The organism is Shimia sp. MMG029, from assembly GCF_027947445.1.
Lineage (GTDB): Bacteria > Pseudomonadota > Alphaproteobacteria > Rhodobacterales > Rhodobacteraceae > Shimia.
In genome coordinates, this window is record NZ_JAQJIM010000002.1 from 54831 (window position 1) to 283047 (window position 228217).

Annotated in this window: 225 protein-coding genes and 2 tRNA genes (2 of these 227 only partly in view); 130 read left to right on the forward strand and 97 right to left on the reverse strand. The window is 58.0% G+C overall.

Going from position 1 to position 228217, the window contains the following annotated elements; all coding sequences use genetic code 11:
* The 3 genes from PJL69_RS07055 to PJL69_RS07065 all read right to left on the reverse strand — a co-directional run.
* Positions 1–45, reverse strand: the 5' portion of a protein-coding gene (locus tag PJL69_RS07055) for a RidA family protein (protein WP_209096800.1). 417 nt of this gene lie to the left of the window's left edge; 45 of the gene's 462 nt are visible here — the first part of the coding sequence; it begins with the start codon at positions 43–45; the stop codon falls past the left edge of the window.
* A gap of 72 nt (positions 46–117) precedes the next feature.
* Positions 118–1422 (reverse strand): HlyD family type I secretion periplasmic adaptor subunit, encoded by a 1305-nt coding sequence (locus PJL69_RS07060; RefSeq protein ID WP_271309038.1) that lies wholly within the window; start codon positions 1420–1422, stop codon positions 118–120.
* On the reverse strand, positions 1419–3152 hold the full coding sequence (locus PJL69_RS07065; RefSeq protein ID WP_271309039.1) for a type I secretion system permease/ATPase: 1734 nt from the start codon (positions 3150–3152) through the stop codon (positions 1419–1421). The genes PJL69_RS07060 and PJL69_RS07065 overlap by 4 nt, the downstream gene beginning before the upstream one ends.
* 188 nt (positions 3153–3340) lie before the next feature.
* On the opposite strand from PJL69_RS07065, the gene PJL69_RS07070 reads away from it, so the two are divergent.
* Together PJL69_RS07070 and PJL69_RS07075 are read left to right on the forward strand one after the other, a co-directional pair.
* On the forward strand, positions 3341–4120 hold the full coding sequence (locus PJL69_RS07070) for an MlaA family lipoprotein (protein WP_271309040.1): 780 nt from the start codon (positions 3341–3343) through the stop codon (positions 4118–4120).
* Positions 4107–4715 carry an MlaC/ttg2D family ABC transporter substrate-binding protein gene (locus PJL69_RS07075; protein ID WP_271309041.1) on the forward strand — a complete coding sequence of 203 codons (609 nt, stop codon included), beginning with the start codon at positions 4107–4109 and terminating at the stop codon, positions 4713–4715. The genes PJL69_RS07070 and PJL69_RS07075 overlap by 14 nt, the downstream gene beginning before the upstream one ends.
* A gap of 118 nt (positions 4716–4833) precedes the next feature.
* Here PJL69_RS07075 and PJL69_RS07080 read toward each other — a convergent pair whose 3' ends face one another.
* Positions 4834–6996 (reverse strand): transglycosylase domain-containing protein, encoded by a 2163-nt coding sequence (locus tag PJL69_RS07080; RefSeq protein ID WP_271309042.1) that lies wholly within the window; start codon positions 6994–6996, stop codon positions 4834–4836.
* Between the two features lie 257 nt (positions 6997–7253).
* Here PJL69_RS07080 and PJL69_RS07085 point away from each other — a divergent pair, with 257 nt between their 5' ends.
* The 3 genes from PJL69_RS07085 (at position 7254) to PJL69_RS07095 (ending at position 9379) form a co-directional block, all read left to right on the forward strand.
* Positions 7254–7592 (forward strand): P-II family nitrogen regulator, encoded by a 339-nt coding sequence (locus PJL69_RS07085; protein WP_209096805.1) that lies wholly within the window; start codon positions 7254–7256, stop codon positions 7590–7592.
* Positions 7593–7617: 25 nt separating this feature from the next.
* A complete protein-coding gene (locus PJL69_RS07090) occupies positions 7618–8934 on the forward strand; it encodes an ammonium transporter (RefSeq protein ID WP_271309043.1) in 1317 nt (438 codons plus the stop codon).
* Positions 8935–9025: 91 nt separating this feature from the next.
* Complete coding sequence (locus PJL69_RS07095) at positions 9026–9379, forward strand: hypothetical protein (RefSeq protein ID WP_271309044.1); 354 nt, start codon at positions 9026–9028, stop codon at positions 9377–9379.
* Between the two features lie 51 nt (positions 9380–9430).
* Here PJL69_RS07095 and PJL69_RS07100 read toward each other — a convergent pair whose 3' ends face one another.
* Together PJL69_RS07100 and PJL69_RS07105 are read right to left on the reverse strand one after the other, a co-directional pair.
* Positions 9431–9655: a DUF1150 family protein gene (locus PJL69_RS07100; protein ID WP_209096808.1), complete on the reverse strand. Its 225-nt coding sequence runs from the start codon at positions 9653–9655 to the stop codon at positions 9431–9433.
* Between the two features lie 4 nt (positions 9656–9659).
* On the reverse strand, positions 9660–10073 hold the full coding sequence (locus PJL69_RS07105; RefSeq protein WP_271309045.1) for an Hsp20 family protein: 414 nt from the start codon (positions 10071–10073) through the stop codon (positions 9660–9662).
* 199 nt (positions 10074–10272) lie between these two features.
* On the opposite strand from PJL69_RS07105, the gene PJL69_RS07110 reads away from it, so the two are divergent.
* Positions 10273–10497, forward strand: a complete 225-nt coding sequence (locus tag PJL69_RS07110; protein ID WP_209096810.1) for a YdcH family protein — start codon at positions 10273–10275, stop codon at positions 10495–10497.
* Between the two features lie 15 nt (positions 10498–10512).
* Here PJL69_RS07110 and PJL69_RS07115 read toward each other — a convergent pair whose 3' ends face one another.
* From PJL69_RS07115 to PJL69_RS07125, 3 genes are all read right to left on the reverse strand, one after another.
* A complete protein-coding gene (locus PJL69_RS07115; RefSeq protein WP_271309400.1) occupies positions 10513–11109 on the reverse strand; it encodes a LolA family protein in 597 nt (198 codons plus the stop codon).
* A 79-nt stretch (positions 11110–11188) separates the two neighbouring features.
* Positions 11189–14110 (reverse strand): DNA translocase FtsK, encoded by a 2922-nt coding sequence (locus tag PJL69_RS07120; RefSeq protein ID WP_271309046.1) that lies wholly within the window; start codon positions 14108–14110, stop codon positions 11189–11191.
* Between the two features lie 11 nt (positions 14111–14121).
* On the reverse strand, positions 14122–15309 hold the full coding sequence (locus tag PJL69_RS07125; RefSeq protein WP_271309047.1) for an aminotransferase class I/II-fold pyridoxal phosphate-dependent enzyme: 1188 nt from the start codon (positions 15307–15309) through the stop codon (positions 14122–14124).
* 184 nt (positions 15310–15493) lie between these two features.
* Here PJL69_RS07125 and smpB point away from each other — a divergent pair, with 184 nt between their 5' ends.
* Positions 15494–15973 (forward strand): SsrA-binding protein SmpB, encoded by a 480-nt coding sequence (gene smpB, locus PJL69_RS07130; RefSeq protein WP_271309401.1) that lies wholly within the window; start codon positions 15494–15496, stop codon positions 15971–15973.
* Here smpB and PJL69_RS07135 read toward each other — a convergent pair.
* A complete protein-coding gene (locus tag PJL69_RS07135; RefSeq protein ID WP_271309048.1) occupies positions 15961–16683 on the reverse strand; it encodes a hypothetical protein in 723 nt (240 codons plus the stop codon). The genes smpB and PJL69_RS07135 overlap by 13 nt on opposite strands.
* Before the next feature lie 199 nt (positions 16684–16882).
* Here PJL69_RS07135 and sseA point away from each other — a divergent pair, with 199 nt between their 5' ends.
* The 3 genes from sseA (at position 16883) to PJL69_RS07150 (ending at position 19442) form a co-directional block, all read left to right on the forward strand.
* Positions 16883–17737 (forward strand): 3-mercaptopyruvate sulfurtransferase, encoded by an 855-nt coding sequence (sseA, locus tag PJL69_RS07140; protein WP_271309049.1) that lies wholly within the window; start codon positions 16883–16885, stop codon positions 17735–17737.
* Complete coding sequence (locus PJL69_RS07145; protein ID WP_271309050.1) at positions 17737–18921, forward strand: amino acid aminotransferase; 1185 nt, start codon at positions 17737–17739, stop codon at positions 18919–18921. Before sseA ends, PJL69_RS07145 begins: the two co-directional genes overlap by 1 nt.
* Before the next feature lie 62 nt (positions 18922–18983).
* A complete protein-coding gene (locus PJL69_RS07150) occupies positions 18984–19442 on the forward strand; it encodes a GAF domain-containing protein (protein WP_271309051.1) in 459 nt (152 codons plus the stop codon).
* Positions 19443–19445: 3 nt separating this feature from the next.
* Here the strand turns inward: PJL69_RS07150 and PJL69_RS07155 are convergent, their stop codons facing one another.
* On the reverse strand, positions 19446–20099 hold the full coding sequence (locus tag PJL69_RS07155; RefSeq protein WP_271309052.1) for an RluA family pseudouridine synthase: 654 nt from the start codon (positions 20097–20099) through the stop codon (positions 19446–19448).
* A 106-nt stretch (positions 20100–20205) separates the two neighbouring features.
* Here PJL69_RS07155 and PJL69_RS07160 point away from each other — a divergent pair, with 106 nt between their 5' ends.
* On the forward strand, positions 20206–20616 hold the full coding sequence (locus PJL69_RS07160; RefSeq protein WP_271309053.1) for a nuclear transport factor 2 family protein: 411 nt from the start codon (positions 20206–20208) through the stop codon (positions 20614–20616).
* Positions 20617–20620: 4 nt separating this feature from the next.
* On the forward strand, positions 20621–21340 hold the full coding sequence (locus tag PJL69_RS07165) for an SGNH/GDSL hydrolase family protein (RefSeq protein WP_271309054.1): 720 nt from the start codon (positions 20621–20623) through the stop codon (positions 21338–21340).
* Here PJL69_RS07165 and rarD read toward each other — a convergent pair.
* The 10 genes from rarD to PJL69_RS07215 form a co-directional block, all read right to left on the reverse strand.
* On the reverse strand, positions 21337–22245 hold the full coding sequence (gene rarD / locus PJL69_RS07170) for an EamA family transporter RarD (RefSeq protein WP_209096821.1): 909 nt from the start codon (positions 22243–22245) through the stop codon (positions 21337–21339). The genes PJL69_RS07165 and rarD overlap by 4 nt on opposite strands.
* Positions 22246–22358: 113 nt before the next feature.
* The gene (locus tag PJL69_RS07175; RefSeq protein ID WP_271309055.1) at positions 22359–24809 is read right to left on the reverse strand and encodes a GcvT family protein; all 2451 of its coding nucleotides are present in this window, start codon (positions 24807–24809) and stop codon (positions 22359–22361) included.
* Positions 24810–24899: 90 nt separating this feature from the next.
* A complete protein-coding gene (locus PJL69_RS07180; RefSeq protein ID WP_271309056.1) occupies positions 24900–25802 on the reverse strand; it encodes a homocysteine S-methyltransferase family protein in 903 nt (300 codons plus the stop codon).
* The gene (locus tag PJL69_RS07185; RefSeq protein WP_271309057.1) at positions 25799–28249 is read right to left on the reverse strand and encodes a GcvT family protein; all 2451 of its coding nucleotides are present in this window, start codon (positions 28247–28249) and stop codon (positions 25799–25801) included. The genes PJL69_RS07180 and PJL69_RS07185 overlap by 4 nt, the downstream gene beginning before the upstream one ends.
* Positions 28250–28261: 12 nt before the next feature.
* Complete coding sequence (locus PJL69_RS07190) at positions 28262–28885, reverse strand: LysE family translocator (RefSeq protein WP_271309058.1); 624 nt, start codon at positions 28883–28885, stop codon at positions 28262–28264.
* Between the two features lie 2 nt (positions 28886–28887).
* Positions 28888–29259, reverse strand: a complete 372-nt coding sequence (locus tag PJL69_RS07195; RefSeq protein ID WP_271309059.1) for a GFA family protein — start codon at positions 29257–29259, stop codon at positions 28888–28890.
* Positions 29260–29269: 10 nt separating this feature from the next.
* Positions 29270–29842: a helix-turn-helix domain-containing protein gene (locus PJL69_RS07200; RefSeq protein ID WP_271309060.1), complete on the reverse strand. Its 573-nt coding sequence runs from the start codon at positions 29840–29842 to the stop codon at positions 29270–29272.
* A 230-nt stretch (positions 29843–30072) separates the two neighbouring features.
* On the reverse strand, positions 30073–30786 hold the full coding sequence (locus tag PJL69_RS07205) for a phosphotransferase (protein WP_271309061.1): 714 nt from the start codon (positions 30784–30786) through the stop codon (positions 30073–30075).
* 18 nt (positions 30787–30804) lie between these two features.
* On the reverse strand, positions 30805–31905 hold the full coding sequence (locus tag PJL69_RS07210) for a THUMP domain-containing class I SAM-dependent RNA methyltransferase (RefSeq protein WP_271309062.1): 1101 nt from the start codon (positions 31903–31905) through the stop codon (positions 30805–30807).
* The gene (locus PJL69_RS07215) at positions 31902–33275 is read right to left on the reverse strand and encodes an amidase (RefSeq protein ID WP_271309063.1); all 1374 of its coding nucleotides are present in this window, start codon (positions 33273–33275) and stop codon (positions 31902–31904) included. Before PJL69_RS07215 ends, PJL69_RS07210 begins: the two co-directional genes overlap by 4 nt.
* An 85-nt stretch (positions 33276–33360) precedes the next feature.
* Between PJL69_RS07215 and PJL69_RS07220 the strand changes: the two genes are divergently transcribed.
* On the forward strand, positions 33361–34575 hold the full coding sequence (locus PJL69_RS07220; RefSeq protein WP_271309064.1) for an FAD-dependent monooxygenase: 1215 nt from the start codon (positions 33361–33363) through the stop codon (positions 34573–34575).
* A 97-nt stretch (positions 34576–34672) separates the two neighbouring features.
* On the opposite strand, the gene PJL69_RS07225 is transcribed toward PJL69_RS07220, so the two are convergent.
* The 5 genes from PJL69_RS07225 to PJL69_RS07245 form a co-directional block, all read right to left on the reverse strand.
* Positions 34673–34876, reverse strand: coding sequence for a Trm112 family protein (locus PJL69_RS07225; RefSeq protein ID WP_271309065.1), 204 nt, complete (start codon positions 34874–34876; stop codon positions 34673–34675).
* Positions 34873–35517 (reverse strand): LON peptidase substrate-binding domain-containing protein, encoded by a 645-nt coding sequence (locus PJL69_RS07230; RefSeq protein ID WP_271309066.1) that lies wholly within the window; start codon positions 35515–35517, stop codon positions 34873–34875. Before PJL69_RS07230 ends, PJL69_RS07225 begins: the two co-directional genes overlap by 4 nt.
* Before the next feature lie 41 nt (positions 35518–35558).
* Complete coding sequence (locus PJL69_RS07235; RefSeq protein ID WP_271309067.1) at positions 35559–36485, reverse strand: thioredoxin family protein; 927 nt, start codon at positions 36483–36485, stop codon at positions 35559–35561.
* A gap of 119 nt (positions 36486–36604) precedes the next feature.
* Positions 36605–37393 (reverse strand): exodeoxyribonuclease III, encoded by a 789-nt coding sequence (gene xth, locus PJL69_RS07240; RefSeq protein WP_271309068.1) that lies wholly within the window; start codon positions 37391–37393, stop codon positions 36605–36607.
* 281 nt (positions 37394–37674) lie between these two features.
* Positions 37675–38361, reverse strand: a complete 687-nt coding sequence (locus PJL69_RS07245; protein ID WP_209064738.1) for a response regulator transcription factor — start codon at positions 38359–38361, stop codon at positions 37675–37677.
* Positions 38362–38524: 163 nt separating this feature from the next.
* On the opposite strand from PJL69_RS07245, the gene ribA reads away from it, so the two are divergent.
* Both ribA and PJL69_RS07255 read left to right on the forward strand, forming a co-directional pair.
* Positions 38525–39616 (forward strand): GTP cyclohydrolase II, encoded by a 1092-nt coding sequence (gene ribA, locus PJL69_RS07250; protein WP_271309069.1) that lies wholly within the window; start codon positions 38525–38527, stop codon positions 39614–39616.
* Positions 39613–40107 carry a L,D-transpeptidase family protein gene (locus tag PJL69_RS07255; RefSeq protein WP_271309070.1) on the forward strand — a complete coding sequence of 165 codons (495 nt, stop codon included), beginning with the start codon at positions 39613–39615 and terminating at the stop codon, positions 40105–40107. Before ribA ends, PJL69_RS07255 begins: the two co-directional genes overlap by 4 nt.
* 67 nt (positions 40108–40174) lie before the next feature.
* On the opposite strand, the gene PJL69_RS07260 is transcribed toward PJL69_RS07255, so the two are convergent.
* A complete protein-coding gene (locus PJL69_RS07260) occupies positions 40175–40825 on the reverse strand; it encodes a YggS family pyridoxal phosphate-dependent enzyme (protein WP_271309071.1) in 651 nt (216 codons plus the stop codon).
* Positions 40826–40933: 108 nt separating this feature from the next.
* Complete coding sequence (locus PJL69_RS07265; RefSeq protein ID WP_271309072.1) at positions 40934–41848, reverse strand: porin; 915 nt, start codon at positions 41846–41848, stop codon at positions 40934–40936.
* A 312-nt stretch (positions 41849–42160) separates the two neighbouring features.
* Between PJL69_RS07265 and PJL69_RS07270 the strand changes: the two genes are divergently transcribed.
* On the forward strand, positions 42161–42631 hold the full coding sequence (locus tag PJL69_RS07270) for a DUF3576 domain-containing protein (protein WP_209096851.1): 471 nt from the start codon (positions 42161–42163) through the stop codon (positions 42629–42631).
* Positions 42632–42689: 58 nt separating this feature from the next.
* Here PJL69_RS07270 and PJL69_RS07275 read toward each other — a convergent pair whose 3' ends face one another.
* On the reverse strand, positions 42690–43952 hold the full coding sequence (locus tag PJL69_RS07275) for a glycosyltransferase family 4 protein (RefSeq protein WP_271309073.1): 1263 nt from the start codon (positions 43950–43952) through the stop codon (positions 42690–42692).
* A gap of 184 nt (positions 43953–44136) precedes the next feature.
* Here PJL69_RS07275 and leuS point away from each other — a divergent pair, with 184 nt between their 5' ends.
* The 4 genes from leuS (at position 44137) to PJL69_RS07295 (ending at position 48903) form a co-directional block, all read left to right on the forward strand.
* Positions 44137–46710 (forward strand): leucine--tRNA ligase, encoded by a 2574-nt coding sequence (gene leuS / locus PJL69_RS07280; RefSeq protein WP_271309074.1) that lies wholly within the window; start codon positions 44137–44139, stop codon positions 46708–46710.
* The gene (lptE, locus tag PJL69_RS07285; protein ID WP_247743340.1) at positions 46697–47200 is read left to right on the forward strand and encodes an LPS assembly lipoprotein LptE; all 504 of its coding nucleotides are present in this window, start codon (positions 46697–46699) and stop codon (positions 47198–47200) included. Before leuS ends, lptE begins: the two co-directional genes overlap by 14 nt.
* A complete protein-coding gene (gene holA, locus PJL69_RS07290; protein WP_271309075.1) occupies positions 47197–48222 on the forward strand; it encodes a DNA polymerase III subunit delta in 1026 nt (341 codons plus the stop codon). The genes lptE and holA overlap by 4 nt, the downstream gene beginning before the upstream one ends.
* Positions 48223–48312: 90 nt before the next feature.
* Positions 48313–48903 carry a glutathione S-transferase family protein gene (locus PJL69_RS07295; protein ID WP_271309076.1) on the forward strand — a complete coding sequence of 197 codons (591 nt, stop codon included), beginning with the start codon at positions 48313–48315 and terminating at the stop codon, positions 48901–48903.
* A 10-nt stretch (positions 48904–48913) separates the two neighbouring features.
* Here PJL69_RS07295 and PJL69_RS07300 read toward each other — a convergent pair whose 3' ends face one another.
* Positions 48914–50065 carry a TIGR03862 family flavoprotein gene (locus PJL69_RS07300; RefSeq protein ID WP_271309402.1) on the reverse strand — a complete coding sequence of 384 codons (1152 nt, stop codon included), beginning with the start codon at positions 50063–50065 and terminating at the stop codon, positions 48914–48916.
* Positions 50066–50186: 121 nt separating this feature from the next.
* Between PJL69_RS07300 and PJL69_RS07305 the strand changes: the two genes are divergently transcribed.
* A complete protein-coding gene (locus PJL69_RS07305; protein WP_441347459.1) occupies positions 50187–50504 on the forward strand; it encodes an HNH endonuclease in 318 nt (105 codons plus the stop codon).
* Here PJL69_RS07305 and hisD read toward each other — a convergent pair.
* From hisD to PJL69_RS07330, 5 genes are all read right to left on the reverse strand, one after another.
* Entirely contained in the window at positions 50501–51808 is a 1308-nt protein-coding gene (gene hisD, locus PJL69_RS07310; RefSeq protein ID WP_271309077.1) for a histidinol dehydrogenase, read from the reverse strand. The genes PJL69_RS07305 and hisD overlap by 4 nt on opposite strands.
* Positions 51809–51881: 73 nt before the next feature.
* Entirely contained in the window at positions 51882–52370 is a 489-nt protein-coding gene (locus tag PJL69_RS07315) for a GNAT family N-acetyltransferase (RefSeq protein WP_271309078.1), read from the reverse strand.
* On the reverse strand, positions 52367–52846 hold the full coding sequence (locus PJL69_RS07320; protein WP_271309079.1) for a DUF2948 family protein: 480 nt from the start codon (positions 52844–52846) through the stop codon (positions 52367–52369). Before PJL69_RS07320 ends, PJL69_RS07315 begins: the two co-directional genes overlap by 4 nt.
* Positions 52843–54108, reverse strand: coding sequence for a UDP-N-acetylglucosamine 1-carboxyvinyltransferase (gene murA, locus PJL69_RS07325; protein WP_271309080.1), 1266 nt, complete (start codon positions 54106–54108; stop codon positions 52843–52845). The genes PJL69_RS07320 and murA overlap by 4 nt, the downstream gene beginning before the upstream one ends.
* Before the next feature lie 5 nt (positions 54109–54113).
* The gene (locus PJL69_RS07330; protein ID WP_209096866.1) at positions 54114–54290 is read right to left on the reverse strand and encodes a hypothetical protein; all 177 of its coding nucleotides are present in this window, start codon (positions 54288–54290) and stop codon (positions 54114–54116) included.
* Between the two features lie 87 nt (positions 54291–54377).
* Between PJL69_RS07330 and PJL69_RS07335 the strand changes: the two genes are divergently transcribed.
* The 7 genes from PJL69_RS07335 to PJL69_RS07365 all read left to right on the forward strand — a co-directional run bounded on the left by PJL69_RS07335 (position 54378) and on the right by PJL69_RS07365 (position 63075).
* A tRNA-Thr gene (locus PJL69_RS07335) sits at positions 54378–54452 on the forward strand.
* A 699-nt stretch (positions 54453–55151) separates the two neighbouring features.
* Positions 55152–57071, forward strand: coding sequence for a Hint domain-containing protein (locus PJL69_RS07340; RefSeq protein WP_271309081.1), 1920 nt, complete (start codon positions 55152–55154; stop codon positions 57069–57071).
* Positions 57072–57225: 154 nt separating this feature from the next.
* Positions 57226–57999, forward strand: a complete 774-nt coding sequence (locus tag PJL69_RS07345) for an HpcH/HpaI aldolase family protein (protein WP_271309082.1) — start codon at positions 57226–57228, stop codon at positions 57997–57999.
* A gap of 409 nt (positions 58000–58408) precedes the next feature.
* On the forward strand, positions 58409–59956 hold the full coding sequence (locus tag PJL69_RS07350; RefSeq protein WP_271309083.1) for an ABC transporter ATP-binding protein: 1548 nt from the start codon (positions 58409–58411) through the stop codon (positions 59954–59956).
* Positions 59953–61032, forward strand: coding sequence for an ABC transporter permease (locus PJL69_RS07355; protein WP_271309084.1), 1080 nt, complete (start codon positions 59953–59955; stop codon positions 61030–61032). The genes PJL69_RS07350 and PJL69_RS07355 overlap by 4 nt, the downstream gene beginning before the upstream one ends.
* Positions 61032–61952 carry an ABC transporter permease gene (locus PJL69_RS07360; RefSeq protein ID WP_209096876.1) on the forward strand — a complete coding sequence of 307 codons (921 nt, stop codon included), beginning with the start codon at positions 61032–61034 and terminating at the stop codon, positions 61950–61952. Before PJL69_RS07355 ends, PJL69_RS07360 begins: the two co-directional genes overlap by 1 nt.
* 43 nt (positions 61953–61995) lie before the next feature.
* The gene (locus PJL69_RS07365) at positions 61996–63075 is read left to right on the forward strand and encodes a BMP family ABC transporter substrate-binding protein (protein ID WP_209096878.1); all 1080 of its coding nucleotides are present in this window, start codon (positions 61996–61998) and stop codon (positions 63073–63075) included.
* 159 nt (positions 63076–63234) lie between these two features.
* Here the strand turns inward: PJL69_RS07365 and PJL69_RS07370 are convergent, their stop codons facing one another.
* Entirely contained in the window at positions 63235–64017 is a 783-nt protein-coding gene (locus PJL69_RS07370) for a lysophospholipid acyltransferase family protein (RefSeq protein ID WP_271309085.1), read from the reverse strand.
* 407 nt (positions 64018–64424) lie between these two features.
* Between PJL69_RS07370 and PJL69_RS07375 the strand changes: the two genes are divergently transcribed.
* Positions 64425–64913, forward strand: a complete 489-nt coding sequence (locus tag PJL69_RS07375) for a nuclear transport factor 2 family protein (protein WP_271309086.1) — start codon at positions 64425–64427, stop codon at positions 64911–64913.
* Between the two features lie 355 nt (positions 64914–65268).
* Here PJL69_RS07375 and PJL69_RS07380 read toward each other — a convergent pair whose 3' ends face one another.
* Entirely contained in the window at positions 65269–66699 is a 1431-nt protein-coding gene (locus PJL69_RS07380; protein WP_271309087.1) for an SPFH domain-containing protein, read from the reverse strand.
* A gap of 307 nt (positions 66700–67006) precedes the next feature.
* Here PJL69_RS07380 and PJL69_RS07385 point away from each other — a divergent pair, with 307 nt between their 5' ends.
* Positions 67007–68800 (forward strand): amidohydrolase, encoded by a 1794-nt coding sequence (locus PJL69_RS07385; protein WP_271309088.1) that lies wholly within the window; start codon positions 67007–67009, stop codon positions 68798–68800.
* 176 nt (positions 68801–68976) lie between these two features.
* Positions 68977–69480 carry a fasciclin domain-containing protein gene (locus PJL69_RS07390; protein WP_271309089.1) on the forward strand — a complete coding sequence of 168 codons (504 nt, stop codon included), beginning with the start codon at positions 68977–68979 and terminating at the stop codon, positions 69478–69480.
* An 82-nt stretch (positions 69481–69562) separates the two neighbouring features.
* On the opposite strand, the gene PJL69_RS07395 is transcribed toward PJL69_RS07390, so the two are convergent.
* The 4 genes from PJL69_RS07395 to trxB all read right to left on the reverse strand — a co-directional run bounded on the left by PJL69_RS07395 (position 69563) and on the right by trxB (position 75673).
* Positions 69563–71638: a bifunctional sulfate adenylyltransferase/adenylylsulfate kinase gene (locus PJL69_RS07395; protein ID WP_271309090.1), complete on the reverse strand. Its 2076-nt coding sequence runs from the start codon at positions 71636–71638 to the stop codon at positions 69563–69565.
* Positions 71639–71900: 262 nt separating this feature from the next.
* Positions 71901–73649, reverse strand: coding sequence for an adenylate/guanylate cyclase domain-containing protein (locus PJL69_RS07400; RefSeq protein WP_333781869.1), 1749 nt, complete (start codon positions 73647–73649; stop codon positions 71901–71903).
* Positions 73650–73758: 109 nt separating this feature from the next.
* Positions 73759–74376, reverse strand: coding sequence for a hypothetical protein (locus tag PJL69_RS07405; protein ID WP_271309091.1), 618 nt, complete (start codon positions 74374–74376; stop codon positions 73759–73761).
* 355 nt (positions 74377–74731) lie between these two features.
* On the reverse strand, positions 74732–75673 hold the full coding sequence (gene trxB / locus PJL69_RS07410) for a thioredoxin-disulfide reductase (protein WP_209096889.1): 942 nt from the start codon (positions 75671–75673) through the stop codon (positions 74732–74734).
* A 216-nt stretch (positions 75674–75889) separates the two neighbouring features.
* Between trxB and PJL69_RS07415 the strand changes: the two genes are divergently transcribed.
* Entirely contained in the window at positions 75890–76390 is a 501-nt protein-coding gene (locus PJL69_RS07415; RefSeq protein WP_209096891.1) for an Lrp/AsnC family transcriptional regulator, read from the forward strand.
* Between the two features lie 23 nt (positions 76391–76413).
* On the opposite strand, the gene PJL69_RS07420 is transcribed toward PJL69_RS07415, so the two are convergent.
* Positions 76414–77151 carry a GGDEF domain-containing protein gene (locus tag PJL69_RS07420; protein ID WP_271309092.1) on the reverse strand — a complete coding sequence of 246 codons (738 nt, stop codon included), beginning with the start codon at positions 77149–77151 and terminating at the stop codon, positions 76414–76416.
* A 97-nt stretch (positions 77152–77248) separates the two neighbouring features.
* A complete protein-coding gene (locus PJL69_RS07425) occupies positions 77249–78151 on the reverse strand; it encodes a hydrogen peroxide-inducible genes activator (RefSeq protein ID WP_271309093.1) in 903 nt (300 codons plus the stop codon).
* Positions 78152–78361: 210 nt separating this feature from the next.
* Between PJL69_RS07425 and PJL69_RS07430 the strand changes: the two genes are divergently transcribed.
* Positions 78362–79333 (forward strand): sodium-dependent bicarbonate transport family permease, encoded by a 972-nt coding sequence (locus PJL69_RS07430; protein WP_271309094.1) that lies wholly within the window; start codon positions 78362–78364, stop codon positions 79331–79333.
* A 9-nt stretch (positions 79334–79342) separates the two neighbouring features.
* Here PJL69_RS07430 and PJL69_RS07435 read toward each other — a convergent pair whose 3' ends face one another.
* Entirely contained in the window at positions 79343–80377 is a 1035-nt protein-coding gene (locus PJL69_RS07435; RefSeq protein ID WP_271309095.1) for an AraC family transcriptional regulator, read from the reverse strand.
* 253 nt (positions 80378–80630) lie between these two features.
* Between PJL69_RS07435 and PJL69_RS07440 the strand changes: the two genes are divergently transcribed.
* From PJL69_RS07440 to PJL69_RS07470, 7 genes are all read left to right on the forward strand, one after another.
* Entirely contained in the window at positions 80631–80825 is a 195-nt protein-coding gene (locus PJL69_RS07440; RefSeq protein ID WP_271309096.1) for a hypothetical protein, read from the forward strand.
* 180 nt (positions 80826–81005) lie between these two features.
* The gene (locus tag PJL69_RS07445) at positions 81006–81605 is read left to right on the forward strand and encodes an NAD(P)H-dependent oxidoreductase (protein ID WP_271309097.1); all 600 of its coding nucleotides are present in this window, start codon (positions 81006–81008) and stop codon (positions 81603–81605) included.
* A 105-nt stretch (positions 81606–81710) separates the two neighbouring features.
* Positions 81711–82649: an aldo/keto reductase gene (locus PJL69_RS07450; RefSeq protein WP_271309098.1), complete on the forward strand. Its 939-nt coding sequence runs from the start codon at positions 81711–81713 to the stop codon at positions 82647–82649.
* Entirely contained in the window at positions 82646–83737 is a 1092-nt protein-coding gene (locus PJL69_RS07455; protein WP_271309099.1) for an NAD(P)/FAD-dependent oxidoreductase, read from the forward strand. The genes PJL69_RS07450 and PJL69_RS07455 overlap by 4 nt, the downstream gene beginning before the upstream one ends.
* Positions 83722–84381, forward strand: coding sequence for a DUF938 domain-containing protein (locus tag PJL69_RS07460; RefSeq protein WP_271309100.1), 660 nt, complete (start codon positions 83722–83724; stop codon positions 84379–84381). Before PJL69_RS07455 ends, PJL69_RS07460 begins: the two co-directional genes overlap by 16 nt.
* Before the next feature lie 96 nt (positions 84382–84477).
* Positions 84478–84816, forward strand: coding sequence for a carboxymuconolactone decarboxylase family protein (locus PJL69_RS07465; RefSeq protein WP_209096910.1), 339 nt, complete (start codon positions 84478–84480; stop codon positions 84814–84816).
* A 59-nt stretch (positions 84817–84875) separates the two neighbouring features.
* Positions 84876–85274 (forward strand): hypothetical protein, encoded by a 399-nt coding sequence (locus PJL69_RS07470; protein WP_271309101.1) that lies wholly within the window; start codon positions 84876–84878, stop codon positions 85272–85274.
* Positions 85275–85356: 82 nt separating this feature from the next.
* On the opposite strand, the gene PJL69_RS07475 is transcribed toward PJL69_RS07470, so the two are convergent.
* Complete coding sequence (locus tag PJL69_RS07475; RefSeq protein ID WP_271309102.1) at positions 85357–87864, reverse strand: GcvT family protein; 2508 nt, start codon at positions 87862–87864, stop codon at positions 85357–85359.
* 179 nt (positions 87865–88043) lie between these two features.
* Here PJL69_RS07475 and panC point away from each other — a divergent pair, with 179 nt between their 5' ends.
* Both panC and panB read left to right on the forward strand, forming a co-directional pair.
* The gene (gene panC / locus PJL69_RS07480; protein WP_271309103.1) at positions 88044–88886 is read left to right on the forward strand and encodes a pantoate--beta-alanine ligase; all 843 of its coding nucleotides are present in this window, start codon (positions 88044–88046) and stop codon (positions 88884–88886) included.
* Positions 88883–89692 (forward strand): 3-methyl-2-oxobutanoate hydroxymethyltransferase, encoded by an 810-nt coding sequence (gene panB / locus PJL69_RS07485; RefSeq protein WP_271309104.1) that lies wholly within the window; start codon positions 88883–88885, stop codon positions 89690–89692. The genes panC and panB overlap by 4 nt, the downstream gene beginning before the upstream one ends.
* 763 nt (positions 89693–90455) lie before the next feature.
* Here the strand turns inward: panB and PJL69_RS07490 are convergent.
* From PJL69_RS07490 to PJL69_RS07505, 4 genes are all read right to left on the reverse strand, one after another.
* A complete protein-coding gene (locus PJL69_RS07490) occupies positions 90456–91853 on the reverse strand; it encodes an FAD-binding oxidoreductase (protein WP_271309105.1) in 1398 nt (465 codons plus the stop codon).
* A 64-nt stretch (positions 91854–91917) separates the two neighbouring features.
* Positions 91918–93699: a gamma-glutamyltransferase gene (gene ggt, locus PJL69_RS07495; RefSeq protein ID WP_271309106.1), complete on the reverse strand. Its 1782-nt coding sequence runs from the start codon at positions 93697–93699 to the stop codon at positions 91918–91920.
* A 79-nt stretch (positions 93700–93778) separates the two neighbouring features.
* Positions 93779–94330 carry an RNA 2',3'-cyclic phosphodiesterase gene (gene thpR / locus PJL69_RS07500; protein ID WP_271309107.1) on the reverse strand — a complete coding sequence of 184 codons (552 nt, stop codon included), beginning with the start codon at positions 94328–94330 and terminating at the stop codon, positions 93779–93781.
* A gap of 6 nt (positions 94331–94336) precedes the next feature.
* Positions 94337–95323: a 2-hydroxyacid dehydrogenase gene (locus tag PJL69_RS07505; protein ID WP_209096925.1), complete on the reverse strand. Its 987-nt coding sequence runs from the start codon at positions 95321–95323 to the stop codon at positions 94337–94339.
* 89 nt (positions 95324–95412) lie between these two features.
* Between PJL69_RS07505 and PJL69_RS07510 the strand changes: the two genes are divergently transcribed.
* Positions 95413–95994, forward strand: a complete 582-nt coding sequence (locus PJL69_RS07510) for an SH3 domain-containing protein (RefSeq protein WP_271309108.1) — start codon at positions 95413–95415, stop codon at positions 95992–95994.
* A gap of 27 nt (positions 95995–96021) precedes the next feature.
* Here PJL69_RS07510 and rpe read toward each other — a convergent pair whose 3' ends face one another.
* Positions 96022–96711 (reverse strand): ribulose-phosphate 3-epimerase, encoded by a 690-nt coding sequence (gene rpe, locus PJL69_RS07515; protein ID WP_271309109.1) that lies wholly within the window; start codon positions 96709–96711, stop codon positions 96022–96024.
* A gap of 398 nt (positions 96712–97109) precedes the next feature.
* On the opposite strand from rpe, the gene PJL69_RS07520 reads away from it, so the two are divergent.
* From PJL69_RS07520 to PJL69_RS07535, 4 genes are read left to right on the forward strand one after another with little or no spacing between them, the layout of a single operon-like run.
* Positions 97110–97892 (forward strand): urease accessory protein UreD, encoded by a 783-nt coding sequence (locus tag PJL69_RS07520; RefSeq protein ID WP_271309110.1) that lies wholly within the window; start codon positions 97110–97112, stop codon positions 97890–97892.
* Between the two features lie 4 nt (positions 97893–97896).
* Positions 97897–98199: an urease subunit gamma gene (locus PJL69_RS07525; RefSeq protein ID WP_271309111.1), complete on the forward strand. Its 303-nt coding sequence runs from the start codon at positions 97897–97899 to the stop codon at positions 98197–98199.
* 20 nt (positions 98200–98219) lie between these two features.
* Positions 98220–98387: a peptidase M23 gene (locus PJL69_RS07530; RefSeq protein WP_271309112.1), complete on the forward strand. Its 168-nt coding sequence runs from the start codon at positions 98220–98222 to the stop codon at positions 98385–98387.
* Entirely contained in the window at positions 98384–98692 is a 309-nt protein-coding gene (locus tag PJL69_RS07535) for an urease subunit beta (RefSeq protein ID WP_271309113.1), read from the forward strand. The genes PJL69_RS07530 and PJL69_RS07535 overlap by 4 nt, the downstream gene beginning before the upstream one ends.
* A 152-nt stretch (positions 98693–98844) precedes the next feature.
* Here the strand turns inward: PJL69_RS07535 and PJL69_RS07540 are convergent, their stop codons facing one another.
* The gene (locus tag PJL69_RS07540) at positions 98845–99273 is read right to left on the reverse strand and encodes a hypothetical protein (protein WP_271309114.1); all 429 of its coding nucleotides are present in this window, start codon (positions 99271–99273) and stop codon (positions 98845–98847) included.
* A gap of 91 nt (positions 99274–99364) precedes the next feature.
* Between PJL69_RS07540 and ureC the strand changes: the two genes are divergently transcribed.
* The 11 genes from ureC to PJL69_RS07595 all read left to right on the forward strand — a co-directional run bounded on the left by ureC (position 99365) and on the right by PJL69_RS07595 (position 108596).
* Positions 99365–101104 (forward strand): urease subunit alpha, encoded by a 1740-nt coding sequence (gene ureC / locus PJL69_RS07545; protein ID WP_271309115.1) that lies wholly within the window; start codon positions 99365–99367, stop codon positions 101102–101104.
* Between the two features lie 11 nt (positions 101105–101115).
* Positions 101116–101700, forward strand: a complete 585-nt coding sequence (locus PJL69_RS07550; protein ID WP_209096947.1) for a hypothetical protein — start codon at positions 101116–101118, stop codon at positions 101698–101700.
* A 133-nt stretch (positions 101701–101833) separates the two neighbouring features.
* Positions 101834–102058 carry a DUF1127 domain-containing protein gene (locus PJL69_RS07555; protein ID WP_271309116.1) on the forward strand — a complete coding sequence of 75 codons (225 nt, stop codon included), beginning with the start codon at positions 101834–101836 and terminating at the stop codon, positions 102056–102058.
* 25 nt (positions 102059–102083) lie between these two features.
* On the forward strand, positions 102084–102587 hold the full coding sequence (ureE, locus tag PJL69_RS07560; RefSeq protein WP_271309117.1) for an urease accessory protein UreE: 504 nt from the start codon (positions 102084–102086) through the stop codon (positions 102585–102587).
* Entirely contained in the window at positions 102577–103221 is a 645-nt protein-coding gene (locus PJL69_RS07565; RefSeq protein WP_271309405.1) for an urease accessory protein UreF, read from the forward strand. The genes ureE and PJL69_RS07565 overlap by 11 nt, the downstream gene beginning before the upstream one ends.
* Positions 103222–103236: 15 nt before the next feature.
* A complete protein-coding gene (ureG, locus tag PJL69_RS07570; RefSeq protein WP_271309118.1) occupies positions 103237–103875 on the forward strand; it encodes an urease accessory protein UreG in 639 nt (212 codons plus the stop codon).
* Between the two features lie 135 nt (positions 103876–104010).
* Complete coding sequence (locus PJL69_RS07575; RefSeq protein ID WP_271309119.1) at positions 104011–104685, forward strand: energy-coupling factor ABC transporter ATP-binding protein; 675 nt, start codon at positions 104011–104013, stop codon at positions 104683–104685.
* Positions 104685–105281: an energy-coupling factor transporter transmembrane component T family protein gene (locus PJL69_RS07580; RefSeq protein WP_271309120.1), complete on the forward strand. Its 597-nt coding sequence runs from the start codon at positions 104685–104687 to the stop codon at positions 105279–105281. The genes PJL69_RS07575 and PJL69_RS07580 overlap by 1 nt, the downstream gene beginning before the upstream one ends.
* Positions 105282–105371: 90 nt before the next feature.
* Positions 105372–105932 carry a biotin transporter BioY gene (locus tag PJL69_RS07585; RefSeq protein ID WP_271309121.1) on the forward strand — a complete coding sequence of 187 codons (561 nt, stop codon included), beginning with the start codon at positions 105372–105374 and terminating at the stop codon, positions 105930–105932.
* Between the two features lie 8 nt (positions 105933–105940).
* Positions 105941–107446, forward strand: coding sequence for an AMP-binding protein (locus PJL69_RS07590; RefSeq protein WP_271309122.1), 1506 nt, complete (start codon positions 105941–105943; stop codon positions 107444–107446).
* On the forward strand, positions 107427–108596 hold the full coding sequence (locus tag PJL69_RS07595) for a thiolase family protein (protein ID WP_271309123.1): 1170 nt from the start codon (positions 107427–107429) through the stop codon (positions 108594–108596). Before PJL69_RS07590 ends, PJL69_RS07595 begins: the two co-directional genes overlap by 20 nt.
* A 121-nt stretch (positions 108597–108717) precedes the next feature.
* Here PJL69_RS07595 and ilvD read toward each other — a convergent pair whose 3' ends face one another.
* On the reverse strand, positions 108718–110571 hold the full coding sequence (gene ilvD / locus PJL69_RS07600) for a dihydroxy-acid dehydratase (RefSeq protein ID WP_271309124.1): 1854 nt from the start codon (positions 110569–110571) through the stop codon (positions 108718–108720).
* A 343-nt stretch (positions 110572–110914) separates the two neighbouring features.
* Positions 110915–111448, reverse strand: coding sequence for a PAS and helix-turn-helix domain-containing protein (locus PJL69_RS07605; protein WP_271309125.1), 534 nt, complete (start codon positions 111446–111448; stop codon positions 110915–110917).
* Positions 111449–111594: 146 nt separating this feature from the next.
* Between PJL69_RS07605 and PJL69_RS07610 the strand changes: the two genes are divergently transcribed.
* The 22 genes from PJL69_RS07610 to PJL69_RS07715 all read left to right on the forward strand — a co-directional run bounded on the left by PJL69_RS07610 (position 111595) and on the right by PJL69_RS07715 (position 139746).
* A complete protein-coding gene (locus tag PJL69_RS07610; protein WP_271309126.1) occupies positions 111595–112890 on the forward strand; it encodes an acetylornithine deacetylase/succinyl-diaminopimelate desuccinylase family protein in 1296 nt (431 codons plus the stop codon).
* Positions 112891–112965: 75 nt separating this feature from the next.
* Positions 112966–114468, forward strand: coding sequence for an ABC transporter substrate-binding protein (locus PJL69_RS07615; protein WP_271309127.1), 1503 nt, complete (start codon positions 112966–112968; stop codon positions 114466–114468).
* Positions 114469–114536: 68 nt separating this feature from the next.
* Positions 114537–114947 (forward strand): (R)-mandelonitrile lyase, encoded by a 411-nt coding sequence (locus PJL69_RS07620; RefSeq protein WP_271309128.1) that lies wholly within the window; start codon positions 114537–114539, stop codon positions 114945–114947.
* A gap of 41 nt (positions 114948–114988) precedes the next feature.
* Positions 114989–115936 (forward strand): ABC transporter permease, encoded by a 948-nt coding sequence (locus tag PJL69_RS07625; RefSeq protein ID WP_271309129.1) that lies wholly within the window; start codon positions 114989–114991, stop codon positions 115934–115936.
* Complete coding sequence (locus PJL69_RS07630) at positions 115933–116754, forward strand: ABC transporter permease (protein WP_441347460.1); 822 nt, start codon at positions 115933–115935, stop codon at positions 116752–116754. The genes PJL69_RS07625 and PJL69_RS07630 overlap by 4 nt, the downstream gene beginning before the upstream one ends.
* Positions 116751–118352 carry an ABC transporter ATP-binding protein gene (locus PJL69_RS07635; RefSeq protein ID WP_271309130.1) on the forward strand — a complete coding sequence of 534 codons (1602 nt, stop codon included), beginning with the start codon at positions 116751–116753 and terminating at the stop codon, positions 118350–118352. The genes PJL69_RS07630 and PJL69_RS07635 overlap by 4 nt, the downstream gene beginning before the upstream one ends.
* Positions 118349–119221: an alpha/beta fold hydrolase gene (locus PJL69_RS07640; RefSeq protein WP_271309131.1), complete on the forward strand. Its 873-nt coding sequence runs from the start codon at positions 118349–118351 to the stop codon at positions 119219–119221. The genes PJL69_RS07635 and PJL69_RS07640 overlap by 4 nt, the downstream gene beginning before the upstream one ends.
* Positions 119218–120663, forward strand: a complete 1446-nt coding sequence (locus PJL69_RS07645) for an aldehyde dehydrogenase family protein (protein WP_271309132.1) — start codon at positions 119218–119220, stop codon at positions 120661–120663. Before PJL69_RS07640 ends, PJL69_RS07645 begins: the two co-directional genes overlap by 4 nt.
* A gap of 74 nt (positions 120664–120737) precedes the next feature.
* The gene (locus PJL69_RS07650; protein ID WP_271309133.1) at positions 120738–121481 is read left to right on the forward strand and encodes an SDR family oxidoreductase; all 744 of its coding nucleotides are present in this window, start codon (positions 120738–120740) and stop codon (positions 121479–121481) included.
* Positions 121482–121637: 156 nt separating this feature from the next.
* Positions 121638–122222: an ANTAR domain-containing response regulator gene (locus PJL69_RS07655; protein WP_209096981.1), complete on the forward strand. Its 585-nt coding sequence runs from the start codon at positions 121638–121640 to the stop codon at positions 122220–122222.
* Positions 122219–123394, forward strand: a complete 1176-nt coding sequence (locus PJL69_RS07660) for a CmpA/NrtA family ABC transporter substrate-binding protein (protein ID WP_271309134.1) — start codon at positions 122219–122221, stop codon at positions 123392–123394. The genes PJL69_RS07655 and PJL69_RS07660 overlap by 4 nt, the downstream gene beginning before the upstream one ends.
* A gap of 264 nt (positions 123395–123658) precedes the next feature.
* A complete protein-coding gene (locus tag PJL69_RS07665) occupies positions 123659–125023 on the forward strand; it encodes a CmpA/NrtA family ABC transporter substrate-binding protein (RefSeq protein ID WP_209096984.1) in 1365 nt (454 codons plus the stop codon).
* Positions 125024–125227: 204 nt separating this feature from the next.
* Positions 125228–126310 (forward strand): ABC transporter permease, encoded by a 1083-nt coding sequence (locus tag PJL69_RS07670; RefSeq protein WP_209059436.1) that lies wholly within the window; start codon positions 125228–125230, stop codon positions 126308–126310.
* Positions 126311–126320: 10 nt separating this feature from the next.
* Entirely contained in the window at positions 126321–128000 is a 1680-nt protein-coding gene (locus PJL69_RS07675) for an ABC transporter ATP-binding protein (protein WP_271309135.1), read from the forward strand.
* 2 nt (positions 128001–128002) lie between these two features.
* On the forward strand, positions 128003–130447 hold the full coding sequence (gene nirB / locus PJL69_RS07680; RefSeq protein ID WP_271309136.1) for a nitrite reductase large subunit NirB: 2445 nt from the start codon (positions 128003–128005) through the stop codon (positions 130445–130447).
* Complete coding sequence (gene nirD / locus PJL69_RS07685) at positions 130444–130779, forward strand: nitrite reductase small subunit NirD (RefSeq protein WP_271309137.1); 336 nt, start codon at positions 130444–130446, stop codon at positions 130777–130779. Before nirB ends, nirD begins: the two co-directional genes overlap by 4 nt.
* On the forward strand, positions 130776–133400 hold the full coding sequence (locus PJL69_RS07690; protein ID WP_271309138.1) for a nitrate reductase: 2625 nt from the start codon (positions 130776–130778) through the stop codon (positions 133398–133400). Before nirD ends, PJL69_RS07690 begins: the two co-directional genes overlap by 4 nt.
* 364 nt (positions 133401–133764) lie before the next feature.
* On the forward strand, positions 133765–135348 hold the full coding sequence (locus tag PJL69_RS07695) for an ABC transporter substrate-binding protein (RefSeq protein WP_271309139.1): 1584 nt from the start codon (positions 133765–133767) through the stop codon (positions 135346–135348).
* Between the two features lies 1 nt (position 135349).
* Positions 135350–136306, forward strand: a complete 957-nt coding sequence (locus PJL69_RS07700; protein ID WP_271309140.1) for an ABC transporter permease — start codon at positions 135350–135352, stop codon at positions 136304–136306.
* A gap of 13 nt (positions 136307–136319) precedes the next feature.
* On the forward strand, positions 136320–137135 hold the full coding sequence (locus PJL69_RS07705; protein ID WP_271309141.1) for an ABC transporter permease: 816 nt from the start codon (positions 136320–136322) through the stop codon (positions 137133–137135).
* Positions 137132–138769 (forward strand): ABC transporter ATP-binding protein, encoded by a 1638-nt coding sequence (locus PJL69_RS07710; RefSeq protein WP_271309142.1) that lies wholly within the window; start codon positions 137132–137134, stop codon positions 138767–138769. Before PJL69_RS07705 ends, PJL69_RS07710 begins: the two co-directional genes overlap by 4 nt.
* A gap of 140 nt (positions 138770–138909) precedes the next feature.
* Positions 138910–139746 (forward strand): alkaline phosphatase family protein, encoded by an 837-nt coding sequence (locus PJL69_RS07715; protein WP_271309143.1) that lies wholly within the window; start codon positions 138910–138912, stop codon positions 139744–139746.
* On the opposite strand, the gene PJL69_RS07720 is transcribed toward PJL69_RS07715, so the two are convergent.
* Together PJL69_RS07720 and PJL69_RS07725 are read right to left on the reverse strand one after the other, a co-directional pair.
* Positions 139738–141066, reverse strand: coding sequence for an aspartate aminotransferase family protein (locus PJL69_RS07720; RefSeq protein WP_271309144.1), 1329 nt, complete (start codon positions 141064–141066; stop codon positions 139738–139740). The genes PJL69_RS07715 and PJL69_RS07720 overlap by 9 nt on opposite strands.
* Positions 141063–142040: a 3-keto-5-aminohexanoate cleavage protein gene (locus PJL69_RS07725; RefSeq protein WP_271309145.1), complete on the reverse strand. Its 978-nt coding sequence runs from the start codon at positions 142038–142040 to the stop codon at positions 141063–141065. The genes PJL69_RS07720 and PJL69_RS07725 overlap by 4 nt, the downstream gene beginning before the upstream one ends.
* Here PJL69_RS07725 and PJL69_RS07730 point away from each other — a divergent pair.
* The 4 genes from PJL69_RS07730 to PJL69_RS07745 all read left to right on the forward strand — a co-directional run bounded on the left by PJL69_RS07730 (position 142004) and on the right by PJL69_RS07745 (position 147035).
* Complete coding sequence (locus PJL69_RS07730; RefSeq protein WP_271309146.1) at positions 142004–142870, forward strand: MurR/RpiR family transcriptional regulator; 867 nt, start codon at positions 142004–142006, stop codon at positions 142868–142870. The two genes, PJL69_RS07725 and PJL69_RS07730, sit on opposite strands and share 37 nt — an antisense overlap.
* Positions 142871–142918: 48 nt before the next feature.
* On the forward strand, positions 142919–143881 hold the full coding sequence (locus tag PJL69_RS07735; RefSeq protein WP_271309147.1) for a TAXI family TRAP transporter solute-binding subunit: 963 nt from the start codon (positions 142919–142921) through the stop codon (positions 143879–143881).
* Between the two features lie 82 nt (positions 143882–143963).
* Positions 143964–146597 (forward strand): TRAP transporter permease, encoded by a 2634-nt coding sequence (locus PJL69_RS07740; RefSeq protein WP_271309148.1) that lies wholly within the window; start codon positions 143964–143966, stop codon positions 146595–146597.
* A gap of 12 nt (positions 146598–146609) precedes the next feature.
* Complete coding sequence (locus PJL69_RS07745) at positions 146610–147035, forward strand: universal stress protein (RefSeq protein ID WP_271309149.1); 426 nt, start codon at positions 146610–146612, stop codon at positions 147033–147035.
* A gap of 72 nt (positions 147036–147107) precedes the next feature.
* Here the strand turns inward: PJL69_RS07745 and PJL69_RS07750 are convergent, their stop codons facing one another.
* From PJL69_RS07750 to accD, 4 genes are all read right to left on the reverse strand, one after another.
* Positions 147108–149114, reverse strand: a complete 2007-nt coding sequence (locus PJL69_RS07750) for a CocE/NonD family hydrolase (RefSeq protein ID WP_271309150.1) — start codon at positions 149112–149114, stop codon at positions 147108–147110.
* 76 nt (positions 149115–149190) lie between these two features.
* Positions 149191–149811 (reverse strand): trimeric intracellular cation channel family protein, encoded by a 621-nt coding sequence (locus PJL69_RS07755; RefSeq protein WP_271309151.1) that lies wholly within the window; start codon positions 149809–149811, stop codon positions 149191–149193.
* A 148-nt stretch (positions 149812–149959) separates the two neighbouring features.
* Complete coding sequence (locus PJL69_RS07760; protein WP_271309152.1) at positions 149960–151240, reverse strand: bifunctional folylpolyglutamate synthase/dihydrofolate synthase; 1281 nt, start codon at positions 151238–151240, stop codon at positions 149960–149962.
* A 94-nt stretch (positions 151241–151334) separates the two neighbouring features.
* Positions 151335–152264, reverse strand: coding sequence for an acetyl-CoA carboxylase, carboxyltransferase subunit beta (gene accD, locus PJL69_RS07765; protein ID WP_271309153.1), 930 nt, complete (start codon positions 152262–152264; stop codon positions 151335–151337).
* Between the two features lie 292 nt (positions 152265–152556).
* Here accD and PJL69_RS07770 point away from each other — a divergent pair, with 292 nt between their 5' ends.
* From PJL69_RS07770 to PJL69_RS07785, 4 genes are read left to right on the forward strand one after another with little or no spacing between them, the layout of a single operon-like run.
* Positions 152557–153327: a DUF6478 family protein gene (locus PJL69_RS07770; protein ID WP_271309154.1), complete on the forward strand. Its 771-nt coding sequence runs from the start codon at positions 152557–152559 to the stop codon at positions 153325–153327.
* A gap of 24 nt (positions 153328–153351) precedes the next feature.
* Positions 153352–153729, forward strand: coding sequence for a hypothetical protein (locus PJL69_RS07775; protein WP_209097027.1), 378 nt, complete (start codon positions 153352–153354; stop codon positions 153727–153729).
* Positions 153730–153774: 45 nt separating this feature from the next.
* Positions 153775–154236 (forward strand): potassium channel family protein, encoded by a 462-nt coding sequence (locus tag PJL69_RS07780; RefSeq protein WP_271309155.1) that lies wholly within the window; start codon positions 153775–153777, stop codon positions 154234–154236.
* A gap of 54 nt (positions 154237–154290) precedes the next feature.
* Positions 154291–154797, forward strand: coding sequence for a DUF2478 domain-containing protein (locus tag PJL69_RS07785; RefSeq protein ID WP_333781870.1), 507 nt, complete (start codon positions 154291–154293; stop codon positions 154795–154797).
* 11 nt (positions 154798–154808) lie between these two features.
* Here the strand turns inward: PJL69_RS07785 and PJL69_RS07790 are convergent, their stop codons facing one another.
* Positions 154809–155576 (reverse strand): sulfite exporter TauE/SafE family protein, encoded by a 768-nt coding sequence (locus PJL69_RS07790; RefSeq protein WP_271309156.1) that lies wholly within the window; start codon positions 155574–155576, stop codon positions 154809–154811.
* 141 nt (positions 155577–155717) lie between these two features.
* Here PJL69_RS07790 and PJL69_RS07795 point away from each other — a divergent pair, with 141 nt between their 5' ends.
* The 3 genes from PJL69_RS07795 to PJL69_RS07805 all read left to right on the forward strand — a co-directional run bounded on the left by PJL69_RS07795 (position 155718) and on the right by PJL69_RS07805 (position 158655).
* On the forward strand, positions 155718–157406 hold the full coding sequence (locus PJL69_RS07795) for an acyl-CoA dehydrogenase family protein (protein ID WP_271309157.1): 1689 nt from the start codon (positions 155718–155720) through the stop codon (positions 157404–157406).
* 281 nt (positions 157407–157687) lie between these two features.
* Positions 157688–158239, forward strand: coding sequence for a TetR/AcrR family transcriptional regulator (locus PJL69_RS07800; protein ID WP_271309158.1), 552 nt, complete (start codon positions 157688–157690; stop codon positions 158237–158239).
* Positions 158239–158655: an META domain-containing protein gene (locus PJL69_RS07805; RefSeq protein WP_271309159.1), complete on the forward strand. Its 417-nt coding sequence runs from the start codon at positions 158239–158241 to the stop codon at positions 158653–158655. The genes PJL69_RS07800 and PJL69_RS07805 overlap by 1 nt, the downstream gene beginning before the upstream one ends.
* Here the strand turns inward: PJL69_RS07805 and recO are convergent.
* The 3 genes from recO to era all read right to left on the reverse strand — a co-directional run bounded on the left by recO (position 158618) and on the right by era (position 160662).
* Entirely contained in the window at positions 158618–159349 is a 732-nt protein-coding gene (gene recO, locus PJL69_RS07810; protein ID WP_271309160.1) for a DNA repair protein RecO, read from the reverse strand. The two genes, PJL69_RS07805 and recO, sit on opposite strands and share 38 nt — an antisense overlap.
* Positions 159350–159412: 63 nt before the next feature.
* Entirely contained in the window at positions 159413–159742 is a 330-nt protein-coding gene (locus PJL69_RS07815; RefSeq protein ID WP_271309161.1) for a DUF1491 family protein, read from the reverse strand.
* Between the two features lie 11 nt (positions 159743–159753).
* Positions 159754–160662: a GTPase Era gene (gene era, locus PJL69_RS07820; protein WP_209097039.1), complete on the reverse strand. Its 909-nt coding sequence runs from the start codon at positions 160660–160662 to the stop codon at positions 159754–159756.
* A 443-nt stretch (positions 160663–161105) separates the two neighbouring features.
* On the opposite strand from era, the gene PJL69_RS07825 reads away from it, so the two are divergent.
* Positions 161106–161441, forward strand: coding sequence for a thermonuclease family protein (locus PJL69_RS07825; protein WP_271309162.1), 336 nt, complete (start codon positions 161106–161108; stop codon positions 161439–161441).
* 3 nt (positions 161442–161444) lie between these two features.
* Here the strand turns inward: PJL69_RS07825 and rnc are convergent, their stop codons facing one another.
* From rnc to folK, 9 genes are all read right to left on the reverse strand, one after another.
* Positions 161445–162125, reverse strand: a complete 681-nt coding sequence (gene rnc / locus PJL69_RS07830) for a ribonuclease III (RefSeq protein ID WP_209097041.1) — start codon at positions 162123–162125, stop codon at positions 161445–161447.
* A 7-nt stretch (positions 162126–162132) separates the two neighbouring features.
* Positions 162133–162969 carry a signal peptidase I gene (gene lepB, locus PJL69_RS07835; RefSeq protein WP_271309163.1) on the reverse strand — a complete coding sequence of 279 codons (837 nt, stop codon included), beginning with the start codon at positions 162967–162969 and terminating at the stop codon, positions 162133–162135.
* 71 nt (positions 162970–163040) lie between these two features.
* Positions 163041–163463 (reverse strand): holo-ACP synthase, encoded by a 423-nt coding sequence (gene acpS, locus PJL69_RS07840; protein ID WP_271309164.1) that lies wholly within the window; start codon positions 163461–163463, stop codon positions 163041–163043.
* A 5-nt stretch (positions 163464–163468) separates the two neighbouring features.
* Positions 163469–164098 (reverse strand): LysE family translocator, encoded by a 630-nt coding sequence (locus PJL69_RS07845; RefSeq protein ID WP_271309165.1) that lies wholly within the window; start codon positions 164096–164098, stop codon positions 163469–163471.
* Positions 164095–164841 carry a pyridoxine 5'-phosphate synthase gene (locus PJL69_RS07850; protein WP_271309166.1) on the reverse strand — a complete coding sequence of 249 codons (747 nt, stop codon included), beginning with the start codon at positions 164839–164841 and terminating at the stop codon, positions 164095–164097. Before PJL69_RS07850 ends, PJL69_RS07845 begins: the two co-directional genes overlap by 4 nt.
* A gap of 97 nt (positions 164842–164938) precedes the next feature.
* Positions 164939–165595 (reverse strand): DUF2062 domain-containing protein, encoded by a 657-nt coding sequence (locus tag PJL69_RS07855; RefSeq protein WP_271309167.1) that lies wholly within the window; start codon positions 165593–165595, stop codon positions 164939–164941.
* A gap of 20 nt (positions 165596–165615) precedes the next feature.
* Entirely contained in the window at positions 165616–167751 is a 2136-nt protein-coding gene (locus PJL69_RS07860) for a RelA/SpoT family protein (protein ID WP_271309168.1), read from the reverse strand.
* Between the two features lie 26 nt (positions 167752–167777).
* On the reverse strand, positions 167778–168131 hold the full coding sequence (gene rpoZ, locus PJL69_RS07865) for a DNA-directed RNA polymerase subunit omega (RefSeq protein WP_209059254.1): 354 nt from the start codon (positions 168129–168131) through the stop codon (positions 167778–167780).
* 75 nt (positions 168132–168206) lie between these two features.
* Positions 168207–168767, reverse strand: coding sequence for a 2-amino-4-hydroxy-6-hydroxymethyldihydropteridine diphosphokinase (gene folK / locus PJL69_RS07870; RefSeq protein WP_209097055.1), 561 nt, complete (start codon positions 168765–168767; stop codon positions 168207–168209).
* A 151-nt stretch (positions 168768–168918) separates the two neighbouring features.
* Here folK and PJL69_RS07875 point away from each other — a divergent pair, with 151 nt between their 5' ends.
* The 5 genes from PJL69_RS07875 (at position 168919) to rnhA (ending at position 172088) form a co-directional block, all read left to right on the forward strand.
* Positions 168919–169494, forward strand: coding sequence for a LabA-like NYN domain-containing protein (locus PJL69_RS07875; RefSeq protein ID WP_209097057.1), 576 nt, complete (start codon positions 168919–168921; stop codon positions 169492–169494).
* Between the two features lie 446 nt (positions 169495–169940).
* Positions 169941–170393, forward strand: a complete 453-nt coding sequence (locus tag PJL69_RS07880) for a DUF3429 domain-containing protein (protein WP_209097059.1) — start codon at positions 169941–169943, stop codon at positions 170391–170393.
* Positions 170394–170426: 33 nt separating this feature from the next.
* Positions 170427–171041, forward strand: coding sequence for a LysE family translocator (locus PJL69_RS07885; RefSeq protein WP_271309408.1), 615 nt, complete (start codon positions 170427–170429; stop codon positions 171039–171041).
* Positions 171038–171643, forward strand: a complete 606-nt coding sequence (locus PJL69_RS07890; protein ID WP_271309169.1) for a class I SAM-dependent methyltransferase — start codon at positions 171038–171040, stop codon at positions 171641–171643. Before PJL69_RS07885 ends, PJL69_RS07890 begins: the two co-directional genes overlap by 4 nt.
* The gene (gene rnhA, locus PJL69_RS07895) at positions 171636–172088 is read left to right on the forward strand and encodes a ribonuclease HI (RefSeq protein WP_209097062.1); all 453 of its coding nucleotides are present in this window, start codon (positions 171636–171638) and stop codon (positions 172086–172088) included. Before PJL69_RS07890 ends, rnhA begins: the two co-directional genes overlap by 8 nt.
* 21 nt (positions 172089–172109) lie before the next feature.
* Here rnhA and PJL69_RS07900 read toward each other — a convergent pair whose 3' ends face one another.
* The 5 genes from PJL69_RS07900 to def (PJL69_RS07920) are packed head-to-tail and all read right to left on the reverse strand — an operon-like array spanning position 172110 to position 174802.
* On the reverse strand, positions 172110–172346 hold the full coding sequence (locus PJL69_RS07900) for a hypothetical protein (RefSeq protein WP_271309170.1): 237 nt from the start codon (positions 172344–172346) through the stop codon (positions 172110–172112).
* Between the two features lie 9 nt (positions 172347–172355).
* Entirely contained in the window at positions 172356–173264 is a 909-nt protein-coding gene (gene fmt / locus PJL69_RS07905; protein WP_271309171.1) for a methionyl-tRNA formyltransferase, read from the reverse strand.
* Between the two features lie 46 nt (positions 173265–173310).
* A complete protein-coding gene (def, locus tag PJL69_RS07910) occupies positions 173311–173805 on the reverse strand; it encodes a peptide deformylase (protein ID WP_271309172.1) in 495 nt (164 codons plus the stop codon).
* Entirely contained in the window at positions 173802–174293 is a 492-nt protein-coding gene (gene def / locus PJL69_RS07915) for a peptide deformylase (protein ID WP_271309173.1), read from the reverse strand. The genes def (PJL69_RS07910) and def (PJL69_RS07915) overlap by 4 nt, the downstream gene beginning before the upstream one ends.
* Entirely contained in the window at positions 174290–174802 is a 513-nt protein-coding gene (def, locus tag PJL69_RS07920) for a peptide deformylase (protein WP_271309174.1), read from the reverse strand. Before def (PJL69_RS07920) ends, def (PJL69_RS07915) begins: the two co-directional genes overlap by 4 nt.
* A 123-nt stretch (positions 174803–174925) precedes the next feature.
* On the opposite strand from def (PJL69_RS07920), the gene PJL69_RS07925 reads away from it, so the two are divergent.
* Positions 174926–176098 (forward strand): MalY/PatB family protein, encoded by a 1173-nt coding sequence (locus PJL69_RS07925; RefSeq protein ID WP_271309175.1) that lies wholly within the window; start codon positions 174926–174928, stop codon positions 176096–176098.
* A 57-nt stretch (positions 176099–176155) separates the two neighbouring features.
* Here the strand turns inward: PJL69_RS07925 and PJL69_RS07930 are convergent, their stop codons facing one another.
* Positions 176156–176506: a hypothetical protein gene (locus PJL69_RS07930; RefSeq protein ID WP_271309176.1), complete on the reverse strand. Its 351-nt coding sequence runs from the start codon at positions 176504–176506 to the stop codon at positions 176156–176158.
* Between the two features lie 238 nt (positions 176507–176744).
* Between PJL69_RS07930 and PJL69_RS07935 the strand changes: the two genes are divergently transcribed.
* The 4 genes from PJL69_RS07935 (at position 176745) to PJL69_RS07950 (ending at position 180923) form a co-directional block, all read left to right on the forward strand.
* Positions 176745–177719 (forward strand): glutathione S-transferase family protein, encoded by a 975-nt coding sequence (locus PJL69_RS07935; RefSeq protein ID WP_271309177.1) that lies wholly within the window; start codon positions 176745–176747, stop codon positions 177717–177719.
* A 78-nt stretch (positions 177720–177797) separates the two neighbouring features.
* Positions 177798–178781, forward strand: a complete 984-nt coding sequence (locus PJL69_RS07940; protein WP_271309178.1) for a threonine-phosphate decarboxylase — start codon at positions 177798–177800, stop codon at positions 178779–178781.
* Positions 178778–179686, forward strand: coding sequence for an adenosylcobinamide-phosphate synthase CbiB (gene cbiB, locus PJL69_RS07945; RefSeq protein WP_271309179.1), 909 nt, complete (start codon positions 178778–178780; stop codon positions 179684–179686). The genes PJL69_RS07940 and cbiB overlap by 4 nt, the downstream gene beginning before the upstream one ends.
* 64 nt (positions 179687–179750) lie before the next feature.
* On the forward strand, positions 179751–180923 hold the full coding sequence (locus PJL69_RS07950) for a lytic murein transglycosylase (protein WP_271309180.1): 1173 nt from the start codon (positions 179751–179753) through the stop codon (positions 180921–180923).
* Here PJL69_RS07950 and PJL69_RS07955 read toward each other — a convergent pair.
* Positions 180920–181297 carry a hypothetical protein gene (locus PJL69_RS07955; RefSeq protein WP_271309181.1) on the reverse strand — a complete coding sequence of 126 codons (378 nt, stop codon included), beginning with the start codon at positions 181295–181297 and terminating at the stop codon, positions 180920–180922. The genes PJL69_RS07950 and PJL69_RS07955 overlap by 4 nt on opposite strands.
* A 135-nt stretch (positions 181298–181432) precedes the next feature.
* The gene (smc, locus tag PJL69_RS07960; RefSeq protein ID WP_271309182.1) at positions 181433–184888 is read right to left on the reverse strand and encodes a chromosome segregation protein SMC; all 3456 of its coding nucleotides are present in this window, start codon (positions 184886–184888) and stop codon (positions 181433–181435) included.
* Positions 184889–185225: 337 nt separating this feature from the next.
* Between smc and PJL69_RS07965 the strand changes: the two genes are divergently transcribed.
* Positions 185226–185696: a GNAT family N-acetyltransferase gene (locus PJL69_RS07965; protein WP_271309183.1), complete on the forward strand. Its 471-nt coding sequence runs from the start codon at positions 185226–185228 to the stop codon at positions 185694–185696.
* A 91-nt stretch (positions 185697–185787) separates the two neighbouring features.
* Positions 185788–186555 (forward strand): FadR/GntR family transcriptional regulator, encoded by a 768-nt coding sequence (locus PJL69_RS07970; RefSeq protein WP_271309184.1) that lies wholly within the window; start codon positions 185788–185790, stop codon positions 186553–186555.
* A 43-nt stretch (positions 186556–186598) separates the two neighbouring features.
* Here PJL69_RS07970 and PJL69_RS07975 read toward each other — a convergent pair whose 3' ends face one another.
* From PJL69_RS07975 to PJL69_RS07985, 3 genes are all read right to left on the reverse strand, one after another.
* On the reverse strand, positions 186599–186916 hold the full coding sequence (locus PJL69_RS07975; protein WP_271309185.1) for a DUF1244 domain-containing protein: 318 nt from the start codon (positions 186914–186916) through the stop codon (positions 186599–186601).
* 64 nt (positions 186917–186980) lie between these two features.
* Positions 186981–187220: a DUF6868 family protein gene (locus PJL69_RS07980; protein ID WP_209097079.1), complete on the reverse strand. Its 240-nt coding sequence runs from the start codon at positions 187218–187220 to the stop codon at positions 186981–186983.
* A 93-nt stretch (positions 187221–187313) separates the two neighbouring features.
* Entirely contained in the window at positions 187314–188057 is a 744-nt protein-coding gene (locus PJL69_RS07985) for an N-formylglutamate amidohydrolase (protein ID WP_271309186.1), read from the reverse strand.
* A 169-nt stretch (positions 188058–188226) separates the two neighbouring features.
* On the opposite strand from PJL69_RS07985, the gene pyk reads away from it, so the two are divergent.
* The 12 genes from pyk to PJL69_RS08045 all read left to right on the forward strand — a co-directional run bounded on the left by pyk (position 188227) and on the right by PJL69_RS08045 (position 200315).
* The gene (pyk, locus tag PJL69_RS07990; protein ID WP_209097081.1) at positions 188227–189672 is read left to right on the forward strand and encodes a pyruvate kinase; all 1446 of its coding nucleotides are present in this window, start codon (positions 188227–188229) and stop codon (positions 189670–189672) included.
* A gap of 29 nt (positions 189673–189701) precedes the next feature.
* Positions 189702–189926, forward strand: coding sequence for a hypothetical protein (locus PJL69_RS07995; protein ID WP_271309187.1), 225 nt, complete (start codon positions 189702–189704; stop codon positions 189924–189926).
* A 136-nt stretch (positions 189927–190062) separates the two neighbouring features.
* Positions 190063–190263 (forward strand): 50S ribosomal protein L35, encoded by a 201-nt coding sequence (gene rpmI, locus PJL69_RS08000; protein ID WP_058241085.1) that lies wholly within the window; start codon positions 190063–190065, stop codon positions 190261–190263.
* 14 nt (positions 190264–190277) lie between these two features.
* On the forward strand, positions 190278–190643 hold the full coding sequence (gene rplT / locus PJL69_RS08005; RefSeq protein WP_209097083.1) for a 50S ribosomal protein L20: 366 nt from the start codon (positions 190278–190280) through the stop codon (positions 190641–190643).
* Positions 190644–190886: 243 nt separating this feature from the next.
* On the forward strand, positions 190887–191945 hold the full coding sequence (locus tag PJL69_RS08010; RefSeq protein WP_271309188.1) for a Hint domain-containing protein: 1059 nt from the start codon (positions 190887–190889) through the stop codon (positions 191943–191945).
* Between the two features lie 123 nt (positions 191946–192068).
* Positions 192069–193610, forward strand: a complete 1542-nt coding sequence (locus PJL69_RS08015; protein WP_271309189.1) for an alanine/glycine:cation symporter family protein — start codon at positions 192069–192071, stop codon at positions 193608–193610.
* A gap of 107 nt (positions 193611–193717) precedes the next feature.
* Complete coding sequence (gene pheS / locus PJL69_RS08020; protein WP_271309190.1) at positions 193718–194788, forward strand: phenylalanine--tRNA ligase subunit alpha; 1071 nt, start codon at positions 193718–193720, stop codon at positions 194786–194788.
* 83 nt (positions 194789–194871) lie between these two features.
* Positions 194872–195648 carry a type 1 glutamine amidotransferase gene (locus PJL69_RS08025; protein WP_271309191.1) on the forward strand — a complete coding sequence of 259 codons (777 nt, stop codon included), beginning with the start codon at positions 194872–194874 and terminating at the stop codon, positions 195646–195648.
* A gap of 70 nt (positions 195649–195718) precedes the next feature.
* Positions 195719–196537 (forward strand): alpha/beta hydrolase family esterase, encoded by an 819-nt coding sequence (locus PJL69_RS08030; protein ID WP_271309192.1) that lies wholly within the window; start codon positions 195719–195721, stop codon positions 196535–196537.
* Between the two features lie 89 nt (positions 196538–196626).
* Positions 196627–199026: a phenylalanine--tRNA ligase subunit beta gene (pheT, locus tag PJL69_RS08035; RefSeq protein WP_271309193.1), complete on the forward strand. Its 2400-nt coding sequence runs from the start codon at positions 196627–196629 to the stop codon at positions 199024–199026.
* Between the two features lie 131 nt (positions 199027–199157).
* Entirely contained in the window at positions 199158–199790 is a 633-nt protein-coding gene (locus PJL69_RS08040) for a class I SAM-dependent methyltransferase (RefSeq protein WP_271309194.1), read from the forward strand.
* A gap of 78 nt (positions 199791–199868) precedes the next feature.
* Positions 199869–200315: a YtoQ family protein gene (locus tag PJL69_RS08045; RefSeq protein ID WP_209097090.1), complete on the forward strand. Its 447-nt coding sequence runs from the start codon at positions 199869–199871 to the stop codon at positions 200313–200315.
* A 36-nt stretch (positions 200316–200351) separates the two neighbouring features.
* Here PJL69_RS08045 and PJL69_RS08050 read toward each other — a convergent pair whose 3' ends face one another.
* On the reverse strand, positions 200352–201056 hold the full coding sequence (locus tag PJL69_RS08050) for a glutathione S-transferase family protein (RefSeq protein WP_271309195.1): 705 nt from the start codon (positions 201054–201056) through the stop codon (positions 200352–200354).
* Between the two features lie 172 nt (positions 201057–201228).
* Here PJL69_RS08050 and PJL69_RS08055 point away from each other — a divergent pair, with 172 nt between their 5' ends.
* On the forward strand, positions 201229–202035 hold the full coding sequence (locus PJL69_RS08055) for a mechanosensitive ion channel family protein (RefSeq protein WP_271309196.1): 807 nt from the start codon (positions 201229–201231) through the stop codon (positions 202033–202035).
* A 98-nt stretch (positions 202036–202133) separates the two neighbouring features.
* Here the strand turns inward: PJL69_RS08055 and PJL69_RS08060 are convergent, their stop codons facing one another.
* Positions 202134–202415, reverse strand: a complete 282-nt coding sequence (locus PJL69_RS08060) for a DUF1330 domain-containing protein (protein WP_271309197.1) — start codon at positions 202413–202415, stop codon at positions 202134–202136.
* A gap of 102 nt (positions 202416–202517) precedes the next feature.
* On the opposite strand from PJL69_RS08060, the gene PJL69_RS08065 reads away from it, so the two are divergent.
* Positions 202518–203453, forward strand: a complete 936-nt coding sequence (locus tag PJL69_RS08065) for a LysR family transcriptional regulator (protein ID WP_271309198.1) — start codon at positions 202518–202520, stop codon at positions 203451–203453.
* On the opposite strand, the gene ald is transcribed toward PJL69_RS08065, so the two are convergent.
* On the reverse strand, positions 203390–204508 hold the full coding sequence (gene ald / locus PJL69_RS08070) for an alanine dehydrogenase (protein ID WP_209097095.1): 1119 nt from the start codon (positions 204506–204508) through the stop codon (positions 203390–203392). The two genes, PJL69_RS08065 and ald, sit on opposite strands and share 64 nt — an antisense overlap.
* 138 nt (positions 204509–204646) lie before the next feature.
* Here ald and PJL69_RS08075 point away from each other — a divergent pair, with 138 nt between their 5' ends.
* On the forward strand, positions 204647–205105 hold the full coding sequence (locus PJL69_RS08075; RefSeq protein WP_209097096.1) for an Lrp/AsnC family transcriptional regulator: 459 nt from the start codon (positions 204647–204649) through the stop codon (positions 205103–205105).
* A 64-nt stretch (positions 205106–205169) separates the two neighbouring features.
* On the opposite strand, the gene yghU is transcribed toward PJL69_RS08075, so the two are convergent.
* Positions 205170–206039 carry a glutathione-dependent disulfide-bond oxidoreductase gene (gene yghU / locus PJL69_RS08080; protein ID WP_271309199.1) on the reverse strand — a complete coding sequence of 290 codons (870 nt, stop codon included), beginning with the start codon at positions 206037–206039 and terminating at the stop codon, positions 205170–205172.
* 258 nt (positions 206040–206297) lie between these two features.
* Between yghU and PJL69_RS08085 the strand changes: the two genes are divergently transcribed.
* Positions 206298–208391 (forward strand): DEAD/DEAH box helicase, encoded by a 2094-nt coding sequence (locus PJL69_RS08085; protein ID WP_271309200.1) that lies wholly within the window; start codon positions 206298–206300, stop codon positions 208389–208391.
* On the opposite strand, the gene PJL69_RS08090 is transcribed toward PJL69_RS08085, so the two are convergent.
* Positions 208388–209461 carry an adenylate/guanylate cyclase domain-containing protein gene (locus tag PJL69_RS08090; protein WP_271309201.1) on the reverse strand — a complete coding sequence of 358 codons (1074 nt, stop codon included), beginning with the start codon at positions 209459–209461 and terminating at the stop codon, positions 208388–208390. The two genes, PJL69_RS08085 and PJL69_RS08090, sit on opposite strands and share 4 nt — an antisense overlap.
* A gap of 150 nt (positions 209462–209611) precedes the next feature.
* Entirely contained in the window at positions 209612–209818 is a 207-nt protein-coding gene (rpsU, locus tag PJL69_RS08095) for a 30S ribosomal protein S21 (protein WP_008207378.1), read from the reverse strand.
* A 120-nt stretch (positions 209819–209938) separates the two neighbouring features.
* Between rpsU and PJL69_RS08100 the strand changes: the two genes are divergently transcribed.
* Both PJL69_RS08100 and PJL69_RS08105 read left to right on the forward strand, forming a co-directional pair.
* Positions 209939–210631, forward strand: a complete 693-nt coding sequence (locus PJL69_RS08100; RefSeq protein WP_271309202.1) for a COQ9 family protein — start codon at positions 209939–209941, stop codon at positions 210629–210631.
* A gap of 179 nt (positions 210632–210810) precedes the next feature.
* Positions 210811–211794, forward strand: a complete 984-nt coding sequence (locus PJL69_RS08105) for an NAD(P)H-quinone oxidoreductase (protein ID WP_271309203.1) — start codon at positions 210811–210813, stop codon at positions 211792–211794.
* Positions 211795–211845: 51 nt separating this feature from the next.
* On the opposite strand, the gene PJL69_RS08110 is transcribed toward PJL69_RS08105, so the two are convergent.
* The 3 genes from PJL69_RS08110 to dgcN form a co-directional block, all read right to left on the reverse strand.
* Entirely contained in the window at positions 211846–212706 is an 861-nt protein-coding gene (locus tag PJL69_RS08110) for a D-amino-acid transaminase (RefSeq protein WP_271309204.1), read from the reverse strand.
* 97 nt (positions 212707–212803) lie between these two features.
* Positions 212804–213769: an N-acetyl-D-Glu racemase DgcA gene (gene dgcA / locus PJL69_RS08115; RefSeq protein WP_271309205.1), complete on the reverse strand. Its 966-nt coding sequence runs from the start codon at positions 213767–213769 to the stop codon at positions 212804–212806.
* Between the two features lie 114 nt (positions 213770–213883).
* Positions 213884–214885 (reverse strand): N-acetyltransferase DgcN, encoded by a 1002-nt coding sequence (gene dgcN / locus PJL69_RS08120; RefSeq protein ID WP_271309206.1) that lies wholly within the window; start codon positions 214883–214885, stop codon positions 213884–213886.
* A gap of 308 nt (positions 214886–215193) precedes the next feature.
* Between dgcN and PJL69_RS08125 the strand changes: the two genes are divergently transcribed.
* Positions 215194–216153, forward strand: coding sequence for an L-malyl-CoA/beta-methylmalyl-CoA lyase (locus tag PJL69_RS08125; protein ID WP_271309207.1), 960 nt, complete (start codon positions 215194–215196; stop codon positions 216151–216153).
* A 58-nt stretch (positions 216154–216211) separates the two neighbouring features.
* Here the strand turns inward: PJL69_RS08125 and PJL69_RS08130 are convergent, their stop codons facing one another.
* A complete protein-coding gene (locus tag PJL69_RS08130; protein ID WP_209097106.1) occupies positions 216212–216664 on the reverse strand; it encodes an Lrp/AsnC family transcriptional regulator in 453 nt (150 codons plus the stop codon).
* Positions 216665–216736: 72 nt separating this feature from the next.
* On the opposite strand from PJL69_RS08130, the gene PJL69_RS08135 reads away from it, so the two are divergent.
* On the forward strand, positions 216737–217333 hold the full coding sequence (locus PJL69_RS08135) for a LysE family translocator (protein ID WP_271309208.1): 597 nt from the start codon (positions 216737–216739) through the stop codon (positions 217331–217333).
* 11 nt (positions 217334–217344) lie between these two features.
* Here the strand turns inward: PJL69_RS08135 and PJL69_RS08140 are convergent, their stop codons facing one another.
* On the reverse strand, positions 217345–218184 hold the full coding sequence (locus PJL69_RS08140) for an AraC family transcriptional regulator (RefSeq protein WP_271309209.1): 840 nt from the start codon (positions 218182–218184) through the stop codon (positions 217345–217347).
* Between the two features lie 209 nt (positions 218185–218393).
* Between PJL69_RS08140 and PJL69_RS08145 the strand changes: the two genes are divergently transcribed.
* Positions 218394–219356 (forward strand): acetyl-CoA carboxylase carboxyltransferase subunit alpha, encoded by a 963-nt coding sequence (locus PJL69_RS08145; RefSeq protein ID WP_209097109.1) that lies wholly within the window; start codon positions 218394–218396, stop codon positions 219354–219356.
* 170 nt (positions 219357–219526) lie between these two features.
* Here the strand turns inward: PJL69_RS08145 and PJL69_RS08150 are convergent, their stop codons facing one another.
* A complete protein-coding gene (locus PJL69_RS08150; protein WP_209097110.1) occupies positions 219527–220180 on the reverse strand; it encodes a GntR family transcriptional regulator in 654 nt (217 codons plus the stop codon).
* A 55-nt stretch (positions 220181–220235) separates the two neighbouring features.
* A complete protein-coding gene (locus PJL69_RS08155; RefSeq protein WP_271309210.1) occupies positions 220236–220931 on the reverse strand; it encodes a M48 family metallopeptidase in 696 nt (231 codons plus the stop codon).
* A gap of 108 nt (positions 220932–221039) precedes the next feature.
* Here PJL69_RS08155 and PJL69_RS08160 point away from each other — a divergent pair, with 108 nt between their 5' ends.
* From PJL69_RS08160 to PJL69_RS08170, 3 genes are all read left to right on the forward strand, one after another.
* Complete coding sequence (locus PJL69_RS08160; protein ID WP_209058958.1) at positions 221040–221366, forward strand: TIGR02300 family protein; 327 nt, start codon at positions 221040–221042, stop codon at positions 221364–221366.
* A gap of 107 nt (positions 221367–221473) precedes the next feature.
* Positions 221474–221549, forward strand: a tRNA-Ala gene (locus tag PJL69_RS08165).
* Between the two features lie 54 nt (positions 221550–221603).
* Positions 221604–223253, forward strand: coding sequence for a site-specific integrase (locus tag PJL69_RS08170; protein ID WP_271309211.1), 1650 nt, complete (start codon positions 221604–221606; stop codon positions 223251–223253).
* An 11-nt stretch (positions 223254–223264) separates the two neighbouring features.
* Here the strand turns inward: PJL69_RS08170 and PJL69_RS08175 are convergent, their stop codons facing one another.
* The gene (locus PJL69_RS08175) at positions 223265–224587 is read right to left on the reverse strand and encodes a hypothetical protein (protein ID WP_271309212.1); all 1323 of its coding nucleotides are present in this window, start codon (positions 224585–224587) and stop codon (positions 223265–223267) included.
* A 517-nt stretch (positions 224588–225104) separates the two neighbouring features.
* On the opposite strand from PJL69_RS08175, the gene PJL69_RS08180 reads away from it, so the two are divergent.
* On the forward strand, positions 225105–225767 hold the full coding sequence (locus PJL69_RS08180) for a recombinase family protein (RefSeq protein ID WP_271309213.1): 663 nt from the start codon (positions 225105–225107) through the stop codon (positions 225765–225767).
* A gap of 1684 nt (positions 225768–227451) precedes the next feature.
* Positions 227452–228217, forward strand: partial view of a putative bifunctional diguanylate cyclase/phosphodiesterase gene (locus PJL69_RS08185; protein WP_271309214.1) — the 5' end (the start) only. Its footprint extends 1436 nt past the window's final position; only the first 766 of its 2202 coding nucleotides appear in the window; its start codon is at positions 227452–227454; its stop codon lies off the right edge, out of view.

Consider the following 228217-nt stretch of genomic DNA (forward strand, 5'->3'; position numbering starts at 1 on the left):
CAATGTGACACCAAGTTCGCTGAGTTTCGCTTCGATCTCGCTCATTATTTTGCTCCCTAAAGGCCAAGATGGCGCGACGCTAACTTCAACGATCTGATTTGGAAAGCGGCTTTCAGATCAGCTCTCACGGAAGGCTTTCACGAAATAGTCGGTCAGCGGTTTTGTAAGGTATGTCAGAGGCGAGCGATCTGATGTTCGCAAGAAAGCATCGACTGGCATCCCCGGAAGCAAAGAAACATCTGAAGGCAGCTTTTCGACTTCACCTTCGGCCAACTCAATCTCCGCTTTATAAAATGACTCACCAGTTTGTTCATTTTGGAATGCATCAGGAGACAGGTGGACAACAAACCCCTCAAGCTCAGGTGTTGTACGCTGGTCAAATGCAGAAAACCGCAATGCCACATCCTGACCCGGGAAAACCTGATCCACGTGAATGGTGGGCACCTGAACCGCAGCAACCAACGGGCGGTCTTGTGGCACGATGAACATTAGCGGATCCGCAGGTCGGATCACTGACTGCAATGCATAAACACTCAGCCCGTAAACCACGCCAGACACAGGCGCCCGTATCGCAAGCCGATCCAGCTTTTGCTGCAATTGCCTGCGCCGTTCAGCCAGTTCCAGCTCACGGTAGCGCAGATCACGCAGGGTCGCGATCGACTCTTCACGGCGCTGTGTCTCCAACTTGATCCGTTCAATCTCGATTTCGGTGATGCGGCCTTCGGATTGCGCACGCTGCGCCAAGAGTTCTCCGACTTCCCCGGCAAGCGATGCCTCTTCCCTTTGCAGCGCCAAGACACGTGTCGCTTGCGCCAAGCCCTTTTCCAAAAGCTGTTGCTGATCCACCAACTCGACTCTGATCAATTCAAGTTGGCGCCCCAATGCTGTGCTTTGTGCGGATACACCCTCAATCTGGCTTTCGATCTGCGCGATCCTGCGCCCAAGCTGCTCTAGGTTTTTGTTCAAAGAGTCCGTTCGGGCATGAAACAAGCGCTCTTGCCCTTGCATAAACCCCAGAACATCAATGGATTGCGCCCCCGCATCCATCAAAAGAGGATCGAAAATGATTTCACTCGCGCTATCACGCTCCGCTTCCAGCCGCCCCCGGCGCGCCATCACTTCCCAGAGCTCACCTTCGGTCACAACCAACTCAGAAAGGAGGTCCGCATCATCAAGGCGCAAGAGCAGCTGACCCTGCTCCACACGGTCGCCTTCATCTACTGCAATCTCGGTGATCACGCCGCCGTCAATGTGTTGTACAACTTGTCGGTTGCGATCTACCTCGACTCTTCCGGACGCAACGATTGCCCCCGCGAGTTCTGATCCAACAGCCCACGCGCCGAAGCCACCAACCAACACAAGAAGGGCGATGCATCCATAGGTCAGAGGCTTGCGTGCCGTCCAGCGCGATTGATTTGTCATCTGACACCTCCTGGCGAGCTCACGCCTTTCACGTCCGAATAGTTTTTCAAAACATCTTTCAGAACTTCATCGCGCGGCCCAAAGGCGCGGCGCGCTCCATGCTCAAGCACAAGCAGCTTATTACATTCCTGAATAGCTGCGGGCCTGTGCGCCATAATCAAAACCGCCTTGCCAGCGGCCTTTGTGTTGCGGATGGCCGTGTTCAGCGCGTTGGAGCCTTCGTTGTCTAGATTGGAGTTTGGTTCATCCAATACAAGCAAAACCGGGTCATCATACATTGCGCGCGCAAGCCCGATACGTTGAATTTGACCGCCAGACAAACGTCCCCCATGAGACGCGACCTGCGTATCATATCCATCCGGCAGCTTCAAAATCATGTCGTGGGCATCCGCTTTCTGCGCGGCCTCTACAACTTTCTTTGGATCTGGTGTTTCGGCCAATCGCGCGATGTTGTCAGCAATCGTTCCGTCAAAGAGCTCCACGCGTTGCGGCAAGTACCCAATATAGCGTCCAAGATCTGTCGGATCATATTGATCCAGCGCCGCCCCATCGAGGCGCACTTTGCCACCTGCGGTTTTCCAAACGCCCGTGATGGCTTTCGCCAACGTGGACTTTCCCGCACCCGATGATCCGATCACCCCAACTGCTTCGCCTGGGGCAACATCAAAGGTGATCATACGCAATGAGGCTTGGCTTTCGCCGGGCGGCACTACTGTCACCTGCTGCAAACGCAACCGGGCAGCGGGGACAGGCAACTTGGTACGCGGCGCTTCTGCCGGCACTTCGCCAAGCAGCAACGCAAGATTGTTCCAGCCGTTTCGTGCCCGTTGCACAACAGCCCATTGGTTTATCGCCATTTCAATCGGCGCCAGGGCACGGCCAAGCAAGATCGACCCAGCAATCATAGCCCCGGGAGACACCAGCCCTTTGAGCGCAAGATACGCCCCAAGACCCAGCATCGCGGATTGCAGAAACAGTCGAAACGTCTTGGTGCTGACTGAAAAGAAACCACCAACATCCGCAGCTGCTACCGTCGCTTCAAGCGAGTCGCTGCGCGCCTTGCGCCAACGCCGAAATGCCGCTTCCCGCATGCCAAGGGCGCTGACCATCTCCGCTTCGGCCTGAAGCTGCGTCGACATTTGGGATGCCGCATGTGTCGCCATGTTCACCCGCGCCAGCGGTCGTTTTGACGACCATTGGTTCAAAATCGCCGCTGTGATTAGGATTGCGCCGCCGCCAATCGCCAACATTCCCAACCATGGATGGAACAAGGTGATCCCAATCAAAAAAATCGGCGTCCATGGCATATCAAAGAAAGCTGTAAGAACGGGCGATATGAGGAATCGCTGCACAGATTCCAGATCCGCAAGCGCCGTTTGTGACTCAGGTGACTTCTTGAGTGTTGAACGGCGCAAAGCCGCATCAAAAACTCTTTGATCCAAGTCTTCCTGAAACCGGGCGCCAACACGCCCCATCACTCGGCCACGCACATAGTCCAGCACCCCCATCAAAGCGAATAAGAAGGCAACCAGCAATGAAAGTGCCAAGAGGGTTTCTTCAGAACCGCTCCCAAGCACCCTATCATAGACCTGAAGCATATATAGCGGGCCGGTCAGCATCAGCAGGTTCACAAAAAAGCTAAACACCCCTACGGCCCAATACAGCGAACGACTGCGCCGACGGATGCTTCTGAGTTCTTCGTCGCCTTGTTTTTCAGCAGGTGTTCGCATCAACTTAACTCATGTCTTTTTGTCTTTGGGTCGAAGTCCAAACATGTTTCATGTATGGACGCTTTCAGAATCATCCTGCACGCGACAATTCATACCGTCGATCCGTTGATGAGGCATGGTATGTCTGACGCGTGGACTATATCTTAATGTAAATGTGCCATTGTCGGTAAATAGAAGAGAAAATACACGTGATCCTCCTGCCACAATTCCTTCTTAAAAAACAGCGCAAACTTCTTTGTGTCGCTCTGGCACTGTTGGTGAGCGCTTGCACCAGTACCTCCAGCCAGCCTCCATCGGCCATTAATGACCCCAACGAAGCCGCCAATCGGCGCATGCACAGCTTCAACAAATCGGTCGACAAAGTGCTGCTTTCTCCGGCGTCTACGGGGTATGGCACGATTGTTCCCAAAGGGCTGCGCCGAGGATTTTCTAACTTTGCGGATCACCTCTCTCTGCCGAACGACTTCATCAACAACTCCCTTCAGGGTGAAGTGGGCAATGCCAGCAACAATGTCGCGCGCTTTGCCGTGAACACTCTGTTTGGGCTCTTTGGATTTATCGACGTTGCCAGCGCAGGCGGCATGGAACGCCATGATACGGACTTCGGCGAAACCTTGCACGTCTGGGGCACCGGCGAAGGTGCGTACACAGAGTTGCCATTCTTTGGACCATCCACGACCCGTGACGCCTATGGCTTACTCGTTGATATTATTCTCGATCCTTTCTTCGTAGTGACGAGAGAACCAACACGTTACATCGGCGCCGGCGCGTATGTTGTAAATGTAATGGGCAATCGCTACGACTATGACGAAACAATTGACTCCATTCTTTACGACAGCGCAGACAGCTATGCGCAAGCACGTATTCTTTATCTACAGAACCGCCGCTTCGAACTTGGAAACAAAGATGGAAGCACATATGTCGACCCTGAATTCGACCCGTATGAGGATCCGTATGCCGATTTCTAAGCTTTCCCGTCGCGCGTTTGTTTCACTTGCAGGCGCATCCGTCTTCGCTGGCGCATTCAGCACACCTGCCCTCGCCATAAATGAGGCGCAGGCCACTGCTCTGATTGAGCAGGCTGTGGCAGACATCAACAAGGTGATTTCTTCTGGGAAACCCGTAAACGCAATGATCAAAGATTTCGAACGGATCTTTGCGAAATATGCGGACGTGAACATTCTGGCACGGTCGGCTTTGGGACCAGATGCGCGCACGGCAAGCAAGAGCCAACTTCGCAACTACACCAAGGCATTTCAGGGCTACATTGCGCGCAAATATGGAAAGCGCTTCAAGGAATTTGAGGGTGGCAAAGTCGACGTAATCGGTGGCCGCGCTGTCAAAAGCTTCTATGAAGTGAAAACGCGCGTCACTCTGCGCGGCCAAGCGCCGTTTGAAGTGAATTTTCTTGTCTCTGATAAGTCAGGTCAAAACCGGTTTTTTGACATGATTATCGAAGGCATCAGCTTGCGGCTTTCGGAGAAAGCCGAAATTGGTGCGATGCTTGATCGCCGCAACGGGAACATAGATCAACTGGCGCAGGATCTAAGCCGAGCTGGCTAACACCGCACGCGCGGTTGTTCATCCAGGTGGCACATTGGCAGCCATCTTTCATTGTCAGCCCTGTAGGTTGGGCTGACAAAAACCCAAAAATGGCAACATCGACGGCCTTACCTCCACGTCAATTACCGCCAAAAATATCCCTCAAGATACCGTTCACAACGCCCTCAATGCCCGTTCGATTTTGGCGCGGGCCGGGGTTAGACACTGCCTTGGGCTTTGGCACGAATGCTGGCAACGGCATCGGTGTGATCCCCTCATGGATGCGGACCATCGCCTCACGCCATATCTCGGCTGGCAGACCTCCGCCAGTAACACCTGTCAGCGGGGTATTGTCGTCATACCCCATCCAAACGCCAGCAACATATTCGTTGGTGAATCCAATAAACCAAGCGTCACGTGCTGCTTGTGTCGTTCCCGTTTTACCCGCGACTTGCCAACCCGGAAGCTGCGCACGCGCGCCGGTACCTTCGCTTACAACTTTCTCCATCATCCAAATCAGTTCGCGCGCTGCAGCGTCAGAAATCACACGTTCTCCTATGCCACCGCCCGATCCCATAAGGGCGTTATCATCGCCTAAGAGCCTCAGCTCCACCAACCCATATGGCGTTACAGACGAGCCACCGTTCAAAATACCCGCATAAGCACCAGTCATTTCCAGCAGGCTGCTTTCAGAGGCGCCCAGTGCCAGCGCAGGCCCAGACGCAAGATCGCTTTCAATCCCAAACATGCTTGCCACGGTACGCACGTTTTCCCGCCCCGCTTGCTCAGAGACTTTCACAGCTGGAATATTCAACGAGTTCTGCAGGGCAAAAGTGAGCGAAACATCGCCGTAATATTTGCCCGTATAGTTTTTTGGGCACCATTGGCCCGAACCCGGAATGTTCTGGCAATAGGGCTCATCGACAACTTTATCGTCATAGTGGGCGCCCCGCTCGAGAGCCGTGGCGTAAACAAACGGCTTGAAAGCACTGCCCGTTTGCCGCTTGGCTTGTGTTGCCCGATTGAACGCGCCCGAAACCTGTGTTTGGCGGCCTCCGACCATAGCGCGCACAGCACCATCTGCGGACATCACGACAATCGCGGCCTGCGCCTTGGACCCTTCACGTACTTTGTTTTCGAAAACCCACTTCAACCCGGCTTCTGCGGCGTCCTGAATTCTAGGGTCGAGCGTCGTCTTCAAGATCACGTCTTCGGTCGTGTTGCGTGTAAAGAACTCCGGACCAGACGCCATAACCCAATCCGCGAAATACCCTCCGGCTTTGGCTTTGGCGGCCTCAGATAGTGTCGCAGGATTCGACTGATAAAATGCGGTGTCTTTATCGGAGAGGTAGCCTTGCTCATTCATGAGCCGCAAGATGGTGGCGGATCGATCTTGGGAGCGCTGTAGATTGGCCGTCGGGGCCAGTGAAGAAGGTGCCGTCAATAGCCCCGCCAGCATAGCCCCTTCAGCAGGCGTCAGATTGGCCGCAGGTTTTCCAAAATAACGCTGTGACGCTGCTTCTGCGCCGTAAGCCCCACCTCCCATATAGGCTCGATTGAGATACACCGAGAGGATCTCATTCTTAGTGTATTTCACCTCCATCGCCATGGCATAGATCGCTTCTTTGACTTTTCGCCCCAGCGACCCACGGCGACAGTCTTGCACGTAGGCGGCCTCGCTGTCCCAATCGGCAGGATCATAGGCGACACCGAGACAAAGCAACTTGGCGGTCTGCTGTGTCAGCGTAGAACCACCGTGCCCAGACAAAGGCCCGCGGCCCTCTCTCAGGTTGATGCGAACAGCACTCGCAACCCCGCGCGGACTAACACCGAAGTGGCGATAGAACCGCTTGTCTTCAGTGGCCACAACAGCGTTTTTGAGATGCTTGGATACCGTGTCCGCCGTAACAACGCCGCCAAACTGATCTCCGCGCCAGGCAAAGACTTTGTCGTCACGATCAAGCAGCGTCACCGAACCACGCGCGCGCCCATCCAACAAATCATCCACTTCAGGCAGCGTCAGATAGACATATCCGACAGCAAGAGACACCATGAGAGCAATCACAAAGGAAGTGCGCCAAATAAGCGACCAGACCAAACTGAAGATCCACCCCACGATGCGACGGAAAAATGCCACTATAGGGTTCTGCTTGCGCGATGGCTTTCTCTTCCGGGTCGGTTTTCGTTTAGACGCACCCGGCTTTGGTTTTGCTTTTGCAGCTTTGCGAACAGGTGTCTTGGCAACACGACCGTAGCGTTTCTCTGCCACCAAAGGCGGCTTCTTTCGTCTTGAATCACTCATTAGAACCCAACTGCTCAGTTCGCTTTTCGCTCATTTTACCGCGTTGGTGACCACTTGTAAGGCCGAAGTGGGTCTCGATTCAGTTATCATTAAGCGCATTTTTTATGCGTTCGCAGCAATATGCCTAATTTTTAACCTTCACCCTTCCAATTTGACCAATTGACGTGCCTTCAGCCTTCGTTTTCGGCGCTCCGCTGCGTTTTTCTGCAAATGCAAAATAAGCGGGGCTCCCCCCGCATCGCCAAAAGGGGAACAAGGTGAAACTGATTATCGCAACGATCAAACCGTTCAAGCTCGAGGAGGTTCGCGAAGCGCTGACCGAAATCGGCGTACGCGGCATGATGGTCACTGAGATCAAGGGCTTCGGCTCCCAATCCGGGCACACTGAAATTTATCGCGGTGCGGAATACGCCGTGAACTTTGTGCCGAAAGTCAAACTCGAACTCGTGGTTGCCGCCAACATGGCCGACCAAGTTGTCGAAACCATCACCAAGACCGCCCAAACCGGCAAAATTGGCGACGGGAAAATCTTTGTATTGGACGTGCAGCAAGCGATCCGCGTGCGCACAGGCGAAACGGATGCAGATGCGCTCTAAGGCGTCGCAAGGAAGGAATACACCCATGAAAACTCTGACGAAAATTGCTCTGACCGGTGCGCTGACAGCGCTTCCGACTCTGAGCTTTGCTCAGGAAGCCGCTGCGGCTCCGGGCTTTGACGAAATTGGCCCATACATCATGACCACTTTGCTGTTCTTGGTGGGTGGCTTTCTTGTTTTCTGGATGGCAGCCGGTTTTGCGATGCTTGAAGCGGGCCTTGTGCGCTCCAAGAACGTGACCATGCAGCTGACCAAAAACATGGCGCTCTTTTCGATCGCCGCCATCATGTACTGGCTGGTTGGTTTCAACCTGATGTATCCCGGCGACTTTAACGGCTACTTCGCATTCAACTTCGTTCCAACCTCTCTGGAACCTGTCGGTCTCGACGCGGCTGATGCGGCGCTTGACTATGCGTCCGTTGGTTCTGACTTCTTCTTCCAGCTGATGTTTGTTGCGGCAACCGCGTCCATCGTGTCCGGTGCGCTGGCAGAACGCATCAAGCTGTGGCCCTTCCTTGCTTTTGTTGTCGTTCTGACAGGCATTCTGTACCCAATCTCTGGCTCCTGGCAGTGGGGCGGCGGCTGGTTGTCTGAACTCGGCTTCTCCGACTTCGCAGGCTCCACCATTGTGCACTCCGTGGGTGGCTGGGCTGCTCTTGCCGGCGCAATTGTACTCGGTCCACGTATCGGCAAATACAAAGACGGCCGCACGGTTCCTATGCCAGGCTCCAACCTTGCCCTGGCTACGCTGGGCACATTCATCCTGTGGCTCGGCTGGTTCGGCTTTAACGGCGGCTCGCAGCTGGCGATGGGCACTGTGGGTGATGTCACCGACGTATCGCGCATTTTTGCCAACACCAATATGGCCGCTGCTGCCGGGGCTGTTGCCGCACTGATCCTGACACAGATCCTGTACAAAAAGCCGGACCTGACCATGATCTTGAACGGCGCACTGGCGGGGCTCGTTTCCATCACCGCCGAGCCTCTCGCACCTTCTCTGGCAGGCTCTCTGCTGATCGGTGCTGTGGGTGGTGTGATCGTTGTTCTCACAGTGCCACTGCTGGACAAGTTCAAAATCGACGACGTTGTTGGCGCGATCCCTGTCCACCTGTTTGCGGGCATCTGGGGCACCATCGCAGTGGTCTTCTCCGGATCCGCAAGCCTTAGCGCTCAGCTGACGGGTATCGTGGCCTACGGTGTCTTCACATTCGTGGCCTCCCTGATCCTGTGGGTCATCCTGAAGGCTGTCATGGGCATCCGCGTCAGCGAAGAAGATGAAATCAACGGCCTCGACATGTCAGAACTGGGCATGGAAGCCTACCCTGACTTCTCCAAGGGCTAAACGCTCAACAAACGAAAACGTGAAGCCCGGGCAAGTGCTCGGGCTTTTTCATTTGCAAGACAACACGTGTGCGTTGTGCTAGGCAAAACTCATGCGATATTTTATTCTCTTTATGACTCTAGTTTTGCCGACATCAGTGCTCGCTGATCCCCCTGAAATTACGAATGTCACAGCAGCATCGAGTGCAAACGGCTGGCGGTTTGATGTGACCATCGCGCATCCTGATACCGGATGGGATCATTATGCAGACGGCTGGCGTATTGAAACCGACGACGGTCAGGTGCTCGGGACACGAATATTGGCACATCCTCACGTCAATGAGCAGCCCTTTACCCGCAGTCTCGCAAACGTCTGGATCCCCCCGGAAATCACGACCATTTATCTGCGCAGCAAAGACAACATCGATGGATGGTCAAAAACCGCTGTCGCGTTTGAGCTGCCGTAAAACGCAAAAGCGCGCCCAAGGGCGCGCCATGATTGCTTCAATTTAGTCGCTTCAATGCACAGTGACTGGTGAATAGTTGTGCTGGCGCGCCAGAATAAACGCCAGATTGCGTTCTTTCACCAGTGCCAGTCGTTCGCCATCGGTGGTGTGGACAGCAAAGAGCGTTTCAGCGCCCTCTGCTTGCTCTTGCACTTCTTCGGGCAATTCCGCGACCAGTACTTCTCGAACATACACAATGCGGTCATCCATCGACGCGCTGTCAAATTCTGCCTGCATATCGTTATCCTTTCTTGATCTGGATGGTTTGCACAATCGTCTCAGGGCGGGCCTGTGTCAGATCCACATGAAGCAAACCATTTTCCATAACGGCTTCTCCCACTTCCACGCCATCCGCGAGCACAAAGCTGCGCTGGAACTGACGCGCGGCGATCCCGCGGTGTAGGAAGATACGCTCACCACTGTCCTCAGTCTGTCGCCCACGCACGACAAGTTGGCGATCCTCAACCGTAATACTGAGATCTTGTTCACGGAAACCTGCGACAGCAAGCGTGATGCGATAAGAGTAGTCGGAAGTCTGCTCAATGTTGAAGGGCGGATAGCCCTCTCCACCAGACTTTGTTGTCCTCTCCAAGAGGCGCTCGAGCTGCTCAAAGCCCAGAAGATGGGGATAGGACCCCAAAGTTAGTTTGGTCATTGACACGTCCTTTTCAAAGCGACCGTCTGCATGCCGATCCCATACTGGCAACCGACTACCACTCAAATATGGGGCAGCACCTGCCCACTCGCAAGTCACGAACCTATTCAACTGTCATTAATTCCGCACAGCAGGCGTACTTTTCAGCCGTTCACAAAGAAGCTATTGTGAGACTCCGAACCAGATCGAGGACGACCCAATGAATGCGACAACCGATTTGTCCATGAAAACAGATGATGTTCTGCGCGTGGAACTGGAGGTTTTCAAGCAGGAGCACCGCGATCTTGATGAGGCAATCAATGCCCTCGTAGACCGCGGCACGGGGGATCAGTTGACCATTCAACGCTTCAAGAAACAGAAACTGCGCCTCAAAGATATGATCGCCCGCATAGAAGACAGGCTAACCCCTGACATTATCGCCTAAAGGCACATCGCACATTTAACGCTTCCGCTTGCCTCGCTCGGTTTCAATGTCAAACAGCGTGCGCGGAAAGCTCATCCCGGTGACCACCTCATCCAGGCGCACAGTTGTTTCACCGCCACCAGCGTCAAGGATCACCCATTCTGTCAAAGCCACGGGTGCGTCGGAAAACTTCAACTGAATTTGGCCATATTCAGGGTTCTTTGGATCCTGCGCTGTCACGATGGTGTGGGTGCCATCAAAACCATGGCCAACAACCATGTTTGCTGCCGCCAAGTTTACATTACGCGCCAAAATCAGAGACAAAGGCGTGCGACGCAGCGGATAGGTCTCCGGCGGACCACTGGCCCGATCGTCAAAAATGGCCACAGCGTTGTTGCTGGCCAAAACCAGAGCTTTTTGCGGCGGCGCGTATTCAAAGCGCATTTTGCCGGGGCGCTGAATGAACAAACGGCCCTTTTGAACGGACCCATCATCGGATGTTTGCACAAAAGCCGCCTCCGCGGTTTTTAGGCTGTTTAAGTATGCGCTCAGCGCATTGAGCGAAAGCTTTTCTGCATATGCCGGAATAGCAGAGGCCGCTGTTATCAGCGCTGCAAGTGTGTATTTAAGCATTGTCATGCATCCAATATAGGGGCGCGCGCCAACGATGCGCAGAGGTTGAGCGCAGTTTCGCCTGCACCCAACCGATTTGTCATTGCTCCGGGATCAGTATCTCGCGCTTGCCAACATGATTGGCCGGGCTCACCAGCCCCTCCTCTTCCATCTGCTCAACAAGACGCGCGGCTTTGTTGTAACCGATCGCCAGCTTTCGCTGAATGTAAGAGGTGGAACACTTGCGATCTTGGATCACAATCGCCACTGCAGAATCATAAAGCGCATCTTCGCCATTTGTGTTCCCGCCTGTGTTCAGCCCAAGAACCGCGTCGATATCATCCGCTTTTCCCTCATCAGGGCCTTCAACGACTCCGCCAATGTAATCCGGTGGGCCAAAGCTCTTGAGGTGATTCACGATTTCCTCAACTTCTTCGTCACTGACAAACGGGCCATGACACCGGGTGATCTTTGCACCGCCCGCCATATAGAGCATGTCCCCCATGCCCAAAAGCTGCTCAGCACCCATTTCACCAAGGATCGTGCGGCTGTCGACTTTTGACGTCACCTGGAATGAAATCCGTGTCGGGAAGTTCGCTTTGATCGTGCCAGTAATCACATCCACCGATGGGCGTTGCGTGGCCATGATCAGGTGAATACCTGAGGCACGCGCCATCTGTGCCAGACGTTGAATACAGGCTTCAATCTCCTTGCCCGCCACCATCATCAGGTCAGCCATCTCATCGACGATGACCACGATATAGGGCATTTTCACCGGCACTATTTCTTCGGTTTCAAACACGGGTTCGCCGGTCTCGTCGTCAAATCCAGTTTGGACCGTCCGGCTGAATGTCTCATCTTTGGAAAGTGCATCGCTTACACGGCTGTTGTAGCCATCAATGTTGCGCACGCCCATTTTTGACATCTTGCGATAGCGATCTTCCATCTCGCCCACGACCCACTTAAGCGCCACCACCGCCTTTTTAGGATCGGTCACAACAGGGGAGAGCAGATGCGGGATGCCATCATAGACGGACAGTTCGAGCATCTTTGGGTCGATCATGATCAATCGACAATCTTCCGGTGTCAGACGGTAAAGCAACGATAAGATCATCGTATTGATTGCCACCGATTTCCCGGAACCTGTGGTCCCTGCGATCAACAAGTGCGGCATCTTTGCAAGATTGGCGACGACAGGATCCCCACCAATGTCTTTGCCCAGCGCAAGTGGCAGCTTCATGTTGCTGTCGCCAAAATCACGCGCTGCAAGGATCTCTCGCAACACCACCTTCTCGCGGTTCTCATTAGGCAGTTCGATGCCGATCACACTGCGGCCGGGAACCGTTGAAACACGCGCCGACAACGCAGACATCGAGCGCGCGATATCATCAGCCAGACCAATCACACGGCTCGCTTTCAAACCCGGCGCAGGCTCAAGCTCATACATCGTCACAACCGGACCAGGCCGCACACTGACGATCTCACCTTTGACGCCGTAGTCATCCAACACTGTTTCCAACATCCGCGCGTTTTCTTCGAGCGCTTCATCACTCAAATGATGGCGCTTGATGTCCAACGGGTTCTCCAACAGTCCAAGCGGTGGCAACTCGTATTGCGAATGCTGCTCTTCAAACGCCAAGGACGGCTGCGCCTCAGCCTGTGCACGGCTGGAAGGATGCACCACTTTGTTCTGACGTGGTTGCACAACTTTCTTCGGTTCCGCGACTGGAATAGGGGCGATTGGCGCAGCACCCGGCTGGGGCGGCATGTCCGGTTCTGGCTCGATTTCGAACTCAGAGATGGCAGGGTCATCCAAATCTTCCGCCACCACATCAAGCGACGGTTCTGGCTGCGGCGCAATAGGCTGACCGCTGGACAGTGGAGGCTCCGCACGCAAACCGGCAATTGCCACCGCCACTTCTGGCTCAGGTGGTGCAACAAAAGTCGGCTGTTCGACATCCAAAACCAAAGGATCAGGCCCGCGACCGCGGCCTTTGGTCAATGGTTTGTCTTTGTGCAATTCAGGCGGCGCAACAGGCGCACCGCGTCGCGCACGAGAGCGCATAACATCAGCGATTTTTGCACTAATCCGCGCCTCTTCAGGACGCTCATCGAATTCCTCAGCGAAAAGGTTCTCGACCAACTCCGGTTCTGGCATCTCTTCATGCGCTGGTTCCGCCCGCTTGATCAGTGTCGGCAAGCGCAGGCGAGACTTTGGCTTTTCTGCCACAAGCTCTTCATTGAAGGCTTCAGTATCATCGAGAATAGCGTCCTGCCAATCCGGTTCTGCCGCAAATGCGTCAGACTGCGCCGCCAGCTCGCGGCGTTCATTCCGACGCTCTTGCGCAGCTTTGGCGGCCTGCACAGCACCCGTTGCGCTGCGCCCAAGCAAGCGCATGAACGCATCGTAGGCAAGCACCAGACCAACCACCAGAGCGCGCGCCAGCCGGTTGAGTTCTGATCGTGTGAAACCCAGCACAAACCCACCGACAAAAACAAATGCGAGCCCAGTCAAAAGTGACATGAATTTGACGCCAGCCTGCGCTCCGATCGGCAAAATTGTCAGAAGAGCGCCCATGACCGTGTCGCCAAACAAACCACCAAGCCCGAAGGCATGGATCCAATTGCTCCCTGGCGTCAGAGTCGAAGCATAGATTGCGCCCAGCGCAAGCATGATGGGGGCAAAAATAGCGCGGCTTTGCACCCGTTCTTCGCCAATGTGCAATGCAAAACGCACACCCCATGCGCCAAAGATCAAAGACAGCCCCAGACTTCCCCAGCCCACAATGATGAACAACGGTGCTGCAACAGAAGCGCCCATGCGACCAAGCATGTTCTGGACAGGTGCGTCCGTAACAGACAACCAACTTGGATCTGAGGGGGAGTAAGACAGGATCATCGCAGCTGACATCACCGCCAGTCCCAACAACACGATCCCAATCAGCTCTTTACCGCGCTTTTCAACCGCCGCCTGAGTGTTGCTATCCAACAAAGGTCCGCGTCCTCTTGCCTGATATGCCATACTCCACCCCTTTACGCTTGTCCGTAGATGCAGCTGCGCAGCTTTGTCAGCGCTTCTGCCACTTCAGACTTTGGAGCCACCAGCGCAGCTCTGATATACCCTTTACCCGGATTTAGCCCGTCAACATCGCGACTGAGATATGCCCCCGGCAACACACGTACCCCGGTTTCTGTCCAGAGTTTTATTGCAGCCTCTTCCCCATCGTCGACGGGCAGCCAAAGAAAAAAGCCTGCATCTGGACTTTGATAGCCATCGATGTCGGCGAAAATCTCATCGGCAAGGTCGAACTTTTCGCTGTAAAGACGACGATTTTCGATCACATGCGCTTCATCCTGCCAGACTTTGACCGACGCCATTTGCAGAGGCAACGGCAGCGGCGCACCAGAGTAGGAACGCAATTGTTTGATCCTGCGAATGCTCTCAGCTCCTCCCGCAACAAACCCGGAGCGCAGCCCAGCAAGGTTGCTGCGCTTGCTCAACGAGTGGAAAATCAAAACCCGGTCAGGATCCGCACCCATTTCTGTTGCAACCTGAAGCGCACCAGTTGGCGCTTCGCCACGGTAGATTTCGGAATAGCATTCATCTGCAAAAATCTTGAAATCGTATTTTTCGGCCAGACCAATCAGGTGTGTCCAATAAGCGCGGTCAGCAACGGCGCCTTGCGGGTTCGCAGGGGAACAGATGTAGGCAATGGCCACGCGCTCAAGCTGAGCTTTCGACAACTTCGAGAAATTAGGCAGGTGCCCACTCTCTTCGGTCGCAGGCACAAACAAGGCTTCTGCACCAACAGCTTGTGCGGCGACGGCATACACCTGGTAAAACGGATTTGGAGTCAAGATTAGAGGCTGTGCACCGTTCTTGGTTTCAGGGCAAAGCGCCATTGCAGCGTTGTAGAGCCCTTCACGTGTCCCATTCAACGCCATCACCTGAGTGCCAGCGTCCACTCTCACCTCGTAACGACGCTCAATCCACTCGGCGATCGCGGCAAGAAGCTCCGGCGCGCCTTCATTTGGCGGATAGCGATTGAACGTCGCAGAATGTGCAACAATTTCATCCGTAACCCAATCTGGGAACGCGTGTTTGGGTTCGCCAATCGTCATATGAACCACGGGGCCACCTGGTTCGAGATGGTCCAATAGCGCGCGCAGACGCGGGAATGCATAAGCCGGAAGGTTCGAAAACCGCTCGGGGAAAATCATATTCAGCTGCCTCAAGTTCGGGATCATTGCGCCCCGTTTGGACCCAAACTAGCCAAAGCCTGACGGTGCGTCCACTAAAATGCCGGAGACATTCCCCCTTGTGACCTTCGCGCAACCCCGCGCTTAGACCCACGTGTCCGACAGGATGGACACTGCCACAAAGCCGCGCTATGCCACGCGTGTTATGGCCAAAAAGCAAAAGAACTCTGATCCGAACTACAAGGTGATCGCCGAGAATCGGCGGGCACGTTTTGACTACGCCATCGATGATGACATCGAGGTTGGCATTGTCTTGTCAGGATCTGAGGTGAAATCCCTGCGTGAAAAATCCGGCAACATCGCAGAAAGTTATGCTGCGGTGGAAGATGGCGAACTGTGGTTGGTGAACTCCTATATCGCACCGTATGAACGCGCTATGTTCCCACACCTAGAGCGGCGCAAGCGCAAGCTGCTGGTCAGCAAGAAACAGCTTTCTGACCTGTGGAGCGCGACCCAGCGCAAGGGCATGACCCTGGTTCCCATGGTGATGTACTTCAATCACAAAGGCTTTGTGAAAATGAAGATCGGCATCGCCAAAGGTAAGAAAAACCACGACAAACGGGCAACAGAAGCAAAACGTGACTGGGGCCGGCAGAAACAACGCCTGCTGCGTCACGGCGATTGAGTTCGCTTGAAAAGCTCCAGCCAACGCCTGTCTATTGCGGCAAGCTCTTTGGGATCGATCTGATCTAGAATTTCCCAATACCGCCCACTAGGTGCGCTGTACCCAAGGGCTGTTTCGGCATCTCGCAGTACCTCGACATCGGATTGTGCCGCTGCAAAGTTCACGCGCGTCTCTCCCAGATCCTTGACGTCTGCCCGTGGAAACAGCAATCGGCTCTCCGCTGATGACAGGTTCACACAGGCACAGCCTACTTGCGCCGCCAGCAGGGCTAGACGCGCGGATTTTCCTTCTAGATTTTGCAAAGACACATCATCGCGCAGAGGGTCCGCCGCCCCTGTTCCATAAAAATGCGTGTGCCCCTGTTTTGGATAGACCATGTCACAGCCAATGAATGCCAACACGTCAGGCTGCAGTGCGCCAAGCGCCCAATACCCAGCCGTAAATGCCATTGTACCTCCAGCGAACAGAACGCCCCCAAAAGCATTGTTTTGCGGCACATACTCTGTGTAGCGGATCACAGTCTGCCCAGATGCCATTACCGGCGGATACCGATCTTCGGGGAAATCTTCAGGGTAAATCACATGGCTCCAGTCGGGGCGAACCCGCCAAGCGTTGTTTATCACAACAATGTGGTCAAACAGCTTGGCGTCCCAATCCTTCGCCACAGGGGCGTTCGGACCACTACCGATCACCAGAACAGTACCCGCCATTTTACAACGCTCCCAAGCTGACTTTCGCTTCAAGATAAACCGAGGACAGATACGACATTCAACCAAAAGTGGTTCACTCATCGAAATTAGATTTGCGACCAACTTTTAGACGCCAGTATAGCCCGACGTTGCCCCACCACTTGCCTCTTGCGGATGCGAGATGTAGGCAGTGTTTCTAGTGTTACTGGAAAGGGATGAGATGAGCGACGATCCCAAGACATTGGTGTCCACGGAATGGCTGGCCGCCCACCTGAAAGACCCAGATCTCCGCATTCTGGACGGATCCATGTCACCGATTGGCATGGAAAACACCGCAGGCGCTGAATATCTGGAGCGCCACATCCCGGGCGCGCGCTATTTTGATATCGACGATATCTCGGACGGGCGCAGCAACCTCCCTCACATGGTACCACCTGTCGAAAAATTCATGTCACGTCTGCGCGCTATGGGAGTCGGAGACGGTCACCAAGTGGTGGTCTATGACAGCGCCGGCCTATTCTCGGCAGCACGCGTTTGGTGGCTTTTCAAATTGATGGGCCAAAACAACATCGCGGTGCTGGACGGCGGGCTTCCAAAATGGATCGCCGAGGGCCGCCCCACAGAAGACCTGCCACCGATCATTCGCGATCGACACATGACTGTGCGCCGTCAAAACCACATGGTGCGCGACGTAACCCAAGTGTCACATGCCGCAAAACTTGGCGACCACGAAATCATCGACGCACGCGCAGCGGCACGCTTCCGTGGAGAGGCACCCGAACCGCGCGAGGGTCTGCGGTCAGGTCATATTCCCGGTTCAAAGAGCGTGCCTTTCACGTCGCTCCTGAATGAAAATGGCACGCTCAAAACTCCTGAAACGCTGCAATCCGTCTTCGAAAACGCAGGCGTCGATCTGAGCAAACCAGCCATTACAACCTGCGGCTCTGGTGTCACTGCAGCCGTACTGTGCCTTGCAATGGAACGGTTCGGGAAAACCGATCACTCCCTTTATGATGGATCATGGGCCGAATGGGGGGCGTTCCCCACAGTGCCCGTAGCAACCGGAGAAGCCTGATGCTCACCAATCTGAAAGAGCAGCCCAAAGACAAAATTCTTGGCCTCATGGCCATGTATCGCGAAGATCCCCGCGCCACCAAGGTGGACTTGGGTGTTGGCGTGTACAAAAACGCTGAGGGGGTGACCCCCGTCATGCGCGCGGTTAAGGCGGCAGAGCGTAAGATTGTCGAAGAGCAGATCACCAAAGCCTACACCGGTTTGGCGGGGGATCCAGCTTATGCAGACGCGATGATTGACATGCTGCTGGCTGGCAGCGTGGAACGCGACCGACTGGCGGCTGTGGCCACCCCGGGCGGCACTGGTGCCATTCGCCAAGCGTTCGAATTGATCAAGGTCGCCAACCCCAAGGCCCGTGTCTTTGTCTCTGATCCTACATGGCCCAACCATGTGAGCATCCTGAACTACCTCGGCATCGAAATGGTGAAGTACCGCTATTTTGACGCGGAAACCCGTGGGGTGAATTTTGACGGCATGATGGAAGATCTGGCAGATGTGACCAGCAACGATGTCGTGTTGCTCCATGGCTGCTGTCACAACCCAACTGGCGCCAATCTCAATCTGACGCAATGGCAAACAGTGATCGACCTGATCACCGAAAAAGGCTGCACGCCGATGATCGACATTGCCTATCAAGGCTTTGGCGATGGTCTGGAAGAAGATGCCGCCGCCACCCGCCTTGTGGCACAGTCGGTGCCAGAACTGCTGATCGCAGCGTCGTGCTCCAAGAACTTCGGCATCTATCGCGAACGCACCGGTCTGCTGATCGCAATGAGCGAAAAAGCTGAACAAACTGCCGTCGCGCAGGGCAACCTGAACCACCTCAACCGCCAGAATTTCTCCTTCCCGCCCGACCATGGCGCACGGGTGGTCACCACGATTCTGACGGATCCGGAGCTCAAAGCAGATTGGATGGCAGAGCTGGAAGAAACCCGCCTCGGCATGCTCGCTCTGCGCGAACAACTGGCCAGCGAACTGCAGCGCCTTTCAGGTTCCGATCGCTTCGGTTTCCTTGCGCAGCACCGCGGCATGTTCAGTCAGCTGGGTACAACGCCCAACATGGTTGAAAAACTGCGCGTCGACAACGCCATCTATATGGTTGGCGACAGCCGCATGAATATCGCTGGTCTGAACACCAATTCTGTTCCGGTTCTGGCCAAAGCCATCATCGACGCTGGCATCTAAAATCACACCACAACCGCGCCTTGGCATATCGCACAGGCGCGGTTTCTTTTTGGAAAACACCCATGTCTATCGACTACACATCACTCGCAGCCACCATCGCTTCACTGACTGAGGGGGAAACTGACACCGTATCACTGATGGCCACGGTGACGTGCGAAGTCCACCACGCAGACGACCGCTTTGACTGGACAGGTTTTTACCGCGTCGTCGCACCCGAACTTCTGAAAATCGGCCCCTATCAGGGCGGACACGGCTGTCTGGTGATCCCTTTCTCGCGTGGCGTCTGCGGCGCGGCCGCGCGTACCGGCGAAACCCAGCTTGTCCCAGACGTGGATGCCTTCCCCGGCCACATCGCATGCGCCAGCAGCACGCGCTCGGAGTTGGTCTTGCCCGTTTGGAATGACAAAGGCGATCTGCTCGGGGTGTTTGACATCGATAGCAATCAACCCGACGCCTTCACTCAGGAAGACGCGGATCAGCTGACGGCCATTCTCGCTGCCGCGTTCAAGAACGCAGCCTAAGTTTCAGAAGGGCGCTTTGGCGCGAAACGCCATGCCCTTCCCACTCTCAGGATGGCTGATCCGCAGCTCTTCAGAATGCAGCATCAGGCGGGGGAACGCCAAGGCCTCCCCCTCCGCATAGAGCGGATCTCCCAAGATCACATGTCCAAGCGCCAGCATATGCACCCGCAGCTGATGGCTGCGTCCGGTTTTGGGGCTCAGCCGCACGCGCGTCTCGGTCTCGCTAACCTTGAGAGAGCGCCAATCGGTGATCGCCGGCTTACCGTTCTCTTGATCCACCATCTGTCGCGGGCGATTGGGCCAGTCCACGATCAGCGGCAGGTCCACCGTGCCTGACTTCTCCGTCATCTTTCCCCAGACGCGCGCCACATAAGTTTTCTTTGTTTTGCGCTTTTCAAATTGCATCGACAGATTCCGCTGCGCGTGCGGCGTCAGCGCAAACACCATCACACCGGATGTATCTCGATCCAAACGATGCACCAGCAAGGCAGTCGGGAAGGCTGCTTGCACACGGCTGATCAGGCAATCAGAAAGATGATCCCCGCGCCCTGGCACCGACAGCAAGCCAGAGGGTTTATCGACCACAAGGATATCGCTGTCCTCATGTAAGATCACCAGAGGGTCTTGGGGCGGATCATATGGCGTAATTTCTGTCATAGCGCCGGACATAGGGGTTTGACGCAACGTGGGCAACCCAACGTCAGCCTTGAGTTGCCCTGACAGATGCGCAGGCTACACGTGTAAGAGTAAGGGAGGACCACAAATGCACCCCACAATCACCCGCATGCAAGAGGTTGTCGCCAAGGGCGATGAAGAGGACATAAAGGCGCTTTTGGCCGAAGATGTCACATTTCAGCCCCCCACATATTGGGCCACTTGGACAGGACGCGACGCTGTCGCTGCTGTGCTTGGGCACGTGGGACAGGTGTTCGGCGACTTTCGATATCGCCGTGTTATGGGCAATGACAATGACTGGGCCTTGGAATTCCAGTGCAAAGTTGGCGACTTGGACTGTGTCGGCGTTGATCTGATCACGCTTAATGAAGCAGGCGAAATTCAGAATTTTGAAGTGGTGATGCGCCCATATAAGACCATCGGCGCCCTACGCGACGCTATGAACAAACGCGTCATGACCGATGCGCGCTTTCTAAAATTCAAAGACGCGTTGAGCTGACCGCATGCGACCTGCCGCCGACCAGATCTTGCGTATCCCCTTAGCGCCGCTGCTCGCAGCGCAAGGATTGGGGGTGCGTCGACGCGCCAACACACTGCCCGAACCGCCCGGTGCTCGGCAGGGGCAAGCGGGCAAGGGCGCACCATTGCGTTTGTTGATTGTTGGCGACAGCTCCGCTGCTGGCGTTGGCGCGCGCTCCCAAGACGCGGCCTTATCTGGCCAAGTTGTAAAAAACCTCGCAGAAGGCTTTGATGTATCCTGGAAACTGATTGGCGAGAGCAGCATCACGACAACCGGCATGCTCAAACGCTTGGCGACTGTCCCACCAAGCGCGTTTGATGTGGCGATCACTGCGCTTGGTGTGAACGATGTGACCCGCGCGAGCAGCCGTGCCAAATGGGTGAAACGCCAGAGCGAACTTGCAGAAGTGCTTTCTTCAAAATTCGCAGTGCAAACGATTGTCGCCTCTGGGCTGCCCCCAATGGGCGCTTACCCGGAGCTCCCTCAACCGCTGCGGTGGGTCTTGGGCGCGCACGCCAAGCGTCTTGACGATGCGTTGGCTGACCTTGCGGCGACACATCGCCAGCTCACCCACCTCCCGCTTAACTTGCCATTCGAACCACGGTACCAGGCATCGGATGGTTATCACCCTTCAGAGGAAGCCTATGCCATTTGGGCGGCAATGTTCGCAGATCACATCCGCGCACAACTGCACCTTTCTTAGCCACGCTTACCTCTCAGATCGCGCAGCATTGGAATAGAGTACACAATCAGCGCCAACCAGATCATCGGGAATGCGATCATCCGCGCCTGACCAAAAGGCTCTCCAAACAGGAACACCGCCACCAAGAAAATCATCGTTGGCGCGATGTACTGCATGATCCCAATTGTCGAAAGACGCATGAGTTTTGCACCATTGGCGTAAAACAGCAACGGCACCGCTGTCACAATCCCGCAACCCAGAAGAAGCCAAGTGTCTTGTGCCGACATCGCAAAGTGCCCCTGCCCCGTCGCCGTAAGCCAGCCTAGAAACCCAATAGCTGGCACTGAGAGGATCAAAACTTCAAGCAAGAAACCTTGGTTTGGCCCGACAGGAAGTGACTTTTTGAAAAAGGCGTAAAACCCCCATGATACGGTCAACGCCAACGCGGGCCATGGCAGCGTACCAGCATCCGCCCAAAGCACCACAACAGCCCCAGCAGCCAGAGCCACAGCAATCCATTGCAGCCGTGACAAACGTTCGCCAAGCAAAAGCGCCGCAAGACCAACGCTGAACAGTGGATTGATGTAGTACCCAAGTGCCGCATCCAACGCGCGATCATTGGCAATCGACCAGACGTAAATGCCCCAATTGACGGTAATCAGCGCGGCCGTGAGACACCCCATCGCCAAGGTACGCGGGTTGCGCAGTGCTGCAACAAGATCACTGGTGCGCCTTAGAAGGATCAACACCAAGCCAGCAACGGGAACAGACCAAATGACCCGATGGGCTACAATCTCAAGCGCGGGCATATGCGCAAGCAGCTTCATGTAAAGCGGCAGGAATCCCCAGAGCAGATAGGCGCCCATAGCAAAGGCAAACCCTTTTGGGGTATCCACATTTTCAGGCGTATTGCTGACGACCGCCATGAGTGCCTCCTTTGACCGCGACGCATCTTGATAGCGCCGGGCCAAAGGGAAGGAAATGCGCGATTTTGTGACGGGGGCCATCACCATTCTTGATGGCGCGCGCCCGCCGTTTCTCAGACTTTGACTCGTTCCGATTTCGGATCGTACATAGGTTTCAGTGAGGCTTCAGCCTGTACTCTGCTACCCATCACATCGATTTCGTAGGTCGACGCCAAAACATCAGCCGCCTTTTCCCCCTCACATGGCACATACCCCAACCCAACTGCCGCCCCTAAGGTGTGGCCGTAGTTGCCAGAACTGAGATACCCGACATATTCGCCGTCACGCAGAATCGGCTCATTGTGAAACAGCAATGGCTCAGACTCAGCGAGCTTGAATTGCACAAGTCGGCTCTTGGGCCCGCTTTCCTTGCGTGCGAGCACCGCCTCTTTGCCGATAAAGTCTGCTTTGTCCGTCTTCACAGCGAAGCTGAGCCCCGCATCGACCACGTGATCTTCGCAGGTGATATCATGCCCAAAATGGCGGAAGCCTTTTTCGATCCGGCAGCTGTCCATCATATGCATACCGCAAAGTTTCAGCCCCATATCTTGGCCTACATCCCAGAGCGTTTCAAAGGCATGCCCTGCCATGTCTGAGGACACATAAATTTCCCAGCCAAGTTCGCCCACATAGGTCACCCGATGGGCCCGCGCCAGCCCCATGCCCAAATCAATCTCTTGCGCTGTACCAAACGGATTGATCGCATTGGAGAAATCCGCCGGAGACACTTTCTCAAGCAGCTTGCGCGCGTTTGGCCCCATGATCGCCAGAACACCCTCACCTGCGGTGACATCGGTGATCACCACGTTGAAGCTGCCCTTGTGACGCTGCATCCATGTCTGATCTGCAAGCCGCGTCGCGGCGGGTGTCACCACCAGATAAGCGGTTTCCGTCAGCCGCGTCACTGTGACATCCGCCTCAATCCCACCGTTGCGGTTGAGGAATTGCGTGTAGACGATCTTGCCATTTGGCACCGAATAATCGCCGCCCCCCACATAATTCATGAAGGCCTCCGCATCCGGCCCTTCCACACGGATTTTGCCAAAAGACGACATGTCATACATGCCGACATTTTCGCGCACGGCGCGGTGCTCGGCGGCGGAGTTCTCAAACCAATTCTGGCGTTTCCAGGTATACTGGTATTCGCGCTCTTGGCCTTCATTCGCAAACCAATTGGCCCGCTCCCAGCCTGCGAGTTCTCCAAAAACCGCACCCTGCTCTTTCAGCTGATGATGGAACGGTGTGCGCCGCACCCCGCGCGCGGTGGCTTTTTGGCGATAGGGGAAGTGATCTGCATAAAGCAGCCCCAACGTCTCTTTAGAGCGTTCAAACAGATAGGTTTTGTTGCCCTGAAACGGCTGCATGCGGCTGATGTCCACATCACTCAGATCGAAGGGTTTGCCGCCATCATTCATCCATTGCGCCAGCGCCATGCCCGCGCCACCTGCTGACTGAATGCCAATCGAATTGAACCCGGCAGCAACCCAGACATTGTCCATCTCTGGCGCAAGACCAAGATGATAGGCGTCATCTGGCGTGAAGCTTTCCGGCCCGTTGAAGAAGGTGTGAATACCCGCCTCGGCAAGCATGGGCAGACGGTTGCACGCCGCTTCCAGGATCGGCTCAAAGTGGTCAAAATCTTCTGGCAGCTGGTCAAACTCAAACCTGTCGGGAATACCGCTCATGCCCCAAGGTTTAGCGTTGGGTTCAAAGGCGCCGAGCAGGATTTTACCTGCGTCTTCCTTGTAGTAGGCGCATTCATCGGGAACGCGCAGCACCGGCATCTGTGTGAGGCCCCGAATGCCTTCGGTCACGATGTAGAAGTGCTCACAGGCGTGCAGCGGCACATTCACGCCGGCCATGCGGCCCACTTCATGGCCCCACATCCCCGCACAGTTCACAATCATATCGCAGGCAATGTGGCCTTGAGCGTTGCCGTCATCGGAGACCCAATCCACGCCCGTCACCTTGCGACCGGATTTGGCAATATTGGTGACTTTGCTTCGCTCCTTGACGATGGCACCGCCCTGTCGCGCGCCTTTGGCCAAAGCCAACGCAATATTGGCCGGATCACCCTGACCGTCCAGCGGTAACCAGACGCCAGCTTTCACACCCTCAATATTGAGATGCTCATACCGCGCTTTCACCTCGGCAGGCGAAATCTCTTCGACCTCAACCCCAAAAGCCCGCGCCATGGCCGCTTGGCGGTAGATTTCTTCCTTACGCTCTTCGGTCAAAGCCACAGTGATCGAGCCGCAGCGCTTAAAGCCTGTAGCCACGCCAGTTTCAGCTTCAAGATTGCCGTAAAGCTCTTGGGAGTATTTTGCGAGCTTCGTCATATTCGCCGTGGCGCGAAGCTGTGCAATCAGCCCTGCCGCATGCCATGTGGTGCCCGAAGTCAGCTGCTTGCGCTCCAAAAGCACAACATCTTTCCAGCCCAATTTGGTCAGGTGGTACGCAACAGAACAGCCCACCACGCCGCCGCCAATGATCACCACACGTGCTTTGTTTGGAAGATCCGCCATTATGATGTCCTTTCAGGTGCTTATCGGGCGTACGCCCGCAACCAATCGAGGCTCGCCCCCGATCCCTAGAGTGTATTCAGCAGAATCCGGTCAAGCCCCGACCAGCTCATAACCTGCCTCATTCAAACGATTGGCCAGTGCCGCGATATGGGCTGGGCCAACTTCACAACAGCCACCAACAAAGCGCGCGCCATCAGCAACCCATTGCATGGCAAAATCCGCATAACATGTTGGCGTCACATCATCGCGTGCGCGCAACCCATCTACAGTGCCGCCAATTTCCAACGCATCAATGCCCGTGAACCCATTGGCATAGACGCCTGTTGGTCGCCCTTCTGCGAGAACCGTGTGAAGGCTGTCGGACACAACTTCCGGCTTGGAACAGTTCAACCCGATGCCAGCAACGTCAAATGCTTTCAGGGCCTCTAACGCGGATTCCAGCGACTCTCCTGAGCGTAACATTTGACTGTTGTCGTCTTTGAGGGTCACAAACACCCAAGTCGGCTTGCCTGTTTCAACACCTGCCTGTGCGGCCGCCGTCGCCTCAGCAACGCTTGAAAGCGTTTCACACAACATCACATCGCAAGCCGCAGCCTGAGCTTCCGCAATCTCTTGATACGCGGGTAGCAAATCTGCGTGAGTGCGTGACATGTCAGGCCGATAAGACCCGTGCAAAGGTGGCAGACAGGCGGCCAGCTTTACACCCTCAGCGCCCACTTCATCCCGGGCGGCATTTGCGAGATCGATCGCCCGCTGCTGGAGCGCATCAAACATATCGCCGACACCTTCACGAGTCAGCCGCTCCGGCGTCGCGGAATAGGTATTAAGTGTGACCAGACGCGCACCAGCCCGGATGAAGTCTGCATGTACCGCCTGCACAATCTCCGGCTCTTCCATCATCACTTTGGTGGACCAAAGCGGATGCGCTGGCATAGAGGATCGCGCCAGCAACTCCTGCCCCGATCCTCCATCTTTCAGGATAATCTTTGTCATGCACGCAGACGTTCGTTGGCCGGATCCCAGAGCGGCTGATCCTCTTGCACCACGGCGCGGTATTTCTTGCCGTAAATCTCAACCTCAAGCTCTGTGCCGGGTTTCGCCAGATCTGCCTGCACCATGCCCAGCGCGATAGAGGCATTCACACGATGCCCCCAGCCGCCAGATGTGGTTTCACCTACAATCTGATCGCCATGCCAGATACAAGACATATAAGGCGCATCTGCGTCACCGGCCTCTACAACCAAGGTCACAAAGGATTTTTTGACGCCCTGTTGCAGCTCGCTCTGGATCGCGGCTTTGCCCGGGAACGCCTGTGGCTTGTCCAGTTTGACAAAGCGGCCAAGGCCCCCTTCAAGCAGAGAGTAATCTGTGGAGAGATCGCCTTTCCAAGCGCGGTAGCCTTTCTCAAGGCGCAGCGAGTTCAGCGCATACATGCCAAACGGTGTCGCACCAGCGGCGATAATGGCGTCATAGATTGCAGGCATATCTGCAAAAGGCGCATGCACCTCCCAACCAAGCTCACCTGCAAAGGAAACACGCACCAATGTCACCTTGGCACCAGCCATCTGCGCTTGTTGGTGCGTAAGCCAGCCCAGAGAAAGATCCGCGTCGCTTAAACCCGCCAAAATCTCGCGCGACTTGGGGCCGGTTACGATCAACGTGCTCATATCCACGGTGCAATCTACGAGTTCTACCCCACAAGGAAGGTTACGGTTCAGCAATTCGAAATCATGCCATTGCGCGCTGGCTGCCGTGATCAGAACAAAGCCATCCTCCGCGTGGCGCAGAACCGACATTTCCGTCAAGATACGCCCGCGTTCATCCGAGAAATAGGCCAGATTAATCCGCCCAACCTTTGGCAAGCCCCCGGTAATCATGCCGCGCAACCATTCTGCTGCGCCAGGGCCATTCAAAGCAAACCGAGAAAAGCCTGGCAAATCAAGCACTCCGCAGTGATCGCGCACCGCTTCGCATTCTGCTTTGATGCGCTGCTCCCAAGGGCCGGAGCGACCCCAAGTATGGGTGGCATCGAGCGAGGTGTCGTCGCCGTCTTTGGCGAACCAATTGGCCCGCTCCCATCCGTTGTAGGCCCCCATAACACCGCCTTGTGCAACCACCCGGTCATGGACGGGGGAGAGCTTCTTGTCGCGCGCGGCGGGCCATTCGTGATGCGGGAAATGCATGGCATATTCGTTGCCGTAAACTTCCATGCCTTTCTTCACGCAGTAATCATGATCGGTGTAATCGGTGTAGCGGCGCGGGTCGACGGCCCACATATCCCATTCGGTGTGCCCATCCACAATCCACTCCGCCAGCACCTTGCCAGCTCCGCCACCTTGAGCGATGCCGAAGGTGAACACACAGTTTTCAAAGGCATTTTCCACGCCCGGCATCGGGCCAATTAGTGGCAGACCGTCTGGCGCATAGGGGATCGGGCCGTTGATCACACGGCTGATGCCGGAGGTGGCCATCAGCGGCACCCGCTCCATCGCGTCGGTCACGATGTCCTCGATCCGGTCCAGATCGTCAGACCATAGTTGGAAAGAAAAATCATCCGGCATAGGGTCGGCCTCCGTGTCCCAATGCGCTTTACAGTTGGGCTCATAAGGGCCCAGGTTGTAGCCGTGTTTCTCCTGACGCAGGTAGTAAGAGATATCCACGTCGCGCAGCAGTGGCAGTTTCGCACCGCCGTTGGCTTTGGACCAGTCTTCCACCTCGGGGATTTCTTCCGTCAGCAGATACTGGTGGCTCATCACCATCATCGGCACGGAACGACCGCCATACGGCTTGAACCATTCGCCCACACGCTGGGCATAGTAACCCGCTGCATTCACGACATAATCACAGGCGATGTCGCCTTTGTCCGTGTGTACAATCCAGCTTTTGTCTTCCAGCTGAGTCACGCCAGTGGCGGGGCAGAAGCGGATGATTTTCTGGCCCATGTCCCGTGCGCCTTTGGCCAAAGCCTGCGTCAGCTGAGCCGGATCAATATCGCCATCGGTGGGATCATAGAGCACACCCATGAGATCGTGGGTCTCAAGGAAAGGATAGCGCTCTTTGGCCTCTTCCGGGGTCCACATTTCCATTGGAATACCCTGATAGCGCGCCATGGACATGGCGCGTTCAAACTCCTGCACACGCTCTTTGGTGTGCGCCAGTCGGATGGAGCCGGACTGGTGATAGTTCATCGGATAGTCCACCTCTTCGCCCAAACGGGCGTAAAGCTCGGTGGAGTAGCGTTGCATGTTCATAATCGCCCAAGAGTTTGAAAACGTGGGCACATTTCCGGCTGCGTGCCAGGTAGACCCGGCAGTCAGTTCATTCTTTTCCAGCAGGACACAATCGGTCCAGCCCTTCTTGGCAAGGTGATACAGGCTGGAGGTGCCAACGACCCCGCCCCCGATGATGACCACACGGGCTTTTGTTGGAAAATCAGACATTTACAGACTCCCTCAGTCGAAAACGAGCTTGGCAGCAAGGCTGCCGAAAATGATGGATGCGCATTTGTTGAGTACCCCGGTGGCCTTTTTGAGCTTCGCGCCGACCAGTCCGGCAGACAGGCCAATCATGGACACCACCACAAAGCCACCAGCGGCGAACATCAGGCCGAGAATGACAATTTGTTGCCAGATCGGACCTGCTTCAGGGGCGGTGAATTGGGGTAAAAATGCGAGAATAAACAGGATGATTTTGGGGTTCATGATGTTGGTCAGGAACCCACGGCGCAAGGCACGTGCCACATTTGCACGGCCATCCGCGGCATCTGAAGGCGGCGGGGCGCGCCAGGATTGCCACGCCAAAACAACAAGATAGGCCGCGCCTGCGTAGCGGATCACCAGCAGCGCCGTAGGCGATGCGGCGATCACAACAGCCAGCCCAGCGGCTGCAAGCGTGATATGGACCAGCAAGCCCAGCGTGACGCCCAGAGTGGCCGCGAAACCAGCTTTGGGGCCGCCTGCGATGCCGCTTGCGATGGTGAACATCATATCCGCACCGGGGGTTAGGTACATGACCAACGAGGCCGCCATGAAAGCCCAGAGCGTGACGCTTTCCATATTTGCGAATGTTTCCAGCATCTTCAGCCCCTCTGCGGGAGACCGTCGACGATCTGATAATAGTCGCCCTTGTCCCCTACAAAAATGTGTTTCTCCAAACTCAGCCCGGTTGGCCCGTCAACGGCACCAAGTGCGAAACTGATCGTGTTTTCATCATGGGCTTTCCAAAAAAGGAAAGATCCACAGCGGGGACAACTGCCACGCTTGGCGGAGGTACTTGCCTCATACCAGAGAACGTCACCTGTAATTTTCAGTTCTTGCTCAAGCACATAGGCAGATGACCACACGCCGCCTGATTGCTTGCGGCATTGACTGCAGTGGCACATGGATGCGCCTTGGGGCGTTGCATTCGTTTCGAATTTGATGTCGCCACAGAGGCATGTTCCTTTGAGCATTGCGACCTCCTCAATAGACCGGCGGCGCGATCACCCAGATCGCGACGCAGGGTTCATCATGGGGGTTGGACCAGTGATATTCCTCGCCGCGGATGCGGAAGCTGTCGCCTGGACCTACGGAAAATTCTTGTGCACCGATCCGTAAATTCAGTTTACCTTCAACCACATAGCCTACTTCTTGCGTTGGCCGGGTGGCAGGCATTTGCATCTCAGAGCGCGGCGCGAAGGTGGAATGCACCATCTCAAAGTCGTCTGTCAGATCCGGCGACAGCAGCTCTTCGACAAGCCCTTCGTCGCTGCCACCCATCGGACGGCGGGCGCCTGCTCGAACAATGTAGCCCTGCTCATGCGCCGGTGCGGAGGACTGTCCGAACAACATTGACATAGGAACATCAAGCACTTGCGCGATTTGACGGAGATCGGAAATCGTCGGTTCGGACTTGTCGCGCTCCACCTGACTGAGCCAGCCCACAGACCGTTCCAGCGCCTCTGCCATATCCGTCAATGTCAGCCCACGCGCCTTGCGCAGCGCACGCAGATCGGCGCCAAGCGTTGGTGGATTTTGGGGCACATCGTGCAGCATGACGCGCGACTCCGGTGGTGAAAATTATACCTCGAATTTCACGCTGCCTCAGTTTCGTGAAATTTCAAAGTACTTTTTCACGCAAGCGCCTCTTTTGTTGCGTGCCTCAGAGGCTACGTTAACCCTGAAATCAACGTCGGTATCGCGTCTGTATTGCGGCGGTATCGCGGAGGTGCGAAATTTCTGCCCGAAAAAGGTTACCCCAACGCGCGTTGCGTAGATTCCACAGCTCAGATGCCGCGCAAATCTTTCTCAAGTCGACAGGCGTATTCTGGCTCCCGCTGCCAGCCGCAGGCCACCTCCCATGCGAGATGGGCACGATGCGCCAGCGGCCCCAAAGGCTCAAGCATCACCCGATCAAAAAGCGGCAGGTCGCGGCGGCATTCATCCCAATCAATCAGCCAGAGATGCCCCAGCGGATTACGCAGCAGATTGCCCTGCGCAAGGTCGCCATGCACCACAGAGAGTGGCGTGGTTTGCACGGCGCTCCAAGCGGCCCGACACAAAGCTACAAGATCGGCGGGCATCTGTGTGAGGTCGACGTCGCCGCCCGCCGCGCGGGTCAGCAGGTCGGCGGTGGCGCAAAACCCCGGTCGTTGAGACACAGCGCGGCTCATTTCGTGAAACCGGTTGAGTGGGGCGGAGAGGTCAGAGGCCGCAGCAGGCGGTATCGCTGCCCCTTGAACAAAGTCCTCACATATCCAGCCTTCAGGAGTCCACGCGTCGGACAGGCTGCAATGCATTTGCGGCACATTTAGTCCTGCGGCGCGAGCGATGGCCTGCACCTCTGAAAGCCAGGCCATCGCCACCTCTGAGCGTTGGGTGGATTTGAACACCAGATCTTTGGGCAGGCCGCGCGTGCGCCAGACCGTATTGCGATTGCCACCCGTGAGCTCTTCAAGCGGCGCATGTATGCCCCAGAGATCCAGAGGTGGACGGCTCATCGCTTTGCGGCTCCCGCCCTAAGGCACCTCGCAGGTGTAAAGCTGCACCTTCAGCCCGCCATGCACCACCGTGGCAAAGGGTGTTTCCAGCGGCAGGCCCGTGGCGCGGGCGAGCCCGGTGTCGGTGGTGACAATGCCCACCGTCCAGCCGGAAAAGTGCTGCGTCAGCGCTTTGCCAAAGCTCGCGTAAAGCGCAAACAGCCCCTTTTTGTCGCCGATCCGTGCGCCATAGGGCGGGTTTACCACGACGATGCCGGGCGGGCCGTCTGGCGCGGTGATCTCGCCTGCGCTTTTCTGGGCGAAGCTGGCCCAGTCCGCCACCCCTGCGCGGCTGGCGTTTTCACCCGCCATACGGATCGCGCCTGCGTCTTTATCTGAGCCCATAAAGCGCGCGGATGGCGCATGGGATTCTGACACACGCAACGCTGCAAAGGCCTCTGCGTCAAATGTGGCGAGCTGCTCAAAGGCGAAGCTGCGCGAGCGGCCCGGCAACAGCCCCGCGGCGATTTCCGCGGCTTCGATCACAAAGGTGCCGGAGCCACACATCGGATCATAGACCGGCTGGCTGCCATCAAAGCCAAGCTGGCGCAAGAACATGGCGGCCATGTTTTCACGCATCGGCGCTTTGGCAACCGCCGCTTTGTGGCCGCGTTTGTGCAGGCTCTCCCCCGTGGTGTCGAGCGACAGGGTGACCATATTGTTGTCGATCCGCGCCTTTACGACCACGTCAGCCTCCGCTGAGATCGGCGCGCCGACGGCGGTGGCGAGACCACGCTCGATCCGCTCTTTGGCGGCGCCTGCGTGGTAGATCTTGGATTTCTGCGTGGCGACATCGACCTTCAGCGGCACATCGGTGCGCAGATATTGCCGCCATGGCATGTCGGCGATCAGCCGCTCCAGCTGATTGAGGTGCATGGCCTGAAAGTTGTCGATCCGTGCAAGCACCCGCACGGCCCCGCGCAGGCACAGATTGGCGCGCCAGACATCTTGCCAGTTGCCACGAAAGCGCACGCCGCCGGGCATCATCTTGGGCTTTTTGAAGCCCGCATCCGCAATTTCGGCCGCGAGGGGTTTTTCCAGCCCCGGCGCGGTCACCACAAAGATTTCGAATTTTTTCATGCGCCGCTTGTAGCGGGGTTTGTCAGGTGACGCGAGGCGTAGTCCTCAGAAAACAGCGCCTCGACCCCGGCAGCAAGCCGCAGAAGGCGGGCTTCATCGCCGCCTTTGACCACCAGCATCACGCCGCAAGACGGCACACCCGTGGGCAGGGTCATCGCGGCGCTGCTCATCAGATTGCCCATACGGGTGTTGCGCAAGGCCAGCAGGTTTTCGGTGACGTAATACTCCTGATCGCTCATCAGGCGTTCCACATTGGGGGGCAGAATCGGCGTGGTCGGCATGAGCACTGCATCATAATGCGCGATCCGGGCCTCCCAAGTCTCGCGCAACTCCAGCAGGCGATACCAGGCAGAGATATACTCCGGCCCGCTGAAGGTGGCACCTGCACGGAATCGCTCCAGAATCTGGTCAAACATTTTATCAGGTGCAGCTTCGATCACGTCTTTCCACTCGCCGTAGGCTTCGACCGTGTAGAGCGGCGCGCTGAGCGACAGCGCCTCGGTGATTTCGGGGGCCTGAATAAATTCGATGGTGGCGCCTGCCGTGCCGATGCGTTGCAGCGCCCGCTCAAAGCCCGCCATGGGTGCCTCGCGCACGTCCTCAAGCGCGCTTTCCAGAACCGCAAAACGTTTGCCCTTCAGATCCGCGCCGCGCAGATCCACGGGCGCGCTGCCATCGAGCACCGCAAACAGCAGGGCGGCGTCCTCAACCGTGCGGGTGAGCGGGCCAACGGTGTCAAAGCTGCGGCAGAGCGACACCACGCCTTTGCAGGAGATACGGCCTGCGGTGGTTTTCAGCCCAACCAGATCGTTCCAGGCCGCAGGAATGCGCACGGAGCCGCCGGTGTCAGAGCCGATGCCCGCAGCGGCAAGCCCAAAGGCAACGCTTGCGCCAGCGCCAGAGGATGAGCCGCCCGGCACGGCCTCCGGGTCATTCACACAAGGCGGCGTGGCGGTGATCGGGTTGAGGCCAATGCCAGAAAAGGCAAGCTCGCTCATATGGGTTTTGCCAAGGCAGACAAGCCCCAGCGCGGTGGCGTTAGCGAGCACCTCAGCATCACGTGTGGGCACGCGGCCTTTCAGCAGGTCCGAGCCTGCCTCGGTCGCCACACCGGCGCTGTCAAACAGGTCTTTCCAGCTGATCGGCACCCCATCCAGCAGCGACAGGCGCTGGCCTGCGCGCGCACGATCCGCAGCGGCGGCGGCCTCTGCCAGAGCGCGCTCCCGGGTGATGGCCGAATAGATCCGTCCGCTTTCGGCATGGCTGTCCATCGCGGCGAGATAGGTCTCGGTCAGGGCCACCGGGTCGATCGCCCCGGCCTCAATCCCGCGTCCCAGATCCGCTGCGCTCATTTTCAGCCATTCCAACATCGTGTTCTCCAAAACTTCTGATCGGCGCGACGGTAGCGGCGCAATCGCGCATGGACAATCCCGAACCGACACCCATATTGGCGATATGAGTTTTGACACCGATATTCTGATCGCGGGTGGCGGGCTGAACGGCCCTGCGCTTGCGCTGGCGCTCGCACAGGCGGGCTTTGATGTGACCGTTGTGGATGCGCGCGCCGCACCAGCGCGGGCGGCGGGCAATTTTGACGGGCGCGGCTATGCGCTGGCGCTGGCCTCCAAACGTCTGCTGACCGCGATTGGCGTCTGGGATCAGGTGGCCGATCAGGCCGAACCGATGCGCGACATCAAGGTTTCTGACGGGCGCGCTGGCGAAGGACCTGCACCGTTCTTCATGCATTTTGACCATCGTGAGATCGAAGAAGGCCCGATGGGGTTCATGCTAGAAGATCGTTTTCTTTACCGTGCTTTTCTGACCGCGATGGAAGCCGAGGCTAAGATCACGCTGATCTCTGGCACCGAGGTCACGGATCAAGCGGTTGATGTCAGCGGTGTCACAGTCACATTGAGTGATGGCAGCAGCAAGCGTGCGCGGCTTTTGGTGGGCTGTGACGGGCGGCAGACCGGGGTTGGCACGCGCGCGAAGATCAAGCGCACGGGCTGGGGCTATGGGCAGACTGCGCTGGTCTGCGCCATCAAACATGAAAAACCCCACAATGGCGTGGCGCATCAGTTCTTCATGCCCCCCGGCCCGCTGGCGATTCTGCCACTGCCAAACAACATGTGCTCGATCGTCTGGTCGGAAAGCGATGCCGCTGCCAAAGCCATCAATGCGCTGTCAGATGACGATTACATGGCGGTGCTGCGCCCGCGGTTTGGCGATTTTCTGGGCGAAATCGAACTGGCAGGCAGCCGCTTCACCTATCCGCTGAGCCTCTCGGTGGCCAATGAGTTCGTCGCCGAACGCGTGGCGCTGGTGGGCGACGCGGCCCATGGGATGCACCCGATTGCCGGGCAAGGGCTGAACGCTGGTCTGCGCGATGTGGCGGCGCTGGCGCAAATCCTGTCTGAGGCGCAACAGCGCGGCGAAGATTTTGCCTCTGCGTTGGTTCTGGCGCGTTATCAGGAATGGCGCCGCTTTGACACGGCGACACTGGTGGCGACAACGGATCTCACCAACAAGCTGTTTTCCAACGACAACCCGCTGCTGCGCGCCGCGCGGGATCTGGGCATGGGCGTTGTGGGCGCGATGCCGGGCCTGCGCCGCACATTTATGCGTGAAGCTGCGGGGCTTAATGGCGACTTGCCCAAGCTGATGCAGTAGACCCACCGCCTTTCTCATTCGTCAAATATCCCGGGGGTGAGCGCGCAGCGCGAGGGGGCTGGCCCCCTCGGGTTTCCTCAAACGCGGAACTTTGCGGTCACTCAATCACACGCGCTTCGTCGATCAACATCACAGGGATGCCTGCGCGGATCGGAAACGCCAGACCCGCCGCACGTGAAATCAACTCCTGTGCCTCGGCATCGTACTCCAATGTGCGCCCGGTCTTTGGACAAACCAGCGCCTCCAGCATGCGGCGGTCAAATTCAGGTATGCGAGGCTGCGCCGTTTCAACATCGGTCATTGTATCAAGTCCTCTCCATCACCGCTGCGCAGTGAAAATTCCATAAGTGTCACAAGGGTTTCGCGGCGGGTGGTGAGCGACGGCGCTTCCAGCAGCGCCTGCTTGTCCTCTGCCCCAAACTCCAGAAGCATCGACAGCGAATTGATCAGCAGCTCATCATCCGCATCTTTCAGCGTTTCCCAATCAGTGGACAGATCCCGCTGCTCAAAATAGCGCTGCAATAGATCCATAAACGCGGGCCGTTGAAAGCCCGGATCGGTCTCCGTGCCGCCGAGATCACGCTCAAATCCGTCCCATTGCACCTGACAGCGGCGGTAGGGCGCAAAGCCTTCGACCTCCTGCAGTACGCGGAAACGAGAGATGCCCGACAGGGTGATCAGATAGCGATTGTCATCGGTTTCGGTGAATTGCGTGATCCGCCCGGCACAGCCAATGGTGTGCAGACCCGACCCTTCGCGCCCCGGCACCTCGTTGGGCTGGATCATCCCAATCAAACGCTCCGGTGTTTTGAGCGCATCATCCAGCATGGCCAGATAGCGCGGCTCAAAAATATGCAGGGGCAGTCGCGCGCGGGGCAACATCAGCGCCCCGGGCAAGGGAAACACCGCCAGTGTTTCCGGAAGGTCAGCGGCTTTGAACATGGCAGAAGCCTACTCTGGAACGCCTGATCCGCAAAGCGAGATCATGCAAAGATCAGCGAGCTCAGTTTGCGGCGGCCATTGAGCACCACCGGATCATTGGCTGGAAGCGCCTCAAAGATGGTGAAGAGCTGCGCCTTGGCCGCGCCGTCATTCCATTCGCGATCCCGGCGGAACAGCTCCAGCAGCTCGTTCACTGCCTCTTCGATCTGATCGGCGGCGTGCAGCGCCTGCGCCAGATCCAGACGCGCCTGATGGTTGTCGGGATCCGCCTCCACAGCCGCGCGCAGCTCTGCCACGGGGCCCGCGTTTTCTGCCTGCCGCGCCAGCTCGATCTGTGCGCGCACCGCTTCGATTTCTGCAGCGTCAGCGATGGCCTCCGGCGCGCCGTTGATCACCGCTTCGGCCTGATCGGTCTGCCCAAGCGCCAGATAGGCACGCGCCATGCCAGCAAAAGCGGCTGCGTTTTCAGGATCTTGCTCAGCAATGGCGGCAAAGGTTTCTGCCGCAGAGGTGGCATCGCCCTCGCCCAGCATCTCTTCTGCTGCGGCCAGCGCATCGGCCAAACCGCCATCCGGCATCGCGCCGCCACCGGCCTCAACCACACGCGCGACAAAGGCGTCGATCTCGCTGGGCGGCAATGCGCCCTGAAAGCCGTCAACCGGCTGGCCCTGCCAGAAAGCATAGACGGTCGGGATGGATTGCACGCGCATCTGGCCTGCGATCATCTGGTTTTCATCAACATTGACCTTGGCCATTTTGACCGCGCCACCGGCTGCGGTCACAGCCGCCTCAAGCGCCGGGCCGAGAGTTTTACAGGGGCCGCACCATGGGGCCCAGAAGTCCACGATCACCGGCACGGTCATGGAGGCATCCACAACATTGGCCATAAAAGTGGCTTCAGATACGTCTTTGATCAGATCGCCATTTGCGGGCGCAGCCTGTGCGCCGCCGCCAAGAATATCCATCATCTTTTGTCTCCGTCTGGACCTTGCCCTCTATATGGCGAGATGCGGCGCAGAAACCAAGGGAGGAGTTGCCCTGCCCGCGCCACTTTCACCGAACTTTCCGCGACAAAATCCCTAGTGAGTTACAGATCGAATGTCGCAAAGAGCGGCGCATGATCGGAGGGTTTTTCCCAGCCACGGGCCGCGCGCAACACGCGGCTTGAGTGCGCGGCGTTGGAAATATCCGGGGTGGCCCAGATGTGATCGAGCCTGCGGCCCTTGTCTGCCGCATCCCAATCGCGCGCGCGGTAAGACCACCAGCTGTAAAGCTTGCCCTCGGGGATGTCTTGGCGGGTGACATCGACCCAACCGCCGGCCTCCTGCGTTTCGGCGAGTTTTTCGACCTCAATCGGGGTGTGGCTCACCACTTTCAGAAGCTTTTTGTGATCCCAGACGTCATCTTCGCGCGGGGCAATGTTGAGATCGCCCACCATGATGGATTTGCGCATGTCTTCGCGTTTGAAGTAATCACGCATGTCCGCCAGATAGTCGAGCTTCTGGCCGAATTTCTCATTCTGCTCGCGATCTGGCACGTCGCCGCCTGCGGGCACATAGAAATTGTGGACTGTCACACCGTTTTCGAGCCGCCCTGCGATATGACGGGCATGGCCAAGTTCTGCGAAATCCTCGCTGCCCGCTTCCTCCATCGGGATTTTGGAGAAGATCGCCACGCCGTTGTAGCCCTTCTGGCCGCGCGCGACCATGTGGGTGTAGCCCAGAGCGGCAAAGCTCTCCGTAGGGATTTTATCGACCGGGCTCTTGCATTCCTGAAGGCAGAGCACATCGGGGGCCTCTTCCTGCATCAGCTTTTGCACAATTGGCTCGCGCAGGCGCACGGAGTTGATGTTCCAGGTGGCAAGCGTGAATGGCATGGAGCTCTCCCTCAGATGTTTGCCGCGACCCTACGCGGGTGTGCGGGCGCTGCCAATCCGAAAGCTGCGCCAAGGGACATGCACCTCTGCGCGGGCACAAAAAAAGGCCCGAGCCGGAGCCCGGGCCAGTCCAACAGGGAGGTTCATGTCATAACCCGGACATGGGCGGGAACTCTTTGGTCGTTGCAAATGGTGCGCGTTTCAAATGTTCACCCGACCACTGTAGCATATTTAGGAGCTGCCGGGGCTCAGCAAAATACCCCGGCATCTCATCGGCGGTTTTATGCCACCAGGCGATAGCCACCGCTTTCTGTGATCAGAAGCCGCGCATTGGAGGGATCGGGCTCAATCTTCTGGCGCAGACGATAGATGTGGGTTTCCAGCGTGTGGGTGGTGACGCCAGCGTTGTACCCCCACACCTCGTGGAGCAGAACATCGCGTGCCACAACACCTTCGGTGGCCCGATAGAGGAACTTCAGGATGTTGGTTTCTTTCTCCGTCAGGCGAATCTTGCGATCGTCCTCGGTGGTCAGCAGTTTCATCGACGGTTTGAACGTATATGGCCCAAGCTGGAAAACCGCGTCTTCAGATTGTTCATGCTGGCGCAGCTGCGCACGAATCCGCGCAAGCAGCACCGGGAACTTAAACGGCTTGGTGACATAGTCATTAGCGCCCGAATCAAGGCCCAGAATGGTGTCTGCATCGCTGTCGTGACCGGTCAGCATAAGGATCGGGCTTTTCACACCCTGCTTGCGCATCAGGCGGCAAAGCTCGCGGCCATCGGTGTCAGGCAGACCCACATCGAGGATGATGATATCATACAGCCCTTCTTTCACACGGCTCATCGCGTCCGCGCCATTGGCGGCCTCAAAGACATCAAAGTCTTCTGTCATCACCAGTTGTTCAGACAGCGCCTCGCGCAGATCGTCATCATCGTCTACCAGCAGGATCTTTTTCAATTGCGCCATGTGCCGCCTCCTCGTTTGCGTTGGTGATAGTGAAACTGTGCTAGCATTTCATTGACGACAAGATTTGCTGCAAAACTCTCACGCCCTCGTGTTTCAGCAGCGGCAAATGTTTCATATTGCTGCAAGGAAGGCTACATGTGTGGCGCAACTAGCTGAGGTTCACATGAGTTTTGCACCTGACATTATCGAGCGACTGGCCCGCGCCCGCGCAGATCTGCGTATGGGGGTGCCGATTGTTCTGACCGGAGACGGTGTGCCTCTCTTGGTGTTGGCGGCGGAGACCTTGACCGAGGGGCGTCTGTCTGCTGTGCGTGCAATGCAGGGAACACCGCATCTGGTGATCACGGCGCGGCGTGCCGAGACTCTGAAAGCGCGGGTCTATGATGGAGATGTGGCCCGCATTGCCCTGCCGCAGGACGCGAATCTTGCGTGGCTGCACAGCATCGCAGCGCCAGAAGATGACCTGAGAAACCCGATGAAAGGCCCCTTGGCCACAGCGCGCGACGGCAACGCGGATCTGCATCGCGCCGCCGTAAAGCTGGTGAAATCCGCACAACTTTTGCCGGCGGCGCTGACCATGGCCTTGCCCGATGCGGGTCAATTTGCGTTGGAACACGGGCTGACAGTGATTTCACACGCTCTGGCCGCACCGCATCTGTCTGCCACAAGCCCGCTGCACCCGGTGGTACATGCCCGCCTGCCGATGGCGGCCGCAGAGGCCGGACGGTTGCACATCTTCCGCCCAGAGGATGGCGGATCAGAACATTACGCGATCGAAATCGGGCGCCCTGCCCGCAACAAACCTGTGCTGGCGCGACTGCATTCTGCCTGTTTCACCGGCGACGTGATGGGCAGCCTGAAATGCGACTGCGGCCCACAGCTTCATGCCGCACTGGATCAGATGGGCACGGAGGGCGAAGGCGTTCTGTTGTACCTCAACCAAGAGGGGCGCGGGATTGGACTGGCCAACAAAATGCGCGCATATTCTCTGCAGGATCAAGGATTTGACACCGTGGAAGCCAACCACCGTCTTGGGTTTGAAGATGATGAGCGAGACTTCCGCATTGGGGCCAAGATCCTGCAGGAAATGGGATTTGAACAGGTGCGCCTGCTGACCAACAACCCGCGCAAGATCGCCATGATGGAAAACGCTGGTGTGGCTGTGGCCGAGCGGGTGGCGCTCAAGGTTGGCGAGAATGTTCACAACGAAGCCTATCTTGCGACCAAGGCCCATAAATCCGGGCACATGTTATGAGCCCTGATGATCTGGTGCTGACCCCACGTGGCGTGCGTTTTCAGGGAAGGTATTTTCCCTGCAGCATCGGCAAAGGCGGGATCAGCGGCCGCAAGCGCGAGGGGGACGGGGCCACGCCGCGCGGCGTGCATAAGATCGTCGGAATGCTGTATCGGGCCGATCGCATGGCCGAACCGCGCACCTGGGCGCTGGCGATTGGCAAAGACGACTTGTGGTGTGATGCGCCGGGTCATCAGGACTACAACCAGCAGGTGCGCGCACCGTTCCAAGACAGCCATGAAGCCCTGCGCCGGGCAGACCCGCTGTATGATCTGATCCTGCTCACCGATTGGAATTGGCGTGATGTTGTTGCCGGGCGCGGCTCAGCGATTTTTCTACATCAATGGCGGCGTCCGGGATATCCGACAGAGGGCTGTATCGCCTTCAGTCGTTCAGATCTCCATTGGATCGCAAGCCGGATTGTGCCCGGCACACGGGTGATTGTCCCTTAACTTAAGGCTTTCTCATTCTTAAAATATCCCCGCCGGAGGCATCCAACAGACGCCTCACCGCGCCACTTTAACTTGGGCGCGCACCAAAAATTGCGGATCCCACACGCACATGCGTGGCCCCAAGCGCAACCGCACGCTCATAATCCCCGCTCATGCCCATGGACAGACCTGCCAGATCGTTGCGTTTGGCAAGTTTGGCCAACAGCGCAAAGTGCAGGGCTGGCTCTTCGTCCACAGGTGGGATGCACATCAGGCCAACCACCGGCAAATCCAGCGCGCGGCATTCTGAGACAAATGCATCTGTGTCAGCGGGCAGAATCCCGGATTTCTGCGCTTCTTCTCCGGTATTTACTTGAATGAAGAGATCAGGACAGCGCCCCTCTTCCTGTGCGAGTCGAGCCAAGGTGTTGGCAAGTTTTGGGCGATCAAGCGAATGAATGGCGTCAAACAGGCCGAGCGCCTGACGTGCCTTGTTTGTTTGCAACGGCCCCAGCAAATGCACTTTGGCATCCGGATAGGTTGCGCGGAACGCGGGCCATTTCCCTGCGGCTTCCTGCACCTGGTTCTCGCCGAACAGCCGGTGGCCCTGCGCCAATACATCCGCCACCCGTTCGTCTGGCTGTCGCTTGCTGACGGCGATCAATTGGGTCGCCCCAGCAGCACGGCCTGCGGAGGCTTCAGCTTTGGTGATGCGGTCGGAAATTTCGGTCAGCGACATGGGCGGCCTCTCTTGATGGTGTTGGGGCGCGACAAATCATGCTTTGGTACAAAAAGAAAGGGGCAGGCTCTTGCGAGCCCGCCCCAAAGACTTGGTGTCGATCAACTATTAGAAGTTGAATACTACACCCAGGTCGCCAACAGTGTTGCCGGAAGCGTTGGAACCAACACCTGCGCCCAGGGACACACCGCCACCCAGGGAGTGGGAAACGCCAATACCGTAGGAGGTGTCGGAGTTGGTTGCGCCACCGGTGGACACGTGCGCGTTCACGGAAGTTGCTGCAGAGATGCTGTAGGAGCCGGAAGCACCGAACATTACGTCGTCTGCTGCGTCGTTGTCGCCAACCAGCACAGAGTAGCCGAAGTCGCCGAAGGAGCCGTCAACGCCCAACGCCCACTGGGAGTTGTCTGCGTCGCTGTCACCATACATCAGGCCAACGTTGTGCGCGCCGAAGCTGTAGCCGCCGCCGATTTGCCAGTATGCGTTGCCCGCGCCTGCACCGTTCTCGCCGTCTTCCATGGAGTAGGACGCAGAACCGGTGAAGTCACCAGTGGTGTAACGCAGTTTGATGGTCTGGTTGTCGTCGTCACCGGAGCCGGAGAAACCGTTACGGTCGAAGCCAACGAAGTTAGCAGTCTGACCGGAGATCGCGGTGTAACCGATTTCGTAGCCGGACCAGTTCAGAACGTCACCGGAGTCGAACACGTCGGATACGGAACCAACGTCAACACGGATGCCGCCGGTGGACACTGCGAAGCCAACGCCGCCAGGGCCGGTGCCGTTGGAGCCGAAGCCTGCATCTTCTTCAGCTTGAAGACGGATACGGCCTTCGAACTTCACGCCGCCGTCAGTTTCGGTCAGGCCAGTGATGTTCACACGGATACGGTGATCCAGGATGGTTTCGTCAGCCAGGCTCTCGTCGTACTGAAGACCAAAGCGGCCTGCACCGCCGAAAGTTACGTCTGCTGCTGCAACGGATGCGGTTGCAACCAGAGCAGTCGAAGCGAAGAGAATCTTTTTCATGATTTTTCCCTCGGATTTCCAATTCATGCGCCCAACCCGGAGAATCCGTAATTGGGTATGGGGTAGTCTCTCGCTCTTTTGGGGGGCTATTTGCAAGCGTGGCGCAAAGCTTTCGTAGATTGTAGGCCCACGTGGTGCAGACATGCCACAGTCTGCTTCCACCTCCTGGTGACGCCCCAGTGGACCCCACATTCCCTAAGGGCAGGTATAGGGGCGGCCCACGAGGCGATTACAGGCAGTTTACCCCAAGAGTCTTGCCCAACAGGCGCAGCTTGGCTAGGACGGTTACAAATCACGTCTTGAGGCAGTTTCATGGAACTTCTACGTCGTCCCTTTATGATGGTTGCTATTGTCGCCATCGCCACTTTGAGCGCCTGCGGCAACGGTGCCGGCGGCAACACACTTGGCGAGGTGCGCCCGGCAGATACATCTGCGGAAGAAGATACGATCTGGGACGCCTTTGGCCCAGATAACGCGGATCAAACCGTTCGGGTGAACAAATATATCTGGGCTGCGTCACAGGAAGTTTTGGATTTCCTGCCAATCCAGACAGTGGATCCTTTCAGTGGAGTCATCTCAACCGGTTACGGCACGCCTCCGGGTGGTGGCCGCTCCTACAGAGCGACGATTTTTGTGCGCGACGCGGCTTTGGATGCGCGGTCGCTGAACGTGGCGCTGCAGTCTAACGGGGGACGCGCAGTGCCGGAAAGCACAGCACGTGCGGTGGAAGACGCCATTTTGACCCGTGCCCGTCAGTTGCGCATTGAAGACAAAAAAATCTGATATCTGGCACATACATCAGACAAGAAAAGCCGCAGACAGCTCTGCGGCTTTTTTTGTGTCAGCTGCGCAAGGCGCCGGGCTGCATCTCAAAGAGCCGATCTATCCAGGCGAGTTGCTGGGGTAGGCAGCGGGCTTGCAGATCATAATGTTTGACCGCAAAGGCCCGAGAGGCCGCAGCCATGCCGGCCCGCAGATCCGGATCCTCAAGCACGGCGCAAATTTCCTCAACCATCTGTGCGCCTTCAAAGAAGGGGAACAAACGCCCTGTTTCGCCGTGCTTGATCACCTCGGCCACCGGCGACGTGTCACTGGCCACAATGGGTGCGCCAATCGCCATGGCCTCCAGCAGCGACCAGCTGAGCACAAATGGGTAGGTCAGATAGACATGCGCCCGGCTGAGTTGCAGCATCGCAAGAAACTGATCGTACGGCACTTTTCCTAAAAAATGTACACGTTCCCAGTTGGGTGTCGGAATCTGGCCGCGCACCTCATCAATGAAGATCTGCTTCCATGTCTGACCTTTGGGCGCTGCGGATCCATAGCTGACGCTGTCACCGCCCACGATCAACACCTGCGCATTGGGGCGCCGCTTTAGCAACTCAGGTAAGGCCCGCATGAAGACGTGATAGCCGCGATAAGGCTCCAGATTGCGGTTCACGAAGGTGATGACCTCATCCTCACAGGTCAACACACTGCCATCCGGCAAGGATAACTGTGCCTCTGGGTTGGGGCGCACGACATCAGTGTCGATGCCATCGTGAATCACGCTGATGATGTCCTGATATTCCGGTGGGAAGGTCGACGCCTGATAGCGGGTGGGACTGATACAGAGATCCACGGCCTGACGGTGCATCATGTTGTTGAGATTTTTCAAGCGCAGGCGAATGGAGTCTGTCTCCATATTGGCCTTGGGGAATTCCGGGTCGAAATCCGTGTCTGTTTCGCTGAGCGCATAGTAAAGTTCGCTGTAAAGTCCAATGCGCGCGGTCGGCCACAAATCACGCAGAAACATCGGCTCTCCCCAGCCGGGGTGCGCGACGATCACGTCGGGGGTGTACCCCTCTTGATCGCGCAACCGACGCGCTGCGGCAAAACAGGCCTCTGCGCGCAGCACTTTGGTTTCAAAATCCACAAGCCACGGGTGCAGACCTTGCGCCGGTTTGCGCCCGATCTTGTAGGGGTAGAGTTTGACACCTTTCCAGCTTCCCTCTTCGTTCACGCGCAGGGTGATGCAGCGCACATCGTGCCCGCGCGCGGCCAGTTCGGGGGCAAGGTGTTTAAACTGTCCGGGGAAATTCTGATGAATAAATAGGATTTTCAAACGCGTGTACCTGTCAAAATGCTCTGTTTTGATCTGTATAGCGCAGAAATTGGCGCTGGTAAGCGGGTGCATAGGTCAAATTGCACCGCTTCTTGCTGGACCAAGCGCGCAGAGCGGCCTATCACCATCCAAAACCCGCGCCCCCCTTTGGTGGCAGAGACCAGAAACAAAAAGGTGACACCCTATGTCGCGCTACAGCCCCGCCGAGATTGAAGCCCGCTGGCAGGAAGCCTGGGCCAAGACCGAGACTTTCAAAGCCGTTCGGGATGAAAGCAAGCCCAAGTATTACGTGCTTGAGATGTTCCCCTACCCGTCAGGTAAGCTGCATATGGGGCATGTGCGCAACTACACCATGGGGGATGTGATCGCGCGCTACAAAATCTCCACCGGGCACAATGTCTTGCACCCGATGGGCTTTGACGCCTTTGGCATGCCTGCGGAAAACGCCGCAATGGCAAGCGGTGGCCACCCCAAGGACTGGACCTATTCCAACATCGACACGATGGTGGAGCAGATGAAGCCGCTGGGTCTGTCGCTGGACTGGTCGCGCATGTTTGCCACCTGTGATGAAGATTACTACGGCCAGCAACAGGCGTTGTTCCTTGATTTCCTTGAGAAAGGTCTCGTCTACCGCAAGAACGCTGTGGTGAACTGGGACCCGGTTGATATGACCGTTCTGGCCAATGAACAGGTGGAAAATGGCCGTGGCTGGCGCTCTGGTGCGCTGGTGGAGCGGCGCGAGCTGACCCAGTGGTTCTTCAAGATTTCCGACTATTCCGATGAGCTGCTGACCGCGCTCGACGGGCTGGAGAACTGGCCTGCGAAAGTGCGTCTGATGCAGGAGAACTGGATCGGCAAATCGCGTGGTCTGGAATTCGGCTTTGAGCGTGTGGATGGTGGTGAGGCGATCACCGTATACACCACCCGCCCCGACACGCTGATGGGCGCGTCTTTTGTCGGCATTTCCCCGGATCACCCGATTGCCAAAGAGCTTGAGGCCAGCAATCCAGACGTTGCAGCCTTTGTCGCTGAGTGCCGCAAAGGCGGCACCACGGAGGAGGCGATTGAAACCGGCGAGAAGCTTGGTTTTGACACTGGCATCAAGGTGAAACACCCGCTGAACCCGGATTGGGAGCTGCCGGTCTGGATCGCGAACTTCATTCTGATGGATTACGGCACCGGCGCGATTTTTGCCTGCCCGGCGCATGACCAGCGCGATTTGGATTTCTGCCGCAAGTACGACCTGCCGGTCACGGACACATTCTTTGCGATTGGCAATGAAACCCCGGTGGAGAACACCGCTTTTGTGCCGCCCAAAGAAGAAAAGGTGAAGTGGGTCAATCACTTCGCCGGATTGGATGAGGCCACAGGTCAAGAAGCGATCGACGCAACCATCGACTTTGTTGAAAACGCGGGTTGGGGCAAAGGCGTGACCAACTTCCGTCTGCGCGACTGGGGGCTGTCCCGTCAGCGCTATTGGGGCTGCCCGATCCCGGTTGTGCATTGCGAAAGCTGTGGCGTGGTGCCGGAGAAGAAAGAGAACCTGCCGATTGCGTTGCCTTATGATGAGGACGGCAAGGCGATTGATTTCTCCGTGCCTGGCAACCCTCTCGACCGTCACCCAAGCTGGCGCAACTGTGCCTGCCCGAACTGTGGCGCACCTGCGCAGCGTGAAACAGACACGATGGACACCTTTGTGGACAGCTCCTGGTATTTTGCGCGTTTCACCGCACCACAGGCGGACACACCGACCTCCATGGAGGATGCTGCCTATTGGATGAACGTCGATCAGTATATCGGCGGCATTGAGCACGCGATCTTGCACCTGCTCTATTCGCGCTTCTTTGCGCGGGCGATGCACATTTGTGGCCACCTGCCCGAAAGCGCCAAAGAGCCGTTTGATGCGCTGTTCACCCAAGGCATGGTGACCCACGCGATCTACAAGAACGCCGTGCGCACCGATGACAATGGTCGCGCGATCTACCACTACCCTGCAGAAGTGGAAGAGCGCGACGGCGGCACATTTGTAAAAGAGACCGGCGAAGCGGTGGAGGTTATCCCCTCTGCCAAAATGTCCAAGTCCAAAAACAACGTGGTGGATCCGGTGGACATCATCACCTCGTTCGGCGCGGACACAGCGCGCTGGTTTGTGCTGTCAGACAGCCCGCCCGAGCGCGATGTGGAATGGACCGCCTCCGGCGCGGAAGCGGCCTATAAGCACCTGAGCCGTGTGCACCGTATTGCGAGCGAAGTGGCAGAGATGCCTGCGGGCGCGGGCAAGGATGATGAGACCCTGCTGCGCGAGATGCACAAGGCAATCCGTGATGTGACATTGGGTGTGGAAAGCTTTGGCTTTAACGCCTCCATCGCGAAACTCTATGCATTCACCAACACGCTGGCGAAATCCAAAGCGGGCGGCGATGCCAAACGCGAAGCCACCAAAGCGCTGGCACAGCTGATGTCGCCGATGACACCGCACCTGTCAGAAGACATCTGGCAGATGCTGGGCGGCGAAGGCATGGTTGTCGATGCGGCCTGGCCTGTGGCGGATGAAGCCATGCTGGTTGAGGCAAACGTAACGCTGCCGATCCAGATCAACGGCAAACGTCGTGGCGAAATCACCGTGGCCAAAGACTTGGCAAAAGAAGAGGTTGAAAAACTGGTGCTGGCCCACGAAGCTGTGGAGCGTGCGCTGGATGGGGCCCAGCCCAAGAAACTCATCGTTGTCCCCGGTCGGATTGTGAATGTCGTCGTTTAATCGCCGCTCTTTTCTTCTGTCAGCTGCCGCCCTTGGTGTTCCCTTGGGCGGCTGTGGCTTCACCCCTGTCTATGGGCCGGGGGGCGGCGGGCGGAACCTGCTCAACAATGTGTTGGTGGATGAACCCAAAGCCAGCGAAAGCTTTCTGTTGGTGCGCGAGCTGGAAGACCGGCTGGGCCAGCCCGGAGTGAACGCCGAATACGGGCTCTCGCTGGCGCTGGATTTGTCTGAGCGCGCGGTGGGACGCACCGTGGCGCAGGAAACCGATCGCTTTGATGTGATCGGATCAGCCACCTATGCGTTGCGCGGGATCGACAGCAAAGAGGTGCGCACCTCTGGCAAGGTGTCCTCTTTTGTGAGCTATTCCGCGAGCGGCACCACTGTTTCGGAACTTGCTGCGCGCAATGATGCCTATGAGCGCCTGAGCGTGATTCTTGCAGATCGTATTGTGGCAGAGCTGCAGGCGTTTGAGGCGGCCGCAGCCACATGAAACTGACCGCGCGCGAGGCCAATCGGTATTTTGGCAACCCGGAGCAGGATCGCACCGGGATGTTGATTTTTGGACCCGATGCCATGCGCGTGGCCTTGAAACGTCAGGAATTGATTGCTGCCCTCATTGGCCCGCAGGGCGAAGAGGAAATGCGCCTGACCCGCATTCCCGGCGCAGAGCTGCGCAAGGACAAGGCGCGGCTGAATGATGCCATCAAGGAAGTGAGCTTCTTTCCCGGCCCGCGCGTGGCGTTTGTGGAAGAGGCCACCGATGCCACCGCTCCCGCCATCCTGTCCGCGTTGGAAGACTGGGCGCCGGGCGATGCACAGATTGTTGTGACCGCCGGGCAGCTCAAGGCCAGTTCCAAAATCCGCAAAGCGTTTGAAGGGCACAACAATGCCTATGCGGTGGGGATCTATAATGATCCGCCAAGCCGCGAGGAGATTGAAGCCGATCTGAAGGCCGCCGGGCTGCGCGACATTCAGGGCGCGGCGATGACCGATCTGGCCAACCTCGCCAAGGAGCTGGATCCGGGCGATTTTCGCCAGACCTGTGAAAAGCTCGCGCTTTATAAATTCAAAGATGACACCGCGGTCACTTCAGAAGACGTGATGGCCTGCGCACCTGTTTCGACTGAGGCGGCGCTCGATGATGTGCTCAACATCGTGGCAGAGGGGCGCGCCCAAGAGCTTGGCCCTGTGTTGCGTAAGCTAGAGGCGCAGGGGGTGAACCCTGTTTTTCTGATCATCTCCGCAACCCGGCATTTTCGCGCGCTTTACAGCGCGGCGGCGGACCCCGGCGGCGCCTCTGCCGGGATTGCCCGCATGCGCCCACCGATCTTTGGCCCGCGCCGAGACCGCATGGTGCGTCAGGCCTCTGGCTGGGGGGCGGCAAAACTCGAGCAGGCTTTGACAGGGTTGACGGACACCGACCTGCAACTGCGCTCTGCCGGGCAGCGTGCGCCGGAGATGGCGCTGGTGGAGCGGCTGTTTTTGCGCCTCGCGATGCTGGCGCGACGCTGACGGGCGCGACGGCGCGTCAATTTGGCCAAGCTGCGCTTGATTGCCTGCGCTCAGGCGGGCAGCCTTTTGTCATGGAGAGGGAGTGCAGCCATGTATGACGTGATCGGAAGCCCCACAAGCCGCGCGATTCGCGTGCTTTGGATGCTGGAGGAACTGGGCCAGCCCTACAGATTGCAGCCAGAACAGCCGCAAAGTGAGATCGTGCGTCAGCACAATCCGACAGGCAAGGTGCCGATCCTGATTGAGGGCGATCACAAGATCACCGACAGTACGGCAATACTGACTTATCTGGCGGACAAACACGAGGCGTTGACTGCCCCGACAGGCACGATTGCGCGGGCGCAGCAAGACAGCGTGACGCAACAAATTCTGGATGAAGTGGAGGCCGCTCTTTGGACGGCGAGCCGACACAGTTTTATCCTGCCCAAAGAGCGCCGGGTGCCGGGCCTCAAAGACACGCTGAACTGGGAATACAACCGCGGCATTCACAATGTGATGGCGCGGCGCAAAGGCCCCTACCTGATGGGCGAAGACTTCACGATCCCCGATATCCTGCTGACACATTGCGCGACCTGGGCCAAGTTCGCAGGGTTTGACACCGAAAACACAGATTTGGTGCCCTACATCAAACACACACGGGCGAGAGACGCGTTTCGGCGGCTGGTGCCAAAGAAAGGCTGAGGGGCCAAACTCAATGCTCAGAAAGCCAGCGCGCGGCACCCTGCCCGGCCCAGCGGCCCGTGGCGAGGCAGGCGGTGAGCAGATAGCCCCCCGTTGGCGCTTCCCAGTCTAGCATTTCGCCAGCGGCGAACACACCGGGCTGGGAGTTTAGCATCAGCTCTGTTGAGAGCCCCGCAAAGGTTAGCCCGCCTGCGGTGCTGATCGCCTCATCCATGGGGCGCGGGCCGGAATGAGTGACTGGCAAGGTCTTAAGCAGCGGTGCGAGATCATCGGGCAAAGGCTGGCCAAACTCCATCAACAGCGCCTGTTTTTCCGGGCTGAGTTTCAGGGACTTGCGCAGATGATTGGCACGGCTGGCCTTGCCACGCGGTTTGGCAAGGCGGCTGCGGATCTCCTCCAAGGAAAGATCCGGCAATAGATCTAGCGTCAGAGCTGCCCCCTCGCGCAGGGCGCGGGAGATGGCGTAGATGCCGCCGCCTTCAAGGCCGCGCTCAGAAATCACAAACTCCGCGCGAATCCTCTGATCACCGGCGCAGAGGGTCACATTTTTGACCGGCGTGCCGAAATGGCGGGCCATATGGGCAGACCACTCCACCACAAATCCCATATTGGCGGGCTGAAACGGCGCTTTGGGGGCATCGAGCCAGTTGGCCCATGCGCCATCTGCCCCAAGCCGCGCCCAGCTTGCGCCGCCACAGGCCAGCACACAGACGCGTGGTTTCAGGGTCTCGCGGCCCTCAGGCGTATCAAACTCATAAGCCCCGCCTGTCCAACGCCAGCGCGTGCGAATCTCCACGTCTTGCGCGGCAAGGCGGCTGAGCCAGTTGCGCAATAGCGGCGAGGCTTTCATGACTTTGGGAAACACTCGGCCTGAGGAGCCGGTGAACATTTCCTGCCCCAAGGACTCAGCCCAGGCGATCGCTTCCTGCGGACCAAATTCCACAAGCATTGGGCGCAGATGCGGGGCGGCCTCAGCAAAGTGCGCCAGAAACGGCGCAAAGGCTTCGTTTTTGGTGAGGTTGAGGCCGGACTTCCCCGCCATCAGAAACTTGCGCGCCACAGAGGGTTTGGCCTCACAGACAAAAACCTTATGCCCTTCTGCTGAGAGCACATCCGCAGCCATCAACCCGGCCGGGCCCGCGCCTATGACCAAGGCATCCATCATAGGGCCAAACAGTGGTTGAAGAAGAAAGCGCGCGACATCATCTTTGTTCTGTGCAGGGAAACTTGGGATATGCTCTTGCCTGCCTTCACCCTGCAACTCAATCAAAAAGCGCCTGTTTGTGACCGTGGCCCCCTCAGAAAGCCAGACTGACCCGATCTGCCCCCTATGTGGCCGCCCGATCCCAGCCGAGGCACGGCAAAGCAAACACCATCTGATTCCCCGTCTGCGCGGAGGCAAAGGTGGGGAGACTGTGCTGTTACATCAGATCTGTCACAATGAGATCCACGCCACGCTTACGGAAACAGAGCTGGCGCAGGCGTTTCACACAATTGAGGCGCTACAAGGCCACCCCCGACTGGCAAAATTCATCCGCTGGGTGGCCAAACGCCCGCCGGGGTTTCACTCCAAAACACCGGGCGGGCGCAGAAAGCGTTAGCTGCCATCATTGAGCGCATCAAGGCGCGCGCGCACGCTGAGGCCGTGGGCCTCAAGGCTTTCGGAAATCGCCAGTGTTTCGGCGGCCGGGCCAATCGCCTTCAGCGCGGCCGGGGTCATTTTAGACAGCGTGGTGCGCTTGATGAAATCCATCACCGACAAGCCCGAGCTGAACCGGGCGGAGCGCGCCGTGGGCAGCACGTGGTTGGGGCCGCCGACATAGTCGCCGATCGCCTCTGGCGTATACTGTCCAAGGAAAATCGCACCTGCGTGGGTGATATCCTCTGCGAGCGCATCCGGGTCGGCGACACAAAGCTCCAAGTGCTCTGGTGCGATGCGGTTGGAGAGTGCGGCGGCGGTTGCGAGATCCGGCACGGTCACCACGGCGCCAAAATCGCGCCAGCTGGCCCCGGCGATTTCACGCCGCTCAAGGGTTTCGAGCCGTTTGTCCACCGCTGCAGCCACGGCAGCGCCAAAATCCGCGTCGTCGGTGATCAGGATCGACTGGGCGCTTTCGTCGTGCTCAGCCTGGCTCAACAGATCAAGTGCGATCCAGTCAGGGTTGTTGTCTTTGTCCGCAATCACAAGAATTTCGCTGGGGCCTGCGATCATGTCGATGCCAACCTTGCCAAACACCCGGCGTTTGGCGGCAGCGACAAAAGCGTTGCCCGGCCCGGTGATTTTATCGACCGGCGCGATGGTATCGGTGCCGTAAGCCAGCGCTGCCACGGCCTGCGCCCCGCCGATGCGGTAAATTTCATCGACGCCTGCGAGTTTCGCCGCCAAAAGCACCAGCGGATTGGCCACACCGTCCGGGGTTGGCACCACAATGGCGAGGCGTTCAACACCCGCAACCTTGGCAGGGATTGCGTTCATCAGCACCGAAGATGGATAGCTCGCGAGACCGCCGGGCACATAGAGCCCTGCAGCGGACACAGGCGTCCAGCGCCAGCCGAGCGTCGCGCCGCTTTCGTCGGTCCAGCTGGCATCCTCTGGCATCTGGCGGGCGTGGTAGGCGCGGATGCGCTCGGCTGCGAGTTCCAGCGCGGCGCGATCTGCGTCATTCACCTGCGCACAGTAGTCTTCGATTTCGGCCTCGGAGAAGCGCAGGGTTTCTGGGGTCAGCTCCAAACGGTCAAACTTCGCCGTCAGCTCGATCACTGCTGCATCGCCGCGATGGCGCACATCTGCGATGATGTCGGCCACCACCGCATCCACATCCGGGCTGTCTTCGCGTTTGGCGCTCAGTAGCGCCGCAAAGCGGGTTTCGAAATCTGCATCAGAGCTGTTTAGAAACTGCGGCATGGGTCTCTCCTTTGCGCGAAGTCTTAACGGGGGGCGCAGGGGGTCTCAAGCCGTGAGCGACGTTGCGCGACGTTCAGTCCAGTGGTTTGAGCATCAAGACATCATCGCGCGGCACGCCATTTACGATGACAGAGCGCGGACGCAGGCCAAATTGCGCAAATCCCTGCGCTTCATAAAGCGCGCGCGCACCGGTGTTGGTGGCATCGACACAAAGCTCCAGCTGCAAAAAGCCGCGTGTTTTGGCGGCGTCAATGACTGCGCACATTAGGTCACGACCCAACCCGCGCCGGCGCGCAGACGGGTGGATATAAAGTGGGCCAATATCCGCCATATGGTGCAGCCGCTCTGGGCCACCCTGATGCATGGCGACAAAGCCGACCAGCGCCGTGCCTTCGAAGGCTCCAATCACCGCGCCAGAGGCGAGCTTGGCAATCAAGCTGCTGTCAAGCGCGCCTGCGGCTTCTGCTGCGGTCAACAGAAAGGCCTCTGGTTCGGTGGTCAGCCCGTGGATCCAGAGCGCTTTGTAGGCTTCCAGATCCTCCGGCGTGAGGGGGCGGATCATTCCGGGTGGCTCGGCGTGGATTTGGACACCGCCAGATAGGGGCGGGTCACATCCTTGAGCGTTGCCTCAAGGGCCTCGACCTTCAGACGAATCGCACCGTCCCCGGCAAGCGTGAGCGTCACCAGACCGTCTGCATCCTCGCCCGCCTCAAAACCGACAGACAGCAGCGAGAGAATCGTCTCCTCATCGCTGCGTGTCACGCCCTGAGAGGCCACAGAGAGCACGTTTTCAAACAGCAGCACAGATTGCACCCGCTCAACCGTGCGGCCGCGCGCCTCGGCAGAGGTCTGATCTTCCCAGCGGAAGCGGTTCAGAAGAATGGCAAACCGACGCTCTTTGGGCAGCCACTGCATTTCCGTGGCCGGAAACACCGCATCCTGCGCCAGTGTGGAGAGGACCTGAAGGTCTTCCCCATCCAGCGCCCCAAGGTTCAGCGGGCGATCGCCGCCATCTTCAAACCGCGCGTCCTGTGTCACTCACTTACCCTTTCGATATGGGCCCCAACATTGCCGAGCTTTTCCTCGACACGCTCATAGCCGCGATCCAGATGGTACACGCGGCTGACCACGGTTTCCCCTTCGGCCGCGAGACCTGCGAGAATCAGCGAAACAGAGGCGCGCAGATCGGTGGCCATCACTGGCGCACCTTTCAGCCGTTCAACACCGTGCACTGTGGCTGTGCCGCCGTGTACTTCGATATTGGCGCCCATGCGGATCAATTCCGGGGCGTGCATGAAGCGATTCTCAAAAATCTTTTCTTCGAGCACCGATGTGCCCTCGGCGGTACACATCATCGCCATGAACTGCGCTTGAAGGTCGGTTGGGAAACCGGGGAACGGCTCTGTGGTCACATCCACGGCTTTCACACGGCCATTTTTGCGCGCGACTTTCAGACCTTTGTCGGTTTCTTCAACGTCGATGCCCGCCTCATGGAGTTTCGCCACAAAGCTTTCCACCAGATCCAGACGCCCGCCCAGCAGCTCAACCTCGCCACCACAGAAGGCCGGGGCCAGCATGAAGGTGCCAAGTTCAATACGGTCTGTCACCACAGGGTGAGTCGCGCCATGCAGACGGTCCACACCCTGAACGGTGATCTCGGAGGTGCCGTCGCCGTCAATCGGCGCGCCCATGGCACGCAGGCAGGTGGCCAAATCCACAATCTCGGGCTCGCGTGCGGCGTTTTTGATCACTGTGGTGCCTTTGGCCAATGTTGCGGCCATCAGGATGTTTTCGGTTGCGCCCACAGAGGCGAAAGACAGCTCAATCACCGCGCCTTTCAGACCTTTTGGTGCGCTGGCATGCAGATAACCGTCTTTCAGCTCAATCTCGGCGCCCAGTTTTTCAAGGCCGAAGATGTGCAAATCCATCGGGCGCGCGCCAATCGCGCAGCCCCCCGGCAGCGACACAACCGCATGTCCAAGACGTGCGAGCATGGGCCCCAACACGAGGTTGGAGGCGCGCATTTTGCGCACGATGTCATAATCGGCCACATGGTTGTTGATATCATGGCTGGACATGGCCAGCACTTTGCCATCCTGAAGGCTGGTCACTTCAGCCCCCAGAGAGCCCAGCAGCTGGCTCATGGTTTTGATGTCACTCAGGCGGGGTGCATTGGTCAGTGTGAGCGGCTCTTCGCTCAACAGCGTTGCAGGCATCAGCGTCAGGCAGGCATTTTTGGCCCCGGCAATCGGGATCTGCCCAGTCAGCGGCCCGTTACCGCGCACAATTATCGAATCCATTTTATTTAATCCTGCTCTTTGCTCTGTGTGGCCTCAATATCCTCGGACGCCTCCGTAGAAGCAGCGCGCGCACGCGCCTGCGCCTTACGGCGCCCCATGTTGGCTTTCAATGCGGCCTTCAAACGGTCATCTCGGTTTGAGGCTTTTTTGGCTTTATTTATAGGGGTCGATTTGCGTTCCATGAACTTTCTTTACATGAGGTGCAAAAAAGCGTCCAGATAGGCCTTGCGCCCGTCAGAGTTTGGGCCTAAAAGCCGCGCCACGGTAACGCTGCTGTAGCTCAGTGGTAGAGCGCACCCTTGGTAAGGGTGAGGTCGGGAGTTCAATCCTCCCCAGCAGCACCACCGCCCTCCCGTCATTTGATGATGCAAAGTCGCGCGCTGCGGAGGCAGTGTTTACTTAAGCTGTGATTGCCCACGCGGTAGTCATGTCAGAAGGCGAGATACCCCCGCAACAGAATCACCCGACTCATCAACGATGATTCGTTTTCATCGTCAGCGATTGCGGCAAAATCTGCGTGCGCGCGCATCTTTGGTTCAATTCAAGAAACAGAGACCATGACAGCAGAAACCCAAATCCGGCGACAGCTACGGCCACTGCCGTCAAAACTGAATTGGTTCCAACTCGGAAACACCGGAGCACACCCAACCCAACACACGCAAAGCGTCGCCTCGCAAAAAAGGCAGCAATAAGGCACTTTTGCGCGCGCACCTCCCCTTTCGCGCGCCACAATTGCGCCCAAATTGTGAAACAATCAGTCGCAAGCCCCTGTTTTCAAACCGCCCTCTCCCGCCTTCGGGCACGCCACAATACCGTCGCTTTTCGTTAAATTTGCGAAGTTTTTGTTTCTTAAGCGGCATGATTTACGCATATTTAGCCTACGTCCGACTGGGGGATGAGTTCGGCTAGGGGCAGCCAACGCACTAGGAAACGCATCTGATCGATGCCATTTGCGACCGCATTTGCTGCGGCGCAGAGCCGCTTTTTGCGGCCTGTGTCTCAGATGTGTCGCGCGGCAAAGCGATTGGCGGAAAGAGGGTACTATGGCTGATCCAAACGGACCGGGGATTGTAGACGGCACTGAAGACGCAGACACCATCTCTGTTGGGACCACTGACACTGGCGGCGATACGGTCGATAACAGCGGCAACGTGATCAGCACGCAGGACGGGGACGACCTGATTCTGGCTGGGTCTGGAGACGATACGATCTTTGCTGGCAACGGCAGCGACACGGTCTTCGCTGGCGCAGGTGATGACCTGGTTCTGGCTGATGAAACCGGCACAGACCCCAGCAGCACGGACCCTGCGGGCGATGATCAAATTGTCGGCGGCATCGGCAATGACACGGTGTTTGGAGGTGCGGGCGACGATGTCATCTTTGGCGACTACAAACCCGGCAACGCCCCCACAGCGGGCATGGAAACCGTCCGCGAGAGTTTCAATTGGAGCGCTTTGAATGCCTCCACTGATGGCGAAGCGATTTCTGGATCTCAGGTGCAGGACACAGGCTCTGTCAGCGTAACGCTTCAGGCCACAAGCGGCACCACGTATGAAACGGACGCCCAACTGGTGAGTGGCCTCGACACCGGGGCCGAAACCGCCAATGCCAACAGCGGCGCTCAGTCGACCACGGGTGCATTCGTAAACGCCACAACAAAGCAAACCCTGGAGTTTTCGTCTCCCGTCGAAAATGTCCAATTCCGCATCAATGACATTGATGAGGGTTCGGTGGTCAAGGTGAGCGCCTGGGATGCTGACGGCAATCCAATCGAAGTCACCGCCACGCCAAGCGCCACAACCAATCTGCATCTGGTGGACATTGACGGGGACGGCACAACCGAAGCCGCGATTGCCAGTGGCAGCATGCAAGGCGACGCGCTGGACGCTGACAACTCTGTCATTGTGGACATTCCAGGCCCTGTTGCGCGGCTGTTGATCCGCACGGTCAGCTTGGACGATGCCCCAGCCGATGCAACGATCAGCGATGTATTTTTTGATACGGTCACCGTTTCGAACGGCTTTGAGGCAGACGATCTGCTGATCGGGGGCGCGGGCGACGACAGCCTGTTTGGTCAGTTTGGCGATGACACACTGGTGGGCATGGATGGCGCAGACACCATGCTGGGCGGTGCGGATCAAGACACCTTTGTTCTGATCAGCCCCGGTGATGTAATCGACGGCAGTGAAACCGGTGTCGACTTTGACACGATCAATCTGTTCCGCGCGGCGGAAGACGCCAACCCCGGTGGCTCGCTGCGCATCACTTTTGACCCGGATAACGGTGAAAACGGCACCATCCATTTTCTGGATGCTGACGGCGTTGAAACCGGCACCGCAATCTTCCGTAACATTGAAAACATCTCTGATGTTCCGGTGATTGTCTGCTTTACCCCCGGCACGAAAATTCTGACCCCAAGGGGTGAGGTGGCCGTGGAGTGTCTGACAGCGGGCGACAAAGTTGTGACCCGGGACAACGGGCTGCAAGAAATCCGCTGGAGCGGGCGCAAACATGTGTCTGGTCTGGATCTCATGCTGGCACCGAAGCTGCGCCCCATCCTGATCAAGCAGGGCGCATTGGGCCCCAATCAGCCTGAGCGTGACATGATGGTGTCGCCCAACCACCGGATGCTTCTGGTGTCTGAGCAGGCCGAACTGCTGTTTGAAGAGCGTGAAGTGCTGGTGGCGGCAAAACACCTGCTCCATCTGGACGGCGTGGACCAAGTGGACACGGCAGGTGTCGACTACATCCACTTCATGTGTGACCACCACGAGGTGGTGTTGGCAGATGGCGCCTGGTGCGAGAGTTTCCAACCCGGTGAATATTCGCTGGATGGCATCGGCAAAGAGCAGCGGGACGAAATTTACGCGCTGTTCCCTGAGCTGCAAAATCTGGAAGCGTCAAACAGCTATCCTGCGGCGCGTATGGCGCTGAAAGGCAACGAAGCGCTTCTGCTGGGCTAAGGTTTCCCCAAAGACATTGGGCGGGACCAAGGGTTAGGCTGACTTTCGGGTCAGCCTTTCTCGTTTTGGCAGGGCGATTTAAGGCACGGTGCTGGACAGAGCGCGCCTTGCCTGCTCAACTCGCGCCCAATCAAACAACTGAGACGGAGCCTCCATGCCAGCGCCCAAAAATACCTTCAAAGCAGCGCTTGCCGCAAAACAGCCTCAGATCGGATGCTGGATGAGCTTTGGCAGCCCACTTGCTGCGGAACTGATGTCCACCACTGGCTTTGACTGGTTGGTTTTGGACGGCGAGCACGCCCCCAATGATCTGCTCTCCATCACCGATCAGCTGCGTGCGATGAACGGCAGTGACAGCCACCCGGTGGTGCGGGTGCCCATTTATGAGGACTGGATCCTGAAACAGGTGCTGGATGCGGGCGCACAGACCGTGCTGGTGCCGATGATTGACACCGCCGAAGAGGCGGCCGCTGTGGTGCGGGCCTGCCGCTATGCGCCGGAAGGCGTGCGGGGCATGGGCGGCGCTGGTGCGCGGGTGACCCGATTTGGTGAAATTGCCGACTATGTGAGCAACGCCAACGAAGAAATCTGTGTGCTGGTGCAGGCCGAGAGCCGCGCAGCGCTCAATAATCTGGATGAGATTTTGGCTGTCGACGGTGTTGATGGGGTCTTCATTGGTCCCGCAGATCTGTCGGCGGACATGGGCTTTCCGGGCAACTCGGATGCGCCGGAGGTGCAGACAGCCATCGCCGAAGCCATCCAAAAAATCACCGCAGCGGGTAAAGCGGCAGGCATCCTCACTTTCTCTCAACAAGCGGCAAAAATCTATCTGGACCTAGGGGCGACCTTTGTGGCGGTGGGCATGGATACATTCATCCTAGCCCAGACCGCGCGCAAGCTTTCGGCGGATGTCAAAGCGCTGATCTGACCTGATCTGACCGGCGCACCAGCCCTGTGTGTGCGCCTGAAACAGGCGCAAATCACGTGCCAAGTGCTGCACAAATGCCCGCTTGGCACACCGCTGCTCGCCACTGAACGCCCCCCTTTTGTGCAGATCAACGCAAAGCGCGCCCGAAAAGCGTTCAAATTTTAGGCGCTCTCTGCCCGCCATATGCTACAACTCTTTCGTCGTTTCGTTGAAAATCTTCTGGCATCGCCCTTAAAAACCAAGGATATGGGGGGCGTCGCGCCAGGACTCTCCTTTGAGGCGTGGCCCTGACGCTGCAGCGCGCGGAACTTTCTGTTGCAGAGGCGGGGGGCCGGTTTCTAGGGTGGGTTCGCATCAAAAAGCGGTCTGTCCGCGATCCAATAGGCAAAGAAAACTCAGGGGATCACATATGAGCACACCGCTCCTATCCATCAAAGGTCTGACCAAGGCCTACCCCGGCGTGGTGGCCAATGATGATGTCTCCTTTGACATCGGGCACAACGAAGTGCACGCCCTGTTGGGCGAGAATGGCGCGGGCAAATCCACCCTTGTGAAAATGATCTATGGTCTGGTGAAGCCCGACAGCGGCACCATGACATGGGACGGTCAGCCATTTGCACCGTCAGAGCCCAAAGCCGCCCGTGCCTCGGGTGTGGCGATGGTGTTTCAGCATTTCTCGCTGTTTGACGCGTTGAGCGTTGCGGAGAATGTGGCGCTTGGCATGGAAAACCCACCGTCGATGCGTGACCTTGCCCGCCGCATCCGCCGCGTGTCGGAAACTTACGGCCTGCCGCTGGATCCCAACCGCACCGTGGGCGACCTGTCTGCCGGGGAGCGCCAGCGCGTGGAGATCATCCGCTGCCTGCTGCAAGACCCCAAGCTGCTGATCATGGATGAGCCGACCTCTGTTCTGACGCCGCAAGAAGTGGAGATCCTGTTTCAGACCTTGAACAAGCTGAAGGCCGAAGGCACCTCGATCCTTTATATCTCCCACAAGCTCGAAGAAATCCGCACGCTGTGTGACCACGCCACCATTCTGCGTCTTGGCAAAAACGTGGGCGAATGTGTCCCTGCGGAGACCTCTGCGCGGGATATGGCGGAGATGATGGTGGGCGACACCTTGCAGACCCCAACCCGCACCACCGAAAAAGCGGGTGATGTGGTGCTGGATGTCTCTGGCCTGTCGATTGAGCCAAGCAACCCTTTTGGCACCACGCTCAAGAACATCCACTTCACCGTGCGCGCGGGCGAAATCCTCGGCATCGGCGGGGTGGCGGGCAATGGGCAGGACGAACTGCTGGCTGCGCTGTCTGGTGAGGCGCTGACATGGCCGGATGCGGTTAAGGTGAACGGCGAAGACATCGCCAACCTTGGCCCCAATGCGCGCCGGGAGCGGGGCATTCTGGCCGCGCCAGAAGAGCGCCTGGGCCATGCCGCCGCGCCGGATCTGAGCCTGACGGAAAACGCTTTGCTGACCGGGGCGATCCGCGAAGGGCTGACAAACAAAGGCTTTGTGAACTGGGCCAGCGCCAGTGATTTTGCCAACCGCATCATCAAGAGCTTTGATGTGCGCACACCGGGCAACCATGTGGCCGCCCGCGCGCTGTCTGGCGGCAACCTACAGAAGTTCGTGATCGGGCGCGAAGTTCTTCAGAAACCAAAGGTTCTGGTGGTGAACCAGCCCACATGGGGCGTGGACGCCGCAGCTGCTGCCGCCATCCGTCAATCCCTGCTGGATCTGGCTGCCGAAGGGGCCGCCATCGTTGTGATTTCCCAAGATCTCGACGAACTCATGGAAATCTCTGACCGCTTCGGCGCTTTGAACGAAGGCCGCCTGTCAGACATCCGCTCTGCCGCAGGGCTGACGATTGATGAAATCGGCCTGATGATGGGCGGCGCCCACGGTATGGAAGTCGCTCATGTGGGCGAGAAAGACCAAGAAGGAGCAAGCGCATGATCGCGCTTCAGAAACGCCCCACCCCGTCGCGCGCCCTGTCGCTGGCCACACCGCTGATTGCGGTGATCATCACCATGATCATGGGTGGCATCCTGTTCACAATTCTGGGCAAAAACCCGGTGGAAGCGATCCGCACGATTTTCTGGGATCCGGTGTTTGGCGAGTTTGCCTTTTACTACCGCCCACAGCTTTTGGTGAAAGCCGCGCCGCTGGTGCTGATCGCCATCGGCTTGTCGCTGGGCTTTAAGGCGGGCATTTGGAACATCGGCGCCGAAGGCCAGTATATCATGGGCGCCATTGTAGGCGCGGGTGTGGGCCTTGCGTTTTATCCCACCGAGAGCCGCCTGCTCTTCCCTCTGATGATCCTGGCTGGGGCGCTTGGGGGCTGGGCCTGGGGCATGATCCCCGCACTTTTGAAAGTGCGCTTTGGCACCAATGAAATCCTTGTATCACTGATGCTGGTTTATGTGGCTGAACAGCTTCTGGCCTCCATGTCGCTGGGACTGTTGCGCAACCCCGAAGGCATGGGTTTCCCCGGCTCGCGCAACTTTGGCGACTATCCGGCGGCCAACAGCTGGATCAACGAAGCGGCTGGGCTGCACTGGGGCATGGCCTTTGCCTTTATTGCGGTGATCTTTGCCTATGTGCTGCTGAACCGACATATCCTCGGCTTTAACATCCGCCTGACGGGCGAGGCCCCGCGCGCGGCACGTTTTGCCGGTGTGAACCCCTCCCGCCTGATCCTGTTCTGCCTCGGCACCTCCGGCGCACTGGCCGGTATGGCGGGGATGTTTGAGGTCACCGGCCCCTCCGGTCAGGTCAACATCGACTTTGCCTCTGGCTATGGCTTCACCGCGATCATTGTGGCCTTCCTCGGCCGCCTGCACCCGGTGGGTATCCTGCTTGCCGCGCTGCTGATGGCGCTGACCTATGTGGGCGGCGATCTGGCGCAGGGCAATCTGGGCCTGCCTTCTGCGGCCATTCAGGTGTTTCAGGGGATGCTGCTGTTTTTCCTGCTGGCGCTTGATCTGCTCACCAACTACCGCGTGGTTCTGAAAACGAAGGGTGTCGCATAATGGATCTCTCAGCCATCAACCCCGTCCTTCTGATCGCTTCCTTGATGGTGGCGGCCACCCCGCTGTTGCTTGCCGCGATTGGCGAACTTGTTGTGGAGAAAGCCGGTGTGCTGAACCTCGGCGTCGAAGGCATGATGATCGTGGGCGCGATCTGCGGCTTTGCAATTTCAGTGGAGACCACCTCCCCCATGCTGGGCCTCTTGGCCGCCATGGTCGGCGGCGCGGTGCTGTCTTTGCTCTTTGCCTTCCTCACCCAGTTTGCGCTGGCCAATCAGGTGGCCTCTGGTCTTGCGCTGACGCTGTTTGGGCTCGGCCTCTCAGCTCTCATGGGGCAGTCTTATGTGGGCATCAAACCACCGGCGATGGAGAAGCTGAACATTCCGGTGATCTCTGACATTCCGGTGATTGGCCCGATCTTCTTCTCCCATGACCCGGTGCTGTATCTGGGCCTCGCGCTCACAGCAGCGGTCTGGTGGTTCCTCAAAAAATCGCGCGGTGGGCTGATCCTGCGTGCGGTGGGCGAAAGCCATGATGCGGCCCATGCGCTGGGATACAATGTGATCCGCGTGCGCATTCTGGCGATCATGTTCGGCGGGGCCTGCGCGGGTCTCGGTGGGGCCTATATTTCGCTGATCCGCGTGCCGCAATGGACCGAAGGCATGACCGCAGGTGTCGGCTGGATTGCCCTCGCATTGGTGGTGTTTGCCAGCTGGAAACCCTGGCGCGTTCTGCTGGGCGCCTATCTTTTTGGCGGTATCAACGTATTACAGCTTAATTTGCAAGCGGCAGGCATTGCCATACCGGTCGAATACTTGGCAATGTCTCCCTATCTGATAACCATCCTCGTTCTGGTTATCATGTCGGCTGACAAGAGCGGTGCACCCGCCTCGCTTGGCCGCACTTTCCACGCCTCCCAGTGAGGCACCTGACAAAAGACTGCTACCAACAGGGGGATCACCCAAAATGAAATTCACCAAACTTCTGACAGGCGCCGCAGTGGCGCTGGGTCTGGCGACCACCGCCATGGCCGACACCACCAAAGTGGGCTTTGTGTACGTTGGCCCCGTGGGCGACGGCGGCTGGACCTATGAGCACAACAAAGGCCGTCTCGCGGTTGAAGAGAAGTTCGGCGACAAAGTGGAAACCACTTTCGTTGAGAGCGTGCCAGAAGGTGCGGATGCTGAGCGTGTGATCACCCAGATGGCGCTGCAAGGCGCAGACCTGATCTTCACCACCTCTTTTGGCTACATGGATCCAACCATCAACGTCGCCAAGAAATTCCCAAAAGTGAAGTTTGAGCACGCCACCGGCTACAAACAGGCCGACAACGTGTCTGTTTACTCCGCACGCTTCTACGAAGGCCGCGCGGTTCAGGGCCACATCGCGGGCAAGATGACCAAGACCAACAAAATCGGTTACATCGCCTCCTTCCCGATCCCAGAAGTGATCCGCGGCATCAACTCTGCCTATATCCACGCCAAGAAGGTGAACCCGGACGTCGAATTCTCCATCATCTGGGCCTACACCTGGTTTGATCCAGCCAAAGAAGCCGACGCCGCCAAAGCGCTGATCGAACAGGGCGCAGACGTGATCCTGCAGCACACCGACTCCACCGCACCTCAGGCCGCAGCACAGGCAGCTGGCAACGTTGTGACATTTGGTCAGGCGTCTGACATGGGCGAATACGCGCCATTCCCACGTGTGTCCTCCATCATCGATGACTGGGCGCCTTACTACATCGCACGTACCCAGGCTGTCATGGACGGTACCTGGGAGTCTGTCTCCACATGGGACGGCATCGGCGCAGGCATGGTTGGCATCGGTGAAATCTCTGACGCGGTTCCAGCGGACGTGAAAGCCGAAGCATTGGCACTGGTTGATGCACTGGCAGACGGCTCCTATCACGCCTTCACCGGCCCGCTGAACAAGCAGGACGGCACCCCATGGCTGGCAGAAGGCGAAACCGCCGCTGACTATGGTGACGACGGTCTGGCAGGCATGAACTTCTACGTTGAAGGCATCACTGCCGAGATCCCGAATTAAGCTGTTTCGCACAGAAACACAGAAAGCCCGCCATTTCGGCGGGCTTTTTTGTGGACGGCTGACAAAGGTGTGGAGAGAGGCTAAGCGCGCATAGGCAACGCTCAGGGAGAGACACTTCGCAGTGCCTCTTCTGACGTCCTCACAATACCTCTTGGACAATCAGCGCTGCGCCCCAGCGTCGAAAGCGGCCATCATGCCCTCTCTCAGTCGCGACACATCCTCATCCACAGTCGCCGTCAGATCGCATACGAAAGACGGCAAGACCTCGACCCGGATCGTGCCACTTTTGGGAAGGTGCTTGCCGCGCGGCAACAGGCGGCCGGTGTCGTGAATGACAATAGGTCGGATGGAGCGGCCCGTCGCTCGCGCGACCAAAACGGCCCCCGCCTTGAACGCGCCAAGGCTTTCAGATCCGGTGCGCGTGCCCTCAGGAAACAGCACCACAGAACTGCGCGCGGGCATATCCTGAACCGCCGTGGTCAATGTTTCCAAAGCGACACTGCCACTTTTGCGATCAACCTCAACCAGCCCGGCCCCTTTGAAACCCCGGCGCAGCAACGCCGCGTTGCAGAGTTCCTGCTTTGCCGCAAAGGTGATCCACTTGGCGTCTGGCAAAGCGTCCATCAGCGCAAATCCATCGAGATGGCTGCGGTGGTTGATGACGATGATGCTGTCAGTGTCAGCGGCCAAAGTGGCCACGTCAGCCTGTGTCATCTCTGTGCGAATGCTGAGCAGCCACAAGAGCCGCGAGCAGGCGCGTTTGACCAGTCGCCAATACCAGCCGCGAAAGCCCCGCCGATTGCTGCAAAGCAAAGGCACGAACGCAACGAAAAGGAAATATAGCGGCCCCAGCAGGAACAGCGCTGTGCGCTTGATCAGGCGCAGGCCAATTGCGTCTATCGCCGCTGGTGCGGTGCGGTCATCCGAGGGTGTACGTGACATAGGATCCGTTGCAAATGCCGCTTCGTGGAATGGGTCACGAGGGTCCTTCGTACAGCGATCACCGCCAACCCTCTGGGCGCGAGGCCCGACAAACACCCAACGCAGGGCCTCTATGGGGCAAGGGAGACAACACATCAACAAAAACTCGCGTGGGGTTGCTGGCGTCTGTGGACGGTAGCGATCACAGAGCGGAAGCTGTCAGCACGCATGTCAGCTCATTTGAGCGCGTACAAAAACATATCAAGGGCAACTGGTTTATGTCTTGGCAATCCGCAAAGCAAATTCGTTATAGCTGCACTAGTGCGCCGAGCACTTCCCGCTGGTTGCAATCATCGCCTAGACCAAGATACTCACGAGCAAAACGACTCAGAACCCTGTTCACAACACTGGCTGCTTAGGAATAACGCATGACCCTATTGAAGAAGTGGCTCGCTACCGCGATTTTTTCGATCTTTGCACAATCTGTGGGAGCACAAGAAAGGTCACAGATTGATCTCGCGTCCCAATACTATCTAGCGCTGTATGCAGGCGATCATGAAACAGTCAGAAGTCTGGCCGCTCCAGATATGACATTTGAGGACCCATCAGCCCCCGCTGAATTTGGTCTTCCGGCAAAGATAGATGACTTGAACACTTTCTTAGATTTTTTGAGATCTAGCTTGCCTGCTGGAGTGGAGGTTGAAATAACAAACAGCTTTAGTTCGAATGATCTGGTTGTCCTGAATGTGGCGACACAAGGTATTGTGCCCGCTTCATATTTTGGGATGGGTGAAGGTTCTGTTTCATACACAGTTGCTGGTGTTTCGGTATTGAGTTTTGAAAATGGGCTGGTTGTCCGACACACTGACTACTTTGACTATCCAGGATTGACCGAGAGTTTGAGACCAGTGGACTAGAAGACTGCGACTGGCGGAACCAGACCGTTTCACTTACGCAGGGCGTGCCGGAGCTCTCACGTTGTATCGACAGAACAACTCACCGCCTCGCGACACTACCCGTTTCTTCAAAGCTGACTTTTGTGTAGCTACAGTGAATGTTCATTTTGTCCGCACAGAGGTCATTGGTCTAGCGCCAACGCAAACCCGCCAGCTACAGAAGATCACGACAGTCCTATCCACCTATTTTTTCTGCTCTTCCTCATACGCCCGTGATTGATGCAGGGTCAGCAAGTATCGTTTCGGCGCCCTCCCCTTTAGCGCAAAAAACCGGGCGCTTTCGCGCCCGGCTTCTGTCTTGCCATAAGGCTGTGGCTCACTCTGCGATTTTGCGATCGTAGTCGAGCCGTTCCGCCGCCTGCAATGTCAGGATCTGGAACAAGCGGGAGGCCTCGTCATCAGAGCCAACCGGCGTGCCGCTGTCGCCGCCACCGGAGCCAAAGACATAGGTGGGCACATTGCGTTTGGCGAAGGCATCGGCCCAAAGCTTCTGAATTTCCACTTCGGCATCGAGCTTCTGTGCCAGCGCGTTGTCGGCCTCCAGAATTTTGCTCTTGGCGTAGGCTTCCGCATCTGCCGCCACCTGCACCGCTTCTGCGTCAATACGTGCCTTTTCCAGCAGGATCTCTGACTGTTCTTTGGCAATGCGCGCCGCCTCACGTTCGCGTTCTGCGGCGGTGATCGCCAGCTGCTTTTCGGTTTCCGCATCGGTGGTCCGTTCGATCTGGATCACCTTGGCGGATGCCTGACGTTCGGCCACTTCGCGCTCCCCGCGCGCCACGGCCAGAAGTTTTTGCTCTTCTTCCTGAATGCGCTGCTCACGGGCAATGGCGCGGTCTGCGGCCGCCTGCTGACGCAGGGCCATACGATCCTTAAACTTCTGGTTTGGGTTCACATCGGTCACACGCGCCGAGGTGACAGAGATTCCAAACTGGGTGAACGACTGCTGCTTGCGGCGTGGTTGGCCGGTTTCATCCAACAGCTTCTGCACGACAAAAACCGTTTTGGTGTCATCCCCAAACTCTTCCTGATCCTCGCCGAGCGCCGCATTTGCGGATCCGGCGCGGTTCTGACCGGAGGACACCTGTGTTTCAATCCGACGCACAAGATAGATCCCGCTCTCCATCTGGCGTTGGAACTCATTGTTGAATTCGGTCTTGCCGCCCTGGAAGTAGTCTTCTGCGGACATCAGCGCCGCTGTCGCGCCCAGCGTCTCTTCAAAGGCAGGCACCAGTTCGGTGCGCAGCAGGTTTTCCGGTGTGCGGTACTGACGCGCCAGGCGCAGGAAGGCATCCTCGTCAGAGGGCAGTTCAAAGCGCGAGGTTGCAGAGACAAATGCATCCACCTGATCGAGGAACACCAGCGACTTTGGCGCAAGGTTTGCACTCATCTGCGCGCTTTCAGCTTCGGCCACCACTTCGCCCTGCCCAGTGGACGAGGCCTGTACTGACATCGCGTTTTTCCACGCGTTGTAGCGGCCAAAGAGGTAAAGGTTGTAGCCGGTGTCAGACACCATCTTCTCTTCGCCCAAAATGGTACGCACGTGGTATTTGAACCCCGGCTCCGCATAAAAGAACATGCCGTTGAACAGGCTGCCTATCAGCATCAGCAAACCGGTGGCTTTCACAAACCACCCGACAATGTTCACTGTGCCATCGACATTGGGTTTGTCTGGAAATTCAATCGAACGCCGCAGCACATAGCCTGCCGCGATCACAAAGACCGAAATTATTGGTAGAAATAGCAAATTCGCTCTCCCTTTTGTTGTTATACCTGCCTTGAATGTAAGTATGTGTTGGCGAATTTGCCGGGACAGGTGCGGCAGAGCTGCTAAACTCAGAGCCTCTTAAACAGATACAGAGATCGCTTTTGAGTAGTGTATGTTGATCACACCGGGACATAGGTGCAAAAAAGCAACACCCGCCAGATTTGGCAAACGATGGTCACCCAAGCGGGCCTGATAGAGCCGCCTCACTCAGCCAAATGGCGTGACAGATTTGACAGCTATCATCGGTTGCGGGCACAGTCTTTGCATCATCCGAAAGGTATTTGGTATGCGTCAATTGTTTCACCCGATGTCTCAGGCTTTGGCCCTGTCACTTTCCACATTTTTTGCCTCTCCCACACAGGCGCAGGTCATTGCCGACACAATCTATTCCGGCGGGACCATCCTCACGATTGATGACGCCAGCCCCCGCGCAGAGGCGCTGGCCACCAAAGATGGGCGCATTCTGGCGGTTGGTCCCCTCGCGGATCTGCTGGCGCATCAAGGTGAGAGCACGCGCGCCTATGATCTGGACGGGCGCACCATGTTGCCCGGTTTTGTGGACAGCCACGGCCATGTGGTGATGGGCGGGCTTCAGGCGCTTTCGGCCAATCTGCTCGCACCACCGGACGGAGAGGTGACCGATATTGCCAGCCTGCAGGAGGCCCTGCGCCGCTGGATCGCCGACAACCAAGACGCCATTGATGCTGCCAATTTGATTGTGGGGTTTGGCTATGATCAGTCCCAACTCGCTGAATTGCGCCACCCCACAAAAGACGACCTGGATGCGGTTTCCGCAGATGTGCCGATCATCATCGTGCATCAGTCAGGCCATTTTGGCGCGGCCAACTCTGCCGCCTTGGCCAAAGCGGACATCACCAAGCGCACGCCCGTGCCACCGGGTGGCATCATCCGCTATGGCGACGACGGAGAGCCCGACGGCGTGCTGGAGGAAAACGCCTTTTTCCTCGCACTTGGCACCCTTCTGGGTGGTATTAGCGAAGAAGGGTTCAAAGATTTTGCCCGCGCGGGCGCCAAACTCTGGGCCAGCTTTGGCTACACCACCGCACAGGAAGGCCGCGCCACACCGCAAGTTGCGGCCATCGCCCGCGAGGTGGCCACAGAGGGCGGCATTGACGTGGATGTGGTGGTCTATCCTGACGTGCTGGTGGACCGGGATTTCATTCTCGCCAACAGATCTGACACGTATGAGAATGGCGTGCGCATTGGTGGGGCCAAGCTGACCATCGACGGCTCACCTCAGGGTTTCACCGCCCTGCGGGACCGGCCCTATTATGATCCGGTTGGGAGCTACCCTCCGGGATATGCGGGCTATGCCTCTGCCAGCCCGGAACAGGTGGTGGATGCGATCGACTGGGCCTTTGAAAACGATGTTCAGATCCTCACCCATGCCAATGGCGAGGGTGCCTCTGACATGTTGCTCGCCGCGATTGACGCGGCTGAGAAGGCCCATGGCCCGGCGGATCGCCGGCCCGTTCTGATCCACGGTCAGTTTCTGCGCGAAGATCAGGTGGACGCATTGCAGCGGCTGGACGTGTTCCCATCACTCTTTCCAATGCACACGTTTTATTGGGGCGACTGGCACCGGGATCGCACGGTTGGACCGGTGAATGCGGAAAACATCTCGCCCACGGGCTGGGTACGTCAGCGCGGCATGATGTTTGGCACGCATCATGACGCGCCGGTGGCCTTCCCTGACAGCATGCGCGTGCTCAGTGCGACGGTCACGCGGCGCACGCGGTCTGGCGATATTCTTGGCCCGCACCAACGTGTGGATGTGATGACAGCCCTGAAGGCGATGACCCTCTGGTCGGCCTACCAGCACTTTGAAGAAGATGAAAAAGGCTCGCTTGAGGTAGGGAAGGTCGCCGATTTTGTGATCCTGTCCGGGGATCCCACATCGGTTGACCCTGAAGCGCTCGACTCCCTGAAAGTGGTGGCCACCATCAAGACAGACAGAGAGATCTACCGCGCCAAAGACGGGCCGCAAAAGGCGCGACTGGTGCCGCCGGTGGGGCATCATGTGCTGGATGTGGCCCATGCGGCATCACGCGAGAATTGACGGGGTTTTTGTATTAAACCGGGGATAGTGCGCTTGATCACGCACTCATCACAAAAACGTTTAATCACTTAATATCAAAATCTTAACACGCTAATTGAACAAAAATTTGAATTTTCGTTGATCCATTTCCCGGCACCTCTGCGTAACTTTCGTGTCAACATTGGAGAGGATTAAACATGTTCAGACGTACATTTATGGCCACAATCATCGGCGCATCTATGGCCATTGCAGGGGCAACATCCGTGCTGGCGGATGGCCACGGCAAGAAAATGGATATTGTCGACACCGCCGTTGACGCGGGCTCTTTCACCACGCTTGTCGCCGCTGTTCAGGCCGCTGGTTTGGTTGACACGCTCAAGGGCGAAGGTCCGTTTACCGTGTTTGCCCCAACCGATGCTGCATTTGCAGCTCTGCCTGAAGGCACCGTGGAAAACCTGCTCAAGCCAGAGAACAAGGACCAACTTGTTTCGATCCTGACCTATCACGTTGTGCCCGCCAAAGTGATGGCGGGTGACATCGATGGCAAGAAAGCGAAAGTTCTTACCGTAGAGGGGGAGCGTCTGGACGTGAACGCCCGCAACGGCGTGAAAGTCAACGATGCGAAAGTGACTGCGGCGGACATCGCTGCGTCCAACGGCGTGATCCACGTGATCGACAAGGTGCTGATCCCCGGCAGCTGATCGACAGATCACAAACACCATCACCACAAGTAAAAGGCGCGGGAATGTCCCGCGCCTTTTCTATTTGTTCTGTGATCTTGGATCAGGCTTTGATCAGGCCCAGGCTTTCCAGCTTCAGGATCACCTGATGCGCGCAGTTGTCCACGTCGGCACCTTCGGTTTCCACGCGCAGCTCTGGATCAACCGGCACGTCATATGGGTCGGAAATCCCGGTGAATTCCTTGATCTTGCCTTCACGTGCGAGTTTGTAGAGACCTTTGCGGTCACGGCGCTCACATTCCTCAATCGAGGTGGCCACGTGCACCTCAACAAAGGCACCAAACTGCTCGATGTCCTCACGCACTGCGCGGCGGGTGGTTGCGTAAGGCGCGATTGGCGCACAGATCGCGATACCACCGTTTTTGGTGATCTCAGAGGCCACATAGCCGATGCGGCGGATGTTGAGGTCACGGTGCTCTTTGGAGAAGCCCAGCTCGGAGCTGAGGTTTTTGCGCACGATGTCGCCATCCAGAAGCGTGACAGGGCGGCCGCCCATTTCCATCAGTTTTACCATCAGCGCGTTGGCGATGGTGGATTTTCCGGAGCCAGAGAAACCGGTGAAGAACACGGTGAAGCCCTGTTGCGCACGTGGCGGACGGGTCTTGCGCAGCTCTTTCACCACTTCAGGGAAGGAGAACCACTCAGGGATTTCCAGACCTTCGGCCAGACGGCGACGCAACTCGGTGCCGGAGATGTTCAGGATGGTCACATCGTCTTTGTCCTGAATTTCGTCCATCGGCTCATACTGCGCGCGCTCCTGCACCCACACCATGTGTTTGAAGTCGACCATTTCGATGCCGATTTCTTCCTGGTGCGCACGGAACAGATCCTGTGCGTCATATGGGCCGTAGAATTCTTCGCCTGCGGAGTTCTTGCCGGGGCCTGCGTGGTCGCGACCAACGATGAAGTGGGTGCAACCGTGGTTGGCGCGGATCAGGCCGTGCCAGACCGCCTCACGTGGGCCCGCCATGCGCATCGCCAGGTTCAGCAGGGACATGGAGGTGGTGGATTGAGGATATTTGTCCAGAACCGCCTCATAGCAGCGCACGCGGGTGAAGTGATCCACATCGCCCGGCTTGGTCATGCCAACAACAGGGTGGATCAGCAGGTTGGCCTGCGCTTCTTTGGCGGCGCGGAAGGTCAGCTCTTGGTGCGCACGGTGCAGCGGGTTACGTGTCTGGAACGCAACCACTTTGCGCCAGCCCATTTTACGGAAATAGGCGCGCAGCTCGTTTGGTGTGTCGCGACGGGCGCGGAAGTCATAGTGCACAGGCTGCTGGATCCCGGTCACCGGGCCGCCAAGGTATACTTTGCCGGCGTGGTTGTGCAGGTAGTTCACCGCTGGGTGGGCATCGTCATCAGCGCCAAACACTTTTTCAGCTTCACGCGCTTTGTTTGGCACCCAGTTGTCGGTCACAGTCATAGTGGCGAGGATCACGCCTTCCTGATCGCGCAATGCGATGTCCTGACCGGCTTCCAGAGAGGCGGCAAAGTCTTCGTTCACGTCCAGCGTGATCGGCATCGGCCACAAAGAGCCGTCTTCCAGACGCATGTTTTCGACAACACCGTCATAGTCTTTCTCGCTCAGGAAGCCCTTGAGTGGGTTGAAGCCGCCATTCATCAGCAGCTCGAGATCACAGATCTGACGTGGTGTCAGATCCCAGCTGACCAGATCAGCCGCTTCGACTTTCAGTTTCTGAGCGCTCTCATAGGAGACATAAAGCTCAGGAATCGGAGCAAGGTTGTTTTGCATTGGATGTGTCCTGTGTTTGATAGGGACCAGGCCGCTTGCCGAGCCTGTGAGTTCCGCGTGCAGCGCGTTGTATTCAGCCAGCTTGCGGGCGAGGAATTGATCTGTGAGCCGCACTTTCTCCGTCGCACCGCGCGCGGTGAGCGAATAGGCAAACCTCTGTCTTTTGTCGGGACCTGCGCGATCACTAATGGTGATCAGTCCCGCATCTGCCGCCGCGCGCAGCTGCGCATTCAGACGCCCCAAAGAGATCCCAACCGCTGCCGCTGTGGCGCGCTGAGAGGCTTCCGGCGCCTGATCGAGCTGGCGCAGAAGGCGGAAGAGCACGTCTTCCTCATCCGTGGTAGGTTTGGCGGTCTGTGGCGACATGACAAACGACTCAAAGTGTGTTCACAGATGAACACATAGGAGCAAGAAGCGATTTCGCCAAGGATTTTTTCCCCGGCATCGGAAAAAATGCTGCAACTGCAGCATTCCGCACGAGAACCCCTTTCTCCAGAAACCCGGATTCAAGGATCGTTCGCCCAGCCGTACCAACAGTGACCAGAAATGGGATCTTGGGCGTGCGGCCAGCCAAGGACATCGCCCCTTTTCTCGCGCTCATCTTTCGCAAGCAAAACCAAAAAAGGGATCAGGCCACCGCTTGTTGGGCGAGAATATCGCGCAGATCGCTGCCAATCTGGACCGGCAGGGCGAGCACGGGCTTGGACACACCGCGCAGCTCTAAAATCTCCAGATCGAGCCGGTCGACATCCTGCCCAACCGCCCGCAGCGCACTTTCAGAGACCAGCAGCTCCACCCCGAGCTCTTTAGTTGCGCCCTCAAGGCGGCTTGCGGCATTCACTGTATCGCCGATGATCGTGCGCGGCGCGTGTTGAGCCGCACCAATTTCGCCGATCACCAATGTGCCCAGATGCACCCCCATACCAATGGCCACCGGCGCAGCTTTTTCGGCACGCAAAGCTTGATTGAAGGTGACAAGCGCGGAGCTGATGCCGATCGCGGCCTCCATCGCGGCACGCGCGCTGGCGGCTTCGTCTTCCTGCTCAAACACCGCAAGCAACCCGTCGCCAAGATATTTATCAACCGTGCCGCCTGCCCCGATGATCGACGGCACAATGGCATCAAAAAAGCGGTTCAGCAGGAACACCACATCATACGGCAGTTGCCCGGTGGTGCGCGCTGTAAAGCCACGCATATCCAGAAACAGAATGGCCATGTTGCGTTCTTTGCCAAGGCTTTCATGCGCGCGGGCACGCCCGCCATCACTGTTGAACACCCGCAACACTTTGGCCCGCTCTGTTGGGCGCAGCTGACAGGCCAGCCGCGCATTGGGCGGCGCATTCACCGCAGCCAGACTTGCGGCTTCCTGCGGGCTGGGCGGTGGCAGATGCTCCGCGCCCTCCTCAACAATCACACGACAGGTGGTGCAGCGCCCGCGCCCGCCGCACATCGCCAGATGGGACACGCCGGAGGCCCTCGACATCTCAAGCAAGGTCATACCGGGCTGGCCAGAAATTTCCGGGCCAGAGACATATTTGATCCGCACAGCCCCGCGCCGCGCCAAAAGACGCCGCGCGGTCATTGCCGCGATCACCAAAATCAGCACAGCGGTAAAGACCAGCTCTGCCGCGCCAGCCCAGTCACGCAAAACGCCAAACGCCTCCGCAGACAGCCAGTTGTAGTATTCTGCCAACGCTGGGAACACATCCGGGTCGCGCAGCGCAGCCGATTGCACACGCCCCTGCACCATAAACCCCGCCAGCGCCCAGGCCGGCACAAGAACCGCCATCGCAATGAATGCCGGCAGGCTGCGCTGCCACCAATCCTGAGCGCGCATCCAGAAATGCAGCCCCATACAGCCATGCGCCCATGTGATCAGCAAGAGCACCGACTGTTTCCAGCCGCTGCCTGTGTTCCAGATCAAACCGACAATGTAGCTCATTTCGTCATTGAGTGCGAAGAATTCATGCGCAAGGCGCGTGTGCACCACATGCGTGATGAGCAGAAACGGGATGGTCAGCCCCAGCGCCACCTGCACCCACTCCCAGATCGGCATCCTGAGCGTGCGCCGCCGCGCAAGACGCCACAACGCAAGCCCCCCGTGCAACAAAAAGGCGCCATAAAGCACGACGCTTCCAAGAAAGCTGCGGTGCACCGCTTCGCGCATGTCCTGAAACCGCTCTGCCAAGTCCAGCGAAATCAGCCCAAATCCAATGTTGAGAAAATGCAGCAGGACATAGATGAAGAGTACAAGGCCGGAGACGATCCGCACCCGAACGCGCCAATTGCCTTTCCAGAGTGTGTTCATCTGCGCCCGCTTGTTGTTGATGTGCCCTGCCCCAAACTGAGCGCCAACACGGGCCAGCGTCAAGATCACCCTCTGCGCCCTCGCGCAGATGTGCTGTGCGCGTCAGTGATCGGTGAGAGTCAAACGCGAAAGCCAGAAAGATCGCCGTCGCAGTATTCAGCCATCAACCCAATCGACCCTACTGCTGACAAAGGGGATCTCCCGGATCGACTTCACAGTCAATTTCTGGGATTGCACCAATTGGTATCACGGCAAACCGTTGCCCAGGCTGCCAGCGAATGAAATCTTGCCCCGTAAAAACAAATTTCTCTCCATCGGCGTTTTGCACAACTTCGAAAACAGGCAATTGTCTGGCCAACGCATGATTTACATCAGAAAGGATGTCATCCGCAGATGTGATGCTGCTGGCATACATCCGATCAACAAACTCCGGGTCAGACAGCAAGCCACTCCGCTCGAGAATATCCTGACGCGCAGCCTCCTCCAAAACAGCCCACATCCCGGTATCAATAAGCGTGAAATCTTCGATCGACACACGCTCAACTTCCTCAGAAACATCGACGTAGGATTGCCTTAACAGTGCGGAAACTTCGCTCAGTATGAGATACTCCGACTGTTCAGGCTCTGAGGTCTCGCCCGGCGCGTTTTCCAAGGGTGCATCCAAAGCACTGTCAGGAACATTACGCGGGGAGGGAAAAGCCCAAATGGTCAAAGTGGCGGTCAACCAATACACACCAAGTAAGGTGACAAGTATCGGCAAAGCATCAAGCCTTTTGAGGATCTCAAGTGTTCGCACCCTGATCCCCTTTCCTCAGCTCCTTCCTGATTTTTATAACATTCAGGACAGTATTGGTAACGCCAACACAAATGATAACGACAGCGCCGATAATATTCAGATAAAGTGCTAGACCGGAGACTTCCATGGAGAGCTCCATGCAAACATTGTTTTGAAAAAACTTAAAGAGACGTTGTGACCGAAGTCAGCAAACACGGTCAGTCGACAACGAATTCCTCACAAACACAATCATTTCCTTCATAGCGTCACTTCCGGCTCGGTTTCTGCACAAAGATCAGACTTGATGCGGCGTTTAGGAAAGAGAAGGGGCCGCAACTTTCGTTGCGACCCCTGCAATTGACACGCGCCTGACGGCTTAGCTGTTTTCCGCGACAAAGCGCTCAGCATCCAGTGCGGCCATGCAGCCCATACCGGCGGATGTGACCGCCTGACGATAAACATGGTCGGTCAGGTCACCCGCTGCAAACACACCGGGGATCGAGGTTTTGGAGGTGCCGGGCTCCACCTGAACATATCCGCCGTTGTGCAGCTCTAGCTGATCTTTCACCAACTCGCTTGCAGGCGCGTGGCCGATGGCGATGAACACACCTTTTGCCGGGATCTCGGTGATCTCGCCGGTTTCCACGTGCTTCACTTTCACGCCGGTCACGCCTTTGGGCATCTCGTCGCCCACAACCTCGTCCAGCTCGTGGAACCAAAGCGTTTCGATCTTTTCGTTTTTGAACAGGCGGTCCTGAAGGATCTTTTCGGCGCGCAGCTCATCGCGACGGTGGATCAGGGTCACTTTGGAGGCGAAGTTGGTCAAAAACAGCGCCTCTTCAACAGCCGTGTTGCCGCCGCCCACAACCACAATTTCCTGACCGCGATAGAAGAACCCGTCACAGGTTGCGCAGGCCGAGACGCCAAAGCCTTTGAAGGCCTCTTCGCTGTCCAAACCAAGCCATTTGGCGCGCGCGCCGGTGGCGAGGATCACCGCATCGGCGGTGTAAAGCGTGCCGCTGTCGCCTTTGGCCTTAAAAGGGCGCTCGCTGAGATCGAGATCGGTGATGATGTCGCCCACGATCTCACAGCCCATGGCACGGGCGTGCTCTTCCATCTTCTGCATGAGCTCTGGGCCCTGCACCTCCACGAAAGAGGGATAGTTTTCCACCTCGGTTGTGGTGGTCAATTGGCCACCCGGCTCAATGCCCTGCACCAGCACAGGCTCCAGCATTGCGCGGCTGGCATAAACACCCGCAGTGTAGCCCGCAGGCCCCGACCCGATGATCAGAACCTTTGTGTGTTTTGTCTCGGCCATGAAGGCACCTTTCTGCATTGCAATTTCAAAGTCGGTAGCCGATATAGCCATCCCTGCCCCGCAGGGAAAGCCCAAGACCCAAAAGCGGAACAGTCTGACCAACAAACCACCGTGAGCAGGGAAGTCACAAAAGGATATTGCGCAAATACGAAATAATATTGCGCGCAACTCCTTTGGTGGTATAACAACTGCAAATTTGACCAGTGAGAAAAAGACATGCCCGGACACCGGCTTGATCCGATTGATCGTAAAATCCTCGCAGAGCTTCAGGCCGATGGCCGCATGACGAACGTGGAACTTGCAAAGCGAGTCGGGATTTCTGCCCCGCCCTGCCTGCGCCGGGTGCGCACCCTTGAGGACTCAGGCTACATTCGGGGCTACCACGCAGATGTGGACAGCCGCGAACTGGGATTTGAGGTGCAGGTTTTTGCCATGGTTGGCCTCGTCTCTCAGGCTGAGGCGGACTTGTCTGCCTTTGAGGAACGCTGCCGCCAGTGGCCCTTGGTCCGCGAGTGCCACATGCTCAATGGTGAGGTCGATTTCATCCTGAAATGCGTGGCCCCTGACCTCAGTACATTTCAAACCTTCCTCACCGAGGAACTCACCAGCGCCGACAATGTGGCCAGTGTGAAAACATCTCTTGTGATCCGCGGCGCGAAAGACACGCCCGGGGTCCCGTTTGAGGTTCTTGAAGAGCGCCTGAGCCGCGACGCTTAACAGCAAATCATTGTGGCGCTGGCTCAGACCAGCGCCAGTTGCTGATATTGCCGCACCCGATTGCGGCCCGTTTTCTTTGCATCTGAAAGCGCCTGATTGGCCCGCCGCATCACCGCATCAATGGCTTCATCCGCATTGCGCAGCTCAAATCCTATCGACAGCGTACAGCTCAAGGCCCCCTGATCCACCGGCAGGCTCTGTTGCTCCACAGCCGTGCGGATTTCTTCGGCTTTGCGCAATACTGCGCGCCCATCCTCCAAAGGCAGGAAAATCGCGAACTCGGCATTCCCCAGCCGGGCTGCACAACCGCCGTGTACGGTCAATCGTTTGAGCGCTCGCGCGACCATCACCAGAATGCGGTCCCCCATCAAAAACCCGTAGGTGTCATTGATGTCTTTGAACCGATCAATCTGCATCAGCAGCACCGCGCCATTGCCCGGAGGGGTATCAGAGGTGAACATTTCCAGAAATGAACGGCGATTGAACAGTCCGGTCAATTCATCATGCGCCAAAATTCGCGCCAATTCCTGATTTAATTCATGCACATGCAGGATCTTCTGCGCGCCCCAAGAAGACGCCAGCGGCGCGACAAAGAGTGGCACAAAAATAGACGGTAACAGGGCCTGCGGCGAAAGCCCGGTGGGCGACAAAATCGACGTAAGGATCAAGGATCCAACAAGCGAGGTTACGGTGATCACAAGAACAAACACCAAGCGCTCGCGACTATTCCGTATTTTCACGCGAAAAAAACCTTTACCCATCCGTTGCTCCCCTTATGCGCGTATTTTGGCTGAAGCCCAAACCTGTTAACGCAAATGTTTTACATGACCAAACGTAAAGAAGATCACTTAAAACGGCTCAGGATGTCAGAATAACGGCGGCTTCCGCCTGCAAAATCGCACCCAGCACCGCGGCCCCGCGCGTCGGTTCCGCCCGCATGGGTTCCATCAGCGCAATGTCGCGGTGCGCTTCCGGGTGATCCAACCGGCGCAACCAGACATTTGTGCCGCGCTCTGCCTCAGTTGCCGCATAGATACTTGGCAGCACCGCCACCCCTGCACCACTGGCCGCCATCAGCCGGATCGCATCCAGACTGGTGCCCTCATATTCATCAGACACCCGCCCGCCCGCGCGCAAAGCGAGCCCCTCCACAATATGCGAAAGACGGTGCTTGCGCCCAAGCGTCAGGAGCGTTTCGTTCTGCAACACTTCAAGCGCGAGTTCAGCCCCCTCCGCCTGCGGATGATCCAGCGCAAAAGCCGCCCAGAGCGCCTCTGTGAATAAGGGCATGGCCCGTGCGCCCATGTGATCTTCGGGGGTGGAAATGATCATATCCAGTCGCCCGGAGCGCAGCCCCTCATCCAGATCATGGGTGCTTTCCTCGCGGATCACCAGACGCAGATCCGGGTGTTCCGCATGCAGGCGGCGCACAACACCAGGCAGCAGGTAAGGTCCGATAGACGGCAAAACCCCAAGTCGCAGTCGCCCCTGAAAGATGCCGCCGCCTCGCGCCACGGCACGCAGGTCTTCGACCTCATGCAATATCATGCGCGCGCGCCGCACCACCTCATCCCCGACTGGTGTGGGTTTCGCACCGCCACGCCCGCGCAGAAACAAGGTGGCACCGAGATCAGCCTCCACCTCTGCAAGCTGCGCCGACAGGCTCGGCTGGCTCACGTTCAGCCGATCCGCCGCCACTCCGACGCGCCCAGCCTCAGCCACCGCCACGATGTATTCCAATTGCCGAAGCGTTGGCCGCATTTTTCATAGCCTCAAACTATGTAAACCCTCGAAAGCTTATATTTGAACAAATGCTTCAGACAAGAGATATCAGCCGAAATGCACATCCTGACGTCACCCATATGGCTGACGATCCGACCAAGGAGCCGCTCTTGGATCATCGACGACCCCGCCAAAGCTGATCGCCTGATCACCGGCATACCCTCCTGAAATCTTAAGAAAGTCACGCTTATGGACCTCTCCCTCGCCGCTCTGGCGGGCAACTTGCTTGCGCCCACAATTCTGTTTTTCCTCCTCGGCCTGATCGCCGCTTTTGCCAAAAGCGATCTCTCCATCCCGGAGGGGGCCGCCAAGATCATGTCGATCTATCTGCTGCTCTCCATCGGCTTCAAAGGTGGGGCTGCTGTGGCGGATAGTGGCATCAGCAACGCGCTGATCCTCTCCCTTATCGCAGGGATTGCGCTGTCTTTCATTCTGCCTTTCGTGGCCTTTGGTCTGCTGTCGATCATGACCCGTCTTGATCCAGTAAACGCTGCCGCTGTGGCGGGGCACTATGGCTCTATCTCCATCGTCACTTTCGTCACCGCTGTCAGCCTGTTGGAAGGGCGTGGCATCGAAAGCGAAGGTTTCATGGTGGCGGTGGCCGCCGTGATGGAAGTGCCTGCGATCATTTCCGCGCTCTGGCTGGCAGCCCGCAAAGGGAGCGGCGCAAAATTTGACAGAAAACTGGCTCACCACATCCTTGGCAATGGCTCCATTGTACTGCTGCTGGGGGCGTTTGCCATTGGCGTCACAACGGGCACGGAAGGGCTGGCGCAGATGGAACCCTTTATCATTGTGCCCTTCACCGGGGTGCTTGCGCTCTTCCTCTTGGATATGGGGCTGTCTGCGGGGCGCAGCCTGATTGAGCACCGCAAGGAAATCTCAGGCGGAGTGCTGATCTTTGGCTGTGTCATGCCGCTGATCGGGTCACTCTTTGGCTGGGGCGCAGGCGCACTCGTCGGCCTCTCGATGGGCGGCACGTTCCTCTTGATGGTGCTCTGCGCGTCAGCCTCCTATATCGCGGTGCCCGCAGCCATGCGCCTTGCGCTACCGCAGGCCAAATCCGGCATCTATCTGTCACTGGCACTTGGGGTCACCTTCCCCTTCAACCTGACATTCGGGCTGCCAATCTATTTCTATCTGGCCAGCTTGACCGGTTGATACGGCGCCTCAGCGCGAAGCAGGCGCCCCCAGACTTTCGCCTTTTTGGGCTTGTCGATAGGCCCTGGGCGACATCCCAGTCCAGCGTTTGAACCCCCGCGAAAACGCGCTCTGTTCTGAAAATCCAGTCAGAAAGGTGATTTCTATCAAGCTGTAAGAGGATGCGACCACAAGCTGCCTGGCCAGCTGGTGGCGCGCCTCATCCACCAGTGCCTGAAATGTCTGCCCCTGTTCAGACAAGCGGCGCTGAAACGTGCGCTCTCCCAGCCCCATGATCCCGGCCACTTCCGCCAGTTGCGGCACACCTCCACTCAAAAGCTTGGTGATCTCTTCGATCACCAACTCGGCAAATGGGCGCGCACGGCGCGCATCTTCCTGCAACGCCTGATCCAGATGTGTGGTCAGATACTGCCAGATCGCAGCATCTCCAACCGCGCAGGGCTGTTCCACCTCTGCCATGTCAAAATGGATCGCATCCCGCGCTGCGCCAAATTCAGGCATCACGCCGAAATGCGCCATCAAAGCGTCTTTGCTGCCCTCGCGAGTGTGGCTGAACTCCACCTTTACCGGGGTCAGCGTCTTCTGCGTGGCTTCCCGACACAACACCAGCGTGGTCGCCATCGCCGCCTCAGCGGACAGCGCACTGCCCAGCCGCACCACTGCCGGCCCTTTCATGGACCAAACATACGCGCCACCCTCTGCCTCTGCTGCAAACTCAGAGACTCGATTGTGCAGGCGCACATATTGCTGAAGCCGCTGCAATCCCTGCCGCACCGTTGGCGCCGATTTGAAGGCCAGCCCAAACACCCCAAATTCATCGCAGCGCATGCTTTGACTTGTGCGCATGTGAAAACGCAGATCCGGCCACTCACTCTGTGCAATCGCCTCAATCAAGCTGAGATAGGCCGCAATTGGCACCATGACGGCTCCGTCCTGCAGTTGATCAGGCGTCATTTCGATAATTTGATACAGGGGCGCCTTGTCGGGCAGGTTTATCGCCTGCTCGATCTGTTTGCGCGCATACATCGCAGAAACCGCGGTCACTTATTCACCCCACGTTCGCCTCTAAAGGGCCTCTTTTGGCGCAATCCCACCGATCACGCTTTCGTGATCGACACTTTGACCTTTGACGCCTGCTGTCAAGTCTTTGGCACGCGGCGTCAATATTTCAGAGACCTGCAGCGGTATTCCTAATCACATCGAAACAACACGGCACATCGAGCCACCTTTGACAGGTCACGACGATGCGCCCCCGAGCGCCTCAATGGCGCAGCAGAAAGACGAAAGGAATACAACCATGACGTTATCCGCCCCATTGATAGGCAAGTCTATTGCAGTCGCAACAGTGGGCAGTGGCCTGACCATCTTTGCAGGCGCCCTTATCCTGGGGCTTGGCGGCCCCACCACCGGGGTCCACCACCTTGCGGATGCGGGGGCAGCCCAAGTTGCGCAAACGTCAGACACATACATCGAACTGCCGCATCACGCGTGACACCGCATTCGGGGTGACCCTGTCCCTTTGTCCGCCCCGTACCGGCGGTCACACTTCCCCAGCGCAGTCCCAAGTGCCTCCCGTGACCGCCCCTTTCCGACCCTGACAGATATCTCCTTTTCTGTCGGGGTCGGCTGTGGCCCGCACGTGCCCTCTCACTCCTAAACAGCGAGCGTCATCATGCATGTCCTTACCGTTCTCGATCACCCCACCCCTTCCTGCTTTTCCGCAACAGCCGCCGCGCGTTTCATCGCCGGTCTGCGCTCTGCCGGACATACTGCAGAACTCGCAGACCTGAATGCCGAAGGTTTTAACCCGCTCTGGTCTCTGGCCGATATTGCAGAACACCCAGCCGAGGATGTTCAGCAAGAGCAGGAACGCATGGCCCGCGCAGATGCAATCTGTCTGATTTTTCCTCTATACTGGTGGGGGTTGCCTGCCAAAATGAAAGGCTGGGTCAACCGTGTCTGGCAACCGACTGTTACGGCCAATGACAACAGCGCTCCTGATGGCGCGGCGGTCTCTGCAAAACAGCTGCGGGCTGGCCTTATGCTGGTGCCCGCAGGACCGCGTACAGATCGCATGGATCGCAAGGGGCACGCCCCTGCACTGGACACCAGTTGGATGATGGGCGCGCCCGGTGCGTTTGGGACTTTGCCTGACCGGCTGGAATTGCTGATTGGCAGCGCCTCCTCTGATGCGCGTCACGCACAGTTGCAACAACGCTGCTTTGACATCGGCCAAACTCTTCCCGCCCCTGCCAGCCAACGCACATGTTAAGCGCAGGGCTTGTTCCGCTGCCGCAGCAATGTGCCGCTGCACAAAGGTTGCTGCGCACCCAAAATCGTCCTTTTCCCGCGCCGCAACCCATGGCAACGTCGCGCCATGACACACCGCATCTTTAGCCCCAACGGCACCCCCGTCGGTCGATTTGCCTTTGGCACCATGCAATTTGGCGAAGGGGCCACCGCGCAGGACAGCGCCGAAATGTTCGAAGCCTGCCGTGGCGCGGGGATCAACCATTTTGACACGGCCCATCTCTACACCTCTGGAAAATCAGAAGAGATTCTCGGCGGCCTGATCCGGGACTGTCGCGACGCGTTGGTGATTGCCACGAAGGTGGGCTACAATGGCGGCGCTGGTCGCGCCAATCTTGCTGCGCAATTCGATCTGTCCCGTCAGCGGCTTCAGCTTGATCAGATCGACATTTTATACCTGCACCGCTTTGATGCAGACACGCCGCTGGAAGAGACACTGGATTTCTTTGCGGAACAGAAAGCACAGGGCAATATCCGGTATGTGGGCCTGTCAAATTTTGCCGCCTGGCAGGTGGTCAAGGCTGCCTGGCTTGGGGCGGCGCACGGCGTATCAATTGATGTGCTGCAACCCATGTACAATCTGGTCAAACGTCAGGCAGAGGTCGAAATTTTGCCCATGTGCGCCGATCTCGGCATCCTTGCCGCCACCTATTCGCCACTGGGCGGCGGTTTGCTGACAGGGAAATACAGCGCGCCCGATGGCACGGGCAGACTGCGCTCTGATCGTGGCTATGCCGCCCGCTATGGGGTGGATTGGATGCACACCGCAGCGACAGAGCTTGCTAGCACCGCAGCCGACATGGGCGTGAGCCCGGCCACATTGGCGGTTGCCTGGGCCGCGCGCCACAGCGCCGCACCAAGCCCGATCCTGTCTGCGCGCACTGCTGCGCAACTGGCCCCCTCGCTGGCGGCTGTGACTTTTGACATGGATGATGCGCTTTATGCGCAGCTGACAGCGCTCACCCCGACGCCGCCACCGGCTACTGATCGATTGGAAGAAGCATGATCGACTTCCTCATCATTGGAGGCGGCATCGCTGGGCTCTCTGCTGCGGCGCGCTTGGCACCGCTGGGGAAAACCCTTGTTTTGGAACGGGAAAACGCGCTTGGCTATCATGCCTCTGGCCGCTCCGCCGCCATGTTTGAGCAAAACTACGGCCTGGCCAGCACGGTCGCGCTCAGCCGCGCCAGCGCAGATTTCTTCGCCACAACGGATGGCGGCTTCCTCTCTCCGCGTGGTGTGATGTTTCTTGCCAAACCCGAGGATCGCGCAGCTTTTGAGCAAGCGTGTGAAAGCTTTGAAGCCACCCCCATATCCACAGAAGACGCCTGCGCGCGGGTGCCCATTCTGAAACCAGAGGTCGCGGCGTTTGCCGCCATGCATGAAGAGGCCGCAGACATTGACACAGACCGCCTTTTACAATGGTGCGCGAAGACTTGCCGCGCCCATGGCGGCGAGGTGCGCACCGGGCAGGCCGTGACCAAGATCGCCCGTACCGCGTCCGGCTGGCAGGTGATCGCAAATGGCGCGGCCTATGAGGCCAAACTGCTTTTGAACGCGGCTGGGGCGTGGGCCGATCAGATCGCCAACCTCGCGGGCATTGCACCGCTTGGCATCACCCCGATGCGCCGCTCCATGGCGCGCATTCCAGCCCCCGGCGGTCATGACGTGCGTGATTGGCCCATGCTGCTGGATGTGCACGAACACTGGTATGCCAAGCCTGATGCAGGCAGCCTGATTGTGTCTCCGGCTGAAGAGGACCCGATTGCCCCGTTTGATGCTTGGCCAGATGATATGGTGCTGGCTGAAGGGCTTGCGAGATATCAGGAATTTGTCTCTGACGAGGTCACCCGCCTGGAGGCCAGCTGGGCCGGACTGCGCAGTTTCACGCCAGATCGCAACCTCGCGCTTGGCCCTGACGGCACAGAATCCAGCTTTGTCTGGGTGGCCGGTCAGGGCGGTTATGGCTTCCAAACGGCCCCGGCTGCCTCTCAACTGATTGCAGACCTGATCACCGGCCAATCCATAGCGCTCGATACGGCCACCCGCAGCGCCCTTGATCCACGGAGGTTTTCTAAATGCCCCGCCGCCTGAACTTGCCTGACAGCGCCTCCGTTGCGACACCAGATGCCCACGGAAAGCTCTATGCCCCCTCTGCCGCACGCAATGTCGCCCCACTGATTGACGCGCTGGCCGAACTGTTGCCCGCAGAGGGCGAGGTTCTTGAAATCGCCAGCGGCACCGGGCAGCACATTGCGGCCTATGCCGAAGCCTTCCCCGCGCTCACATGGCGCCCAACCGAAATCGACGCCACCCGCCGCGCCAGCATTCAGGCCTATGTGGATGAAAGCAGCCTCACCAATCTCTCCGCGCCTCAGGATCTGGACGCCACCGCCCCCGGCTGGGCAACACAGGTCGGCGCGCCAAATGCGATCCTGCTGAGCAATCTGTTGCATCTGATCAGCACAGCCGAGGCTCAAACCCTGATTTCAGAGGCCGCGAAGGCGCTGCACCCGGGCGGTCAGCTGCTGATCTATGGCCCGTTCAAACGCGATGGCGTGCTGGTCAGCGACGGCGACCAACGGTTTGATGCAGACCTGCGCGCACAGGATCCGGAGATTGGCTACAAGTCTGACCATGAGATTGCCGCGATCGCGCTGTCTCATGGCTTGTCTGGTGGCACAATTACGGAAATGCCCGCCAACAATCTGCTGCTGCAGTACAAAAAGCCCCTGTAATCACAGAAAAACGCCTAGCGGTGTGGCCCTTTGATCTTGGTCAAATTAACATTCCTCAATTGGAATATGTTGGCTCTGCAAATTAAAGGAGCCACCATGAGTTGGACAGACAAAATATCCGCCACACGTAATGAATTGCGTGGCCTGAACAAAACCATTCCAGACACCGCCAGAGCCTTTGGCGGGTTGAGCAAATCCGTGAAAGAAGGCGGCGTTCTGGATCACAAGACCAAAGAATTTGTCGCCCTTGGCATGGCCATTGTCAGCCGTTGCGAGCCCTGCATTTCTTTGCATTGCGAGGCATTGGTCAAAGCCGGTGCCACCAAAGACGAAATTGCTGATGTGCTTGGCATGGCGATCCAGATGGGCGGCGGGCCGGCAATGATGTATGCGGGCAAAGCGCTTGCCTGCTTTGAAGAGCTATCAGCAGGCTGACATTTGCGCGGCACCCTCGTAAGGTGCAGACAAACATAGTCAAAATGATTGGACGAACCATGCGCATTACATTGATTTCTTCGGCTCTTGTGTCATTGGGCCTCGGGTTCAGCAGCCCGGCGCTGGCCGCAGACTCCTGGGATCTGGACGCAGACGGCACCATCACCTGGGCCGAAATGGAGGACATGCGCAAACGCACCTTTGAAACCTTTGACGCCAATCAGGACGGCAAGCTCGATAATGCGGAATATTCCGCCTTTGACGATGCGCGGGCCCAAAATGCCAAAGATCACCCAAGCTCGCTGTCCAATCGCGCAGTGCTGGGCCTTGGCCGGGGCACCGTGGACATCAACCTGGATGGCGATGTCACCCGCGATGAAATGACCACCCGCCTGCGTGAATGGTTCACCAGCATGGACAAAGATGGCGACAACATCCTGACCAAAGGCGAATACTAAGGCCGCACCGGACCAAGCCGCGGCCTCACACAAAAAAAAACGCCCCGCAAATCTGCGGGGCGTTTTCTTTTACTCTGAAACCTTAGCCGTCTTTGCGGATGGTTTCGTTTTTCGGATCATAGGGGCTGTCACAGGTCACAACCGCATCCCACAGTTTGTCGAGCATCTTCACCTTCAGCTTGGTGCCTTCGACCGCCATCTCAGGCTTGACGTAGCCCATGCCGATGGATTTCTCAAACGCCACCGAATAGCCACCGGAGGTCAGACGGCCAACGCGCTCACCCTCTGGGGTGTAGAGCACTTCGCGGCCCCAAGGATCCGCATCTTCCGGCCCGTCGATCAGCATGGTGCAGCACTTGAAGCGCACGCCTTTGGCTTCCATTTCGGCCTTGCCGTGGAACTCTTTGGACAGGTCGATGAAGCGCGGCAGGTCGGCCTCTGCCGGGGTCGCATCACGGCCCAGCTCAGTGCCAAACGCACGGTAGGATTTCTCCTGACGCAGCCAGTTCTGCGCACGGGCGCCGACCAGCTTCATGTCAAACTCCGCACCCGCGTCGACCAGCAGATCCCAGAGGTAGTTCTGCATCTCGATCGGGTGGTGGAGTTCCCAGCCAAGCTCACCGGTGTAGGCCACACGGATCGCGTTCACAGGGCACATGCCCAGCTCGATCTGGCGCGCAGACAGCCAAGGGAAGCGCTTGTTGGACAGCGCGGTGCTTGGATCGGCGTCGCTGATCACCTTTTTCAGAACATCGCGGGATTTTGGCCCGGCAATCGCAAACACACCCCACTGTGTGGTGACGTCCTGGATTTCGATGTAGCCGAACTCTTCCATCTTGTCCTCGGCCGCTTTGCGCAGGAAGTCTGCGTCATATTCGGTCCAGGCGCCTGCGGAGACGATGTAGTAGTTGTTCTCACCGTTGCGCACGATGGTGTATTCGGTGCGGGTGGTGCCTGCTGCGGTCAGCGCATAGGTCAGGTTGATACGACCCACCTTTGGCAGCTTGTTGCAGGTGAACCAATCCAGGAACTGGGTCGCACCGGGGCCTTTGACAACATGTTTGGTGAAGGCGGTTGCGTCGATCAGGCCAACACCTTCACGGATCGCTTTGGCCTCATCCACGGCATACTGCCACCAGCCACCACGGCGGAAGGAGCGGTTTTCCTCGTCAAAGTTCGAGGGCGCATCAACTGGGCCATAGTAGTTCGGACGTTCCCAGCCGTTCACCCAGCCAAATTGCGCGCCTTTTTCTTTCTGACGGTCAAAGGCAGGCGAGGTGCGCAGTGGGCGACAGGCCGGACGCTCTTCATCTGGGTGGTGCAGGATGTAAACGTGCTCATAGCACTCTTCGTTCTTGCGTGCCGCAAACTCGGTGGTCATCCAGTTGGAGGAATAGCGCTTCGGGTCAAGGCTCGCCATGTCGATCTCGGCTTCGCCGTCCACCATCATCTGCGCGAGGTAGTAGCCGGTGCCGCCTGCTGCTGTGATGCCGAAGGAGAAGCCCTCTGCCAGCCACATGTTGCGCAGGCCAGGGGCCGGACCCACCAGCGGGTTGCCGTCTGGGGTGTAGCAGATCGGGCCGTTGAAGTCGTCTTTTAGGCCGGATTCCGCACAGGAGGGCACGCGCTCGGCCATCGCCATGTACTGATCCGCGATCCGGTCGAGATCCAGCGGGAACAGGTCCGCGCGGAAGCTGTCCGGCACACCGTGCTCAAAGCGCGCAGGCGCGCCTTTTTCATAGATGCCGAGGATCCAGCCGCCACGCTCTTCACGCGCATAGGATTCGTTGTCGGCGTCCCGCACAACCGGGTGCTCCGGGTTGCCCGCTTCACGCCATTTGACCAGCTCAGGGTCCTGATCCATCACGATGAAAGTGTGCTCCACCGGGATCGCTGGCATCTTGATGCCCAGCATCTTTGCGGTGCGCTGCGCGTGGTTGCCCGAGGCGGTCACAACGTGCTCTGCCGTGATCACCACTTTTTCGTCCGACTCAATTAGGTTGCCGCCCTTTTCCACCATCTTGGTGCAGGTGACTTCCCAATGTGTGCCGGTCCAGTGGAAGGAATCCGCCTGCATCTTGCGGTGAATTTCCACACCACGCTGGCGCGCGCCTTTGGCCATCGCCTGTGTCACGTCAGCCGGGTTAATATAGCCGTCCTCGGTGTGGTAAATCGCGCCTTTCAGGTCGCCGGTTTCGATCAGCGGCCAGCGCTCTTTGATCTGATCCGGTGTCAGCCACTCATAAGCCACACCACAGGTTTCGGCGGTGGAGGCATAGAGCATATACTCGTCCATACGCTCTTGGGTCTGCGCCATACGCAAGTTGCCCACAACCGCAAAACCAGCATTCAGGCCGGTCTCTTCTTCCAGTGTTTTGTAGAAATCCACCGAGTACTGGTGGATGTGTGTTGTCGCATAGGACATGTTGAACAGCGGCAGCAGGCCAGCGGCGTGCCAGGTTGAGCCAGAGGTCAGCTCATCCCGCTCGATCAGCATCACATCGTCCCAGCCCGCTTTGGCCAGGTGATAGGCAATCGAGGTTCCGACGGCACCACCGCCCACAACCAGCGCTTTGACATTCGTTTTCATAAGACAGGCGACTCCCCGCAGAAGAATGATTTTGCGGTGACTGTAAACGATTGGCCACAAATCTCACGGTCCAGCCGACGCAATAGTGTGCGAATGCGACGTGACGTATCCGTCAAAACCCTTGCTGTGCAGCCGCAGCATCGTTACACCCGCCCCACCTAAAATGGAGACAGACCAGAATGCTGATCTGCCGCTCAGTTTCAGAGTGCCGCGAAGCGGTTGCAAAACTGCGCCAAAATGGCCACCGCATCGGCATGGTGCCCACCATGGGCTATCTGCACGCGGGCCACATGAGCCTCATTCAGACCGCCAAAACACAAAGTGACGCCATCGTGGTGTCAATCTTCGTGAACCCCACGCAATTTGGTGAAGCCGCCGATCTCGACGCCTACCCACGCGATGAGGATCGCGATCTTGCCCTGCTGAACGAGGCCGGCGTCGCGGTTGTGTTCCTGCCGGAGGTGGGGACCATGTATCCCCCCGGCGATGAAACCATCGTGGAAACCACCCGTCTGGCCAATATGCTGCACGGCGAAGTCCGCCCCGGCCACTTCCGCGGCGTGACCACAGTGGTGGCGCGGCTCTTTAACATCGTGCAGCCAGATGTCGCCGTCTTTGGTGAGAAAGACTACCAGCAGCTTCAGGTCATCAAACGTATGGTGGCCGACCTGCATATGCCCGTGCAGATCATCGGCGCCCCCACAGTGCGCGAGGCCGATGGGCTCGCGATGTCGTCACGCAATGTGCGCCTGACACCAGAAGACCGCGCCGCCGCGCTGGTGCTGTCACGCGCGCTGGATGCCGCAGAGACCGCAGCCAAGGGCGGCACAGTTGACGCCCTGCACGCCACCATCACCGCGACCATCGCCAGCGAGCCGCGCGCCGCGCTCATCGGGCTGGACATCGTGGCCGATGAAACGCTCAATACCCTCACCGGGCCGCTCACCGGCCCCACCGCCATCATGATCTCCGTTGCCTTTGGCGACATTCTTCTGATTGACCAAAGAGTAGTGACCCCATGAGCAAACAGACCCAGATCCGCCGCACCACCGTTCCACAGATCGCCGCCCGCAAAGGTGGGGAGCCGATTGTCTCACTGACCTCCTATCACGCGCACACTGCCGCGATTGTCGACAAATACGCGGACTTCATTCTGGTGGGTGACAGCCTTGGCATGGTCATGCACGGTATGGAAAGCACCGTCGGTGTGCCGCTCGATCTGATGATCATGCACGGCAAAGCGGTGGTGCGCGGCACCCAGAAAGCGCTGGTGGTGGTGGACATGCCCTTTGGCACCTATGAGGAAAGCGCCGCCGTGGCCTTCCGCAATGCCGCCAAGATCATGAAAGAGACCCAATGCGGCGCGGTGAAGCTGGAGGGCGGCAAACGCATGGCCGAAACCATCCGCTTTTTGACCGAGCGCGGCATTCCCGTGATGGCCCACATCGGCCTCACACCACAGTCCTCAAACGTCATGGGCGGCTTCAAGACCCAGGGCCGCGAGGAAGACAGCTGGGCCATCCACGAAGAAGACGCCCGAGCCGTGGCCGAAGCTGGTGCCTTTGCCATTGTGCTTGAGGGTATGGTCGAGCCGCTGGCTGCCAAGATCACCAAACAGATCGCAATCCCCACCATCGGCATTGGGGCCTCAGCAGACTGTGACGGCCAGATCCTCGTGCTTGAGGACATGCTGGGCCTGAACGAATGGACGCCAAAGTTTGTGAAAGTATACGGCGACCTCGGCCCCGCCATCGAACGCGCCGTGAGTCAATATGCTGACGAGGTCAAAGACCGGAGTTTTCCGGGAGAGGATGAGGTTTATCGGTGAGGGGAGGCTGCCTATCCGCCACCTATTCAAACGCTCCGAACAGGTCGGATTTGCTATTTCACCTCTTTGAATGCTAACCAAATTGGCCCGGAAGGGCCCGATACCCGAAAAGCTACATCTGCGTCGTTGCGGCACATTTGATCAACGCGCTCTACAGCATCCTCGTCTAGGTTATGCCCCCATTCGCCGTTTATCTCAGTCTTTTGGGGGGCGAGGATAATACCACCAAAACGGTGATCCGCCTCCTCCCAACTTAATTGCTCCGCATCAGAGTAAGCAGCATCTAGTTGCTTTTTTAGGGCATCGTTTTGGAAACGAGGTCCAAGAAAGTACTGCTTGAATTCAAATGCCCATGCGCAGGGACTGTCAACATCCGCGACCCAAAGATCACATCTACCGTTCTTGTAAGGCCTGCCTCTCTGCTTTTTTCTTTTGAGCACCGAGTACTCTGTCAAAGCTAAAAAGCCCCTATAGTGGCGGCATTGCCCAAAAGCGCAACACTTGCTGTTTCATTCCATTCAAACGGATCAAACTCAAAATACGACTCCGTAAACCGAGCCCGCAGCGCTGATACATTGTCCAACCATTTCTTAAAGGCACACACGGTGTTTCTACGCTCATCTCCGACGATCTTGTAAACTTGGTCAACTTTCCGATCCAATTGTCGTTCTCCAAATGTTGTCTCAACAAGAAGAGAAACAACCTATAGGTCAGGTTGAAAATGAAAAACTCCTAAAAGGTATTGCTCAACCATTTTATCAACTCACAAAATCTTCCCCGGATTCATGATCCCATCCGGATCAATCGCCGCTTTGACTGCCGCCATCACATCCACAGCCCCGCCAAGCTCTTTGCGCAGGTAGGGCTTCTTGCCCTGCCCGATGCCATGCTCCCCCGTGCAGGTGCCGCCCATGGAAATCGCCAGATCATTGAGCCAGCTGACAAAGCCTTCCGCCTTGGCGACCTCTTCGGCGTTCTCCATGTCAATCAGCGGTAGCGTGTGGAAGTTTCCGTCGCCCACATGGCCCACCACCGGCGCCAGCAAGCCCAGCTCTGCCGCCTTCTCTGTCGCCGCCGTGACACATTCCGCCAGCCGTGAAATCGGCACGCAGACATCGGTGGAAACGCCTTTTGCGCCGGGGCGCAGCTGCAGCGAGGCCCAATACATATCATGGCGCGCCTGCCAAAGCTTGGTGCGGTCCTCAGCCTTTGTGGTCCATTCAAACCCCGTGCCGCCCATTTCTTCGGCGATGGCACCAAACATTTCTGCCTGCTCGGCCACGCCATTGTCAGAGCCGTGGAACTCCAAAAGCAACAGCGGTGTTTCCGGCAGATCAAGCTTGGAATAAGCATTGGCCGCCTTCACGCTCATCGCATCGAGCAGCTCAATCCGCGCCACCGGAATGCCGTATTGAATGGTCGCCATCACCGCCTGACAGGCCGCATCCACGCTCTCAAACGAACAACGCGCAGAGGACATCGCCTCTGGAATGCCCTGCAATTTCAACGTGATCTCTGTGATGATGCCGAGCGTGCCCTCAGCACCAATCATCAAACGGGTGAGGTCATACCCTGCGCTGGATTTCTTCGCGCGGCTGGCGGTGCGGATCACCTCGCCAGACGGCAAAACCACCTCCAGCGCCAGAACATTGTCCTTCATCGTGCCATAGCGCACCGCGTTGGTGCCGCTTGCGCGGGTGGAGGCCATCCCACCCAGCGAGGCATTGGCCCCCGGATCAATCGGGAAAAACAGGCCGCGGTCCCGCAGATGGGTGTTGAGCTGTTCGCGGGTGACACCCGGCTGCACCACGCAATCCAGATCCTGATCATGCACCGCGATGATGTTCTTCATTTCGGTCATGTCGATGCAGACACCGCCCAAAGGCGCGTTCACATGCCCCTCCAGCGAGGTGCCCGTGCCATAGGCAATCACCGGCACCTTATGGGCGGCGCAGGTTTTGATAATGGCGGCAACTTCTTCGGTCGATTTGGCAAAGATCACCGCATCCGGGGCTTGGTTGGGCAACCATGTGGTGGTGTGGCCATGCTGTTCGCGCATCGCCTGACCCGTGTGGCAGGCCTCACCAAATTGCTGCTTCAGCACCCCCAGCGCTGCGGCAATGCCATCTTCATTGCGCTCCAAAACCTCTGCGTTTGCCATGCCTCTTCCCTTCGCAAGTCGCTGGGGGCCGCAAGCAAACGCAGAGCCTTGTACTCAGATGCGCTTATTCGCCATAGGCCACCCCTTCGCGGCGGTTGTCCGCCCCGCCCTGCAACCCATCACCAATTGCGATGGCATGCAAGCCAGAGTTCAGCCCCCGCACATTCACCTCAAAACCCATCTCCGTCAGAGGGGCCTCAAAATCAGCAGCTGCGGTGCCTTCTTCCACATCATAAGTGCCAAAGCGGTTCACCAGATGCGGCAGATCAATCGCCGCCTGCACATCCATCCCCCAATCCATGTGGGCGATGATGGTTTTGGCCACATAACCGATGATCCGACTGCCGCCCGGGCTGCCAATCACCAGCACAGGTTTGTCGTCTTTCAACACAATGGTTGGCGCCATCGAGGAACGCGGGCGTTTGCCCGGCTCCACACGGTTGGCAATCGGCACGCCGTCACCATGAGAACGGAAGGAGAAGTCGGTCAGCTCGTTGTTGAGCAGATAGCCGCGCGCCATCACCCGGCTGCCAAACCCGTTTTCAATCGTGGTGGTCATCGACAACGCGTTGCCATAGCTGTCCACAATCGAGATGTGCGAGGTGGATGGCTGCGCAAATGTCTGCCCGTCGCCCCAGTTCAGCGCATGGTCAAACTCCGGCGTCCCCGGTGCCACGCTTTCCAGCGCCTTATCACCAGACAGCAGCTCTGCCCGCGCGGCCAGATAGTCTGGCGAAACGAGGCCCGCGGTCGGCACCGGCACAAAATCACTGTCCGCCATATAGCGCCCACGGTCGGCAAAGGCCAAACGCGAAGCATCCCCGATCAGACGCCAGGCATCCGCGCTCTCAGGCCCCATGCCCGCCATGTCATAAGCACCGACCAGCCCAAGAATCTGCCCCACGGTCAGCGCACCAGAAGAGGGCGGCCCCATGCCGCAGACATCGTGATCGCGATACTCCACACAGACCGCATCGCGCTCTTTCACCTGATAAAGCGCCATGTCAACCGTGCTCAGCACGCCGGGATTGTCGGCACTCCGCACCGTAGCCACAATATCGGTCGCGATCTCACCGGTGTAAAAGGGATCCGCGCCATGTTCCGCCATCAGGCGCAGGCTCTCTGCATAGTCCGCGTTCTGCAAGACACTGCCTTCCGACAGCGGCGCGCCACCGGGCAGGAAATAAGCCGCCGTGGTCGGATGGCTTGAGAGCCGCTCCGCATCATTGGCCACCGCGCCTGCAAGGCGTGGGGACACCGCAAAGCCTTTTTCTGCATGGCCAATCGCCGCATCCAGCAGGCTGGGCCAGGCGCTGCGCCCCCAACGTCGGTGCGCTTCTTCCATCAACATCGGCGTGCCCGGCACCCCGACAGAGCGCCCGCCAACCACCGCATCAAAGAACTTCATGCGCTCGCCGTTTTCATCCAGAAACAGCTTCGGCGTGGCCGCCAAAGGCGCTTTCTCGCGCCCATCCAGCGTGGTCACCGTGCCGCTCTCAGCATCATACCAGACCAGAAACGCGCCCCCGCCAAGGCCCGAGCTTTGCGGCTCCACCAGCCCCAGCACCGATTGCACAGCCACCATGGCATCCGCCGCCGATCCCCCGGCGCGCAGCACATTTGCGCCCGCCTCAACCGCCAGCGGATTGGCCGCCGCCACCATCCAGTTTTCTGCAGATGTGGGCTGACCTGCGACCTTGGCGTCCTGCGCGGCCATCAGAGCCTCAGGGATCTGACCACCAAGCTGAGTCGCAACCTCTGGCGCAACGCTGTCGGCGGCCTCCTGTGCCAAACTCATGCTCGCCATTAGGCAAGCCACGGAAACACTTAATGAAAAACGCTTCATTCCACTCTCCCTAAACTTAAAAAGGGGCGCGCTCTGCCGCTCCTCCACAGACCGACGCGCCGCTTCCCCTCAGCTTAAGTCAGAGCGGCGGCATCACCAACAGCGGATAATCGCTCAGCACCTCATACTGCGCGCCTTCCGAGGTCAGATTGGAGCGATAGAGCGCGAATTCAGACACCGAGATCGGCCACATATCAAAATGAGCCCCACGTGAAATCGCACCTTGGATCTTTTCCGGTGCGTGCTGACCATCGCGAAAACGGCTCAGCGTCACATGCGGGCGAAACCGGCGCTTTTCGATTTTCATGCCCACCCGACGTGCGGCGCGGGCCACATCCGCCTGCAAATCCATCAACACCGGATCCGGCGCCACCAACACCCCAAGGCATCGGCTTTTGGCACCACCAAAAATGTCGATGCCCTTCATCGTCATTTCAAAGGGCAGCGCCTGGATCATTTCCAGCTCTTCATGCAGCATTTCCAGCTGCTCCACCGGCTGATCATCCAGAAACGCCAGTGTCACATGCAGATTGGCCGCTGCGACCGGTGTGCCAACCGCCAGACGGTCCTGCACATCCAAGAAACGATCCGCTTCTGGACCCTCCAGCGGTATGCCGACAAAAGCCCGCATGCCGCCTCAGAGCATCGCTGGCACAACCAGATCCGGTGGGCGGTGACCATCATCAAACGTCTTGATATTGATCAGGACTTTCTCGCCCATCTCGATCCGACCTTCGACAGTGGCCGATCCCATATGCGGCATCAGCACCACATTGGGCACACCGCGCAGATCAGGATGTACCTCATTGCCGTGCTCAAAAACATCGAGCCCAGCGCCCGCCAGATCACCGTTCTTCAGCGCACGTACCATGGCGTTTTCGTCGATCACTTCCCCGCGGGAGGTGTTGATCAGCACCGCCGAGGGTTTCATCAGCTTCAGACGACGCGCATTCAGCAGATGGAAGGTTGAGGGCGTATGCGGGCAGTTCACGGAAATCACATCCATACGCGCCAGCATCTGGTCAAGGCTTTCCCAATAGGTCGCCTCATATTGCGCCTCAATTTCAGGGCGCAGGCGGCGGCGGTTGTGATAGTGGATCTGCATGCCACAGGCCTGCGCGCGCCGCGCCACAGCCGTGCCGATGCGGCCCATGCCCAGAATGCCGAGCCGCTTGCCGCTCACCCGGCCACCCAACAGCGCCGTAGGGGCCCAGCCGTCCCATTCGCCAGATTGCATGCGCTGCACGCCTTCGCTCACCCGGCGGGTCACGCCAAGAATCAACGCCAGCGCCATATCCGCCGTGTCATCGGCTGACACACCCGGCGTATTGGACACCAGAACGCCGCGCTGACGGGCCGAAGCCACATCAATGTGGTCCACACCGGCGCCGTAGTTGGCGATCAACTTCAGCCTGTCCCCAGATTGCGCAATCATATTGGCGTCTATCTTGTCGCTCAGCGTTGGCACCAGAACATCAGCGTCTTTCATCGCTGCCGCCAGCTCTTCGCGGCTCATTGGGCTGTCATCATCGCGCAGCCGCACATCAAACAGCTCAGACAGCCGTGTCTCAACAGCTTCCGGCAGGCGTCGCGTCACGACAACACTCAGACGTTGCTTTGGCATTCAATGCCTCCCCATACTTTCCAAATCAGCCCGTTGATGTCACAGTGCAACACAGGCAAGCGGCGCACAAGAACCCCTCCGCACCTTCAATGCAGAAAAAATCAGGCAAAATGTTCACCTTGGGTCGAAATTCTCTTGTGAGCCTGGCCACGGCTTTGCTGTTGGCGCTCACATCTTCCGTTGCGGCAAACCCTGTGTCCGCTCAAAGCGCAAGCACAGACACGACCGCAGAAACCGCTGCGCCCAAACGCGGGCCTGTCACCAACCTGCCATTGCCGCGCTATGTCTCTCTGAAGGCGAGCAAAGCCAATGTGCGGCGCGGCCCGTCCCGCACCCACCGCATCGACTGGGTCTTCACCCGCAAATCAATGCCACTTCAGATCACCGCCGAATATGGCCACTGGCGGCGCGTGCGCGACATCGAAGGTGCAGGCGGCTGGATCCACTACTCCCTGCTCTCCGGCGTGCGCACCGTGATTGTACAAAAAGACATGCTGCCTCTTGCCGTGCGCCCGGATCAGACACAGGCCACCGCCCATCTGGAACTCGGGGTGATTGCAAAGCTTGAGGAATGTACGCTGGATTGGTGCCGCCTGAAGGCCGGCGGCTACAAAGGCTGGGTGCAGAAAACCGACCTTTGGGGTGTGTCAGCCGAGGAAATCCGCGACTGACACTGATTGGTCCTGAAGCAGAGGCGCTTACTGTGCCGCCTCGGCTGCGGCGCGGATGGCGCGGATGTTGTCGCCGTAGACCTGCGCCTGATCGACAGAGCCGCCTTTGAACACCGCAGAGCCTGCCACCAGCGCATCTGCACCCGCCGCAGCCACCAGAGGCGCGGTTTCGGTGGTCACACCGCCGTCGATTTGGATGTGGATCTCACGATCGCCAATCATCTCACGGCAGCGGCGGGTTTTCTCCACACCAGAATGGATGAACTTCTGGCCCCCAAATCCGGGGTTCACCGTCATGATCAGCACCATATCCACCAGATCAAGCACATGTTCGATGCTTTCCAGTGGGGTGCCCGGATTCACAGCCACGCCCGCTTTCACGCCCTGCGCCTTGATCGCCTGAACGGTGCGGTGAATGTGGGGGCCTGCTTCCACATGCGCAGTGATCATATCTGCGCCTGCTTCGGCGTAGGCCTCGATGTAAGGATCCACTGGCGCGATCATCAGATGCACATCCATGAAGGTTTTCACATGCGGACGGAACGCTTTCACCGCGGGCGGGCCAAAGGTCAGGTTCGGCACAAAATGCCCGTCCATCACATCCACATGCACCCAATCCGCACCCTGATCCTCAATCGCGCGAATCTCCGCACCGAAGTTGGCAAAATCCGCTGACAGGATGGATGGGGCGATCTTAATCTTGCGATCAAAGCTCATATCTGGCTCCTTCCCGGCCACGCCGGGATTTGAAGAGAGGCGTTGGCAAGTCTTTGGCCAGCCCACGCATAAAGGCGGTATCGCCACCGAAACAGCGATTCGAAACTGGCGGCAAAATGGCGATCACGTCGAGAAATTTCAATCCAATTGCCGTCCGTGTGCCAAAGTTCGCAGTTTGCCCGATTTTTCATCCAAATCGCTCAATATGCGCAAATTTCATACGCATGTGACAGATCCGCTCAAAAAACGGGCAGGCGTTCTTTTGATGCGCCGCCGCCAATGCGAGTCACAAGGAAAACCGACACCGCTCATCGGAGACGCCCATCACCGCCTTAACGCCCATATCACGCCCAGAGCCCGCTCTGCCGCAACAACCGCGCGCGCAGGGCAGCGCCGAAATGGCCAGCAAGCTGCGGGGGGCGGCCTCGGTGCTGGACGATCTGCGCCTGTCCGGCTCCAGCCGCGTTCTTTTCCCACATGCCAACTATCCACGTGGCCGCACCCAGGCCCTGCAGGCGGTTCTGCTCAACACCGCTGGCGGCATCACCGGGGGCGATTGTTTCTCTGTCTCAGCCTCCGCTGGCGCAGACAGCCAGCTCACCATCACCACGCAGGCCGCCGAGCGCGCCTATCGCAGCATTGACGCCAAACCGGGGCAGCTTGAGACAACACTCACGCTTGAGGAAAACGCCCAGCTCGACTGGCTGCCGCAAGAAACCATCCTTTTTGACGGGGCCTCCCTGTCGCGCAGCCTGACTGTGACCATGCACAAAACCGCGCGTTTTCTGATGGTGGAGCCGCTGATCTTTGGCCGCACCGCCATGGGCGAAACCCTGCGCAAAGCCGATATCTTTGACCGCATCACCGTGACGCGTGATGATGAGCTGCTGTTTGCAGATCGCGTCAAACTCAGCGGCAACATTCAGGCACATCTTGACCGCCCCACCATCGCAGGCAGCGCGCGCGCCATGGCCACCATCCTGCTGGCCGCGCCCGATGCGGGCCGCCATCTGGACAAGCTGCGCGCGCTTCTGCCCGCCACCGCAGGGGCCAGCGAGATCCGCGATGGCCTGCTGTTTGCGCGCATTCTGGCCGAAGACGGCCACGCCCTGCGCCAATCCCTCATTCCCGCGCTCACGCTTTTGCACGGCGCTGATATTCCCCGAACATGGATGCTCTGACCACATGCAACTGACCCCCCGTGAAAAGGACAAACTGCTGATCGCCATGGCCGCCGAAGTGGCCCGCAAGCGCCTCGCGCGTGGCGTGAAGCTCAACCACCCCGAAGCGATTGCCCTGATCACCGAAGCCGTTGTCGAAGGCGCGCGCGATGGCCGCTCGGTGGCCGATCTCATGCAATCGGGCGCACAGGTCATCACCCGTGACCAGTGTATGGAAGGCATCGCCGAGATGATCCACGAAGTGCAGGTCGAAGCCACCTTCCCAGATGGCACAAAACTTGTGACCGTCCACAACCCAATCCGCTGACTGACGAGAGGAAGACAGACATGCAACGTTTTGCCGTCACGGCGCTCGCCACCGCCACAGCTGCCCCCGCCTTGGCCCATTCAGGTGCACATTTGCACCCTCATGCCGACCATCCGATCTGGCTGTCTCTGCTTTTGGGATCCCTCGCTGTTGGCGCCTTTGGTCTTTTCATGTGGAAGAAAAAATGATCCCCGGCGAACTGATCCCTGCAGAGGGCGACCTAACCCTGAACGCACACGCCGAAGTCACCACCCTTATGGTGGCCAACACCGGCGATCGCCCCATTCAGGTGGGCAGCCACTACCATTTTGCCGAAACCAATCCAGCACTGGATTTTGACCGCGCCGCCGCCCATGGCCTGCGTCTGGACATCGCTGCAGGCACCGCCGTGCGCTTTGAGCCGGGCCAACGCCGAGAGGTGCACCTCATTCCGATTTCAGGCGCGCGCCGCATTTATGGATTTAATCAGAAAGTCATGGGGCCTCTCTCATGACCTAACCCCAAGGAGATTTTGATGCAGACGATTGCCACGGGCTCGATCACGGCCTCACTAAATGGGTTTTTCTTTATGTCCCGGCTGATGGAGCGCAACATGCGCACCTCACACGCGATGACAAAGGCACTGATGACATCCATGACGATGCCCTATCTGGTGAGCACATCGCCAGCTTTGGCCACGCCAAAACCTACGGCGGAGAAACCGAAACAGGCGACCAAACCCGCCGCGCCCCGGCGCAAAGCTGCACCAAAAACAAAACCGACCACCGCGCGCCGCGCGGCGTCCGCAACCGCTGCCAAACCTGCCGCAACAGAGCCAAGCATCAAAACGGTCACCACCAAAACCGAAGCACCGGCAAAACCGGTCACCACAACACGCAAAGCAAAGCCAGAAGCAAAAGCGGCCCCAAAGCCCAAAGGTGCCGCCACACCACAACCGAAGCCCACATCCAAGCCTGCTGCCAAACCTGCGGCAAAGGTGGTGGCAAAAACCGCCGCACCCGCGCCCAAAGCAGAGACAGACCCAGCGCCAGCGGCGCGCAAAACCAAACGCCAGCCTTCCACGCCGCCAGCCATGCCGCCCGCTGCAGCTGAAACGGCTAAACCGAAAAAATAACGGGGCGCACGACCACACTCTGCGCCTGCCAAACCAACAGAGACCCCTTTTATGCCAGCAAAAATTTCCCGCTCCGACTACGCCGCCATGTTTGGCCCCACTGTGGGTGACAAGCTGCGCCTCGCTGACACCGATCTTGTGATTGAGGTGGAGCGGGATTTGACTGCTGAGAAAGCCGGAAACGGCAATGCGCTGAGTTATGGCGAAGAGGTCAAATTCGGCGGCGGCAAGGTGATCCGCGATGGGATGGGCCAAGCCCAGACCACCCGCGCCGAAGGGGCTGTGGACACAGTGATCACCAACGCGCTGATTGTCGATCACACCGGCATCTACAAAGCCGATGTGGGCCTTAAGGATGGGCGCATCGCCAAAATCGGCAAGGCGGGCAACCCGGACACCCAACCGGGGGTGGACATCATCGTCGGCCCCGGCACCGAAGCCATTGCGGGCGAAGGAAAAATTCTGACTGCAGGTGGGTTTGACAGCCACATCCACTACATCTGCCCACAGCAGATCGAAGATGCGCTGCACTCAGGTCTCACCACCATGCTCGGCGGCGGCACCGGCCCAGCGCACGGCACTTTGGCCACCACCTGCACCCCCGGCCCATGGCACATTGGCCGCATGTTGCAATCCGCCGACGCCTTTCCGATGAACCTCGCCTTTGCGGGCAAGGGCAACGCGTCGCTACCTGCGGCCATCGAAGAGCAGGTCAAGGCAGGGGCCTGTGCGCTCAAACTGCACGAAGATTGGGGCACCACGCCCGCCGCCATTGACTGCTGCCTTTCGGTGGCCGACGCGATGGACGTGCAGGTGATGATCCACACCGACACGCTCAACGAATCTGGCTTTGTCGAAAACACCGTGGCCGCCATGAAGGGCCGCACCATCCATGCCTTCCATACTGAGGGCGCAGGCGGCGGCCACGCGCCAGACATCATAAAAATCTGCGGCGAAGAGCATGTGCTGCCCTCCTCAACCAACCCCACGCGTCCCTTCACTGTGAACACGGTGGATGAGCATCTGGATATGCTCATGGTCTGTCACCATCTGGACAAATCCATCCCAGAGGATGTGGCCTTTGCCGAAAGCCGCATCCGGCGCGAGACCATCGCGGCTGAGGATATCCTGCATGACATGGGCGCGTTCTCAATCATCGCCTCTGACAGTCAGGCCATGGGGCGCGTCGGCGAGGTGCTGATCCGCACGTGGCAGACCGCGGACAAAATGAAAAAACAGCGCGGACGTCTGCCCGAAGAGATCGGCGAGAACGACAACTTCCGCGTCCGCCGCTATATCGCAAAATACACCATCAACCCCGCCATCGCCCATGGCATCGCCCATCAGATCGGCTCCATTGAAGAGGGCAAACGCGCCGATCTCGTGCTCTGGAACCCGGCTTTCTTTGGCGTAAAACCGGAAATGGTGCTGATTGGCGGCTCCATCGTCTGTGCCCAGATGGGCGACCCCAACGCCTCCATCCCCACCCCACAGCCGGTCTACTCCCGCCCGATGTTTGGCGCCTATGGCCGTGCCGTGGAAAACGCCGCCGTTGTCTTTGTCTCCGAGGCAGCACAAGCCGAAAACATCGGGGCGTCACTGGGCTTGGCAAAACAAACCCTCGCGGTTCAGAATACCCGCAAGATTGGCAAGTCGGATCTGAAGCTAAACGCCGCCACCCCGGAAATTGAAGTCCATCCAGAGACTTACGAGGTGCGCGCCGATGGTGAACTTCTGACCTGTCAGCCTGCCGAGGTGCTGCCCATGGCACAGCGGTACTTTATGTTCTGACCGGAGGCCCTATGCGCGCACTACTTCTCGCCCTCACCTGCTTTGCCAGCCCCCTTGCTGCGCAATGCCCCACCGCTTCTGACATGGAAACCGGCATCCGTCTTGAGGATAAGGACGGTGCCATGGAGACCTATCAAAGCTTTGGCGCAAACCATGTCCGCGGCCTCTGGGAAGACACCACCGGCATTCAATCCAAATACGTCCTGCTTAAAGGGCTCTATATTGTGGAGCAGTTTGATCTGGAGGATGGCAACGCCATTCCTGACAGTCGCGCCACCCACAGCTATCCGATCAGCCCAGAAGATGCGCCCCTGCCCGTCGCCGGCGGGCGCTGGGACACAAAAGTGGTCACCATGGACACCGAAGGCGTCGAAAGCCGTGTGGAAAGCTATGTCTTCGGAGACACAACCCGCATCACGTTGGGTGGTTGCAGCTACGACATGATCCCGGTCACCGGCATTTACTACGATGACGACGGCTACGAGGAAACGCTGCACTACCTGCCGGAGCTTGGCTTCTCCTATCTGTCGGAAGCCCGCTACACCAACGAAGCCCCAGACCGCTATGTCTATGTCGATATCAAAGCGGTGCCATAACACCCAAAGGCCACGCTGCATTGCAGCGTGCGCAAAACAGCTATGACGAAAGACCCTGTGCACATGCCAGACATTTTCCCCCATATTCATCGCCAGGGGAGGACCGAACGTTTTTATCGAACTGAGGTTCAAAATGGCACTCACAGACACAACATCCGCCGCACCGTTTGCGCTTGGCAAACTGCTGGCAGCACCCTTCCGGGCAATCGGCAATGGCCTGATCGCGCTTGCAGAAAACAACAGCCGCGTACAGCAAATCGAAACGCTGAACGCCATGTCCGATGCACAACTGGCCGAACGGGGCCTGCGCCGCGAAGAGATCGTGCGCCACGTCTTCCGCGACTACATGCATCTCTGATCCTGCGGGCAACCGGGGGGGCGTCATGACCGCTCTGCCCACCGCCCGCGCCTACCACGGCCACGCCCATGCCCCCGCAGCGGGGCAAGTGGCGCTGACCTACGAAGACCGCTTCCTGCGCCGCAAAACCCTGCGGCTGGAAGACGGCAGCCGCCTCCTTGTCGATCTGCCCAAAACCACATCGCTCGATCATGGCGGTGTACTGGTGCTGACCGACGGGCGCGAAATCACCGTGACCGCCGCGCCGGAGCCGCTCTTGCAGGTCACCGCAGATGATCTCACCCGCATCGCCTGGCACATCGGCAACCGCCACACCCCGTGCCAGATCGAGGACGGCCGCCTGCTGATCCAGCCCGACCACGTGATCAAAGACATGCTGGGCCTTTTGGGCGCAACCGTGACCGATGTTACCGAACCGTTCACGCCCGAAGGCGGCGCTTATGGCCATGGCCGCACCCATGGCCACGATCACAGCCATCCGCACGCCCATGATCACAGCCACGATCATGACCATCAACATGAGCACTGATCCAATTCTCACATTGGCCCAATGGCTTTCCCCTGCCTATCCGGTGGGGGCTTTCACCTACAGCCACGGGCTGGAGGCGCTGGTGGACTACGGCGCGGTGCACAATGCCGCCAGCTTTTCCGACTGGCTCACCGACACGCTCACACATGGCGCAGGCCACAACGACGTGATCCTGCTCGCCGCCGCCTACAAGGCTGACGATCTGACCGCCCTAACTGAGGCAGACGACCTCGCCCGCGCCCTCGCCCCCTCCGCGGAACGCCTTCTGGAAACCGATCAGCAGGGCGCGGCTTTTGTGCGCACCGCCAGCGCCATTCACGACCTCGACCTGTCCAAGCTCACCTATCCGGTGGCCGTGGGCCGCGCCGCGCGCCTGCAGGATCTGCCGCTGCCAGAAACCGCCCGCTTCTTCCTGCACGCCTTTGCCGCCAATCTCACCTCCGCCGCCACACGCCTTGTGCCTTTGGGTCAGACAGAGGCGCAAAGCGTGCTCACCGCCCTCACCCCGCTGTGCCAGACCATTGCGGATCAGGCGATCGCAGCGCCGCTCTCGGCCATTGCCTCTTCTACATTTGCCTCTGACATCGCCTCGATGCGGCATGAAACCCAATACTCCCGGCTGTTCCGGTCCTAATCACAGGAAACCCACATGACGTCTTCCGCTTCTCCCCATGGCCCGCTCCGCATTGGCATCGGTGGCCCTGTTGGCGCTGGCAAAACCACGCTCACCGCCAATCTTTGCCGTGCCCTGCGTGACAAGCTTTCCATCGCCGTGGTCACTAATGACATCTACACCCGCGAAGACGCCGAGGAGCTGATGCGCCAGCAGGTGCTGCCGCTTGAGCGCATCAAAGGTGTTGAAACCGGCGGCTGCCCGCACACCGCCATCCGCGAAGACGCCTCTATCAACCTCGCCGCCATTGACGAGCTGACCAAAGAGATCCCCGATCTCGACATCGTGCTGATTGAATCTGGCGGCGACAATCTCTCCGCCACCTTCAGCCCAGAACTGGCCGATCTCACCATCTATGTGATCGACACAGCCGCGGGCGAAGAGATCCCGCGCAAGGGTGGCCCGGCCATCACCCGCTCTGACATTCTGATCATCAACAAAACCGATCTTGCGCCCTACGTTGGGGCCTCGCTGGAGGTCATGGAGCGCGACGCCACCAAAATGCGCGGCACCCGCCCCTTCCTCTTCACCTCCCTCCGGCACGGCAAAGGGCTGGAGGCGCTGCTGCCGCTGATTGGCGACATCGGCGGCGTGCCTGCCCTCATGACCGGATAGGCGGAACAGTTTCCCAAGAAACACGCCCCTCAGAGCTTCTCATTCCCAAAATATCCCCGCCGGAGGCATCCTGCGCTTCAACCAGCGCGCGCGCCGCGTTATGAGCGCAACAGGCAGCAACCGGCGGAACCAACCATGATCGAGCTTCAAAACGTCAGCCTCTCCTACGGGGACCGCACGGTTCTGCGCGATCTCTCTCTGCGCCTGACGGAACGCCGCATCGCGATCATTGGCGCAAATGGCTCCGGCAAATCCACCCTCGCACGCTTGCTCAATGGCCTCGCCCTGCCCAGCACGGGCGACGTGCTGGTGGATGGGCTCAACACCCGCAAACAGGGCCGTGAGGTGCGTCGCAAAGTGGGCTTTGTGTTTCAGAACCCCGACAATCAGATTGTCATGCCCATCGTCGAAGAAGATCTGGCCTTTGGCATGAAAAACTGCGGCTTCTCCAAAGCCGAGATCGCCACCAAAACCGATGAAATCCTTGCCCGCTATGATCTCAGTGGTCTGCGCGAATACCCTGCACATCTGCTGTCTGGCGGCCAGAAACAGCTGATTGCCATCTCCGGCGTGCTGGTGATGGAGCCGGACATTGTGGTGATGGACGAGCCCACCACGCTGCTCGATCTGCGCAACAAACGCCGTATTGCCCGTGCGGTGGCCGCCTTGGATCAGCGTGTCATCACCGTCACCCACGATCTCGATCTGATCACCGATTATGACCGCGTGATCGTGATTGATGAGGGCCGCGTTTTTGCCGATGGGCAGCCTGACGAAGTGATCCCCGCCTATCAGGAGCTCATGGCCTGATGCTCGATCTTTACGCCCCCGGTCATTCGCCACTGCACCGCATGCGCCCATCTCTGAAAATGGGGGCGCTGATGGTCGGGGCCACACTCCTGATGATCAACCAAAGCCTGCCGATCACCGTGGCCGCCGCATTGGTCATCCTTGCGCTCTATCCGCTGGCGCAGCTCACGCTCAAACAGGCTTTTGCGCAAGTCCGCCCCCTGCTGTGGATCTTTGTGCTGTTCTTTGCGGTGCAATGGTATTTCTCAGGCCTCACCATGGCCGCTTATGTGGTGCTGCGCCTGGCCGCACTGATCCTGCTCGCCAGCCTTGTCACCCTGACCACGCGCTCCTCCGACATGATCGACACGATGACGCGCGCCCTGCGCCTTTTCCGTCCGCTTGGCGTGAACCCCGAAAAGGTCAGCCTCGCCATCTCCCTCGCCCTGCGCTTTATTCCTGTGCTCGCTCAGATCATGACCGAGGTGCGCGAGGCGCAAAAGACGCGCGGACTGGAACGCTCCGTCATTGCTGTGGCCATGCCCATGGCGATCCGTGCGATCAAGATGGCGGATGATATTTCGGATGCCATCGATTCCAGAGGATATCGTTCCTGAGTTGCGCTAACAGCGGCGCAAGTGCTTGAGCCTGTGCGTCACTCCTTTTTACCCGTTTCTCCAATGAAAAACGCAAAAGGGACGGATCAGATGGACACCGCACTCAAACAAGGCTTCGCGACCAAAGACATCGTCTATATCGCGCTCTTTGCCGCTCTCACCGCCGCACTTGGCCTGATGCCCCCAATCCACTTCGCCGGCGCGGCACTGCCACCAATCACCGCGCAGTCGCTGGGTGTGATGCTTGCGGGTGCTGTGCTTGGGTCCAAACGCGGTGGTCTTGCGCTGCTGCTGTTTATCGCGCTTGTGGCCGTGGGCTTGCCGCTTCTGTCCGGTGGCCGTGGCGGTTTTGGCGTGCTCATCGGCACATCGGGTGGCTTCCTGCTCGCATGGCCTTTCTGCGCCGCCCTCATCGGCTGGCTCATTGAGCGTGACAGCGACGCAAGTGCTGTCAAAACAGGTATTTACGTCGCAATCGGTGGCATTGCCCTGATGTATGCGGCTGGCATTCCTTGGATGGCCTTCATCGGCAAACTGGGCCTCACCAAGTCTCTGACGATCATGGTGGCCTACATCCCCGGCGATCTGGTAAAGGTGGTTCTGGCGACAATCATCGCCCGCGGTCTGCGCCGCGCCTTTCCAGCCCTCTGAGGACACGTTTGCCTTTACGACACGCAATAGATCACCACGCCCGCCAGCGCCCCGACGCGCTGGCGGTTGCTGTTTCTGACACCCGTCTGACCTACGGCGCATTGCATCGCCGACTGCAACGCCTGCATGCGGCCCTCAGCGCTCTCCCCGCACAACCCCGTGCCGATTTGAGCCTGCCTGAAGACGCGCGCAACTTTGCCCTGTCCGCTGGCAACCATCCCAATGCACCGACGCTTCTGGCTGCGGCATTGGCCACCCCCCACGCCGTCACCCTGCTCGATCCGCATTGGCCCGACGCCCTGCATCAGCGCGTGCTGGCGAAACTTCCTTCGGATGCGCTCTTCTGCCTCTCTACCCAGACCGCCCTGATTGCCGCCGCCGCACGCCTTGGCATCCCAGCCATCCGCATCGACACCGCCGACTTTGACGCCTTCCTCGCCGCGCCTGCAGAGATCCCTTTCACCGATCCCCGCGCGATCTTCATGGTGGGCTTCACCTCTGGCACCACATCCGAGCCCAAAGCCTTCGCCCGCGCCCGCCACAGCTGGCGCGCCTCGCTGGATGCCAGTCGCCTCGCCTTTGCCCTGACCGAGCAAAGCAACACTTTCGCGCCCGGCCCGCTGGCCCATGGCATCACGCTCTACGCGCTCGCCGAAACCCTGGAACTTGGCGCCGCCTTCCACGCTCTGCCGAAATTTGATCTCACCGCCGCCCATGCGGCCATGGCAGAGACCCGCCGCATCGTCGCCGTGCCAAGCCTGCTTGGCGCGCTCTGTCACGGCGCACCGGTGGATCAGATCGTGGAGATCACCACCGCCGGGGCCAAACTCGATCCAGCCCTTCTAGCAAAGGCGCGCAGCCATTTCCCCCGCGCCCGCGTGCATGAATACTACGGCGCGTCCGAGCTGGGCTTTGTCAGCCTCAACACCCATGGCCGCGACAGCTCTTCTGCGCCTGCCCATTCCGTGGGTCGCCCCTTCCCGCATGTGGAACTCTCCCTGCGCCAGAACGGTCAGGAGGTCGCCCAAGGTGAACCCGGCACCATCTTTGTGCGCGGGGATCTGGCGATTGACAGCTACCTCTGGGGCGGGCGCACCTCCGGCTTCCGCCGCGAAGGCCCATGGGCCACCGTCGGTGACGTGGGCAAACTCAACAATGACGGCAGCCTCAGCCTCCTGGGCCGCGAAGGCGGCATGGTCATCACCGCAGGTCACAACGTCTACCCGCAGGAAATCGAAACCGCGCTCTCTGAAATCCCCGGCCTGTCTGCGGCCGTGGTGCTCGGCGTCGCCCATCAGTCGCGCGGCCAAGAACTGGTCGCCATTGTGGAGGGCGACACCCCGCTTGACGAGCTGCGATCGCAACTCGCCATCCGCCTGCCCCGCTACAAACTCCCGCGCCATTTCTACCGCACGCAGGACTGGCCCCTGACCAGCTCCGGCAAACCGGACCGCGGCCGCCTGCTCTCCTGGCTCAGCAAAAAGGACGCGCGCCTTGTCCCTGCTGCAAGCTGAGCGCCAGCCGGTCATCATCGCCGCCCGCCGCAGCGCCATCGGTCGCGCAGGGGGCATCTTCGCCTCCCTTGAGGTGGAAGACCTCGCCGCACCCGTGCTGCAAGCCACCCTCGCTGACGCGGGCCTCTCCCCCAACGCGATTGACGATGTGATCCTCGGCAACGCCGCAGGCCCCGGTGGCAACGTGGCCCGCCTAGCGGCGCTGCACGCAGGCTTCCCAACCGCCATCCCCGGCGTGACCGTGGATCGCCAATGCGGCTCCGGTCTTGAGGCGGTGATGATGGCCTGCCACCTCATCATGGCGGGCGCGGGCACCACTTATCTCGCGGGTGGCGTCGAAAGCCAAAGCCGCGCGCCCCTGCGCACCCTGCCCGCCAGTGGCACCTTGCCCGAGCACAGCTTCAACCGCGCCCGTTTTGCACCCGACAGCATTGGCGATCCAGAAATGGGGCCCGCCGCCGACATGGTGGCAGATGAATTCAACATCTCCCGCGCCCGACAGGACGCTTTTGCCCTGCGCTCCCAACAGCGCGCAACTGAGGCCCGTGCCGCGGGTCGTTTGACCGCCGAAGTCACCCCAATCGCAGGCCACACCCTCGACGAATGCATCCGCGACACGATGACAGCCGAGCGCCTCGCCCGCCTGCGCCCTGCTTTCGACAAAGATGGCACGGTGACAGTGGGCAACGCCTGCCCCCTCAACGACGGCGCAGCTGCCCTGCTGATCACCACCGCCGCCAAAGCGCGCGCACTGGGTCACACCAAAGCCCTCGCCTACCTTGGTGGCGCGGCGGCAGGTGTGGACCCCAATATTCTTGGCATCGGCCCCGTCGCTTCCACCAAAAAGCTGCTCAAGCACCACCCAAATCTGCGCCTCGCTGATCTCACCCATCTGGAATTCAACGAAGCCTTCGCCGCGCAGGTGCTCGCCAGCCTTGATGCGCTAGGGCTCGACGAGACCCTGCCCAACCCAGACGGCGGTGCCATCGCGCTCGGCCACCCATTTGGGGCCTCGGGTGCCATCCTCGTGGTGCGCCTGTTCAGCCAACTCATCCGCCAACCCGCGCCCGAAGACGCCCTCGCCATGGCCATGATCGGCATTGGCGGCGGCCAAGGGCTCACCGCTGCTTTCCAGCCCACACACCTCTAAGCTCTTCTCATTCTTCAAATATTCCGGGTGAAGTCACACCTTTGGTGTGACGAGGGCAGCGCCCTCAAAACAAAAACGGGGCCGCACTGCGACCCCGTCTCTCATCTCACATCAGACGCGCTTATTCGTCTTCGTCATCCAGCATCCGCACCGCACCAAGCGAAGCGTTGGACACGTGCTGTGCATAAACCTTCAGTGCTTTGGAAACCGCACGAGGGCGTCCCTCGGCTTTCCAGAACTTCTTGCCCGCCTGCGGGTGGTTGTCACGACGGCGCTGCAGCTCCTCGTCGCTCACATCCAGATGAATGGTCCGGTTGCGCACGGAAATGCGGATCTTGTCGCCGTCTTCCACCAGGCCAATCACGCCTTTCTCTGCCGCTTCCGGCGAGGCGTGACCAATCGAAAGGCCAGCAGTACCGCCAGAGAAACGCCCATCAGTCAGCAGCGCACAGGTGTGATCCAGCTTCTTGGATTTCAAATACGCCGTTGGGTAGAGCATTTCCTGCATGCCTGGCCCACCTTTTGGCCCTTCGTAGCGGATCACCACCACGGAATACGGCTGCACCTCATTCTGCAAGATGCCATGCATCGCATCTTCCATGGATTCATAGACCTTCGCGGTGCCTTCAAACTCATACATCTGTTTGATCACACCGGCAGTTTTCAGGATACAGCCCTGCTCTGCGATGTTGCCAAACAGCACGCAAAGCCCACCTTCTTCGGAATAGGCATTGGCAAAGTCACGCACGCAGCCGTCTTCCACGTCCAGATCCAGTTCGGTGTACATCCGCGACTGACTGAAGGCCTCCGTGGTGCGCACGCCGCCAGGGGCCGCGATGAACAGATCGCGCGCTTCATTGCCAGCGGTTTCGCGGCGCACATCCCATTTGTCGATGAATTCGCCCACGGTGCGTTCATGCACGGTTGCGCAGTCGCGGTGGATTTTGCCTTCGCGCTCCAGCTCGCCCATGATCCGCGCAATGCCGCCTGCCCGGTGCACATCTTCCATGTGATATTTCGGCGTTGATGGTGCCACTTTGCTCAGATGCGGGATCTCACGGCTCAGGCGATCCATATCCGCCATGGTGAAATTCACGCCACCCTCATGGGCAATCGCCAGAAGGTGCAGAACCGTGTTGGTAGACCCACCCATGGCAATATCGAGCGCCATGGCGTTTTCAAAAGCCTTGAAGGTCGCGATGCCACGCGGCAGCGCGGTCTCGTCACCTTCTTTGTACCAGCGGTCACACAGCTCGATGATCTTGTGACCCGCTTCTTCAAACAGCCCGCGGCGTTTGGAGTGGGTCGCCAGCAGCGAGCCATTGCCCGGCAGCGCCAGACCCAGCGCTTCGGCCAGACAGTTCATCGAGTTTGCAGTGAACATGCCAGAGCAGGAGCCACAGGTTGGACAGGCAGAGCGTTCCAGCTTGTCCACTTCTTCCTGGCTGCGGTCTTCATCGGTCGCGCCGACAATGGCGGTCACGAGGTCAGCCTTATGTTCGCCGTCTTTCAGGATCACCTTACCGGCTTCCATCGGGCCACCGGAGACAAAGATCGCCGGAATGTTCAGGCGCATTGCCGCCATCAACATGCCGGGGGTGATCTTGTCACAGTTGGAAATACAGACCAGCGCATCGGCGCAATGGGCATTCGCCATATATTCCACAGAGTCCGCAATCACTTCGCGGCTTGGCAAGGAATAGAGCATCCCGTCATGGCCCATGGCGATGCCGTCATCCACCGCGATGGTGTTCATCTCTTTGGCCACGCCACCGGCTTTCTCAATCTCACGTGCCACCAGCTGGCCCATGTCCTTAAGATGCACGTGACCGGGCACAAATTCGGTGAATGAGTTGACCACCGCCACAATCGGCTTGCCAAAGTCTTCCGTTTTCATACCCGTCGCCCGCCATAGCGCGCGCGCAGCCGCCATTCGGCGACCGAATGTGGAGGTCTTGGAACGAAGATCGGGCATTTTATGCTCTCCTGAGGATGGCGTGGGCACCAAGTCTGATACCCCATTCATTTCTGGTCTGCACGGGTGCCATTCAAGAGGCCGGAATGCAAGCAAGATCAGAAATTTTGTTGCTCAAAATCACCGCACATCTTTCAGGATCAATCAATTGACACCCCAAATTGAGACCTGCCTCCCAGTTTGAGGCTAAGATCGGCATAATCGCGCATGTGAAAAGCGCGCCCAGATCAACCAGAACGAGGGATTTTGCGTTCTATGCACACTATAGATGTGACAGACAATCCCGCACCGTAAATTCATACGCGCTTGCTGCAGGTGGCACGTTGATACCGCGGCCTTTCCGTCACCCAATGGTCAGATGCGCCAGCAGTTCTGCGGCGTTTTTCACCTCAAACCGCTTCAACAGACGGGCACGCACATCTTCTACCGTTCTTGGGGACAATCCCAGCTCACGGGCGATCTCTTTGCTGGTCAGCCCGCGCCCCAAGCCGCCCACCACCTGCCGCTGCCGCAGGCTGAGTGACACCGACGGCCCGTCATGGATCACCACAATGCTCATCACCAACTGCGCCAGCGGATCATCCGGCGTGCGGGTCTGCGCCCGAAACCGGCACCAGATCTGCCGCCCATCGCGCCGCCGCAGCATGCGCTCATCGCTATAGGCTGTGTCCGCACGCAACGGCGCCAGCCCAATGTCGCGCACCCGGTCAAATTCTTCTTTGGTGTCATACAGCAGCCGAAAGGATTGCCCGATCAGCTCCGCCTTCCGGTAGCCCATCATTGCCGCAAAACTGTCATTGCAGCCCCGGATCACCCGATGTTGCGTGACCACAATCCCCACCGGTGCGGCCTCATAGGCCAGCATATCCCAATCCATCACCCTCTCCCGCAGAACCGTAATCCTACGGTATTGATACCGTATACTGCCGCAATCCATGCTCAACCCATAGCTTTTTGTTGCCCTATGCGTCCCATCGCAGGCCCCGCGCCACCGCAGATGGCGCGCATTTGCGAGGTTTGACCATGCCTTTAGACACTGACCGCCTGATTGCGCGCATTGACAGTATGCGCGACGATCTGATCGCGCTGACCCAAGATCTGATCCGCATCCCAACACTCAACCCCCCCGGCGAATGCTATCGCGAAATTTGCGATTATCTCGACACCCGCCTCACCCGGCACGGGTTTGACACCCAGCTGATCCGCGCCCATGGCGCACCGGGAGACAGCGACAAATACCCCCGCTGGAATGTTCTGGCCCGCAAAGAGGGCCACCACCCCGGCGAGTGTGTGCATTTCAACAGCCACACCGATGTGGTGGAAGTCGGCCACGGCTGGACCTTTGATCCCTTCGGTGGGGAGATTTCAGACGGCAAGATCTACGGTCGCGGGGCTTGTGATATGAAAGGTGGGCTGGCCGCCTCCATCATCGCTGCCGAAGCCTTCATCGCCGAATTCCCCGAGTTTCACGGCGCAATTGAAATTTCTGGCACAGCGGATGAGGAAAGCGGCGGCTATGGCGGCGTGGCCTATCTGGCCGAACGCGGCTTCTTTGCGCCAGAGCGGGTGCAACATGTAATCATCCCGGAACCCCTGCACAAAGACCGCATCTGTCTTGGCCATCGCGGCGGCTGGTGGGCCGAAATCGAAACCTTCGGCGAAATCGCCCATGGGTCCATGCCTTTCCTTGGCGACTGTGCTGTCCGCCACATGGGCGCGGTGCTCGACAAATTTGAAAGCGATCTCTACCCCGCCATGGCCTCACGCCGCACCGATATGCCCGTAGTGCCCGAAGGCGCCCGGTCCTCCACCATGAACATCAACTCGATCCACGGTGGCCAAGCGGAACAGCCGGAAGACTTCACCGGTCTACCCGCCCATTGCGTGCCTGACAGCTGCCGCATCGTGATCGACCGCCGCTATCTAGCCGAAGAGTCGCACGCCGAAGTCTCCGGCGAAGTTGAGGGCCTGCTCAACGATCTCTCCGCTCAACGCGAAAACTTCCGCTATGAAATGCGCGAGCTTAATCATGTCGCGCCTTCGATGACAGACCGCGCCGCGCCCGTTGTCACAACAGTGGACCGCGCCATTCAGGATATTCTTGGCAAATCACCTGATTATGTCGCCAGCCCCGGCACATATGACCAAAAACATATTGATCGCATCGGCAAGCTCAGGAACTGTATCGCCTATGGGCCGGGCATTTTAGAAATGGCCCACAAACCAGACGAATATATCGGCATCGACGATATGGTCGACAGCGCCAAAGTCATGGCCCACAGCCTGACACAGCTTTTGCTGCCGCCAGAAGATGTATAAGAAACTACTCCGGCCCAGTGCGCTCTAAGCCTGCGCCCAAAAACAATAAAAACCAAAATGATAAGGGAGAAAGACATGACATTTCACACGTCAAAGCTGGCCCGGACCAGCCTGACCGCCAGCACAGCCGCCCTCGCCACAGCCCTGTTCGCGGGCGCATCCTTCGCACAAACCGACATCACCGTCGCGCTCCAGCTTGAGCCACCACATCTGGATCCGACCTCCGCCGCAGCTGGTGCCATTGACAGCGTGCTCTACTCCAACGTCTTTGAAGGGCTCACTCGCTTTGCCAGCGACGGTTCTGTGATCCCCGGCCTTGCCAAAAGCTGGGAGATTTCCGAAGACGGCCTCACCTACACCTTCATGCTGAACGAAGGGGTGACCTTCCATGATGGCAGCGCCATGGATGCGGAGGATGTGAAATTCTCCCTCGACCGCGCCCGCGCCGAAGACAGCGCCAACGCCCAAAAAGCCCTCTTTGCCGGGATCACCGATGTGTCTGTGGTCGATCCCCTGACCGTACGGGTTACGCTGGAGGCGCCCAATGGCAGCTTCCTGTTCAACATGGCTTGGGGCGATGCGGTGATCGTGGCCCCTGAAACCATCGCCGACATCAAAACAACCCCGATCGGCACCGGCGCATTCAAATTCGAAAACTGGGTGCAGGGCGATCAGATCACGCTGGCGCGCAACGAGGCATATTGGGGCACCCCAGCCGCACTGTCTGACGTGACGTTCAAATTCATCTCAGATCCCACTGCCGCCTTTGCTGCGATGATGGCCGAAGACATCGATGTCTTTGCCGGGTTCCCAACACCCGAAGCCCTGCCACAGTTTGAGGCGGACCCGCGCTTTCAGGTACTGGTCGGCAGCTCTGAGGGGGAGACCATCCTCTCCACCAACAATAAGATGCCGCCGCTTGACAATGTGAAGGTGCGTAAGGCCATCGCCCATGCGATTGACCGCTCTGCCATCATCGACGGGGCCATGTTTGGCCTTGGCACCCCGATTGGCACCCATTTTGCGCCGCACAATCCCGATTACGTCGACCTGACCGGCAACTCCCAATATGACCCAGAGCTGTCCAAGAAACTTCTGGCAGAGGCGGGCTTTGCCGATGGCTTCACCACCACGCTGAAACTGCCGCCGCCCTCCTATGCCCGTCGCGGTGGCGAAATCATCGCCGCACAGCTGCGCGCTGTGGGCATTGAAACCGAGATTTCCAATCTGGAATGGGCCCAATGGCTGGAGCAGGTATTTCGGGGCAAAGACTTTGGGCTCACCATCGTCAGCCACACCGAACCCTTTGACATCGGCATCTATGCGCGCCCGGATTACTACTTCCAGTATGACAATGCGGAATTCCAGAAAATCATGGAAACGCTGAACAAGGTCAGCAAGCCCGCCGAGCGCAGCGCGATCTTGCAAGTGGCGCAAACCATGATCGCGGAGGACTATGTGAACGGCTACCTGTTCCAGCTGGCCTTCCCTACGGTGGCCAAAGCGGGCGTCAAAGGTCTCTGGGAAAATCAGCCCACCCAAGCCACCGATCTCACCGCCGTCACGTGGGCGGAGTGACCACGTTTGACCAGCGTCGCCTCTGTGGCGGCGCTGCACCAATCCATTGACCCAGAAGGGGCGCAGCCATGATTGATCACATCCCTGCCGGACAGGTGCCCAGCCGCGCTGGCACACCGGAGTATTTCACCGGCACGGTGCGCCTTGATCTGATCACCGAAAGCCGCGCCCCATCAGAGCTGTTTGCAGCGCGTGTGACGTTTGAACCGGGCGCACGCACTGCGTGGCACACCCATCCGGTGGGCCAGACCCTGCATGTGCTCTCCGGCGTCGGCCTGATCGCGTTGCGTGGCGAAGCCCCGCGCACCATCCGTCCGGGCGACACCATCTGGATCGAACCCGGTGTGGAACATTGGCACGGTGCAACACCGGACACCGGCATGTGCCACCTCGCCATGCAACAGGTCCAAGACGGCTCCGGCGCGGACTGGCTCGAACATGTGACCGACACAGACTACCTGCTGCCCCCCGCCGAATGACCAACGCCCCAACGACCTGACCAGCCACTCTGAATCACGCAATGCTCCGCTATACCCTCAAACGCGCGCTCTCACTCGGGCTCAGCCTGATCGTGGCCTCCCTCGTGATCTTCTTTGTGATCGAGGTGGTTCCCGGTGATCCGGCCAGCTTCATGCTGGGCCTCAATGCTCAGCCCGACACCATCGCCGCCCTGCGCGCAGAACTGGGTCTGGATGTGCCCAAGTTTGAGCGCTATCTCACATGGGTGGGTGGCATGTTACAGGGCGATTTTGGCCTCTCCTACACCTACCGCACGCCAGTGACAGAAATGATAGGCGACCGCATCTGGGTCTCCCTGCCGCTGGCGCTTTATGCGCTTACACTGTCCAGCCTGATCGCCTTTCCCGCAGGCATCTACGCCGCTTCCCGCCGAGGCAAAGCGGGGGATATGGCGGTCATGGGGGCCACCCAATTTGGCATCGCCGTGCCAAATTTCTGGTTTGCCATGATGCTGGTTCTGATCTTCGCCATCAACCTGCGCTGGTTCTCTGCCGGCGGCTTTGTCGGTTGGGACAAAGGCTTTGGTGCCGCCCTGAAATCCCTCACCTTGCCCGCCATTGCGCTGGCGCTGCCACAATCCGCCATCCTCGCCCGCGTCATGCGTTCCTCGCTTCTGGATGTGCTTGGCGAAGATTTCATGCGCACCGCCCGCGCCAAAGGCCTCACACAAAGTCAGACCATCCTGCGCCACGGGTTGCGCAACGCCATGATCCCGGTGCTGACCATCATCGGCATGCAGTTCTCCTTCCTGCTCGCAGGCGCGATCATCATCGAACAGGTCTTCTTCCTGCCCGGCCTCGGCCGCCTGATCTTTCAGTCGATCTCCGCCCGCGACCTGATTGTGGTGGAAAGCGTGGTCATGCTCTTGGTGTTCCTCGTGATCCTCGTCACCTTCCTTGTCGATCTCGCCTACGCCGCCATCGACCCCCGCCTGAGGTCCCGCACATGAGCCTGTCGCGCAATATCTTCATTGGTGGGCTGCTCTGCCTGATCGTGGTCTGCGCCGCGCTCATCAGCTTTGTCTGGACGCCTTATGACATCACCACGATGGACATCCCCAACAAGCTGCAAACGCCCAGCGCGTTGCATTGGTTTGGCACCGACCACTTTGGCCGCGACATCTTTTCGATGATCATGGTTGGCGCACGCACCTCGCTCGCCGTGGCGCTGGTGGCGGTAGGCATCGGCATGGGCCTTGGCGTGCCCCTTGGCCTCTGGGCCGCCGCGCGCCAAGGCGGCTGGGCTGATGAGCTGATCATGCGCGGCAACGATCTGATCTTTGCCTTCCCCAGCCTCGTGATCGCCATCCTGATCACCGCCATCCTCGGCCCCGGCGCGCTCAACGCGATCCTCGCCATCGGCATCTTCAACGTGCCGGTCTTTGCCCGCCTCACCCGCGCCGGCGCACTGCCGCTCTGGCAACGCGATTTCATCCTCGCCGCCCGCGTCGCTGGCAAATCCCGCGCCCTGATCAGCATCGAGCACATCCTGCCCAATGTCGCCAACCTCCTGATCGTACAGGGCACCATCCAGTTCTCCCTCGGCATCCTTGCAGAGGCAGGCCTGAGTTATGTCGGTCTTGGCGCACAGCCGCCCACGCCTTCCTGGGGCCGCATGCTGGCGGATGCGCAAACAATGGTCTCCTTCGCGCCCCACCTCGCGCTCATTCCCGGCCTCGCCATCATCTCCGCCGTGCTAGGTCTCAACCTCTTGGGCGACGGGTTGCGGGACTGGCTGGATCCGAAAATCCGCGTGGTGCGCACATGACCCTGCTTTCCGTGCAAAACCTTTCGCTCAGCATCGGCCCCACCCCGATCCTGAAAGACATCAGCTTCACCATCGCGCCGGGCGAAATCCTCGCGGTGACAGGCGAAAGCGGCTCCGGCAAATCCATGACAGCGCTTGCGGTGATGCAGCTCCTGCCCGACTCCGCACAGGCACAAGGCCAGATCCTGCTGAACGACACCGACCTGCTGACCTTGTCCGAGTTTGACCTCTGCACCATGCGCGGCAATGACATCGGCATGGTGTTTCAGGAGCCCATGACCGCGCTCAACCCGCTGCAGACCATTGGCACACAGGTGGCCGAAACCATCCGCATTCACTGCGTCATGCCCAAGGCCGAGGCCCGCGCACAAGCCGCCGCCATGCTCACCCGCGTTGGCCTGCCCCAGGACCGTTTCCCCCTCAGCCGCTACCCGCATGAGCTGTCCGGCGGCCAGCGCCAGCGCGTGGTCATCGCCATGGCCATCGCCCGCCGCCCGCGCCTTCTGATCGCCGATGAGCCGACCACTGCGCTCGACGTGACCACCCAGGCCCGCATCCTCGATTTGCTCAAAGATCTCGTTGCCGAATTTGACATGGGCCTTTTGATGATCACCCACGATCTCGCCGTGGTCGCCGATATGGCCGACCGCATCGTGGTCATGCGCAAAGGCGAAATTGTCGAACAAGGCGCCACCCAACAGCTGCTCTCCAATATGCAGCACCCGTATACGCGCGCGCTTTTTGCGGCCTCAGGCCACACCGTCGATCTGCCAACGCCGCAGGACACGCCTGCCCCGATCCTCACGGTGCAAAACGCCGTCCGGGATTACGCTCTGCCCCGCACACAGCTCTTTGCCCCGCGCGCCTTCCACCGCGCCGTCAACGATGTGTCCTTCACCATTCACCAAGGCGAACGGGTCGGGCTGGTCGGCGAATCCGGCTGCGGAAAATCGACCCTGACACGGGCCATTCTGGGGCTGGAGCCTCTGCAAAGCGGCACAATCACCGCCTTTGACCACCCGGTTGGCGCAGATATGCCCGCCGCGCTGCGCCTCAAAACGCAGGTCGTCTTTCAGGATCCCTACAGCAGCTTCAACCCGCGCCACCGCGTCGCCCGCATCCTGACCGAACCCTTCCATCTGGTGCAAAACCCACCCAAAGGCGCGGCTCTGCAGAGCCTGATCGGCGACGTCCTCACTGATGTTGGCCTCACGCCTCAGGACGCGCAAAAATACATCCATGAGTTTTCCGGCGGCCAACGCCAGCGCATCGCCATCGCCCGCGCCCTGATCACCCGCCCCGAGCTCATTATCTTTGACGAAGCAGTCTCCGCGCTGGATGTCTCCGTGCGCGCGCAGATCCTTGATCTGATCGCCGATCTGTCCCGCCGCCACAGCCTCGCCTATCTCTTCATCTCCCACGACCTCTCCGTGGTGCGCACCGTCACAGACCGCGTGCTGGTCATGCAAAACGGTGAAATCGTCGAGGAAGGCGAGACCGAAGCGGTCTTTGCCACCCCGCAGCACGGCTACACCCAAAGCCTGATCGCCGCCGCCCCAGTCCTGCCCGATCTCACACCCCAAGAGGCCCCCGCATGAGGCTACGGATCAACGGCGTACGCCTGTTTGTGGATTTTGACGGGCCGGAATGGGTCGCAGAAGGCCCAAGCCTTCGCCAAAAACCCACACTGATCGTCCTGCACGGCGGCCCCGGCGCAGATCACTCGATATTCAAACCGCATTACGCCGCCGCGCTCTCCGACCTCTGCCACATCCTCTATCTCGACCACCGCGGCAATGGCCGCTCTGATGATGGCGATCCCGCGCTCTGGACGCTTGATCAATGGGCCGACGATCTCGCCACCCTCTGCGACGCGCTGGAAATCACCGCCCCCATCATCCACGGCGGCAGCTTTGGCGGCTTTGTCGCGCAGGCCTTTGCCACAAAATACCCGGACCGCCTCGCAGGTCTCATCCTGTCCAACACCGCCGCGCAGGTCGATTTCTCCACGATTTACAACGCCTTTGGGCAATTGGTCGGCCCGGAGGCACAGGCGGCTGCACAAAACTATTGGGGCAATCCCACATCCGAATCCCGCGCCACCTACGGCCGAATCTGCGTCCCCCACTATACCCAAACCGCGATAGAGCCCGACTTCTGGTCCCGCGTGATGATGAAAGATCCGGTCGCCCTGCATTTCAACGGTCCCACCAATGAAATGGGCCGCTTTGATTTCCGCACGGCGCTCGCCAAGGTCACCTGCCCCAGCCTGATCATCAGCGGCGACAAAGATCCGATCATGCCCCGCGCCTTTTCAGAGGCGATCACCGCCGCGCTCACCCACAGCGACGTGGCCCACCATTGCCTGCAAAACTGCGGTCACCTGCCCGCATTTGACACCCCTGACACCTATTTCAACCTCTTGCGAAATTTCCTCCAACGCATTCCCTCAAAGGACACTAAATGACTTCCGATCTCTGGTTTGACCCATCCAAATGCCTCATCGGCGGCACATGGCAACCAGCCCTCTCCGGCGACACACTGGCGCTGACCAACCCGTCTGACGGTAGCCCTCTCGCCACCATCGCGCGTGGTGCCAAGACAGACATCGACGCCGCCGTGGCCGCCGCACAGGCCGCGCGCAACAGCGACTGGGGCCGCGCCACCGCTGTGGAGCGCGGGCGCATCCTCACCCGCATCGGCCAGCTTGTGATGGAGCACGCCGAAACACTGGCCCGGCTTGAGGCACATGACGTGGGCAAACCGCTCACACAGGCGCGCAACGATGTCTCCGCATTGGCGCGCTATATGGAGTTCTACGGCGGGGCAGCAGACAAAGTGCACGGCGAGACCATCCCCTATCTCGAAGGCTACACCGTCTACACCCTGCGCGAGCCCTTTGGCGTGACCGGCCATATCGTGCCGTGGAACTACCCGATGCAGATCATTGGCCGCTCGGTCGGTGCCGCGCTCGCCATGGGCAACGCCTGTGTTCTGAAACCCGCAGAAGAGGCCTGCCTCACCGCGCTGGCCTTTGCCGATCTGGCGCAACAGGCGGGCTTGCCGGACGGCGCGCTCAATGTGGTGCCGGGTCTGGGGGCAGAGGCCGGGGCCGCACTCGCCGCCCACCCGGATGTGAACCACATCTCCTTCACCGGCTCCGTGAACACCGGCCGCCTTGTGCAGGCCGCTGCCGCAGAAAACGTCGTGCCGGTCACGCTGGAACTGGGCGGCAAATCCCCGCAACTGGTCTTTGCGGATGCCGATCTCGATGCTGCCCTACCCTTCCTTATGAACGCAGGCATCCAGAACGCGGGCCAGACCTGCTCGGCCTCCTCCCGCATTCTGGTAGAGCGCAGCGTCTATGAAGAGGTCAAAGCCCGCATGTCTGAGGCCTACAAGGCGATGCGCGCCGCACCTGCTATGGAGGATGCCACCCTCGGCCCGCTGATCTCCGCGCGGCAAAAAGACATCGTGTCAGACTTCCTTGCCAAAGGCGCAGACCTGACCATCGCCGCCCAGGGCGAAATCGCCACAGACGCCCCCGGCCATTACGTGCCCCCCACACTTTTCGCAGATGTGCCCCCCGATCACAGCCTCGCGCAGCAGGAAATCTTCGGCCCGGTGCAAGTGCTCATCCCCTTTGAAACAGAAGAAGAGGCCCTCCAGATCGCCAACAGCACCAAATACGGGCTCGTCGCCTCGGTCTGGTCCCAAAACGGTGCGCGTCAGATGCGGCTCGCCAAACAGCTCAACGCCGGTCAGGTCTTCCTCAACAACTACGGCGCGGGCGGCGGGGTGGAGTTGCCCTTCGGCGGTACCGGCCACTCCGGCCACGGCCGCGAGAAAGGCTTTGAAGCCCTCTTCCACTTCTCTCAGCTCAAAACCGTGGCCGCTCTGCACGGCTAGGCTTCTCATTCTTCAAATATCCCCGCCGGAGGCATCTCTCTCTGTGCCCCGGCCCCGATAAAAAGGACCAACACATGCGTCTTCACAACAAAACCGCCATCATCACCGGAGGCGCCCAGGGCTTTGGCGCGGGCATCGTCGACAAATTCCTCGCTGAAGGCGCCAAGGTGCTGGTGGCGGACATCAACGGCGACGCCGCCAGTGCCAAAGCCGCCGAGCATGAAAACGCCACCCCCTGCACCGTGGATGTGGCCGATGCCAGCAGCGTGCAGGGCATGATCGACACCGCGCTTGGCGCTTGGGGCCACATCGACATTCTGGTGAACAACGCCGGTGTCACCCATCTGCCCGCCCCGATGGAGACTGTCACGGAGAGCGATTTTGACCGCGTCTTTGCGGTGAACTGCAAAGCCATCTACCTGATCGCTCAGGCGCTTGTCCCGCATATGAAAGCGCGCGCTGCAGGCGCGATCCTCAACATCTCTTCCACCGCCGGGCTGTCCCCGCGCCCCAATCTCAACTGGTACAACGCCTCCAAGGGCTGGGTGAACACCGCCACCAAAGCCATGGCCGTCGAACTCGCGCCCCATGGCATCCGCGTCAATGCGCTCAATCCCGTGGCCGGGGAAACCCCGCTCCTTAAGTCCTTCATGGGCGAGGACACGCCGGAGGTGCGCGCCAAATTCCTCTCTACCATCCCGCTGGGCCGCTTCTCCCAACCCGAAGACATGGGCAACGCCGCCGCTTTCCTCTGCTCTGATGAGGCCTCGATGATCACCGGCACGCTGATGGAGGTCGACGGCGGGCGCTGCATCTAATTTGCCTATCTTTCAGGCATCCAGCACCAAAACGGACCAACACTTAAGCAAACCGCAGCGTCACCTCCGCCATGCAGCCCTTCGCTGCGTGGCGCAACGCTGCACTGCGGCACTATCCCGAGGCACCCGCCACAGCCGCCCCGGAATCATCTCACCGTGCCAGCCAAGCTCACCATCCTCGTCGTGGAGCCCGACAAAAACCGGGCCGATGCGATCATCGACAGCCTTTCTGAGACCGGAGACCACCACATCCGGGTGCTCTCCGAATCCACCGGCCTCGCCCGTTCTGTGGCCGAGCTGAACCCCGATCTTGTGCTGGTCGATGTGGCCAATCCCAGCCGCGACGCGATTGACGCGCTCACGCTGGCCTCCTCCCCGCTCGAACGCCCCGTGGCCATGTTTGTGGACCGCTCTGACGACAGCCTGACCAAAGCCGCCATCGAGGCGGGCGTGTCGGCCTATGTGGTCGATGGCATGCACCCGGATCGCGTCAAACCGGTGCTGGATGCCGCCATCGCCCGGTTTCACATGTTTGCCCGCATGCGCAACGAGCTGGCCGCCACCAAACGCGCCCTTGAAGAACGCAAGATCATCGACCGCGCCAAAGGCATCCTGATGCGGGCGCGCGGCCTGCCAGAGGAGGAGGCTTACGCCCTCATCCGCAAAACCGCGATGAGCCAGGGCAAGAAAATTGCCGATGTCGCCCAGGCCCTTGTGACCGCATCGGAGCTTCTGTCATGAGAACCCTGCCACTCTCCGTGGGCTTCATGCCGCTGGTCGATGCCGCCCCGCTGATTGTCGCCAATGAGCTGGGCTTTGCCGAAGAAGAGGGCCTCTCCCTTCATCTGCAAAGCGCGCCTAGCTGGTCCACCCTGCGCGACCGGCTGGTGCTGGGCCAGATCGAGGCCGCCCATATGCTCGCACCGGTGCCTGTGGCGATGGCGTTGGGTCTGGGCGGTGTGCCCACCAAGCTTGACGCGCTCTGCGTGCTTTCGGTCAATGGCAACTCCATCGGCGTCTCCAACGCGCTGGCCGCAGAGCTCTCCGCCAAACACCCGCTACCCGATTTTCTCGATGCCGCGCAGGCCGGTCAGGCCCTTGCCAATCTGGGCCGCACCCTGCGCGTCGGTGTGCCGTTCCCGTTTTCCATGCACGCAGAGCTTCTGCACTACTGGCTGGCCAGCTCCGGCCTCAACACGCCCGAAGCGCTCGATATGCGCATCATCCCGCCCCCGCTGATGGCCCAAGCCATTGCCGCTGACGAGATCGACGCCTTCTGCGTGGGCGAGCCTTGGGGCTCCATCACCGTGGAACAGGGCGGCGGGCGGCTTTTGCTCGCTGGGGCCGCGATCTGGAACTTCACCCCGGAAAAAGTGCTCGCCGTGCGCCGCGACTGGGCACAGGCTGAGGACGATCTCACCGGCCGCCTGATGCGCGCGGTCTGGAAGGCGGGCCGTTGGCTGGCGGATCCGGCGAAACGCTCCACCGCCGCCGACATTTTGGCATGGCCCGAATATCTCGACGTCTCCGCCGAAATCCTCGACCGCGCCCTCAGCGGCCAGATGCTCACCCACCAAAGCGCAGCCAACCACAGCGTGCCGCGCATGCTCGAATTTTTTGACAGCGCTGCCACTTTCCCATGGAAAAGTCAGGCCGCCTGGATCGGCACCCGGATGGCCGCCCGCTTCGGACTGGACCGCGCGCAATCCGCCGCCACCGCCGCCACTGTGTTCCGCTCCGATCTCTACCGCCGCCACCTCGCCCCGCTGGGGGCGACTCTCCCGGCAGCTTCAGAGAAATGCGAAGGCGCTCTGGCACACCCAACAGCGATGAAAGCCACCAATGGCCCGCTCACCCTCGGCCCGGATCGTTTCTTTGACGGGCGCATTTTCGATCCCGCCCAACCCGAATGATGAAAAATTAGGCAAACACCCTGCGTCACGCGGCGACGCAGCATAAATCCGGTGATTCGTGCTTGAGCAAAGGTGCAGCGACCCGCCAAATGACCTTAACGCGGAACAAGGACGTTCCGCCCTATCAGCCCCCGAAGCCGGGGACATCCTGAGCAAAGCCGCTCGACCTGATACCGCCTCCTCCTCCCGCGGTCTCTTGGTCAGCGGCTTTTTTTCGTTCCCCGCCCGCCTCCATCCAACAGGGCAAGCAAAAGGACACTTAAGATGAAACGCATTGCTTCCATTCTCACGGCCACAACCATGTTTGTGACCCCGGCCATGGCCGAACTGGAACTTGAGAAAGACGAGCTGACATTTGGCTTCATCAAGCTCACCGACATGGCGCCGCTCGCCGTGGCCTATGAGCAGGGCTACTTTGATGACGAAGGTTTGTTTGTCACGCTGGAGGCGCAGGCCAACTGGAAAGTTCTGCTGGATGGTGTGATCGACGGTCAACTGGACGGCGCGCATATGCTCGCAGGTCAGCCGCTTGCCGCCACCATCGGCTACGGCACCGAAGCCCACATCATCACCCCCTTCTCCATGGATCTGAACGGCAACGGCATCACCGTTTCCAACCAGATCTGGGAAGAAATGAAACCGCACGTGCCGCTGATGGACGACGGCCGCCCACAGCACCCGATCTCCGCATCCTCGCTGAAGCCGGTGGTTGAGAAATACACCTCTGAGGGCAAGCCGTTCAACATGGGCATGGTGTTCCCGGTCTCCACCCACAACTACGAACTGCGCTACTGGCTCGCCGCCGGTGGTCTGGAACCGGGCTACTACTCTCCTGAAAACATCACCGGCCAAATCGGCGCGGATGTTCTGCTCTCCGTGACCCCGCCACCTCAGATGCCGGCCACCATGGAAGCGGGCACCATCTACGGCTACTGCGTGGGTGAGCCTTGGAACCAGCAGGCCGTGTTCAAAGGCATCGGTGTGCCTGTGATCACCGACTACGAACTCTGGAAAAACAACCCAGAGAAAGTCTTCGGCCTAAACGCCGAGTTTGCCGAGAAATACCCCAACACCACGCTGGCCGTGACCAAAGCACTGATCCGCGCCGCCATGTGGCTGGATGAAAACGACAACGCCAACCGCGAAGAAGCCGTGCGCATTCTCAGCCAGCCGGAATATGTGGGCGCGGATTATGACGTGATCGCCAACTCCATGACCGGCACCTTTGAATATGAAAAAGGTGACAAGCGCGACGTGCCCGACTTCAACGTGTTCTTCCGCTACAACGCGACCTACCCATTCTACTCCGACGCGGTCTGGTATCTGACCCAGATGCGCCGCTGGGGCCAGATCGCAGAGGCCAAGCCAGACAGCTGGTATGACGAAGTGGCGAAATCTGTCTACAAGCCCGCCATCTACCTCGAAGCGGCCCGCCTGCTGGTGGATGAAGGTCTCGCCAACGAAGCAGACTTCCCATGGGACAGCGACGGCTACAAAGCCCCAACCCCTGCCGAAGATATCATCGACGGCATCGCCTATGACGGCCGCACCCCGAACGCCTACCTCGACAGTCTGCCGATCGGCCTGAAGGGCGACCAACGCGTCGTTGGCACCGAAGTGCAGGGCTAAATCACAGCCCGTCGCCAGAGAGCCCCTTCCCCCCTCTGGCGACGCAACGGGCGGGCTGTTCACTTTTGCCCGCCCCGCGATTTTCCACCGTCGCGATACAGCCGCAATACCGACGCGATACCGACACGCCATTTCGCCGTTAACCTTTCACGCAACAGCGCCCCGAGCCACTCAAAGCCGCCACGCAAAGCCACGGACATATCCATGACCACAATCGACCCACAATCCATTGCTGAGGAAGACCGCGAAGCCAAACGCGCCCGTCTCTTCACCCGCATCAACAAGGCCGACGCTTGGTTCCAAGTCCTCGGCCTGAGCTTCATCACCCCGATCCTGAAAGCCGCCGCGGGCGACAACCCAAAGGCTCAAGCCACTGAAATATGGCGCCTTTTGGGCGTGCCGCTGCTCGCCATCTGTGTTTTCCTCGTGCTCTGGGGCAACCTCGCCCCCAAGGTGCAAACCTCCCTCGGCGCGGTGCCCGGCCCCAAAGAGGTCTGGACCGAAGCCGTCAATCTGCACGAAGACGCCCAGGCCAAGGCCGCCAAAGAAGCGAAGTTCATGGAGCGCGTTGAGAAGCGCAATGCCAAGTTCATAGCCGCCGGTCAGCCGGAAAAAGTCAAAGATATCAAGTACACAGGCAGTCCCAGCTACTACGATCAAATCTGGACTTCGATCAAAACTGTGTTCTTTGGCTTCCTGATCGGCTCCGCCATTGCGATCCCTCTGGGCATCATGGCAGGCTTGTCACTTTACGCCAACGCCGCCATCAATCCGCTGATCCAGATCTTCAAACCAGTCTCCCCACTGGCATGGCTCCCCATCGTGACAATGGTGGTTTCCGCCACCTACACCGTGGATGACGGCCTGTTTTCCAAGAGCTTCTTGACCTCCGCGATCACCGTAACCCTTTGTTCTCTATGGCCAACTCTGATCAACACCTCTCTGGGTGTGGCCTCTATCGACAAAGATCTGGTGAACGTCTCCAAGGTTCTGAAGATGAACACATGGACCAAAATCACCAAGCTGGTGCTGCCGTCTGCCTTGCCTCTGATCTTCACCGGCCTGCGTCTGTCGCTCGGTGTTGGCTGGATGGTTCTGATCGCTGCAGAGATGCTCGCCCAGAACCCGGGTCTTGGCAAATTTGTATGGGATGAATTCCAGAACGGCTCTTCCAGCTCACTCGCCAAAATCATGGTCGCGGTCTTTACCATCGGCATCATCGGCTTCCTGCTCGACCGCCTGATGTACGCGATCCAGTCGCTCTTCACCTTCAGCGCAAACCGATGAGGTCAAACAGATGAGTGTTCTGAAATTTGAAAATGTTTCCAAGAGCTTCGGGGAAGGTACCCACACCACCCACGTGCTCAAGGACATCAATCTGGAAGTGCAGGAGGGCGAGTTCCTCGTTCTTCTGGGCTTCTCCGGCTCCGGCAAAACCACGCTGATCAACCTCATGGCGGGCCTTGAGATGCCTACCAAAGGCACCGTCAGCTTCAAGGACAAACCCATCACCGGCCCCGGCCCGGAACGTGGCGTGATCTTCCAAAGCTACTCGCTGATGCCGTGGCTCACAGTGAACGGCAACGTCCGCCTCGCACTGGACAGCGTCTTCCCGAAAATGCCCAAGGCAGAAAAGGAAGAGAAAGTCGCGCATTACGTCAACATGGTGGGTCTCAGCCACGCCACCGCACGCCGACCAGCAGAGCTCTCCGGTGGTATGCGCCAGCGTGTGAACGTCGCCCGCGCGCTGGCCATGAACCCCGAAGTTTTGCTTCTGGATGAACCCCTTAGCGCGCTTGACGCCCTCACCCGTGCCAATTTGGCGGATGAGATCGAAGCGATTTGGGATGCGGAAAAAAAGACCTGCGTGCTGATCACCAACGATGTGGACGAGGCCATCATTCTCGCCGACCGCATCATCGCGCTGAACCCTGACGGCACGCTGGGTCGTGAGTTCAAAGTCAATATCGAGCGCCGCCGCGACCGGATGGAAATGAACCACCACGAGGGTTTCAAAAAGCTGCGCGCCGAGGTGACAAAATACCTGATGGACGTGGGCATTGAGGCCAAGGCCGAAGGCTCCAGGGTGCTGCCTGACGTGACCCCGATCCACGGCGTCCCTGCGGCGGTGAAAGATGCCCAGAAGGGTATGATCGACCACAACTTCCTCGATTTCTCCCAACTCCACAAAATCTATCCCACCCCCAAAGGTCCACTGACCGTGGTAGAGGATTTTGACCTTAAAATTCAACGCGGTGAGTTCATCTCGCTGATTGGCCACTCCGGCTGTGGCAAGTCCACAGTGCTGACCATGGCAGCTGGTCTGAACGCCATTTCCAAAGGCGGCATCCGTCTGGACGGCCGCCACGTTGAAGGCGCGGATCCAGAACGCGCGGTGGTGTTCCAATCCCCCAACCTCTTCCCTTGGCTTTCAGCCAAAGAGAACGTCGCGATTGGCGTGGATAAAGTTTATCCCAAAGCCAGCCAAGCCGAGCGTCAGGATGTGGTGGAATACTATCTGGAGCGTGTTGGTCTGGCCGATGCCATGGACCGCCCGGCGCACTCCATGTCCAACGGCATGAAGCAGCGCGTCGGCATTGCCCGCGCCTTTGCCCTTTCACCAAAACTGCTGCTTTTGGATGAACCTTTCGGCATGCTCGACAGCCTCACCCGCTGGGAGCTGCAGGAGGTTCTGATGGAAGTCTGGGACCGCACCAAGGTGACCGCCATCTGCGTCACCCATGATGTGGACGAAGCCATCCTTCTGGCGGACCGCGTGGTGATGATGACCAACGGCCCACAGGCCACCATCGGCAAGATCGTCGATGTGGATCTGCCCCGCCCGCGCAGCCGTCAGGCGCTACTCGAGCATCCAGATTATTACCGTTACCGCCAGGACGTTCTTGATTTCCTTGAGGAATATGAACACGGCGCGAAGCCAAAGCCCAAAGTTGCCAAAGCCATCGCTGCGGAGTGAATATGACACAGAAACTTATCATCATTGGTGCAGGCATGGCCGCGGGCCGCGCGCTTGAGCACCTGTTTGAACAAGCGCCGGACGCCTATGACGTCACCTTGTTCAACGCCGAACCGCGCGGGACCTACAACCGCATCATGCTTTCTCCTGTCCTGTCCGGGGATAAGAGCTTTGAAGAGATCGTCACCCATACCGCAGAGTGGTATGAGGAAAACGGCGTGACATGCCGCTTTGGCGAGAAGGTTGTGAACATCGACCGCGCTGCCAAAACCGTGACCTCAGACACCGGCGACGTGCTGCCTTATGACAAGCTGGTTATCGCCACCGGCTCCAACCCGTTCATCATCCCGCTCCCCGGTCATGATCTGGACGGCGTGATTGCCTACCGCGACCTGGAAGACACCAACGCCATGATCGCCTTGGGCGACAAGCCAGACGCCAAAGCCGTGGTGATCGGCGGCGGTCTGCTAGGCCTTGAAGCGGCTGCAGGTCTTGCCCTGCGCGGTGTGGATGTGACCGTGGTGCACATCATGGGCCACCTGATGGAACGCCAGCTTGATGAGGCAGCGGGCTACCTGCTGCGCAAGGCGCTCGTGGACAAAGGCATCACCGTCAAATGCTCTGCCAACTCCAAGGAAATCCTTGGCGAAAACGGCAAAGTCAAAGCGCTATTGCTGGATGACGGCACCGAATTGCCCTGTGATCTTCTGGTTATGGCCGTGGGCATCCGCCCCTCCGTCGCGCTGGCCTCCGACGCCGGACTCGCAACCGGGCGCGGCATCCACGTGGATGATCAGATGGTCACCTCTGACGAGAATATTCTCTCGCTTGGGGAATGTGTTGAGCACAACGGCGATGTCTTTGGACTCGTGGCTCCGATCTTTGATCAAGCCAAGGTACTCGCGAAAACCTTGCTGGGCGAAGAGGCCTCCTTTGTGAACAAAGAGGTGGCAACCAAGCTCAAAGTAACCGGCTGTGATCTCTTTTCCGCCGGCGATTTTGCCGATGGCGAAGGGCGCGAAGACATCGTGTTCCGCGATCCGGCGCGCGGCGTCTACAAACGTCTGGTGATTGAGGAAAACCGCATCGTTGGCGCAGTGATGTACGGCGATACCGCAGACGGAAACTGGTTCTTTGGGTTGATCAAAGACCGCGAAGACATTTCTGAGATGCGCGACACGTTGATCTTTGGCCCAGCCTATCAGGGGGGCGACTCCCTGGACCCTATGGCGGCCGTTGCAGCCTTACCGGCTGACGCAGAAATCTGCGGCTGCAACGGCGTATGTAAAGGTCAGATCGTGGACGCCATCGGCAATGGCGCGACCACTTTGGAAGATGTTCGGGCGGTGACCAAGGCCTCCGGATCCTGTGGAACCTGCACCGGGCTTGTGGAGCAAGTGCTTTCGGTCACTCTGGGTGATGATTTTGTCATGCCAGCGGCAAAATCGGTATGCGGCTGCACCGACCTCACACATGAAGATGTGCGGCGCTTGATCAAATCCCGCGCGTTGAAATCCCAGCCAGCGGTCTGGCAGGAACTGGGGTGGAGCACGCCAAACGGCTGCCACGTGTGCCGTCCGGCGATCAACTACTACCTCCTGGCGGATTGGCCGCTGGACTATGCGGATGATCCACAAAGCCGTTTTGTGAACGAACGCAATCACGCCAACATTCAGAAAGATGGCACTTATTCGGTTGTGCCGCGCATGTGGGGTGGGATCACCACCCCGGACGAGCTCCGCGCGATTGCAGACGCGGCGGACAAATTTGACGTGCCAACGGTCAAAGTCACCGGCGGCCAGCGTATCGACCTGCTTGGCGTGAAGAAAGAAGACCTGCCCGCAATCTGGTTTGATCTGAACCAAGCGGGGCTTGTTTCCGGGCATGCCTATTCCAAAGGCCTGCGTACGGTGAAAACCTGTGTCGGCACAGATCACTGCCGCTTTGGCACACAGGACAGCACAGGGCTTGGCATCAAGCTGGAAAAGCACCTCTGGGGATCCTGGACACCGCATAAGCTCAAGCTCGCGGTCTCTGGCTGCCCACGCAACTGTGCGGAGGCAACCTGCAAGGACATTGGCGTGATTTGTGTGGACTCCGGCTATGAGGTGTCTGTTGCTGGGGCTGCGGGCATGGAAGTCAAAGAGACCCAACTGCTATGCAAGGTGGCCTCCGAGGAGGAAGCCATCGAGGTGATCTCTGCCATGACGCAGATCTACCGCGAGAATGCCAAATATCTGGATCGCATCTGGAAATGGGTCGACAAGGTTGGGCTTGATTGGGTCAAGGCGCAGATTGTGGACGATCTGAAGAACCGCAAGGCGCTGGCCGAACGGTTCGAGATTTCACAATCCGTCTATCGCACAGATCCTTGGGCAGAACATGCGCGTGAGAAGGCGGAAACCTATCAACCGATTGCGAACCTGACACTGGAGGCTGCCGAATGAGCTGGATCGACATTTGTGACGTGACCGACATTCCTTTGCGCGGGGCACGCATTGTCAAAACTGCGGTGGGCTGCGTTGCGATGTTCCGCACCGATGAAGCCGAAGTCTTTGCCACTTCAGATCGCTGCCCGCACAAAGGCGGCCCTTTGTCGGAAGGCATCGTCCACGGCAAGAAGGTGACCTGCCCACTGCACAACTGGGTGTTCTCCCTCGAAACTGGCGCAGCGCAGGGGGCGGACGAAGGTCAGATCGCCACCTATGCAACGCAGGTTGTTGAGGGACGTGTCTTGCTGGATGCCAGCGCGCTGACAACAGGTGTGGCTGCGGAATGAGCCAGACTGTCTGCACCACCTGCCCTTACTGCGGCACAGGCTGCGGGGTCTTGGCGACACCAACAAAGGATGGGGCGCTCGCGGTCAAGGGTGACCCTGAGCATCCCGCCAATTTCGGGCGTTTGTGCTCAAAGGGCTCTGCGTTGGGAGAAACCGTCTCACCCGAGGGCCGCCTACTGACCCCAATGATCGGGAAAAAACAGACAAGCTGGGACACTGCGCTGAATGTTGTGGCTGAAAAATTCAAAGCCACTGTTGCAGAACATGGCCCGGACTCCGTCGCGCTATATGTTTCAGGGCAATTGCTCACCGAAGACTATTACGTCGCCAACAAGTTCATCAAAGGCTACGTCGGTACCGCCAATATTGACACCAATTCCAGACTTTGCATGGCCTCAACCGTTGCGGGCCACAAACGCGCCTTTGGCACTGACACCGTGCCGGGTACGTATGACGATCTTGAACTTGCAGACCTTGTCCTTTTGACAGGATCAAATCTGGCTTGGTGCCATCCAGTGCTGTACCAACGCCTGTCGGCTGCCAAAGCCAAACGCCCGAATATGAAAGTGGTGGTGATTGATCCACGGCGTACAGCAACATGCGACCTTGCTGATTTGCATCTTGGCCTACGCGCAGGAACAGATATCGCCTTGTTCAACCACCTGCTGAGAGCGTCCTACGAACAGGGGTGTGTCGATGCCGAATTTGTGGCGCAACATGTCACAGGGTTTGATGACGCCCTTGATGCCGCAAGCGCCACCGATGTGACGGTGACCGGGCTCTCCGCCCAAGATATCGACACGTTTACACGCCTTTGGCTCACCACAGAAAAGACCGTCACCGTCTTTAGCCAAGGGGTCAATCAATCAGACCATGGCACCGACAAGGTCAACGCGATCATAAATTGTCACCTTGCGACCGGGCGTATCAGCAAAGCTGGTATGGGCCCACTTTCAGTCACCGGGCAACCCAATGCCATGGGTGGGCGTGAGGTCGGCGGGCTGGCAAACATGCTCGCGGCCCATCTCGACATCGAGAACGCAGACCATCGCGCAGCCGTGCAAAGCTTCTGGCAGTCGCCTACACTTCCGGAAAAAGCTGGCCTAAAGGCTGTCGATCTGTTCCGTGCAATTGGCGAAGGCAAGGTAAAGGCGCTTTGGGTGATGTGCACAAACCCCGCAGTCAGCATGCCCGATGCGAAAGCCGTGCGCGCAGCCATAGCCGGATGCGATTTTGTGGTGGTCTCTGATATGTTTGGCGACACCGACACCGCAGAGCTGGCCGATGTGGTGCTTCCTGCCACGGGTTGGGGGGAAAAGGACGGCACCGTCACCAACTCTGATCGTACAATCAGCCGCCAACGCGGATTTTTACCGCCCACTGGCGACTCTCTTCATGACTGGCAGGTCATCTGCGGGGTTGCAAAGCGCATGGGATTTTCAGACGGATTCAATTTTGACTCCCCTGCGCAGATTTTTCGTGAACACGCCGCTTTGTCAGGCGTCGCAGCCGCCCTGGGCAAAGACTTCGACATTTCTGGCTTCGCAGATCTATCCGACACCGACTATGACGCACTGCAGCCAACACGCTGGCCGTTTCTAGCACATAAAACGCTGTCTGACCGCATGTTTCAGGACGGCAGATTTTTCACGCCAACAGGGCGGGCAAACATGCTCCCTATAGCGCAGCCTGTTTCGCAGACGACGTCCACAGACACTCCCTTCAGGCTCAACACTGGGCGCATTCGCGATCAGTGGCATACACAGACACGCACAGCGCGGTCGCCACGCTTAAATCAACACTACGGAGAACCCTTTCTGGAAATTCATCCAGAAGACGCGCTGGCCCTTGGCCTACGGGCTGCGGATTTGGCGGCTCTCAGCAATGCGCATGGTCAATCTATTCTTCGAGTTTTGATCACAGATCGCGTGGCAAGGGGCGAAGTGTTTGCACCAATACACTGGACCGCCGCAACCGCGCCGAGCGGGCGTATTTCTGATGTTGTCTCCCCCAAGACTGATCCGTTTTCCGGCCAGCCTGACAGCAAAGCAGCTGAGGTGGGTATTCGTCCCTTTGCGCCGAAATGGTATGGTTTTGCGGTTTCACAAAGTGAACTTCAACCCAAGTCAAACTATTGGGCAAAATCGCGTCTTGAAGCTGGTTGGCAATATGAGATGGCACATCAAGAAACGCCAGACTGCTGGGAAACCTATGCAAGGATGCTGTTTGACGCGCAAGACGCAGAAATTTCCAGCGTTTTGGATGCCTCACGCGACGCAGCGCGCATCGCGTTTCATAAGGATGGCGTCCTGATCGGCGCATTGTTTGTGAGCGACCGTCCGGTTTCGGTCTCGCGTAGCTTCACGGGAAGTCAGCTGGGGTCTGAGAGTGAGACTGTGTTGCTCGGTCGGCCTGCCGTAGGGCAGCCTGATCCTGGCCCAATCGTTTGCGCCTGTTTTAGTGTCGGTGTGAACAGCATTCTGAATGCCATCGAAACGCAAAGCCTCGTCTCAGTTGAGGCGATTGGCGAAGCACTTTCAGCTGGCACAAACTGCGGCTCCTGCAAGCCAGAACTCGCCGCCCTTCTGCACTCTGCTCAAAGGCGGGTCGCGGCTGAGTAGCCTTGTGCCAGTTCCCAAGAATCTCTATTCAGCGGTCAACTCGAAAGGTGTTGATCGCTAAATCCGTTGCAGTGTCGCAACACTTCGAGCACGATACTAGCCAATTTCGTGCTCAATTGGGCGCTGCCCCCCAATTCACGGCCTGATGTGCATACCTCTTAAAGTCCAACCATTTTTGAAATGACCATTTAAAATGTCGCATTTTCCATACAAAAGGGCGGTTTTCGCACACCCCAACTGAACAGAAAGAGAAGGCGATTTAGCGCTCTAAAAACTTTGTCAGGCCTGCCACATTTTCCTTGCTTTGAGTCGCGTTCAGATCGCAGCATGTCAAAAAACGACAAAATCAGCATGGGAGTCTCCAATGAACAACGAACTCAAGTACCTGAGCCGTCAGGCGGCGTTGGGCAAACTGTCACGCCGCCATTTCCTCGGCCGCGCCGGTGCACTGGGTCTTTCAGCCACTGCCGCAACCACGATGCTCTCCTCTGCCGTTCACGCGGCGGGCCCACAAAAAGGCGGGACACTGCGCATTGGTCTGCAGGGCGGATCAACAACTGACAGCATGGATCCTGCGCTGGCGGCAAATACCACTGCGGTCAACCTGATCCGCATGTGGGGCGAGCCACTGGTTGAGCTGACTGATGACGGTGGTTTGCAAGGTAAGGTGGCAGAAAGCTTTGAAGCCTCCGCCGATGCAACGACATGGACGTTCACCATTCGCAACGGCATTACCTTCTCAAACGGTCAAGCCGTTACTGCAGAAGACGTTGTTGCAACAATCGACCGCCATGCCGGCGAAGACACTAAGTCTGGCGCCCTTGGCCTACTGCGGGACATCAAAAATGTGCGCGCCGACGGTCGCACAGTGATCGTTGAACTGAACAACGGAAATGCAGACTTGCCGTATTTGATGAGTGACTATCACCTCATCATCCAGCCTAACGGCGGCAAGGACGCGCCTGACGCAGCCATCGGCACAGGCCCCTATATCATGAAAGAAATTGATATGGGCGTGCGCTTTGTTGCCGAGAAAAACCCGAACTACTGGGGTGATCTTGGCCACGTTCAGACAATCGAAATGCTGGTGATCAACGACAACACTGCCCGTGTTGCGGCGCTACAATCCGGTCAGGTGGACATCATCGACCGCGTACCACCGCGTACAGCGGGCCTCGTTGCACGTGCACCAAACATCACAGTGACCTCGACCGCAGGCCCAGGCCACTATGTGTTCATTGCACACACAAATACGGCCCCCTTTGACAACCAAGACCTGATGATGGCGCTCAAGTATGGCATCAACCGTCAGGAGATGGTCGACAAGATCCTGTTTGGCTATGGCTCGGTTGGGAATGACACGCCAATCAACGCGTCCTATCCAATGTATCAGGCGCTGGAGCAGCGCGAATATGATCCGGAAAAGGCAGCGGACTATTTCAAGAAATCTGGCCATTCCGGCCCAGTTCTGCTGCGGACATCTGATAACTCCTTCCCAGGCGCACCAGACGCAGCTGCCCTGTTCCAGCAGTCTCTGAAAGCGGCGGGCATTGATCTTGAGATCAAACGCGAACCAAACGATGGTTACTGGTCTGAAGTTTGGAACAACAAGCCATTCTGCACCAGCTACTGGGGTGGTCGTCCTACTCAGGATCAGATGTTCACCACGGCGTATCTTTCCACAGCTGACTGGAATGACACACGCTACAGCAGCGAACAATTCGACCAGTTGCTCATCGCAGCGCGTGCCGAGCTCGACGAAACCAGGCGCAAACAGATGTACACCGATATGGCAACCATGCTGCACAACGAAAGTGGCCTGATTTGCCCGATGTTCAATGATTTCGTGGATGCCCATACCGACAAACTTGGTGGATGGGTTGAAGGCGTCGCAGGGTTCTCTCTGATGCACGGCTATGCAGCGCAGCGCATGTGGGTGACCGCCTGATATGCCGCTCCTTTTGAAACTACTGACCCAGCGCATCGCGCTGGGTCTGCTTCTGCTCTTTCTCGTCTCGATCCTGATCTTTGCTGGCACGCTCATTCTGCCGGGAGACGTGGCACAACAAATCCTTGGTCAATCGGCAACACCTGAAGCCCTCGCCAATCTGCGCGAAGAGCTGGGCGTGAATGATCCGCCCGTACAACGCTATTTTGACTGGCTTGGTGGCCTCGTTCAGGGAGATTTGGGCACGTCGCTGACCAGCGGCAAAGACATCACGGAGTCCATCGGCAGACGTTTGGGCAACACCCTTTTCCTCGCTTTCTGGGCAGCAATCATCGCTGTGCCTCTCGCGATTATGCTGGGCCTTTTGGCCGTGCGCTATCGTGAACGCTGGCCTGACAAAATGATATCTGCCGTGACGCTGGCGTCTATCTCTGTCCCTGAGTTTCTGATCGCCTATGTCGCCATTTTCTTTATTTCGGTGCGCCTGCGTTGGGCACCCTCTGTCACGACAATAAACGACAGCATGAGCCTTGGTGAAAAGCTGCATACAATCAGCATTCCGATTGCCGTGCTTACACTTGTGGTCTTGGCGCATATGATGCGCATGACCCGTGCAGCCATTTTGAATGTGATGCAGTCTGCATACATCGAAACGGCAGAGCTTAAGGGCTTGCGCATGTTCACCATCATCTGGAAACACGCTTTACCAAACTCAATCGCACCTGTTGTGAATGTGGTGATGCTGAACCTCGCCTATCTGGTGGTGGGGGTCGTGGTGATCGAAGTGGTCTTCACCTATCCCGGCATGGGGCAGTACCTCGTTGATCATGTTTCCAAACGAGACATTCCCGTGGTGCAGGCCTGTGGCCTGATCTTCGCCGCGGTTTACATCGGCCTGAATATGGTGGCCGATATTGTGTCGATCGTCTCCAATCCGCGTTTGCGGCATCCGAAATAGGGAGGTTTTCCAGATGAGAATACCCATCGCCGCCCTGGTCGGGCTTTTTTTCACCGCGCTCTATTTCCTAGTGGCCATCTTTGCCCCGTGGATCGCGCCTTATGGCATGGCAGAGGTTGTCAGCCGAGATGTATGGCTGCCACCATCCAGTGAGTTCCTGCTTGGCACCGACAACTTGGGGCGGGATCTGTTGAGCCGCATGATTTACGGCGGCCGCACCACGATCTTCATCGCGACAGCGGCAACGATCCTCAGCTTCACGACAGGTTCTGTCCTTGGGTTCCTCGCCGCTGTTCTTGGCGGTTGGGCGGATCAGGTGATGAGCCGTTTCGTCGATCTGGTGATGTCGATCCCATCCCTGATCTTTGCGTTGGTCGTGCTGTCAGTGACCCCTGTGACTGTCCCTGTGCTGATCATCGTAATGGGCCTTCTGGACTCCACACGCGTATACCGTTTGGCCCGCGCGGTGGCAGTAGACATCAACGTAATGGACTATGTTGAAGCCGCAAAACTGCGTGGCGAAGGCCGTGGCTGGATCATCTTCCGTGAAATCCTGCCAAACGCCCTCTCTCCGCTGATCGCAGAGATGGGCCTGCGCTTTATCTTTATGGTGCTGTTTGTTTCCACACTGTCTTTCCTGGGCCTGGGCGTTCAGCCTCCGCAAGCGGACTGGGGCGGCATCGTGAAAGAAAACGCTGACGGCATCGTCTACGGTATTGGCGCGGCACTGTATCCTGCAGTGGCTATAGCCACTCTCGCGATCTCGGTAAATCTCGTGGCGGACTGGGTTTTGAACCGCACCACATCACTGAAGGGAGGCCGCGGATGAGCGACACGCTTCTAAAAGTCCAAAACCTCAAAATCGGCGCCACTGTGTATCCCCCCGGTGAAAAACCGCACGATATTGAGATCGTGCATGGCGTGAGCTTTGAGCTGGAAAAAGGCAAAGTGCTTGGCCTGATCGGCGAGTCTGGTGCGGGCAAATCAACGATTGGCCTTGCGTCGATGGCCTATGGCCGAGGTGGGGTGCAGATCACAGGCGGCGAAGTTTGGGTGAATGGCCGCGACATTTTGAATACAGGTCATGGCGACATCCGCAGCCTGCGTGGCAGCGAAGTGACCTATGTCAGCCAATCTGCCGCTGCGTCGTTTAACCCTGCCAAAAAGATCATGGATCAGGTCACTGAGGCTGCAATTGTGCAGGGCAAGTTTTCCAAGAAGGAGGCCGAAAAGCGTGCGATTGAACTGTTCCGCAAGCTTGGCCTGCCAGATCCGGAAAACATCGGAAGCCGGTATCCTCACCAGGTGTCAGGAGGTCAGCTGCAGCGCTGTATGACCGCATTAGCTCTATGTCCAGAGCCCGACTTGGTGGTCTTTGACGAGCCGACCACGGCGCTGGATGTGACCACACAGATTGATGTGTTGATGGCCATTAAAGAAGCCATTCGTGACACCGGTGTCGCGGCACTTTACATCACACATGATCTGGCGGTCGTGGCCCAGGTCAGCGACGAAATCCTCGTCCTCAAAATGGGCGATATGGTCGAGCATGGAACAGTGGATCAGATCATCAATGATCCGCAAGAAGACTACACAAAGGCCCTTGTTTCGGTACGTTCGATTGACCATGCCGAAAAGGAACCAACGCCTGAACCTGTTCTGAAAGTTCAAAATATCACAGCCCGCTACAAAGGTACCAATTTTGATGTTCTCAAAAACATCAATGTGGAGCTGCACGCAGGTCAAACGCTTGCGGTGGTAGGAGAAAGTGGCTCCGGCAAGTCGACGCTCGCCCGCGTGATCACAGGGCTATTGCCGCCCAAAAATGGGACGATCCATTTTGCAGGGCGCGATCTCTCTCCTGATCTGGACGGACGTTCGCGCGAAGACTTGCGTGAGCTTCAGATGATCTACCAAATGGCGGATGTCGCAATGAACCCACGCCAGACTGTGGGCACGATCATTGGTCGCCCGTTGGAGTTCTACTTCGGCCTCAAGGGGGCAGAAAAACGCAAACGCGTTGTCGAACTTCTGGACGAGATCGAGATGGGTGAGAAGTTCATTGATCGCTATCCAGCGGAACTTTCAGGCGGCCAGAAACAACGTGTGTGTATTGCTCGTGCTTTGGCCGCAAAGCCCAAGATGATCATCTGTGACGAGGTCACCAGCGCACTCGACCCACTTGTGGCGGATGGCATCCTGAAACTGCTTTTGGATCTGCAGAAAATCGAGGATGTGGCGTATCTCTTCATCACTCACGATCTGGCGACTGTAAAGGCAATCGCGGACTCGATTTCCGTGATGTATCAGGGCGAGGTCGTCAGATACGGCGGGAAAACCGATGTGCTGAGCCCTCCATTTGATGACTACACCGACCTTCTACTGAGCTCTGTTCCGGAAATGAAACTCGGCTGGCTCGAAGAAGTTATCGCGCACCGCAAAATGGAAAGCGCCGGAAACTAGTTCCAAACGCCAAATCGAAAACATGGGCGATGTCATCAAGGCGTCGCCCTTTTTCATTAGCCGGGCTGAAAGTGTCGCATTTGCAATAGTTCTTGAAAGCGGAACTGGCGACCGTGAACCGGACTGAAAAGGAGACTCAGATGGACCGGAAACTTTTGCTCATCATTCTGGATGGGGTGCCTTGGCGCAATTGGGAACGCCTGTTCGGCAATCTGGAAGGTTGGGTTGCCGACGGCACGGCGCAGAAATGGAAAATGCGCTCGGTTCTGCCCTCTACTTCGGCCAGCTGTTATGCGTCGATCCATACTGGCGTGACGCCACAAGAACACGGGTGCACAGGCAACGGCAATGTTTTTCGGATCAACCAGCCAGATGTGTTTGCTCAGGTGCGCAAGTCAGGTGGCTTGACTGGCGCAGTCGCGCATTCGTTCTGGTCGGAGTTCTTCAACCGGCATCCTTTCGACTATGTTCGGGATGTGGAATATGACGAGCCCGAAAGCGACACGATCAATCACGGTCGGTTCCACTCCATGACGGGCTACGGCATGGCCAACCAGATGACACCCAGCGATGTGGATCTTTTTGCCACGCTGACCAACCTTTGCCTGAAACGCGAGCTTAATTACGGCATGCTGCATACCTGCACGCTGGACAGTATGGGGCATCGCTTTCAGCATGACAGCCATGAGATGGATCACGCCTGCTTTGTGATGGACGAGATGCTTGCGCCGTTCATCCCGAAGTGGCGCGCCCTAGGCTACGAAGTGATCGTAACGGCAGATCACGGTCAGGATGCGCGAGGGCACCACGGCGGTCGCGACCCTCTGCAGCAGGAGTTCGCACTCTACTACTTTGGAGATGCAAAAGGACCGGAGGCGGATACGGTTCTCGATCAGCTGCAGCTGGCACCCACAATCCTGTCCCGCCTAGAGGCAGAGATCCCGGAGACCATGAAAGCGGCCCCTTTCCTAAGTTGAGGGCAGCACCGCGTTAAACGCGGTCTCAAGCGCATCACAGATCAATGGGATATGGGCGTCTTCCATAATGAACGGCGGCGCAAGCAGCACATGCGCCCCGTTTTGCCCATCAATCGTACCGCCCATTGGATAGCAGATCAGGCCAGCCTCAAACGCCGCAGTCTTGAGCTTTGCCGCGATGCCAAGTGCGGGATCAAACGGCGCTTTGGTTTCACGGTCGGCCACCAGTTCGAGACCCAGAAATAGCCCTCTCCCTCGGATGTCACCAATGTTGGCGTGCTCTTCAAACCGCTCTGCCAAAGCCTGACGCAGTTTGGCGCCCATAGGTGCCACCCGGTTAACAATGCCATCATCCACCAAGCGTGTGAGCACAGCAAGCGACGCCGCCGCAGCGGTTGGGTGGCCATTGTAGGTGTGACCATGTTGAAAGAAACCGGAGCCATCTCGGATCGTACTATAAATTTCCGCTGAGCAGAGCATCGCACCGATAGGTTGGTAACCGGCCCCGAGCCCCTTTGCGACAGCGCAAATGTCTGGCCTCACGTCGTCCTGCTCACAAGCAAACAGCGTACCGGTCCGCCCCATGCCACACATGACCTCATCCAAGATCAGCAACACACCGTTGGCGTCACAGATCTCGCGGATGCGTTTGAAATAGCCTTCAACCGGAGGCACCGCGCCTGCAGTCGCGCCCACAACAGGCTCCGCGACAAAGGCCAACACGTTTTCCGCGCCCAATTCATCTATCGCATCCTGAAGCTCATTTGCGACGCGCTGGCCATAGTCAAAAGCCGTTTCACCGATTTCTTGGCCGCGATAGGCATAGCACGGTGAAATATGGTGGGTGTCCATCAGAAGCGGCGCAAAAGCTGCGCGGCGCCATTCGTTCCCGCCCGTCGCAAGCGCGCCAAGGGTGTTCCCGTGATAACTCTGTCGGCGTGCAACCACGTGGCGGCGATGGCCTTCGCCCTTCTCAAATGCATATTGCCGCGCGAGTTTAATCGCGCTTTCCATCGCTTCAGACCCACCTGAAACGAGGTACACGCGATCCAGTCCTTTGGGAGCGTTCTCCACCAGTTTTTCTGCCAAAGCCTCAGCCGGTTCTGAGGTGAAGAAACCTGTGTGTGCAAAGGCGACCGCGTCCACTTGGGCTTTGATGGCTTGCATCACTGCTGGATCGGAATGGCCAAGGCAAGATACAGCCGCCCCTCCAGAGCCATCGAAATAGGCTTTTCCTGAAGTATCATACAAAAACGGGCCTTCTCCGCGCGCCACAGTGGGGAGCGTTTTCTTGGAGTGCCGAGGAAAAACAAAGCTCATGATTTTGCCGTTTCTTTTAATAGCGGGCGCCCCAATGCGTGGGCGATGTTGACCACGGGGCGGATGTTTTCTGCGTTGTCCTCTGCCAAGCTGCCGTCGGGGCGATGGATGTTGTTTTCAAAACCTATGCGCACGTGGCCACCCAACCGGATAGCCTCTTCTGCGACAGCTTGTTCATTTTTCCCAAAGGCGCAGACGGTCCAGCGGTCGGCCACATTTGCGACAGCTGAAACAAACGGTGCGAGTTCTGAGACCTCTGCCAATCGCGGAGGCGCATAGCGCCCCAGAACGAGCAAGACATCACAACCTGACCGCTCCACCTGCCCCGACGCCTGCAAAGTCGCAAGCAAATCGATGTCTTCGTAGCTGTAAAGGATATGTTGAACATACACATTTGCCTCACGCACGAAGGCATACACCTCGCGTGCCAGCCTCTCATCGCGCGCCATCTCGCGCACAGAAATGCTGGCCGCGTCGGGCACAAGCGATTTGAGGACGTCAAACTGGTCTTTGACGTCAAATATTCCTGCTGATTCCGTTGTGATTTGCACGCTCAATTCAGGGGCGATTTTCGCTATTGCCGCCATAGCCTCGCGGTAGCGCTGCGCATCTAGTGAGTGCTTTCCCGCATCGGTGCGTACATGGAGATGAATCTCATCAGCGCCGGCAATTGCACATTTTTGTGCCGTCAAGGCGATTTGATCTGTTGTAATTGGCAACGCCGGGTGATCTATGCGCCCGCGCCGGGCTCCGTTTGGGGCCACGGTGATTTTCAACGGTTCTGCCGTTTGCCAATCTAAGGTTCTATTAGACAAGTGATCAGTCATGAGGTCTCTCGTTTTGCTCCACGTCCGCAAGCAGCAATGCATGAAACAAATGTTCCAAATGTTGACATCTGTTAAAACACTCGCGTAAATCGAGTCAAGAGGAGGAAAACGTGAGCAACGCCAACCGTCTCCAAGAGCAGGTTGCAAAGAGCTACGCGGGCTTAAGCACAAAGCTTAAGGCTGCGGCTGACTATGTCGTGGCCAATCAAACGGATGTGGCGACACGCTCTTTGCGCTCTGTGTCTTCTGCGAGTGGCGTATCGCCCGCAACGTTGTCCCGGCTGGCGCGCAGTTTGAGCTTTGACAGCTATGAAGACATGCGCGAACTCTGCCGTGAAACCCTTGGCGAGCGCTCATTGTCCTTTTCAGAACGCGCTGAAGCACTCAAAAATAGCCAGCAAGCTGAGCAATCCATGCTCGACAGACAAGCGGCAGCCTGTGTTCTGAACATTTCAAAACTGGGAGAGCAACTGAACCGCAACCTTCTGCAAGACGCTGTCAACGCGCTTGAAAAGGCAGAGAATGTTGTTCTGTTTGGAGCGTTTGGCTCCACTGGGATTGTCGAGTACGTGGCCTATCTCGCCAATTACTTCGCGACCAACTGGACACTCGCGGGTCGTATGGGGGCGTCACTGGGAGCATCCCTCGCCACGCTCAATGAGCGCGACACCCTTCTGATTGTGACCAAAGCACCCTATGCAAAAAAAGCAGTACGTGCCGCCGAATATGCGCGTGAAGCTGGGGCGCAGGTGATCATCATAAGCGATAGTCACGCGTGCCCAGCGATCAAATATGCAACTTTTCCCTTTATTGTTCCGTCAGATAGTCCACAATTCTTCTCGTCCTATGCTGCGACTCTGTCTCTACTGGAGACCATGATAGCCATGCTGGTTGCGCAGTCAGGCGAAGACGCAAGCCGCCGGATCCGCGACGTAGAGCGCAGGAACCAAAGCTTGGGTGAATTCTGGAACGACTGACAACAAAAACACTGAAGTTATCAACCATCATCAACTAGGGAGACTATGATGATCTCGAAACTGAAACTGGCGGGTGCCGCCATTGTTGCCTCCATGGGCATTTCTGCTGGCGCGTCCGCACAGGAGTTTATCTCCATCGGTACCGGCGGCGTGACAGGCGTTTATTACCCAACTGGCGGCGCAATCTGCCGTCTGGTGAACAAAGGTCGCAAAGAGCACGGCATCCGCTGCGCCGTAGAGTCCACCGGTGGCTCTGTTTACAACATCAACACCATCAAAGCGGGTGAGCTGGAGTTCGGTGTTGCGCAGTCTGACTGGCAGTACCACGCCTACAACGGCACCTCCAAATTTGCAGACAACCCATTCCCAGACGTGCGCGCGGTGTTCTCTGTACACCCTGAGCCCTTCACAGTGGTTGCACGCGGTGATGTGGACGTGAACAGCTTCGCTGACCTGAAAGGCAAACGTGTAAACGTTGGCAACCCAGGTTCCGGCCTGCGCGCAACCACCGAGGTTGTGATGGAAGCCTATGGCATGACCATGGACGACTTTGCACTGGCCACCGAATACAAAGGGTCTGAAATGGCCAAGCAGCTTTGCGACGGCAACATTGACGTGATGATCTACACCATCGGTCACCCAGCTGCGGCCATCAAAGAAGCGACCACCACCTGTGACGCGAAACTGGTGAACATCACCGGTGCGGAAATCGACAAACTGGTCGAGGAAAACTCTTTCTACCGTGTCGCAACTGTTCCAGGTGGCATGTACAAAGGCACCGATGAAGACACCACCACCTTTGGTGTTGGCGCGACCTTCGTAACCTCCGCTGAGATTGCAGATGACGTTGTTTATGTAGTTGCAAAATCCGTGATGGAAAACATCGAGGACTTCCGCAAGCTGCACCCAGCATTCGCAAATCTTGACCCAGCAGAAATGGTCAAAGACGGCCTCAGCGCGCCACTGCACCCAGGTGCTGAGAAAGCATACATGGAACTGGGCCTGAAGTAATTTCAGGTTAACATTTCGAAAACACACAAATGCGCCCCAGAAATGTGGGCGCATTTGGCAAATGGGCTAGACGAGGACAAAAATGGTTCAGGACCCCAACAAAGATGGCAATGTATCCGCCGATGCCATGGTCGCAGAAGTCGACACGGGCGCACGCAATGCCGCGGGTTTTCAAGGAAAACTCATCATCGCGATCTGTATCATCTGGTCGTTGTTTCAGCTCTATATCGCATCAAAACTCCCCGGCACGCTTGCACAGCTCACCGGGTTTTCAGATTTTGCAAATGTGGTCAGCCAAGCGCGCTATATCCACCTCGCCTTTGCCATGGCGCTGTCCATTCTCGCCTTCCCGATGTTTCGAACGTCGCCGCGCGACCGCATTCCGCTATATGACTGGGCTCTGCTGATTATTGGCGTCAGTGCCTGTCTCTACCTCGTTTTCTTCCGTTACCAGATCGCAGACCGCCCCGGCCTTTGGAACAGCACTGACATCACAATGTCCGCAGTTGGCATGGTCGTTCTGATGATCTGTGTTTATCGCTCTCTGGGCCTGCCTCTTGTGATCATTGCGAGCGCATTTGTGATGTTTGCCTTCTTTGGCGGCAACTCTGAGTGGGTGCGTGAGATCACCAACTATGGCGGCGCATCGCTCTCCAAAGCGCTTGGTCACTACTGGATGCAGACCGAAGGTGTGTTTGGTGTGGCGCTCGGTGTGTCCACATCTATGATCTTTCTGTTCGTTCTGTTTGGCGCCTTGCTGGATCGCGCGGGTGGCGGCAACTGGTTCATCAAAGTGGCGATTGCACTTTTGGGTGCCTTGCGTGGCGGCCCGGCGAAAGCCTCTGTTCTCAGCTCGATGATGACCGGTATGATCTCCGGCAGCTCGATTGCCAACACCGTGACCACGGGGACATTCACCATTCCATTGATGAAGCGCATTGGCTTCCCCGCAGAAAAGGCAGGGGCGGTTGAGGTGGCTTCCTCCACCAACGGTCAGCTGACACCTCCTGTGATGGGCGCTGCAGCCTTCCTGATGGTGGAATACGTCAACATTCCTTACATTGATGTTGTGAAACACGCCTTCTTGCCGGCAGTGATCTCCTACATCGCACTGCTCTACATCGTGCACCTGGAAGCCCTGAAAATGCAGATGCAGGGCCTCAAGAAAGCGGGTCGCCATATCGGCCCGATCATGATCCTTGTGCTCTTTCTGACTGGCTTCATTGGTCTGGGGGCAGTCACTTTTGCAATGATTGGCATCCGCAATGTGCTGGAGCCGGTTGTAGGCGACAGTATCTACATCGCCGTGGCCATTGTTGCAGTGATGTATCTTGGCCTGCTCTATCTGGCATCCAAATATCCTGACATCGCCATGGACGACCCGAATGCACCACTGGCGGCACCGCGTCTGACACCCACACTTCTGGGCGGCGCATACTATGCGCTTCCGATCTTCATTCTGGTGTGGAACCTAATGGTGAAAACCGAAAATCTGGATCGTTTATCCCCTGCGCTGTCAGCGTTTTGGGCGACGGTCTTTATGATCATCGTGGCCGTGACACACCGCCCAATCAAAGCGTTCTTCCGTGGTGAGACAGCTGTGAATGCGGCGTTCGCTGCAGGCTGGAATGACTTTGTGCAGGGTCTGATCATGGGCGCACGCAACATGATCGGCATTGGCGTGGCCACGGGTGCTGCGGGCATCATCGTTGGCACCATCAGCCTGACGGGCGCGCACCAGGTGATTGGTCAGGTGATCGAAGTCATCTCCGGGGGCAACCTGATCGTGTTGCTGCTGTTGGTGGCCGTTTTGAGCCTGATCCTCGGCATGGGTTTGCCAACAACAGCGAACTACATTGTGGTCAGCTCTCTGATGGCACCTGTCATTGTCGGCGTTGGGGCGCAGGCTGGCCTCGTGGTGCCACTGATCGCGGTGCATATGTTCGTATTCTACTTCGGTATTCTGGCAGATGACACGCCACCGGTGGGCCTCGCGGCCTATGCAGCGGCGGCCATCTCGCGCGGGGACCCGATCAAGACTGGTGTTCAGGGCTTTGCTTATGACATCCGGACAGCGCTTCTGCCATTCATGTTTATCTTCAACACCGACCTGTTGCTGATCGATGTGGGCTTTGGCAAAGCCGTACTAGTGTTCTTTATCTCGCTTATCGCCATGCTGATATTTGCAGCGGCAACACAGGGGTATTTCATCGCAAAATCCCGCAAATGGGAAAGTGCTGCGCTGCTCTTTATCGCATTCATGCTCTTCCGTCCTGACTTCTTCCTTGATCAAATATCTGAGAAGTATCAGACCGTTGTTGGCCCCGAGGCGATCCAGTTGGTTGGGGCTCAGCAAGAAGGTGCCTTGATCCGCTTTATGGTTGAAGGCCCGGATTTTGACACCGGCGACACGCGGACAACCACTGTCACTATGCTCTATCCGGGTGGTGAACCTTCGGCTGCAATGTCTGACAATGGCCTCAGCGTGCTTGAGGAAGACGGCAAATTGCTATTGGAAGAGCCCTTCCCAGGCACCCCATACTTTGGCCAACTGGGAACAGAGTACGACTACTACGGCGATCAGCCCGTGGTCATTTCACAAGTTCAGGTCGAGAATGACCGGATGCCAAAAGAGGTCTTCTTCATCCCTGCGCTGCTGCTGCTTGCAGGCTTGATGATGATCCAGCGGCCACGAGCCACGCAGCCGGCGTTCTAAGGAGAAAAGCTGATGTTTAAGACAATCTTGCTAACTGTCGACGTCAATGACCTCAAAGGCGCTGAACGCCCAGCAGAGGTTGCACGCCAAATGGCCCTATCGGAGGGTGCTGAGTTACACGTGATGAATGTTGTGCCGGACTACGGCATGTCCATCGTCGGCTCTTTCTTCAGTCAGGATCACAACAAGCTGATCCTGAAAGAGGCCAAAGCCGCTTTGGAAGAGTGGTCCAAAGATGCCCTGAAGGGCGTGGAGAACCTGCGCCTGCACGTTGATCAGGGCACGGTGTACGACTTGGTTTTGCAAGAAGCCAAGAGTGTAGGCGCCGACGCGATCATTGTGGGCGCGCATAAGTCCCAGCTGAAAGACTATCTGATTGGCCCCAACGCTGCGCGAATTTCGCGACACGCAAAACAGTCGGTTTTTGTGATCCGCTGAATCCAGAACATAAAATCAAAAAGAGCCCGCCAAGAAAATTGGCGGGCTCTTTGTCAACGCTTCGGCCTGAGCCTACAAACGCGGTACAGCACTGTCCCAGTTTTTAGCGAACACTTCAGTGCAATTCTCTGATGCCTTGAGTTCTGCTGCTACCAGGAAACTCTCGCCGTCAGTGCGCATAGACACCTTGGCATCAATCACGACTTGCCAGTCCCCGCGCCCGATCCGGCGCTGCCAGGTAAAACTGCTGTGCGCAGAGTTGGGATCTCTGTCTGTGATCGCGAACTGTTCCTGCAGTCGTGTCCCCGAGATGAGGCCCGTTTCCAGATCCTCAACCAGCCCAGTGTCACCAAGAATATCCAGCGTGAGGCGTGCTGTGCCGAGATCTTTGGTAATGGTCTTTTTGTTTTCTGTTTCTGAAAGCTGGCGTGTCCGTCGCGGTGTGGCAGCTTTGGGGAGATCAAATGAAACGGTTGGTTCGTCGTCGCGGTCTGATCTGACGGGCAATGCGATCGTCCCGGTGTGCAGCTCCAAGTTCGCCAGCTCACTTTCTGGCCACACATAGGGCCAATAGCTCGACGACAGTGCCAGACGCAGGCTGTGGCCTGCTGGAACAGTATAAGCGCAATGATCCAGCGTCACCTCAACGTCCAAAGGTTCGCCGACAGGCAGGTCAACAAATGTCTCATGCCCGTCTCGATGGCGCAGGTTAAGCACACCGTGACTGATCAAAGTGCTCTGCCCATCAGGGTGTACATCACAAAGCCGCGCGATGATCTGCGCTTTTGGACGATCTGAGGTCAGGTTCAATCGCACGGATGGCGCTCCGACAATGGATCTCGCATCCTGTAGCGGCACTGATTCAAAGCAGCAGGAGAGCGCATCATCTTCGCGTTGATCACCCGGCAACTCGCCCGGCACCGTTCCAGCGGGCGCAAGCGAGACAGGAAAATACTCGCCGGCCGCTTGCCCACAAAGGAGCGCCGGCGCGATCACACGCCCAGCTTTACCCTGCTTTTGAGACAGGTTTTGCCCTGTCAGGTGCCAGTCCTCGGTCGCTGCGTTTGTCGCGGTCGCCGGATCGCCAATCCATTTGCCCGGGCGCTCATCATAACTGTTTGCGGGCGGCACGCTATCCATCAACCAGCGCCGCATATCAGGAAGGTCCTCAACCCCATTGTCGACGCCCTTCAGCCAGCGATCCCACCACCGCAGCATCTCTCCCAGAAAATCAATTCGAGGTCCGGGGGCTGCAAAATGCGGGTATTTGTGGATCCAGGGACCAATCAACCCTTTGACTGGCGCGTCCAGATTTTCCACCAAATGTGCAATTGTGTTGCGATAGCCATCGTGCCAGCCACCCACGCTCAAGACAGCCGCTTTTATGGCACTATAGTCTTCGCAAACAGATCCATGCTTCCAATAAGCGCTGCGGGCCTGTTCCTGCACCCATTTCTCAGCCAGAAAAGGCGTGTTTTCCAATCGATGAAGCCACGCTTCGCGCCACCCATCGCCATAAATTTCGGGATCTGGCGGCAAGGCAAACCAACCAAGCACTGTGGACGCCCAGCCGACATTTTCGCCCAGCATGACGCCACCTTTGTAGTGAATATCATCCGCGAAACGATCAACAGTCGAACAAATACTGACAACAGCTTTCAACGGCTCCGGTGCCAATGCTGCAATTTGAAGGCCATTAAATCCCCCCCAGCTGATGCCCATCATCCCCACATCGCCAGAGCACCATTCCTGCGCAGCCAGCCAATTGATGACCGCCGCGCCGTCTGACAGCTCTTGAGGTGAATATTCGTCATCAAACAAGCCCTGACTGTCGCCACAGCCCCGCATATCAACACGCACACACACATAGCCATGGCCGGCCATATAAGGATGGGTCAATGCGTCCCTCTCCGCCGTACCATCGCGCTTGCGATACGGCAGAAATTCGAGAATTGCGGGCAGCGGTACATCTGTTTCTGGGCGCCAGATCCGCGCAGACAACAGGGTGCCATCAGGCATTGGAATCTGAACATGCGCATGTTCGCTAACCTGATATGGGAACTCTTTGACCGTTTGCATTGCGACCTCTCAAATTTGGCTTCTCGTCATGAAGCCAATCTGGGCAAATATATGCAAACAGGCAATAAAAAGCGGTCTAACCTTCGCTTGAAATGAACCGCCGGATCAAAAGCAGCCGCGCCACCAACATCAGAACGAAACATAGGGCAAAAGACACTGTCTCACCGATCAAAGGTGCCACAACCACGTAGATTGCGCCGCCGATCAGTGAGATCGTGGCATAAAGATCTTCTTTTAGGACGGACGGTGTCACGTTGCACAACACATCACGAATAATCCCGCCCACGATGCCCGTGATACACCCAATCACCACCGCAATAACCGCGTGGGTCTGTACTTCCAGTGCAACACGCACACCAACAAGCGTAAACAAAGCCAGCCCAATCGCATCCAGTTGCATCAGCAACCTGAGCCTGCGCCCATTCCCAGATGGCAAACTTGTGGCAATAAAATACATGACCACCGCAACCGGAACTGCGGTGCCCAGATAACTCAGATCATTGATCCAGAACACAGGCGTGCGCCCTAACAGCAAGTCTCTCAGCGTGCCGCCCCCAACCGCTGTGGCAACCCCGATCAAAGACGCCCCAAACAGATCCAGACTATGGCGCACCCCCTGTATAGATGCAGATGCCGCCATAACCGCAGTGGCAATGATCGTCGTGAAGGCTACAAACTGGGTGAGCGGGTCAATCATTCGAAGGCCTGCATGTGGCATGACACGGATCAATAAAGCATGAACGCATACTAGACCCAATATGTTCAGGGGCCCAAAGGCCCCCAAATATTAGCTGCCTGCCTACTGTGAAAACACCAAGCAGTAGGTTCCGCTTAGCCGATACGCCTTAAGCGTTTTCACGCAGGACATTCCCCGCCAGATAAAGAGACCCGCAAATCAGGATCCGCGCATCCGTTGTTGTTGCTGAGATGGCTGCAATCGCCTCTGCCACATTGCTGGCAACATGGGCTTTCATCCCTGCGTCAACAGCATGCTGTGCGGTTTCTTCGGCCAACAATGTGCTGGCCTCGCCTGGGATAGAAACCGCATGCAAACTGTCAGACACTTGCGCCAGCGGTGTCAAATAGCCCGATACGTCTTTGGTGTTGAGCATCCCGCAAATGAGATGCGTTTCGCGTTTGGGCAACCCTGCGATATGTGCCGCCAAAGCTTGACCGGCCGCAGCGTTGTGCCCTCCATCCAGCCAAAGCTCGGCACCTGCCGCCGCTTCCACCAACGGACCGCTCCGCAAGCGCTGCATCCGTGCTGGCCAAAACACATCGCGCATCGCAGCCTCACATGCTTCAGCATCGAAACCAAGCTGGCGCAATGCAGCCAGTGCCGCACCCGCATTTTGAATTTGATGCGCGCCCGGCAAGGCAGGCAAAGGGAGATCAAGCAATCCTGTCTCATCTTGAAACACGAGCCGCTCACGCTCCTCATGAACATGCCAGTGCTGCCCGTAGGCGATCACAGGTGCGCCAAGGCCCGCCGCGGTCGCCTCAATCACATCCATTGCCTCTTCAGGTTGGGGGCCCACGATAACGGGCACCCCGCGTTTGATGATACCCGCTTTTTCAGAGGCTATTTTGGCCAGTGTGTCCCCAAGGAACTGTTCGTGGTCAATTGAGATCGGGGTGATGACGGATAGCTCAGGCCCATCAATCACATTGGTCGCATCCAAACGTCCGCCCAGCCCGACCTCAAGCAATGTGTAGTCCGCTGCAGCCCGCGAAAACGCCAGCAGCGCGGCGCATGTCGTGATCTCAAAATAAGTGATGTTCTGCCGCTCGTTGGTTTCCCAGCATTCGTCCAGAACCTGCGTGAGATGCGCTTCGTCGATCAAGTCGCCCGCCAAACGAATACGCTCATGAAAACGCGCCAGATGCGGACTGGTGTAGGCGTGAACAGATTTTCCAGCACCTTCCAGCCCAGCGCGGATCATCGCCTGTGTGCTGCCTTTGCCATTGGTGCCTGCAATGTGAATGACAGGCGGCAATTTTTTTTCCGGGTTGCCCAGCGCATTCAACAACCGCCACATGCGGTCCAAGGTCAGGTCAATGATCTTTGGATGCAATGCCAGCATACGCGCGAGAATGGCGTCTGATGTGTCAGGTGTTTGGGTCATATGCGCCTCCATTCCAGTCAGCTCGCCCTAAATGAAAGCGGGCTTCCGGTCAAACACACCGAAAGCCCGCATTGAAACGTTTTGTCTGGTCAGGTTACGCCTGCGGTTCGGCTTGCTCTTCAGCGGCCTTCTTTTCCGCCTCGTCTGGCGCAGGAAGATCCCCTTTTACGGCAGGAGGCATATCCATAAGCATCCGGATGATCGTCACCAGTTCTTCTTTCATCTCGGTGCGCTTGGTCACGCGGTCGAGCATGCCGTGGTCAAGCAGATATTCAGCGCGCTGGAACCCTTCAGGCAATTGTTCACCGATGGTCTGTTGAATCACACGCGGACCCGCAAAACAAATCAAAGCATTGGGCTCAGAAATCTGGACATCACCCAACATGGCGTAGGACGCTGTGACACCGCCGGTGGTCGGGTGCGTCAGAACAACGATGTAAGGCAGCCCAGCTTCTTTCAGCATCTGCACCGCAACAGTTGTGCGTGGCATCTGCATCAAAGACAAAATGCCTTCTTGCATGCGCGCGCCACCAGCGGCGGAGAACAACACAAGCGGACGTTTCATGGCAACCGCCCGTTCTGCAGCTGCAATAATGGCATTGCCAACGTACATACCCATGGACCCGCCCATGAAGGAGAAGTCTTGGCAGGCTGCGACGATCGGGGTGCGGCCAATCTCACCCTCGGCGACCAGCATCGCCTCTTTTTCGCCAGTCTTTTTCTGCGCGGCCTTCATGCGCTCAGGGTACTTCTTCTGATCGCGGAACTGCAGCGGATCAGCCAGCGGCTCGGGCACGTCGACCTCAACAAACACCCCACCGTCAAACAAGGCTTCAAACCGGTCACGGGCCGTTATTGCCATGTGATGGTCGCACTGCGTGCAGACGTTCTGGTTTGCCTTCAGCTCGCGGTGAAACAGCATTGTGCCGCATTCGTCACATTTGGTCCAAAGGTTATCCGGCACCTCGCGACGCGAAAAGATCGAGTTGATCCGCGGACGGACATAGTTGGTGATCCAGTTCATGTGATCAGGGTCCTCTGGCTTCCAATCAGTGACCGAAATAAGACGCTGCGTCAGGAAATGCAATCTATGCTGTGATGTCCAACACCGATCTTCGAATTTGCGCAATCACTCAAAACGCACCACAGCCCCTGCCAACTGTCCCCAGAGCAACACTTTGGTGGCAAATATCCTTGATGGCTCAGAAAACTACCCTTGCGCGTTTGTCTCATCTCAACCAATTGGGTAGATAATAGAAAAATGGGATGCGCATCGTTTCGCAACCCGAAACAATGTGCAGGACTTTTTGACCATCATGGCAGGTAGCAAACGCGTTTTTCAGCAGTTTTTTCAAGCTGGTCTGGCTCGCTATTGGGCACGTGTCGCACGTAAGGCTTCACAAGAGGAACTGGGAAGACTGCGGCGTCAACGGCGTCGCGCGCGCACTTTGCGTCATCACCTAGACACGGTGATCTCCGTCTCTGAGAGCCGACTTGCGTTGCCTGTTGTCGGCTCTAACGCGTTTCCCAAACCACATGGCACTGACTGGTCTTGGCGGCCCGCTCTATGGCGTGAGCCCAACCCGACCAAGGGGCTGGCGTCTGTCCAGAACAAGGCAAAGCTTGGCAATGAGGTTACGTTGTTTCACGATTGCCGAATCTCTGAGCTGACGCTGCGCCAATTGCGCAATCATCGCGAAAGGGACCTCGCGCCTTTTGGCCTGCGCATGGATGTTTTTCGGTTTGACGGATCTTTCCTCTCGCTGGTGATTGATTTGCCGCCAGAGGCTGTGGTCGGGCTGCGCCGCGAACACGTGCTGCGGCTGGACACAATTGTTGAGATGGAAAAACCACTGGAAATCTTTGCCCGCCTCAACATCCGCCATGGTCCAAACACGGAACAAATCGTCCGAGAGTTGCCCCTAAGCGCCGAAGACATTCGCGTTGAGTTTGACTTGGCTTATTCCAACCTGAATGAAAAACGCGTTGAAAAGATGTGGATCGACTTGATCTTTGAAGGGCCGGAAATGAATCAAGTCGTGCTCAGAGATGTGACCCTGTCCAGACGCCCACGTGCCGAATTCTGAGCTACCGACAAAAAGGATTGAGATATGAGTGAGTTGTCACTGACAAAGACCCGCCTTTTTGATGGTATCTGGGAAGGCGCTTTGCACTATGAAGGTGAGCCAGGGCCCGCCCCCAAGATTGATGTCACATTTCTGGGCGAAACAATTGATGGCGTCGCAATCGATACAACAGATACACCAAATACGTGGAGACTTCGGTTCCCGATCCCTAAGGAGAGCTTGGCCGATGGTGTTCAAACTCTGTTGATCACCAACCAGATCACCGGGAAGCAGTTGGACAAGCTCAGTTTTGTTGCGGGTGAAGCATTGGCAGACGACCTCCGGGCAGAAATCGATTTGTTGCGCGCTGAGCTGGATATGTTAAAGCGCGCTTTCCGGCGCCATTGCGTGGAAACCATGTAAGCGCACCGCGTCTGGCAACACACAACTCAAAATGGTGGCCAAACATTGGAAAACCCACTCACCGAATTGTTCTACATGAGCCAACCACGGCAACTGTTGTGGGGCACGATTGTGCTCAGTGCCTGCGCCATTATCCATGTGGGTTTCATCTCTGTGATGATTGAAGTGCTTGAAAAAATTGGGCGATGGGTGGCAGTCCGTTCGCGTTTCACCAAAACCGCAGTGCTGACCGGCGCGGCTTTTGCAATGATTGTCGGATCACACACCATTCAGGTTTGGCTTTGGGCCTATGTACTTATCTATATGGGTGCATTTACCTATCTCTACGACGCGCTCTATTTCTCGCTCGTGACGTACACGACTGTTGGCTATGGCGATGTTGTGTTGCCCATTGAATTCCGCGTGTTTGGGGCATTTGGAGGCGTCACCGGCATACTTTGCTTTGGCATTTCAACCGCATTTCTGGTTTCGCTGATCGGACGACTGCTGCCACATTCGCTGGACTGAGACTGGACGGCTTGCCGCATTTGCGATCCCCTCAATCTAAGCCACAATAGGTCTATGATGAAAATTGCTTACACAATGGCGCACGGGCGCGGGAAACTTGATCTGTTGCTTTCGGAGTTCGCCGAGCGTTTGAATGAGCGCGGCCTGACGGCACGCGGGATTGTGCAAACCAATACCGGCTGCGAGATCGATCAGCGCTGCGACATGGATGTGCGTGTCCTGCCAAATGGGCCGATCATTCGTATTTCTCAGGATCTCGGCAAAGAAGCCAGAGGCTGCCGTCTTGATCCAGACGCCATGGCCACTGCCATCACCGCTGTCTCGCAGTCCATGGAAGCGCCTTATGATGTGTTTTTGCTGAATAAATTTGGCAAGCAAGAAGCCGAAGGAAAGGGCTTCCGCGATCTGCTGGCAGAAGCGCTGGAGAACGGCGCAACCGTGATCGCAGGCACCAACCCGCTGAATGCCGGAGTGTTTGAAGAGTTCGCCGGGGGCATGGCCACGCAAGTGGCGCCCAACATCGACGACCTCCTGGCCTGGTATGATCAGGTGAATGCCTAAACAGCCTGCGCTCAACCGAACAATGCGCGCCGCAGCAGGTTGAGCGAGGCGATCAGCAGGACAAACAGCGTGGCCTGCCGAAAACGGCGTTGGTCAATGCGATCCGAAATGCGCCCACCAAACCACATGCCTAAAATCGCAGGTAGAACCAATAGCACCGACAAAGGCGCGGTCTTAGCAGTGAACACACCAGAGCCAACATGGGCCAACAACAGCACGACTGATCCCAGCCCATAAATGACACCCTGAATGCGCATCTGCTCGGATTTCTCTGTGTCAAGTGCCGTCAGGTAGGCCACTGTCGGCGGCCCCCAAACGCCAGAAATTCCGCCAATGGCACCGGCCACACCTCCGACAATCACCTCGCCACGGGCTGTTGGCTTTGAAATCGTGATCGAGCGCCCCAAAAGCTGCAGCAGAGAAAACACGAAAACCGGCACACCAATCACCAAAAGAAAAACATCCGCAGGCAGAATGCGGACAAATTGCGCGCTGATCACCATGACCGCACCACCTGCAATCAAGAAGCGCCGGAAGCGTTTAACAGAGTGCCACGCGGCCGCACGGCCCTGACGCAACGCCTGCATTCCGTTTGTGACCAATGTGGGTAGGATCAGACCCGCCAAAGCCAGTTCCGGGGCCAGAAACGAACTGAGCCCCGAGATCAGGACCATAGGCATGGCAAACCCAACCATCCCTTTGATAATCCCTGCCAAAACAGCAATCGCAGCACAAAGTAGCCACGCAACGGGCGGTAGGGTTAAAATGTCGAAATCCATATCTTCCTATAGTGCCTGACTTCCTGTCGGGCAAAGATTTGGCGCGAAACAAACAATCAAAACGCAACGTCCTTTGGCATTTTTGTTGCGCTGCAGGTGCAAAAGAAATATGCACACTGCAGAAACAGAGGATATTGCGACATGGCTCATGATGGACAGGACTTGACGATGACGGCTCTGGTAACTCTACCCGATCTTCTGAAATTGACCGGCGCGGCTGTGGCCCCGGTTGAGGCCATTTTGGAAACCGCCATCGCACGCGTGAAAGAAACGGTCTCTGAAGGTGGTCGTGTTTCTGGCAAGTTGATTGAGGAAAATCAGACAGCGGCACACGGCCTGAGCTGGCTGGCAACCTACGCACAATCCCTCAAGCAGATGCAGGCGTGGGCCGAGAAACTTGATGCGGATGGCAAGTTTGGCGAGATCGAACAGCTCATCCATCAGATCGCATTTGGCGAATACCTTTGGCAGGTTTATGGCGGCATCCCGATGAGCCAAGGCGAAATCATTCGCCTCCAGGACCTTGGGCTGACACAGGACGAGATGCGCGGCCTGATGGCACCTGACGTGATGACACTCTGCAGCGAAGGCAACAGCCAAGCGGCGCGTATGCGCCTTGTGGAGTTGATGCAGGAGCAAGCGGCAAATATCACCGTTGGCGCATCTGGTCTCGACGAAGAGCTGGAAATGATCCGCGAGCAATTCCGCCGATTTGCGGTGGACCGCGTGGAACCCAACGCCCATGAATGGCACCTGAAAGACGAGCTTATTCCAATGGAAATCATTGAAGAGCTTGCAGAAATGGGCGTGTTTGGCCTGACCATCCCAGAGGAATACGGTGGGTTTGGCCTGTCTAAAGCCTCCATGGTTGTGGTGTCTGAGGAGCTGTCACGCGGCTATATCGGTGTGGGCTCGCTGGGCACCCGCTCTGAAATCGCAGCGGAACTGATCCTCTGTGGTGGCACTGAAGAGCAAAAACAGAACTGGCTGCCGAAACTTTCCAGTGCAGAAATTCTGCCGACGGCTGTATTTACAGAGCCAAACACTGGGTCTGACCTTGGCTCCCTGCGCACCCGCGCGGTGAAAACAGAGGATGGCAACTGGGAGGTGACCGGTAACAAAACATGGATCACCCATGCGGCGCGGACCCAAGTGATGACCCTGCTGGCACGCACAAATCCTGACAGCACCGACCACCGCGGCCTCTCCATGTTCCTGGCGGAGAAGACGCCGGGCACCGACGAGAACCCCTTCCCGACCGAAGGCATGACCGGCGGTGAAATCGAGGTGCTCGGCTATCGCGGTATGAAGGAATATGAGCTCGGTTTTGATGGCTTCAAAGTCAAAGGAGAAAACCTGCTGGGTGGCGAAGAAGGCAAAGGTTTCAAGCAGTTGATGGAGACCTTCGAGTCAGCCCGCATTCAGACGGCGGCGCGTGCGGTGGGGGTTGCGCAGTCGGCGCTGGATGTGGGCATGCAATATGCGATTGACCGCAAACAGTTTGGCAAATCGCTGATCGCCTTCCCGCGCGTGGCAGGCAAGCTCGCGATGATGGCGGTGGAAATCATGATCGCGCGTCAGCTGACCTATTTCTCTGCTTGGGAAAAAGACCACGGCCATCGCTGTGATCTTGAGGCAGGTATGGCCAAGCTGCTGGGCGCACGTGTGGCCTGGGCCGCGGCGGATAATGCGCTGCAAATTCATGGCGGTAACGGATTTGCGCTGGAGTATTCCGTGAGCCGCATCCTGTGTGATGCGCGTATTCTCAATATCTTTGAGGGGGCGGCTGAAATTCAGGCGCAGGTGATTGCAAGACGTTTGCTGAGCTGACACCCGCTCTCAGTTGGACAGCAGACCCGGCGCGGCTCTCCCTCGGAGCCGCGCTTTTTTTGTGCCCGTTAACAAAGTCGCTGATTCGAAAAATCTGCAAAAACTGCGTGTTCGGTATCGCGTCGGTATTGCGTCGGTATCGCGGAGGTGCAAATTTCGGTGGTCTTTTCGCAGGTGCAGCACTTACCTGACCGCACGCTGTTGCGAGAAAAAGCGCAACATTTGGTCACACTCTGCCTGCGCCTGTTGCAGTGCAGCATTTGCGCTCCTACGGTTCGGCCATGACACAGCGACTTTCAAAGCAGGATTGGCTGCAGGCGGGATTTGACGCGCTTACCGAGGCGGGGCCGGCGGCGTTGAAGGCTGAACCACTGGCGCGTCGGCTTGGCACAACCAAGGGCTCTTTCTACTGGCACTTTGACGATGTTCCGGGTTTTCACGCCGCATTGCTCGCGGCATGGGCGGGTGACGCCACAGCGGTGATCGCGGCGCAGCGTGAGGAGGTTGGTACCGCGGTGCAGAAGCTGCGAAATCTGGCACAGATTGCGGCGCAAGACATCGCCCACGAGCGCGCGGGCCTTGAGCCAGCGATGCGAGCCTGGGCACGGGACAATGTGAATGTGGCCGCTCAGATCGCGGCGGTTGATGAGGCCCGCATGGCTTACATCACAACTCTGCTGTCAGAGATTGGCCTCACCAACCCAGAACTGACCCGATTGCTTTATGGCGCGCTCCTTGGCATGGAGGCCCTGTCTGCACACGATGGTGTGCAGAATGGCCCGGCCTTGGGCACATTGGTTGATTTGATTTTGGCATTGCATGAGGCGGAATGATGGCACGTTTTCTGGGTCTTTTGGCCGTAAGCTTGGGGATCGCAGCCTGCGCGCCGTCTGAGACCGTCACGCAATATGGCGGTGCAGACTACACATGGCAGCTGCAACAGATTGATGGCACGGCTGTGGACTATGCGGCAAGCCTCACCTTGGGCGAAAGCGGCAAGGTGATGGGTGATGGGCCTTGCAACAGCTTTCTGGCGACTCAGGACGCACCTTACCCATGGATCAACATTCAGGTGGATGTGGTGGAGCAGATCTATTGCCCGGACATCGACCGGGAAGAGACCTTTCTGACTGCGCTGCAGGAGATGAGCCTTGTCGAGGTGTCTGGCCCCAATATGGTGATGAGCAACGATGCCGGCCGTGAAATGGTGTTCAGCGGTCTGCCAACTGACGTGCAAAGCGATCAATAAAGCGCGCACGCGCATCCGGCAGCGGCTTATGGCCGAGATCGGGCGCGAGTTTCTCTGACAAAAAGTAGCCGGTGGTCGCCAGAGCGGCCAGAACTTCCTCATCCGGCGCGGGGCCTTCCCCGCGCAACACAGGCGGCAAAGGTAGCAAACGATCCGCCCACTCCCCTGCCCCTTTGGCAGAAACGGCACGCCCGGATCTTGGGGAAACATAGATCAGGTTTTCTGTGCTGCCCGTTACAGCGCAAGCCGTCAGATCAAGCCCATAGCCTAGCTCAGACAGCAGCGCCATTTCCCAGCGCAGATAGGCCAGCGGCCAAACCTCCTGCTGCCCCAAAAGATCAAGCAACTGCATGCTTTGATGATAAAGCGCTGGATAAGGTGCACGGTCTGGCAAGCAAAAGGACAAAAGAGCTGTCACCGCATTAAGACCGGCCAACGAGAAGCGATTCCCCAGCACAGCGGCGCGGGAGCGGAGAGGCTCGACAGTGTAGGTGCCAATGTGATCTGAAAGGCGCGCGCGCCATGTGAGATCTACCTGCCCACCGGGTTGCAGGATGGGTGTCATTTTGCGGCTGATGCCACCGCGCACGATGCCCGCATGACGGCCATGTGACTCAGTGAAGGCCTCCAGAATGACAGAGGTTTCCCCGTGTTTTCGTGTGCTGAGCACAAAACCCTGATCGCGCCAATCCATCGCCACATCCTTTGGCTCAGAAAAGCCGTTACCGTGCTGAAAGGAAAGCCGTTTGTTGTGAGATCAGTCAGACAGACCCGGCTCATCGAGCAAATGGCGCCCCTGACGGTCCTCAACCTCGATCACCCAGGCGTCTGGATCAAAGCTGCGCTGACGGGCCAATGCCGCATCCACCTCAGACTCATCGCCTTCAGACAGCACCACCCATTTGCGCTCCCCGCTCATCAGATCAAAGCTGCGCTGAAACACGGTGGCCTTACCATCGAGCGTGTTGAGTTTCACCAGAACCGCGCCCGCCGTGTCATCGCCATGGGCGACGACAAAGGCCGGAATATCGGCCAGCCGAAGCCGCGCAATATAGGCATGCACCCAGAAATCAGCGGTCAGGCGCATGGGCGCGATCCTCAGGCGTTGCCGTCTTTGAAATCAAGGCCCATTTCGGAATAACGCTCTTTTTCCTCAAGCCAGTTTGGACGCACTTTCACCTGCAAAAACAAGTGGATACGACGGCCCATGAACTCTTCGAGCTCCTCGCGGGCGGCTTTGGAGACCGCCTTGATGGTCTCCCCTTTGTTGCCCAGAACGATGCCTTTGTGCCCGTCACGCATGACGTAGATCATCTGATCCACACGTGCGGAGCCGTCTTTGCGCTCTTCCCAGTTTTCGGTTTCCACCGTCATCTGGTAGGGCAGCTCCTGGTGCAGGCGCAGGGTGAGCTTTTCGCGGGTGATTTCGGCGGCGATCATGCGCATGGGCAGATCGGCGATCTGATCTTCGGGGTAGAGCCACGGGCTCTCGGGCAGCTCTGCGGCCAGCCATTTGCGCAGGTCGGCGCAGCCGTGGCCTTTCTCTGCGGAAATCATGAAGGTTTCAACGAAGTCAAAACGCTCATTGAGATCTTTGGTCATTGCCAGAAGCGCGTCGGATTTCACGCGGTCAATCTTGTTGATGGCCAGCGCCACTTTGCGGCCTTCAGAAATCTCTTCGAGCTGTTCCAGGATGGCCTCCACACCTTTGGTGATGCCGCGATGTGCCTCCACCATCATCACGATGACATCGGCATCCGCAGCCCCGCCCCAAGCAGCGGCAACCATCGCGCGGTCCAAGCGGCGGCGCGGGCGGAACAGGCCGGGCGTGTCCACAAAAACAATCTGGCTGTCGCCTTCCAGCGCCACGCCACGGATGCGCGCGCGGGTGGTCTGCACCTTATGGGTCACGATCGAAACCTTCGCCCCCACCATCTGGTTGGTGAGCGTGGATTTGCCCGCGTTGGGCTCTCCGATCAGGGCAACGAATCCGGCGCGTGTGGTCATGTAAATGCCTTTGTGAGTCAGCTGTGGCTGGTTAAGGGGCGTCTGTAGCGGAAATTCTGCGCTGGGGCTAGGGGCCTGATGCGCATGGGAGATATGCGAGAGTTGGGTTTTCTCACTGAAACCCGTTTTACGATGCGCGAACAAAGTTTGTTAGCCTCACAATCTAAAGTCTTGAGCGGCTTCGAAATTTCAAGGAAGGTGGGCAGAACACCTTTGAGTTGAATACCGCTATGCTAATCAAGTTCCTTAGAAGCTTATTCTGGGCCCCGCCAAAACGGCCATCTTTTCCGCCAAAGGCGAACTACCTTTCTGACAAACCAAAACTGCAGGGTATCGAAAAGCCTCCAATTCGCCACTCCTCCAAGGAAACGATCCGACCTGCCAACACACCTGCAAAGAAACAGTTGGTCGGCAAATGCTATGTGATCGATGGCGACACCATCGTGATAGATAAAACGCACATACGTCTCTTTGGCATTGATGCGCCAGAGATGGACCAACCTTATGGAAAGAAAGCCAAATGGGCGATGGTCTCGCTCACCAAAGGCCGAACAGTCACAGCCAATCTACTTCCAGAAAGCAGCTATGATCGCGTGGTAGCACATTGCGTTCTGGATGACGGCACCGACCTTAGCGCTGAGATAGTGAAACAGGGGCTGGCACTCGACTGGTCCAAGTTTTCAGGTGGCGCCTATAGCGAATTTGAAACTCAAAACGCGCGCAAAAAGCTTTGGCGCGTTGCAGCGAAACATCGCGGAAAGTTGCCGCCTGGCGTCTAAGGCCTAACCGCTCACCTTCTCCAGCAGGGCCTTTGCGGCGGCCTGTTCTGCTTTGCGCTTGGAATTGTCGGTGGCCTCAGCTGTTGCGCCATTCTCAAGCTTTGCGGCAATGGTGAACACGGGGGCGTGGTCCGGCCCGGAGCGTTTGACCAGCTCATAGCGTGGTGGCGGCAGTTTGCGTGCCTGTGCCCATTCCTGAAGGCTGGTCTTTGGGTCGCGCGCATCAGACTCAACAGTTTTGACCCGATCACCCCAAAGACGCAGGATCAGGGCCTTGGCCGCATCAAAACCTGCATCACGGTAAACGGCGGCGATCACTGCCTCCATGGCATCGCCCAGAAGCGCCTGTTTGCGGCGACCGCCGGACATCATCTCGGAGCGGCCAAGTTTCAGAGCCGCGCCCAGATCTATCTCGCGCGCCACATCAGCGCAGGCTTCCTTGCGCACAAGCGCATTGAATCGTGGGGCGAGCTGGCCTTCGGCGGCGGATTTGTCATGCTCCAGCAGGGCCTCAGACATGACAAGCCCAAGCACCCGGTCGCCCAGAAACTCCAGCCGCTGGTTGTCCTGCCTTGTGGGCGAAGACATGGAGGAGTGGGTGACCGCGCGCACCAGAAGCTCGGGGCGTGCAAACTTGTGCCCCAACCGTGTTTCAAGCGCTTTCAGTTCCGCTGCGAGTTTCACGTGGCCCTCACTCGATCCCTTTGAAGAAACGGTCCCCGCGCCAGGTCCAGAAGGCAAACATGGAGCTGCCAGCAGAGGAGAACATGATGCGGTCAGCACGACCGATCAAGTTTTCATAGGGCACAAAGCCCACCCCACGTGCGGATTGCGGCACGCGGCTGTCGGTGGAGTTGTCGCGGTTGTCCCCCATGAAGAAGTAGTGGCCTTCGGGGACGGTATAGATGCCTGTGTTGTCAGACTGCTGGTTGGTGATGTTAAGCGTCGCGTAGGATTTGCCGTTGGGCAGGGTCTCGATATAGCGGGACTTGGCGCAGATGCCGCCATCACCAACCGGGCCGTTTTCACAGCGCGGGCGGTGGCGTTGCGGGCCTTGCGGGCCGTATTCTTCGCGGAAGACGCCGTCCGCCTGACGTTTCACCGGCGCGCCGTTGAGATAGACCACGCCGTTCTTGACCTGCACCTTGTCGCCGGGCAGACCGATCAGGCGTTTGATGAAGTCATAGCCGGTTACCGGATGGCGGAAGACCACCACGTCGCCGCGCTCCGGCTCGCCGCCCAGAAGACGGCCATTGTTGCCACCAAGCCAGCCGCAGAGATCTTCGGCGTCGATGTTCACGCCCACTGCCGGAATGCGCACGGATGGGCAGGAGGCGTAGGAGTAGCCGTAGGTCATCTTGTTCACGAAGAGAAAGTCGCCAATCAGCAACGTGTCTTTCATGGAGCCCGACGGGATCCAGAACGGCTGGAAGAACAGGGTGCGGAAGACACCGGCGATCAGCAGCGCCCAGAAGATCGTTTTGATGGTCTCGACAATGCCGCTTTCACTTTTGGCTTTTTCCGCCATGGGGGATGCTCTCCGCTCGTTTTGCCAGTGGTTTTGGGTCTGAGGTTACATGCGGGCGCGGGCGCGGGGTGTCAAGCAGACTGTCCCGGTGCCGCTGCGAATGGGCGGGCTTCGATCACAACAAAGGCCTGCGCCCAGGGGTGATCATCGGTCAGGGTCACGTGAATGATCGCTTCATGGCCCGGGGGCGTCATCTCTGCCAGCCGCTCTTTGGCCCAGCCGGTGACCTCCATCACGGGTTGTCCGGTGCGCAGATTGCTGACCGCCATATCTTTCCAGCTGATGCCCATCGCCAGACCGGTGCCAAGCGCCTTGGAGCAGGCTTCTTTGGCGGCCCAACGCTTGGCATAGGTGCCAACCGTGTCACGGCGACGCTCTGCTTTGGCCTGTTCGACATCGGTGAATACACGGTTTTTGAAACGGTCACCAAAGCGCTCAATCGTGCCCGCGATGCGGTCAATGTTGGCGAGATCTGAGCCAATACCAAGGATCATACCGTTTACCCCTGCAAACGTGCGGTCAGGATTTTGTAGCCAGCAAAGCCGAAGAAGCCTGCGAAGGCGAGATCAAACCAGCGAGACGCGCGGCGATAGCCTCGCACGACTTTCTCTGAGGAAAACAGGAACGCATAGCCGATAAAGATCAAGATCGAGCCCAGATACAGCAGGCCGAAATAGCCAAAGAGTATGGCGGGTGTGGCCTCCGCCGGAGCGACAATGGCGTAGATCGACGCCCAGCTGAGGATCGCCTTGGGGTTCGTGATGTGGATCGCGGCACCTTTGGCAAAGAGGCTGCGGGCGCTGCCGGAAAAGGGCGTGCCAGCGGCGGCAGTTGTGTCTTTGGCCACCGCGCGTTTCAGCGCCTTAAGCGCCAGCCAGCCGAGATAAGCAGCCCCGGCATAGCGCAGGATTTCAAAGACCCAGACATTGGCGAGCATCACTGCAGACAGACCAAGCGCGGCGGCAATACCCCAGCTGGCGGAGCCTGCCAAAATACCCAGTGCAAAGGCCAGTGCAGACCGGCGGCCTGCGGACATGGCGGTGCCCGCAATGCCCATGGTGGCCGGTCCCGGAGAGCCGCCCGCCATGAGCCAGGCAATCCAGATTGCTATGAACTCGGGTGTGATCATTCCTCTGAACCGGCCCGCGCAGCATCCATCAGACGGCGCATTTCCTCGATTGCGGGTTGCAGGCCACAGAACATGGCTTCGCCCATCAAGAAATGACCGATGTTGAGCTCCACCACCTCCGGCAGCGCAGCGATGGGGGCGACGGTTTCATAGGTCAGGCCATGGCCCGCGTGGACCTCCAGCCCAAGGGAATGAGCAAAGGTGGCCATTTCGGTGAGGCGTGCCAGCTCTGCATCGCGCGCGTCAAAACGGCCTTCATAGTGGTAGTCACAATAGGCCCCGGTGTGCAGCTCAATCACATGCGCGCCAATGCGGCTTGCCGCTTCGATCTGTTTTTGGTTTGCCTCAATAAAAATAGACACACGACTGCCCGCATCGCGCAGTGGCGCGATGAAATGGGCCAGTTTGTTTTCCTCGCGCGCCACCTCAAGTCCGCCTTCGGTGGTGCGCTCTTCGCGCTTTTCCGGCACGATGCAGACCGCATGCGGTTTGTGGCGCAGGGCGATGGCCTGCATCTCTTCTGTTGCGGCCATCTCGAAGTTGAGCGGCACGGTGAGCGCCTCCATCAGACCGTCGATATCCGCATCCACGATATGGCGACGGTCTTCGCGCAGGTGGGCGGTGATGCCATCGGCCCCGGCCTCTTCGGCCAGCTTCGCGGCGCGGACAGGATCCGGGTAGGCAGAGCCACGCGCATTCCGCACGGTGGCAACGTGATCGATATTCACCCCTAGACGCAGCATGATCTCAGTCCTCATCTCGCTACTTCAAATATAGGGCGACCCTATGCCGGGGCGCGCGCGAGGAAAACCGAATTGTGATCAAAAGATTTGATAAGGCTCAGTTATCAGCCTGAACATTTGCCGCCGCCTCTTCGGCACGGGCCCGCGCCTTTGCGATGCGTTCGGCAAATTTTGCGGAGCGGCGTTTTTGATAGGCGCGGATCACGGGAACAGAGAGATAATACATGATGGTTGCGGCGATGATGCCCGGAATGATCCCGCCAATCATGTAGGGGTAAAACACCTCATCATAAAAGATCCGCAGACCGGACCAATCTGGCACTTCGTCGGTGAAAAGCGCAAAGAGATTGTGCCACAAGTCCGCACCTGCGTTGGCGAATTTCGCCCCAAGCGACAGCTCGTGGCCTTTCTCAAACTCCGTGCCCAGCAAAAAATGCCCGGTTTGCAGAGACACCACACCAATCGGCACATAGGTGAGCGGGTTGCCAAAGAAGGTCGCCAGCAGCGCCGCGAGAATATTGCCACCCAAAATGCGCGCCAAAATTGCGGCCACCACAAAATGCAGCGTGTAAAAGGGCGTGAAGGTGGTGAACACGCCCGCCCAGATACCGCGGCCGATGGTTTCGGGGGTGCCGGGAAGGCGATGGACACGGTGCTTCACATAGCGAAATGCACGTCCCCAACCGCCACGCGGATAGAAAAATTCGCCGAGGACTCGGAGTAAGGGTCGTCTGTCGCGGCGCTTGAATACCACCGGGTCTGTCCTCAGTTACGTCAGGGCGCCAGCGCGGTGCGGGCCCTCTCCGGGTTTCTGTAACGTTCGATCTCGGCCACGTCGGTTTCCGCCTCCAAAGCCAGCATAAGCTTGTGCAGATGCTCAGCGTCGCTGAGATCCACGCTTAACAGCAGGCGGTAAAAATCCGGTTTCCGGTCCACGAACTCGAGGTCAGAGATATTGGCGTTGTTCTCGCCGATCAATGTGCAAATACGCCCCAGTACGCCGGCGTCATTGCCAATGGTGACAAAGAGCTGCACCGCATAGATCGCTTTGTGTTTTCCGGCATGCCAATGCAGATCCAACCAGCGATCGGGCTGGTCTTCGTAGTTGGACAGCGAATCGCAGTCGATGCTGTGCACGACTACGCCCTGCCCGCGGTAGGTGATGCCAATAATGCGTTCGCCGGGGAGTGGCTGACAGCAGGGGGCACGTTTGAAACTCTGGTCCGCAGACAAACCAATGACCGCGCGCTCAGAGCTGATTTCATCGGCTTCCGAAGGGGCCAGATCAGGATAGACCGCCTGTAGAACCTGCTGCGCGGTCAATTCCGCGGAGCCGAGACGGGCCAGCACTTCGTCACGATCTTTCAGACGCAGGTGTTTGGCGGCCAGATCCAGCACTTTGTCGGTGGACTTTTTGCCGACATGCTCAAAAGCGGATCGGGCAAGTTCGGCCCCGAGTTTCACAAAACGCTCGCGGTCCATTTCCCGCAGTGCGCGACGAATCGCGGTACGCGCTTTGCCGGTCTTGGCCATATCAAGCCAGCTGGCCTGTGGTGTCTGCCCCTCGGCGGTGATGATCTCAACCGATTGGCCGTTTTTGATACGTGTCCAGAGCGGTACGCGGGTGTGATCGACCTTCGCGCCCACACAGGCATGGCCGATCCGCGTGTGGATGGAATACGCAAAATCGACAGGTGTCGCGCCACGGGGCAATTGCACCACTTCGCCTTTCGGCGTGAAGCAGAACACCTGATCGGAATACATCTCAAGCTTCACAGCTTCGAGGAAATCCTCGTGATCATCATCGGCATCAAACTGTTCAGTGAGGCCGGAAATCCATTTCACCGGGTCGACGGCAAAGGGGTTTTCGCCCCGCACACCATCTTTGTAGGACCAATGCGCGGCCACACCGGACTCGGCCACATCGTGCATCTGACGTGTGCGGATCTGCACCTCCACACGGCGGCCATTGCGGCCGGAGACAGTGGTGTGAATTGAGCGGTAGCCGTTGGATTTTGGTTGGCTGATGTAGTCTTTAAAACGCCCCGGCACCGCGCGCCAACGCTGATGGATCACCCCAAGGGCGCGGTAACAGCTGTCCTCTGAATCGGTGATGATGCGGAAGCCGTAGATATCGGAAAGTCGGGAGAAGCCCTGATCCTTTTCCTGCATCTTGCGCCAAATCGAATAAGGCTTTTTCGCACGCCCGTAGACCTCGCCGTGCACATGCTGGTCGGACAGCACCTGCACTATATCGGCGGTGGTCTTTTCGATCACATCGCCGGTTTCTTTCTGCAGGGTCACAAAGCGGCGCATGATCGAGGCGCGCCCATCGGCGTTGAGCACCTTGAACGCAAGATCCTCAAGCTCATCGCGCATCCACTGCATGCCCATGCGGCCCGCAAGCGGCGCGTAAATATCCATGGTTTCACGCGCTTTCACGGCCTGTTTCTCTGGTCGCATGGCCTTGATCGTGCGCATGTTGTGCAAACGGTCTGCGAGCTTCACCAGGATCACGCGGAGATCCTTGGACATAGCCATAAACAGCTTGCGGAAGTTTTCGGCCTGTTTGGTTTCTGAGGAGGACAGCTGCAGGTTGGTCAGCTTGGTCACGCCATCCACAAGCATGGCGACCTCATTTCCAAAACGCTCTGCCACCAACTCATAAGAAGCTTTGGTATCCTCGATCGTGTCGTGCAAAAGCGCGGTTATGATAGAGGCGTCATCCAGCCGCTGCTCTGCCAGAATACAGGCAACTTCAATCGGATGGGTAAAATAGGGCTCGCCAGAGTGGCGGAACTGGCCCTCATGCATCTCGCGGCCAAAGTCATAGGCCGCGCGAATAAGATCATCATTGGTCTTAGGGTTGTAGGCGCGAATGTGGTCGACAAGTTCGTCAGCAGGGATCATTAGCGCCTACCGTCATTGCTGGGGCCTTAGCCCTGGCCTTGCGCTTCCATGAGGGCACGCAGAAGTTTCTCTTCGGACATGTCGTCCTCAGCCGGTGTGTCCGCTTCGGCACCCATCAGAAGCGCCATGCGGTCTTCTTCTGGTTCGTCCACTTCGATCTGGCTCTGGTTGGATTCGATCAGGCGCTCGCGCAGTTCATCCGCAGTCTGGGTTTCTTCTGCAATCTCGCGCAGTGCCACCACTGGGTTTTTGTCGTTGTCGCGATCCAACGTGATTGCGGCACCAGCCGAAATTTCACGGGCGCGGTGGGACGCGAGCATCACCAGCTCAAAACGGTTCTGAACTTTGTCTACGCAGTCTTCAACGGTCACGCGGGCCATGAGGCACTCCAGTCATTAAGCATCGGGTCGGAAGTCGTGTATGTAAGCGGGATTGTACCCCTTGACAAGCAGGATTCACAGAGGCTGCGGTTCATTGCGGTCTGTTTCAGGCAATTGCGCAAACATTTCCGCAACTGTGAGGCCAATCAACGGGTGGCGCCAGTGCGGGGCGATGTCCAGAAGCGGCGCCAAGACGAAGGAACGGTCCTGCACACGCGGATGCGGGAGAATCAGTTGCTCTGGTGCGAGGGTTGCCTGTGTTGCCAAGTCGAGTTCACGCCAATGCGTTTGCGTGGCTGCATCCGGCAAAACCAAATCGTCCATCGCAATCAGATCAATGTCCAAAGGACGCGTCCCCCATCGCGTGATACGCTCACGGCCAAAGTCGGATTCAACTTGATGCAGGTGGGTGAGCAGCTCATTTGCTGTCAACTCTGTGTGAACGATGACCGCGGCATTCACAAAATCGGGCCCCGCACCTGCTGGAAAACAAGGGGTTTGAAAGAATCGGCTAATTGCGCGAAGATGGATTGCATTGCCACTCAGCAAGTTAATCGATTGAAAAAGCGTTTCTTTGGGGGACCCCGATTTTGAAGGCAGGTTGCTGCCAAGCGCCAGGAGGGCGTTTCTGCTCACGTAAAGACTCCGTTACACCGAGTTGAAAGTGACGTGCCGCAGGTGCTTGAAGGCACGGAGATATACCTATATTTTATTTAACGCTGTCGTGCCTATCCAAATTTACACTCACGGGACATTCAAAGCGCGACAGAGCCAGAAAGGACAATTTATGTTTTACAAAGACGAACGGCTCGCGCTGTTCATAGACGGTTCGAATCTGTATGCGGCTGCCAAGTCGCTCGGGTTCGATATCGACTACAAGCTATTGCGGCAGGAATTTATGCGCCGTGGTAAGCTGCTTCGCGCGTTTTACTACACAGCGCTTCTTGAAAATGATGAGTATTCGCCAATCCGCCCACTGGTCGATTGGCTGCATTACAATGGTTTCACCATGGTGACCAAGGCCGCCAAAGAGTACACGGATGCTCAGGGCCGCCGGAAGGTCAAAGGAAACATGGATATCGAGCTGGCAGTCAATGCCATGGAGCTCGCACCGCATGTGGACCACATTGTGCTGTTTTCGGGAGATGGGGACTTCCGGCCGCTGGTGGAAAGCTTGCAACGTCAGGGCGTGCGCGTGTCGGTGGTGTCAACCATCCGCAGCCAGCCTCCAATGATCAGCGACGAACTGCGTCGTCAGGCCGACAACTTTATTGAGTTGGATGGTCTGCGCGATGTGATCGGCCGCCCGCCACGTGACCCGATGCCAGAGCCGGGCCGTGAAGCGGAGATGGTGGGCGACTAAGCCCGCCACCTTTAAGATCTTTGAAAACCGGGGTGCGCTGCATTCCGGTTATTTTGCGGCCACGGCCCTGCGTCGTGTCAGCCCCGTTTCCTGACGTTCTTGCGCTTTTTCTCGCAAGCTTTGCCATCGCCATCGCGATCCAACCCGTAAGGGTCTGGCCCTACAACCTTGATTGGACCATTCACGTACATAGGGCCATTGCCACTGCCCCCCGCGCAGTCGACATCTGGCCCATTTGGCGGCAAACAGGCCCCGATATAGCTGGGATGACAAGATTTCTCGGCACTGGCCGGAGAGACTGTGAAAGGCAGGACTGTCACAACAAGCAACACGCCAAAGTTTATTCTGTTGCACTTCATGGCAGCGCGATAGTTTACTCGCTGAGCGTGTGAAAGCCCAAAGCGCCCGTAGCACGCAAAGACACAAACAAAGACAAGAGGTTGAAGATGCGACGCATTCCCTTGGCGCCCCTAACACTTGGGTTGGCAGGCGTGATCCCGTTTCTCTGGGGCGCCCTGACCTATGTGAACGCGGATCTGGCGCTTTGGACAACCGAAACGCTCGGCCCACGATTTGCCGGGCCTTATGTGCAGCTTTATTATGGTGCGATCATACTGAGTTTCATGTCTGGCGTGCTCTGGGGATTTGCCACCAAAGCCGAAGGGGGGCGGGCCGCCACCGGCTATGTGCTGTCGGTCATTCCTGCGCTCTGGGCGTTTTTCATGACCGGGGGCGGGCCGGTGAGTGCAGGCACCAATCTGATTTTCGGGTTTGTGGGGCTATTGGCGCTGGATTTTGCGTTTTTCCGCTGGGGACTGACACCTGTGTGGTGGATGCACCTGCGCCTGCTGTTGACGGCCATTGTGGTGAGCTGCCTTGCGATGACTGTGATGTTTTAAACAATTGCATTTGAAACCCTTGGGAGGGAGATGATGATTTCAGTTCAGTTTTTGGTCACCGCACTGGTGGTTGTGATCGCGCCGGGCACAGGTGTGATTTACACACTGGCCATGGGATTGGGCCAAGGCCCACGCGCCGCGATTTGGGCGGCTGTGGGATGTACGTTGGGCATTGTCCCGCATTTGGTTGCCGCCACTTTGGGGCTGGCGGCGGTGCTGCACACCTCGGCTGTTCTTTTCAACATCGTGAAGTTTGCCGGCGTGGCCTACCTGCTGTATCTGGCCTGGCAGACACTGCGCAGCGAGGGCGCGCTGCGGGTGCAGGCAGAGCAGCGCCAGCAGATCGGCGGCGTGATTGCCCGGCGTGGAGCGCTGATCAATATTCTCAACCCCAAACTGTCGGTGTTTTTCCTCGCCCTGCTGCCTCCGTTTTTGAGCGGCAGTGCGGCCACGGCACCTGTTGAAATGGCAACACTGGGCGCGATGTTCATGGCGATGACCTTTGCGGTGTTTGTGCTTTATGGGCTGTTTGCTGCCAAAGCGCGGGATATGCTGTTGGGCAGCGAGACCGTGATGGCTTGGCTGAACCGCAGTTTTGCGGCGCTGTTTGTGGCGCTGGCTGGCAGACTGGCATTGGAGCGGACATGAGCGATCAGGAAACGATGAAGGTTTATGCCAAGGCTGCCGGAGACTATGCAGAGCGCTTTTCGAAAGTGGCCGAAGGCGATATCGATCAGCTGAAAGATCTGAACGGGCTGTTTGCATTGTTGCCAGACAACGGGCTGGTGCTGGACCTGGGATGTGGGCCGGGACAATGGGCGGCCAAGATCCGGGATGCTGGGTATCAGGTGCAGGCGATGGATGCCTCCGCTGAAATGGCAGCTTTGGCGAAAGAGAAGTTCGATCTGGATGTCACCGTCGGGGTGTTTGAAGACCTGACCGCAGAGGCGAAATACGATGGCATCTGGGCCAATTTCAGCCTGCTGCATGCCCCCAAGGCGGATATGCCCGCGCATTTGCTCCGCATCAAAACCGCATTGAAACCACGCGGGGCGTTCCACATTGGCATGAAGCTTGGCACAGGCGAAAGCCGCGACGCACTGGGGCGGTTTTACAGCTATTATGAGGAAGCCGAGTTGATCGACCTGCTGGAAGCGGCCGGGTTCACCATCACGCAGAAAAGGCGGGGAAATGCCAAAGGATTGGCTGGCAGTGACGACACATATGTCATACTGACCGCGCATGGCTGATTTGATTGCATATACCGATGGCGCATGTTCTGGAAATCCGGGTCCGGGGGGTTGGGGCGTGCTGCTGCAAGCCAAAGATGGCGAGACCGTGATCAAATCCCGTGATCTGTCTGGCGGTGCCCCTGAGACCACCAACAACAAGATGGAGCTGATGGCCGCGATCATGGCGCTTGAGACGCTGGAGCGGGCCAGCACCATCACCGTTGTGACGGACAGCACATATGTCAAAAACGGTGTGACTGGCTGGATTTTTGGCTGGAAGAAAAACGGCTGGAAGACATCAGCCAAGAAGCCTGTGAAAAACGTCGAGCTGTGGCAACGGCTGGATGCGGCACAGGCGCGCCATCAAGTGACATGGGAATGGGTCAAGGGCCACGCAGGCCATCCGGAAAACGAGCGCGCTGATGAGCTGGCGCGCGAAGGCATGGCGCCGTTCAAAAAGTAAGCTATTGGACAGTAAGCAGCGCTATTTGCGGTAATGGGTCGGCACGATGATCAGCGCGCCGATGGAGGCGACGATGGCGTTCATGCCGGGGCTGCCAAAGCCGATGTGGAACATGCGGCTGATCATGAAAAACAGAAATGCGCCGCCGACACAGATGATGATCGACGGGATATAGCCATTGTGCGTGAATCCGCTGCGCTCTGAGGCGTAGCCGATGATCCCGGCGATAATCATGGTTCCAAAAAAGGCAAAGAACATCGCGCGCCCTTAGAATTGCTGACCTTTGGTGAGCGGGAAGCCCCGCAGAAAGATATCCGCATCCTGCGCGCCTTTGCCCGCACGTTGCAAGCGCAGAAGCTGCACGGCCCCTTCACCACAGGCGACGGTGATTGACGTCTCATCAAGCAAGGTGCCAGCCTCTCCTTGCCCTTCGGCAAGGCGGGAAGCGAGGAGCTTCACCCGCTGGCCATCGATCTCGGTCCATGCGCCGGGGAACGGCGACAGGCCACGGATTTTGCGATCCACCTCGATGGCGGGCGCGGACCAGTCGATGCGGGCCTCTGATTTGTCGATCTTTTCGGCGTATGTCACGCCGTCGTCCGGCTGAGGCTCAGCAGGCAAATCCGCAAGCGTGGCCAGTGTGTCGACAATGGCGGTAGAGCCCAAAGCCGCAAGCCTGTCATGCAGCTGGGCGGTGGTTTCTTCGGCACCGATGGCGATTTCGCGGCGCAGGCGCACAGGGCCAGTGTCGAGCCCCGCATCCATCTGCATGATGCAAACGCCAGTGTCCGCATCCCCGGCCATGATCGCGCGATGGATCGGCGCAGCCCCACGCCAGCGCGGCAAAAGGCTCGCATGGATGTTGAGGCAGCCCTGTGCAGGCGCATCAAGCACGGCTTGCGGCAGAAGCAGCCCATAGGCCACGACGACCCCCACATCTGCTTTCAGGTCACGGATGGTCTTTTGCACCTCGTCGTTGCGCAGGCTGGTGGGGTGATGGACCTCAAGTCCCAGTTCAAGCGCGCGGGCATGGACCGGAGTTGGGCGGTCTTTCTTGCCACGGCCCGCGGGGCGCGGCGGTTGGCAGAAAACGGCAGCAATGTCGTGGCCTGCCTGCACCAATGCATCAAGAACGGAGACGGAAAACTCCGGGGTGCCCATGAAAAGAATGCGCATTTTGTGTCTCCTGTGAGGTCCGTTCCGCATTGGTGGTGCTGGGTGCTTAGCGCTGTTTCTGCGCCTTTTTGATCAGCATGGCCCGTTTGGTTTTGCTGAGGTGGTCAAAGTACATTTTGCCATTGATGTGGTCGATCTGGTGCTGAACGGAAGTGGCCCAGAGACCAACAAAATCCTTTTCCACAGTTGCGCCATGCTCATCCATATAGCGCACGGTCACTGCGCGCGGGCGGGAGATTTTGGCAGACACACCAACAAGGTTGGGGCTGGCCTCTTCATGTTCACGCGGCTGCACTGAGGCGTGCAGGATTTCGGGATTAGCCATGCGGACGGGCTGATTGCCCTCTTCGGTGGCATCCACCACGATCAGACGTTTGAGCACGCCAATCTGGTTTGCGCCCATACCCACACCGGGCATCGCATACATGGTGTCGATCAGATCATCCCAGACTTGGCGAACCTCATCGGTGATCTCTGCCACAGGGTCAGAAACAGTGCGCAGGCGTTTGTCGGGCCATGGCAGGCAGGGGCGAACGGTCATGGTGTGGTGTATCCTTGCAAAATCTCGGCGCGGGCGGAGGCAGACATATGATCGAGCGTCACACGGCCATCGAGATGATCCATTTCATGTTGAATGCAGCGAGCTTCAAACCCGTCAAAAGCCTGCTGGTGCGCCACGCCCAGCGCATCCGTCCACCGCACTGTGATCTCAGACGGGCGCACAACCGGCACCATCAGATCAGGGATCGACAGGCAGCCCTCTTCAAGCGTGTCCTCAACCGCGCTCAGATCGACGATCTCTGGATTGAGGAAGGCCATCGGCGTGCGCGTGCCCTCTTTCCAAGTGCAGTCCATCACAAAGACACGTTTCATGACCCCGACTTGCGGCCCGGCGAGGCCACGGCCTGGGGCGGCATACATGGTGTCAAACATATCAGCGATCAGGGGGCGCAGGTCTTCCCCGTTCACAGGGGCGCAAACCTCAGACAGGCGCGCATCTGGATAAAAAACCAGCGGAAGAACACTCATCCGCGCGCCAGCTCACGCTTCATTTTCTGGCTCTTACGGGTCATCATCTGGCGTTTCATCGGGCCCAGATAGTCGATGAATAGTTTGCCGTTCAGATGGTCGATTTCATGCTGCACGCAAGTGGCCCAAAGACCATCGAAGTCTTTCTCCTGCGGGTTGCCATCGACATCAATCCAGCCCACGCGCACTTCGGCGGGGCGGGTGACCTCGGCGAACTGCTCCGGGATCGACAAACAGCCTTCTTCATAGACGCTGAGATCGTCGGAGCTTGAGAGCACTTCGGGGTTAAACATCACCACCGGCTCCGGCTCGCCATCCTTGACGCAATCCATCACGATCAGACGCTCAAGCACGCCCACCTGCGGCGCAGCCAAGCCAATGCCGGGCGCGTCATACATGGTTTGCAGCATGTCATCGGCCAACGTGCGCAGCTCGTCACTCAGATCGGCAACGGGAGCGCAGAGTTTTTTCAGGCGCGGATCGGGGTGGATGAGAATGGGTTTGATCATGGCCTCCATCTAGGACAGACGCGCCCCATACGCAACGGGGTAGGCGCGCCGCACGCAAGATGGGTTGCACCTGCGCCGCATTTCGCTAGCGTGCCTTGCATTGTTAAACAAAGGACGCACCGCATGAGTTTTGACGAGATCATCGACCGTTTTGGCACCCACTCTGTGAAATGGGACATGATGGAGCAAATCTATGGCGTGCCTGCCGATGACGGGATCGCGATGTGGGTTGCGGATATGGACTTCCGCCCGCCGCAATGCGTGGCAGATGCGATTGGCAAAATGCAGGCGCAGGGCGTCTATGGCTATTATGGTGACGAGACCGCCTACAATGAGGCGATTTGCTGGTGGATGAAGACCCGCCATGGCTGGGATGTGGATCCCGCGGCGATTTTCACCACCCATGGGCTGGTGAATGGCACCGGGCTGTGTGTTGACAGCTTTACCAAGCCAGGGGACGGCGTTGTGCTGACCACGCCAGTGTATCACGCTTTTGCCCGTGTCATCAAAGCGGCGGGACGTGAGGTGGTGGAATGTCCACTGGCGCTGAATGACGGGCGCTATGAGATGGATTTTGACGCCTGGGATGCGCAGATGAAAGGACATGAGACCATGTTCATCCTCTGCTCGCCGCACAATCCGGGGGGCCGCGTCTGGACGCGCGAGGAGCTGCAGGGCGTTGCCGATTTCTGTAAGCGCCATGACCTCATTCTGGTGTCCGATGAGATTCACCACGATCTGGTCTATGCGGGCAACACCCACATTCCAATGACACTGGTCGACGAGAGCATTCTGGATCGGTTGGTCATGATGACGGCGACCACGAAAACCTTCAACATCGCTGGCAGCCATTCGGGCAATGTGATCATCCCGGACACAACACTGCGTGCGAAATTTGCAGCGCGGATGGCGGCACTTGGGATTTCGGCCAACAGTTTTGGCCTGTTCATGGCGGAAGCGGCCTATTCGCCCGAGGGTGCGGCCTGGGTGGATGATCTGGTCACCTATCTGGATGGCAACCGCAAAATTCTGGACGCGGCGATTGCGGATATTCCGGGCGTGGCCTCGATGCCACTTGAAGCGACCTATCTGAGCTGGGTGGATTTCACAGACACCGGCATGTCGCGCGCAGAATTCACCAAACGTGTGGAAAAAGACGCGCGCATTGCGGTGAACCACGGGCCGACTTTTGGCAAAGGTGGGGAGAACTTCCTGCGCTTTAACATTGCCACGCCACGGGCGCGGGTTCAGGAAGCCGCAGATCGTTTGCGCGCGGCTTTTGCGGATCTGCAATAAGAGTTTTCGCGCTCTCCGACCGTTCAGACGGTACGGGGAGCGCGGTTTGCCCCGCGATCAGTGCTGTTCGATCAGCGCGACGGGGGCACCGTCTTCCTGATAGAAATCGACGGGCGCGCGATCCATCGCTGGCGTGGAGCGTTTGAACTCATAGCGCATTTCGCCATCTTCTTCGTCGGTTGCGATCACCAGACACTGATAGAGGTGCTTGCTGCCGTCATAGAGATCCACCAGCCCACGCAGTTGCGGAGCGGTTTCGGCGTCTAGGGTGAACCCATCTTCCCAGTAACGCAGCACGCGAATGCTACGACCATCTGCCTCGACACGCAGGCGATGGCGCTGTTTCAAAGCCTTTTTACGGGCCGCATCAATGCCCGCCTGAACTTCAGCAGAAAAATATGTGGTCATTTGGAATCTCCAGCAGCGGTCCTCATCGTCCCTTTCAGTATGGCCCCGGTCAAGCGAAGATTTTGTAAACGTCGCGCCTGCGGCGGCTGCGCAACGCCTTGTATTGGCGCGATTTACCTGTGGTGTCTGTGCGGATGCGCGCAGTGATCGCGCGGATATGTCAGTTTTCTGCGTAGGGCGCGCACCCTAACTTGACCTGACACACAGAGCCAACCAGCACAGCAAACAGGAGCGCGCCATGGGCCTTTTGGTAGACGGAAAATGGACCGACCAGTGGTATGATACTAAGTCCACGGGCGGCAAATTTGTGCGCTCCCAGTCGCAGTTTCGCAATTGGATCACCGCCGATGGCAGCGCCGGGCCAAGCGGCATGGACGGCTTCAAAGCGGAGAGCGGGCGCTACCACCTCTATGTGTCTTATGCCTGCCCCTGGGCGCATCGCACGCTGATTTTTCGCAAGCTGAAGGGTCTGACGGATCACATCAGCATTTCGGCGGTGCATCCCGACATGCTTGGTGAAGGCTGGACCTTTGAGAAAGACGATGCCGGCGCAACCGGTGATACGCTTTATGGCCTGCCCTTTGCCCATAGCCTCTATACCAAAGCGGATGCCACCTATTCCGGCCGGGTGACCGTGCCGATCCTCTGGGACACGCAGCGCGAGACCATTGTGAGCAATGAAAGCTCTGAGATCATCCGCATGTTCAACAGCGCCTTTGACGGGCTGACCGGCAATACGCTGGATTTCTGGCCAGAGGCTGAGCGCGATGCAATCGAAGAGGTCAATGCGCGGATCTATGACACGGTGAACAACGGCGTTTACAAGAGCGGTTTTGCCACCTCGCAGGCGGCCTATGACGCGGCTGTGGTGCCGTTGTTTGACACGCTGGACTGGCTGGAAGAGAGGCTTTCGCAAAACCGCTATCTGATGGGAGATCACATCACCGAAGCGGATTGGCGGCTGTTCACCACATTGGTGCGCTTTGATCCGGTGTATCATTTACATTTCAAATGCAACCGCAAGCGACTGATCGATTATCCAAATCTCTGGGCCTACACGCGGGAGCTTTTTCAAGTGGAGGGCGTGGCGGAGACCGTGAATATGGATCACATCATCGGCCACTATCATCGCAGCCACGAAAGCATCAATCCGCACCGCATTGTGCCGATCAATCCGGTGCTGGATTTTGACGCACCACATGGGCGTGGTTGAGCACCGCTTGCCAAAACCCGCCTGACTGGTGTAGCCGCGCTTTGACAGACAGTTTTGACAGGCTGGGAGCGCGTCACCATGCAGGCGGAAAAAGACTTGGTTTCAGTAATGCCGCCCCGCGATCATGGCGGTGGTATTGATTCAGCGGTGGCACGCTGGGGCGGCACGCGAGCTGACTGGCTGGACCTTTCCACCGGGATCAATCCCGTGCCCTACCCGCTGCCAGAATTCACCGCGGCGGATTGGAACGATCTGCCCGATCAAGCGGCGCAGGACGCCCTGCTGACAGCGGCACGCACCTTTTGGAATGTGCCGGATGGGGCAGAGATTATCGCAGCGCCGGGGGCCTCGGCCCTGATTGCCCGCATTCCAGCGCTGGCACCTGCGGACGCTGTCGATATTCCAAAGCCCACTTACAATGAACATGCCGCCGCTTTCGCGGCGCAGGGCTGGGCGGTTGAGGATACCGCTCGCACAGCGCGGGTGCTGGTGCATCCTAACAACCCCACTGGCAAGCTCTGGCAGGCAGAGGATGTCGACGCGCCGCTGGTTGTCATTGACGAAAGCTTCTGTGACGTGTGCCCGGATCAGAGCCTGATCCATCTGGCAGATCAGCCGGGGCGGATTGTCCTCAAGAGCTTTGGCAAGTTCTGGGGGCTCGCGGGCCTGCGGCTGGGCTTTGCCATTGCAACGCCTGACACCATTGCCAAGCTTACCGCGCTCACGGGCCCCTGGGCCGTGTCTGGACCGGCCTTGCGCACGGGTGCAGCCGCCCTGCAAGATCACAGCTGGGCTGAGACAACACGGACACGGCTGCAAACAGACAGCGACCGGCTTGATGGAATGATGACTGCCAAAGGCGCGCGGGTTGTGGGCGGCACCACGCTGTTTCGCCTGTACGACGTGGCAGACGCTGCCCGCTGGCAGGCAGATCTGGCCGAGCGCCACATCTGGAGCCGCATTTTCCCTTATTCAGAGACTTTTTTGCGTCTTGGCCTGCCCGCCCCGGATCGCTGGGCACAGCTGAAAGACGCGCTGACGCATATGGAGACACACCCATGAGCACCGCATGTGTACTGGTTGGCGCAATGCTATTGGATGCCGCGCTGGGAGAGCCACGCTGGCTGTGGCAGCGCCTGCCCCATCCCGCTGTGCTGATGGGACGCGTGATTGGCATGGCGGATGCACGATTCAACACCGGTGAGATGCGCCGCCTGAAAGGTGTGCTGGTTGTTGTGGGACTGGTGATTGGTGCCTTGTTGCTTGGTAAGGTGATCGGTCTGTTTGGCTGGTTGCCAGAGCTGCTGATTGCCGCAATCCTGCTGGCCCAACGCTCGCTGGTGGATCACGTGCGCGCCGTGGGCGATGGGCTGCGCCTGTCGCTGGGGGATGGGCGGCGCATGGTGGCGCGGATTGTCAGCCGCGACACCGCCGCGATGGATCAAAGCGCAGTCGCGCGATCCGCTATTGAATCCGGTGCTGAGAACCTGAGTGATGGCGTGATTGCCCCGGCCTTCTGGTTCCTGATCGGAGGGCTGCCGGGCCTGCTGGTTTACAAGGTGGTGAACACCGCAGACAGCATGATTGGCTATCGCTCTGAGACATACCTGAAGTTTGGCTGGGCGGCTGCACGGCTGGATGATGTGTTGAACTGGGTGCCCGCACGCCTGACGGCGATTTTGATCGCAGTGAGCCACGCAGGGCTTTCGCAATGGCGCGACATCCGGGCGGATGCAGGGCTGCACCGCTCCCCCAATGCGGGTTGGCCAGAGGCCGCCATGGCGCGCGCCTTGGGCATCTCTCTGGCAGGGCCACGTGCCTATGATGGCAAAATGCAGAGTTTTCCATTTGTGAACCCGCAGGGGCGCAAAACGCTAAGCGCTGAGGATGTGGATGCCGCCTGCACCGCGTTGTGGCGCAGCTGGGCGCTGACATTGGCGGCGGCGGTGGTGCTCGCCCTGTTCTGAACGCTTGCCCCAGCATCCCCCTCTGGCTATGTCTGTGCGCAGATTTTGCTTTAGGGACTTTCAGATGCGTCTATTGCCTGCGCTTGCCGCTGCCGTTCTTTCCATCACCACTGCCAGCACAGCCATTGCGCAATGCGGCGGTGGATTTAACAGCTTTGTCAACGGCCTGAAGAAAGAGGCGCGTTCCATGGGCTATGACAAAAGCACGGTGAATGCGTTTTTTGCCAATGTGCGACAAGACCCGGCGACGCTCAAAGCGGACCGCAGCCAGGGCGTGTTTCAGCGCCCGTTTCTGGATTTCAGCCAGCGTCTGATCAGCCAGAACCGCATAGATGTGGGCCGCAAGAAAGCACAGCAATATGCCAGCACGTTTGATCGGATTGAGCGTCAATATGGCGTGTCGCGCGGGGTGCTACTGGCCTTTTGGGCGTTTGAGACTGATTACGGCGCGTTTCAGGGGGATTTCAACACACTGAATTCGCTGGTGACATTGTCTCATGACTGTCGCCGTCCGGAGCTGTTCCGCCCACAGGTGTTTGCCGCACTTGAGCTGTATACACGTGGCGACCTGAGCCCGACCAAGACCACAGGCGCCTGGGCGGGAGAGATCGGCATGGTGCAGATGCTGCCCGCCGATATCATCGAAAACGGTGTGGATGGCGACGGCGATGGAAAGGTGCGCCTGAAAACCTCCCCGCAGGATGCGCTGATGTCTGGGGGCAAGATGCTGTCGCATCTTGGATGGCGCGCCGGGGAGCCATGGCTTCAGGAGGTCACTGTGCCGGCCAATCTGGATTGGTCCAAATCCGGGCTGGACACCACGTTACCAGCCAATCAATGGGCCAAGATGGGCGTGAAGCCGCGCGAAGGGCGGCTGGCCAATCTGCCCGCCTCGCTGTTGCTGCCACAGGGGCGCAAGGGCCCGGCCTTTCTCGCCTATCCCAACTTCAATGTCTATTTTGAGTGGAACAAGAGCTTTGTCTATGTGACCACTGCGGCCTATTTCGCCACGCGGTTGGAAGGGGCCGCGCGCTATGATGCGGGCAATGCTGATCCCGGCCTCAGCGGCGCGCAGATGAAGCAGCTGCAGACAAAGCTCAAGGCGCGCGGTCATGATGTGGGCAAAGTGGATGGCATTCTTGGCAAGCTCACCCGCCGTGCTGTGCAAGCGGAACAACAGCGCCTTGGCCTGCCCGCGGATGCATGGCCCACGCAGCAGCTGCTGAACGCGCTTTAAGTGTCTGCCTCCTGGTGTGCGCGCTCTTCGCGCACCGGGAACCGCATGCCATCTTTGGTTTGCAAGACAAGTCGACCATCATTTTCCACAATCCGGTCACAACGTTCGACGCCCGTCACAAAGGTCACGCAGAAGGTGCTGTCTGCGGTGACCTCCCAATGGCCATACCAGGTGCCACCGCCACCGTAGGTGTATTGATACTGGCCATTGCTTTCAAAAACCGATTGGCCGTCGTCAAAAAACACCAGCGTCTGGCCGGAGAGGCGCTCAGTCAGCGCTGCGGGATCAAAAGCTGTGTCACCCGGTTGGGCTTTCCAGTCCTGCGCCGCCACAGGCGTGGCCAGCGACATCAAAACCGCGATCATCATCCGCATCACAGATCCTCCATGGCTCAACTCTAAACCGGGCGGCGGCTGTTGCCCTGTCACAATGCAGTGAGAGCTTTCTTATTCGGCAAATATCCCGGGGAGGAGGCCCGCGTGCGGGCCGGAGGGGCTGGCCCCTCCCCCTTAAGCGACCAGCGTTTCCGCCGCTTTGAGATCAACCGACACCAGCTGGCTCACGCCCTGCTCCACCATGGTCACGCCAAACAGGCGGTCCATGCGGGCCATGGTGACGGCGTGGTGGGTGATGATCAGGAAACGTGTGTTGGTGCGGCGGCACATTTCATCAAGCAAGTCACAGAAGCGCGTGACGTTGGCATCATCCAGCGGCGCGTCGACCTCATCCAGCACACAGATCGGCGCAGGGTTGGCCAAGAACACCGCAAAAATCAGCGCCATAGCGGTGAGGGTCTGCTCCCCCCCTGACAGAAGCGACAGTGTGGAGAGCTTTTTGCCCGGCGGCTGACACATGATTTCGAGTCCAGCCTCCAGCGGGTCGTCACTTTCCACAAGCACCAGATTGGCCTCGCCGCCGCCAAACAGATGGCGGAACAGGAGGGAGAAGTTGCTGTTGACCTGTTCAAAGGCGGTCAGCAGGCGTTCGCGCCCCTCTTTGTTGAGGCTGGCAATGCCGCTGCGCAGAGTGCTGATCGCCGCTTCGAGATCGGTTTTCTCGCTGGTCAGCGCATCATGCTCTTCCTGTACCTCTTTGGCGTCTTCCTCAGCCCGTAGGTTGACCGCGCCAAGGCTATCACGCTGACGTTTCAGGCGGTTCACGTCAGCTTCAATCTCCCCTGCATCGGGCATCTTGTCCGTATCTACCGCGAGGCGTTCGAGCAGGGCGGCAGGTGTCACATCCTGGTCTTCGCGAATGCGCTCTGCGGCGTAGGATACGGTTTCACGTGCGGCATCGGCGCGGGCCTCTGACCGCGCGCGGGCCTCACGGGCCTCACTCGCCGCACGTTCCGCGTCACGTTCGGCGTGCTCAGCGGTGCGCAGCGCTGTTTCTGCCTCCGCCAGCGCATCGGCGGCGATGCGGCGGCGCTCTTCGGCGGCCTCAATTGCGTCAGAGAGCTCTTCGCGTTTGGCGGCGATCTCTTCTGGTGCGGCCCCCGCATCAATCAACTCTTCCTCAGAGATCTCTTTGCGTTCTGCCAGTTCACTGATGCGTTTTTCGGCGGTGTCCAGACGGTGGCGCCAGCCGCTGATCTCTTGGATCACTTCCTGAGAGCGCTTGAGGCGGGCCTCGCCTTCGCGGCGCAGCTCGTCATGGGCGGAGCGGCGCGACATCATCATGATGCGGGCGGCCTCAACCGTCATTTTGATGTCCTCTACATCCTGACGTGCGGCATCCAGATCGCCGAGATCGGCCAGAGCGCGCTCTGCCTCATTGACCTGCGCGCGGGCTGTCATGGCCTCTTCTTCGTGGCGTGTGACCGCAAGACCAAGGCTTTCGAGCCTGCCTTCGGCCAAATTGCGATCCGCCTCTGCGCGGCTCAGGGCACGGTTGGCATCCGCCACGGCCCGATCCGCCGCACGGCGGGCCTCGCGCGCGGCCTGATCAATATCAGAGAGTTCGCGCAGGCGGTTTTGCAAGGTCTCATGAGCGTCCACCGCGCCATCGGTGCGCGCGGTGGCGCTGGCCATGGCTTGCTTGAGCTCTTCCAGTCGGTTGAGTTGTTGCAGGCGCAGCGCCGCGGCGCTTGGCGCATCTTCGGCCCAGGCGCGATAGCCGTCCCAGCGCCACAGATCGCCCTCCAGTGACACGAGGCGCTGGCCGGGTTGCAAAAGCGGCTGCAGGCGCAGCGCATCCTCGTTGGAGACAAGGCCGATCTGACTCATGCGGCGCTCCAGCACCTCGGGCACGGAGACATGTTCCACCAGCGACGTGACGCCATCGGGCAGAGGTTGCAGCGCTTCGTAGGGCGGCAGCACAAACCAGCCCGATGGGCCATCTTCTTCGACTTCCGGGGCACGCAGATCATCGGCCAGGGCCGCGCCCAGCGCTTTTTCAAAGCCCTGTTGCACCTGCAGACGATCAAGGATTTGCCCGCCTTCGGCGGTGTCACGCTCCACAAGTTTGGCCAGGGCCGTGGTTTCTGCGCGCAAGGCGTTCAACTCGCCTTCGGCCTCGGAGCGTTCGGCGCGGGCATCTGCTTCGCGTGACTGGGTGTCTGCCCGCTCTTCTTCAACTTCGGCCAGACGCTCCTCGGCATCTTGGGCTGCTTCAATCGCTTCTTCTTCGGCCTCGCGGGCAAGCTCCAGCTCTTCGGCGGCGCGGCTCAGTGTCTCTTTGGACTCGGCCACAGCATCACGAGCACGGGCGGCTTCGGCTTCGCTTTTGTCTTGGGTCTTCTGGCTGTCATGCAGCAAGCGCTGTGCCGACTGATGCCGCGCTGCGAGGCGGGCCACGTCTTCGGTGAGCTGAGACAGCTCTGCCTCACGTTCCTGAAGCACACTGGCGGCTTCGCGGGCTTCATCTGAGGCAGACTCAAGCTTTTCGGCGTGGCCTTCGCTGGCTTTGGCCAACTCCCGCTGTTCCCATTCCAGCCGCTCGATGGTGTCGCCCGCATCGCGGTTCAGGCCCGCCTCGCGCTCCATATCCCGGCTCAGTTGCAAGATGCGGTTTTTCAGGGTTTCGATGATCTGAAGCGCATGGGCTTCTTGATCATTCAGGCTGTCGCGCTGCACCTGCAGACGTTGCAGGACCGCGGAGGCAATGGCCTCTTCTTCGCGCTTTCCGGGAACCACATCATCACAGGCGACACGTTCTTTGGCTGCAGCGCGGGCCGCGACCTCAGCCTGACTGGCCTGTGTGGTGCGTTCGCGCAACTCATCATCCGCTTTGGCACGCGCATCATCCGCCTCACGCCAGCGCCGATAGAGCAACAGACCCTCAGCCTGACGCAGTTCATCACCGATGGCGCGGTAACGTGCGGCCTGTCGGGCCTGCCGGGCGAGTTGGCTCAGTTGATTGGCCAATTGCTCGATCACGTCATCAACCCGCGCAAGGTTGGTTTCGGCGCCTTTGAGCTTTAACTCCGCCTCATGGCGACGCTGATAGAGGCCAGAAATCCCTGCCGCCTCTTCCAGAATGCGGCGGCGCGCTTTGGGTTTGGAATTGATCAGCTCGGCAATCTGGCCCTGACGCACCAATGCGGGGGAATGCGCCCCGGTGGAGGCATCGGCAAAGAGCATCTGCACATCGCGGGCGCGCACGTCTTTGGTGTTCACCTTATAGGCGCTGCCCACATCGCGGGTGATGCGGCGCACGATGTCGAGCGCATCATCATCGTTAAACCCGGCTGGTGCTAGGCGTTCAGAATTGTCGATCTGCAAGGAAACTTCTGCGAAGTTGCGCGCAGGCCGCGTGGCGGCCCCGGCAAAAATCACGTCTTCCATACCGCCACCGCGCATGGCTTTGGGACGGTTTTCCCCCATAACCCAGCGCAGCGCTTCCAGCAGATTGGACTTGCCGCAGCCATTGGGCCCGACAACGCCAGTGAGACCATCCGCGATGATCAGATCGGTGGGGTCCACGAAGCTTTTGAAGCCGGTCAGTCTGAGTTTGGAGAAGCGCAAATGCTCTGCGGTCCTTGTTTCTGGGGTGATTCCTATGGTTTCAAGGAGTCTGCAGAGCCTTGTGGCGTTGAGTCAACGGCAAACCACAGGATATGGCGAGGCAGGCAGACTTATCCACAAGATATCGGCACCCCTCCAAGACACAGAGGTTGAAACGCAGCTGCCCCATCCCGCCCAAGCGCAGCACCGCCTTCGCCGGACGTGCTGACATCATGTGCGCTTTGTGCGCAATGCTGTCCTAGGGTGACATGTTTTGGGCCGTGGATTTGCACAGTGCTGGACAGCCTTGCCGTCCACTGCCAGATAGATGGTGAGATACGTGAGGGGAGATTACATAATGTCACAAAATTCGAACGGTATAGACGTGGTTGCAGGCGATCCGCGCGAGCCACAGGCCACTGCGCTGTTGCAGGCCAGTCATGCGCTGATGCAGCAGTTGTTTTCAGAAGAAGAAAACCACTACCTTTCGATTGACGAGCTGTGCATCCCCTCCATCCGCTTTCTGGTGGCCAAGGAAGGAGACACAACGCTTGGATGTGTCGCACTGGCCAACAAAGGGGCGTATGGCGAGATCAAATCCATGTTTGTGGATCCCGCAGCACGTGGCAAAGGCATTTCCCACAAGCTTATGCAGCACCTGGATGCAGCGGCGCGCGCGCAGGGCTTGGCGGAAATCAAACTTGAAACCGGCGACAAGCTGACAGAGGCACACAGCCTGTATCGGGCCCATGGGTTTGTCGATTGCGGACCGTTTGGCGAGTATGAAGCCAACAGTTCTTCTATCTTTATGACAAAAACACTCGATTGACGGGAGACGCAGCAGGGCTTGCCCTCCGCCGCGCGGCGTGGTCAAATTACCTGACCAGTTTGATGCGCTCATTTTGAGCGAAAGGAAAGCCATGCCGTTTCAGAAGGTTCAACCGGAAAAACTCTCCACCTCAGTCGTGCGTCAGATCGAGCTTCTGATCTTACGCGGGATTTTGCGGCCCGGAGAACGGCTTCCAGCGGAACGGGAATTGAGCGACCGTCTGGGCGTCTCCCGTCCCAGCCTGCGGGAAGCCATTGCCACCTTGCAGGACAAAGGGTTGCTGACCTCCAAAGCCGGGGCGGGCATTTTTGTGGCGGACGTCTTGGGCAGCGCCTTTTCTGATGCGCTTGTGCAGCTTTTTTCCGCGCATGATGAGGCGGTGTTTGACTACATCGCCTTTCGCCGAGACATGGAAGGTCTGGCAGCGGAGCGGGCGGCAACATTTGCCTCCGACACGGATTTGCAGGTCATTCAGGCGGTGTTTGACAAGATGGAAGCCGCCCACCCCAAGCGCAATCCGACCGATGAGGCGCAGCTGGATGCGGATTTCCATCTCGCTATCATTGAGGCGAGCCACAATGTGATCATGCTGCATATGATGCGTTCAATGTATCAGCTGCTGCGCGAAGGCGTGTTCTACAATCGGATGATCATGTTCAAACAGCGCACCACACGCAGTGAGCTGCTGGAACAACACCGCGCTATCAACTCAGCGCTTCAAGCACGAGATGCGCAGGGATCACGCAATGCTGTGATTGCGCATCTGGATTATGTGGAATCGGCCCTGTCGAACTACAAGAAATCTGCCCAGAACGAAGAGATTGCAAAACAGCGCTACGAGCATGAATTAAGCCGCTAAGACCACTCCCCCAGCGGCTTTGTCAGCGCTCAATCAGATCGCCTTACTTGGTCTCGTTGCCGACGTTTTCAGCAAAGGACTTTTCGAAGTCTTTCTGCTGGGCCGTGCTGGCCTCTGTCTGATAGTTGGCTTTCCACTCTGCCATTGTCATGCCGTAGAAAATCTCGCGCGCTTCGTCTTTGCCCATCTCGATGCCACGCTCATTGGCGGCTTCCTGATACCAGCGCGACAGACAATTGCGGCAGAAACCAGCCAGGTTCATCATGTCGATGTTCTGAACATCGGTGCGCTTTTCCATCAGATGTGCACGCAATGTGCGGAAGGCCGCAGCCTCAAGTTCGATTTGGGTCTGTTCGTCCATGTCACTCTCCTCAGAGCATATTTTGTTTATGGCGTAGCAAGCCCACACATGGGCGACAATACACTCACAGCAATTTCAACGCGATCCAAGGCACCAGCGCAAATACGAAGATCAACAGTTTGTAGGTGCCAAGCCACTGAAAATAGAGCGCGGGCAACCTGTCGTGGGACACACCGGTCAAGCGCGCATGGATTGCAGCCACCTTGCCCTGCATCCCGAAAATGGCCAAGGACGCCGCCAACAGCACCCCAATATGGATAACCGACATCCATCCAAAGAAACTTGTGAGCATGTCATGGGTCATGTTCAGCCTCCTTTTCGGCAGCACTTGTGGGTCACACAATATATGCTGACCTCAGCGCTCTGACGCAAGGAAGAGGCACAGATACAATCTGCGCTACAACCCGCTTTCCGTGAGTGTGTCCTGCAGCAATGTGGCGAGACGTTCCGCCCATGCGTTTTGCTGTGCTTCGGTCTCGATTTCATCGTTGCGCAGTTCGATCAGCGCATTCAGGCGCTGTGACTGCAAGGCATGCTGATCAATGCTGTCACCGGGCAGATCGCCATCATAGGGCTCATTGTCGCCTACGGTCAGATCCTGTTCACGAGACAGGCGGCTCAACAGCGCGTGGCCAAAACGGTCTTCGGGCTTGGCGTGCAGCACGCCAATTTCCCAAGGCCGTGGCGCGCGCCCTTTGAGCTGCGGAGAAAAACTATGCAGGGCAATGATAATCGGCGCCTGCCGCCCAGCCGCGAGGGCCTCCAGAGCGTCGTGATATGGCCTGTAGTGCGTGGCCACCCTGCGTGCAATTTCCGCATCATCCACATCGCGATTGCCGGGAATGATGGTGCCATCATAAAGACGCATCACCAATGTCGGGTCGTCCAGGCCGCGATTTGGATCGATACACAGGCGCGAAAAATTGGTGCAGATGACGGGTGCATCCAAGAGCTCCCCAAGGCGCATCGAGGTGCCCCGCGCACCGACATCATAGGCAATATGACGCGCCATATCTTCGGCGGGCAGGCCGAGGTCACCCCCTGCAATGTCGCTGGGCACGTGGTTGGAGGCATGATCACATGTGATCAGCCAGCGCGCGGTGCGGTCTTCGCCAAATGTGGAAAACGGAGTATATGTCATGGGTCTGTCATTGCTTTTTGCTGAGAGTTAAGAGAATTCAAGGCAAAAGGGAATTCCGCCCGAGGTAAAACTTGCATTTGTTAGCGTTAACAGGTAGCGCAAAGCGCGAGACTTGCCAGATGGGTGAGACCGCCTGCCGCTGGGCAGGCAAAGCAAAGAAAGACCGATCATGAGACGACTGAGAAACGTGAAAATCGTGGCCACTTTGGGCCCTGCCTCTGAAACCTACGACATGATCCGCGCTTTGCATGAAGCGGGTGCAGATGTGTTCCGTCTCAATATGAGCCACGGCAGCCACGAGGAAATCCGCGAAAAGCACCGCATTATCCGGCAGGTGGAAAAGGACCTGCAAAGCCCGATTGCCATTCTGGCGGACCTGCAGGGACCAAAGCTTCGGGTGGGTGTTTTTGCCAATGGTGCAGAAGATCTGGAAGATGGGGCCAAGTTCCGGCTTGATCTGGACAAGGCTGAAGGCGACATCAATCGCGTCTGCCTGCCACATCCTGAAATTTTTGCCGCGCTGAAGCCTGGCGCGAACCTTTTGGTGAATGACGGTAAAATCCGCCTGCAAGTCGAAGACTGCGGCGATGACTTTGCCAATTGTGTCGTGACCACGGGGGGCACAATCTCCAACCGCAAAGGCGTGAATGTGCCGGATGTGGTGCTGCCGCTGGCCGCGCTTTCTGACAAAGACCGCGATGATCTGGAATTTGTCTGTGGACTGGGCGTGGACTGGCTGGCGCTGTCCTTTGTACAGCGCCCTGAAGATGTGACAGAAGCACGGGAGCTGGCCCAAGGGCGTGCGGCCATCCTGTCGAAGATTGAAAAGCCCGCTGCTGTCGAAGCGTTCGACGATATTCTGGCGGTGTCTGACGGGATCATGGTTGCCCGTGGCGACCTGGGTGTTGAGCTGCCCGTCAGTGCGGTGCCCCCGATCCAGAAGCGCCTGGTGCGGAAATGCCGCCATGTGGCGAAACCGGTGATCGTTGCGACGCAGATGCTGGAAAGCATGATCGAAAGCCCGATGCCAACCCGCGCAGAGATCTCTGACGTTGCGACCGCGATCTATGAAGGGTCAGACGCCATCATGCTGTCTGCTGAATCTGCGGCAGGCGACTATCCAATTGAAGCGGTGACCACGATGAACAACGTGGCCGTCGAGGTGGAAAACGACCCGACCTACCGCGAAATCATCGAGGCAAGCCGCACGCAGCCACGCACGGGTGTGGCGGATGCGATCGTGGCCGCGGCACGGGAGATTGCAGAAACCACACAGGTGGCCGCAATCTGCTGTTTCAGCCAATCTGGCACAACTGCCCTGCTGATTGCGCGCGAACGTCCACGCGTGCCGATCATCGCCATGACCAGCCTGCGCGGAACCGCGCGACGTCTGGCGCTGAGCTGGGGCACCAACTGCGTGATCACATCTAACGTCAGCCGCTTTAAAATGGCGGTTGTGGCGTCGGCCCGCGCCGCGCGTGATCTGGGCTATGCGCAGGAAAGCGATCAGATCGTCGTCACGGCAGGCTTGCCCTTCAACGTACCGGGCACAACGAACATTCTGCGCGTTTCGCCCTGTGACGAGCGTTTGATCTTCAACGTCGATTCAGAGTAGCGTCAGCCGGCAATCAACCGGGCCAAAAAATGATCACCGATTATATGATCACCATCGGGCTTGTGGTTGGGGTGTTTGCCATCCCAGCCATGATTTCCGCCTATGCAGACAATCGTTTGCCCAAAGTATCCTTTGCGATGTTCGCACTTTGTGCTGCTGGCATCGCCACGACGATACTGCTTCATCCGGAGCGCTACAGCCTGCTTGGTTTACCAGATGTTGTGGTGCGCGTGATTGCCGATATCCTGCACTGAGGTTTTCCGCGCCAAATCAGCGAATTCCCCCTTGCACCAAAGTCAGAGCCGCTCTATACGGCGCCTCTATTCGCGCGACCGGCTGGATGGCATGCCGAGTCGCGTTTGTCACCGACCGAATACAAAGGAGACGGAAATGCCTAAGATGAAGACCAAGTCGAGCGCAAAAAAGCGCTTTAAGGTCACTGCCTCTGGCAAAGTGAAAGCCGGCCAAGCCGGTAAGCGCCACGGCATGATCAAACGCACCAACAAATTCCTGCGTGACGCACGCGGCACCACAACGCTGTCCGCACCGGACGCCAAGATCGTCAAGGGCTTCATGCCCTACGACCGCTAAGAGGAGATTGATATATGTCCCGCGTTAAAGGTGGTACCGTAACCCACGCCCGTCACAAAAAAGTCGTCAAGGCCGCAAAAGGCTATTACGGCCGTCGTAAAAACACCTTCAAGGTCGCACGTCAGGCCGTCGACAAGGCGAACCAGTACGCAACTCGTGACCGTAAGAACCGGAAGCGTAATTTCCGTGCGCTCTGGATCCAGCGTATCAACGCTGCTGTCCGCGCACACGACGAAGCACTGACATATTCCCGCTTCATCAACGGCCTGACACTGGCTGGCATCGAAGTGGACCGTAAGGTTCTGGCCGACCTGGCCGTGCATGAGCCCGAAGCGTTCACTGCGATCGTGGATCAAGCGAAAGCTGCTCTGGCTGCATAAGCCAAAGCGACAGCAGATTGAAAAGGCTCGGAACGCAAGTTCCGGGCCTTTTTGCTTGTTAGATCCCACGATCTGAGGACGTGGTGTCACGTTTCCACATGAAAAAAACAGGAACATATCAAACATCTTAGGAGAACAAATCAGAACAAAAGAAAAACAGATTACCAATTGTTTACCATTTCACCCCCAAGATTGCCCTCGTGGCGTGTGTTGCCGCAAGCGTATTGGTATCTGGAGGTTTACATGGCGCGTATCAGCGAGCTGCATTTTTCAAATGACTTGGTTCACCCAGCCGGGGTCGAAGATTTTATTGAAGTGGTTTTGGATCACACAGAAAACGCGGCAGGTTTCATTGTTTCCTGCTACCAAACAGATGGCACCACACGGACAGAGATCGCACTGACGGAGAGCGGCGTGCTGTCGTCGACGCTGCCAAACTCAAACAAGCAATGCTATGTGATCTCTGCATCGCGGTTTCCTGTGTTGTTTGCCCCCGATGACCGTAGCAGACGTGTCTCAGCCGTTGCGCTGACCGATCTGATATCCGGGCGCGTCGTTTGCTTTGTTGACACGCGCAGCAACAGCATCCCAATTGAGGCGGTCGATGGCGCAGCGGCTGGCGCGATTTCTTCGCGCGCCGCAGCGCGCACTGCTTGGGCTGCGCCTGCGCTTGAGATCCCTGATCAGCCCGATCTCCCAACGCCGCCAATTGCAAAAATACGCACAACGGGCGGCTTGGCATGCTTTGGCGCGGGCACGCGGATTCGCACTGCAGTGGGCTTTCAACTGATCGAAACCCTTAAGGAGGGGGACCAGATTTGGACCCGCGACAACGCGCTTCAACCCCTACAGTGGATCGGCAAACGCACGTTGCCAGCGCGGGGTCAGTTTGCGCCTGTTCAGATCGCCCACGACACCTTTGGCGCCTTCAGGCCGCATCTTGTCGCCCCCGATCATCTGGTGCTGCTGACTGGATGGCGCGCAGAACTGATTTATGGGGAAACGGAGATCCTGGTGCCAGCCAAGGCACTTGTCGACAACTGTGACGTCCGCATCGGCCCGAGTGACCAGATCACCTATTATCACCTTGCCTTTGATGCCCCGCAGATCGTTAGCGGTGACGGAGTGCTGAGCCAATGTTTCCATCCCGACGCAGAGCCTGAAGCCTATTGCGCACAAGCGGGCCGTGCCGAGATGTTTGCCCATTTTCCCGAATTGGCAACAGAGGTTCATGTCTATGGCCGCAACAGCCACCCGACGTCTAAAGCGAGCTTAGGGCCGCTTTTGGTACGCTCCGGTTGATTTTTTATCCCCTCATCCGCCCTTTTGAGCAAAAAAACAACGCAAAGTGAGGGGATCCCCATTCCCCCCACCTTGCGACGGAGGTAAGGAGGCGCCGAAATTTGAGTCGGGCCGCAGATCTACATGCTCGACCCCGCAGCGACGCTGCGCCAACGACACAGGACGATCATGGAAACCACTGCCCACGCCGCCGAAACCGGAGGCGTCTTCGCCTCTTTTACAAACACGCTCGTTCCGATGCTGGAAACCGCTGTGAACACCACCAATGGGGTTCTTTGGGGGTATCTGTTGATCTACCTCCTAATCGGGGCCGGTCTGTTTTTCACGGTCCGCCTGCGTTTCGTTCAGTTTACCAGCTTTCGCGATCAATTGCGCCTGACGGTGGCGTCTCGAGAAACTGATGGCGCAGGTATTTCGCCATTTCAGGCGCTGTCGGTCAGCCTCGCATCACGTATCGGCACGGGCAACCTCGCCGGTGTGGCCGTTGCAATCTCCCTCGGTGGACCTGGTGCGATTTTCTGGATGTGGATTGTCGCGCTGGTGGGAATGGCCACTTCCTTTTCAGAATCAACGCTCGCCCAGCTATACAAAACACGCGGTCCCGGCGGCACCTATCGTGGCGGCCCCGCGTTTTACATTGCCCGCGGCCTGAATATGCGCTGGCTTGGCATCATCTTTTCGATCTTCCTGATCTATGCCTTCGGCCTTGTGGTCAACGCGGTGCAATCCAACTCAATTGCACAGGCAATGAATGAAGCCTTCGAAATCCCGAAAACCGCAACAGGGCTGGTGATTGCTGCAGCCACCGGGATGGTCATCTTTGGGGGCATCCGTTCCATCACACGTGTTGCCGAACTTCTGGTGCCGCTCATGGCCGGGGCTTACATGCTGGTCGCGCTTTATATTCTCGCAACCAATTTCACTGAAATCCCAAGCGTGTTGGCACAAATCATACGCGGCGCCTTCGGTCTTGAAGAGGCGGCGGGCGGTGCGGCGGGCGGAATGACCGCGGCCCTTCTCAACGGTGTGAAACGTGGCCTGTTCTCAAACGAAGCGGGCATGGGCTCTGCCCCAAACATCGCCGCGGCTGCAACGCCGGTGCCAAATCACCCTGCCTCTCAAGGTTTCGTGCAGGCCTTTGGTGTGTTTATCGACACCATCCTTGTGTGCACCGCGACAGCCGTCATGATCATTGTATCAGGCGCACATAAAATGGTTGATGCAGAGGGTAACGCTTTGGAAGGCATCGCCATGACTCAACAGGCAGCGGCGGCTTTCCTTGGCCCATTTGGCACCTACTTTATCGCCATCGCAGTGTTGTTGTTCGCATTCACCACCATCATCGCCTGCTACGGATATGCCGAAAGCGGCATGGCGTTCCTCAACCAGGCAGAAAAAAAGCAACTGACCTTGCTGCGCGTTGGCGTGATGCTGTTTGTATTCTGGGGTGCAGGCCAGTCTGTGGCCGTGGTGTTTAACGCGGCAGATATGGCCATCGGGATCATGGCGCTGTTCAATCTTGTGGCGCTTGCGCTGTTGTCGCCGGTGGTGGCGCGGGTTGCGCGTGACTACCAAACTCAGCGCAAAGCCGGCAAAACGCCAAACTTCAGCATTTCTGACCACGCAAAGATTGCGCGCGGTGTGGACGCTGAGATCTGGAAATAACGCTTTAGGCCGGGGCCCCTGCGGGGGCCCTGTGCCTCGACGCTTGCAATCAACAGACCTTGTGGTAGGAGGTCTGCGGTAATTTCTTCACTTGGGACAGCCCTGTCATGGACGATCTGCGCATCAAATACATCGACGCCATTGCCGCCGCTGCGGATGAAGCCGCTCTGGAAGAGCTGCGCCTGCAGGCCGTTGGCAAAAAGGGCGAAGTCAGCCAGAAAATGCGCGAGCTGGGCAAGATGACCCCAGAAGAGCGTCAGGTGGCTGGCCCGGCGCTGAACGCGCTGAAGAACGAGATCAACTCGGCTCTGGCCGCCAAGAAAGTTGCGCTGGCGGATGCGGCGCTGGATGCGCGTCTGGCCACCGAATGGCTGGATGTGACGCTGCCTGCGCGCAACCGCCGTGTGGGCACAATTCACCCGATCAGCCAAGTGACCGAAGAGGTCACCGCGATCTTTGCCGATATGGGATTTGCCGTGGCCGAAGGGCCGCAGATCGAAACCGACTGGTACAACTTTGATGCGCTGAACATCCCCGGCCACCATCCGGCCCGTGCCGAGATGGATACGTTCTACACCCATCGCGCCGAAGGGGACGAGCGCGCGCCACATGTGCTGCGCACCCACACCAGCCCGGTGCAGATCCGCTCGATGGAGAAAACCGGCGCGCCGATCCGCATCATCTGCCCCGGTCGTGTGTACCGTGCGGACTATGACCAGACCCACACGCCGATGTTCCATCAGGTCGAAGGGCTGGCTTTGGGCCGCGACATCTCCATGGCGAACCTGAAATGGGTGTTGGAAGAATTCTTCTCTGCCTTCTTTGGCACCGAGGTGAAAACCCGCTTCCGCGCCTCCCACTTCCCGTTCACGGAACCCTCTGCCGAGGTGGACATTCAGTGCAGCTGGGAAGGCGGAACGGTGAAGGTGGGCGAAGGCGACGATTGGCTCGAAGTGCTTGGCTCCGGCATGGTGCACCCCAAGGTGCTTGAGGCAGGTGGCATTGATCCAAACGAATATCAGGGCTTTGCCTTTGGCATCGGCATCGACCGTCTGGCGATGCTGAAGTACGGCATCCCCGATCTGCGCGCCTTCTTTGACAGCGACCTGCGCTGGCTGCGCCACTACGGCTTTGCCTCGCTGGATCAGCCAACGCTGCACGGCGGTTTGAATCGTTAAGAACACCCCACATTTATGACTTTAGAGCGCCTGCGGGCGCTCTTTACATTTTTGCAGACTTCACAGCACCTAACGAGCCTACCGTGACACGCCTCCTTATTGTTGAAAGCAACTCCACTGATCTTTTGGCACAAAGCCGGTCTGCGTCCTCTTACTTTCTGAAGGCCTTTCAAGCGCTGATCCCACAGGCGGAACTGCGGGTGGTGGCCCCTTATGCCGCCCCCCTCTCAACAAATGTGTTTGATGGCGTCGACGGGATTGTGTTCACCGGTTCCGGGGTGGCCTGGACCACCTGTGATGAGCGCGCGGCACCGTTGCGGGCCGCGATGGAGATAGCCTTTGCCACTGGCCTGCCGGTCTGGGGATCATGCAATGGGATGCAACTGGCGGCCTCGGTACTGGGTGGCCATGTGAACGATTCGCCAAATGGGTTGGAGTTTGGCCTGGCCGCGCAGGTCACCTTTACCGAAGCGGGCCGGGTGCATCCGATGTTTGGCCAGCGCGATTGCGGCCTCTCCAGCCCCTGCATTCACTCCCACGAGGTGGTGCGCCTGCCGGAGGGGGCTGAAATCCTCGCCTTCAATGCCCACTCACAGGTTCAGGCGATGGCCTATACCAGGGGCGGCGTGAACTTCTGGGGCGTGCAATACCACCCTGAAATGAGCGCGCTGGACATCGGACGGATTGCCGGATTTTTGAGCCTGCGGGACGATCATGCCGCCATGGTGCCCGATCTGATGTGCGCCGACACAGATCGAGCCGCAGCAGAACGGCTGGGCGTGCGCGCCGGTGATCTGTCCCCACATATGCGCATGCGGGAGCTGTCCAACTGGCTTATCCATATTGGCGCGTTGGGCTGACAACACAGCGGTCCCACTCCCCACAAACATGTGACGTGACAGCCGACACACGCGGGCTAAGGTCAGCCACATGATAAGACTGTCTTTTATCCTTGCTGCGCTCCTCACCGCCACTTCTGCGTCTGCCATGGGACCATGGAAAGGGGACGCGCCAGCCTGTGGCGATGAGGTGGCCTGCCCGCTTGGTACGCGGTCTTATCACGTGATGGAGCCGGACGGCTGGGATGGCGAAAGCCCAATGCCGGTGCTGCTGCATTTTCATGGCTGGTCGCGCAACGGGATCCATCCGCAACGCTCTGAGCGTGTCGGTGCATCGACCAAACGCCGGGGGGTTTTGCTCGTGACCCCAAATGGCGAACGAAACACTTGGCGGTTTTGGCAGTCTGACTCCGAGGATGTCCCATTTGCAGATGCGGTTTTGTTGGATGTCGCGCGCCGCTACCCCATTGACCCAACGAAAATCTATGTCTCAGGCTATTCTTTTGGCTCTGCGATGGCCTGGCGCTTTGCGTGCCAAAGCGGCAATGACGTCGCCGCGCTTTTGGCGGTTGCGGGCAGCATTGATCAAACAGAGACTTGCCCGGAGGCCCCCGGAGACATTCGTCACGTGCATGGGTTGGCGGATACGGTGATGGATTTCCCGATGGGACCGGGGAATGATGTGACTTATCCAGTTGCACTGTGGCGGCGTGCCTTGGACTGCGCGACGGCAAGGATGGATCAGGGCGATTGGCAGGTGCGCAGCTTTCTGACGCTCAGCCGCACCACATGGGATTGCGCGCAGGGCGATGTGACATTGGATCTGCATCCGGGCGGACATTTCATCCCGCATGGGTGGATTGGCCGTCAGCTGGACGAACTTTTGCACCTCACGCCCAGCTATCCGTAGGCCAGATCTTTCGGCAAGGCTTGCACATAAGGGCAATCTTTGTCATTGCCTGCTGCAACAAACATGGCTTGCCATAGGACACCGGACAGATGAAATTCACGCTTTCTTGGCTGAAAGACCACCTAGAGACCGACGCAAGCGTCGATGAGATTGTTGAGGCGCTCACCGACCTCGGCCTTGAGGTAGAAGATGTGTTCAACCCAGCAGAGCGGTTGGCCGATTTCACGCTGGGCAAAGTGGTGCATGCCGAGAAACACCCGGATGCGGACAAGCTGCGCGTCTGTAAGGTGGAAACCGACGAAGGTGAGCTGCAGATCATCTGTGGCGCGCCCAACGCACGCGAAGGCATCACCGTCGTGGTGTGCAAGCCGGGTATGTATATTCCCGGTCTCGACATCACCATCAGCGTGGGCAAGATCCGCGGCGTGGAAAGCTATGGCATGATGGCCTCCGAGCGCGAGCTGGAACTCTCTGACGAGCATGATGGCATCATCGAGCTGCCGTCCGGTGAGGTGGGTGACAAATTCATCGACTGGCTGGCGGCAAACGATCCATCCAAGGTCGACACGGTGATTGAAATCGCGATCACGCCAAACCGCCCGGATGCGCTGGGTGTGCGCGGCATTGCACTTGATCTCGCAGCGCGCGGGCTGGGCAAGATGAAGCCTGCCAAAACCGCAGAAATCACCGGCAGCTATGCCAGCCCGATCACTGTCACCATCGACGAAGACGCAGCCACCGATGGCTGTGAGGTCTTTGGCGGGCGTCTGATCAAAGGCGTGAAAAACGGCCCCTCCCCGCAATGGTTGCAGGACCGCCTGAAGGCCATCGGCCTGCGCCCGATTTCTGCGCTGGTGGACATCACCAACTTCTTCACCTTTGACCGCAACCGCCCGCTGCATGTGTTTGACGCGGACAAGGTCAAAGGCGACCTGCGTGTGCACCGCACTCAGGGTGGTGAGACCCTGATGGGGCTGGATGAAAAAGAATACACCTTCGGCCCCGGCATGGTGGTGATTTCTGATGACGAGGGCGTGGAATCCATCGGCGGTATCATGGGTGGCCTGCCCACCGGTTGTACGGATGAGACCACCAACGTTTTCCTCGAAGCGGCGGTGTGGGATCACATTCAGATCGCCTACACAGGCCGTGGTCTGAAGATCAACACCGACGCGCGTTATCGCAACGAGCGCGGCATTGATCCGGCCTACAATATGCAGGCGTTGGATGACGCGACCCAGATGATCATCGAGCTGTGCGGCGGTGAGCCGTCTGAGGTTGTGACCGCTGGCACGGTGCCAGATGTGGCCCGCGCCTATAAGCTCGACACAGATCGTGTGCAGTCTCTTGTCGGCATGGAAATCCCGGCAGAAACCCAGCGCGCGACTTTGGAAGCGCTTGGTTTCACCATCGAGGGCGACATGGCCCATGTGCCGAGCTGGCGCCCGGATGTGCGGGGCTCTGCTGATCTGGTCGAAGAGGTGGCGCGTATTGCCTCGCTGACCAAGCTGGAAGGCAAGCCCATGCCGCGCGCCACCGCAGGTCTGCCAGAGCAAATCCTGTCGCCTATGCAGAAACGCGAACAGATCGCGCGCCGCACGACCGCCGCACTGGGCTACAACGAATGTGTGACCTACAGCTTCATCGACAAAGCAGCGGCAGAACTGTTTGGTGGCGGTAGCGATGCGACCATGCTGGAAAACCCGATCTCCAGCGAGATGAGCCACATGCGCCCGTCCCTGCTGCCGGGTCTGCTACAGGCCGCCGCCCGCAATCAGGCGCGCGGTTTTATGGATATGGCGTTGTTTGAATGTGGTGCTGTATTCCACGGTGGTGAGCCGGGTGAGCAGGAAAACCTGCTGACCGGTATTCTGGTGGGCCGCACCGTTGGCAAAGACATTCATGGCGAAAGCCGTGGCGTGGATATCTATGACGCCAAGGCGGATATGGAAGCAGTGATGGAAGCGCTAGGTGCGCCGGCAAAGCTGACCTACAACCGTGGCGTCAATGGCTGGTGGCATCCGGGCCGCAGCGCCAAAGTGGGTCTGGGGCCAAAGAAAACCCTCGGTGCCTTTGGTGAAATTCACCCGAAGGTGCTGGATGCGCTGAACGTTAAGGGGCCGGTTGTGGCCTTTGCGATCCACATCACGGAAATCCCACTGCCGCGTAAAAAATCCGCCTCAAAAGGTGCTGTGACCATGTCTGATCTTCAGGCGGTGGAACGCGATTTTGCCTTTGTGGTGGATGCGGACGTTGAAGCGCTGACGCTGGTGAATGCTGCGGCGGGTGCGGACAAAGCGCTGATCGAAAACGTGCGTGTCTTTGACGAGTTCATTGGTGGCGCGTTGGGTGAAGGCAAAAAATCCCTCGCAATCACCGTGCGCCTGCAACCGACCGACAAGACGCTGAAAGAAGCCGATATCGAGGCCGTGGCGACGAAGATCGTCGAGAAAGTCAGCAAAGCCACCGGCGGTACGCTGCGCGGCTGACAAAGCCCGGTCAAACCTCATGTCACGCGCCCGCAGAGATCCCTCTTGCGGGCGCGTTTTTTATGCAACCCGTTTTTGATTGCATCCCTGCAAGAGGCGCGGCACCAATGTGACAATCAGAGGAGAGTGCCATGAAGGATATCGCCAAGTTCTGGGACGGGATTGCGGAAAAATATGCCAAATCTCCGATCCGCAATGAGACAGCATATGAGCACACTTTGGGGCGCACGCGTTCTTATCTGAAAGACACAGACACCGCGCTGGAATTGGGCTGTGGCACCGGCACCACCGCCATCAAGCTGGCGGATGCGGTGGCAGAATTCATCGCCACGGATATCTCAGAGGGTATGCTGGAGGTGGGCCGCCGTCGCGCGGCCGAGGCTGGTGTCTCCAATGTCACGCTGCAGAAAGCCACCGCACAGACCGCACCAGAAGGTCCCTTTGATGTGGTCTTGGCCCACAATCTGATCCATCTGTTGGACGATCCAGACGGTGATCTGGCAGCCATCGCAGCGCGTGTAAAACATGGCGGGCTGTTCATCTCCAAAACGCCCTGTCTGAAAGGCAAGGTCGGCTCTTGGAAACTGACGCTGATCAAACTGGCTTTGCCGCTTGCACAGCTGCTGGGCAAAGCGCCGCCTGTCCGCTTTATGTCGGTCGAAGAGCTGGACGCAGCCGTGACAGCCGCTGGCTTTGAGATTGTCGAAAGCGGGAATTTCCCCGCATCGCCCCCCAGCCGTTACGTGGTCGCACGTAAAATCTGAAACAGTTTCGCGGCTTTTGCGATTGGCCTGCGCAACCTGCAGCTTTATTTCGAAGGCCAAGCAAGAGAGGATACCCCCATGAGCTTGAATGTTTACCTGTCCGGCGAAATCCACACCGACTGGCGAGAACAGATCATCACCGGCGCCGCGGATCTGAATGTCACTTTCAACAGCCCGGTGACAGATCATGGCGCATCTGATGATTGCGGCGTGGCCATTTTGGGCGCGGAAGACAACAAATATTGGCACGACCATAAAGGCGCGATGGTGAACGCGATCCGCACACGCAAAGGCATTGAAGATGCCGATGTGGTGGTGGTGCGTTTTGGTGAGAAATACCGCCAATGGAACGCGGCCTTTGATGCCGGATATGCGGCGGCACTGGGCAAATCCATCATCGTTTTGTCGATGCCAGATCAACAGCACGCTCTGAAAGAGGTGCATGCCGCGGCTTTGGCTGTGGCCGAAGAGCCCAAACAGGTGGTGGACATCCTGCGCTACGTACAAACCAGCGCTCTGCCATAGGATGCAAAAAAGGGGGCCAAGCGCCCCCTTTTCTTTTTACGCCTCAGGCCGGGGCGGCGTGTTTATCCCCTTTTGCACGGCTGGCCGGGCCAGAAAACGCTCAAGATAGGCGTTCACATTGGGCAGATCGCCCCAGCCGACCAGTTCTTTGGTCTGATAATACTCAAGCGCGTTAAGCCACGGGGCGATGGCAATATCGGCAATGGAATAGCTGCCCGTGATCCAATCACGGCCTTCGAGTTGCTTCTCCAGCACAGCGAGCAAGCGTTTGGCTTCGTTCTGATATCGTTCACGCGGGCGCGGGTCTTCGATTTCAGATCCGGCAAATTTGGTGAAGTAACCAAGCTGCCCGAGCATTGGGCCAACACCGCCCATCTGGAACATCACCCACTGAATGGCCTCATATTTTTCTGCGGGAGTGGCGCCAATAAGCTTGCCGGATTTCTCCGCCAGATAAATCAGGATTGCACCGCTTTCAAACAGGCTGACGGTTTCACCATCTGGCCCATTGGGATCAATGATCGCAGGGATCTTGTTGTTGGGATTAAGCGCGAGAAACTCCGGGCTTCTGACATCCGCATCGCTCAATGTGACGAGGTGGGCCTCATAGGGCAGCCCGATCTCTTCGAGCATGATCGACACTTTCACCCCATTGGGGGTGGGGAAAGAATACAGCTGCAAAATGCTGGCGTCTGCGGCGGCCCAGCGCCGATTGATCGGATGGTCGGTGATGGATGTCATAGGGGGCTCCTGTTCTGAGACTAAGAGGATAAATAAGCTGAATTCAGCGTGACACCAGCGCCCAAAGCATGCGACAGCGGTACAATCTGGACATTTGGGGGATTAGGCTTGCGCAGCCCCCCGTCTTTAAAGTTAAAATTCCTGCTAAATTGACCAAATAGAGAGTGATTACATGGAAGCGATTGTGGAAAGCGCACAGGGATTTGCGCCGTTAATTGTATCTGCCGTGAAGGCACTGGTGGTTCTGGCCATCGGGTGGATGGTGGCGGGATCGGTCAGTCGCATGGTGCGCAACCGCGTGAACAAGACGCCTGAAATCGACCAGACATTGGGCAATTTCGCAGCGAGCATTGTGCGCTGGGTGATCCTGCTGATGGTGTTGGTTGCGATCCTCGGCATCTTCGGGATCGAAGCAACTTCGCTGGTGGCCATGCTGGGGGCGGCCACCCTCGCGATCGGCCTTGCGATGCAGGGCACATTGAGTGATCTGGCAGCCGGTTTCATGCTGATCCTCTTCCGCCCCTACAAGATCGGACAATATGTGGATGTGGGCGGCACCGCTGGCACGGTTGTCGATCTGAATCTGTTTGTCACCGAATTGGTCACACCAGACAACGTACAGATCATCATCCCAAACGGACAGGCCTGGGGCTCGATCATCACCAACTTCTCCGCACATGACACCCGCCGCGTGGATGTGGTGTTTGGCATCGACTACGGCGATGACGCAGAAAAAGCCAAGAAGATCATCATCGACACCGCTTACGCAGATGAGCGGGTTCTGAGAGATCCGGAAGGCTGGGCGCGGGTGACCAATCTGGGGGATAGCTCGGTGGACATCACCATGCGCGTCTGGTGCAAGGCGGAGGATTACTGGGAGCTGAAGTTTGCCCTCACGCAAGCGATCAAGGAAGCCTTTGACAAAGATGGCATTTCGATCCCTTACCCACATACGGTGGAAATCAAGCGCGAGGCTTGAGCCCAAGAATTTGATAGAAACGAAAAAAGGCGCCTATTTGGGCGCCTTTCTTGTCCGATCTGCAAATGGTTCGGCACACTCTGCCAAAGTCTGGTGCTCTACATCAGAATGATGTTGGAGGATCCGGAGCCACGGCGCAGCGCGTGGACTTCTGCGAATTCGGGATCTTCAATCCAGGCCTTGGCGGCGGCGCGATCTGGGAATGTGAGAAGGACACTCACGGTTGGCGCAGCGTCCCCGCCTTCGATCACTTCGGACTCTTTGGACACATGCAACGGCGCAGCGCCATGTTTCTTGAGCGCGAGCCCCGCCTTTTCGCGATAGGCCTCAAAGCTATCCGGGTTGGTGATTGTCAGATTCACAAATGCGTAGGCAGTCATTTTCATGTCTCCATAGGGTTGGGTTTCCTTCTACTTAGGGGCGCAGAGTGTGTGAATAAATGATCATTGATTCAACTTCTCTGTGCATTTATGATCACCCCCATGAGCAACTGGGATGATCTAAAATTTGTTCTGGAAACCGCGCGCCATGGGGGCACCAGCGGGGCCGCGCGCGCCCTTGGAGTCAATCACGCCACGGTTGCGCGACGCATCTCTGCCGCCGAAACCACGCTCGGCACACGCCTGTTTGAGCGGCTGCCCAGCGGCTATGTCCCGACGGAGGCAGGTTGGGAAGCGGTGCGTGCTGCGGAAGCCATGCAGGATGTGGAACGCGGGCTGAGCCGGCAGATTGCGGCACGCGACACAACCATTCGCGGCGCGCTGAAAGTCACCGCGCCAGAGCTTTTGATCGCGCGCGTGCTGTCCCCGATACTGGCGGATTTCATCGCGGAGCACCCCGACATTGACCTGTCGCTCGTGGCCACAAACGAGACGGTCAACCTTGCGCAGCGAGAGGCAGATGTGGCCATTCGCTTTGCCAAGTCACCGCCCGAAACACTGGTGGGTGTGCGGCTTTTTGAACAGAAGGGTGCGGTATTCGCAAACCACGCCTTGCTGGCTCGTGATCCGGGCGGTGAGGCTGTGCTGGACTGGATCCGCTTTGCGCATTGGCCCGGGCCACCAGAGGCCATCAAGGCGCTGCGTCCGAATTTGCGCACGCGGCTGACTGTGGATGATATGGCCGCCGCTGTCGGGGCCGTGCGCGCGGGGATTGGCGCAACGCGCATGGCCTGTTTTCTGGGAGACAGCGACCCGGCGCTGGCGCGTGTGCCCGGATTGCCGCTCTTTTCCCAAGTTCCGCTTTGGGTGCTGACCCACAGTGATTTACGGCAGGTGCCGCGGGTCCGCGTATTCACGCGGTTTGTCACCCAGCGGCTGAAAGCGCTCCAGCCGCTGTTTGAAGGGGCCTGCCCTCAGGATTTCAGCGCAAGCGACGGGGAAATCACATCCAATCCCAGCGCCTTGCCCACGGCATAATAGGTCAACTTGCCCGCATGCACGTTCAGACCATTGAGCAGGTGCGGATCCTCTTCACACGCCTGCTTCCAACCTTTGTCCGCAAGGTTCAGCAAGAAGGGCAATGTGGCATTGCCCAGCGCCTGAGTGGAGGTGCGTGCCACTGCGCCCGGCATGTTTGCCACACAGTAGTGCATGATGCCGTCGACCTCATAGATTGGGTCCGCGTGGGTGGTGGCGCGAGATGTTTCAAAGCATCCACCCTGATCAATCGCCACGTCGACCAATGCGGCACCCGGCTTCATCTCTGAAAGCTGCGCCCGCGAAACAAGTTTTGGGGCCGCTGCGCCGGGGATCAGAACGGCACCAATCACCATGTCGGCCTCACGCACCAGCTCGGCAGTGGCACCTGCGGTGGAATACTGGTTCTTGAAACGGTCGCCAAACACATCGTCCAGATACTTCAGGCGATTGAGGGAGCGGTCCAGCACAGTGACATCTGCGCCCATGCCCGCGGCAATTTTGGCCGCATGGGTGCCCACGACACCGCCGCCAATCACCACGACTTTGGCCGGGGCCACACCGGGCACCCCGCCCATAAGAACGCCACGGCCACCGTTGGCCTTCTGCAAAGTCCATGCGCCAACCTGCGGTGCAAGTCGACCGGCCACTTCAGACATCGGCGCGAGAAGCGGCAGTCCACCATGCGCGTCGGTGACGGTTTCGTAAGCAATGGCCGTGCAGCCGCTTTCCAGCAGATCTTTGGTTTGCTCGGGATCCGGTGCCAAATGCAGATAGGTAAAGAGCAACTGGCCTTCGCGCAGCATCTTGCGCTCTACTGCCTGAGGCTCTTTCACTTTCACGATCATATCCGCTGTGGCGAAGATTTCTTCGGCGGTATCCAGCAACACCGCGCCCGCTGCGCGATAATCGTCGTCAGAGAAGCCAGCACCGGTGCCAGCCCCCACCTGAATGATCACCTCGTGACCATGGGCCACGGCCTCGCGGGCGGCATCCGGCGTCATGCCGACCCGGAACTCCTGAGGTTTGATTTCGGTGGGGCATCCGATTTTCATGGGTTTCACTCCTAACTGAACCTAAGGTCAAGTTAAGATGGGCAGGCGTGAATGTGCTTCATTTTTAGGCAGAATGAAAACTCGCCAATGCAAGAAACTTCGAATAATGAGATAATCCACGCAAGGAGCTTTCACACTATGTCTCTCGACCCGACAGATCGTCGCATCCTCACAGTGCTGCAAAAGCAAGGACGCATATCCAACGCAGAGCTGTCGGAACGTGTAAACCTCTCAGCCTCTGCCTGCCACCGCCGCGTGCATCGGTTGGAAAGCGAAGGCTACATCAAGGATTATGTGGCCCTGCTGGATCCGCGCAAAATGGACGTGCCCACAACCGTTTTTGTGGAAATCACCCTGTCAGGTCAAGCGGATGAGGTTCTGGATGCATTCGAAAAAGCCGTGGCGCGTATTCCTGATGTGCTGGAATGTCACCTGATGGCAGGGACGGCGGATTACATCCTGAAGGTCGTTGCAGAAAACACCGAGGACTTTGCCCGCATTCACCGGCAACACCTCGCGCGGCTGCCCGGTGTGGCGCAGATGCAGAGCTCTTTTGCGCTGCGCACAGTTTTCAAAACAACCGCGCTCCCGGTTTAATCCCCACAGACAAAACGGGCGGCGCCGATGCACCGCCCGTCTGTTGTCTAAACCAATAGAGTGCTTACTCGGCCGCAGGCTCAAGCTTGTCCTGAGTGCGGGTGTCGAAATCTTCGGCTGCGTGACGTTCGTGCAGTTGCTTGTCCAAATCGCCCCAGCTGCGGTTGACCATCACACCGCGTTTCACGGCAGGGCGGTCGTTGATCTCTTTGGCCCAGCGCTGCACGTGCTTATAGCTTTCCACATCGAGGAACTCTGCCGCCTCATAGAGACGCCCCAGCGCCAGCGCGCCGTACCAAGACCAGATCGCGATGTCGGCAATCGTGTATTCATCACCGGCGATGTACTTGTTTTCCGCCAGCTGGCGGTTCAGCACATCCAGCTGACGCTTGGTTTCCATGGCAAAGCGGTTGATCGGGTATTCCCACTTCTCCGGCGCATAGGCGTAGAAGTGGCCAAAGCCGCCGCCCAGATATGGCGCGCTGCCCATCTGCCAGAACAGCCAGCTGATCATTTCAGCGCGGTTTTCCTTGGGGCCAAGGAAGGCGTCAAACTTCTCGGCAAGGTGCAGAAGGATCGCACCGCTTTCAAACACGCGCACTTCTTTGTCGCCGCTCAGATCCATCAGCGCAGGGATTTTGGAGTTCGGATTAACATCCACAAACCCAGAGCCGAACTGATCGCCTTCACCGATGTTGATGAGATAGGCGTCATATTCCGCGCCTTTGTGACCTGCCGCCAGCAGCTCTTCGAGCATGACGGTGACTTTCACGCCGTTGGGCGTCGCCAGAGAGTACAGCTGGAAAGGATGTTCGCCGCGCGGCAGCTCTTTGTCATGGGTTGAGCCAGAAATCGGGCGGTTGATGCTGGCAAATTTGCCGCCACTTTCAGAGTCCCAAGTCCAAACTTTCGGGGGAGTGTAGGTTTCGGTCATGCTATCGCGCCCTGTGTGTGAAATTACGTTGTCGTTAACATAAGAACTTCCCCCAGCTTTCAAAGCGTTCGAAGTAAATTGTTTGTCATCGGATCCGGTGCCTGATCCACCCGCCTGAAGAGACACCTATACAGCCCATCAGTTTTGGTCTATGTGCTGCGCTTCTTGCCACAAATGATGATGAGAGCGGTTCAGTTTTTGAGGGAGCCCGCCGACGCCGTCCTGCTGGCACTCCTCAGATGAAAAGTGAACATCACCGTGAAAACCGCACTTCAGGCCGCGCTTGACGCCAAAGGCTATGACAAACTCACTCCGGTTCAGGAAGCCGTTATGGCCCCGGAACTGGCGGGCAAAGACCTTCTTGTTTCCGCGCAGACCGGATCTGGCAAAACGCTGGGCTTTGGCCTTGCGATCTCTTCCACTGTTTTGGGCGAGGCAGACGCCTTTGAAGACGCCGCCGCACCGCTGGCGCTGGTCATTGCGCCAACCCGCGAGCTGGCGCTGCAGGTGAAACGCGAACTGACGTGGCTCTATGCCGAAGCCGGCGCGCGTGTGGCCTCCTGTGTCGGCGGCATGGACATGCGCGATGAACGCCGCGCACTTGCACGCGGGGCGCATATTGTGGTGGCAACACCCGGTCGTCTGCGTGACCACATTGACCGTGGTTCGATTGACCTGCTCGATATCCGCGCCGTGGTGCTAGATGAAGCCGATGAAATGCTGGATCTAGGCTTCCGCGAAGAGCTGGAGTTCATTCTGGAGCAGGTGCCGGAAGAGCGCCAGACCCTGCTGTTCTCCGCCACCGTGCCAAAAATGATCGCGGAGCTGGCCAAGAACTATCAACGTGACGCCATCCGCGTGGAGACCAAATCCGAGCAGAAACAGCACGCGGATATCACCTATCGTGCGATGACCGTGTTGGACCGCGATGCGGAAAACGCGGTGATCAACACGCTGCGCTTTTATGAGGCGCCCAATGCGATTGTCTTTGCCAACACCCGCGCCATGGTGGCGCGCCTGACAACCCGTCTGTCTAACCGGGGCTTTCAGGTTGTGTCGCTGTCTGGGGAGCTGTCTCAATCAGAGCGTACACACGCACTTCAGGCGATGCGTGACGGACGTGCGCGTGTCTGTGTGGCAACCGATGTGGCCGCGCGCGGCATCGACCTGCCCAACCTCGATCTGGTGGTGCATGCTGAACTGCCCAACAACCACGAAACTCTGCTGCACCGCTCTGGTCGGACTGGGCGCGCGGGGCGCAAAGGAGTTTCTGCGCTGATCGTCACCCGCAAATCCCGCAAAAAGGCAGAGCGTCTGCTGCGGTGGGCCAAGCTTGAGGCCGAGTGGTCCGGTGCGCCTTCTGCCGAGGAAGTCAGTGCACAGGATCAGGCACGTATGTTTGCCGATCCGGACTGGATTGTGGAACCAACTGACTCAGAATTGCCGCTAATTGAGTCTTTGCTTGGCACATTTTCACCTGAACAAGTGGCAGCAGCTTATCTGCGGCTTTACAATTCCAAACATTCCGCACCTGAAGAAATTTCGGAAAGCGATGCAAAGCCAGCGCCGCGCAAGGATTTTGGCCCCTCGGTCTGGTTCTCCATTTCCGGTGGCCGCAAAGCCGGTGCTGAGCCGCGTCGCCTGTTGCCAATGCTGTGCAAGCTGGGCGACCTGACCAAAGACGACATTGGCGCGATCCGCATCAACCCGGAAGAAAGCTATGTGCAGGTTCTGGAAACCAGTGTGGCAGGCTTCCTCGCCGCGATTGGCCCGAACATGACGCTGGAAGAAGGCGCGAAACTGACGCAGATGGAGAATGCCCCTGTGCTGGAACGCAGCCCACGTGAGGGGCGCGACGGTGGCAAAAAACCATTCGGCAAAGGCCCGCGCAAAGAGGGGGGAAAACCCCATCGCGGCAAAGGAAAGTTCGATAAACCCCGCCAAGACCGGGACGAGACCCGCCCTGAGCGCGGCGAAAAGTCCGATTTTCACAAGCCGAAACGCGATAAATTTTCTGAAAAGCCCAACAAATCTGCAGCTCCGGTAGACTGGAACGACGATCCGGCCCCGCGGCAGAAAAAGCCAAAACCTGGTGCGGCCAAGCCGGGTGCCAAGGGTGGCAAACCCAAAGCGAGCTCAAAACCCGCCTATGGTGCTGCCGCAGGCGGCAACGCGGCACCACGTCGGCGCGCGATGGCGGATGGCGCATTGAGCGATGCCAAACCGCACCGCAAGGGCGGCGATAAACCTAAAGGCCCACCGCCTCCCAAAGGCAAAGCCAACAGCAAGAAAAACAAAGCACGTCGTGCGGCGGCGGCATCTGCAGCCCCTAAAGGCAAACAGCGCGGTTAAGCCGGCATAGTCTCTGGCGTCAGCGCCTCAAGGGCGCTGCCGTCTGGCGCGGTCAATGTCAGCATCTGCGTGGCACTGGCCCGCCCCCGCAGGGTGGTTTCCTCCACCTGCGCCAATCCCAACCCCATCGGCAGTGTGATGTCATTGGCGGTTTCTGCATCCAAAATCACCGACAGCCCATGCGCCTTGCAGGCCTCTTGCAGGCGTTTGGCACGGTTGATCGTGTCACCGATGTAGACCACCTGACGCTTCTCCCACCCACATTCTCCAACGGCGACGGGCCCGCCAGCAATCCCCATGCGCAATGAAGGCGCGACGCCGTATTTGTCCATGTAGTGATCATGACGCGCCGCCACGATTTGAAAAATCTCATCAATGCACTGCAGCAGGCGCATATTGCCATCCGGCCCGCGATCCCGCCAACTCATGATGACCTCATCCCCAACATAATTGTGGATCACGCCCTGACGCTTGGTGATCACAGGATCGATGTCCAAGAAAAACCCAGTGATCATTTCCAACGCTTTCTGATCGCCAAGCTTTTCGGTGATGGACGTTGAGCCTTTCAGATCCGCCAGCACAAAAATGCGGCGCTCCTCAGTGGGGCGAGCGTAGCGCCCCAACAAGAAGTAGGTGAGCGTACGCCCACCAATCAAACGCCGTGCCTGCAACATGAACTGAATAAAAATGCCAGTGCAGAAAGCAAACAGGAAATCCGGGAACAGGCCCTGCTGGAACCACATCACATAGGTGTCTTTGTCACGGATCAGCACCAGATGCGTCGCGGCCAGCGAAAACAGCAAAATACAGCAGGTGATCAGCATCCGAAGCGCGAGCCCACGGCGAAACTTCAGGCTGCGCTGCCAGCGCCCCACCGGGCTGTTGCTGATCCACACCTCAAGGCCAACAGCAATGGTGGCCACGATCACACCGCGCACGGCGCCACGCCACAGCGCCAAGAGACCAAGCCCCCATCCCATCATGTCCGCAAGCACATAGCTGTAGACTGCGCCGACGATGGCCCCCACCGTCAGCACAAATAGAAAAGATCCCAGGTTGCGAGATAGCATGGCTGCCCTCAATCTTTGTGTCGGGACCGCTACTGAAATCCCGGTCTTGTCTGGCACTTAAGCATAAAATGCCAAGTTACAAAAAAGACAAACCCCCATAGCCGGGCCATGGGGGTCGTCAATTCTTGTGTCCAAGCTGGAGAGGTGTGCTTAGAGCATACCTTCACGCTGTGCTTTCTTACGTGCCAGTTTACGGGCACGGCGGATCGCTTCAGCCTTCTCGCGCGCTTTTTTCTCGGACGGCTTTTCGAAATGTTGCTTGAGCTTCATTTCGCGGAAGACGCCTTCACGCTGCAGCTTTTTCTTCAGGGCACGAAGCGCCTGATCGACGTTATTGTCACGAACACTAACCTGCATGTGGTTTTCACCACCTTTCTAAGTTTGAGTTGCAATGAAATTGCAGGAGCCCGGCGTATAGCAAGTCACTTCATCTTTGTCTAGTATGGGGTCAACGCTGTATCGACAGGGAGAAAACCCATGACGGACACCCCCACAACTGACCTGAAATCCCGCCTTCTGGACGCGGCAGAGATGCATGTGCCCTTTGATGGCTGGTCTGAGGCCACTTTTACAGCAGCCATCGCAGACAGTGGTGTCGACGCGACGGTTGCGCGCGCGATCTGTCCACGCGGCGCAGTGGACCTGGCCGTGGCGTTTCACAAACGCGGTGATTCTCAGATGGTCGAGGCTCTGACAGATGCAGCACTGGTGGAGATGAAGATCCGAGAAAAGATCACCCATGCGGTGCGTCTGCGCCTTGAGTTGTGCCCAGATCGCGAGCTGGTGCGCCGTGGCTCCACGCTTTTTGCCCTGCCACAGCACGCCGCGACCGGCGCGCAGCTGATCTGGGGCACGGCGGATGCCATTTGGAATGCCATCGGCGACAGTTCGCGTGATCTGAATTGGTACACCAAGCGCGCAACGCTTTCTGCGGTCTATTCCGCCACAGTGCTCTATTGGCTGGGCGACGACAGCGAGGGCCACACCGCAACCTGGGCGTTTCTGGATCGACGCATCGAGAATGTGATGCAGTTTGAAAAAACCAAAGCGCAGTTCAACAAGAGCCCGCTTGGCAAATTGATGAATGCACCGCTTGAGGCCATGTCAAAGTTCCGCGCGCCCGATTTGCCCAAGGACATGCCGGGCAGCTGGACACCGCCATCACGCTAAGAGCCCGCGCTCAAACTTTTCATTCTAACAGTATCACGGGGTGGTTGCCGCTTGCAGCGGCGAGGGCCGCGCGCTTTGCGTTGTTCAAATCCCTCACGTCACTGCCCAAAAGGCTCTGTGCGTGGCGACGCCTGCTCTGCTACAAACTTCCCAACACGCGAGACCAAAAGGGACAGATCATGACAGAGACCATGCGCGCCGTTGAAATCACCAAACCCGGCGCAGCCGACGTGCTGCAGATGGCCGATCTCCCTATTCCTGTACCCGGTGCTGGCGAAGTGCTGATCAAGATCGCCTATGCGGGTGTGAACCGCCCTGACGTTCTGCAACGTGCAGGGCTCTACAATCCGCCCGCCAATGCCTCTGACCTGCCCGGACTGGAAGCCTCGGGCACCATTGCAGCCGTAGGTCCCGGTGTGACGATCTGGTCAATCGGTGATGAGGTCTGTGCACTGTTGCCGGGTGGGGGCTACGCCGAATATGCGCTCACCCCCGCCGCTCACTGCTTGCCAATTCCCGAGGGGATGGACCTCAAAGAAGCGGCCTGCCTGCCAGAAACCTTTTTCACCGTCTATTCCAACGTGTTCCAGCGTGGCGCATTAAAAGCAGGCGAGCGGTTTCTGGTGCAGGGTGGTTCCTCCGGCATTGGCACAACCGCAATTCAGCTGGCAAACGCCTTTGGCGCGCGCGTCTTTGCCACGGCAGGTTCGGATGAGAAATGCCAAGCCTGCCTCAATCTGGGGGCTGAACGCACCATCAACTATCGCACTGAGGATTTTGTCGAGATCCTACGCGCTGAAGGGGGCGCAAACCTGATCCTTGATATGGTCGGGGGCGACTACCTGCCGCGCAATGTCAAATGCCTCTCTGATGAGGGAAGACTTGTGCAAATTGCCTTTCTTCAGGGCCCGAAGGTTGAATTGAACTTTGCGCAGGTCATGATGCGCCGCCTCACGATCACCGGCTCCACTCTGCGCCCGCAAAGCGATCTGGCAAAAGCCAAGATCGCCGAGGCGCTGCTGCGAGATGTGTGGCCACTGCTGTCCTCTGGCCAAGTTGCGCCGGTGATGGACAGTGAATTTGCCTTGAGCGAGGCCTCCGCCGCGCATCAACGGATGGAAAGCAGCGGTCACATCGGTAAGATCGTGATGAAAGTCGCATAAATCAAAAAAGCCGCCTCAAGAGGCGGCTTTTCTTCTGAATGTCGTGTGCGCTTAGATGGCTGCCTTGCGGCTTTCGTCCAAGTAAATCTCACGCAGACGTTTCGCGATTGGCCCCGGCGTGCCATCCCCCAGCGCAACACCGTCGATTTCCACAACTGGCATGACAAAAGCAGACGCAGAGGTGGTGAACGCCTCATCCGCCTCTTTGGCTTCCTCAATGGTGAACAGGCGCTCTTCGATTTTCAACTGCGCTTCTGCGGCCATCCGCAGCACCGCCTTGCGGGTGATGCCGTGCAGGATATCGTTGGACAGCGGGCGGGTCACGATCACGCCGTCTTTGACGAAATAGGCATTGTTGGAGGTGCCTTCGGTCACATAACCCTCTTCGATCATCCAAGCATCATCTGCGCCCGCTTTCTTCGCCATCATCTTGCCCATGGAGGGGTAAAGCAGCTGCACCGTTTTGATGTCGCGACGGCCCCAGCGGATGTCCTCGATCGAGATGATCTTGGCGCCTTTCTTGGCGGCTGGGCTGTCAGCCAGACCGGGTTTGTTCTGCGTGAACAGCACGATGGTCGGCTTTGTGTCTTCGCTTGGGAAAACAAAATCACGATCCCCATCTGAGCCGCGTGTGACCTGAAGATAAATCAGCCCTTCGTCGATCTCGTTCAGTTCCACCAACTTGCGATGGATCTCCAGCAGCTCTTCTTTGGTGCAGGGCTCCGCCATGTCGAGCTCATCCAGCGAGCGCTTGAGACGCACCGCATGGCCTTCAAAATCAATCAGTTTGCCGCCCAGAACACTGGTCACCTCATACACCGCGTCCGCCATCAGGAATCCCCGGTCAAAGATAGAGACTGTGGCTTCGGTTTCTGGCAGGTATTCGCCGTTCACATAGACGGTGCGGGTCATGATTGGATGCTCCTTACGGGTTGTTTCAACTCCACCGCGATGCGTGTACGCCACGCCCCTGCGCAATGGAACAAAAATCTGGAAAACGAGGTCTCAATCAGCCCCAAAGCGCGGCATTGGGCGGATGTACGCCTTTGTCATCAAACAACAGCGGTGTGTCGCGATCTTCGCCAAGCAACAGCGGCCCATCGAGATCAGTGACCATTGCACCCTGCGCCAGCAAGGTCGCGGGGGCCATCGCCAGACTAGAGCCCACCATACAGCCCACCATCACCTTATAGCCTTCAGCCACTGCCGCCTCACGCAGACGCAATGCTTCTGTCAGGCCACCGGTTTTATCAAGTTTGATGTTCACCACATCATATTTGCCTTTGAGCTTTGGCAGGCTTGTGCAGTCATGTGCACTTTCATCGGCGCAAACCGGCACAGGGCGCTCCATGCCGATCAAGGCGTCATCTTCGCCCGCGGGCAGCGGTTGTTCCACCAAGGCAACACCAAGGCGTACAAGGTGCGGTGCCAGATCAGCATAGACCTCCGCGCTCCAACCTTCGTTGGCATCCACAATGATTGTGGATTTCGGCGCACCAGCCCGCACAGCCTCCAGCCTTGGCATGTCATCGGGGGTGCCAAGTTTGATTTTCAACAATGGGCGATGGGCATTTTTTGCCGCTTGCGCCTGCATATCGGCAGGGTCCGCCAGCGACAGCGTATAGGCGGTGATTTCTGGCCCCGGCTTTGGCAGTCCGGCCAGATCCCAAGCCCGCTTACCAGCCTGTTTGCACTCCAGATCCCAAAGCGCGCAGTCCACCGCGTTACGCGCGGCACCCGCATGCAACAAATCGTAGAGTGCTTCGCGGTCAATCTTCGCGGGCAAGCCTTCGATCTCTTCCGTCACACTTTCCAGTGTTTCATCGTAGCGCGCATAGGGCACACATTCGCCCCAGCCAACAACGCCGTTTTCTTCGACGCGCACAGTCAGCACTTTAGCTTCGGTGCGGGAGCCGCGCGAAATGGTGAACACCTGCGCCAGTTTGAACACATCGGGGGTGACGGTGATTTTCATGCGATCCTCTAAGTCCTGTGACTGAAGGGCGCGATACGCAGGACGCGCCTCTTCCTCTTGCCCAAAATATCCCGGGGGTCCGGGGGCAGCGCCCCCGGCTTGGTCTAAGCCAACTTACAGTGCGGCCAGCGCATCCACCAGTTTGCCTGCACCAAAGCGGAACGGATCAGTGGCGGGCAGGCCCATTTCTGCCTCAACTTCAGCAAGATAGGCTTTGGCTTCGTCCTCTGCCATGTGCTGGGTGTTGATGGAAATGCCAACAACTTCGCACGCAGGGTTAGACACTTTGGCCAGCGGCAAAGCTGTGTCGCGCAGTTGTTTCAGAGTTGGCAGGTCGTAGTCTGGCAGGCCACGCATGTGCGTGCGTGTGGGTTCATGTGCCAAAACCAACGCATCTGGCTGGCCACCATGGATCAGCGCCATGGTCACACCAGAGTAGGACACATGGAACAGGCTGCCCTGACCTTCGATGTGATCCCAGTGATCTGCGTCGTTGTCTGGTGTGAGCCATTCCACAGAACCGGCCATGAAATCGGCAATCACCGCATCCAGTGGCACGCCGTCGCCGGTGATCAAGATGCCCGTCTGACCTGTGGCGCGGAACGAAGATTTCATGCCGCGCTTGCGCATTTCCGCATCCATGCAAAGCGCCGTGTACATCTTGCCAACGGAACAGTCAGTGCCCACCGCGAGGCAGCGCTTGCCGCTGCGTGTTTTGCCGTTGGCAATCGGATAGTCCACTTCAGGCACACGCACATCATGCAAAGTGCGGCCCGTTGCTTCGGCCACGGCCACCAGATCCGGCTCGTCACGCAGCAGATTGTGCAGACCGGATGCCAGATCAAAGCCCTCTTCCAGTGCCATCACCAGCACTTTTTTCCACTCTTGGGAAATCACGCCACCGCGGTTGGCCACGCCGATCACCAGAGTTTTGGCCCCCGCTTCGCGCGCCTCAACCAGCGTCATGTCTGTCAGGCCCATATCGGCCTTGCAGCCCTCCATGCGGAACTGCCCAACGGCATTTTCCGGGCGCCAGTCCTTGATGCCCTGCGCCACTTTGCCCGCCAGCTGGTCAGGCGCGTCACCCAAAAACAGTAGATACGGTGTCTCGATCATCGCGCGTCCTTCCCTATCGTCATCGCGTAAGTCTTGTTGACCTATAATCTGCGAATTTTGATGCAATTTCCTTGTGAAGCCTGCTCAAATCCCCTTCGACTTCGAAGATTCATTCGATATAGGGCGTCATTTATGAATTTTCTTCTATATCTCGATGGTATCACAGCAAACTCTCCGCTGGTGCGCCGGCTGCGCTGCAACGCGGCGTCGCATCGCCGCATGTGCAAAATATCCTTGCGAAAGACAGCGCAACTTCATACCACAAACGGGACCCAAAATGTAATTTCATTACCGAGAGACCGACAGAGATGAGCTTCCGTATCCAGCCTGCCGCCCCAGCCCGCCCCAATCGTTGTCAGTTGTTTGGCCCTGCCTCCAACACAAAACTGTTCGCAAAGATGGCCGCTTCGGCAGCTGATGTGATCAATATTGATCTGGAGGACTCTGTAGCCCCCTCGGACAAAGACACTGCACGCGCAAACGCAATTGAAGCGATCAACACTGTAGATTGGGGCACCAAGACCATTTCTGTGCGCATCAACGGGTTGGACACACCATACTGGTACCGCGATGTAGTGGACCTGCTCGAACAAGCTGGCGAGCGCCTCGATCAGATTATGATCCCCAAAGTGGGCTGTGCCGAAGACATCTATGCTGTAGATGCTTTGGTCACAGCGATTGAGCGCGCCAAGGGGCGCACAAAGCCGATTGCTTTTGAGGTTATCATCGAATCAGCCGCGGGCATTGCACATGTGGAAGAGATTGCAGCAGCCTCCCCACGCCTGGAAGCCATGAGCCTCGGCGCTGCGGACTTTGCCGCCTCTATGGGCATGCAAACCACGGGCATCGGTGGCACGCAGGAAAATTACTACATGCTGCGTGACGGGCAGAAACACTGGTCTGACCCTTGGCACTGGGCGCAGGCTGCGATCGTCGCGGCCTGTCGCACACATGGTGTGCTGCCAGTCGATGGACCATTTGGCGACTTCTCTGACGACGAAGGCTATATCGCGCAGGCCAAACGCTCTGCCACGCTGGGCATGGTCGGCAAATGGGCCATTCACCCCAAGCAGATTGCGCTGGCCAATGAGGTTTTCACCCCATCTGAAGCGGCTGTCACCGAGGCCCGCGAAATTCTTGCAGCGATGGAGCAGGCCAAAGCCAATGGTGAAGGCGCCACGGTTTACAAAGGGCGATTGGTGGATATCGCATCGATCAAACAGGCCGAAGTGATCGTGGCACAAGCCGAACTGATCGCAGCCAGCTAAGGCCAGTCATGAACTGATCAAAAGGCCCCGCTGGTCCGGCGGGGCCTTTTGCCGCCCCTCAAGCCCGCTCATCCTTGGGAGACCCCATCACCACATAGCTGGTGATCGACACCACCTGTGGCACAGTGCCCAATACATCTGTGTGAAACGACTTATAGGCTGCGAGATCCGCAGCCTCGACCCGCAGCAGATATTCCTTCTGCCCGGTGATATTGTGACATTCCCGCACTTCCGGTGCGTGGGACATTGCACGCTCAAACGCCTTTTGCGCATCTTTGGTGTGCTTACTCAACCCAACCGTGATGTAGGCCACAAATCCTGAGCCCAACGCGGCGCGGTCAAGCACGGCGCGGTACCCAGTTATAATGCCAGCCTTCTCCAGTGCCGCGACTCGGCGCAGACACGCAGAAGGCGACAGGCCGACCTTCTCTGCCAGGGCCAGATTGCTCATCCGTCCATCGCGTGACAACTCACGCAATATATGTTCGTCAATTTGATCCAACTTAGTCATAGGTTGTGTAAATAAATTACAGACGCACAAAAACGCAATCAAATAGCGTACGAGCTGCGCGAAATTGCCGAAATGACCAACGATGTACTTACCGCCCTCCTCCTCTTTGCCTTTGCCTCAACAATCACGCCAGGCCCCAACAACCTAATGCTGATGGCCTCTGGTGCGAACTTTGGGTTCGCCCGCACGATTCCCCATATGCTGGGGGTCGGTGTCGGCTTTGTTGTGATGGTCGCCCTCGTAGGTCTCGGCCTGATGCAGGTTTTTGACCACATCCCTATGGCACATACTGTTTTGACAGTAGCATCGGTGGCGTACCTGATGTGGCTTGCCTTCAAAATCGCACGCTCAGGTGCACCTGACGAGACCGAGACAACTGGCACGCCGATGACCTTTTTGCAGGCGGCAGTGTTCCAATGGGTCAATCCCAAAACATGGACCATGGCGCTCACTGCGATCACACTTTATGCACCAGATCGCAGCGTTGTGGCGATCTTGCTCGTCGCAGCAGCCTTTGGAGCTGTGAACCTGCCTTGCATTTCAAGTTGGATCGTTTTGGGTCAGCAAATGCGCCGCCTGCTGACCTCACCTGCCCGCCTCATGGCGTTCAACTGGACAATGGCGGCGCTGCTTGTGGCCTCTCTTTACCCGGTGGTGTTCTCCGGCTGAGGCCAGGCGTTTTATTTCTCTGCCAATGGCATGCAGATCTCCGTGATCAGGTCCTCTGGTGCCGTATCACGCGGATTGTTGAGATAGATCTCATAACATGGCTGATCTGCGGGCTCCTCGCCAGACGCAGGCAGCCAATTGCCATAGAGCGAATGATAGGCCGCGGTTATGCCGGAATATGGCCCCTTGTAAGTCAGCACCGCAGTTTTCCCGCCTGGGAGCGCAAAGTCTTCCATTCCTTCCGGCGTGCCTTCTCCGACAAACTCAGCACCGGCCAAGCTGCGCAGCTCCGCCTCGGGCACAACCTCGGGGCTGTCCCGATACACCGCGATCACCGCGCGCGTATGGGGCCAGAGATTGCGGCTTTCACACATGGCCCCGAAGGCTTCGAAACTCTTGCCAATCTCATGATAGGCGCCCTTGTGTGGCAATCCGACCAAACGGCGGCGAGGTTCATTGCGAATATCTACATCATGCATGGGGTAACGTCCTGTTTTTAAATCTGGGTTGAGCAATGCCACCTGACCCTCTGCGCGATAGGCGGAGGGGCTGAGGCCATAAGCGTCAGAAAACGCACGCGAAAAGCTGCCCTGTTTGCCATACCCTGCGCGCTTGGCGATTTCCGGCAGAGACATTTCGCCCTGCGCCAACCAAATCGCAGCGCGATGCAGACGAATACGACGCACCGCCTGTGCACAGGTTTCACCGGTCAATGCGTGAAACACGCGATGCCAGTGAAACCTCGACATTGCCGCCACATCCGCCAGCGCATCCAGTGACAGATCTCCATCGGTATTGTCATGGATATAGGCCAAAACCCTAAGGATCCGATCTTCGTAGCTGGCAGCCATTGGTGGCAACTCCCATTGCACGTGGTTTAGGTTTGCAGGGCAGCATCATAAGCGATCCTGACACAACCCAGATGACATGAAGCCAATTCACAAATCTTGCTAACTTGCGCAAAGGCCCAATTCCATAGCGCGCCATGGCACGCACCGTTGCAATTACCCTCCGTCAGCGTCATATAGCGATGACGTACAGACTGCGCTGGGAGTGCCCAATGACCAACTATCTCGACTTCGAAAAGCCACTCGCAGAGATCGAGGGCAAAGCCGAAGAACTGCGTGCACTGGCGCGCCAGAACGAAGAGATGGACGTGAGCGACGAGGCTGCGGCACTGGACCGCAAGGCCGCCGATCTGCTGGAAGAGCTTTACAAGGACCTGACACCATGGCGGAAGTGCCAGGTCGCGCGCCACCCGGAGCGGCCGCACTGTGGCGACTATATCAACACGCTTTTCACCGACTACACGCCACTCGCTGGCGACCGGAACTTTGCGGATGATTTGGCCGTCATGGGCGGTCTTGCACGCTTTGACGGCAAACCCGTGATGGTGATCGGTCAGGAAAAGGGCAACGACACCAAGTCCCGCATTGCTCACAACTTTGGCATGGCGCGCCCAGAGGGCTATCGCAAAGCGGTGCGCCTGATGGAAATGGCCGGTCGATTTGGCCTACCTGTTGTCACGCTGGTGGACACGGCGGGTGCGTACCCGGGCAAAGGCGCCGAAGAGCGCGGGCAATCAGAGGCGATCGCGCGCTCCACCGAAATGTGTCTGCAAATCGGCGTGCCGTTGGTATCTGTCATCATTGGAGAAGGCGGATCTGGTGGGGCTGTGGCCTTTGCGACGGCAAACCGGGTCGCAATGCTTGAGCACTCTGTCTACTCGGTGATCAGCCCCGAAGGCTGCGCTTCGATTCTCTGGAAAGACAGCACTAAGATGCGCGAAGCCGCTGAAGCTCTGCGGGTGACTGCGCAAGACTTACACCAGCTCGGTGTGGCAGATCGAATCATTACAGAGCCCACTGGCGGCGCACATCGCGACCGTGCAGCGACCATGGACAATGTGCGCAAAGCCATTGCTGATATGCTTGGCGAACTGGAAAACATGCCCGCAGAAGAGCTGATCGCCAATCGTCGCAAGAAGTTCCTGAACATTGGCGCCAAGGGCTTGGCCGCATAAGAGCCCCTGAATGCAGACGCGCAATCCGGAGCACCACTCCGGATTGCCATCGATAGGCAAGCGATACTGCACAGACATCTCTAACTACAGTATTTGATTACATACGCCCATCTAAATTACATGTTGCGCGAAAAGCACCCGGCCACGCCCAGCCGGGACAAACAGTCCGTTCAGCGTGCCAGCAGCCGAAGGCCTTGCGTCACATCAGAGCGCACAGCGAGCCTTAGCCCCGGCTCATCTCCGGCCTTAAGCGCAGCGATGATCAGGCGATGGTAATGTGGCGGCTCTGTGCGGCGCAACCGTCCGTAAAGCGCGCGCATGGTCGGGCCAAGCTGTAGCCAAACTGTCTCCGCCATAGCCAACATCGCCGGCGCCTGCGCGCGCAAATACAGCGTGCGGTGAAAATCCAAATTGGCACGTATGTAGCCCACAGCATCCCGCTTACTCACAGCATCCGCCACTGTGCTATTGATCGCTGTCAACCGATCAATCAAAGCCATATGGGCGCGGGGCAAAGCGCGGCTTGCAAGCTCCACCTCTATCAGCGCACGCAGTGCCGCAAGTTCTTCCAAGCGCTCACTTGAAAGTTCGGGCGTCGCCACCCGTCCAGAGCTTGAGAGCGTCAGCGCGCCCTCCGCAACCAGCCGTCGCACGGCTTCGCGCGCAGGCGTCATGGAGACCTCATAGTCTTTGCCAATTCCGCGCAGGGTCAACGCTTCGGCTGGCGCCAATTCGCCATACATGATTTTTGTGCGCAAAGCGCGGTAAACGCGATCATGCGCTGAAGTGGATTGATCTTGAGACGGGCGCGGTTGTGGGATCATGGTGCCGTTGTGATCACAAAGCCCCGCCACGTCAATGGCTCACCCCAAAAGATGATCAGGCGCCATCAAACCTGTAGCGGTGCAAAACTTGCCCATCGGTCTGCAGCCAGCGGCGCGACGCCTCGTAGGGACCATAAAGCTGCGCCACAACATCCCAGAACGCCTGAGAGTGGTTCATCTCCTTCAAATGCGCCACCTCGTGCGCAGCGACATAGTCCAACACATCTGGCGCAGCCATCACCAAGCGCCAAGAAAACATCAAAGCCCCAGCCGATGAACAGGATCCCCACCGTGACCGCGTGTCCCGCAGCGTCATACGACTGTAAGGTCTGCCCAAGAGCGCTGCATAATGATCCACCGCTTCGGAGAGGCGATGCCTTGCCAGCTCTTTCAAAAAACCCTGCACTTTTCGCCCGACCAAATCCGGGCGCCCCGGCACGGCAATCTCATCGTGCCCCAGAACAACACCCCGCCCAGTCGCCGCAACAACCAATCGATCCCGCCCAGCCACGGGCAACACGGCCCCCGGCGCAACCAGCACCTGTTCAGGTTGCTGCGCCAACTGCCGACGCAGCCAGGCCTGCTTTTCCTCGGCAAAACCGAGCGCCTCTCGCGTGCTGACGCCGCGAGGCACAGTCAGAGTGACCTTGCCATCCAAACGCGACACCCGGAGGCTGATGCGCCGCGCGCGCGAAGACTGGCGCAGAGCCACCGTCACAGGTGGTGTTCCGGGGATGATATGTTGCGTCATATACGCTCCTTGGTCGCGTTTGCTGTGATACCCTTTGACACGCGGCCCTTGATATGGCACGTGGCGCAAACCGTCGAGAGCGACTCAACCGATTGAAGGGGATTACCCATGCCCAAAGAAGAATGGGGCGTCAAACGCGTGTGCCCAACCACTGGCAAGCGTTTTTATGACCTGAACAAAGATCCCGTTGTCAGCCCCTACACAGGCGACATCGTGGAAGTAGATGCGGGCAAAAGCCGCATGATTGCAGCAGACGCCGAGGATGCCGCAACACTGAAAGCCAAAGCCGCCAATCTGGACGATGCAGATGACGTGCTTGATGATGACGACGCCGTTGATCTGGACCTCGAAGATGATGTTCTGGACGATGACGAGGACGACAACGTTTCGCTCGATGAGATCGCGGACGTGGCCTCGGAAGACGACGACAGCTGATCGTCAGAAAACTGACAAAAAACTTCTCCGGGGCGGAATTTTTCGCTTGAACCCGCCCCGGGATACGCCTAATCAGGCGCACACAGGCTGAGAGGCCTGACAGGTTTGGGGCCTTAGCTCAGCTGGGAGAGCGCTACAATGGCATTGTAGAGGTCAGGAGTTCGATCCTCCTAGGCTCCACCAAATCCTTCTAGGTCAATATGTTAGTTGTACATTCGAGTGGTGCGACACACTGGTGTGACACATCATGCGGCTACCTGCGTATCTGACCAACTCACGACACGGCATTTTTTACTTCCGCTGGCCGATACCATGCATCGGCGCAATTTCCTCAAGAAGGTCCATTCGGCTTTCACTTGGAACGCGAAATCCGGCAAGGCAATAACGCTAGCAAGACATCTCGCGGTATGCGGAGACATGCTGCGCAACGCTATGGATATGAGTGGCATTAACTACGCCGACCTCAAGGCTCGCATGGAAGAACACTTCCGCAAGGCACTCGCAGACGCGCAACAAGAGCGCAACGCAAGCGGCCCCTACACCCCGACCGAAAAGCAGCAACTGCGGGACAGCATCGACTTTCGTAGCATGCCAAATATGGAATACTGGCGGTTGCTGGGGCGCGACAACGCTCAGGCTGAGATCAGCAAGGTCTGCGAAGCAATAGGTGTAGACATCCCGAAGACACCTGCACAATCCCAGATGCTCTTGGATGAAATTCGCCGGGTGCAAATCGCAGTGTCAGAAGCGATGCTGGAGCACGGCGAAAGCTTGGAGCGCTATGACCTCTCAGGGCCACGGAGAGAGTCTGTGAGGCCCTCTGCACCACCCAAGCCAACCTTGCGCCAGAGAACCCTATCAGAGGCCATACACGACTTTCTGACGCTCCATGCGAAAGCTGAGGGGTGGCGACCCGGAACGGTCCAGAAGCGCCGGGTCATTCTTGACATAGCTCAGGAATGGTTTGGTGCAGACACCATCATGTCCGAGATAGGCAAGGCCGAGGCAGCGGACTTCAAGAACCGGGTGCTCCTGAATTTGCCCGCCAATCGCGGCAAGTCGGAAGCAACGCGAGGGCTCACATTGCGCGAAGCGCTCGCCGTGGAGGATATCTCGAAAATCGACAATGCCACGATCAACAGCTACCTCAGCGCCTGCAAGAACTTGTGGGTCTGGGCAGAAGCCCACGGCTACACTGACGAAGTCCACTTCGCCGGAATGAATGTGGGCAGGAAAAGCACTCGGTCCAAGCAACGTGAACCTTTCAGCCAAGCCGCCTTGGAGACAACCCACAAGGCCCTCACAGAGCCACAGAGTAAGTTCTACAAGAAGACTAGCCATCGCTGGGCAACTTTGATAGCGATGTTCTCTGGCGCACGCCTGAATGAGGTCTGTCAGCTTGCAATGGAAGACATCAAACAGGTTGAGGGGCTTTGGATATTCGATTTCACCGACAACGGCGACACCCACAAAAGGCTTAAGACAAGCGCAGCACAGCGACGTGTCCCCGTGCACAGTCAGTTGCTTAGACTGGGCCTCCTAGAACTTATAGAGACCCGCCAGTCGCAGGGCCATTCCCGCTTGTTCCAAGACTTCAAGTACACCGAGAAGGCAGGCTACGGTGACCAACTCAGTAAGTGGTTCAACCGCACATTCACTGCTGGCCTAAACATCAAGTCCGAAGCCCATGTTTTTCACGGGCTACGACACACATTTGCCACCCGGCTCGTACAGGCAGACGTTGAGACCGAACGCTTACAATTCATCATCGGCCACGAGCGACAAGGGGTAACACACCAAGTCTACATGAAAGAGGGGTACACACTTCAACAGACGGTGGACGCAGTGGAGCGATTTGCCGTGTTCACCCCACCGCCGACCGTATAGCACTGCACGCTCTACTCAGCTCTTTCAGCGGCCTTGACTATGCTCCGGAGGTTCTTCTTGTTCAGGTCGAGCGTAACACCATCTGGGCCGACCTTAGCAGACGAGGACATACCAAGGAGAGCTTGCATAGCGAGGTCACCACTGTCCTCGGATGGCTTTCCTTCCCCTGCCTCAAACAAGCCACGAGTTACACCTTCGAGCCATTCTTGCGGAACCTCGCCATCGTGCTCCTGAGTGACCTCAAGCACGCTTTCAATCACCCAATTTGCCCTCAGAATATCATAGTTGAACCTGTCGAGTTCATGGGCCGTCTCCACTTCCGAGTTGTAGATGCGACGGAACCAGCCTGCAGCATACAGAAGGCCGCCGACCCCGACTACAGAAGACAGTATTGACTTGACCATGAGGTAAATGGTCGAAGCAGTTAAGGAGCTTCGAAGAGCATCACTTGCCTGCGCGAGGTCGACCCCCTCCGAGGCCATGGCTGCCGCTGCTTGAGATATAGAGAAGTCGTTTAACCCCATCTGCTCTACTGCTTGGATTGACATTGTAAATCCTGCCACCGAGGCCGCGATGCCAAGCATCGGAACAATTAATGAGAACATGCGTGCGTACTTGGACACATACTCATTGCGGCGCTGCGCAGCGGTTTTCCCTGTGATGATCGACTGCAGATTCCGGCGTCGAGCCTTATAGCTTTCTAGCTCGAGCTTCTGCCGCTCACGTTCGAGCGCCTGCATTGCTTCCTCAAGGGACTTCTCGTTTTCCGCTTTTTTGACATCAAGTTCCGCCTCGATCTCAGCACGACGCTCAGCTAGCTCTGACATCTGCTTATGGAGGTCTTGGAGCATCTGTCGATGAGCCGCCCCGAACCCGGCAATCTGTTGAGCAACGATGTCCACATCGCCAGAACGCACGTCTGTCGGTACGGACCTGTTTTCGAACAGACCCTGCATGACAGCCTCAACTATCCCAGCATCTTCGAAATTGGTTCGGCCGTCGCCAAAGGTAATATCGAACTGGTCGAAGTTGGCGGAGGGCACCAAGCTTGCGCTACCGGCTGGATTTATCCTACGACGAAAGACGATGAATACATCGCCGCCACTGGTCTCCAGGTCTAAATTCGCAGTTTCAAATGCATATCGGCCAGTGAGGGTTTCCTCTTCAACATCCTGTCCACCGACACTAGTCACCCCAGCTACCGAGTAGTCCCATCGAGTTATGAGTTCGAGAGGCGTACCTTCGGGACCAAGCAACTCAAGAACTCTCAACAGCGATTGATGCAACGTGAGGTCATCCATTTTAGCGACAACACGGCTGACTTGGTTCGGCATTCACTTACACTCGTTGTTCGTAGCTGTTAGAGGCTCAGAGGTATCGCCTCCTATCGCCACAAAGCTGCTTTGGTCATTCATGCATAGGTAGTAGGGGATAAGGTCTGCACAGCAAAGACATAATTGAAATCGATATGACCTCATCAATCCTAAGCATAGCAGGAAGGCTCCAGTTGATGCCTAGAACCTTCACGGCCAGACCACTCTCTCTGGGGGGCTGGGAGTGGTAGTCGCCGTAGCAATGGTTCGGCGTCACGAGCTTTAGGGCTGCCACTCCAAGGATTTGGGCACCCCGCAGCCCCCCCAACGAAGTTCGCACGCTCATTCCCCCGAGAATTTCCGACATATTTTTTCGAAGGGGCATCTATATGCTCCATCAGACCAAATTCCCCCATAGCCCCCTACCCCTTTGGATCATTTCGACAACTACACTCAACGATACACTCACAACCATCGTTGACGATTGCAACAAGCCGATCTAGCGTGCCCCGCAACCACCAAACAGCGAGGCTCGGACATGCAGCAATACATCATCTACAAGCGTGTCAGCACCAAAGAGCAGGGACGAAGCGGACTAGGACTTGATGCGCAAGAACGAGACATCGAACTCTTTCTGGAGAACTTCAGCCCAGCGCCATATGAGGTTCTAGGCATCTATGCTGATGTGCTAAGCGGAGCGGAAAACACGAGACCTGAGCTGGATGCCGCGCTCGCACTCGCACGCGAGACCGGGGCAACACTCTTGGTCAGTAAGTTAGACAGGCTATCCCGAAAGGTCTCTGCCATCGCGGCACTCATGGAGGACAAGAAAGTCGCCTTCCGCGTTGCCCAGATGCCAAACGCAGACAACTTTCAACTTCACATCTATGCCGCGCTGGCGGAGCAAGAGCGCGCCTTCATCTCAGCACGCACAAAGGCAGCACTAACCGAGGCGAAAGCGCGGGGAGCCAAGCTGGGTGGTTTGCGAGACAAGACCATGAAGCGCAATGATGCCGTCAAGGCCAACGCGAGAGCACGAGCTGAGAAGATAGCAGGACTTGTCATACCTTTGCGTGATGCTGGTAAGTCATTGAGAGAAATAGCAGAACACCTCAACACTGCGGGCGTTCAAACCGCTCGGGGTGGCAGATGGCAAGCCTCCCAGATCAAGAGAACTCTGGACCGCCTCGATGCTGCCTGAGAGCGACTGAGGTCGCCACCAGATAGGCTTTGGGCTCTTTGGCAACCAACCCCTGCCGAGAGCACAAGGCGGCTCCACAGCGGCGCTTTTGGCCGAATTGACTTTCGACAAGTTCACATTCGTGACGCGGGTGTTGAAGCAAGATTGACTGAACTCTGGGGGGAGCCTGAGAAGCAAACCCCAGAGCTCAGCCTACGGTGCCTGAGAGCTCCGCGAGCGGCGGTCTATCGACTGGCGCAAAGAAGGTCCATGGCGAATTTGATGAGGCCGACCGAAATTGCTTACTCGGCATGAGGCGTGTGGCAGGTATCTGTCTGTTTTCCATAATGCAGCTCGGAGCCCTTATGAGAGCACTGAACGCCGATGCCCTTTGCTCCACCCGCATTCTCCAAAGCGGGGCGAAGCTATCCCGACGGTCAATCGCCCAGCCACTTAACCCTCCGTTCACAGACAAAGCGAAATCCGGCTCTACCCCGTCTTGGAAAGCCCTCCCTTCCTAGACGAGATACACGTTGGTCCGCACCGGAGCCCAGTTGACCTAACGCCCCAGCTAACTAATCCTCCGTTCGTAGACATAGAGAAATCCGGTATCTGTCTCGGCTTGGATACATACTGGTGATATCAAAGCATTAAAGATACTACATCAATCCGGTGGCACATAACTAATATCACTATGGCTAAAATCACAAAGCAACCCACACATAAATGTATGATATTAATACATAAATATCACATCCATTTTCCATTGAGGCGCTACCATGCAGCATGGATTGCCAGAGGTAGTGAACCACACCCCAATGATACTAACGGCTACAATCTCAGTTAGATGAATACCGTGAAGACCGCTTCAACCTTAACAGAGATGAGAACCGGATGAAGACAACTTCTCCACACAACCCGGACGACTACCCCAATGTTACGAGCTTCAAAGACCGGCACGGAAAGCGACGCTGGCGATACCGCAAAGCGAATGTCCACGTTGCACTAGGCTCAGAATACGGAAGTGAGGAGTTCATGGAAAAGCTCAGAGCAGCCATGGCCCAGAGTTCGACACTCACCACAAGACCCAAACACACTAAGCCCAGACAAAGAGTTAGGCGGGCCAGTTTATCTCAAAGCAAGATTGAGAAGATGCTTAGCGCGGCTCTCAACTGTGACTTATCCCCTACCAGCATAACAGCACATGCAGACGGTAGCATCACGATGAGCTTTGTTGAAGAAGCGGAACCATCACCCCCACAGAAATACGTACCCAAGGGATGGGATATTTAAGAAACCACTTGAAGCCCCTCTTGGTGTGACACTAAGGTGTGACACACAACGAAACACTGCACCTCAATAGTGTTCAATAACAGTGACTTAGGTTTTTTCTGGAGTTCCTCCTAGGCTCCACCAAATCCTCCATAGACAAGCAAACACAGGTGTTCTGAACGGCCTGTTGTGCTATGTGGAAACGCGTTTGTTGCGATGGAAAGCACCATTGGTTTGTCGCTGCGGGGTGGGAAATCGATCAAATACAAACAATAAGCACACAGTTCTTCGTTGAATTTACTTGGCTTTTCCCGCACATTTTTGGAAACGGAATATAAAAAGACCCACCCATTTAGCCGACTTGAGGCGCTGGACATTAGAAAGCGCAGCACTGGGCGACACAGCCCCTGCTGTGGAACCAAGAAAGGCCCACATGGTGCAGAAGCGATTGGGGAAACTGCCGTTTTCGCCTCCTGTGGGCTCTGTTGTGATTCTATCATTGGCGGCCGTTATCGTTGCCTTTGTTTTTGTGTTTTACCGAATTTGGGTGTCCGAACAGACCGCTGCCATTCGTGAAAGCAGGTTTGTCGTACAGATGTATGATCGCGTTCAAAGCAGCATGCTCGCTGCTCTGAAACCTTATGCAGCCTCAGATGCCGCCTATCGCAACGTTTCCATCAATTTCGATTTGCCTTGGGTCGAACAACGCTTCGGTCGTGACATGGGGGCTGAAACAAATTTCAGCGCCGTGTTCATGATTGCACCAGACGACAGCATCGCATTTCAGGACCTATCGCGAGACGATCTTCCGCAAACCATTGAGCGATCAGACATGCAGAGCGTCTGGCAAGCGGCGGAAACGATTCGAAACGCCTATCTGGCAGAGGCGAAAACGCGCGCCCCTTCTGACAGCAATTTCTCTGGAAAACTGCGCCAACTCTCTGAGATCCATGCACTGCGATGGGGAGAGCACATCGCACTCGCCGCGAGTTACGCCGTCGTCCCCGACCCTGGCGCAGCACCGCTGGTTGATGAACCACCTTACATCCTGACAGCGCTATGTGTTTTGGACCCAGCTAAACTGTCCCGGATAGCCCCGAATGTTTCGATGGTGGATATTTCAGAGGCGTCAAGCATACGTGCAGACCAAAACGCTTTGCTGATCACTGACCAAAGCGGGGCGCCGCTTGGCTACATCA

What these genes read in the sequence shown, in the direction of transcription:
- PJL69_RS07100 (WP_209096808.1), bottom strand. Translation starts at nt 9,655, where the DNA reads ATGCAGGCAGAATTTGACAGCGCGTCGATGGATGACCGCATTGTGTAT.
- rplT (WP_209097083.1), top strand. Translation starts at nt 190,278, where the DNA reads ATGTCCCGCGTTAAAGGTGGTACCGTAACCCACGCCCGTCACAAAAAA.
- PJL69_RS07230 (WP_271309066.1), bottom strand. Translation starts at nt 35,517, where the DNA reads ATGTTCAAAGCCGCTGACCTTCCGGAAACACTGGCGGTGTTTCCCTTG.
- PJL69_RS07625 (WP_271309129.1), top strand. Translation starts at nt 114,989, where the DNA reads ATGCTCCGCTATACCCTCAAACGCGCGCTCTCACTCGGGCTCAGCCTG.
- PJL69_RS07670 (WP_209059436.1), top strand. Translation starts at nt 125,228, where the DNA reads ATGACCACAATCGACCCACAATCCATTGCTGAGGAAGACCGCGAAGCC.
- holA (WP_271309075.1), top strand. Translation starts at nt 47,197, where the DNA reads ATGAAACTGACCGCGCGCGAGGCCAATCGGTATTTTGGCAACCCGGAG.
- PJL69_RS08100 (WP_271309202.1), top strand. Translation starts at nt 209,939, where the DNA reads ATGACGGACACCCCCACAACTGACCTGAAATCCCGCCTTCTGGACGCG.
- PJL69_RS07525 (WP_271309111.1), top strand. Translation starts at nt 97,897, where the DNA reads ATGCAACTGACCCCCCGTGAAAAGGACAAACTGCTGATCGCCATGGCC.
- PJL69_RS07425 (WP_271309093.1), bottom strand. Translation starts at nt 78,151, where the DNA reads ATGCGGCCAACGCTTCGGCAATTGGAATACATCGTGGCGGTGGCTGAG.
- ggt (WP_271309106.1), bottom strand. Translation starts at nt 93,699, where the DNA reads ATGAAGCGTTTTTCATTAAGTGTTTCCGTGGCTTGCCTAATGGCGAGC.
- PJL69_RS07935 (WP_271309177.1), top strand. Translation starts at nt 176,745, where the DNA reads ATGGGCCTTTTGGTAGACGGAAAATGGACCGACCAGTGGTATGATACT.
- PJL69_RS07880 (WP_209097059.1), top strand. Translation starts at nt 169,941, where the DNA reads ATGCGACGCATTCCCTTGGCGCCCCTAACACTTGGGTTGGCAGGCGTG.
- nirB (WP_271309136.1), top strand. Translation starts at nt 128,003, where the DNA reads ATGACACAGAAACTTATCATCATTGGTGCAGGCATGGCCGCGGGCCGC.
- PJL69_RS07555 (WP_271309116.1), top strand. Translation starts at nt 101,834, where the DNA reads ATGGCACTCACAGACACAACATCCGCCGCACCGTTTGCGCTTGGCAAA.
- PJL69_RS07470 (WP_271309101.1), top strand. Translation starts at nt 84,876, where the DNA reads ATGCGCATTACATTGATTTCTTCGGCTCTTGTGTCATTGGGCCTCGGG.
- PJL69_RS07520 (WP_271309110.1), top strand. Translation starts at nt 97,110, where the DNA reads ATGGCCAGCAAGCTGCGGGGGGCGGCCTCGGTGCTGGACGATCTGCGC.
- trxB (WP_209096889.1), bottom strand. Translation starts at nt 75,673, where the DNA reads ATGGCCGAGACAAAACACACAAAGGTTCTGATCATCGGGTCGGGGCCT.
- PJL69_RS07075 (WP_271309041.1), top strand. Translation starts at nt 4,107, where the DNA reads ATGCCGATTTCTAAGCTTTCCCGTCGCGCGTTTGTTTCACTTGCAGGC.
- PJL69_RS07460 (WP_271309100.1), top strand. Translation starts at nt 83,722, where the DNA reads ATGCCCCGCCGCCTGAACTTGCCTGACAGCGCCTCCGTTGCGACACCA.
- PJL69_RS08045 (WP_209097090.1), top strand. Translation starts at nt 199,869, where the DNA reads ATGAGCTTGAATGTTTACCTGTCCGGCGAAATCCACACCGACTGGCGA.
- PJL69_RS07420 (WP_271309092.1), bottom strand. Translation starts at nt 77,151, where the DNA reads ATGGGTAAAGGTTTTTTTCGCGTGAAAATACGGAATAGTCGCGAGCGC.
- rpe (WP_271309109.1), bottom strand. Translation starts at nt 96,711, where the DNA reads ATGAGCTTTGATCGCAAGATTAAGATCGCCCCATCCATCCTGTCAGCG.
- PJL69_RS08060 (WP_271309197.1), bottom strand. Translation starts at nt 202,415, where the DNA reads ATGACTGCCTACGCATTTGTGAATCTGACAATCACCAACCCGGATAGC.
- PJL69_RS08135 (WP_271309208.1), top strand. Translation starts at nt 216,737, where the DNA reads ATGACCAACGATGTACTTACCGCCCTCCTCCTCTTTGCCTTTGCCTCA.
- pheT (WP_271309193.1), top strand. Translation starts at nt 196,627, where the DNA reads ATGAAATTCACGCTTTCTTGGCTGAAAGACCACCTAGAGACCGACGCA.
- PJL69_RS08050 (WP_271309195.1), bottom strand. Translation starts at nt 201,056, where the DNA reads ATGACATCCATCACCGACCATCCGATCAATCGGCGCTGGGCCGCCGCA.
- PJL69_RS07695 (WP_271309139.1), top strand. Translation starts at nt 133,765, where the DNA reads ATGAACAACGAACTCAAGTACCTGAGCCGTCAGGCGGCGTTGGGCAAA.
- PJL69_RS07105 (WP_271309045.1), bottom strand. Translation starts at nt 10,073, where the DNA reads ATGACCAAACTAACTTTGGGGTCCTATCCCCATCTTCTGGGCTTTGAG.
- PJL69_RS07200 (WP_271309060.1), bottom strand. Translation starts at nt 29,842, where the DNA reads ATGCTGCACGATGTGCCCCAAAATCCACCAACGCTTGGCGCCGATCTG.
- ureE (WP_271309117.1), top strand. Translation starts at nt 102,084, where the DNA reads ATGACCGCTCTGCCCACCGCCCGCGCCTACCACGGCCACGCCCATGCC.
- recO (WP_271309160.1), bottom strand. Translation starts at nt 159,349, where the DNA reads ATGGATTGGCGCGATCAGGGTTTTGTGCTCAGCACACGAAAACACGGG.
- PJL69_RS07295 (WP_271309076.1), top strand. Translation starts at nt 48,313, where the DNA reads ATGTATGACGTGATCGGAAGCCCCACAAGCCGCGCGATTCGCGTGCTT.
- PJL69_RS07510 (WP_271309108.1), top strand. Translation starts at nt 95,413, where the DNA reads ATGCAGAAAAAATCAGGCAAAATGTTCACCTTGGGTCGAAATTCTCTT.
- PJL69_RS08150 (WP_209097110.1), bottom strand. Translation starts at nt 220,180, where the DNA reads ATGATCCCACAACCGCGCCCGTCTCAAGATCAATCCACTTCAGCGCAT.
- PJL69_RS07120 (WP_271309046.1), bottom strand. Translation starts at nt 14,110, where the DNA reads ATGGCATATCAGGCAAGAGGACGCGGACCTTTGTTGGATAGCAACACT.
- thpR (WP_271309107.1), bottom strand. Translation starts at nt 94,330, where the DNA reads ATGCGGGCTTTTGTCGGCATACCGCTGGAGGGTCCAGAAGCGGATCGT.
- PJL69_RS07330 (WP_209096866.1), bottom strand. Translation starts at nt 54,290, where the DNA reads ATGGAACGCAAATCGACCCCTATAAATAAAGCCAAAAAAGCCTCAAAC.
- PJL69_RS07135 (WP_271309048.1), bottom strand. Translation starts at nt 16,683, where the DNA reads ATGGCGGGTACTGTTCTGGTGATCGGTAGTGGTCCGAACGCCCCTGTG.
- ald (WP_209097095.1), bottom strand. Translation starts at nt 204,508, where the DNA reads ATGAAAATCGGATGCCCCACCGAAATCAAACCTCAGGAGTTCCGGGTC.
- PJL69_RS08155 (WP_271309210.1), bottom strand. Translation starts at nt 220,931, where the DNA reads ATGACGCAACATATCATCCCCGGAACACCACCTGTGACGGTGGCTCTG.
- PJL69_RS07760 (WP_271309152.1), bottom strand. Translation starts at nt 151,240, where the DNA reads ATGACCCAAACACCTGACACATCAGACGCCATTCTCGCGCGTATGCTG.
- PJL69_RS07195 (WP_271309059.1), bottom strand. Translation starts at nt 29,259, where the DNA reads ATGCTCAAAGGAACATGCCTCTGTGGCGACATCAAATTCGAAACGAAT.
- PJL69_RS08105 (WP_271309203.1), top strand. Translation starts at nt 210,811, where the DNA reads ATGACAGAGACCATGCGCGCCGTTGAAATCACCAAACCCGGCGCAGCC.
- PJL69_RS07260 (WP_271309071.1), bottom strand. Translation starts at nt 40,825, where the DNA reads ATGTCGCTGACCGAAATTTCCGACCGCATCACCAAAGCTGAAGCCTCC.
- PJL69_RS07080 (WP_271309042.1), bottom strand. Translation starts at nt 6,996, where the DNA reads ATGAGTGATTCAAGACGAAAGAAGCCGCCTTTGGTGGCAGAGAAACGC.
- PJL69_RS08030 (WP_271309192.1), top strand. Translation starts at nt 195,719, where the DNA reads ATGATAAGACTGTCTTTTATCCTTGCTGCGCTCCTCACCGCCACTTCT.
- PJL69_RS07165 (WP_271309054.1), top strand. Translation starts at nt 20,621, where the DNA reads ATGCGACCTGCCGCCGACCAGATCTTGCGTATCCCCTTAGCGCCGCTG.
- PJL69_RS08110 (WP_271309204.1), bottom strand. Translation starts at nt 212,706, where the DNA reads ATGACCCGCACCGTCTATGTGAACGGCGAATACCTGCCAGAAACCGAA.
- PJL69_RS07150 (WP_271309051.1), top strand. Translation starts at nt 18,984, where the DNA reads ATGTCTATCGACTACACATCACTCGCAGCCACCATCGCTTCACTGACT.
- PJL69_RS08010 (WP_271309188.1), top strand. Translation starts at nt 190,887, where the DNA reads ATGGCGCGTATCAGCGAGCTGCATTTTTCAAATGACTTGGTTCACCCA.
- PJL69_RS07205 (WP_271309061.1), bottom strand. Translation starts at nt 30,786, where the DNA reads ATGAGCCGTCCACCTCTGGATCTCTGGGGCATACATGCGCCGCTTGAA.
- PJL69_RS07630 (WP_441347460.1), top strand. Translation starts at nt 115,933, where the DNA reads ATGAGCCTGTCGCGCAATATCTTCATTGGTGGGCTGCTCTGCCTGATC.
- PJL69_RS07465 (WP_209096910.1), top strand. Translation starts at nt 84,478, where the DNA reads ATGAGTTGGACAGACAAAATATCCGCCACACGTAATGAATTGCGTGGC.
- PJL69_RS07565 (WP_271309405.1), top strand. Translation starts at nt 102,577, where the DNA reads ATGAGCACTGATCCAATTCTCACATTGGCCCAATGGCTTTCCCCTGCC.
- rnhA (WP_209097062.1), top strand. Translation starts at nt 171,636, where the DNA reads ATGGCTGATTTGATTGCATATACCGATGGCGCATGTTCTGGAAATCCG.
- PJL69_RS07850 (WP_271309166.1), bottom strand. Translation starts at nt 164,841, where the DNA reads ATGCTGCGTCTAGGGGTGAATATCGATCACGTTGCCACCGTGCGGAAT.
- PJL69_RS07665 (WP_209096984.1), top strand. Translation starts at nt 123,659, where the DNA reads ATGAAACGCATTGCTTCCATTCTCACGGCCACAACCATGTTTGTGACC.
- PJL69_RS07160 (WP_271309053.1), top strand. Translation starts at nt 20,206, where the DNA reads ATGCACCCCACAATCACCCGCATGCAAGAGGTTGTCGCCAAGGGCGAT.
- PJL69_RS07365 (WP_209096878.1), top strand. Translation starts at nt 61,996, where the DNA reads ATGAAATTCACCAAACTTCTGACAGGCGCCGCAGTGGCGCTGGGTCTG.
- PJL69_RS07970 (WP_271309184.1), top strand. Translation starts at nt 185,788, where the DNA reads ATGCCGTTTCAGAAGGTTCAACCGGAAAAACTCTCCACCTCAGTCGTG.
- ribA (WP_271309069.1), top strand. Translation starts at nt 38,525, where the DNA reads ATGAGTTTTGCACCTGACATTATCGAGCGACTGGCCCGCGCCCGCGCA.
- PJL69_RS07390 (WP_271309089.1), top strand. Translation starts at nt 68,977, where the DNA reads ATGTTCAGACGTACATTTATGGCCACAATCATCGGCGCATCTATGGCC.
- PJL69_RS07750 (WP_271309150.1), bottom strand. Translation starts at nt 149,114, where the DNA reads ATGCAAACGGTCAAAGAGTTCCCATATCAGGTTAGCGAACATGCGCAT.
- PJL69_RS08075 (WP_209097096.1), top strand. Translation starts at nt 204,647, where the DNA reads ATGTCTCTCGACCCGACAGATCGTCGCATCCTCACAGTGCTGCAAAAG.
- panB (WP_271309104.1), top strand. Translation starts at nt 88,883, where the DNA reads ATGAGCAAACAGACCCAGATCCGCCGCACCACCGTTCCACAGATCGCC.
- leuS (WP_271309074.1), top strand. Translation starts at nt 44,137, where the DNA reads ATGTCGCGCTACAGCCCCGCCGAGATTGAAGCCCGCTGGCAGGAAGCC.
- PJL69_RS07450 (WP_271309098.1), top strand. Translation starts at nt 81,711, where the DNA reads ATGACACACCGCATCTTTAGCCCCAACGGCACCCCCGTCGGTCGATTT.
- PJL69_RS07220 (WP_271309064.1), top strand. Translation starts at nt 33,361, where the DNA reads ATGAGTTTTGACACCGATATTCTGATCGCGGGTGGCGGGCTGAACGGC.
- smpB (WP_271309401.1), top strand. Translation starts at nt 15,494, where the DNA reads ATGGCCAAAAAGCAAAAGAACTCTGATCCGAACTACAAGGTGATCGCC.
- ilvD (WP_271309124.1), bottom strand. Translation starts at nt 110,571, where the DNA reads ATGCCCGATCTTCGTTCCAAGACCTCCACATTCGGTCGCCGAATGGCG.
- PJL69_RS07300 (WP_271309402.1), bottom strand. Translation starts at nt 50,065, where the DNA reads ATGGATGCCTTGGTCATAGGCGCGGGCCCGGCCGGGTTGATGGCTGCG.
- lepB (WP_271309163.1), bottom strand. Translation starts at nt 162,969, where the DNA reads ATGGCGGAAAAAGCCAAAAGTGAAAGCGGCATTGTCGAGACCATCAAA.
- PJL69_RS07705 (WP_271309141.1), top strand. Translation starts at nt 136,320, where the DNA reads ATGAGAATACCCATCGCCGCCCTGGTCGGGCTTTTTTTCACCGCGCTC.
- def (WP_271309174.1), bottom strand. Translation starts at nt 174,802, where the DNA reads ATGATCAAACCCATTCTCATCCACCCCGATCCGCGCCTGAAAAAACTC.
- rpsU (WP_008207378.1), bottom strand. Translation starts at nt 209,818, where the DNA reads ATGCAGGTTAGTGTTCGTGACAATAACGTCGATCAGGCGCTTCGTGCC.
- PJL69_RS08140 (WP_271309209.1), bottom strand. Translation starts at nt 218,184, where the DNA reads ATGGCTGCCAGCTACGAAGATCGGATCCTTAGGGTTTTGGCCTATATC.
- PJL69_RS08055 (WP_271309196.1), top strand. Translation starts at nt 201,229, where the DNA reads ATGGAAGCGATTGTGGAAAGCGCACAGGGATTTGCGCCGTTAATTGTA.
- PJL69_RS07800 (WP_271309158.1), top strand. Translation starts at nt 157,688, where the DNA reads ATGACACAGCGACTTTCAAAGCAGGATTGGCTGCAGGCGGGATTTGAC.
- PJL69_RS07860 (WP_271309168.1), bottom strand. Translation starts at nt 167,751, where the DNA reads ATGATCCCTGCTGACGAACTTGTCGACCACATTCGCGCCTACAACCCT.
- yghU (WP_271309199.1), bottom strand. Translation starts at nt 206,039, where the DNA reads ATGACCGAAACCTACACTCCCCCGAAAGTTTGGACTTGGGACTCTGAA.
- PJL69_RS07690 (WP_271309138.1), top strand. Translation starts at nt 130,776, where the DNA reads ATGAGCCAGACTGTCTGCACCACCTGCCCTTACTGCGGCACAGGCTGC.
- xth (WP_271309068.1), bottom strand. Translation starts at nt 37,393, where the DNA reads ATGCCATTCACGCTTGCCACCTGGAACATCAACTCCGTGCGCCTGCGC.
- acpS (WP_271309164.1), bottom strand. Translation starts at nt 163,463, where the DNA reads ATGATCCTTGGTATTGGCTCAGATCTCGCCAACATTGACCGCATCGCG.
- pheS (WP_271309190.1), top strand. Translation starts at nt 193,718, where the DNA reads ATGGACGATCTGCGCATCAAATACATCGACGCCATTGCCGCCGCTGCG.
- PJL69_RS07215 (WP_271309063.1), bottom strand. Translation starts at nt 33,275, where the DNA reads ATGTTGGAATGGCTGAAAATGAGCGCAGCGGATCTGGGACGCGGGATT.
- PJL69_RS07550 (WP_209096947.1), top strand. Translation starts at nt 101,116, where the DNA reads ATGCGCGCACTACTTCTCGCCCTCACCTGCTTTGCCAGCCCCCTTGCT.
- PJL69_RS07355 (WP_271309084.1), top strand. Translation starts at nt 59,953, where the DNA reads ATGATCGCGCTTCAGAAACGCCCCACCCCGTCGCGCGCCCTGTCGCTG.
- PJL69_RS07575 (WP_271309119.1), top strand. Translation starts at nt 104,011, where the DNA reads ATGATCGAGCTTCAAAACGTCAGCCTCTCCTACGGGGACCGCACGGTT.
- PJL69_RS07675 (WP_271309135.1), top strand. Translation starts at nt 126,321, where the DNA reads ATGAGTGTTCTGAAATTTGAAAATGTTTCCAAGAGCTTCGGGGAAGGT.
- PJL69_RS07610 (WP_271309126.1), top strand. Translation starts at nt 111,595, where the DNA reads ATGCCTTTAGACACTGACCGCCTGATTGCGCGCATTGACAGTATGCGC.
- sseA (WP_271309049.1), top strand. Translation starts at nt 16,883, where the DNA reads ATGAGCGACGATCCCAAGACATTGGTGTCCACGGAATGGCTGGCCGCC.
- PJL69_RS07755 (WP_271309151.1), bottom strand. Translation starts at nt 149,811, where the DNA reads ATGATTGACCCGCTCACCCAGTTTGTAGCCTTCACGACGATCATTGCC.
- PJL69_RS07505 (WP_209096925.1), bottom strand. Translation starts at nt 95,323, where the DNA reads ATGCCAAAGCAACGTCTGAGTGTTGTCGTGACGCGACGCCTGCCGGAA.
- PJL69_RS07270 (WP_209096851.1), top strand. Translation starts at nt 42,161, where the DNA reads ATGGAACTTCTACGTCGTCCCTTTATGATGGTTGCTATTGTCGCCATC.
- PJL69_RS07995 (WP_271309187.1), top strand. Translation starts at nt 189,702, where the DNA reads ATGATCACCGATTATATGATCACCATCGGGCTTGTGGTTGGGGTGTTT.
- PJL69_RS07180 (WP_271309056.1), bottom strand. Translation starts at nt 25,802, where the DNA reads ATGACAAAGATTATCCTGAAAGATGGAGGATCGGGGCAGGAGTTGCTG.
- PJL69_RS07650 (WP_271309133.1), top strand. Translation starts at nt 120,738, where the DNA reads ATGCGTCTTCACAACAAAACCGCCATCATCACCGGAGGCGCCCAGGGC.
- PJL69_RS07885 (WP_271309408.1), top strand. Translation starts at nt 170,427, where the DNA reads ATGATTTCAGTTCAGTTTTTGGTCACCGCACTGGTGGTTGTGATCGCG.
- PJL69_RS07620 (WP_271309128.1), top strand. Translation starts at nt 114,537, where the DNA reads ATGATTGATCACATCCCTGCCGGACAGGTGCCCAGCCGCGCTGGCACA.
- PJL69_RS07360 (WP_209096876.1), top strand. Translation starts at nt 61,032, where the DNA reads ATGGATCTCTCAGCCATCAACCCCGTCCTTCTGATCGCTTCCTTGATG.
- ureC (WP_271309115.1), top strand. Translation starts at nt 99,365, where the DNA reads ATGCCAGCAAAAATTTCCCGCTCCGACTACGCCGCCATGTTTGGCCCC.
- PJL69_RS07375 (WP_271309086.1), top strand. Translation starts at nt 64,425, where the DNA reads ATGACCCTATTGAAGAAGTGGCTCGCTACCGCGATTTTTTCGATCTTT.
- PJL69_RS08090 (WP_271309201.1), bottom strand. Translation starts at nt 209,461, where the DNA reads ATGCTATCTCGCAACCTGGGATCTTTTCTATTTGTGCTGACGGTGGGG.
- PJL69_RS07530 (WP_271309112.1), top strand. Translation starts at nt 98,220, where the DNA reads ATGCAACGTTTTGCCGTCACGGCGCTCGCCACCGCCACAGCTGCCCCC.
- PJL69_RS08145 (WP_209097109.1), top strand. Translation starts at nt 218,394, where the DNA reads ATGACCAACTATCTCGACTTCGAAAAGCCACTCGCAGAGATCGAGGGC.
- PJL69_RS07700 (WP_271309140.1), top strand. Translation starts at nt 135,350, where the DNA reads ATGCCGCTCCTTTTGAAACTACTGACCCAGCGCATCGCGCTGGGTCTG.
- ureG (WP_271309118.1), top strand. Translation starts at nt 103,237, where the DNA reads ATGACGTCTTCCGCTTCTCCCCATGGCCCGCTCCGCATTGGCATCGGT.
- PJL69_RS07795 (WP_271309157.1), top strand. Translation starts at nt 155,718, where the DNA reads ATGGCTCATGATGGACAGGACTTGACGATGACGGCTCTGGTAACTCTA.
- PJL69_RS07845 (WP_271309165.1), bottom strand. Translation starts at nt 164,098, where the DNA reads ATGATCACACCCGAGTTCATAGCAATCTGGATTGCCTGGCTCATGGCG.
- PJL69_RS07350 (WP_271309083.1), top strand. Translation starts at nt 58,409, where the DNA reads ATGAGCACACCGCTCCTATCCATCAAAGGTCTGACCAAGGCCTACCCC.
- PJL69_RS07940 (WP_271309178.1), top strand. Translation starts at nt 177,798, where the DNA reads ATGCAGGCGGAAAAAGACTTGGTTTCAGTAATGCCGCCCCGCGATCAT.
- PJL69_RS07950 (WP_271309180.1), top strand. Translation starts at nt 179,751, where the DNA reads ATGCGTCTATTGCCTGCGCTTGCCGCTGCCGTTCTTTCCATCACCACT.
- lptE (WP_247743340.1), top strand. Translation starts at nt 46,697, where the DNA reads ATGTCGTCGTTTAATCGCCGCTCTTTTCTTCTGTCAGCTGCCGCCCTT.
- PJL69_RS07265 (WP_271309072.1), bottom strand. Translation starts at nt 41,848, where the DNA reads ATGAAAAAGATTCTCTTCGCTTCGACTGCTCTGGTTGCAACCGCATCC.
- PJL69_RS07635 (WP_271309130.1), top strand. Translation starts at nt 116,751, where the DNA reads ATGACCCTGCTTTCCGTGCAAAACCTTTCGCTCAGCATCGGCCCCACC.
- def (WP_271309172.1), bottom strand. Translation starts at nt 173,805, where the DNA reads ATGACCGTTCGCCCCTGCCTGCCATGGCCCGACAAACGCCTGCGCACT.
- PJL69_RS07980 (WP_209097079.1), bottom strand. Translation starts at nt 187,220, where the DNA reads ATGACCCATGACATGCTCACAAGTTTCTTTGGATGGATGTCGGTTATC.
- PJL69_RS08040 (WP_271309194.1), top strand. Translation starts at nt 199,158, where the DNA reads ATGAAGGATATCGCCAAGTTCTGGGACGGGATTGCGGAAAAATATGCC.
- PJL69_RS07775 (WP_209097027.1), top strand. Translation starts at nt 153,352, where the DNA reads ATGAGTGAGTTGTCACTGACAAAGACCCGCCTTTTTGATGGTATCTGG.
- accD (WP_271309153.1), bottom strand. Translation starts at nt 152,264, where the DNA reads ATGAACTGGATCACCAACTATGTCCGTCCGCGGATCAACTCGATCTTT.
- PJL69_RS07145 (WP_271309050.1), top strand. Translation starts at nt 17,737, where the DNA reads ATGCTCACCAATCTGAAAGAGCAGCCCAAAGACAAAATTCTTGGCCTC.
- PJL69_RS07535 (WP_271309113.1), top strand. Translation starts at nt 98,384, where the DNA reads ATGATCCCCGGCGAACTGATCCCTGCAGAGGGCGACCTAACCCTGAAC.
- PJL69_RS08130 (WP_209097106.1), bottom strand. Translation starts at nt 216,664, where the DNA reads ATGACTAAGTTGGATCAAATTGACGAACATATATTGCGTGAGTTGTCA.
- def (WP_271309173.1), bottom strand. Translation starts at nt 174,293, where the DNA reads ATGAGTGTTCTTCCGCTGGTTTTTTATCCAGATGCGCGCCTGTCTGAG.
- PJL69_RS07785 (WP_333781870.1), top strand. Translation starts at nt 154,291, where the DNA reads ATGATGAAAATTGCTTACACAATGGCGCACGGGCGCGGGAAACTTGAT.
- PJL69_RS07385 (WP_271309088.1), top strand. Translation starts at nt 67,007, where the DNA reads ATGCGTCAATTGTTTCACCCGATGTCTCAGGCTTTGGCCCTGTCACTT.
- murA (WP_271309080.1), bottom strand. Translation starts at nt 54,108, where the DNA reads ATGGATTCGATAATTGTGCGCGGTAACGGGCCGCTGACTGGGCAGATC.
- dgcN (WP_271309206.1), bottom strand. Translation starts at nt 214,885, where the DNA reads ATGATCGAGACACCGTATCTACTGTTTTTGGGTGACGCGCCTGACCAG.
- PJL69_RS07225 (WP_271309065.1), bottom strand. Translation starts at nt 34,876, where the DNA reads ATGACCGATGTTGAAACGGCGCAGCCTCGCATACCTGAATTTGACCGC.
- dgcA (WP_271309205.1), bottom strand. Translation starts at nt 213,769, where the DNA reads ATGAAAATCACCGTCACCCCCGATGTGTTCAAACTGGCGCAGGTGTTC.
- PJL69_RS07255 (WP_271309070.1), top strand. Translation starts at nt 39,613, where the DNA reads ATGAGCCCTGATGATCTGGTGCTGACCCCACGTGGCGTGCGTTTTCAG.
- PJL69_RS07445 (WP_271309097.1), top strand. Translation starts at nt 81,006, where the DNA reads ATGCATGTCCTTACCGTTCTCGATCACCCCACCCCTTCCTGCTTTTCC.
- PJL69_RS07585 (WP_271309121.1), top strand. Translation starts at nt 105,372, where the DNA reads ATGGACACCGCACTCAAACAAGGCTTCGCGACCAAAGACATCGTCTAT.
- PJL69_RS07370 (WP_271309085.1), bottom strand. Translation starts at nt 64,017, where the DNA reads ATGTCACGTACACCCTCGGATGACCGCACCGCACCAGCGGCGATAGAC.
- PJL69_RS07770 (WP_271309154.1), top strand. Translation starts at nt 152,557, where the DNA reads ATGGCAGGTAGCAAACGCGTTTTTCAGCAGTTTTTTCAAGCTGGTCTG.
- nirD (WP_271309137.1), top strand. Translation starts at nt 130,444, where the DNA reads ATGAGCTGGATCGACATTTGTGACGTGACCGACATTCCTTTGCGCGGG.
- PJL69_RS07455 (WP_271309099.1), top strand. Translation starts at nt 82,646, where the DNA reads ATGATCGACTTCCTCATCATTGGAGGCGGCATCGCTGGGCTCTCTGCT.
- PJL69_RS07815 (WP_271309161.1), bottom strand. Translation starts at nt 159,742, where the DNA reads ATGCGCCTGACCGCTGATTTCTGGGTGCATGCCTATATTGCGCGGCTT.
- PJL69_RS07900 (WP_271309170.1), bottom strand. Translation starts at nt 172,346, where the DNA reads ATGTTCTTTGCCTTTTTTGGAACCATGATTATCGCCGGGATCATCGGC.
- PJL69_RS07805 (WP_271309159.1), top strand. Translation starts at nt 158,239, where the DNA reads ATGGCACGTTTTCTGGGTCTTTTGGCCGTAAGCTTGGGGATCGCAGCC.
- PJL69_RS07740 (WP_271309148.1), top strand. Translation starts at nt 143,964, where the DNA reads ATGGTTCAGGACCCCAACAAAGATGGCAATGTATCCGCCGATGCCATG.
- fmt (WP_271309171.1), bottom strand. Translation starts at nt 173,264, where the DNA reads ATGCGCATTCTTTTCATGGGCACCCCGGAGTTTTCCGTCTCCGTTCTT.
- PJL69_RS07415 (WP_209096891.1), top strand. Translation starts at nt 75,890, where the DNA reads ATGCCCGGACACCGGCTTGATCCGATTGATCGTAAAATCCTCGCAGAG.
- PJL69_RS08160 (WP_209058958.1), top strand. Translation starts at nt 221,040, where the DNA reads ATGCCCAAAGAAGAATGGGGCGTCAAACGCGTGTGCCCAACCACTGGC.
- PJL69_RS07430 (WP_271309094.1), top strand. Translation starts at nt 78,362, where the DNA reads ATGGACCTCTCCCTCGCCGCTCTGGCGGGCAACTTGCTTGCGCCCACA.
- PJL69_RS07615 (WP_271309127.1), top strand. Translation starts at nt 112,966, where the DNA reads ATGACATTTCACACGTCAAAGCTGGCCCGGACCAGCCTGACCGCCAGC.
- PJL69_RS07185 (WP_271309057.1), bottom strand. Translation starts at nt 28,249, where the DNA reads ATGTCTGATTTTCCAACAAAAGCCCGTGTGGTCATCATCGGGGGCGGG.
- PJL69_RS07155 (WP_271309052.1), bottom strand. Translation starts at nt 20,099, where the DNA reads ATGACAGAAATTACGCCATATGATCCGCCCCAAGACCCTCTGGTGATC.
- PJL69_RS07975 (WP_271309185.1), bottom strand. Translation starts at nt 186,916, where the DNA reads ATGGACGAACAGACCCAAATCGAACTTGAGGCTGCGGCCTTCCGCACA.
- PJL69_RS07735 (WP_271309147.1), top strand. Translation starts at nt 142,919, where the DNA reads ATGATCTCGAAACTGAAACTGGCGGGTGCCGCCATTGTTGCCTCCATG.
- rpmI (WP_058241085.1), top strand. Translation starts at nt 190,063, where the DNA reads ATGCCTAAGATGAAGACCAAGTCGAGCGCAAAAAAGCGCTTTAAGGTC.
- pyk (WP_209097081.1), top strand. Translation starts at nt 188,227, where the DNA reads ATGAGACGACTGAGAAACGTGAAAATCGTGGCCACTTTGGGCCCTGCC.
- PJL69_RS07090 (WP_271309043.1), top strand. Translation starts at nt 7,618, where the DNA reads ATGAAAACTCTGACGAAAATTGCTCTGACCGGTGCGCTGACAGCGCTT.
- PJL69_RS07245 (WP_209064738.1), bottom strand. Translation starts at nt 38,361, where the DNA reads ATGGCGCAATTGAAAAAGATCCTGCTGGTAGACGATGATGACGATCTG.
- PJL69_RS07660 (WP_271309134.1), top strand. Translation starts at nt 122,219, where the DNA reads ATGAGAACCCTGCCACTCTCCGTGGGCTTCATGCCGCTGGTCGATGCC.
- PJL69_RS07190 (WP_271309058.1), bottom strand. Translation starts at nt 28,885, where the DNA reads ATGCTGGAAACATTCGCAAATATGGAAAGCGTCACGCTCTGGGCTTTC.
- PJL69_RS07930 (WP_271309176.1), bottom strand. Translation starts at nt 176,506, where the DNA reads ATGACCACATATTTTTCTGCTGAAGTTCAGGCGGGCATTGATGCGGCC.
- PJL69_RS07065 (WP_271309039.1), bottom strand. Translation starts at nt 3,152, where the DNA reads ATGCGAACACCTGCTGAAAAACAAGGCGACGAAGAACTCAGAAGCATC.
- PJL69_RS07925 (WP_271309175.1), top strand. Translation starts at nt 174,926, where the DNA reads ATGAGTTTTGACGAGATCATCGACCGTTTTGGCACCCACTCTGTGAAA.
- PJL69_RS07315 (WP_271309078.1), bottom strand. Translation starts at nt 52,370, where the DNA reads ATGATCCGCCCCCTCACGCCGGAGGATCTGGAAGCCTACAAAGCGCTC.
- PJL69_RS07605 (WP_271309125.1), bottom strand. Translation starts at nt 111,448, where the DNA reads ATGGATTGGGATATGCTGGCCTATGAGGCCGCACCGGTGGGGATTGTG.
- PJL69_RS07955 (WP_271309181.1), bottom strand. Translation starts at nt 181,297, where the DNA reads ATGCGGATGATGATCGCGGTTTTGATGTCGCTGGCCACGCCTGTGGCG.
- PJL69_RS07790 (WP_271309156.1), bottom strand. Translation starts at nt 155,576, where the DNA reads ATGGATTTCGACATTTTAACCCTACCGCCCGTTGCGTGGCTACTTTGT.
- PJL69_RS07210 (WP_271309062.1), bottom strand. Translation starts at nt 31,905, where the DNA reads ATGAAAAAATTCGAAATCTTTGTGGTGACCGCGCCGGGGCTGGAAAAA.
- PJL69_RS07060 (WP_271309038.1), bottom strand. Translation starts at nt 1,422, where the DNA reads ATGACAAATCAATCGCGCTGGACGGCACGCAAGCCTCTGACCTATGGA.
- PJL69_RS07490 (WP_271309105.1), bottom strand. Translation starts at nt 91,853, where the DNA reads ATGGCAAACGCAGAGGTTTTGGAGCGCAATGAAGATGGCATTGCCGCA.
- PJL69_RS08125 (WP_271309207.1), top strand. Translation starts at nt 215,194, where the DNA reads ATGAGCTTCCGTATCCAGCCTGCCGCCCCAGCCCGCCCCAATCGTTGT.
- rpoZ (WP_209059254.1), bottom strand. Translation starts at nt 168,131, where the DNA reads ATGGCCCGCGTGACCGTTGAAGACTGCGTAGACAAAGTTCAGAACCGT.
- hisD (WP_271309077.1), bottom strand. Translation starts at nt 51,808, where the DNA reads ATGCCGCAGTTTCTAAACAGCTCTGATGCAGATTTCGAAACCCGCTTT.
- PJL69_RS07475 (WP_271309102.1), bottom strand. Translation starts at nt 87,864, where the DNA reads ATGAAAACGAATGTCAAAGCGCTGGTTGTGGGCGGTGGTGCCGTCGGA.
- PJL69_RS07110 (WP_209096810.1), top strand. Translation starts at nt 10,273, where the DNA reads ATGAATGCGACAACCGATTTGTCCATGAAAACAGATGATGTTCTGCGC.
- PJL69_RS08015 (WP_271309189.1), top strand. Translation starts at nt 192,069, where the DNA reads ATGCTCGACCCCGCAGCGACGCTGCGCCAACGACACAGGACGATCATG.
- PJL69_RS08065 (WP_271309198.1), top strand. Translation starts at nt 202,518, where the DNA reads ATGAGCAACTGGGATGATCTAAAATTTGTTCTGGAAACCGCGCGCCAT.
- PJL69_RS07440 (WP_271309096.1), top strand. Translation starts at nt 80,631, where the DNA reads ATGACGTTATCCGCCCCATTGATAGGCAAGTCTATTGCAGTCGCAACA.
- PJL69_RS07580 (WP_271309120.1), top strand. Translation starts at nt 104,685, where the DNA reads ATGCTCGATCTTTACGCCCCCGGTCATTCGCCACTGCACCGCATGCGC.
- rarD (WP_209096821.1), bottom strand. Translation starts at nt 22,245, where the DNA reads ATGGCGGTCGTCAGCAATACGCCTGAAAATGTGGATACCCCAAAAGGG.
- PJL69_RS07095 (WP_271309044.1), top strand. Translation starts at nt 9,026, where the DNA reads ATGCGATATTTTATTCTCTTTATGACTCTAGTTTTGCCGACATCAGTG.
- PJL69_RS07720 (WP_271309144.1), bottom strand. Translation starts at nt 141,066, where the DNA reads ATGAGCTTTGTTTTTCCTCGGCACTCCAAGAAAACGCTCCCCACTGTG.
- panC (WP_271309103.1), top strand. Translation starts at nt 88,044, where the DNA reads ATGCTGATCTGCCGCTCAGTTTCAGAGTGCCGCGAAGCGGTTGCAAAA.
- PJL69_RS07745 (WP_271309149.1), top strand. Translation starts at nt 146,610, where the DNA reads ATGTTTAAGACAATCTTGCTAACTGTCGACGTCAATGACCTCAAAGGC.
- PJL69_RS07395 (WP_271309090.1), bottom strand. Translation starts at nt 71,638, where the DNA reads ATGTCGCCACAGACCGCCAAACCTACCACGGATGAGGAAGACGTGCTC.
- PJL69_RS07965 (WP_271309183.1), top strand. Translation starts at nt 185,226, where the DNA reads ATGTCACAAAATTCGAACGGTATAGACGTGGTTGCAGGCGATCCGCGC.
- PJL69_RS07115 (WP_271309400.1), bottom strand. Translation starts at nt 11,109, where the DNA reads ATGCTTAAATACACACTTGCAGCGCTGATAACAGCGGCCTCTGCTATT.
- PJL69_RS07715 (WP_271309143.1), top strand. Translation starts at nt 138,910, where the DNA reads ATGGACCGGAAACTTTTGCTCATCATTCTGGATGGGGTGCCTTGGCGC.
- PJL69_RS07875 (WP_209097057.1), top strand. Translation starts at nt 168,919, where the DNA reads ATGTTTTACAAAGACGAACGGCTCGCGCTGTTCATAGACGGTTCGAAT.
- PJL69_RS07645 (WP_271309132.1), top strand. Translation starts at nt 119,218, where the DNA reads ATGACTTCCGATCTCTGGTTTGACCCATCCAAATGCCTCATCGGCGGC.
- PJL69_RS08175 (WP_271309212.1), bottom strand. Translation starts at nt 224,587, where the DNA reads ATGCCGAACCAAGTCAGCCGTGTTGTCGCTAAAATGGATGACCTCACG.
- PJL69_RS07175 (WP_271309055.1), bottom strand. Translation starts at nt 24,809, where the DNA reads ATGGCGGATCTTCCAAACAAAGCACGTGTGGTGATCATTGGCGGCGGC.
- PJL69_RS08180 (WP_271309213.1), top strand. Translation starts at nt 225,105, where the DNA reads ATGCAGCAATACATCATCTACAAGCGTGTCAGCACCAAAGAGCAGGGA.
- PJL69_RS07890 (WP_271309169.1), top strand. Translation starts at nt 171,038, where the DNA reads ATGAGCGATCAGGAAACGATGAAGGTTTATGCCAAGGCTGCCGGAGAC.
- PJL69_RS07640 (WP_271309131.1), top strand. Translation starts at nt 118,349, where the DNA reads ATGAGGCTACGGATCAACGGCGTACGCCTGTTTGTGGATTTTGACGGG.
- era (WP_209097039.1), bottom strand. Translation starts at nt 160,662, where the DNA reads ATGACCACACGCGCCGGATTCGTTGCCCTGATCGGAGAGCCCAACGCG.
- PJL69_RS07345 (WP_271309082.1), top strand. Translation starts at nt 57,226, where the DNA reads ATGCCAGCGCCCAAAAATACCTTCAAAGCAGCGCTTGCCGCAAAACAG.
- cbiB (WP_271309179.1), top strand. Translation starts at nt 178,778, where the DNA reads ATGAGCACCGCATGTGTACTGGTTGGCGCAATGCTATTGGATGCCGCG.
- PJL69_RS07985 (WP_271309186.1), bottom strand. Translation starts at nt 188,057, where the DNA reads ATGACATATACTCCGTTTTCCACATTTGGCGAAGACCGCACCGCGCGC.
- PJL69_RS07235 (WP_271309067.1), bottom strand. Translation starts at nt 36,485, where the DNA reads ATGATGGATATTCTTGGCGGCGGCGCACAGGCTGCGCCCGCAAATGGC.
- PJL69_RS07340 (WP_271309081.1), top strand. Translation starts at nt 55,152, where the DNA reads ATGGCTGATCCAAACGGACCGGGGATTGTAGACGGCACTGAAGACGCA.
- PJL69_RS07710 (WP_271309142.1), top strand. Translation starts at nt 137,132, where the DNA reads ATGAGCGACACGCTTCTAAAAGTCCAAAACCTCAAAATCGGCGCCACT.
- PJL69_RS07540 (WP_271309114.1), bottom strand. Translation starts at nt 99,273, where the DNA reads ATGGCTGGCGGCGTGGAAGGCTGGCGTTTGGTTTTGCGCGCCGCTGGC.
- PJL69_RS07125 (WP_271309047.1), bottom strand. Translation starts at nt 15,309, where the DNA reads ATGATTTTCCCCGAGCGGTTTTCGAACCTTCCGGCTTATGCATTCCCG.